This window comes from Dinoroseobacter sp. S76 (genome assembly GCF_049801095.1).
In the GTDB taxonomy this organism is placed as follows: Bacteria; Pseudomonadota; Alphaproteobacteria; order Rhodobacterales; family Rhodobacteraceae; genus Dinoroseobacter.
In genome coordinates, this window is record NZ_JBNAGH010000001.1 from 390,336 (window position 1) to 613,655 (window position 223,320).

Consider the following 223,320-nt stretch of genomic DNA (forward strand, 5'->3'; position numbering starts at 1 on the left):
CTCGCCCCCGAGGATGCCAATGCGGAATTCCGTGATGGCGTCGCCGTCCGCGAGGGCAGCCGAGGTCAGCATCGTGCTGGTCGCCAGCGCCAGTGCGAGGGTGGTTTTCATGAGGTCTCTCCGGTTTGGATTGAGGATTGGAAGTCAGGCCGGTACGCGCGCCGGTTCCGGGCTGCGCGACAGGGTTTCGATCTCGGTCGAGGTGGCGGCTTCGGAAAAATCCGCACCCGCGCCGTAGATATCGCGCGCCACGCCGGTGGTGAGCTGCGCCGGGGTGCCGTCAAAGACGACCCGGCCATCGCGCATCCCGATCACCCGGTCGCAATAGCGGCGCGCCGTATCCAGCGTGTGCAGATTGGCGATGACCATACGGCCATCTTCCTCGTGGATCTGGCGCAGGGATTGCATCACGACCTGCGCGTTCATCGGATCGAGGGAGGCGATGGGCTCGTCGGCCAGAATGATCTCCGGGTCCTGCATGAGCGCGCGGGCAATCGCGACCCGCTGCTGCTGCCCGCCCGAGAGCGCATCGGCGCGCTTGGCAGCCTGCTCGGCAATGCCCAGCCGGTCGAGAATGTCGATGGCCTGGTGGATGTCGGAGGTCGGATAGAGATTGAACAGCGTCGCCAGGGTCGAGCGGCGGTTCAGCGTGCCATGGAGCACATTGGAGACCACATCGAGCCGCGGCACCAGATTGAACTGCTGAAAGATCATCGCGCAGCGCGCTTGCCAGCCCCGTTTTGCGGAGCCGCCGAGCGCCGTGATGTCGAGCCCGTCATAGGTGATGGTCCCGGAGCTTGCGCTGTCCATGCGGTTCATGATCCGCAACAGCGTCGACTTGCCCGCGCCCGAGCGCCCGATGATGCCGATCATGGCCGCGCTCTCGAGGGTGATGGTGACATCATCCACCGCGGTTTTCGGACCAAAGCACTTGGTCAAGGATTGAACTTCAAGCATGCCGCCCCCTGCGTTTCCGCTCGACCTAGGGGGTTTGCGTGACGGTTTCTTTGCGTGAACGAAACGCTTGGGTGAAGGTTTCGAAACACTTCCTTGACAGGCTCGCGGTGGCAGCCCGGTCTTGCGGCGCAAACCGGAGGCAATCCGCTGGGGTTTGCGTCATAAAACTGTTACGCTGAGGCTCCGATCGACTGCTGGAGAGACCATGGTCCGAGATGTGACAATTCTATGTGCCGCGCTGATGACCGCCCCGGTGGCGGCGCAAGCCTCCCTCGGGGATCTGGTGTGCGATGACACGCGACGGCTCGAGACGCAGCTGGTCGAGATTGTCGGCGCCACCCGGCAGGGACAGGGGATGCGCGAACCCGACGCCCTGCTGGAGATCTGGATCGTGCCGCGCAATGGCGATTGGACCATCGTGCAGACCTATGCCAACGGCACCTCATGCATCGTTGCCATGGGCGCCCATTGGGAATCCCTCGGAGCGGAGCCGGGCTGAGGACTTGCCTCAGGCCTCTTCCAGCCGGTCCGTGGCCGGTGCGGGCGTGGGCGAGAGCGCCGCGATCCGATCATAGAGCTCCCCGGACAGATCCAGCGCCAGCGCATCGAGCGAGGGTCGCAGTTGCGCGACATTCCGGGCGCTGATGATCGGTGCTGAAACCGCAGCATGGGCCATGGCCCAGGCCACGGCGAGGGTGGCGGGCGCCGCGCCCAACTCTTCCGCCAGATCTGCCAGCCCGGCGGCCGCCGCATGCATCCAGTCCGGCCCGTAGCGCGTCGCGTAGCGCGGATCGCTGGACAGCCGCCCGGACCCGCCCTTGGCGTATTTCCCGGTCAGAAGGCCGCCACCCAGGGGCGAGTAGGGCAGCACGGCGATGTCTTCGGAGGCGGCCATGGGCAGGATCTCGACCTCGGCCTGACGCTTGACCAGGGAGTACATCGGCTGGATCAGATCAATCCGGGTGCCGAGCTGCGCGGCCACGGCCTGCGCCTTCATCACCTGCCAGGCGGCGAAGTTTGACACGCCGATATAGCGGATCTGGCCCGTGCTCTGCAGACCGGCCAGGGTCTCAAAGGTTTCCTCCAGCGGGACCTCCCCGTCCCAGCGGTGCAGATAGAGGATATCCACCATGTCGAGGCCGAGCCGACTGCGGCTCTCATCAAAGCTCGACAGGATATTGTCCCGTCCGCTGCCCCCGGCATAGCCCGCCTTGGTCGCGATCAGCAGGTCCTCGCGCAGCTTGGGGACCATCTGCCCCAACCAGGTTTCCGAACGACCCTCGGTATAGACATGGGCCGTGTCAAAGATGTTGATCCCCGCCGCGCAGGAAGCTTCGAACATCCCAAGGCTCGCCGCATAGTCCGCCGTGCCCCCGAACTGCATGCAGCCGAAACACTGCCGCGACATGGGCGTCCCGGTCAGGGTGGTCAATTGGCTCATCTCTGGTCTCCCCGCGCTGTCGCGGCGGATGAAAGGGCGGATTGGCGGGAAAGGTCAAGCCGCTCCGTCACCGCCATCGGCGGTCAGGGGGCGCAGCTCGACCCGCGCGCCGTAGTGGCTCTGCCCGACCGAGAAGGGAAAGGTCGTGAGCGCCGCCTCGGGCAGGACCGCGCTGGCGTCTGTCAGGGCGTTGAGCCCGGGCCAGCCATCACGGATCCAGACCACGCCCGCCGGAATGCGCGGCGTCACCTTGGCTTCGGCCACGAAGGCCCCGCGGGCATTGTGCATCTCGACCTCCGCCCCATCGGCGATCCCTCGGGCCTCTGCATCCGCAGGCGCAATCCAGAGCGCCGGGGCGGCCTCGCGCGCCGCCAGTGTCGGCAAGGCCCGGGCGTGATCGAAGAAGGAATGGAAATGCGCAAAGGTCCGGCCATGGGCGAGGATGAGCCCTGCCTCCTCCGAGGTGTCGGGCGCTTCGGGCAGGGCGGGCAGCCCCATCTGGGCCGCCCTGTTCGAGACGAACTCGATCTTGCCCGAGGGCGTCGTGAAGGCCTTGGTCGGGTACGCCACATGGGAGACCTTGAGCGCCGCGCGCCCGCCCCCCGCGCGCAGGCTCTCGACCGTGGCATGGCCCGTGGCCGGGTGGTCGAGCACGGCATTCACAGCCGCCTCCTGATCCGGCCAGGGATAGGCATCCGCAACACCGAGGCGCTCCGCCAGCCCGATATAGATCTCATGCACCGGGCGCGCCGCCCCCGCCGCGGGCAGGATCCGGTCGCAGAGATGAACATGGGTGTTGGTGGATTTCGCCCCGATCTCCTCCAGCCAGATCGTGCTCGGAAGCACGATATCGGCGGCCTCGCGGATCGTCTGGTTGGGAAAGATGTCATGGGCGATGACCAGCTCCGCCTTGGCCAACGCGGCCTTGGTGCGCGCGGTATCGGGAAAAGACGACAGCAGGTTCGAACCAAGGGTGAAGAGCACCTTCACCGCGCCGCTCTCCAGCGCCTCTAGGATCGCTTCCATCTGGTTCGGCACGTAGCGCCCGGGCGGGCGCCGATCAGCTGCCGAGATGTCGACGAACCCCACCCCGTGGCTGCGCCCCCCGTGGCGCGGGCCGATCCCTCCGCCGGGGCGTCCGAAATTGCCGGTCAGCGCCGGAAGGCAGCCGATGGCCCGAGCGGCCTGCCAAGTGTTCTCTCCCTTATGGACCGAGGAGCCGCCGAGTACGATCATCGCCGCGGGGCTGGCCGCATAGCGGCGCGCAAGCGCTGCGATCTGCGCGCCTGGGAGGCCAGTCTGCACCGCCGCCCAATCCGGAGTCTTGTCCGCCAGATGGTCGGAAAGCTCCGCGAACCCCACCGTGTGCTCAGCCACAAAGGCTTGGTCCCACAGCCCTTCGGCCAGGATCACCTGCATCATCGCCAGTGCCAGCGCAGTATCCGTCCCGGGCCGCAGCAGCAGAACCTCATCGGCCAGCGCCGAGGCCTCGGTCCGGCGCACATCGATCACCACAACCCGGGCGCCGCGCCGCTTGGCGATCTCCACATGGCGCAGCGTATTGGCCTGACTGACCGTATTCGCCCCCCAGAGGATCACCATCTCGGACTGCGCGCTCAGATCTTCCTTGGTCGAGGTCTCGATCGCGCCGGTCAGGCCCAGCCCGAACGCCCCGAGCCCCCAGCAGATCATCGCAGGGTTCCAGACCTGGCAGCCATAGAGGTTCGCGAAGCGGTCCATCTGCGCGCGTTTCAGGCCAAAGGCATAGTCATTGCCCCAATTGCCATGGCCCTGCCAGAACCCGACCGCCTCCCGTCCAACCGCTTGCATATGCCCGGCGATCCGGTCGAGGGCAGCGTCCCAACTCGTAACCTCCCACGCCTCGGAGCCGCGACGGGCCCGCGTCACGGGCTGCAGCAGGCGGCGGGAATTGCCAACGATCTCATGGGCAGCCTTGCCGCGCATGCAGAGAAAGCCTTCGCTATCGGGGTTGGTGACATCCCCGGTGATCGCGACCGCCCCGCCGTCATCCAGCGTCACCTCCATACCGCAGAGGGTCGGATGGCAGTTCATCGGGCACATGGTCCGAACGGTCTTGGGCATCTCGCGCACTCCGCCTGTCTGGGTCGGACCAGTCTATGCATGGGCGGGAGGGTCTGGCCAGTCCGCGCGAGAGCCCGGCGCATGTGGTCCTGCGCGCAGAGCCGCTGTGCTCACGAAAGTGGCAAACGCCGATCAGATCCGGGGGGTGCTATGGGCGACGAGGGCCGATTGGCCGATCCCGGTCACCAGGGTCTGTTGGGTCCAGTACCAGCGACGGGTGGTCCATGTCCCTTCCAGAAGGATCGCGTCCCCGCGCACCGTGCCGTACCAGACCACCGTATGCGGCGCGTCTTCGCAGAGGGTCGTGGTGGTAAAGTGCACCACATCCTCTTCGAGCCAGGTCTGGTACTCCGTCCAGCCGAAATCGCAATAGACCTGCGCGCGCGCGGACTGGAACCGCCCTTCGAAGAAACGCAGCGTGTCGTGGATCACCTCGCCGGTTTCCTCGATCGTGTCCTTTGTGGCAAAGATGCGTCCGTCCAGCGCGCCACTCGCCTCCCAGGGGAGCGCGGGCACGGTCAGGTCCGGCAGGTCTTCGTTCATCACGCTGACGGTCCCGGCCCCGGTGCCGAGCACAATGAACGCGACCCCCGCGGTCTTGAGGAAATCCGACATGGAACGCCCCTATTCTCTGGACCGCGCAGGCAGCCGATACAGGCATAGGTTGCATCGCGGATCCTTAAGAAACCCTAGTATGGTTTTCAGGTTTTCGCACGAAAATTCGCGCAAACCGCGAGCGGATTGCACCAAATACACCCAAACTTGACTGAGATCAGGCTGTCGCCCCGGCTCGCGCCACATAAGCGCGCAACATATGCGCATCAAAGAGCGGCATGGCCACCACATCGCCCCCGATCTCGCTGGTCACGGGCGACAGGTAGCGCACGCCAGGCGCTGCGGTCTGGCAGCCGGGGCCAACACGAATCCCCTTCGTCGTCGGGCAGAGCGTGATCATCCCCTGACGCAGCATGTCCTCGGACAGCGGGTCAAAGCGCGAGTTCGGCCCGGCCCCGGCGCAGTTCACCACAAAGCCGGTTTCATGGCGCTGCTCCTGCCCTTCGGGGTCGCGCAGGATCACCGTGGCGCCCGCCTCCCCCGGCTCAATCGCTGTGACCATGGCCTGGATCACCCTGGCCCGACCGGCTTCGACAAACTGGTGCATATCGGCGATCGTGTCCCGCGTGCCTCCACGCAGCCAAAGCCGCAACTTGCCCGGCACCTGCCGCGCCTCCTCGGGGTCGGTCACATAGCCCGAGAGCGGGTTTTCGAGGAAATGCGCGCGAAAGCCCGCGCGGATCTCGCGCATCTCGTCGCCCTCGGCCTTGGCGCGCGCAATCTCGGCGGCCACCTCGGCGAGGAAGGTCGCGGCCGTCATATGTCCCTGGGTCAGGCGCGGTTCCGTCAGCTTGCGCGGCAAGCGCGGCACCAGCGGCTCCGGGATCTCGCCATCGGGCGCGCAGGCGACAAAGCGCAGATCCTCCGCATCGCGCAGGCTCTGGCAGAGACGCAGCACGTCGAGCATCGCGGCATTGCCCCCGATGCAAAAGATCTCGGCCCCGCGCTGAATATGGGTCGCGATCCGCGCCTCATGCCCGAAGACCGAGGGCGCGCTGAAGGCGCTGTCATCCCCCGCAAAGCGCATGGTCGACGGGCCGCCCGGCGCCACATCGAGCCCGCTGGCCACGATCTCCCGTCCGGCCTCGGTGCGCAGGGTGATGCCCTTGCCGCTGACCTCCAGCGAGACCGCCTGATCCTCGAGCAGGTCCACCTCCACGCCGCGCGCCTTGAGCCGCGCAATCGCGGCTTCGGTCCGCTCCTCCATGAAATCGCCATAGAATTCCCGGGGTGCGTTGACGCCATAGAGATCCCCGGTCGCGATCAGGGGCTGCGCCGCCCCCAGCCAATCGGGCGCGCGCCCGGCCATGGTCTCGGTGATCTGGTCCCAGCGCGCCGCCAGCCATTTCGCGAAGTCCGGGTCGATATCGTCGGCGGGCGAGTTCAGAAGATAGGCATAGCGCCAGGGCGTCCCCACCTCCCCCTTGGCATAGGCCAGACCGCGCCCAAGCTCCGCCGCCCGCTGTCCCAGCACGATCACCCGTTGTCCCGGTTCCGGTGCGCAAATCTCCAGAAAGGCCAGCGCCGTAATTCCATCACCAACGATTACATGGGGTCGCTCTTGGGGCAGCACGCGGATCACTTTCTCAGATTTCGGGGTCTCCGACCTGTAGTACCGCGCACCCCTTCCGGTCAACTCGACGCCGCGCCGCTGGTGCGCCGTGCCGCAGTGTTGCGGCGGGCCAGCTCCAGCGGCGCGGACGCCCCCCTCACCCGGGAAAGAGCCGGATATCCGCGATCTCTGCCCCTTTGGCCGGGGTCAGGGTCAGCGCGACCGGCGTTTTGGACCCGAAATGCGCGAGGCTGCCGAACACGCTGTGGGAGCGCATCTCGACCGGCACCGCCCGACGCCGCCGGAGCGAGAGTTTGCCCTTGGAGCCATCATCGAAGCGCAGCTCGAGCCGCATGTTTTGGTCCTTGAGCCCGCGCGTGACGACCTCGATCCCGGCAGAGGCACCACCCGTGAGAGGGATCTCGATGCGCTGGCCGGGCGCTGCTGCCACGGGAATGGCTTGGCCACGGGCGTCCTGCGCCTCCAGCGCACCGAGAAGCTGGCGCAGGAAGGACGTGGAGTTGAAGCTCTCGGTATAGGGCAACTCCCAGACGACCAGCGCGTGATCGTGCCGATCCAGCGCTCCGGAGAGGACATAGGCCTCGATCGCGCCGATGGGCCCGCCGCCAGAGACCGAGAAGTTCTCGACCTCTGCGTCAAAAGCCCGGGAGAGCGCATCGCCAAACCGGTAGTCGTCGGATTTGTTGCGGTTGGAAAAACTGCTGCCCAGAAGGGCAATCGACGGGCCCTCCGCCGCGCTGTCCAACAGCCCGAGCGATGACGGTCGCGCCAGATCATAGAGGGGGGCTGTCTCGGCCCCCGGCTCCTCCGCGCAAGCCTTTCGCAGGATCTCGGCGAGGGAGCCGTCCTCCTCCAACCCCGTGCCCGGGGCCTCGATCAGCTCAAAGGGGGCCGCCTTTGGAAAGAGAGACGGGGTCGTCTGCGCCGTCAGTGCTGCGAGGGCGCTGGCGCTCGCCGCCGCACCCATGGGCGTCCAATGGGTGTCGCGTCGGAAATAGAACCCCTCTCGCAACGTGGGATCGCCCAGCGCCAGCGCCTGCAGATCGGGCACGATGGCGCCGGTCGCGCTCAACTCGGCGATGAGCTTCGAGAAGGACGCCTCTGCCGCCGCCAGATCGTAGCGCGCGTCCCCCATGGCCCCATCGAGCCGGGCCTGGCCCGCCACGACCGGTCGCGGTGGGGCGATGAGGATCGCCAGCGCCACATCGCGCGAGGCGAAGGCTCGGGCGATCTCGGTCACCAGGGTCGCGGCGCTGGTTTTCATGTCGTAGCGGTCCTTCAGCTGGTCTTGCGTGAACATCCAGCCGCTCTGCCGGTCACTGTGGATCGGCGCGACCTTGGCGTAGCGTTTGGGCAGGCTCTCGGCCTCGAGCAGCGCCGGGCAATAGGGCTCGGCAAGCGCCAGCGGGGCGGCGAGCAAGGCGGCGGTTCCGATAAGGGATGCGAGTTTCATGGCTTGGGGCTCCTTGAGGTGAGGTAACGCTCCGGGATCTCCCAGAGGACAAGGGCTGGCAGGGCGTCGAGCCCGTCCAGCTCGGCGAGAAAGGCGTCCATGGGCGCGAAGGGGCCCTGCCCAACGGCGCTGGCATTGATCAGATCGGCCTGGAGCGCCTGCTGCAGGAACCCCGCGAAATGGAAGTCGGGCTTGGCCGAGAAGCTCGTGCCAACCAGCGCCACGGGGATCTCTGCGGCGCCAAAGAGGCCGCCCGCGCTGGCCACTTCTGTCTCGTAGGTCGCGATCTGTTCCGGGTGCGGGCCGAGATGGGGCCGGAAGGCGCCGGTCGGCACGAAGCCCGCGAGATCGCCATCGAAGGCCCGGGTCCCGGTGGCCCTCGTGGTGACCTTACGGGGGCTCAGCGTGAACGGGTCCAGGGCGGTGGCGATAGCCTCGGCGGCACGGCGCGCGCCCTCGGGGCTCCAATGGGTGTCCGTGCGCAGAAAGGCGCGATCATCGCTCAAGGCAGGGCGCAGGTCGATCACGGGCAATCCTGCCGCCTCGACCGTTTCCAGCGCCCGACCGTAGCGCGCCGCGAACCCGGCGGAGCGGCCCCGCGGCAGGAGGTGTTCCTGCATCCGCGCCTTGTCCGGCACGATCACCGGGGCGAGCTGAATGCCGCGCGCGTCAAGCTCAGCCGCCACCCGCGCAAGCTCCGCCGCGAGATCACGCGGCGCCTTGGGCTCAGTGAACTCCTCAGCGGTGAAAAGCCAGCCGCCCTCGCCCGCCACAGCGCCCTGGGCTGGTTCGCGCAAGAGTTGCCAGCGCAGCGCAGCCCAAAGTTCCACCGCACCAGTCTGGGTCGGCAGCGCCGCCTCAAACCGGGCCTCAAACCCGCGTTGATAGCTGCCATCGGCCCAGCCCCGGAGCGGCGTGCCCGCGTCGACGCGCAGCAAGGCCGCGACCGACAGGGCGGCCAACCCGCCGACCAAAGCGAGGGGGATCAGGGGGTCGGATTTCGGGTCCATCTCAGGCCTCCTCAGAACTGGAAATAGAGAAAGGGGCTTTCGGTCCGGGCCTGCACCACTACGCAGCACAGGAAGGACAAAAGCGCCGGTTGCAGCCGCTGCGCGAGCGCCGGGGCGCGCAGTGTGCCCCGTGGCAGCACCGAGAGCGCGCCGCCAAGCAGGAGGCAGAGCGCCTCGGTCGGGGCGGTCAGCGTGATCAATTCGGGCCGCATGGCGAGCCCGTTCATGCCGAACATTCCGCCATACATTGACAGGGCCGCGCCAAGGCTCTCGGCCCGAAACACCACCCAGCCGAGGATCACGAAACCCATGGTCAGGGGCCAGGCGAGCAGACCTGGCCAGACGGTCTCGCGCGTCTTGGCACCCAGCGCACGCTCCAGAGCCATCAAGCCGCCATGCCAGATCCCCCAAACCACGAAGGTCCAGTTCGCCCCGTGCCAGATCCCGCCCAGCACCATGGTCAAAAGCAGGTTGCGATAGGTCTTGAGCGCCCCGCCCCGATTGCCGCCCAGCGGCACATAGAGGTAGTCCCGCAACCAGCGCGACAGGCTGATATGCCAGCGCCGCCAGAACTCGGTGATCGAGCGGCTGGTATAGGGCGCATCGAAGTTTTCCGGAAAGCGGAACCCGATCATCAGGCCAAGCCCAATGGCCATGGCCGAATAGCCCGCGAAATCAAAGAGCAGCTGGATGGAATAAGCGACCGCACCCAGCCAGGCTTCGGCAGCCGTCGGATCCGGAAGCGCAAAGATCCGGTCCGCCAACGGGGCGACACTGTCAGCAATCAGGAGCTTCATGGCCACGCCCTCGATGAAGCGCCGCATGCCCCGGGCGAAGATCGCCAGGGAATGTGTCCGCGCCTCGAACTGATGGGCGAGGTCCTTGTAGCGCAGGACCGGCCCCGCGATGAGCTGCGGAAAGAGCGAGGAGAAGGCGAGGAAATCCACCAGTTTGCGGGCGGGCGGGGCATCGCCCCGGGCGACATCGATGACATAGCTGATCGACTGGAAGGCCAGAAACGAGAGGCCAATGGGCAGGATGATCTCCGGCACGGTGAGCGCGTCACCACCCAAAGCCGTGTTGAGGTTGCCCAGAATGAAGGTCGTGTATTTGAACCAGCCCAACACCGCGAGGTTGACCCCGACCCCGATCCGCACAGCCCAGATCCGGACCCTGTCGCCCGAGGTGCTGGCGGCGACGCGCCCGGCGAGATAACTCGCCCCGGCGATGCCGTAGAGCACGATCAGCGCATCCGCCCGCCACCAGGCGTAGAACAGGGTCGAGGCCAGCAGGATCAGCCAGTTCCGCGCGCGCTTCGGCACGAGGTAATAGGCCGCCAGAAAAACTGGCAGAAACCCGAAAAGGAAGATGGGGGTGGAGAAGACCATGGTCTCACTCCGCCAGGGTGGGGCCAAAGCGATTGGCAATCAGCTCCGCCCCCTCGGCGCGGGCCACAAAGGTCAGGTTCTGGCCGCGGCGCAGGCGGACCTCGAACTGACCCAGCGCAGCGCCATCCGCGGTAACCACGGTGAGCGCGACCGCCACCGGGTTCACGGCGCGCGCGGCAGCCGTCCCGGTGGCGGTCTCTCCCACCACGACCATGTCCTGTCCGGCAACTTCGAGCCGTACGGGCGCCTCGGCCAGGTTCACCAGGGTGAGTTGCACCTTGGTGCGGTCCGGGCGCGCGGGTTCCTCGATCACCACGAGCGTACCCTCGGCATCCCGCGCGGCGGTGTAGTAGACCCCGGCCTGCGCGCCCTCGGTCGCCGCTGCGGAGACCGGGTGAAACACGTCCCCCTCCGCGCCCAGGGCGGCAATGCCATAGATCTCGGGCGCGAGGCCCGGCTCAATCCAGCGCAGGAAGGCCGCATCCTCGGGCGGAGGCGCGTCATAGAGCGTGTTATCCGCTGCTTGGAGCGCGCCTGCGCCGGCGAGACAGATGCCAAGGGCAATGAATTTGGGAAGGGATCGAACTGGCATAACGGGCTCCTCTGTTGGTGCAGAGATACCCCAATGCGAAGGCGCGCAGGCTGTGCAAAAGTATAGCTGCAGCTCTCGGAGGGCTACGCCCCTGCCCCTTGGAACACATCAGCTCAACGCATTGACGTACATAGAAAAACCGCCCGGGAGCTTCCTCCCGAGCGGTCCGGTTCAGCAGGGCTCTGCCCCTGATCAGGCGGCGGCCTGGATCGCTTCCGTCAGCTCGGCCACGCGCGCCTGCAAGAGCTCGGGACAATCCAGCGTCTCGACATTCAGGCGCAGCAGCGGTTCGGTGTTCGAGGCCCGCAGATTGAAGCGCCAATCGCCGAACTCCATGCTCACCCCGTCGAGCCCATCCACGGTCTCGGCGGCGGGGGCGTAGCGCTGCTTCAAGCGCGCGGTCACCTCCTCGGTGCTCTCAACACGGAAGTTGATCTCGCCCGAGGACGGGTGACGCTGCCGCATCTCGGCCACGAGGCTCGAAAACGGTGTCTTGGCGCGGCTCAGCCGCTCCAGCATCAAAAGCCACGGGATCATCCCGCTGTCGCAATACATGAAGTCGCGAAAGTAGTGATGGGCCGACATCTCGCCGCCATAGAGCGCCTTGCTCGCCCGCATCTTGTCCTTCACGAGCACATGACCGGTCTTGGACATGATCGCCTGCCCGCCACATTCGGAAACGATGCGCTGGGTGTTCCAGACCACGCGCGGGTCGTAAACGATATTGGCCGCCGGGCGCGCCTCCAAAACCGCTTGGGCGAGCAGGCCCACCACGAACTCCCCGGGGATGAACCCGCCTGCCTCGTCAAAGAAGAAGCAGCGGTCGAAATCGCCATCCCAGGCAACGCCGAGATCCGCGCCATGGGCTTTCACGGCCTCCGCCGTGACCGGTTGGTTCTCGGGCAGGAGCGGGTTCGGAATGCCATTGGGAAAGCGCGCATCGGGGGTGTGGTGCAAGCGGGTCACCTTGATCTGTGCGCCGCGCGCCGTCAGGTGGCCAAGGATCGCGTCAAAGGTCGGTCCGGCACAGCCATTGCCCGGATTGGCCACCAGATGGATCGGCCCGATCGCGGCCGGATCCACGAAGGAGCAGACCCGCGCCACATAGGCTTCGCGGGCCGAGACCATCTCGTGTTGCCCGCGCCGCGCAGCTGGCGCCGCGAAGGCATGGGTTGCCGCGCGCGCCTCGATCGCGCGGAAGGCCACGTCACTCAGGGGCTGCGCGCCCGCGCCGACCATCTTGACCCCGTTATAGTCGATCGGGTTGTGGGAGGCGGTGACCATCACCCCGGCATCCGCGCCGAAATGATCGGTGGCGAAATAGACCTCTTCCGTGCCGCAGAGCGCGATATCCTTCACATCCGCACCCGCATCCCGCAGCCCCTCGACCAGCGCGGCCAGCAGCACGGGAGAGCTGTCACGGATATCGCGCCCCACCACCACCGAGCGCGCCGCGAGGGTTTCGGCCAGGGCGCGGCCAATCCGATAGGCAATATCGGCATCCAGGTTGTCGCCCACACGGCCGCGGACATCATAGGCTTTGAAACAGGTCAGGGTACGCATCGCTCACACTCCAATTTGAAACTGCCCTTGGGATAAACAGCCAAGCCGCGCTCTGAGAAGCCTTTTTGCGCCGCGCTATACCCATGCCTCCCGACTATACTTTCGAGACGTCGCCCTACCCCTCCGCACCCGCACAGCCGTGCCCGGGACTGGTAGATCAAGGCAAGTTCCCAGTTGCCGAGGCTTAGTTCCGTGAAAATCCGCCACGAAAGACCCATGTCCGACCTGTCCTTTCAGGTCCGCGCGCCGCTCGGGCTCGAGCTGGCGACCGGGGACAGTGTGACCGTGACGGAATGGTCCCTGAGCAGCCTGACCTTTCCGACCGAGACCGATGTGCTGCCGAGCCAGGGCATTCTGTCGATCCCGTTCCAGGGGGTCGATATCCGCTTCCCCGTCCGGTTTCAGCCCGGCTCCGGCCCGCGGGAGCTTGTCTTTGACGGGCTGACCGGGCGCCAGCGCGAGACCTTGTCGGTGTTCTATCGCTCGATCCTGTCGGGTCGGATGGCCAGCACAGAGGAGGTGATCACCAGTCTCGACACCCCCGTCGATCTCGTCCCCATGGAGGAGACCGAGGAGGAAAAAACGGTTGCCACGGCGGGCAAGACCCCGCGCAGCCTGCGGGTGGTCTGGAACCTGCTGGTCTATTGCCTGATTGGCGTGGTGGTCTTCGGCCTCTTGGGGCAGCAGATCTGGTCGCGGCTCAGCACCATTCCCGTCGGTCAGGCCCGCGTTGTGGCCGAGCTGGTCGAGCATCGCGCCCCCACCGGAGCCTATGTGGACGAGATCCGCGTCGTGCCCGGCGAAGCGGTGACCCAGGGACAGACCCTCGTGGTGCTGTCGAGCCCGGGCCATGGCGGCACCCTGACCGAGATCCGCACGGATCTGCGCAGGGCCGAGGCCGATGCGCGGCAGACCCGCAAGGCCCTCGCGCTCCATATGGAGGGGCTCGCCGATGCGCGCCGCCCGCTCGAGCTCGCGCTGGGGACAGCCATCGCCGCGCGGCGGCCCGCAGACTTCCTCGGCAACCATTCCCTGCAGGAGGTGCGCCGGACCCAGCAGGCACTCGCCCTGTTTGATGCCGAGATTTCTCAGCGCGCGGATGATTTCCATGCGCGGCGCGAGTATCTCGAAGACATGCTGCGCGACCAGAAGGACGATATCGCCCAGCTCAAGCGCGCGTTGAGCTCCGAAAAGGACATTGGCGGCGCGGCGGATATCGTGGCGTTGGCCGATGGGATCGTCGCCGAGATCCCCGCCTTTGAGGATCAGTTTTTGTCTCGCGGCGATCTGGCCCTCACGCTTGAGGAAGCCGGGCCGCGTCGCGTGATCGGCTGGCTCGATGAGGGCATGGCCGCTGCCGTCTATCCCGGCATGACCGCCAACCTGACCGCGATCAGCGGCGGGCAAACCCGCCAGATCGCGGGCGTGGTCGAGGATGTGGTCGCCATGGCGAACCCGGACCGCGCGGGCAGCTTTGGCCTGCGGGTCTCGGTCCTGCCGGCCGAGTGGGTGATGCGCGACGCGCCCGAGCTTTTGCGGCCCGACGCGCCCATGGAGCTCAAGCTCGCGCGCCGCCCTGCCTGGATCACCCAAGTGATGGAGCTGATCGATGTACGCTCCTGAGAATGAATACGCCTTCGACAAGGACCTGACCCAGCGCCTGCGCGGGTTCCAAGGCCCGCCGAAACGGGGCCTGGCGAAGTGGAGCTGGCGGCAGCTCTTTGCGCTGGCGGTTGGGATGACCGGCCTGATCTATCTGGTGGTCAGCACTCAGAACCGGTTCTTTCAGCCCGACGTGCTGCATGTGACCTTCGTGATCGGGGCTTTGGGCAGCTGGCGGTTCGGCTGGTGGTTCACCCATGCGGTGCGCGCCGAGATCTATCGCCGGGTGAAATGGCCCCGCATGCGCGCCAAGGCCGATGCGGTCTGGCAATCGGGCTGGCGGCCCCGGCGGCTGCATATCCAGATGACCACCTATTACGAGGAACCGGCGATCACCAAGCGCGTCATCGGCTCGATCCTTGGCCAGATCAAGCGCGAAGGGATCCCCACGACGCTCTATATCGGCACGGGCTCCGCCTATGACGAGCTGATCATCCGCGCCTTTGTCGAGACCCACGCCCAGGACATCCCCGATGACCTCGCCGAGCTTGTTTTCATCCGCCAGAACCAGCCGGGCAAGCGCATGGCCATTGGCCTCATCCTGCGGGCGATCAACCGCAACGGGGTGGATCCGGATGATCTGGTGATCTTCATGGATGGCGATGCGCTCTATGGGCAGGACGTCATGGAGAAGACCCTGTCGATGTTCGGCGCCGATCCCGAGCTGCAGGCCCTGACCACCGATGAGGAGGTCATCTGCTACGGCCCGAAATGGATCGCGAACTGGCTCGACATGCGCTTTGCCCAGCGCCGCCTGGCCATGCAGAGCCACGCCATGTCCGACAAGGTGCTGACCCTGACCGGACGGATGAGCGTCTTTCGCGCCCAGCACATGCTGAGCGAGCGCTTCATCCGCACGATCGAGGCGGATCATCTGGACCACTGGCTCTGGGGTCGGTTCCGGTTTCTGTCCGGGGACGACAAGTCGACCTGGTACCACATGCTGACCTGCGGCTCGAAGATGACCTATGTGCCGGACGCCACTGTCTACACGATCGAAGTGATCAAGGAGAACGGGCTGGAGCGGATGATCCAGAACTTCCGCCGATGGTCCGGGAACATGCTGCGCAACGGGACCCGCGCCATCGCGCTCGGGCCGCGTCAGGTGAAGCCCTTCATCTGGTGGTGCATTGTGGATCAGCGGATCGCCATGTGGACCATGATGGTGAGCCCGACCCTGGCGATCCTCGCGGCCTTCGTCGACCCGATGTACCTGGTGAGCGCGCTCATCTGGGTCATCTTCAGCCGGGTCGTGCTGTGCCTCTTCCTCTTTCGCTACAGCCGGACCGTGGATCTGAGCTGGCCGTTCATCCTCTACTTCAATCAGGTGATCAACGCCTCGGTGAAGATCTTCATGATCTTCCACCTCTCCAAGCAGAAATGGTCCAATCGCGGCAATCAGAGCGCGGGCGGAGGCGGTGGCACCCTGGCCCGGATGCAGAACTGGACGGCCAAGGCCCAGCTCGTGATCGCCGTGGCCACCTTCGTCTCGGGGCTTGCGATCTATATCGGCGCCCTGCCCGCCCCGAGCTGGTTTTGACCGCTCCGCAGGCGACCTCAGCCCCCCCGCGCCCGGCCTATCCCAAAGGATAGGACAATTCTCGAAAGGGCGCGGGTTTGATCCTCTCGGACAGACGATTTTGCCGGTCCGTCCCGGCATGTTCATCCCAAGAGATCAAGCAAAGGAGTATTCGTAATGATCATCCCCGTTATCCTCGCTGGTGGCTCCGGTACCCGTCTTTGGCCTGCGTCGCGCAAGAGCTACCCCAAGCAGTTCACCGAACTGGTGGGGGCGCAGAGCCTGTTTCAGAACACCGTGACCCGCCTTCAGGGGGCGTCCTTTGCCGCTCCCACGATCATCACCGGCAACGATTTCCGCTTCATCACCGCTGAGCAGCTGGATGATGCGGGCATCGAGGGCGCCTCGATCCTGCTCGAGCCCATGGGCCGCAACACCGCCCCGGCCATCCTCGCCGCCGCCCTGCGCCACGAGGCAACGCCCGAAGCAGTCCTGCTGGTCTCGCCCTCCGATCATCAGATCGCCGACACCGAGGCCTTCCTTGAGGCCGTCGCCGCTGGCGAGGCCGCGGCCCGGGACGGACATCTCGTGACCTTCGGGATCAAGCCCACCGCACCCGAGACCGGCTATGGCTATCTGGAGCTCACCGGCGCCCCGGAACTGGGCAAGCCGCAGGAGCTGAAATCCTTCGTCGAGAAGCCGAAGAAGGCCGTGGCCCAGCAACTGCTCAAGGATGGCCGCCACATGTGGAATGCCGGGATCTTCATGTTCAAGGTCCGCACGATCATCGAGGCCTTCGAAGTGCTCGCCCCGCGCCTCGTGATGCCGGTCCGCGCAGCCATGGCGGCAGGCAAGGACGATCTGTGCTTCTTCCGCCTCGGCGAGCAGGCCTACGCCCGCTGCGAGGACATCTCGATCGACTACGCAATCATGGAGGCCGCCGAGGCCCTGCAGGTGATCCCGGTCTCCTGCGGCTGGACCGATCTCGGCTCCTGGCGCTCGGTGCATGGTGCTTCGGATCAGGACGCGGCGGGCAACACGGTCGAGGGCGACGCCCTGCAGATCGACTGCAAGAACACGCTGCTGAAATCCAACACCACCGATACCAAACTCGTGGGGCTGGGGCTCGAAAACATCGCCGCGATTGCCACCGATGACGCGATCCTCGTGGCCAATCTCGACGACAGCGAGCGCGTCAAGGAGGTCGTGGCCGAGCTCAAGATCCAGGACGCACCGCAGGCCGAAGGCTTCCGCCGCTGCCACCGCCCCTGGGGCTACTACGAGACCCTGTCCCTGGGCGAACGCTACCAGGTCAAGCGGATCATGGTGAAACCCGGCGCGGCCCTCAGCCTGCAGAGCCATTTCCACCGGGCCGAGCACTGGGTCGTGGTCGAAGGCAGCGCCCATGTGACCGTGGATACCGACGTCTCCCTCGTGAGCGAGAACCAGTCGGTCTACATCCCGCTCGGCGCCGTTCACCGGCTCGAGAACCGCGGCAAGGTCCCCCTCAACCTGATCGAGGTCCAGTCCGGCGCCTATCTCGGCGAGGACGATATTATTCGCTACGAGGACGTTTACGCACGCGCCCCCGAGCAACAAGTCGCCTGACCCCACTCACGGAAATCAGGCTTGGCCCGCGCTACCGGATTGCCGGTATCGCGGGCCTTTTTTATGGGCAAATCCCATCCGCGCGCCCCTCCTATCCGAAAGAACAGCCGCGCGATGCTTTTGCGGAAAGATCTAGTCTTTCAGTTAAAATACTTCGCGAATTCAGCGGGTTAAAACCTCATCAACGGTAACAAGAGTTTACGTGAAAGGTTTTCACCATGCTGGACATCGCATCTTTCGACTTCGCCCGCGCCGGGTTTGAGGCCGCCCTTCCCGTCACGGCCAAACTGGCCATCTCCGTCGTCGGGTTGGGCTATGTGGGCGCGGTTTCCACCGCGTGCCTGTCGAGCCTGGGCCACAAGGTCGTGGGCGTGGATATCGACGCGGCCAAGGTCGCCGACATCGCCGCAGGCCGCTCGCCGATCCACGAAAAGGATCTGGGCAAGCTGCTGGATGAAGGGGTTCAGAACGGGCTCGTCTCTGCCACCGAAGACCTGGCCGAGGCGGTGTTCGGAACCGATGTGACCTTTGTCTCCGTGGGCACGCCCACCGCGCCGGATGGTGGGTGCGACTACCGCTTCATCGAAGCCGCCGCACGCACCATGGCCGCAGGGCTCGCGCGGAAATCAGAGTTCCATGTCTTTGTCATGCGCTGCTCGATTCCGCCGGGAACCACCATGAAGGTGATGACCCCGATCCTCGAAGAGGTGTCTGGCAAGCGGCTCGGCGTCGATTTCGGCGTGGCCTTCAACCCCGAGTTCCTGCGCGAAGGCGTGGCCGTCGCAGATTTCTACGCCCCGCCCAAGACGGTGATTGGTGCTACCTGCGCCCGCACTGCCGAGATGCTGCGCGAGATCTACGCCCCCGTGGATGAACGCCCGATCCTGACCTCCATCGAGACCGCCGAGATGGTCAAATACGTGGACAATGTCTGGCACGCGACCAAGGTCTGCTTTGCCAATGAGGTCGGCCGGCTCGCCAAGTCCCAGGGCGTGGACAGCCACGCGGTCATGGATGTGTTCTGCCAGGACACCAAGCTGAACCTGTCGCCCTATTACCTCAAGCCCGGCTTTGCCTATGGCGGCTCCTGCCTGCCCAAGGAAGTCCGCGCGGTGGCCCATATCGCCAAATCCGCTGGGGTCTCCCTGCCGATGATCGAAAATCTCGGCACTTCTAACCGCGAACAGATCGAGAGCGCTGTGCGCATGGCCCGCGAGACCAGGGCCCGCCGCGTCGGGATCCTCGGACTGGCCTTCAAGCCGGGCACGGATGACCTGCGCGAGAGCCCGATCCTGGAGGTGATTGCCGCCCTGCGCGAAGAGGGGATCGAGATCGTGGTGCATGATCCGGCCATCACAAGGGACACCGCGATCGAAAGCCAGCTGGGCTATGTCAAGCACGGCAGCCCCGGCCTCGCCGCCCTTGCAGGCGAGCTGCGCGACTTCCTCGTGGCCCGTCCCGAGGATGTGGCCGCACAGGCCGACGCCCTGATCGTGACCCAGGCCAACCCGCACTACGCCCAGATCGCCGAGGACGCGGCGACCCGGGCCCAGACCCCTGTCATCGACGTTGTACGCCTCTTTGAGGAGTGCCCGAATACCAATGCTTATCAAGGCATTGGCTGGTGAAACTGTGATTGTGAGAGAGAGGAAACATCATGCCAGACACAACCCTGAATGACCGCACCCAGATCCTGGGAACCGGTCAGACCGAAACCCTGCTCGGGACCTCCCAAGCGGATGAAATTCTCGCCCTCGCCGGGGATGACGTGATCGAAAGCGCCGGTGGCGCGGATGTGGTCTATGGCGATTTCATCGGGGAGAACCTGCTCGAAGGCACGGACACCGCCACCAGCTTTGCCCAATATGGCGAGAACGGCGCCTGGACGGTCCGCGACGAAGGCAATGGCCATTCCAGCATGAGCCAGTCCGTCGACACTCTCGCCGGTGCGACCTACGAGATCAGCTTCGAGCTTGCCGCAAACTACGGGGCCAATGTGCTTAGCGGCGCGGTCGAGGTTCTGTGGAACGGAGAGGTGATCAGCACCTTTGACACCAACAGCGCTGTGTTCCAGGATCAGATGGTCGCGTTTCAGGGCACTGGCGGCCCGGGGGAGCTGACCTTCCGGTCGGTCGAATCCACCGTATCAAGCGGCCCTGAGATCCTGACCGATCTGCCGGTCTTCTACTACGAAACCGACAAGGAAATCGGCGACGACACCGTCACGGTCAAATCCATCGCCGAGGGTCAGTCGCACATCTATCAGGTGCTCAACGGCAAGCTGCACATCTTTGATCCGGTGAGCGAAACCTACACCCCTGCCGGGGCCGAGGCGACCGTCGTGGTCAATGCCATCGGCTTTAACCAGCAGGACAATCTGATCTACGGGATCGCGGTCAAACCGGGCGTGGATGCGCTTGGCAACGCGGTCGCCGAGGCGGATCTGATGATGTATGACGCCTCTGGTGCTGCCTATCGGATTGGCTCGACCCCCTATCGCAGCTGGACCGCCGACATCGATGATGACGGCAACCTCTGGGCCTTTCATTCGAGCATGGACCGCGTGACGCGGATCGATCTCGACCAGCTTGATGCGGATGGCAACCCGGTCACCGAAACCTACAAGTTCCCCAAGGAGATGATCACCGACAAGGTTTGGGATGTGGGCTTTGATGCGGCCACGAACACCTTCTACGGCATCGTCAAACCCGAGGTCGCCGGGGAAGCTGCGAAGCTTTTCCAGATCGACATCTCGCAGGTCGAAAGCGGCGGTGAGCCGATCTTCTCGACCACGCCGATCAGCGGCACGATGATCGATGGCGAAATGCTGGACGGGGTGCCTGCGATCACCTTTGGCGCCTTTGTCGTCGATGGCGATGGCAACCTCTATGCCGGTGGCAATAGCGGCGACCATGACATGGACAGCAGTACCAATTCCTCGGGCGGGATCTATCAGGTTCTGACAGATGCCGAGACCGGCGAGGTCACGCTGGAGCTGGTTTCCGACGCGCCCAAGGCGAGCTCCAATGACGGGGCTGTGGATCCGCGCACCATGGATCCCTTCGCCGACAAGGACCAATATGCCCAGGTGCTGATCCGCTCGCCCGAAGTGGTCGAGACCCCGGATGACGCCACCTCTTACGACGATCAGATCCATTCCGGCGCCGATGCCGACACCGTCTATGGTGGCTATGGCGAAGACATGATTGTCGGCGCGGGGCGCGGCGACACCCTGAGCGGCGGGGCCGAAAACGATGCCATCTATGGCGGCGCGGGTCCGAACAGCACCTCGACCACGGTCTCGACCTATGACGCGGACGGCGTGCGCTATGACGCGGATGGCAACATCCTGCCCGAGGATGACGACACGCTCCATGGCGGCGAAGGAGACGACTATCTCAGCGGCTCGGCCGGTCACGACAAGCTCCATGGCGGGATCGGAAATGACACGCTGGATGGCGGCACCGGGTTCGACCAGCTCTTCGGCGACGCGGGCGATGACATCCTGAATGGCGGCAGCGATCAGGACACGCTCTGGGGCGGCGATGGTGCCGACACGCTGAATGGCGGCTCCGGTCACGACACGCTCTATGGCGAGCTCGGACAGGACGTGCTGGTCGGCGGCAGCGGGGATGACAGCCTCTCTGGCGGCGCCGACAAGGATGACCTCAAGGGCGGATCCGGCGCGGATATCCTCCATGGGGATGCCGGCGACGACAAGCTCGATGGCGGCACTGGGGATGACCAGATCTTTGGCGGCGACGGGGTCGACTACATCAAGGGCGGCTCCGGCAATGACCTGATGGTCGGCGGCGCGGGCAAGGACAAGCTTTCCGGCTATGTGGGCGATGATGTGCTCGATGGCGGCGCGGGCGCGGACCGGCTCTATCTCGGTGCCGGGGCGGATATCGCCACGGGCGGCTCCGGAAGCGACCGGTTCATCTTCCGCGAAGATGACCTCGATGGCAGCCAGGATCAGATCACCGATTTCCGCAATGCGGACGGGGAATCCGATCGGCTGGATCTGCGGTCATTGGAGCTGCTCTCCGATGCCATGACCGAGGATCTCTGGATCGCGACCTATGTGGCGCAGGAGCAAGATAACAGCGTCTCGGTGGATCTGGGCGGCTGCACGATCAGCTTCGATGCCCGGGACGGAGGGCCGTCCGACGCGCTCTATCTCGAGATCTGCGACGGCATCCTGTTCTGATCGCAGGGCACGTGGGGGCCCTTGGGTGGGGACACGGGGGCGGGCTTCAAAAGAGGCCCGCCTCCTTCGCGATCATGGCCGCCTGGGTCCGGTTCTTGGCGTCGATCTTGCGGCAGAGGGTCTTCACATGGAGCTTGATCGTCACCTCCTGCAGATCCAGCTCCCGCGCGATTTCCTTGTTCGACAGGCCACGACAGAGACCGCCCAGCACCTGATGCTCCCGCTCCGAGAGCTGCTTGGCGAGTGGGATCTCGGCCACCTCCTCCTCCGCATTGAGGAAATCGAGGGGCACATAGGTCTCCCCCATGGCCATGAATTTCACCGCATTCACCATGGATTTCGCCGCCATGGTCTTGGGCAGAAATCCGATCGCACCTGCATCAATCGCATCCTGCGCGATCACCTTGGAGGCCGTGCCCGACATCATCGCCACGGGCCGACCGAAGGACGCATCGATGGCCTTTTTCAGCCCGTCCAGACCATCCATCCCCGGCATGGTATAATCCAGCAGCACGAGATCATAGGCGATGTCATTGCTGATCTTCTCGCAGGCCGCGTCGAGAGACCCGCAGGTTTCCACCTCGAACCCGCCCTCGGCCTTCAGGAAGGAGGCGAGGGTTTCAAGAACAAGGTCGTGGTCATCGGCAAGCAAAACGCGCATGGCAAGAGCCTCAGTTGGGGTCTCCATGATATTCCGAAAGAACAGAAGATAAATGGTTAAGGTCCGTTGGTTTCGCCAGAACCAGATTGACCGTGCCGTTTGTGATACGCGGATCGGACAAACGCCGTGCCAGCGCGGTCACGAGGATCACCGGAATCGCCGGGTTGGCGCGCTTGACCCGTTCGGCCACATCGCCGCCATTCATCTGGGGCATGTCGTAATCGGTCACCACGGCGGACCAGGCCTCAGGCTCCTCTTCGACCGCCTCCACCGCGTCCCGCGGATCGATGCAGACCGCGACCTCGGCTCCTTGCGCCTCGAGATAGGCGGCAGCAACCGCGGCCACATCCTCGTCATCATCCACGAGGATGATCGTCTGTCCGCCGAGGTCATGGCGCGTGGAAGTGGGCCCCGCCTCCCCCACCTCGTCAGGCGAGGTGGTGGGCCAGTAGACCGAGACGGTGGTCCCCTCCCCCAGGGTGGACCGGATGCCTACCGCGCCGCCGATCGCCTGCACCTGCAGGGAAACCATGGCGAGGCCCAGCCCGGTCCCATGACGCCCCTTGGTCGAAAAATAAGGCTCGAACACCGCTTCGAGCTGTTCGGGGGCGATGCCGCTGCCGGTGTCGGACACATCGATGCGCACGTAACGGCGCGCGGGCAGAAGCTCCCCCACATGCACCCCGTCGATACGCCGCCCGGACAGGCTCGACACCTCCAGCGCGATCTGCCCATCCGCGCCCCCGATGGCATCGCGCGCGTTGAGCACGAGGTTGACGATTGCTTGAGTCAGCGCGCCAGGATCGCCTGAGAGCGCGAAGCTCCCCTCCCCCGTCTCCATCTGGAAGGCCACACCGGCCGGCAGGCTGGGTTCCACCAGCGCCGGGATGTCCGCGATGGCCGAGCGCAGATCGAACGTACCCTGAGCATCATTGTTCGCCCCGATGTCCAGCAGGCGATTGACCAGCTTCGCCGCTTGCGTCCCGGCGGTGGAGATCCGGTTCACATGGGCCTTGAGACTGTCGGTCAGCTGCTCTTCCAGCCCGATCAGCGTGGCCGAGCCATTGATCGCCGAGAGCAGATTGTTGAAATCATGGGCAATCCCGGCGGTCAGCTGTGCCGTGGCCTCCTGCCGCTGGAGTTGCTGCAACCCCTGTTTGAGATCCGCCTCGCGGGTCTCGTATTCGAGCCGGTCGGTAATGTCTCGGAACACGATCACGGTCCCGCCACTGTCGAGCACCGTGCCCGTCACCTCATGGGTGCGGGTCTTGCCCTCTTCCTGACGCTCCAGCGTCATGTCAAAGGGTTCCTGATTGGCCGATTGGGTCTGACCGTCATAGCGCGTGTACCAGGTCTTGCCCAAAGCCGCCGTGGGCGAGGAAAATCCCAACAGATCCGAGGCCGCTCGGTTGAGGAAGGTCAGCCGCCCGGCCCCATCGGTCACCGCGATACCGTCCTGTGCGGCCTCGATCGCCGCGAGCCGCTGCGACAGCAGCCGTTGCGCGGATTTCATCGGGGTCACATCCGTCGCCGAGAGCACCATGCCGCCATCGGCAAAGCTCGAGGCGCGGATCAGCACCGTGTGACCATCGGGCAGATCGATCTCGCGTCCATTGGGCAATTGCGACAGCGCTTCCAGATCCGGCTGGGTAAGAAGCGTCGTCACCCGCCCTGGCAGATCCTCAGACGCGTCGAGATAGGCCGCCCAATTCTCTTCAAAGGTCGTGCCGACGGACCAATCCACATTGGGGGCAAAGAAGATGTCCCGCGTGGCATCGTTGGAAAACGCCACCACATGGCCGGGCTCGAGCACGAGAAAGGCGTCTTCGGTCGCCGTGAGCGCCCGCGCCATCTGCGCCCGTGTCTTGTCGCGCTCGGCGGCGGCGTCGACCCGGCCGCTCACATCGTTCTGGGTGGCCACCAGATTGACCGTCTCACCCGCCTCATTCTCCACCGGGAAAAGGGTCAGCTCATTCCAGAAGAGGCTGCCATCCTTGCGCTGGTTGCGCAGCAGGAACTGGCCGGGCGCATTGTCCCGCACCGCGGCGCGGAGCCGGGTTCGCTCCGCCCCATCCGCGGGCTCCGCCGAAAGGAACCGGCAGTTTTCGCCCAAAACCTCCTCAGCCGAGTAGCCGGAGATCTCTTCAAACGCGCTGTTCACGTAGATCAGAGGGCGCTCATCCCGGGTCGCATCGGCGATGGCAAAGCCCGAGGACGAGCCCTGGATTGCCGCCGCGAGGAGCTTGTTTTCCTCGGCAATCTTGCTCCCTTGCAGGGCGCGCAGCGCGAGGCCCGCCAACCGCTCCACAAGGCTGAGACTGCCCTTGGCGAAGGCGGGCGGCTTTGCCTTGAACGCAGCCAGCGCGTAGCGGCGCCCGTCGGAATGGAGTGGGGCGCATTCAAAAGCGGTGTAGCCCGTGATGTCGAGATCCCCGCCCCAGGCCCCTGTCACGCTCAGATCGATGATATCCCGCGACCGCGCGGCCAGATCAAAGGGCGGCACAAGGCGCTGGCCGAGCACGCGCGGCTCGTCACTGGCGGAGATCGTAAAGCCGCCCTCGCCATCAATCTCGCCCAGTACCGCGAGATCGGCGCCGATCTTGTTGCGAAGGGAGACGAAAATGCTCGCGAGGGCATCCCCAGGGGTGCGCGCGCTGGAATATGCCTCCAGGCATTCCAGCAATTTGCGCGTCTCGCTGAGGGATTTCGCCTCTCGTTCGCGCAGGAGCTGCAATTCGAGCAGCGCCTCGCGCAGCCGCTCATCTTCGGCCATGCTACGGGTCCCTTAAGCTGGGTTACCCGAACACTATGCAGGAAATCATTAAGTTTCCATGCCGGTTTCCGGCGCCGATGATCTGCCCTTGCTCGCCAAAGGTGAAAGTGCCGAGGAAAGGCGCCGGACCAAGAGAGTCCGCGACCCCGGCCACAACCTCGTCGAGACGGTCCCGCACTGAGAGCATGCAGCCCCCGCAATAGACCATCAATGCGCCGGCAATGGGCGCGGTCTCCATGCTGCCCGCAGCGCGCGCAAGGGCGGCGACCCGCCCGGCCCGGTCAATCAGACCCGCCTGGGTGCCGGTCATGAAGGTCAGAACCTCGCCCTTCTCCACGGTCGCAAAAAGCTCCAGCGCGCCGGTGGTCTCCGCCGCGGCGGGGTGGGCCAGCAGGTAGGAGGGCAGACCGTCAAGCTCAGTCACCTTGCGGCCAAGGGGCGAGAGGGTGCTGTCCGAAAGGATCGATTGCGGGCCGGTCTTGGCCGGGTCGAGCGCGACCGCGCCTTCGCACCACTCGCCATAGACCTCAAAGGCCGGACGATGGTCGATCTCCAACACGCGGCGGCCTTCGATCTTGGTGGCCGTGCCGGATTTCTCCGTGGGGGAATAGCCGTTGTGATAGGCGAAGGAGACCGGGCGCGAGGGGAACATGACCGTGACGACCACACCCGCTGCTTCGCTCCGGGATTTGTCGAAGACGAACCAGTTGCCGGCCACGTCATTATCCGCCGCGCTGCCGCCAATGATCGGGACATCCGTACCGATCACCGACTCGATGCCCGCAAGGATCGCCTCTTCGGTACCCGGCGTGCTGGAGACCCAGACCAGCTCGGGCTTCTCGCCCAGCCGGTCGGCGGCCGCCAGCGCCTGCATCGTGGCGGCGCGCGCGGCACTGTAACTGTCGGGATCGAAGGGCAGCATCGCCGTGCCGTAAGCCCCGTCCGGGTCATCAATGGCGAAGATCGCGAGCCCGTCGGTCACACCCTCATGGCTCATGGCGCCCAGGCAGGAGGTCGCGCCATGGACCTGACCCGCACATTCCACGAGCCCCAGAGCTCGGGGGTCGGTGGCGCAATTGCCATGCACTGCAATAAAACTTGCGCCGTGCAGCTCCTGCACGGCCCCGGCCTCGGCATCCGCCGCGATGGAAAGAACTCTGATCTTCATATCCGCCAACCTATCGATACGGGCGCACCCTACCCCGCGCCCTGCGGCGTCGGGGATCAACTCGGTATAGCGGCCTATACCAACGTATAGTTTAAGCCGGGTAAGCGGCCTGAACCATGGCCTCGGAGAGCCCGCCATAGATCTCGGACCACGCGGCCTCGTCCTCGGGCGTGAACTCGGTGCCGAGCACGTGCTTGAGAGATTTGATCAGGGCCGCCCCGACCGAGGCGTATTGATCCGGCGTCACCCCATAGGCCACATGGCGGATCGCAAGGTCCCGCGCAGCCGGCATCAGCGCATCGGGATCCTCCAGATGGTCCACCACAAAGCCCAGCGTTTGCACGAGCTTGCGCCCCTGCAGGTCGAGATCGCCGACAAAGAGCGGCTTGGTCGTCGGATCCCCGCGAAAGAGGTTCGCATAGAAGATGCGCGCTACATCCTCGGAGAGGGGCGCGACTTGCGCCCAGGTCTTCTGCACGCGGTGGGTGGGGGTGGTGGTCACGGTGCTCTGGCTCCTTGGGTGGCTCGGCAGCGGGTTGGGGGAGTTAAACAGCCCCCGGCGCCCCCTGTCCATGGGGCGCGCGCGGATCACGGTCTGCGGGATATCCCGATGGGTCCGGTTCTATCCCGATGGCTAGAAGATTTACCGCTGCGTGCGGGATAGCACGAGGGCCAGCAAAACGAGGTTCCTGTCATGAAGATGTCCCTGATTTCCCCCCTGCTCGCCCTCAGCCTTTGTGCGTCCCTCGCCGGAGGCGGCGCGCTGGCCGAAACCGGCGCAACGCTCAAGGCGCAGAAGGCGCGCTACAGCGCCGCCATGGCCCTGCGCGCGGAGGCCCCCGAAGAGGCCGCGGCCGCCATGATCGCCCTGGCGCAGGCTGGCTATCCTCGGGCCATGGATCGGCTCGCCTATTTCCACACCAAGGGCCAGGGTGTGCCGCTGGATCTGGATGCGGCCCGCGCGCTCTATGAGCAGGCCGTGGCGGCCGGCTATGAAAGATCGCTGATCTCTCTGGGCAAGCTGGCTTTGAAGAGCGGTGATCTGGAGCTCGCGGAGGACAGTCTCCGGGAAGCCGTTGCAAAGGGGGTGGACAAGGCCGCGCCGGTGCTCGCCTGGGCCCATGCAACCGACCGGCTGGGGGAGCGCTCGGACCCTGCGCGCGGGATCGCGGAGCTGCGCCGTCTGGCCGCGCAGGACAGCCGGGATGCGCAGATCTTTCTGCTCGCGGGCCTTCTGAAGCAACCTGACGCTCCCGGGGCCGCAGCCGAGGTGCTGACCCGGCTCGAAACGCGGGCCGCGGAGGGGGACGCCAAGGCGGCGGAGGGTTTGCTGCGCTACTACCGGTTGCGCGGTCTCGGGTCCGAGACCGCGGGGACGCGCGCCGCCCTGCTGGAGACGCCCGGCATGCGCGCGAAGATCCGGGTGGAAGAAGGGCTCTACCTTGCGGTCGAGCGTGAGCCTGCGCGCTTCTGGCTGGCCTCCGAAGCGCTGTTGAACTCCGCGCCGAACCCGGTCTTTGCCCGGGCACTGACAGTCACCTCCAAGCTCAACAAGAACGCCTATATCCGCGTATTGCAGGCGGAGCTCACGGCTCTGGGCTACCGGACGGGGCGGCCGAGCCCGTATCTCAACGCGCCCCTCATCCGCGCAGTGAACGCGTTCTGCCGCGACACGGGCATCACGGATAGCTGCCGCCTCGGCCCCCTGAAATCGGTCACGATCAAGGCCGTGGCCGCTGAACTGGCCGCAAGACGCGCACCGCCCGTGGCGGGCTAGGCCCCTTCCCGCGAGACGCGCCCCCCGTCGTGGCGGATTTTCTCCGCCGCGACGGAAGGGAGTTGCATTACCCAAGTAAATCTGTCAGGATTATCTCATCCCAGCCAAGCCCTTGCCTGAGCCCGGTCCGAACACGAACGGAGATCTGATGCGCCCGCGACGCGCATCGCACCGGCGGAGGCCTGCTTGCTGTACTTTCTGACCCTTTCCGACACCCCGCGCCCAAGATGGGGCTTTGATGCCTTCTGGACCCCGGAAACCAGTGACTTCTGGAAGGTGTCCGATGCCCACTAGTCGCAAACCCACGGTCGACGCCTGCTGCAACCGCGCGCAGGAGACCCAGGCCACTCGCCTCGACGATACGGATTTCTGCGAGCAGGAGCTGATCATCCTGCAAACCGCCCGGTATTTCTTCGACAGCTTCGCCCATCCGCAAGGCCAGAGCTGGATCCTCGGCTTTGACTGCCCCGGCAATCTCTATGGCGAGGTCGAAGGCCCGCGGATCGCCGCGCTGATCCTCGACAGCGTGCAGGCCATGCGCATGGCGCGGCACTCCTGCTTTCGGTTCAACAACCCCCATTGCGTGGGCTGCTCGCAGATCCTGTCGGAGCATGAACGCCTCTTCATGCGCAGTTTCACCGCTCTGAGGGAGGGTCGCCGCCCGGTCGCCTTCTCCTACGCGATGCTGCTTTGCGAGATGAACCCGGTGGATTCGTTCCTCGCCGCGCAGCTGCGGCTGCTCAACGCCACGGCAGAGCGGGAGCTGGCCACCGCCTCCTGAAGCGCCCTTGCCCTGCGCGGGACCACGTACCGCGGGCCCAAACGGCGCGCCCCAACTTCGAAGGACGATCCGCATGCTCGACGCCCATGACATCCGCGAAGCCCGCAGCCAGCGTCCCGGCCGCGCCCGGGATATTGCCGATGCGCTCGGCATCTCCGAAGCCGCATTGGTCGCGGCAGAGGTCGGGCACCGGGCCGTCGCCCTGCATCCCCATCCCAACACGCTGATCCCCGCTCTTGGGACATTGGGGCCGATGATGGCGCTGACCCGGAACGAGGCCTGCGTAATCGAGAAGGACGGGGCCTATACGGACTATCATGGCGGCGAACACGCGACGATGACCCTCAATGCAGGGATCGATCTGCGGATGTTCCCCCGCCATTGGTGCCACGCCTTTGCGGTTGTCGAGGAGGTCCGGAGCGGGCTGCGCCACAGCGTGCAGGTCTTCGATGCGGCGGGGGATGCGGTCCACAAGGCCTATCTGCCGACGGAGACGGATCTCAGCGGGTGGGAGGCCCTCAAGACCGCCTGCACCCTGCCCGCGCAGCGCGACACGCTGGATCTGGAGGAGCGCGTCCCGCCCGAGGCCGCCAGGATCAACCTCGAGAAGCGCGAGATCCTGCTGAAGGAATGGGCTCGGCTCACGGACACTCATCAATTCCTGCGGCTCTGCGCCAAGCTCAAGATGAACCGGTTGGGCGCTTACCGGATCGCCGGCGCTCCCTTCGTGCGCGCCCTCGCCCCGGAGGCGGTCGAAGCCCTGCTGACCGGAGTGCAGACCGCCGGATTCGACATCATGCTCTTTGTCGGCAATCGCGGTTGCATCGAGATCCATACGGGTCCGATCCGCCGGATGGAGCCCATGGGGCCGTGGCAAAACGTGCTCGATCTCGGCTTCAACCTGCATCTGCGCCGCGACCGGATCGCCGAGGTCTGGCAGGTCGAAAAGCCCACGCAACGGGGGCCAGCGGTCTCGGTCGAGGCTTTCAATGCGGAGGGGTTGTTGATCCTGCAGATGTTCGGCGTGCCCAAGAAGGGCAACGACACCCGCACCGCCTTCTCCGAACTGGCCCATGGATTGCCCGACCGGGAGCCCGCTGCATGATGTTCCGCATTGCCCTTTTGATGTTTCTTCTGGCGGGTCCCGTACTCGCCTCTGACCGGGTTCTGACCATCGGTGGAGCGCTGACCGAGATCGTCTATGCCCTGGGCGAAGAGGGCCGGCTGGTGGGGCGGGATGCGACCTCCACCTATCCCCCCGCTGCAGAGGATCTGCCCGATGTGGGTTATATGCGAGCCCTCTCCCCCGAAGGTGTGCTGAGCCTCGCCCCGGATCTCATCATTGCCGATGAGGGGGCTGGCCCGGCAGAGGCCTTGGATGTTCTTACTTCCGCGCGTGTACCGATTGTGTTTGTGCGCGATGAGCCGAGCGCGGACGGCCTCATCGCCAAGATTGACCAGGTCGCCGAGGCCCTTGGCGTGCCCGAACGCGGGGCTGAGCTCGCCGCGCAGGTCCGGGCCGATCTCGATGCCGCAAAGGCGCAGGTGGCCGAACTGGCGGGTGACAGGCCCAAGCGCGTGCTCTTCATCCTCTCGACCCAAGGGGGCCGGATCCTCGCCTCGGGCACGGAGACGGCAGCGGCCGCGATGATCGAGCTGGCCGGGGGCGTGAACGCCAATACCGGGTTCGACGGCTACAAGCCCCTGACCGATGAGGCCGTGGCCGCCATGGCCCCCGATCTGATCCTGATGATGGCCCGTGGCGGCGATCATGGCATGGCGACCGATGCCCTGCTGGCCCTGCCCGCCTTGGCCGCAACGCCTGCGGCCCGGACCCGGGCGGTGGTGCAGATGGACGGACTCTTTCTTCTGGGCTTCGGGCCGCGCACGGCGCAGGCGGTGCGGGACCTGTCCGGCGCGCTCCATGGCAGCTGAGCTGTCGCAAAGCCCGCCGCTGCGCGCGCCTCAAGGGACGCGGCATAGGCGGGCCCTGCGGCTGCATCTCTGGCTCTGGGGATTTCTGATCCTTGTCTCGATCCTGTCCCTCGGGATCGGCGCGGCGGGCGCCCAAGTGCGCCTCGCGCTGCTCGACTGGATCCGGACCGGCACGCTCGATGCGGGAGCGCGGGTGATCCTGTTTGACATCCGCCTGCCCCGTCTGGCGCTGGGGCTGCTGGTGGGCACGGCCCTCGCGGTGTCGGGCGCGGTGATGCAGGGGCTCTTTCGCAACCCGCTCGCGGATCCGGGTCTGGTGGGGGTCAGCGCGGGCGCAGGTATGGGCGCGATCCTGGCGATCGTGCTGGGCGCGGCCTTGCCTGCTGCAATCCTGAGTGTGGCCGGGGACTACCTGGTCCCGCTTGCGGCCTTTCTCGGCGGCTGGGGCAGCACCCTCCTGCTCTACAAGGTCTCCACCCGGCGGGGCCGGACCTCGGTCGCGACCATGCTGCTGGCGGGGATCGCCCTTGCGGCGCTGACCGGGGCGCTCTCGGGCATTCTGGTCTATCTGGCCGATGATCGGCAATTGCGGGATCTGACCTTCTGGGGGCTCGGCTCTCTCGCCGGGGCCACATGGATCAAGGTCGCCGTGGCCGGACCGCTCATCGCGCTGGCCTTTCTGTCGGCGCCGCTCCTGGCGCGGGGGCTGAACGGGCTGACACTCGGGGAGGCCGCGGCGGCCCATATGGGCGTGGCGCTGGAAAGGTTGAAAACCGGCGCCATCCTGATCGTGGCCAGCGCGACCGGCGCGGCAGTGGCCGTCTCTGGCGGGATCGGCTTTGTCGGGATCGTCGTGCCCCATCTGCTGCGGATCGCCGTGGGACCGGACCACAGGACGCTTCTGCCGAATGCGGCGGTGCTGGGGGCAAGCCTTCTGGTGCTGGCCGATTGCCTCAGCCGCACGATCATTGCCCCGGCGGAGCTGCCGATCGGGATCGTCACCGCCGTGCTCGGCGCGCCGGTCTTCCTGTGGATCCTGTTGCGCGCACGAGGGGTGGTGGATCTGTGAGCCTCGAGGCGCGGAACATTACCGTCCGACTGGGTCGGCGCGCGGTTCTCTCAAACATCGCGTTCTCCGCGCAGGCGAGGGCGCTGACGGCTATTGTCGGGCCCAATGGTTCCGGCAAGACCACCCTGCTCCGGGCTCTGGTGGGCGAGATCCCGGCGACCGGGTCCGTCCGTCTGAACGGCGAAGAGGTCGCGGACGCCAAGCCCTGGGCGCTCGCCGCACGGCGTGGGGTGCTGCCGCAGGCGGCCTCTCTGGCCTTCCCCTTCTCAGTGATCGAGGTGATCACCATGGGCCTCGAAGCCGGGCGCCACGCAGCGCGCCGCACCCTGCCCCAACAGGCGCTGCAGCAGGTCGGGCTGAGTGGCTATGAGGACCGGTTCTATCAAGAGCTCTCGGGCGGCGAGCAGCAGCGCGTGCAACTGGCCCGCGTATTGTGCCAGGTCTGGGAACCGATGCTCGATGGCGCGCCAAGCTGGCTTTTCCTCGATGAGCCGGTCGCCAGCCTCGATATCGGGCACCAGCTCGGCATCATGCGGATCGCTGCGGATTACGCCGCGCGGGGCGGGGGCGTGGTCGCGGTGATGCACGATCTGAACCTCACGGCGATGTTTGCCGATGCGGTGTGCTTGCTCAAGGACGGGGCGGTGCAGGCTCAGGGCAAACCCCAGGAGGTGCTGACCAATGGGATCCTGACGCGCGCCTATGACTGCCCTTTGCGGGTCAACGCGGCGCCGCCTTCGGACATTCCGTTCCTGTTGCCTCAGGCTGCGGGTCGGATCTAGACGCGCTGGAGGACCGCGCCCCGGCGGCTATTCCGGGTCCAGCGGCGGCAAACGCGGCTCGAAAATGCAGGACTTCACGATGCTCGTATTGGTCTCCGCCCGGTCATGCAGGGGCAGGATGATCTCATCCAGCTCTGCCACATCCCGCAGCATCAGCCGGGCGACATAGCAGTCATCCCCCGTGACCCGGTCGCAGGAGACAAAGCGCGGCTGTTCCTCGATCATCCGCTCGACATTGCGGAGCTGTCCGCTGCGCGGCTTGATCCGGACAAGCGCCTGAATTGTATAGCCAAACCGGCGCAGATCCACACCCGCACTGAAGCCCGTGACATAACCGTCCTGCTGCAATCCGCGCAGCCGCTCCCCCACGGCAGGCCCGGAAAGCCCGACCTCCTTCCCGATATCGGACAGGCTTGTGCGTCCCTGGGATTCGAGGATCTCCACAATGCGGCGGTCGGTCTGGTCGAGCACTTTTGACATGAAGGTCAAGTACCACATTCTCTGAAGATACAAAAGCCAGGACCTGAATTTGGACGCGATACTGGAGGGACACCCGCCCAGCGCCTTCGGTAGACTGGGTCAAACACTTGCAGGAGCATTTCATGGAAATCAAACGCATCGCCGCCTTCAGCCAAGGCACCGCAGGCGGCAACCCGGCGGGCGTCGTGCTGCTCGACGCGGCAGCCCCCGCCGAGGATATGGCCCGTGTCGCAGCGGAGGTCGGGTATTCCGAGACAGTCTTTGCTGTCGCCCAAGACGCCGCGAAATCCCGCTGGCGCGCGCGCTACTTCTCGCCGGAATCCGAGGTGCCCTTCTGTGGCCATGCAACGATCGCGCTCGGCGCAGTGCTGGGGGAAACGGTTGGCGCGGGCACCTATCAGCTCGCGCTGAACGAGGCGGAGATCAGTGTCGAAGCCACCCCCAGCCCCGATGGGATGATGGCCACCCTGTCTTCGCCCCCGACCCGAAGCCGCTCCCTGAAGGACGCGGAGCTGCGGGAGGTCATGGCCCTGTTTGGCCTCACGTCGGAGGATCTCGACCCGCGTCTGGCCCCGGCGCATATCCACGCGGGCGCGGATCACGCGGTGCTGCCCCTCAAGGATCGGGCCCGGCTCGCAGCCATGGACTATGATCTGAACGAGGGGCGCGCGGTGATGCGGGCTCATGGGCTGGTCAAGGTCATGCTGGTCCATATCGAGGGGGATCAATCCTTCGTCGTTCGCAATGCCTTCGCGTCGGGCGGTGTCCTCGAGGATCCAGCGACGGGCGCGGCCGCGGCGGCCTTCGCGGGGTATCTGCGGGACAGCGGCTGGCCCCATGGGGGGCAGTTCACCATCCGGCAAGGCGAGGATATGGGCAGCCCGTCCGAGATCCACGTGGCGCTGGAGGAGACCAAGGGCGCCTCCGTCCGCGTCTCGGGTCGTGCCCGGACCATCGCGTGATCCCGCTTCCCGATATCGTTGCGGAGTACATCGCCGCCTATAACGCGCGGAACGTGAAGGGCATGCTCGCGTGCCTGTCCGATGAGATCGCCTTCAGCCATTTAGAGGATGGGATCGCCGTGACCGAGAGTGTCGGCAAGCCCGCCTTTGCCGAGTTGGCGGTGCTGGGTGCCCAGGCTTTCGAGATGCGGCACCAGCGCGTGACCCAAGCAACCACTACAGGGCCGATCACGCGCGTTGAGCTTGTCTTCACCGGGCGGGTAGCCACGGATCTGCCCAATGGCTGGACAGCAGGGCAAGAGGTCCGCGTCCGCGGCAGTTCGGAGTTTCATCTCAGGGACGGACGGATTGTTCGGCTTGTGGATGAGACCCTGAGCGTGGAGGCGTGAGCTTGCCGATCCGCGCGCCGCAGGAGCGCCGGTCCAATCCCGTTGCGTGCGGCGTCGCGCCCGCCGGTTCTCCCGAGAGGGGCGCCTGCTGCCAGTGCTCAAGCAAACGCGCAGGGGGGCGGCCATGCCCGACCAGCTCCAGGCGCTGATCACCTTTGCGCTCGTCGCGACCGCCTCTCCTGGTGGGGCGACCACGCTCGCCACGGCCTCGGGCGCGCGGTTCGGGTATCGGCGGAGCCTGCCTTTGATCCTCGGGATTGCGGGGACGCTGGCGTGCCTCGTGGCCCTGTCCGGCACGAGCCTTGCGGCGGTCCTGCTGGCCATGCCCGGGCTGGACACGGCCGCCAAAGGGATCGGCTCGATCTACCTGCTATGGCTCGCCATGCGGATCGCGGGTGCGGGCGGGCCGAGCTCGGAGGATCCCAAGGGCGCGCGCCCCTTGGGCGCTGTCGGGGCCGGCGCGCTCCTGCTGGTGAACCCCAAGGCCTGGGCGATGGCTCTGGGCGTTGCGTCGTCCTTCTCAGAACTGACGCCAGACCCGCTGCGCCTTGGCAGCCTGCTGGCGGCGGTGTTTCTGGCATCGGCCTGCCTGTCGCTCTCGCTCTGGGCCATGGCCGGGCGTCTTCTGGCGCAGCGTTTGAGCAGGCCAGTGCATTGGCGGCTCTTCAACGGGGCCATGGCGGTCCTGCTCGCAGGCGCGGTGATCCAACTCTGGCTCTAGGGGCATCGCGATGACGCCCCCTGCCCGCCTCCGGTCCCTAGGCCCGCGCCGGACCGACCCGCCCGGTGCAGGGCCCGAACCCGATCCGGTACCCCTCGCCCAGCGCCGCGCCATAGAGCGAGAGCGTATCGCCATCGGCGATGAAACTGCGCGTCTCGCCCGTGTCGAGCTGGAACGGTTCCTTGCCGCCCCAACTCAGCTCCAGAAGAGAGCCGCGGTTCTCCCGCGCGGGGCCCGAGATGGTGCCCGAGCCGAGCAGATCCCCGACCCGCATGGGACAGCCCGAGGAGGCATGATGGGCCAGCTGCTGGGCGGCGGAGTAATACATCTCCTTGTAATTCGTGCGTGCGATGATCGTCTCGGCGCCCCCGTCCGGCGCGAGCCCGACCTGCAGATCGATATCATAAAGCATGGGCCCCGTGTCCTGCAGATGGGGCAGCAGCGCCACCTCGCGCGCCGGGGTGGCCGCGCGGAACGGCTCCAACGCGGCGGCAGTCACGATCCAGGGACTGATCGTCGTGGCGGTCGCCTTGGCCTGAAACGGGCCGAGCGGCTGATACTCCCAGGCCTGAATATCCCGGGCGGACCAGTCGTTCAGCAGTACATAGCCGAAGATATTCGCAAAGGCCTCATCCACACTGAGCGGCCCGGTGGAAGGCTGGCCAACAATCGCGCCCATCTCGAGCTCGATATCAAAGCGCTGGGAGGGGCCAAAACGCGGGGCGGCGTCCTGTGGCCCTTTCAGCTGGCCATGGGGGCGCGTGATCTCGGTGCCCGAAACCACGACGGAGGACGCCCGCCCGTTATAGCCGATAGGGATATGGAGCCAGTTGGGCGGCAGCGCGTTCTCCGCCCCCCGGAACATGGTGCCCACATTGGTGGCATGGTGCCGACCGGCGTAGAAATCCGTGTATTCCGTGACCGCGAAGGGCATATGGAGCGCCACATCGCTTAAGGGGATCAAATGGGGCGCGACCGTCTCGCGCTGCGCCGCACCTTCGGACAGCAACGCGGTGAGCTCCGCCCGCAGGCGCTGCCACGCTTCCGGGCCCAGGGCCATGAATGCGTTCCAGCCCGCTGTGCCAAGCACGCCGCCAAAGCTGAGAAGTCCTTGCGCCTCCAGCCCGGCCAAATCCAGAACCTGATCCCCGATCGCAACGCCACATCGCGGCGCCTCGCCGGGGCGCGAGACCATGCCGTAGGGCAGATTGTTCAGGGGAAAATCGGTCTCGGCACGATTGGCGCTCTCGACCCAGCTGCGGTGCAAATTGCTCATGTCGGTGTCCTCAGGCTGCATCCGGCTGCGCGTCAGGATGCGCGGCGGCAAAGGCCGGCAGATCCAGGCAGCGGGCTTCGATATCGGTCAGTCGCGCCAGTCCGCTGAGATCCATGTCCCAGCGATGGGCATTGTAGAGCTGCGGGATCAGGCACAGATCGGCCAGACCGGGCGTGTCGGCAAAGCTGAAACGCGGGCCCTCGGGCAAGAGCCGCGCATAGGCCCGCAGGCCCTCTGTCATCCAATTCGTCATCCAGGCGACCACCGCCTCTTGCCCATGCCCCATGGCCTGCAGCTTGCGCCCGACCTTGAGGTTGTTCAACGGATGAATGTCGCAGGCAATCACCAGGGCGGCGGCGCGCACCTGCGCGGCCTGCGCGGCGTCCTGCGGCAGAAGCGGCGGCTCCGGGCAGACCTGCTCCAGATATTCCAGAATGGCCATGGACTGGGTCAGGGTCATCCCATCGGCCAGCGCGAGGGTCGGCACCCGGCCCAAGGGGTTGCGTGCAAGATAGGCGGTCGAGCTCTGCGCGCCTCGCAAAAGATCAATGGGCACAGTCTCATAGCTGAGCGTCTTGAGGTTCAACGCGATGCGCACGCGGTAGGCCGCGCTCGACCGCCAATAGCTGTAGAGGGTCACTTGGGCCCCGGCGTTCCGTCGAAATGCTTCTCAAGGCTGGTCCAGCAATCGATGTAGTCGTCCTGCAGGGGCGCCTCCTGTGCCGCAAACGGTGTCAGGTGCTGCGGAAAGCGCGTCTCGAACATGAAGGACATGGTGTTGTCGAGCTTCTCGGCCCCGAGATCCGCATTGGTCGCTCCCTCGAACGCCTCCCGATCCGGCCCATGGGGCAGCATCATGTTATGCAGGCTGATCCCGCCCGGCACGAACCCCTCGGGCTTGGCGTCATAGATGCCATAGATGTTGCCCATGAGCTCGGACATGATGTTCTTGTGATACCAGGGCGGACGGAAGGTGTCCTCGGCCACCATCCAGCGTTCGCGGAACAGCACGAAGTCGATATTCGCCGTGCCCGGACTGCCCGAGGGCGCGGTCAGGACCGTGAAGATCGACGGGTCCGGGTGATCAAAGAGCACCGCCCCAACCGGGCAATAAGCGCGCAGGTCGTATTTCACCGGCGCGTAGTTCCCGTGCCAGGCGACAATGTCGAGCGGACTCTGATCAATTTCGGTGACATGGAACTGCCCGCACCATTTGACGGTGATGGTCGAGGGCACTTCGCGATCCTCAAACGCCGCTACAGGCGCCTTGAAATCCCGCGGGTTGGCCATGCAATTGGCCCCGATCGGACCACGCCCCGGCAGCTCGAACTTCTCGCCGTAATTCTCGCAGACAAAGCCCCGGGCCGGGCCGTCCAGAAGCTCAACCCGGTAGACCAGACCGCGGGGGATGATCGCGATCTCCTTGGGCTCCACATCGAGGATGCCGAGCTCGGTGAAGAACCGGATGCGCCCTTCCTGGGGAACCACCAGCAGCTCGCTATCGGCGGAAAAGAAGTAGTCATCCACCATGCTCGCCGTGACCAGATAGACATGGGTGGCCATGCCGACCTGGGTGTTCACATCCCCCGCCGTGGTCATGGTCCGCATGCCCGTCACCCAGGTCAGGCGGTCTTCTGAGGCCTCCACCGGGTTCCAGCGATACTGACCAAGACTGATCACATCGGGGTCGATGCAGGGCGCGCTCTTCCAATAGGGCAAGTCGATCTTCGTGTAGCGTGTGGAGTGCTTCACCGAAGGCCGGATGCGATAGCACCAGGTCCGCTCGGGCGGGTGCTTGGTGAAGGCCGTTCCGGACAGTTGCTCGGCATAAAGACCATAGGCGCAGCGCTGGGGGCTGTTCATCCCCTGAGGCAGCGCGCCCGGCAGCGCCTCGGTCTCAAAGTCATTGCCGAAACCGGGCATGTATCCGGGGGTGGTGCCATTGGTGATGGCTTGCTGGATGATCTTGCGATGGTCTTGAGCGGTCATGGTCTGTCTCCGAACGGGGGAGGGAAAGTCAGGCGCGATAGGCCGGGAGCGGCGCGCGGTCTTGCAGCTCGATCATGCGGCGCAGCATGGTCTCGGTGAGAGCGGCGCGTGCCGCCTGAGCCTCGGGCGCGGCAAAGAGATTGCTCAGCTCGTGGGGGTCCTGCCGCAAGTCATACATCTCGCCCCAGTCTTCGCCCTGGCGCAGGGACATGCGGTGACTGTCGGTCACGATGGTGCGGACCCGTTGCGGGCGGTCAAACCCGGTCATGACGCGCTGGCTGTCTTCCTCGACGATGATGGCCTCGGGCGGAGGTGACGCGAAGAGGTCGCGCCCCTGAAGCCCGTTGAAGGGCTGGATCCCGGCGCGCGCGAGGATGGTGGCGGAGATGTCAATCGAAGACCCGAGCCCCGCATCGCAAACCGCCTCTGCCGGGCGGGCGGGATCGTGCCAGATGAACGGGACCCGAATGATGCCCTGGTAATGCAGCAGAAGCTTCAGCATCAGCCCGTGATCGCCCATGTAATCACCATGGTCGGAGGTGAAGATCACCACCGTATCCTCGGCCAGCCCCAGCGCCTCGAGCCGTTTCAGAACCCGTCCGATCGCGTCATCGATCATCGTGATCATGCCATAGGTCAGCGCGATGATCGCCCGTGCCTCTTCCTCGGTCACCGCGAAAGGGTTCTGGTTGTCGCGCGGATCCGTGCCCTGGCTCAGGGCCGCTTGCATCGCCTTGATCGGCGGCAGATCCCCTTTGCCAAAGGAGGCCGGCAGCTCGATCTCCCCCGGGTCGTACATGTCCCAATAGCGACCCGGCGGGGTGAAGGGGTGGTGCGGATCCGGAAAGGACATCTGGAGGAAAAACGGCGCCTCGGACTTGGCCTGCTCGGCAAGCCAGGCCTCGCTGCGATCCGCGATCCAGTTCGTGGAATAGAGCTCCTCGGGCACCGCCGTGCGCCAGGCTTGCGGCGCATCGATGCGATTGTCCGGCAGGGCGTTGTCCGGTCCCACAAGCGTGTCGAACTCCGCCCGCGCGTCCCGCGCCCAGAGCAGATAGTCGCCCGAGGCCTGATCCCCGTGATCGGCGGCCACCTCCACATGGGAGAACCCGTAGAAATCCCCATCCAGGCGATCCGCCAGCGGTGTGTCCCATTGAGGCGCCACTTCCAGATCGTAATCCGGCGAGTGGCGGTTGTTCTTGTAGGCGTCCTGAAGATGGGCCGAGGGGGCGCGGAGCCCCTCCCTGGCTTCGAACTTGTTGGTGGCAGGCAGGCCGGTAAAGCTCTGCAGATGCGACTTGCCGATCAGGCCCGTGGCATAGCCCGCGTCGCGCAAGAGCTCGACAAAGGTGGTGTGATCCTTCGACAGCGGGATCCCGTTATGGCGCGCCCCATGGACCGAGCACATCCGCCCGGTCATGATCGAGGCGCGGTTCGGCATGCAGATCGGGTTGGCCACATAGAACCGGTCCCAGCGGGTGCCCCGGGTCGCGAGCCCGTCGATATGCGGGGTCTGCACCACCGTGTTGCCATAGCATCCCAGATGATCCGCGCGATGCTGATCGGTGATGATGAAGAGGAAGTTTGGACGCTTGGTCATGACGCTCTCCCGGTGGACAGATCCGCGCTGCGACCCGCGCGCAGATCGATGGCGATCAGAGCGATTCCTATGGCGACCGCCGGCAGGTGAATAAGCGGATCTGTCGCAAGACAGGCAAAGGACGCCACAAAGCGCAATCCGATCTCCGGCACGCTCAGCTTGCGCCGGTCAAAGCCCGATAGCGCCGAGGAGAAGAGCCAGATGCAGAAGCAGGTCCGCGCCACGATCCAGATGAACGGGAAGAGGCTGAACTCCTCGATGATGAGGATCGTCGGGTAGAAGGCGAAGATGAAGGGGATGATGAACTTCGCCATCCCCAGCCGGAAAGACATGAAGGCGGTCATCAGCGGGTTTGCCCCGGCAATGGGGGCGGCCGCATAGGCCGCGATGGCCACGGGCGGGGTCAGCGAGGACGCCACCCCGTAGTAAAAGACGAACATATGCGCCGTCAGCATGGACACGCCCAGCGCCTGGATCGCAGGCCCCATCACGAGAATAATGATCAGATAGGCCGGCAGGGTCGGCATCCCCATGCCCAGCACCAGCGCGCCCAGCATCGCCACCAGCAGGGCGGAGAAGAGGCTCTCCCCCCGGATCTCGGCGATGACATTGGCCAGCTTGAGCCCAAGGCCCGTGGAATCGAGCGAGCCCACCAGAATGCCGATCGCGGCGATGGCGATGAGCAGGGTCGCACCGGATTCCGCCCCTTTGAGGAAGGACCGCCAGACCCGCATCGGATCGCGCCGCACATCCGGGTTGATCACCGACAAAGCCAGCAGGACCACCACCGCATAGAAGCCCGCCGCAGAGGTCGAGAGCCCCATCAGGAGCGAGCCGATCACCACCGCAATCGGCCCGGCAAAGAGCACAGAGTTGATGTAATCGGTTCGGGTGATGCGGTCGTCGATGGTCAGAGGCTGCACCTCGATCCCTTGACGCCGCGCCTCGACCGTCACGGCCGAAAACAGGCTGAAATAGTAAAACAGAGCAGGCAGCAGAGCCGCCACGATGATGTTCAGGTAGCCCACCCCCGTGAGATCCGCCATCACCAGCGCCGCCGCTCCCATGATCGGCGGCATGATCTGCCCGCCGGACGAGGCCGTGGCCTCAATCCCTGCCGCAAAGGTCGGCGAGAAGCCGCGCTTCTTGATCATCGGGATGGTGAAGGTCCCGGTGCCCACGATATTGGCGACAGTGGAGCCGGACATGGTGCCGAACATCGACGAGGCCAGGATCGCCGCATGGGCCGGGCCGCCCCGCGTGCGGCGCGTGGCGAGAAAGGCGAATTTCAGCAGGGTATCCCCGGCCCCGGTCCCTTCAAGCAGGACCCCGAAGATGATGAAGATGAACACCGTGCTCAGCACGATATTGGTGATCGACCCGAAAACGCCCTTGTTGGTGTTGTACCACAGGGCTTCAGCGACCTCTTTGAGCGAAAAGCCCGCATGGGACAGGATCCCCGGGAGGTCCTGCCCAAAGAGCAGATAGAGCACCCCGAACGCCCCCACGGCGAAGAGCCCCCAGCCCCAGAGACGCCGGCAAAGCTCAAGAAACACGATCAGCCCTGCCAGCGCGGGCCAGGCATCGCGCGTCGTCACATCATAAAGCGCGGTCTCCATCTCGGTCTGCACGAAGTGGAAGGACCAGATCGACCAGAGCCCCGCGATGAGAAGGCCCATATCCACAGCCAGATGCAGCGGTGTCAGCGGCTTGCCACTGGCGATCCGTCGGTTCTGAGACACGGTGATCCCGACCAAGAGGGCCAGGGCGAAGCCGGCAGCCCGATGCAGTTTCGGCTCGATCAGGCCAATGCCCGAGCTGTAGATCGTGATCACGCCAAGGGCGAGGCAGGACAGCATAGCCGCGATCGCGAACACGCGGATCGGGACGCTGGCGGTGGGGGCAGCATCATCGGTCATGATGGGGGCTTTCCTTGGGATGCAGGGCAGCAGAGGCGCGCGGTCGCGCCCCTGCGGGACGAGATGCGCTTAGGAACCGGGTCGCAGGGCGTCCGGGATCGCGATCCCTGCTTCGTCATAGTAGCGCACCGCGCCGGGATGCAGCGGCACATTGACCGAGGTGAAGGCGGTCTCGGGCGTCACATCCTTGAGGAAAAACGCGGTCGCATGCACCTCCGAGAGGTTCTCCCAGAAGGCCTTCGTGGCCTGATAGACCACATCCTCGGAGACCTCCGCATTGGTGCCGATGAACTGCGTAAAGCCGAGCGCGGTGATGTCGCCGCCGGTCAGCTGTCCCTTATAGACATCACCGGAGAAGGACATCATCCCCCGCCCGGGACGCCCGAAGAGCCCCTGCATCTCTTCACTGGCGATCTTGTCCTCCGGGATCGAGAGGATGCGGAATTCGCCCGACAGACCGAAGCGCTCGATATTGGCCGAGCCGATCTCGGCGGGGCGCACCATCATGTCGATCTTGCCATCGGCCAGGGCGGCATAGCCCTCGCCCCAGCCAAGGCGCACCGCCTTGTAATCCTCGCCCGCCACATAGCCGGTGATGATCTTGATCAGCGCCTCGGACGTGGCCGAGGCCGATCCGGCGGGCGGGCCAGTGAAAACCGTCTTGCCCTTGATATCGCTCCAATCCTCGATCCCCGACCCGGCGAGCGTCACCGGGTGATAGGCTCCGGCCTTGAACCCCAGAATGGCGCGGATGTTCTTGGCCAGCTCCGGCGCGCCCGCAACCTTCTCATACATCCGTTTCTGCCCGGCCATCAGGTTGACCAGCGAGGGCACGGTCGAGAAGAACGCGATCTCGCCCTTGGCACCCTTGAGCATGGATTTCGTGAGCGTCTGGCCCGCATTCACCTGGATCTCCACATCCGCCTTGCCGGCCTGATTGGTGAAGGCAACGAACATCGTGTGGACCGGGTCGCCAACGCCTGCGGTCTCTCCCTTGAAGATTTCCGCCGCGCTCAGGTTCGGCAGGGCAAGTGCAACGGACGCGATCGCAGCGACCCGCTTTAGGTTCGTGAAAATCATGACGAAGTCCTCCCTCTTGTCGCGCAAAGCTTAACAAGGCGATTTCATCAAGTATAATCAGCAATCATCAGGCAAACATATCGAATTGATATGAAACTCGACACAAGACATCTGGCCCAGCTTTCGGTCATCGTAGAGACCGGATCCTTCCAAAGGGCCGCCGACCGGATCGGGCTGACCCAGCCCGCGCTGAGCCGCAATATGCGCACCCTCGAAGAGCGTCTGGGTGCGCCGATCTTCACCCGGGATGGGCGGCGCTCGGTGCCCAATGACCTCGGGCTGAAGCTGGCCCGCAGCGGCCTCGCGATCCGCGTGGCGGAGGAACAGGCGGGCAATCTCGCCTCCCTCGCGGCGGCGGGCTCCGCCGGGCAGTTGCGGATTGGCGCGCCGCCCATCGTCTGCGGACGGTTTCTGACCGAGATCCTGTCGCGCTTCATCGTGGAGAACCCCAATTGCGTCGTCGAGCTGCGGACCGGCCTTGTCCACGAGCTTCGCAGCATGCTGGAGCGGGGCCAGATCGACGTGGTCTTCGGCCCCCAGAGCGCGGCGGACCCGGCCTCCGGGTTGGATTTCGTACCGCTGATTGACGACTACGTGGCGATCATCTGCCGGGCCGGACACCCCTTGACCCGCACGCGGGCGATCATGGCCTCGGACCTCATGGAGCAGCGCTGGCTCGCCCATTCCCGAGGCAGCCTGCTGCGCCAGCAGACCGAGGCCGCAATGATCGCCTCCGGCATCCATCACATGCAGATCGTCTGCGAAACGGATTCGATCCGCTCGGCCCTGGAGATCGTCGCCTCCTCGGACCTGATCTCGACCATGCCCATCGCCACAACCGGCCCCTATCTGGAGGACAGGCTCGTCTTTCTGGATTTCGAGCATCCCCAGTTTCACCGCCCCCTCGGTGCGATCCAGCTGTCAAACACGCCGCCAAACCCGGTCGTCGCGAGCTTTCTGGCGGATCTGGTGGCCCATACGGGCGGGATACAGCCTCTCTGATCGGACTGTTGGCGAAACCGTGCTATCTGCCGGAGGACGCGGAAGAGGGGGCGCAGTATGATCGAGTATCGGACAGGGATCCGCCCTGATCGCGCGCAGGTGGTCGCCCTATATGCGGCCAATGGCTGGAGCTCGGCGGAGGATCCCGATCGGTTGATGGCCGCCCTGCGCGGGTCCGATCACCTGATCTGCGCCTTTGACGGCGACCGTTTGGTCGGTCTGGCAAACGCGATCTCTGACGGTAGCCTCGTGGTCTATTACCCACATCTTCTTGTGCATCTGGACGCTCAGGGCCGGGGCATTGGTCGGGGCCTGATGGCGCGGATGGCGGAGAAGTACAGTGGCTTTCATCAGCAGGTGCTTCTGGCCGTCACCGACGCCGCGCCGTTCTATGAGCGCGTGGGGTTTCGCAAAACCGATGCCGTGGTGCCCATGTGGATCTATGAGGGCACCGACCACTAGGGCACGGCGCTTGCCTGCGCCGCCGCTGCGCCGGACATGCCCCTGTGCTTCCCGCGCAAGCCGCGAGAAAACTCTTGCGCGACCCTATTAGCTGACTAAAGTCAGATAAATGCAGCAAGATGACATCACACGTATTCGAAACTTCGGACGCTCCGTCGCGGTGGAGGTGGGCGCGCTCGAGGATTCCTTTCTCAACAGGGGGCGCCCCCTGGGCTCGGCCCGGGTCCTCAACGCCATCGGGCTTGGCTATGAAAACGTCTCGGACCTGCGCGCCAAGCTGAAGCTGGACACGGGCCTGCTCAGCCGATTGCTGCGCGGGCTCGAGGGCGAAGGGTTGATCAAGACCAAGCCCAACCCGGAGGACCGTCGCAGCCGGATCTCGACCCTGACGGCAAAGGGCAAGGCCGAGTTCGACATCTATGAGACCCTCTCGGATGAGCGGGCCGCCGCGATCCTCGCCCGCCACAAAGAAGCACGGCGACTGCTTGATGCCATGGATGTGGTCACGATCACACTGTCGCGCGACGAGATCGTCTTTGAGGAGGCGGATTATGCCTCCGAGATCGCCACAAGATGTCTGGAGGCCTTCGCCGCCGAGCTGAGCAAGCGGCTGAACCTGGAGTTCGATCTGGAAAACTCCGGCGTGCCCGAGCTGTCCCAGATGCGCCCGCCCCATGGCACTTTCGTGGTGGCGCGGCTGGGCGACATGCCTATCGGCTGCGTGGGGATCAAGGGCAAGGGGGGCCCCATTGCTGAAATCAAGCGAATGTGGATCGCCCCCGCCGGGCGCGGGCTGGGCCTTGCACGTCGCCTGATGACCACCGCCGAGGAGGCGGCCCGCGCCATGGGGATCCAGACGCTCCGCCTCGACACCAACAGCACCCTCTTTGAGGCCGCAGCCCTCTATCGCGACATGGGATGGCACGAGATCCCGCGGTTCAATGACGATCCCTACCCGGACCTCTTCTTCGAGAAGCACCTGTAAGGCCGCCCGTCCCTCCCTATTGCAAAAGGACCTGCCATGATCCTCGACCATGACGGCATCTCGCCCCGCGTGCATCCAAGCGCCCGCATTGCCCCGAACGCGGTGATCAGCGGCGATGTGGAGATCGGCGCGCAATGCTCCATCGGTTTCGGCGCGGTTCTGACGGCGGAGAGCGGGCCAATCCGCCTCGGCGAGAATGTGGTCGTGATGGACACGGCGGTTCTGCGCGGCGTGCGGGGGAACCCGTTGGTCGTCGGGTCGAACGTGCTGGTCGGCCCCCGGGCCTATCTGACGGGCTGCCGGGTTGAGGATGAAGCGTTTCTCGCCACAGGCACCACTGTCTTCAACGGGGCAGTGATCGGCACGGGCGCCGAGGTGCGGATCAACGGGATCGTGCATTTGCGGACCCATCTGCCCCCGCACGCGGTGGTCCCGCTTGGCTGGGTCGCGGTCGGCAACCCGGCGCTTATCCTGCCCCCGGACCAGCATGAGGAGATCTGGTCGGTCCAGAAGCCGCTCGATTTCCCGGGCTATGTCTTTGGCCGCGAGCGCCCGCCATCCGGCGAGACGATCATGCCCCACATGATGCCGCGCTATGCCCGAGCGCTGGCCAAACGGCACGGGCGGGACGGGAACAACGTCGCCACCTGAGCCTCCTCACGACCAAGGTTTCCCTGAGCACGCGGATCCCTCAAGTGGGTCTCGCCGTCCGACAAGAATGGGTGTTGGACGCGCCCGAGCCGCGCGGTAGGCTTGGCCAAAAACATGAAAATGGCAGGGACAGACTCCATGACCGAACAGTCGGACTGGCGGGCAATCATTGCGGCATTTCTGGTGGGTGTCGCGGGCGCGATACAGGTCGGGCGCGTCGCCCCTGTGGCGCCGCTTCTGCAGCAGGATCTGCAGCTCGATCTTGTCACGATCGGCTGGCTTGTCTCGCTGATCACGCTGGTCTCTGCCTTGCTCGGTCTGGTCGCGGGCGCCTGGGTCGAGCGCAATGGGCTCAAGACATCCCTGGTCCTTGGCGCGGTCCTGATGGCGGGCTGCGCGCTTCTCTCGACCCTCGTACCATCCGTCCCTGCATTGCTCGGCACGCGCATCATCGAGGGGGCCGGATACCTGATCGTCGTGGTCGCTGCCCCCACGCTCATCGCGCGGCAATCCAGCGCCAAGGACACGCCCTTCGCGCTGGCCATCTGGGGCACGTTCTTCACCCTTGGGCTCAGCCTTGCCGCCTTCGCTGGCGGCGGACTTTCCGCCTTTCTCGGATGGCGCGGTTGGTTCTCGGCCAGCGCGGTGCTGATGGGTGTCGCGGTGGCGCTCGTTCTTGTGGCGATCCCGCGCGACAGACGGGCTGCGACAGACCACGCCCCTGTGATCGCGACCATCCGGGCGATGCCCAAAGCGCCCTGGTTGCTGGGCGCCGCCTTCCTTGGCCTGACATTGCTGGCACTGTCGATCCTGAGCCTGCTGCCGACTTTTCTCGTACAGGAGCATGGCTTCGCGCCCGGATCCGCAGGAGCGATCACCGGCACCGTCGCCCTGGCCAGCATCGCCGGCAGCCTCTGCTACGGCGCGCTCGCCAACCGTCTCCCCGACAGTGTCATCGCGGCGGTCGCCTGCATGGCGCTCATTGCGGCGGTCTTTCCGACATTCGCTGCGGGCGCTGCGCCGGCGCAGATCCTGCCCTGTGCGGCGGCGGCGGTCTTCATGTCCGGGGTGCTCGTAGCGCAAACCTTTGCCGCCGTTCCGCGCTTTGCGGGCGCGCCCGACCGCATCGGGCCGAGCAACGGGCTCGTGGCCCAACTCGGCAGCCTCGGCGCGCTCTCCGGCCCGCCCATGGTCGGCGCCCTGATCGCCCATGCGGATTGGAGCGTTATCCCCCTCGTGGTTGCCGGGTTCACGTTGTCCTTCGCGGGCCTGTTCTTCCTGTCCAAACGCGCCGCCAGATAGCGCATGCCTTCGGGTTTGCGCTTGCGCGCGCGCGGCAAGTCCCGCACGCTCGGGACAGGCGCGGCTCACGCCTCCACCCTCCATCCGGGAAGCATTGTCATGCGGAGCGATATCGTCTGAACCTGTCTCAATCGGGCGCCAGCATCAGGAGGGATTGCATCGCAGCTCGGTAGAGGAGGAAGACCTATGCGCCTCTCTGCGCCCATATTCGCCCTGAAACGCAAAGCCCGGCGCATGGCCCGGGACCGCACCCTGCCGCTCCATCGCGCGCTTGATATTGTGGCCGCCGAAGAAGGCTTTCAAAGCTGGAGCCATCTGGCCGCGAGCGCCACGCAGGCCAGCCTGGAAGAAACGGTCCTGTCGCAGCTGGAGCCGGGGGCGCTCTACGTGATTGCGGCCCGCCCCGGTCAGGGCAAAACCCGGCTCGGTCTGGAGTTGGCACTCATGGCGTCGCGCCGCGGGCGACAAGGCCATTTCTTCACGCTGGAATACCATGAACGCGATATTGCGGATCTGATGCGATCGATGCGGCTCGATCCGCGCGCGGCGGGCAAAACCCTGCGGGTCGACACCTCGGACGACATCTCGGCGGATCATATCATCGACCGGCTGGACGCGGCGGGGGACCCGGCGCTTGCCGTCGTGGACTATCTGCAACTTCTGGATCAGAAGCGCAACACGCCAGATCTGGAAACGCAAATCGCCGCGCTGCGCGATCACGCGGCCCGAACCGGTGGGATCTATGTCTTCATCTCCCAGATCGACCGGGCCTTCGAGATGCGCGGAGAGCCTATGCCAGGCCTAGGCGATCTGCGCTTGCCAAACCCGCTCGATCTCGGGGCTTTTCACCGGATCTTCTTTCTGCACGCGGGAGAGATGCGATCAGCGCAGGCTGCCTAGGCTTTGACGGACCGCCGCGTAGGCCGGGGCAGCGATAGAAGACGCCGCGCCACGCGCTACACTGTGGGGTGTACCAATCGCCAAAGGCCTGTCCTCCCCCCGTGTCCGTCTTCGCTCTCTTCCAAAACCGCTCTTTCGCGGGGCTTCTGCTGGCCAATACGATCTTTGGCATGGCCTTTCCGGTGCAGCTCATCCTCGGAGGGTTGGCCGGACTGATGCTGGCGCCGGATCCGGCGCTGGCGACGCTGCCGTCCTCGATACAGACGCTTGCGGGGATGGTGGCTGCAGCACCACTCTCGCTGCTCATGGGGCGCTTCGGACGGCGCGTGGGGTTCGCCGTGGGCGGGCTCCTGACCTTCGTGGGTGCGGTGGGTGCGGTCCTCGCCCTATCCTCCCAGAACTTCGCCCTGCTCTGCGCCGCGCATTTCCTCATGGGGGCGGGATGGGCCGCGTTTCAGTTCTTTCGCTTCGCCGCCGGGGAGGCGGTCGCGGAGCCGTGGCGACCCGTGGCGATTTCCCTGATGCTGAGTGCGCTTCTTGTCGCGGCCCTGGTGGGCCCGGAAGTGTTCATCCGTGCCAAGGATGCGCTCGCTCCCCTGCCCTTCGCAGGCGCTTATGGCGCGACAGGCGTGATCGCGTTGCTCGGCCTTCTGCCCTTGCTGGCCGTGCGCTTGCCACGTCCCCCGCGGAGATCGGCCTCTGCACCCACCTCTGCACCCACCGGGCGCTTCGCCGCTCTGGCCGCGCTCCGGCGCCCGGCGGTGCGCAATGCGGTGGGGATCGCGGCAATCTCCCAGGGGGTCATGGTGTTTTTGATGATCCCCACCCCGATCGCCATGGTCGGCTGTGGCTTCGCGGCGGAAACGGCGAGCGATGTGGTGCGCTGGCACATCGTGGCGATGTTCGCGCCCAGCTTTGTCACCGGCTTTCTGATCAAGCGGTTCGGGGCCCACACCATCGCAGTGACCGGACTGATCATCATTCTCGGCGCAGCATTGGGGGCGACTCTTGGCTTGTCGGCAATGCATTTCTACGGCGCCCTGATCGCCCTCGGGCTGGGTTGGAATTTCGGCTTCATCGGGGCAACGACACTGCTCGACGCCGCTCTGTCCGAGGAGGAAAAAGCCGCCGTGCAAGGGGCCAATGACACGATCATCGCGCTTGTCTCGACCCTCTGCGCCTTTGCCTCTGGCCTCGTTGTATCGCAACTGGGCTGGGCTGTGCTCGCGCTGATCTCGGCCGGCCTTGTGGCCTTGGCGCTGGTCTATTTCCTTGCGGCGCGGGGACGCGCAGCGGACATGCCGATGTAGCGCGATCGCGCAAATCCTAGCCCCAACGAGACGGCCCCCATTGCCCGGTCCGTCCTTGGGGTCTCAGCCAGACATCCATCAATCATCCGCCAGCGACAGGAGCTCGGGAAAGTCGATCGGCGCAATCGCAATACCCAGCTTGTAGCTCTGCAACGCGGCGTCGGGCTGCGTGAGTTGATCGCGGCGCGCCAGGTTCGACACCTCCAGCTGGATCTCGCGCAAGCGCGCAAGGATATGCTCGGCGCTCTGGCGCGTCATCCGGCGGGATTGCGTCAGATAGGCGGAGTGATCCGTGTCCTGCGCGTGAAACGCCCCAAGCAGGAAATCGAGGTTCAGCTGCAACAATCGCCGGTGCAACGGGCCGTCCCGACGAAAATGGATCGGGCCTTGCACGGTCAGACGGATGCGATTGCCCGGCATGACCTCTGCCAGCCCCATCCGCTCCAGCCGCAGGCCCAGCTCGAACACCCGGGTATCCGGGATCTCGTAATGCTCGCAGATCGCAGCAAAGCTCATGCCATCGAGCAGCAGCAGAAAGAGGTGAAACGCCGACCGGTCCATGGCCAGTTGCCCCTCAATGCTGTCGCCAAGCTCGACCGGAGCCACATGAACGCGATTGGCCTCCTGCACCAGATCATCAAGGCTAAGGTCGAGCACCGAGCAGATCTCCGTCATGCGGCTGAGCTTGCAATCCCGCTCCGAAAAGATGCGCTTGATGGTTGGCTCCGACACGCCCAACCGGCTGGCGAGATCCGCATAGGTCATGCCTCGCGCCTTCAGAATGGTCTTGAGCAGCTCGAAAAGTTCAGCCTGCATGCCTGTTCCACGATCCTCAATGATGGCTTTCGTATCGCATATCGATACCAAGAGGGGACTTATTGCAAGAAAGGTCGCGTAAATCTAGCGGTGGCGTCAAATCTCAAGGAGCCCCCGATGAAATACGTGTCTGTCCTGACCGCCGCTCTGTGGACCAGTTTCGCAACACCCGCCGCGGCGGATCCCTTTCACTGGACCGCAGGTCCCTTTGATATGCCCGAGAGTGCGATTTTCGACGCGGTGCAGGACCGGATCATCCTCAGTGTGATTGGCGGCCATCCAGGCGCGGCGGACGGAGATGGCACTCTGGCCCTGCTCTCCCCCGAGGGGGAGATCCTCGATCCGCAGTGGGTCACGGGGCTCGACGCCCCCAAGGGCATGGCCATCCTCGGGGACAGCCTTCTGGTCGCGGATCTGACGCGCTTGCATGAGGTTGACCTCGCTTCTGGCGAGATCCTCCGAAGCCTCGAACTCGAAGGGGCAAGCTTTCTCAACGACGTCACGTCTGACGGGGCACAGGCCTTTGTCAGCGACCTGATGACGAACCGGATCTGGCGCTATCACGGGGGCGAGATGACCCTGTGGCTGGAGGCGGACGCGCTTGCCCATCCCAATGGGCTCTTGCTCGATGGCGAGCGGCTGCTGGTCGGAAGTTGGGGGAGCGGTATGCGCGACGATTTTACGACCGAGCAGCCGGGCGCGCTGCTCTCGGTGGACCTTGCGACCAAGGCGGTGCACCCGCTGGTGCCCAACCTCGGGAACCTCGACGGTGTCGCGCGGATCGGCGAGACGTTGCTTGTGAATGACTGGATCACCGGGGCTCTCTTTGCCATTGCCGCGGATGGGACGGTGACCCTGAAGACCGAATTCCCGGCAGGGCTCGCGGACATCTCCGCCCATGGGGACAGGCTGTTCCTGCCGTCGATGCTGGAGGGCAGCCTCTCCGTCCTGACCTATTCCGGCCGCAAGTGAGGCGCCCCATGGAAGATGCATACACACGGGGCAAGGCTCTGTCGGAGCGGCACAATCCCGGTCTGGAAGAGGCGTTGGAGGCGCGCTACGGCGCGCTCCTGCCCGGGATGCCGCAAGACCTGATCGCGTTTGTTTATGGCCAGCACTACAGCCGTCCGGGGCTCTCGCTGCGTGATCGCAGTCTGGCCACTGCGATCGTGGGCGCTCTGTCCACCATAGGGCTCCTGCCACTGTGGCTGTGGTCCGATTTATCTAATCTCAGCATGGCTCCGCGCGCCGACATCGCCTTTCAGGCTTTGTTTCAGGGCCTCATCTCCGGGCTGGTGTCCATGTTCGCGTTCAGTTAGGCGCTCCGGTTGATCGGAGAATGGGCAGCGACCCTGCCGGTCCTGCCCCCCGGTGTTGCAGCTGGGCTCGCGGCGGCATGTCTCGGCGAGATCCCAAGCCTATTCGACGGGTTGGCGATTGGCCTTGTGGTGATCGGATTTGTCCTGCATGTGTCGGGACCGCGCCCCAAAGCCGCGGACCTGCCATCCGAGCAAAACGCAAAGGCTTTGTGATGCCAGAGGATCAAGCCAAATCCTTCGAGATCACCGAGATATGGTAAACCCTCCGCACGGCGGCACAGAGCCTTGCCTGCTCAGAGCCCATTCTGGCTCCGTTCATGACTCAGAGACTTCTCTCCGCAGCCTCGCTGCCTGAGGCTCTGGCACTGCATCTCGCCGCCGCGCTCGCAAGCCCGTAAACGGGTAAGGACCCGTATAATGCGCTGTTTCTGAAGGCCCTCTCGACCGCCCCAACTATGGCGCGCGCAGCCGCGTGAGACCTGGCCGCGATCCATGCCAAGGATCCTGCATGCCGAATCCATGTTCATGCCTTCTCCTTCCCCCTCAAGACGTGGCGATTGCAGAGTGCACCGTAGGGGCGACCTTTAATCGCGAGAAAGTGGCCTTCAGACGAAGACATGTTGAAGCTGCTGCGCGAGATCGACCTGACGCTGACGGCGAGCGATGAATTGGCCAATGCATGCTGCGGCGTCGGGATCAGCGACGCGGCAAACTACAACTGGCGGAAACGGTTTGGCGGGATGGGCCGGTCGCAGCTGTCGGAGATGAAGAGCTTGGAGAGAGAGAGAACGCCCGACTGAAGAAGATCGTCGCCGAGCTCGAACTGGACAAACGCATTCTCAGGGAAAGCCTGAACCGCCTAAATCCCACGGCCGGACCACAAGGGAGCTTCGTCAGGCCGTCATTCACACACGCCGGAAACTTGCCACGTCTGAGCGGCGGACCTGCCGGGTGATGGGGTTGCGCGGAGCTCCCTGCAATATCGACCAGCCCCGAGCGATGATGATGCGTCGCGGTTGGCAATCATAAGGCTGCGAAGCACTAAGGACGATATGGGTATCGCAAGGTCGCAGACCTGCCTCACGCCGCGGGCTGGCCCCCGTCGGTAGACTTGGCATTGCCAAATCGCCTCCCGGGCAAAGGGTCAATCACAAGAAGGTCGAGCGACGAGACATTGTCCACCGTTGGTCCGAGGACAATGGTCGAGTGGCGCGAGGACCGGCTGCAGCTTTCGCAGCGGCATAAGAAGCGCAAGCGGATCTACCAAAACGCAAACACATACCGCGCGTCATACGAACCAGTGACGCGAAGCGCGTGACAAGGCGGGAAACCGGCGAAAAGGAAAACGTGCCCCAGGCACGCAACAACCGCACAAACTCCGTTCGAAACGGCATCAACCACATCTGGACCAGAGAGAAAAATGGCGGAGAGACAGGGATTCGAACCCTGGGAACGCTCTCACGCTCAACGGTTTTCAAGACCGCCGCATTCGACCACTCTGCCACCTCTCCGCAGCATCGCGTTGGTACTGCGCTGCCCGCCTCGCGTAAAGCCGCAAAAACCGCCTCTCCGGATCTCGCACCAAGTGCTGGTCAAAACTTGGGCATATGCGCGGCGCCGGGTGGATCCCGCTGGTCGGGACGCTTTTCATTGCAGCGCCGAGGCGGTATGACACATCAGAGCAGCGGACCCAGAGCGCAGGCGAAACGGCGGGAGCAAGACCGTGTCAGCGTGGGTCGAGGATGAGGGGCGATTTATGGGCTGGATGGTCGGAACGCGCGGAGCCTTGGGGCTGGTCCTCGTGGTATCGCTGGCAGGCTGCGAAGGGACCAACGCCTTCGATTTTCTCAAACCCGGGGATGAGGCTGACGCGCCGGCGGAGACCAGTGCTCCGCGCGATGGTGAAACCCGGGATGTAGAAGCGCCCGAAATCTTCTCCGAGGCCGAAGCGGGGCTCTGGGATGGACGCCCGTCTCTGGGCGGTGTCTGGGTCGCCTATCCGGATGTGCCCGAGCCCGAGCGCGTGGTGATCCGCAATGCGGAGAACGGCAGCTCGGTGATCGGCGCGCTCTTCCGGCGCGAGCGGGACAATCCTGGGCCGCGATTCCAGATCTCGTCAGACGCGGCAGAGGCGCTGAACATCCTCGCGGGTGCGCCCACGCAGATCGAAGTGATCGCGCTGAAACGCGAGGCCGTCGCGCCGCCAGCGGAGGCCGAGGCGCCCGCAGAGAGCGTCGATCCAACCGCTCTCGCCGCTGCAGCGATTGCCGAGGCCGAGCTGGAGGAGACAGAGACCGCCACCCCGCCTGCCCCGACGCCAGCGCCACAAAGCTCCACTCTGACGCGCCCTTATATCCAGATCGGCATCTTCAATGTGGCCGCCAATGCCGAAGCCACCGAGGCGCAGCTGCGCGGGGCCGGTCTGGCCGCCCAGACCTTTACCCAGGAGAGCCAGGGCCGGACCTTCTATCGCGTCATCGTCGGGCCCGCACAAAGCGAGAGCGCCCGCGCCGACGCCCTCGACACCGCAAAGTCCATGGGCTTTGCCGACGCCTATTTCGTGACCAATTGACGGAGACTGTCTGATGCGCCCACTGCTTTGCCTGCGCCCTCTGGCGCTCACGGTTCTCGCGCTTGGCCTGACGCTCGGCCAGCCTGCCAAGGCCGCCTTCGAGACCCGGGCCACCGCCGCCTATGTGGTCGATCTGACCACGGGCACCGTCCTTTTGGAGAAAAGCGCGGATATCCCTCTGCCCCCGGCCAGCATGTCGAAGCTGATGACGCTCTACATGCTGTTCGAAGCGCTGCATAAGAACCCCGCCGTCACGCTGGACACGACCTTCCGGGTCTCCGCGCGGGCTATGGCCAAGGGCGGCTCGACCATGTTCCTGACCGAGCGGGACCGCCCCACGGCCGAGGAGCTGATCAAGGGCATCATCGTTCAGTCCGGCAATGACGCCACCGTTGTGGTCGCCGAGGGGCTGGCAGGCACCGAAGAGGCCTTTGCCCGGCTGATGACCGAGAAAGCCCAGACCATGGGCATGACACAGTCGGTTTTCGCCAATGCCTCGGGCTGGCCCCATCCTCTGCACCGGATGAGCATGAAGGACCTCGCGATCCTGACCGAGCGGATGATCGAGGATTACCCGGAGTACTACGGCTATTTCTCCATGTCCGAATGGGGCTATGACGGGCGCGCGCCGCAGAACCGGTTCAACCGCAACCCGCTCCTGAAGCTCGGGATCGGGGCTGATGGGCTCAAGACAGGCCATACGCAGGAGGCAGGTTACGGACTTGTCGGCTCCGCCCAGCAAGGCGCGCGGCGCATCGTTTTTGTGATCACGGGGCTTGAGACCGACCGGGCGCGGGCTGAGGAATCCGAGCGCATCGTCAGCTGGGCCTTCCGTCAATTCGTGCAAAAGGACCTCGCCGCCGCCGATACGCGCCTCGCGGATCTGCCGGTCTGGGTGGGCGAGCAGGCAACGGTCGGCCTTGTGTCGCCCACGGATGTGCGCCCGCTCGTGCCGCTTGTGGCTTCGGGCAGCCTCACCGCCGAGATCGAGGCGGAAACTCCGATCAACGCGCCGATCGCCGCCGGGCAGCAGCTGGGCGAGCTGGTAATCTCAGGCCCCGAGATGCCGCCGCAGCGCTTTCCGCTCGTGGCCGAGCAGGCCGTCGCCAAGGGCGGTGCCTGGGTCCGGATGCAAGCCGCCGCGCAGGTCCTCTATCGGGAGCTGACCCAGGATGAGGCCGCAGAGGCCCAGTGATCCAACCATCGGGACAGATGTGATGCCGACCCCGGGGCGGCTCATCAGCTTTGAAGGCATCGATGGCAGCGGCAAGTCCACACAGGCGCGGCTGCTGGCCGAGCATCTGCGCGCACAGGGGGGCGATCCGGTCCTGACCCGCGAGCCGGGCGGTTCGGCAGGCGCCGAGGAGATCCGCCGGTTGCTGGTCGAAGGCGATCCGGATCGCTGGTCGCCTGAGACAGAGCTCCTGCTCTTTACCGCCGCGCGCCGGGATCATCTGGAGCGCACGATTGCCCCGGCCCTGGCTGCGGGTCGCGATGTGATCACCGACCGGTTTGCCGACAGCACGCGGATCTATCAGGGGGCCACGCGTGGCGACCTGCGCGGGCTGGTGGACGAGCTCCATTCTCTGATGATCGGGCGGGAGCCGGACCTGACCGTGATCATCGACATGCCGCCGGAGCTTGCCCTGCGCCGGGGTCTCGCCCGGCAAAGTGGCGAGGATCGGTTCGAGGAGTTCGGCCTGCCCTTCCAAACCGCCCTCCATGCGGGGTTCCGCGCTCTGGCCGAAGCGGCACCTGAGCGCTGTGTACTGGTCGATGGCAATCGCGCGCCGGAGGCCGTGGCCCGGGACGTCCGCGCCGCTTGGGAAGGGATGCCCGTATGAGCCGCGCAACAGAGGTGCCCCAGGAGGACGCTCTGCCCGAGGCCGATGCCCTCCCCGGCGCGCCCCACCCGCGCTTTGCCGAGCAGGTATTCGGCCATGGTGCGGCAGAGGCTGCGCTTCTGGATGCGATCGGGTCCGGGCGTCTCCACCATGCCTGGCTCCTGACGGGTCCCAAGGGCATCGGCAAGGCAAGCTTTGCCTGGCGCGCGGCCCGCGCCCTCCTGACCCTGCCGACCGAGGATCCGGGCCCGAGCCTCTTTGGGGACCCGGAGCCCATGGCCGCCCCCACCAGTCTCGATCTGGACCCCGACCATCCGGTGGCGCGCCGGGTCGCGGCCCTGTCCGAGCCGCGTCTCTTTCTGCTGCGCCGTCCCTATGACGCCAAGCTGGGCCGGTTCAAACAGGACATCCCGGTGGATGCGGCACGCGGGCTCAAGGGCTTTTTCTCCATGGCGGCGATGGATGGCGGGCGCCGGGTGGTGATCGTGGATGCCGCCGATGAGATGAACGCGAACGCCGCCAATGCCCTCCTGAAGGTGCTGGAAGAACCGCCCGCCGATACGGTGATGCTTCTGATCTGCCACGCGCCCTCCAAGCTCTTGCCGACCATTCGCAGCCGCTGTCGCACCCTGCGGATGTCGCCGCTCAGCGCGCAGGATCTGGGCGATGCTCTCGCGCAAGCCACCGGCGCACCCCTGCCCGAGGCAGAAATCCAGAGCCTCCTGCCCCTTGCCGAGGGCTCGGTCGGTCAAGCGCTCAGCCTGCGGGATGCGGGCGGGCCCGAGGCCTATGACAGCCTCCTGCGCCTGCTGGGCGACCTGCCCCGGCTCGACCGGCAAGCGACCGCTGCCCTCGCCGATAGTGCCAGCGCAAGGGGCGCCGAGGGGCGGCTCGACCTGTTTCTGAGCCTGACGGAGGTTTTCCTGCACCGCCTCGCGCGGACCGGGGCCACCGGCGCGCCCCCGGCCCTTGCCAGCGAGGCAGAAGCCCAAATTCTGACCCGCCTCGCCCCCCATCCCCGCGCCGGACAGGCCTGGGCCACGGCCCATGCGGAACTTGTGCCGCGGGTGCGTGCCGGACGTGCTGTAAACCTTGACGCCTCGATGCTTCTGCTGGATATGTTCCACGGACTGCAGACGGTGGCATCCGGACCCGCCGCTGCCTAATCCCTTCGCGATTTCAGGCATTCCATGGCTTCCATTCCGACCCAGCCCACGCTCGTTGACAGCCATTGCCATCTCGACTTCCCCGACTTCGCCGACACCCTGCCACAGGTCATTGACCGCGCCGTGGCGGCGGGCGTCACGCGGATGGTGACGATCTGCACCAAGCTGCGGAGCGAGCCACAAGTGCGCGCCATTGCCGAGGCCCATGACCCGGTCTTCTATGCCGCCGGCACGCACCCGATGAGCGTCGCCGCCGAGCCCATGGCGACGGTGGAGGCGCTGGTCGCGCTGGCCGCCCATCCGAAATTCGTGGGCATTGGCGAGACCGGGCTCGACTACCATTACACCGCAGAGAGCGCGGGCGTGCAGCAGGAGAGCCTGCGCCTGCATATCGAGGCGGCGCGCCAGACAGGTCTGCCCCTGATCATCCATGCCCGCGACGCGGATGAGGATATGGCCCGGATCCTCAGCGAGGAGCATCGCGCCGCGCCCTATACCTGCGTCATGCATTGTTTCTCTTCGACCCGTGCGCTGGCCGAGGCAGCGCTGGATCTCGGGTTCTACCTGTCCATGTCCGGGATCGCGGCCTTCAAGAAATCCACCGAGCTGCGGGCGATCTTCGCCGATGCGCCGGTTGAGCGCGTGCTGGTCGAAACCGACGCCCCCTATCTCGCACCGCCGCCCTATCGCGGCAAGCGCAACGAACCCGCTTACGTCGCCCACACAGCCGCCGCCGGGGCCGAGGTCTACGGCCTGAGCCCCGAGGCCTTTGCCGCCCAAACCAGCGCCAATTTCGACCGGCTCTTCGCCAAGGCCGCCGCCTGGACGCCCGAGGCTGCTGCATGAGCGGCATGCGCTTCACGATCCTCGGCTGTGGATCCTCGGGCGGGGTGCCCCGCCTCGGTGGCCAGTGGGGTGATTGCGACCCTGAAAACCCCCGCAACCGGCGGCGGCGCTGCTCGCTTCTGGTAGAGCGGATCGGACCCCAGGGCACCACGAGCGTGCTGATCGACACATCGCCGGATATGCGCCAACAGCTCCTGGATGCCGGGGTCGGGCGACTTGACGGGGTGATCTACACCCATGCCCATGCGGACCATACCCATGGGCTCGATGATCTGCGGATGATCGTCTTCAACATGCGCGCGCGCCTGCCGGTCTGGGCCGATGCCCCGACCCGCGAAAGCCTGTTTGCCCGGTTCGGCTACGCCTTTGAGCAGCCCGAGGGCAGCCCCTATCCGCCCATCCTGGAAATGAACGACCTCGATGGCCCCGTGACCATTGACGGGCCGGGGGGGCCGATCCCGTTTGCGCCCTTCCCGGTCAATCATGGCAGCATCGACAGCCTCGGCTTCCGGATCGGGGATCTGGCCTACCTGCCTGATGTCGCGAAGCTCCTGCCCGAAAGCCACGCGGCCCTGCGCGGGCTTGAGGTGCTGATCCTCGACGCCCTGCGCCGGGATCCGCATCCGACCCATGCCCATCTGGCGCAATCGCTGGACTGGATTTCCGAGTTCGCGCCCAAACAGGCCGTGCTCACCAACATGCATATCGATCTCGACTACGCGACTGTGGCGGCGGAGACGCCCGACCATGTGACCCCCGCCTATGACGGCATGGTCCTGGAACGCCCCGCGCCCGACCTGCCCGCATGAGCGTCCTGCTGGAGGTCACCCTCCCGGTCTTTCTGGTGATCGCGGCGGGCTATGTGGCGGTCTGGGCCAAGGTCTTCTCGGATGACAATGTGGATGCGCTCATGCGCTTCACCCAGAACTTCGCGATCCCCTGCCTGCTCTTTGCGGCGATCTCGACCCTCGACCTGAAGGCGGTCTTCGACTGGCGTCTGCTGACGAGCTACTATGCCGGGGTGCTCTGCGCCTTTGGGATCGGGATCCTGGGGGCCAAGCTGGTCTTTGGCCGCCCCATCCAGGACGCGATTGCCATCGGCTTTTGCTGCATGTTCGCGAACACAGTGTTGCTCGGCCTGCCGATCATGGAACGCGCCCATGGGGTCGCGGCCCTTGAGCCGATGTTCGCGATCATCTCGATCCACGCGCCCTTCGTCTACATGGTCGGCATCACCACGATGGAAATCGTGCGCGCCTCCTCCAAAGGGCTCTTCAAGACGATCTGGTCCATTGCCAAGACCATGTCCCAAAACGCCCTGATGATCGCCGTGGCGCTGGGGTTTACGGTCAATCTCAGCGGGCTGATGACGCCCGTGGTGGTGGAGGAAGCCGTCAGCCTCATTGCCCGCGCGGGCCTGCCCGCAGCCCTCTTCGGCCTCGGCGGCGTGCTCTATCGCTACAAGCCTGAGGGCAATCTGCGGGAGGTGATCTTCGTTTGCCTCGTCTCGCTCATGGTGCATCCCAGCATCACATGGGCGCTGGGGCGCGGGGCGTTTGACCTCTCGGACCCCATGCTGCGCGCCGCCGCCCTGACCGCCGCCATGGCGCCCGGCGTGAACACCTATATCTTCGCCAATATGTACGGCGTCGCAAAACGGGTGGTCGCCACGGCCGTGCTCGCTGGCACCGCGGTGTCGATCCTCTCCGCCGCCTTCTGGTTGAGCGTTCTGCCCTAGGGGCGCACCGCCCCCTTCATTGTTCCCCAAATACTCAAATCCCCGACCCGCAGAAGGCGCGCCGCCGATCTCCTACTCGGCGGGTTGTCCCTGCAAGCTTGGCGACACGCCCTCCTCCGGCTCCGGCGCCACGAGGCAGAGCCGCAAAAGCGGCGGCACCGTCAGCAGCGTGAGAAAGGCCGACATCGACAGCCCGCCAACCACAACCGCTCCCAAGCCACGATAGAGCTCGGAGCCCTCGCCCGGGAACACCACGAGCGGCAGCATCCCCATGATGCTCGTGAGCGTCGACATGAAGATCGGGCGGATCCGGTTCTGGGTCGCCTCTTCGATCGCATCGATCGGCGTCATCCCTTCCTCGCGCAGATGGTAGAGCGACTGGTGCACGATCAGGATCGCATTGTTCACCACGATCCCCACCAGAATGATAAAGCCGAGCAAGGTCAGCATATCCAGGGGCTGGGTCTGGAACATGTTCAACAGCGCGAGCCCCCCGACCCCGCCCGCCGCCGCCACGGGCACAGAGACCAGTATGACCAGCGGCAAGACAAAGCTCTCGAACAGGATCGCCATCACGAGAAACACGATGACCAGCGCCACCACGAGGTTGATCTGGATCGCCTCCCAGGTCTGGCTGAGCTGATCCGCCGTCCCCGACACGCTGAGCCGGATGCCCGGCGGCACGCCCTGATCCTCCAGCACCGCGACCACCTGCGTCTCCAGCATTTCCACCGCCGTCTCCAGCGGCAGCGCGTCCGAGGGCCGAACCTCCAGCGTCACGGTGCGCAGCCGATCCCGGTGGCGGATCTCGGTCGGACCTGCGGTCACCACCACATCCGCCAGCGCGGATACAGGCACGATCCGGCCCGAGGGCGTGACCACCGGATAGGCGCCCACATCCTGTGTCCGGAACCCGGCAGCGAGGGACGTGTCCCCCTTCAGCACGAGGTTCAACCGGTCCGCCCCTTCGGTGATCTCCGCCACGCGGAGCCCGTCATTATACGCATCCACCGTGGCCGCAAGCGCCCCCGCATCCACGCCCGCATCCGCCAGCCGCAGCCGATTCGGGACAAGCCGGACCTCCGGCGCGCCCAGCTCCAACCCCGGGATCGGGCGGAATTGATGCCCTTCCGAGCGGGGCAATAGCCCCGCGACGAGCCCAGCGGCGCGCCCGGCCACCCCGAGGATCTGCTCCAGATCCTGGCCCGAGACATTGAGCTCGATGGTCCGTCCCCCACCGACCCCACGCCCGAAGAGCGAGGGCTGGGTCATGAAGCCAAACGTGCCCGGCTCGGCAAAGATCGGTCCCGACAGGAGCGGGATCAGTTCCGCCACCCGGGGCCCATCGAGCGCGGTGGCCCCGACAAAGGAATTGCCCGGGGTCGCGACGAAGAAGAAGTTCTCGATGGTCGGCCCGCCCTCGGGCGTCTCAAGCTCGGGTGCGGCCTCCCACATGGGCTGGGCAGCGCGTTCGATCCGTTCGGCAATCGTCTCGGTCGTATCGAGATTATACCCAGGTGGCGGGATGATCAGGCCGAAAACGAGGTTTCGGTTGCCCTCGGGCAGGTACTCGAGCCGCGGCAGGAAGACGACCGTCGCCACCGCCGCCGCGCCGCCGATCAACGCGACCATGAGGATCCCGAGGAGACGGATCCGAACCGTCATTCGCACATACCACATCACCAGCGCCTTGAAGCCACGCGCCAGATGATCAATCCCCCAGAGCGGCAGCGTCGTCTGCTGCCCATCTTTCAGGAGCCGCTTGGCCAGCGCCGGGATGACCGTCACGGCCACGACCAGCGAGAGCAGCACGGAGACCGAGATCGCCACGGCGATATCACGGAAAAGCTGCCCGGCTTCGAGCTCCATGATCAGGATCGGGACAAAGACCAGCACTGTGGTCAGAGCGGAGACGAGGATCGCGCCCCAGACCTGGCGCGCGCCGTGATAGGCCGCCTCGGAGCGGGATTTTCCCTGCTCGCGCAGCCGGTAGATATTCTCCAGCACCACGATGGCCGCATCCACGATCATGCCCACGGCAAAGGCGATACCGGCAAGGCTGACGACGTTGAGCGTCCGCCCCGTGGCGGCCATGGCCACGAACGTCGCCACGATGGAGACCGGGATTGCGAGGCTTACAACAAGCGTGGCGCGCGGGGATCGCAGGAAGATCAACAGGACCAGCGCCGCGAGCGCGCCCCCGATCCAGATGTTCTGCGTCACCAGATCAATCGCGCCCTCGATATAAATCGTCTCGTCATAGACCTGTTCCAGCAGCAACCCCTGAGCCGCCACCGGCCCCGCCTGCAACTCGCTCAGAACCCGGCGCACCTCGCCCATGGTCTCGATCACATTGGCCCCGCGCTCCCGCACGATGTTGAAGGCCAGACCGGACTCGCCCTTGAAGCGCAGCCGCGCCTGCGGCTCCCCGAAGGAAAACTGCACCCGCGCCACATCGCGCACCAGCACCCGGCCCAGCGTCCCCGTGGATGCCTCGGAGCGCAGGACCACGCCGCCGACACTCTCCACCGTGTCGAGCGATCCTTCCGCCCGCACCACGTAGCGGCGTTTGCCTTCCTCCACATCGCCCGCCGACAGCGAGATATTCTCGGCCCGCAACCGCCCGACTACCTCGGGCACCGTAAGCCCGAACCGCGCCAGACGACGCGGGTCCACCACGATCTGCAACTCTCTGCTGACCCCGCCAAAGACGTTGACGGCCGAGACCCCCTCGATCCGTTCGATCCGGTCCTTGACCACGTCCTCCATGAAATCGCCATAGGTCGGCAAGGGGCGCTCCGCCGTGCCCGCATCGGTGACGATCACCCAGGCGATCGGGCTGTCATCATCGCCCGATGTATCCAGCGACGGCTCGCTCGCCTCGTCCGGATAATCGCCCACACGGTCGAGCCGGTTCGACACCAAAAGCAGCGTCTGGCTCATATCCGTGCCCGGCGAGAACTCCAGCGTGATCTCCCCCGATCCCGACTGGGAGCGCGAGGTCATGATGTCGAGCCCTTCGAGCCCGCGCAGGGCTTCTTCCTGCGGGTTGATGATCTCGCGTTCGATCTCGGCGGGGGCGGCGCCCGGCCATTGGGTCTCGACCACGACAACGGGTTTGCGCACATCCGGGGCCAGCTGGATCGGGATCCGCGACAGGGCGATCACCCCGAAGAGCACCGCCATGATCACCGCAGCGATCACCGCGATGGGCCGCTCGATGGCGAAACGAATGGGGTTCATGACCGGCCCTTCCTCAGTTGGATTGTTGCCCGGGCGCGCCGCCGCCCATGGCCTGCAGCGCTTGTCCCGGGCGCAGGCGCTCATTGCCGCGCACGACCACTGCGTCGCCCTCGGCGAGCCCGCCCAGAACCTCGAACCGGTCCCCCATGGCCACACCGATCTGCACCGGGCGCGGCTGTGCGACGCCCTCGGCATTCACGAAAACCGTCCAACCCTGCGCGCCCTGCACGAGCGCGTCCTTGGGTACGCTGAGCGCATCACGCGGCGGGCTGACCGGCACCATCAGGGTGATCGATTGGCCCACGGCGAGGGTCGCGCCGAGCATTGTGAAATCCCCCGACAGCCGCACGGGCCGGGTCCGTGTCGACAGGCTTTCGGTCGGCAGGATCGCCCGCACCTGCAGGTCCAGCGCGGTGCCGTCATCACTTTCTCCAGCGACTTGAACCCCGTCCGGGATGGCGGGCGCAAATTCAGCCGGAACCTGAGCTTCGACCTCTAAGGCACTGATATCAATTAACCGCGCCACAGGCGCCCCCACGGAAATGAATTGCCCCGGATCCGCCTCGACCGAGAGGACGACCCCCTCGAAGGGCGCTGTGATCCGCGCGCGCTCCAGCGTGTAGCGGGCCCGCGCCTCCGCCGCCTCGGCATTCAGAAGTCGCGCCTGAGCCTGATTGATCTGGCCTGTGGCCGCCGCCCGATCACTGGTGGCATCGTCAAAGCGCGCGGAGCTGAACGACGCCGTATCCCGGAGCCCCTCGGCCCGGTCCAGCGCGTCCTGCGCCCGGCGCAATTGCGCCTCGGCGATGGCGATGCCCGCACGCGCCTCTTCGATCTCGGCCAGGGCTTGCTTCAACTCGATCTGGGCCAGCTCGGTATCGAGCACGGCGAGGGTCGCCCCTGCCACCACAGTGTCGCCCACGAGCACCGCGACCTCATCGACGATCCCCGCGACCCGGGCCGCCACTTCGCTGTCGCGCGACGCAACGATCTGGCCAAACACCGGCAGAGTTTCCGCCAGGGAGCGCCGCTCCACCACTTCGGTGACCACCGCCGCTGGGCGCCCTTGGGCCAGCACAGGGCCAACCGTCGCCAAGAGCGAAACACTCACGGCCAAATATCCACAAAACCTCAACAACGACATGGGCGGCACTTTCCAAACGACTCCGGAGGCAGAGGGTAGCACGTCTGCTGCAGGTGCAAAGGGAGATCCTCCTTGCACTCGATCAAATTCGCGCCTAGGTCTGGGGCACTTACCGTTGGGGTGCCCGGGTTCGGGCTGAGAGACGCTGTGCGTCAACCCATGGAACCTGATCCGGGCAATACCGGCGGAGGGAACGGTTCGCGCATCGCGGCAAGATGCAGAGCGCCCCCAATCCCCTCAAGCCGGAACGGCCCGCCAAGACGAGGCGTGCGATGGCGACCGCATTGACAATAGCAGGCTCGGATTCCGGCGGCGGCGCGGGGATCCAGGCGGATCTCAAGGCCTTCTCCGCGCGGGGCGTCTATGGCGCGAGCGTGATCACCGCGCTGACGGCGCAGAACACGCGCGCGGTCACAGCCGTGGAGATCACGCCGGTCGCGATGATCCGGGCCCAGATGGCAGCGGTCTTCGACGATATCGCCGTGGATGCGGTCAAGATCGGCATGCTCGGCACGCCCGAGGTGATCGCCGCCGTGGCCGAGGGGTTGGCCGGGTTTGACGGGCCCGTAGTGCTCGACCCGGTGATGGTCGCGAAATCCGGGGATGCGCTTCTGGCGGCAGAGGCCGAAGCGGCGCTCGCCGAACAGCTCCTGCCGCGCGCCACCGTGCTGACCCCGAACCTGCCTGAGGCAGCGCGCCTCTTGGGGCGTGCGGAGAGCGACGAACCCGCCGCCATGCTGGAGGCCGGGCACGCCTTGCGCGCCATGGGCCCCGCGGCGGTTCTGATGAAGGGCGGACATGGGCGCGGCGAGACCTGTGTGGATCTGCTGATCGATGGCGAGGCCGAACCCTTGCGGCTCGAGGCCCAGCGCATTGCAACGCGCAACACCCATGGCACCGGCTGCACGCTCTCAGCCTCCATCGCCGCGGAACTGGCCAAGGGCGCAGCTTTGCGGCCGACGGTCACCGCGGCCCATACCTACCTGCAAGGGGCGATTGCAAAGGCCGATAGCCTCGGGATCGGGCAAGGTCACGGGCCGGTGCACCATTTCCACGAGCTGTGGACATGACCGGTTTCGCGGTCCTTGGCGCCGGTGTGGCCGGCCTCTGCGTGGCGACCGAGCTGGCGGCGCGGGGGGCCCAGGTCACTCTGCACGACCCGGCAGGCGGGCCGGGCGCCCATGGCTGCTCCTGGTGGGCAGGGGGCATGCTGGCGCCTTGGTGCGAATATGAGAATGCCGAAGAGCCGGTCCTCATTCATGGTCAAATGGCCCTCGATTGGTGGTCGGCCCGGACCGAGGTGACGCGGCGCGGCACGCTGGTGGTGGCCCATGCGCGCGACCGGTCCGATCTGGATCGCTTTGCCCGCCGCACCCATGGCCACGCTCCGGTCACGGGGGCTGAGATTGCAGCGCTTGAGCCCGATCTGGGCGCGCGCTTTCCGGCGGGCCTCTATTTCGAGGCCGAGGGGCATCTCGACCCGCGCCGGGCTCTGGTGGATCTGGCCGAGCGTCTCGAGGCCCAGGGCATATCCGTGCGTGACGACGCGCCCCCGCGAGGCGCGCAGATCGTGAATTGCACCGGTCTTGCGGCGCGGGACGCCCTGCCCGAGCTGCGCGGGGTCAAGGGGGAGATGCTGGTGATCCGCGCCCCGGATCTGACCCTCAGCCGCCCGGTCCGCCTTCTGCATCCGCGGATCCCGCTCTATATCGTGCCGCGCGGCGACGGGGTTTACATGCTGGGCGCGACGATGATCGAGGCCGAGGATCGCGGTCGAATCTCGGCCCGCGCGATGCTGGAACTTCTGAGCGCGGCCTATGCCCTCAACCCCGCCTTTGCCGAAGCCGAAATTCTCGAGATCGGTACGGATCTGCGCCCCGCCTTTCCCGACAACCTGCCCCGCGTCACGCAAGAGGGCGGCGTCACCTACGTCAACGGCCTTTACCGCCACGGCTATCTGCTCGCGCCCGCCATGGCGCAGCAGGCAGCCCAGGCGCTGCTCGGCCCCACCCCATCGGAGACTGCCCATGCAGCTTGTCATTAACGGCACCGCAACCGAGGTCGCGGCCACGACGCTCGCGGACCTGCTGACCGAGCTCGGGCATACCGGCACCGTGGCGACCGCCCTGAACGAGAGCTTCGTGCCCGTGGGTGCGCGGGCGGGCCAGACCCTGTCCCCCGGCGACCGGATCGAGATCCTCGCGCCGATGCAAGGGGGCTGAGCCATGCCCGATACGCCGACACCGACCACCAAGCCATTCTATGGCACGGCGCTCGCCCACCCCCTGATGCTGGGCACGGCGCAATACCCTTCGCCTGCCATCCTTGCGGAGGCGTTCCGCGCGTCCGGCGCAGGAGTGGCGACCGTGTCTCTGCGCCGTGAGGGCGCGGGCGGCGCGGGCCAGACATTTTGGGCGATGATCCGCGACCTTGGCGTCGCCGTGCTGCCCAACACCGCCGGATGCCATTCCGCGCGCGAGGCGATCACCACCGCTCAGATGGCCCGCGAGGTCTTTGCGACGGACTGGATCAAGCTGGAAGTGATCGGCAATACAGACACGCTGCAGCCGGATGTGTTCGAGCTGGTGGAGGCGACACGGATCCTCACGGAGGACGGCTTCAAGGTCTTTCCCTACTGCACCGAGGATCTGGTGGTGGCCGAGAAACTGCTTGCCGCAGGCGCCGAGGTGCTCATGCCCTGGGGCGCGCCGATCGGCACCGGGCTGGGGCTGAACAACCCCTACGGGCTGCGGACCCTGCGGGCGCGGTTTCCTGAGGTGCCGATGGTCGTGGATGCCGGGATCGGCCTGCCCTCCCACGCGGCGGCGGCCATGGAGATGGGCTATGACGCGGTTCTGTTGAATACCGCGGTGGCCAAGGCGGGCGATCCCGTCGCGATGGCCGTGGCCATGGCCCGCGCGACCGAGGCTGGGGCCCTGGCCCGCGCGGCTGACCCGATGGAGGCGCGCGACATGGCCGCCCCCTCGACCCCCGTCATCGGACAGGCGTTTTTGTCATGAGCGGTTTGCATCCCTTCTATCCGATCTTCGACCGGGCCGAGTGGTTGATCCGGCTCCTGCCCCTCGGGATCAAGCTGGTGCAGCTCCGGATCAAGGACCAACCGCCCGAGGTGGTGCGGGCCGAGATCCGGGCGGCCAAAGGCCTGTGTGGCGAGCATGGCTGCACGCTGGTGGTGAATGACCATTGGCAGATCGCCATCGCCGAGGGCTGCGACTGGGTGCATCTGGGGCAGGAGGATCTGGATACCGCCGATCTGGCCGCGATCAAGGCCGCCGGGATCAAGCTGGGCCTGTCGACCCATGACGAGGCGGAGCTCGATCGGGCGCTGGCTTGTGAGCCGGATTACGTGGCGCTCGGGCCGATCTACCCGACGATCCTGAAGAAAATGAAATGGGAGCAGCAAGGGCTCGAGAAGCTTACCGACTGGCGCGCGCGGATCGGGGATCTGCCGCTCATTGCCATTGGCGGCATGACGCCGGAGCGGGGCAAGCTCGCGCTGGAGGCTGGAGCGGATGTGGTTTCCGCGGTGACGGATATCACCTTGAACGAGGATCCCGAAGGCCGGGTACGCACCTGGCTGGAGGCGCTGGGATGATCCCACGTCTGGTCCAGCGCCATGCCAAGCCCCGAGGCGCCGCCCGCATGCGCGCGGCGCGGACCCGCGGGATAGCGAGCCGTGCTCTGCAGGACCTGACCCCATGACCCGCTACGCCCGTCAGATGCAGCTGCCCCAGGTTGGCGTGGCGGGGCAAGCAAAGCTTGCCGACGCCCATGCCCTGGTGATCGGCGCAGGCGGGCTCGGCGCGCCGGTGCTGAGCTACCTTGCGGGCGCGGGGTTGGGGCGGATCACGGTGATGGATGCGGACCGGGTCAGCCCGAGCAATCTGCATCGTCAGACCCTGTTCACAGTGGACGATATCGGCGCGCCAAAGGCCAAGGTTGCCGCCGCACGCCTGCGCGCGCTCAATCCAGACTGTCATGTCAGCGCCGTGACGGAGACGTTTACGCCCAAGACCGGCCCGGCGGCGATCGCCGAGGCGGATATCGTACTGGATTGCGCGGACAGCTATGCGGCGAGCTACAGCGCGTCGGATCTTTGCGGGGCCACGCCCTTGATCACAGCCTCCGTCCTCGGCGCGGCGGGCTATGTTGCAGGCTGCTGCGGCAGCGCACCCACCTTGCGCGCGCTCTTCCCGGAACCGCCCGATAGCGCGGCGTCTTGTGCCACGGCGGGCGTCTTCGGCCCGGTGGTGGGCGCGCTCGGGTCGCTGCAGGCGCAGATGGCGCTGAGCGTGCTGCTGGGGCTCGCCCCTTCGCCGCTCGGGCAGGTCGTAACCCTCGACACCGGCGCCTGGCGCGTGGGCAGCTTTCGTTTTGACGACGCCCCTGAGCCCGACCGCGCCCTGCCCTTCATCGCGCCCAGCCAGATCACCCCCGAGGACACGGTGATCGAGCTGCGTCCCGAGGCCGAGGCCCCGCGCCCGGTCGCCGCCCATGCCCGTCGCATCGCGGCCCCGACCCCGGCGGATCTGCGCCCGGGGCATCGCACCGTTCTCGCCTGCACCTCCGGCCTGCGGGCCTGGCGCGCGGGCACCACCCTTTCTGACACCTGGCCCGGCGAGATTGTCCTCGCGGCCGATCCCCAACAGGAGACACCCACATGAAATATCTGGCGCTCGCTGCGGCTCTGAGCACGGCAACCCCGGCGCTTGCCGCCGACAAGATGACCCTGCTGCTCGACTGGTTCGTGAACCCCAATCACGGGCCGATCATCCTCGCCGAGGAGCGCGGCTATTTCGCCGAAGCCGGGCTTGAGGTCGAAGTCATCGCCCCGGCAGATCCCTCGGCCCCGCCGAAACTGGTGGCGGCCGGTCAGGGCGACATGGCCGTGAGCTATCAGGCCCAGACCCATCTGCAGGTTCATGAGGGCCTGCCCCTGCTGCGCGTGGGCACGCTGGTGGCGACCCCGCTCAACTGCCTGCTGACCCTGGAAGACGGCCCGATCAAGACCCCCGCAGACCTCAAGGGCGGCAAGATCGGCTTCTCGGTGGCCGGTGTCGAAGAAGCGCTCCTGCGTGCGGTGCTCGGCAAATACGGCGTGGCCTTTGAAGAGGTCGAGCTGGTGAATGTGAACTTCTCGCTCTCCCCCTCGCTCATGTCCGGGCAGGTGGACGCGGTAATCGGCGCCTACCGGAATTTCGAGCTCAACCAGATGGAGATCGAAGGCATCGCCGGGAATTGCATCTATATCGAGGAAGAGGGCGTGCCGCCCCATGATGAGCTGATCTATGTGGCCCATTCCGAGACCATGGATGCGGACAAGATCGCGCGGTTCCTCGGCGCGGTCGAAAAGGCGACCCAGTACATCGTGAACCACCCCGAGGACGCGTGGGAGATCTTCTCCGGCACCTCGCCCGAGCTGAATGACCGGCTGAACGCCATGGCCTGGGAAGACACCCTGCCCCGCTTTGCCCTGCGCCCGGCCGCGCTGGACGAGGGCCGCTATGCGCGGTTCGAGGAATTCCTCAAGGAGTCCGGTCTGACCGACAGCGTGAACCCGGTGGCCGAGATCGCCGTGGATGTGACCGCGCAATGAGCGGTTACGGCGCGGCCTTCGGCCTCTGGCGTGCGGCGTCCCCGGACTGGGACGCCTACACACGCCATGCCTTTGTCGAGGGGTTGCGCGACGGCTCCCTGCCGCGCGCGGCCTTCCTGCATTATCTCGCCCAGGATTACGTTTTCCTGAAGCACTTCAGCCGGGCCTGGGGCCTAGCGATTGCCAAGGCCGATACGCTGGACGAGATGGAGGCGGCAGCGGCCACCGTGCATGGGCTCCTGCATCACGAGATGGGCCTCCATGTGGAGATCTGTGGCGCGGCCGGGATTTCGGAAGCGGAGTTGCGGGCGACCCCCGAGGCCCCCGGCAACATGGCCTATACGCGCTATGTGCTGGAGGCCGGGTATTCCGGCGATTTCCTCGATCTGCTCGCGGCTCTGGCCCCCTGCGTATTGGGCTATGGTGAGATCGGCCAGCGGCTGGCGCAGGATCACGCGCCGGACTATGCGGACTGGATCGCGACCTATGGCGGCGCGGAGTATCAGGGGATCTGCGAGAGCGTTGGCACCCTGATCGATGGCGCCCTGACCCACCGGCTTGGTCCGGATTACAAGGACCTGCCACGCTTTGCCCAGCTCGGCACGCGGTTTGCCCAGGCAACGACGCTTGAGGTCGGGTTCTGGGATATGGGGCTTGCGCCCGAATGACGGATCCTGCCCCCGCCATCCGCATCAAAGGCGATGCGCGGAGCGGGGCAGGCCTGCTGTTTCGCGGGCTCGACCTGACGCTGGAGGCCGGGCGCTGGACCTGCCTTCTGGGCGCGTCCGGGGCGGGCAAGTCCACCATTCTGCGCATGATCGCCGGGCTCGACGCCCATGTGACGTTTGACGGCCAGATCACAGCGCAGGATGGCGCGCCCTTGGCCGGGCGCGTGGCCTATATGGCCCAGAGCGACCTACTGCTGCCCTGGAGCAAGGTGATCGACAATCTCTGCCTCGGGGCGCGGCTGCGTGGGACACGGCCCGACCGGGCGCGCGCTCTGCGGCTCTTGGAGCGGGTGGGGCTCGCCGAGCATGCCGAGAAGCGGCCCGATGCGCTCTCGGGCGGGCAGCGGCAGAGGGCCGCCCTCGCCCGGACGCTGATGGAGGATCGGCCAGTCATCCTGCTCGATGAGCCCTTCTCCGCCCTTGATGCCCGGACACGCTCCGAGATGCAGGATCTCGCGGTGGAGCTTTTGGCCGGGCGGACGGTGCTGCTGGTGACGCACGATCCCGGCGAAGCGGCACGGCTCGGCCATGGGATCGAGGTGCTGGGGCCCAACGGGTTGACCACGGTGCCACCCCCGTCGGGCGCGGTGCCACGCTCGGTGGACGACCCGGAGACGCTGGCCATGCAAGGCGCGCTCTTGCGGCGGTTGCGGGAGGATGCGGCATGAAGCTCGGCCACGCCCTCGCCGCGACCCTGTTCCTGCTGGCCCTATGGCAGTCGGTGGTGAGCCTGACCGGGCTGCCGTCGTTCATCCTGCCCGGCCCCGCGCGGGTCTGGAGCACCTGGTGGGAGAGCCGCGCCCTGATCGGGGAGCATGCGCTGGTGACCCTGACGGAGGTCGCGCTGGGGCTGTTGATCGGCGGGGGGCTCGGGATCTTCACGGCGCTCAGCCTCGCCATGAGCCCGGCGGCCCGGGTGCTGATCCGGCCCTTGCTGGTGTTTTCCCAGGCCCTGCCGGTCTTTGCGCTGGCACCGATCCTGACCCTCTGGCTCGGCTATGGCTTGGGCTCGAAAGTCGCCATGGCCGTGCTGATCATCTTCTTTCCCATCACCTCTGCATTTTTCGACGGGTTGATGCGGGTGCCCAAGGGGTATCTCGATCTGGCGCAGACCATGGGCGCGAGTCGGGTCGCGGTCCTGTGGCGGATCCAGGTGCCCAATGCCCTGCCCAGTCTGGGCTCGGGGCTGAAGCTGGCGGCGGTCTATGCGCCGATTGGGGCGGTGATCGGGGAATGGGTCGGCTCCTCCCAAGGGCTCGGCTACCTGATGCTCTTGGCCAATGGCCGCGCCAAGACCGACCTGATGTTCGCGGCGATGCTGACGCTCGGGGTGATGTCGGTCTTGCTCTATGTACTGGCGGATCGGGCGGCGCGTCACCTCGCCCGGTAGCGTTTGCGGTGGGTGCGGGAGCCTTCGGCGAGGATATTTGAAGACTTAAGATTGAGGGTCGCGCCCTCAGGCCAGTGGTTCGTCCTTGGGGCGCGTGCGCCAGACCACGAAGAACCGCGCGGCGGTCATGAGGGCAAAGGCGGTCATCAGGCCGGTTTCCGGGCTAAGGGCTTCGCGCCAGATGACGAAGACCGTGCCTCCGCCGAGGGAGATGGTGGCGTAGAGATCCTCCTTCAGGATCGAGGGTTGCAACCCGCAGAGCACGTCGCGGATCATGCCGCCCGCCACGCCAGTCGTGCAGCCGAGGATCACCGCGATCACCGGCGAGAGGCCCGCGCCCAGGGCGATTTGAACGCCGACAAGGGTGAAGAGTGCGAGACCAACGGCATCGAGATAGAGGAGCAGCCGGAGCCGCCGCCCGCCCCCGGCCCGCATGCGGCGCGCCGCGAGAAAGGTCAGGAGAGCGACGGGGATCGCGGTGGCGAGATAGGTCAGGTCGTTGATCCAGAAGACCGGGAAACGCCCGATCAGGATATCGCGTAACGTGCCGCCGCCCACGGCCGTGACGATGGCGAGCACCGTCGCACCGAACGGGTCGAACCCCTGGCGCGCGCCCTGGATCGCCGCCGATGCCGCCATGACGCCGGTGGCCAACACGGTCAGCGCAAAGACGATGGGGCCGAGGGAGGTCAGGAGCATGGGGGGACTTTGGGGGTGGTGCTCTCAGAAAGCCGAGCCAGCCGCCCCGCCTCGATGTCCGACATTCGCAATTCCTCCCCCTGCGCTTTTGCATCATGATCCGCGCGAAACCCTTTGGGGTCAAACGGGTTTCCTGGTCACCCTAGGCCTCGACAGGCGCGATCAGCGCGGGGCCCGCCGCCCGGTTGGAATTCACCGCCGGATCGACTCTGTGAAAGGCGAAGGTCTCGTCCGGGGCGGGCTCCATCAGACGCGCGGCCCCCTTGCCCGCCTCCCCAAGCCAGAGGGGCCAATCTTCGGGTGGCAGGCTCACCGGCATCCGGTGGTGGATCTTTGACATGGGCTGGTTTGCGCGGGTCGTCACGATGGCGCAGGTGACGAAGGCCTGATCCTGCGCCTCCCAGGCCTGCCAGACGCCTGCAAAGGCGATGGGCGCACCGTCGCGCCGGTGGATATACCAGGGCAGACGCGCGCCCGCTTCGGTCTTGGTCCATTCATAAAACCCCGTGGCCGGGATCAGGCAACGCCGGGCACGGCAGGCGGCGCGAAAGGCCGGTTTCTCGGCGATGGTCTCGGCCCGCGCATTGATCAGAAGCGGACCGGCGGTCGGCGTCTTGTACCAGTGGGGCAGAAACCCCCAGCGCATGGGCCGAAGGTGTCGCGCGCCCGCGTCCGAGGTCACCACGGCCACCGGGTTCGTGGGACAGATGTTGTAGCGCACCGCCTCCGGCAGGTCATTGGCAGGCGTTGCCGCAAAGAGCCGCGCCATGGCGTCGGTGGGCAGGGTGATGGCAAAGCGTCCGCACATGGGCCGAGGCTAGCGCGCGACCCGGCTGAGGTACAGCCGCCATGCCGCAGGCCCGCCCCGCGGTTGCCCCTAGACGGCGCGCGACAAAGCTTCTAGACGCAGCGGGTTCCATCGGGCGCTTGGGGAGAGGCGCCGCCCCTTCTGCTGAAAGCTGACCCCGTGCCGAGTGACCAAAGCCAGACACCGCCCCTGCCCCCTTTGCCCAGCCCGATTGCGCAGGCGCTGGACGAAAAGGGCTATGACACGCTGACGCCTGTGCAGATCGCGGTCTCGGACCCGGAGCTGACGGAGGCGGACCTGCTGGTCTCGGCCCAGACCGGGTCGGGCAAGACCGTGGCCTTCGGGCTGGCCATCGCGCCGACGCTGCTTGGCGAAGCCGAAGAATTTGGCAAACCGGACGCGCCCCTGGGCCTCGTGATCGCGCCGACAAGGGAGCTGGCGATGCAGGTGCGGCGCGAGCTCACCTGGCTCTATGGCAAAGCAGGCGCGGTCTTGACCTCCTGCGTCGGCGGGATGGATGCGCGGGACGAGCGGCGCGCACTGGCGCGCGGGGCCCACGTGGTGGTCGCGACCCCGGGGCGGCTGCGCGATCACATCGAGCGCGGCAATCTCGATCTGAGCGCGGTGCGGGCCGTGGTGCTGGACGAAGCGGACGAGATGCTCGATCTGGGCTTCCGCGAGGATCTGGAATTCATCCTTGGTGCGGCACCCGAGGACCGGCGCACGCTCCTCTTCTCGGCGACTGTGCCCCCCGCCATCGCCAGCCTCGCGCAGCTTTATCAGCGCAACGCGCAGCGGATCACGACCCGGGCTGAGACGCGGCAGCATGCGGACATCGCCTATCGCGCAATGGTGGTCGGGCCGCGCGACGAGGAAAACGCGATCATCAATGTGTTGCGCTACTACGAGGCGGCCAACGCCATCGTGTTCTGCAACACGCGGGCCATGGTGAACCGGCTCACCACGCGCTTCTCGAACCGGGGGTTCCAGGTCGTGGCCCTGTCGGGCGAGTTGACCCAATCGGAGCGGACCCATGCCCTGCAGGCGATGCGGGACGGGCGCGCGCGGGTCTGCGTGGCCACGGATGTGGCCGCACGTGGGATCGACCTGCCCAATCTCGAACTGGTGGTCCATGCGGAGCTGCCGACAAGCTCGGATACCCTACTGCACCGCTCGGGCAGGACCGGGCGCGCCGGGCGCAAGGGCGTCAGCGCGATGATCGTACCGGTGCGGTTCCGCAAGAAGGCAGAGCGGCTCCTGAAATGGGCCAAGGTCACGCCGGATTGGGTCGCCCCGCCCAGCGCCGATGAGGTCCGCGCCCAGGATGAGGCGCGCCTGATGGAGGATCCAGCCTGGGAAGCGGAGATCCCCGAAACCGAAGCGGACATGATCGCGCGCATGGTGGAGCGGTTTACGCCGACACAGCTCGCAGCAGCGGTTCTGCGCGCCGGCGCGACGCAACGGTCGGCGCCCGAGGATATCAGTGCGGGCGATGCCGCCCCTGCGCCGCGCGCGCCGTTCGGGCCGAGCGTGTGGTTCACCCTTTCGGTCGGGCGCAACAGCCGTGCTGAGCCGCGCTGGATCCTGCCGCTTCTGTGCCGCGTGGGCGGGTTTGACCGCGAAGAGATTGGAGCGATCCGCATCCAGCAGACCGAAACCTTTGTCGAGATCCTCGAGACCGCGGTGCCGGACACGCTGCAGGGTGACGGGGCCTCGGTGAAACTCGAAGACGAGGCCGTGCTGACGCGGATGAGCGGCGCGCCGGATCTGTCCCAGCGGGACGGGTCGGGCATGCAGCGCAAGCCACGCGAGGGACATCCGGGCCGCGGCAAAGGCCCGGGGCCGCGCCCCAGCCCGCGCCCGCCGCGCGAGGACCGCAAGTCCCATGGCAAGCCGCCGCGCAAACCCTATGGCGACAGTCCCGAGCGACGGGGGCCGAAGCCCCGGAGCGAGGATCGCCCTGCGTCGCCCCCCGCGGCGGAGGGGGCAGACGCGCGGCCCGAGCGGAAACCTCGCCATAAGGGGAATGCACCCACGCCCAAGGGCGGCCCCGGCAAAGCGCCTTACGAGAAGCGCGCCCGCGACGGCGACCGCCCGGATCGGGCCAAGGGCGGCAAACCCTTTGGCAAGCCCGGTAGTGCGTCCGGTCATAAACCCGGTGGCAAGCCTTCGGGCAAACCGGGCGGCAAGCCCGCGTTCCGCGACAAGGAGAATGGCCGGGATCGCGATGGCGCGGGCCGTCCGCCCCGTGGGCCCGGCAAACCCGGCGGCCCGTTCAAGGGCGGCAAGGGCGGTCCGAAAGACAGCCCAAGAGGCGAGGCACCGCGCCGCTTCAAGGCAGCCAGTGATCCGTCCCAGAAGCTCGGCCCCGATGGCAAACCCGTGCGTCGCGGCGGCAAGGGGGGTCCCGGTGGTCCGGGTCGCAAGACCTTTGCGGGCAAGGGCGGCAACGCTGTGCCCAAACGGCGCGGACCGAAATCCTGAGCCCCCAAAACCTACCAAGCAAAAAAGGCGCCCCGCGAGGCGCCTTTTCTTGTTCTGGAACCGCAGCTTACTTGGAGCTGATGCGGCCATCCGTGTAAGGCTGGTACGCCCCGCCAGCGGCGAGGAATTCCGCCGTTACATCGGCCAGATCCGGGCCAAAGTCATAGGCGTTCTTGTCGTCGCCCGCGAACATGCCATAGCCATCGCCGCCATTGCGGACATAGTTGTTGGTGACCACGAGATAGGTCTTCGCCGGGTCAATCGCGACGAACGCGCCCCCTTCGGCAACCATCACATCAGAGACGCGGCTGCCGGGCTCGGAGGCCGGATCCCAAGTGAACTTCATGCCTGCGACCTGCGGGAAGCGACCGGCGCCTTCCTCAACCTTGCTCACACCGTTCTCCAGCGCATCGACCAGCATCTGGCCTGTCGCCTCGAAGGTCGAGAGCGTGTTCTGGAAGGGCAGCACCGTCAGCACCTCGCCCATGGTGATCTCGCCCGCATCGATGGAGGCGCGCAGACCGCCGCCGTTCTGGAAGGCGATGGTCACGCCCTGATCGGCCACGCGCGCGAGCATGGCATCCGCCACGAGATTGCCCATGGGGCATTCCATGGCCCGGCAGACCGAGCGGTCGCCTTCGATCGCCTCGGCCGCCTCGGAAACCGGACGGGCCTTCAGCTCTTCGATCGGGCCGGCCAGTTCGGCCACCCGCGCGACAATCGCCTCATCCGGGGTCACGGAAGCGTCGAGCACAATGGTGTCGCCCGTGGCCGAGGTCACATTACCCGCATCGTCAAAGGTCAGGACCAGATGGCCGACATATTTCGAGTAGGCATAGGCCTGCACCACCGGCGTGTCGCCGACCATGGTCGGGTACGGACCAGAGGCGCGCTCCGCCGAGTTGCTCAGCAGGGTGTGGGAATGCCCGCCCACAACCGCGTCGAGCCCCTCGACCGCCTCGGCAATCGCCAGATCCTTGGGCAGACCTACATGGGTCAGGGCGATGATCTTGGTCACACCCTCCGCCTCGAGCGTCGCCACATCCTGGCTCAGGGCTTCGATCTCGTTCTGGAAGACCACATTCGGGCCCGGCGAGGAGGTCTCAACCGTGTCCGTGGCCAGCGCCGAAACGATGCCGATCTTCTCGCCACCCACTTCGAGCACCACATGGTTGCTCACCTTGTCCTTCAGGAGATCCTCGGCGGTCAGGTCGAGATTGCCTGAGATCACCGGGAAGCTGACCTTGTCGATGAACTCCGACAGCTTGATCGGGCCGTCATCAAACTCGTGGTTGCCCACGGCCATGACGTCAAAGCCGATCGCCTCCATGAACTCGGCCTCAACCGCGCCCTTGTAGGTCGTGTACATCAGCGAGCCCTGGAACTGGTCGCCCGCGTCGAGCACGACCACATTGCCGCCCTCGGCAGTGATCTGATCGCGCAGCTCGTTGATCTTGGTGGCCACGCGCGCCACGCCGCCAAAGCACTTGCCCTCGGCCTCGCCCTCGGCGTTGCAGGTGCTGTCAAAGCGGTTGATCGACTCGATCCGGCTGTGCAGGTCGTTGATGTGGATGACATGCAACGTGTATTCCGCCGCCGCCATCCCGGTGGTCAGCGCGAGCGCCGCCGCCGAGGTAAGAATCCGAGACATCATTGTGTCTACCCCCTGTTATGACTGAGGGCAGGTTAACCACTCCGCAGGGGGTGTCAAAGCGATCCTTACGACAGGTTCGGGCGGATCTTGACCATGGGGGCCGGACACGCGACAGAGGGGCCATGGTGATCTATAAAATCTTCAGACTGCCCGAACATGAGGCGTTTCTGGCCGCGGGCGAGACCGCAGGCGCACCGGTCGATCTGACCGATGGCTATATCCATTTCTCAACTGCAGAGCAGGTGCGCGAAACCGCCGCCAAGCATTTCGCGGGCGAGACCGATCTGGTCCTTCTGGCGCTTGAGGCGGACACTCTGGGCGCGGCGCTGAAATGGGAGCCGTCCCGGGGCGGTGCGCTCTTTCCTCATCTCTACCGGACGCTGACCAAGGCGGATGTGCTCTGGACCTCGGCCCTGCCCATGGGCGACCGGGGCCATGTCTTCCCTGAGGAGCTGCCATGAGCGCGCTGGAGCGGCTTGGGCTTGCGGCCCTCACCCGGCTCGACCCCGAGACCGCCCATGGGCTGGCCCTGCGCGCCCTGCGCACGGGGCTCGGCCCCTCAACTGGGCCGGTGCGGACGCCGCGCCTCAGCACGCAGATCGCCGGGCTGCGCCTGCCCAATCCCGTGGGTCTGGCCGCCGGGTTCGACAAGAATGCCGAGGCGCTCGCCCCGCTGGCAAAGACAGGGTTCGGGTTTCTCGAAGTGGGGGCGGCGACCCCACTGCCCCAGCCGGGCAACCCGCGCCCGCGCCTCTTTCGGCTGACCGAAGATCGCGCGGCGATCAACCGGTTCGGGTTCAACAATGACGGGGCCGAGGCGATTGCTGCCCGTCTCGCTGCGCGCCCCAAGGGCACGGTGATCGGCCTCAATCTCGGGGCGAACAAGACGAGCGAGGATCGAGCCGGAGATTTCGCCCGCGTGCTCGCGACCTGCGGGGCGCATGTGGATTTCGCCACGGTGAATGTCTCTTCCCCGAACACGGAAAAGCTTCGCGATCTGCAGGGGGCTGCGGCGCTTGAGGCGCTGCTGGCCGGGGTGATGGAGGCGCGCGCCGCCCTCGCGACCCCGATCCCCGTCTTCCTGAAGATCGCGCCGGATATGGACGCCGAAGGCCTCGCGGATATTGCAGCCGTCGCAAAATCGAGCGGGATCCATGCGATCATCGCCACGAACACGACCCTGAGCCGGGACGGGCTCGCCTCCGCCCATCGGGACGAGGCGGGTGGGCTCTCGGGCGCGCCGCTCTTTGAGCGCTCCACCCGGGTGCTCGCGCAGCTGTCGCAACTGACCGAGGGCGCGATCCCCCTGATCGGCGTGGGCGGCGTGGACAGTGCCGAAGCAGCTTACGCCAAGATCCGCGCGGGCGCTTCGGCGGTGCAGCTTTACACCGCGCTGGTTTATGGCGGCATCAGCCTCGCCAGCGAGATCGCCCAGGGGCTGGACGCCCTGCTCGCCCGCGATGGGTTCTCGACCGTCGCCGAGGCCGTGGGCACCGGACGAGAGGACTGGCTATGACTGATGTTCTGCTGTGGCATAACCCGCGCTGCTCGAAATCCCGGGCGGCCCTCGCCCTGCTGGAAGAGGCCGGGCATGATGTGACCCTGCGCCTCTATCTCAGCGAGGAACCGGATGAGGCCGAGCTGCGCGCGGTCCATGCGCGGTTGGGTGGCCCGGTGCGCGGGATGATGCGTGTGAAGGAAAAGGCCTATGGCGAGGCCGGGCTTGACGCCGAGAGCAGCGATGACGCGCTCTTTGCGGCCATGGCCGCCAATCCCAAACTGATCGAGCGACCCATTGCCTTTGCCGGGGGCAAGGCGGTGATCGGGCGTCCACCCGAGCGGGTGCTTGAGATCGTCTAGCCGCCCGCAGCGCGCTCTAATGCGGGGTATTTCGAGCCCAAAGTGATGGCGCGGACCACGAACATCACGGTGATCGCAGCCCAGAGCCCGTGATTGCCAAAACTCGGCAAAAGCAGCGCGACGGTGCAGCAATAGATGCCGAAGGACAGGGCCATCATGTTGCGCATGTCCCGCGTCCGGGTCGCCCCTATGAAGATCCCGTCGAGCATCCAGGCCGCCACGCCCAGCACCGGGGCCGCCACCATCCAGGGCAGGTAGCTGCGCGCGGTCTCCCGCACCTCAGGGGACGTCGTCATGATGTCGATCACTGTCGGCCCCAGCAGGGCAAAGGCGAGCGCCAGAGCCAGCGCTGTGCTTCCGCCCCAGAGGCTCGTCATCCAGGCCGCGCGCCGCAGCCGCGCCACCGCCCCCGCGCCATAGGCCTGCCCCACCAGCGCCTCGGCGGCGAAGGCAAACCCGTCGAGCGCATAGGCGGTCACATGCAGGAATTGCAGCAGCACCTGATTGGCTGCCAGGGTCACATCACCCAGATCCGCGCCGAGAAAGAGGAAGGACACGAAGGCCGCCTGCAGCAGAACCGAGCGGATCAGGATGTCACCATTCACCGCCGCCATCTGCACCAGCCGGTCCTTGGCAAAGACCAGCGCGCTCTGCCGCCAGGCCGGTCGCGCGAAAGCATCCCGGCAGAGCCACAGGCCCAGCGCCAGCCCGGTCCATTCCGCGAGGAAGGTGGCAAAGGCCACGCCGGACACGCCCCAGCCGAGCCCGAGCACGAACCACAGATCGAGCGCGATATTGAGCCCATTCATCCAGAGCTGCAGGACGAGCACGCCCTTGGTCCGTTCCGCCGCGATGAGCCAGCCCGTCAGACCATAGATCGCGATGGCCGCCGGGGCCGACCAGATCCGGATCTCCATATAGTCGCGGGCAAGGGCCTCGACCTCGGGACTGGCGGGGGAGACTTGAAAGGCGCCCCAGAAGAGCGCGCTCTGCAAAACGATCAAAGCCAGCCCGGCGCCGAACCCGATCAGGAGGGCCCGCGAAAGAAGTGCCGAGACCTCGTCGCGCTGCCCCGCGCCCAGCGCCTGGGCCACAAGGCCACTTGTCCCCATGCGCAGGAACCCGAAGATCCAGTAGATCGCCGTCAGGATGATCGCGCCGATGCCGACCGCGCCGATCGGGGCCGCCTCGCCGATCTGGCCGACCACGCCCGTGTCCACCGCGCCGAGGATCGGCACGGTCGCATTCGAGAGCACGATCGGCACCGCGATATGCAGCACCCGGCGATGGGTCAGAGGCCGCTCGGGCGCAGCATTTGCGGTCTCAGCCATCGCTTGCAGGCGCGTCCGCCGCCTCGCGTCGGGGCATCAGGAAATGCACCGTGGCCTGGGCGATCGGGCGCTCGCGATTGTCCTGCCATGCCTCGACGAACACCGTCGCATAGCGCCGCCCGGACCGGGTCACCCGCGCCCGCGCATAGGCATCCCGCGGCAGGCCCGAGCGCAGGTAGTCCACGGTCAGGTCAATCGTCTTGGGCATGCGCGGCAAGGAGGCCGGGGTCAGGGTCTCGGCATCGATGGCGCCGCGCTCCAGATCATCCCAGAGCATGGCCCAGCTCACCTCGATCTGGGCCGTCACCTCGAGAAAGGCCGCCGTCACGCCACCATGGATCGCAGGCAGCATCGGATTGCCGATGAGCTTGTCGTCAAAAGGCAGGAGCGCCGTGAGCTCATCCCCGCGCCGGTCCACGGAGACGCCGAGGAATTGGATATAAGGCACGCCTTCGACCAGCGCGCGCAGGGCCGCGTCGCGGCGTTGCTTGACCACCTGCATGGGTTCGGGGCGTTTGCGGCTCATCTCGGACGCTCCACCGTGAAAGCGCCGGTCGCCATGGCTACCGGGTGGTCCGGGTCGCCATCCATGGCCACGGCGCGCACGAAGGCGACGTTGCGGGTGATATGGTGACACTCCGCCCGGGCCGTGATCCGATCCCCGGGCTTGGCTGCGCGCATATAGTCGATGCGCAAATCGATGGTTGCCGTCCCGCCCGGCGCATCCGGATGGCAGACCACCGCCGCCCCGCCACAGGTATCCATCAACGCCGAGACCGCGCCCCCATGGATCACGCCGGTCTTGGTATCGCCCACCAGCTGTTCGTCATAGGGCATCGAGATCACGGCAAGCCCATCCCCGATCTCCTCAACACTCATGTTGAGCGCCCGCGCATGGGGGATCATCTCGATAAATTGACGCGCCATCCGCGCCTTGTCGGTTTGGGGGTCTGTGCTCATGGGGCCCTTCGCTTCCTTGCCGAGCCCGGTCCGGCCCCTTGCACAGACGCCACCGGGCGGGCACAAAAGAACTCGGACGAACACCGCAGCCTTGGGGAGGGAGCATGGCGGAGGACACTCTGAGCTTCAAGGACATGTGCGCGGCCTTTGACGTAACGCCGCGGACGCTCCGCTATTATGAGTATATCGAGCTCCTGTCTCCGATCCGCGAAGGTCGCAGCCGGTTCTACACCCCGCGCGAGGTGGCGCGGATGAAGCTGATCATGCGCGGACGGCGGTTCGGCTTCTCGCTGGAGGAGATCCGGCAATGGCTGCTGATCTATGAGAATGAGGGCACCGAGGCCCAGAACCGGGTCTGGGTCGATGGCGCCACCGAGAAACTCGAGGCGCTTCACAAGGAGCGCGCGGAGCTCGATGCCGCGATCGACGAGTTGACCGAGCTCCGGGACAAGGTCGCCAAGACCCTGCCCTGATGCCGCCGCGCTTTACGCGGAGGCCCGGAACGCCATGGCCGCCAGCCGCGCCCGCCCCGGACCCGCACCGGGTTCGGGATGGAACATCAGATCCGGCTCCACGGTCTTGGCTTCGGTGGTCCAGGCGGTGGTGATTGTGGCCCCCTCGGGCACATGGAGGGGCGCGCCGGTCATGTTCGGCAGGTATGCCGTCAGCATCATCTGCCAATTGCCCGCCCCCACCGTGCAGCGCGCCGAGAGCGTGACGGTCTCGTCTCCGACGCTGAGATCCACGGCACCGCCCTCGGGCACAGCCATGAAGACCACGGCCTCCAGGTCCAGATCCCCGGCGGGACGCCCCTCGGGCGGCAGGGTCACGCCCGGCTCCCAGAGGGTGGTGTTGACCACACGGTTGCGGAACGCCTCGGCCTTGCTCTCGGGGGCGAAGACCGACACGACCTGAAGCTTGCGCTCCGGATCCACATAGACCGGGTCGCCTTCGGGGAGACGCGCAAGCCCGGCATCCACGGCCTCCGCCGCGAGATCCCCGATGAAGCGGGTCATGTCGGAATTGGCGTGGATATGGCCCGTGGCGTTGAAGAATTGGCGCGGCAGCTCCGCGAGCCCCGTGTCCCGCTCGTATTCTTCAGTGATATCGACCCAGGCCAGCCCGTAATGATTGAAGAGCTCCAGCAGCGCGTCCTTGTAGGGGCGCTGCTCATTGTTCATATCCGCCTTCCAGGTGTCGATCAGGATCGGCAGAAAGCTCGCTCCGCAATCGGCCACGTGGCGGATCATCTCTTCGAGGTAATGCAGAAGGCTGCCATCGGTGAAGCCCCCGGCGCTGAGCGCGGTGGCATCGGCGACGCAGCCCGACCAGAGCACTGTATCGCCCGGCTCATAGGGCGGATCCTGCTTCATGCGGATGAGAGACATCAGCGTGCTCGCCGCACTGATCGCCGAATTCCGAACCGGATAACGGCGCACCATCTTGAGGGCGAATTGATCAGCCCAACCGCCATGCATCACGGTGGAGGAGCTGCCTACTATATAAATCGTCATTAATCTGCCTTCGTACACTCAACCCGCCATACGGAAAAGCGGCGGGCCACAACGCTATCTAAGTCAGATTTTCTGAAACGTTAAGAAAGATATTGGTCTGTATTGGTCTCGGCGGAGCCTCGCCTTCAAATCGCTTTGGCGGACTTACATCTCTTGAGGGATGTCGCGTGTCGCGTTTGGACAGATGGATCAGCCGGACCGTCTCACCGACTTGGCGGACCGACCACCCCGCGCGGGTCAGAGCCCAGGACCTGCGCATCGGCCAAAGCGCAGAACTCGGGATCTTGATGGCGCAAGTCTGGTCGATCCAAACCGCGCGCGCCGCCGGGTTGCGGGAGACAGCCACGCGCGCCACCGCCCTCTCCCTCCCCCTGCGTCACAGGTCTCGGTGCCCGGAAATCTGCGCAAAATGACCATGGTGACCAAAGGGCAGATTCGCGCCGGATCCCCTATTTACCTTAAGAAAATGACTTAACGCCGGGTCGCTCACGAAATGACGTGACGTCCCTGTTACGTAAACGTCAACTGTTCTTGTAACCTAATGCATGTCGGGTCACATGCAGCGTGTACCTGACAAGTGAGATGTAACATGACCCAGACTGACTACACCACGATCCGCGACATGTGCGAAATCTACGATGTGACTCCGCGCACGCTGCGGTTCTACGAATCCAAGGAACTGCTCTTTCCCGTTCGTGAAGGCCAGAAGCGTCTTTTCACCCGCCGGGACCGGGCACGCCTGAAGCTGATCCTGCGCGGAAAGCGCTTTGGTTTTAGCCTCGAGGAGATCCGTCAGCTGCTCGATCTCTACGACCGGGGCGACCGTCAGCTCACGCAATTGTCAAAAACCTATGAGATCGCGCAGCAACGGCTCGCGGATATGGAGCGTCAGCGCGAAGAGCTGGACGAGGCCATCGACGATCTCAAGGAGCAACTCGATTGGGGGGCGAAGATGATCGACTCCCTGAAGGAAAAAGAAGCCGCCGCCTGAGCGCGCGCGAGGATCAACGGAGAGGCCCATGCCCAGCTATACCGCCCCGACGAAGGATATGCAGTTCCTGCTTCACGACGTGCTCAACGTCTCGCAGAGCGGCATTCCCGGCTATGACGAGCTTGATGCCGAGTTCACCAGTGCCGTGCTGGAGGAGGCGGGCAAGCTGGCCACCGAAGTGCTCCATCCGCTGAACACCGTGGGCGATGCCCAGGGCTGTGTGCTGGAGAACGGGGTGGTGCGCACGCCGGAGGGATTCAAGGACGCCTATAAGCTGATGTGCGAAGGCGGCTGGACCGGGCTCGATATGGATCCCGACTATGGCGGTCAGGGCATGCCCTATATCCTGCAGACGGCCACGGGCGAGATGTTCTCGGCCGCCAACATGGCGTTCCAGATGTATAACGGCCTGACCCATGGCGCGATGTCCGCCCTGGCCGAGCACGCCTCGGATCAGCAGAAGGCGACCTACCTGCCCAGCATGATCGCGGGCACCTGGACCGGCACCATGAACCTGACCGAGCCGCAATGCGGTACGGATCTGGGCCTGATCCGCACCAAGGCGGAGCCCCAGGAAGACGGGACCTACAAGATCTCCGGCCAGAAAATCTGGATCTCGGCCGGCGAGCACGACATGTCCGAGAACATCATCCATCTGGTTCTGGCCAAGATCCCCGGCGGCCCCGAGGGCGTGAAGGGCATCTCGCTCTTCATCGTGCCGAAATTCATGGTTAATGAAGATGGCAGCCTCGGCGATCGCAACGCGGTCTCCTGCGGTGGGCTCGAGCACAAGATGGGCATCCACGGCAACGCCACCTGCGTGATGAACTATGACGAGGCCACGGGCTTCCTCGTGGGTGAGATGCACAAGGGCCTGCGGGCGATGTTCACCATGATGAACGAGGCCCGCCTCTCGGTGGCGCTGCAGGGTTATGCCCAGGGCGACATCGCCTATCAGAACGCGCTCGGTTTTGCCCGGGATCGTCTGCAGGGCCGCGATGTGACCGGCGTGCAGGCGCCCGAGAAGCCCGCGGATCCGATCATCGTCCATCCGGATGTGCGCCGGAACCTGATGGATCAGAAGTCTTTCGTCGAGGCGGCGCGCGCGCTGGTCTTCTGGGGCGCGACCCTGATCGACGAAGCCCACCGATCGAAGGATGCCGAGGCGGATGCGATGATCTCGCTCCTGATCCCGGTGATGAAGGGCTTCCTGACCGACAAGGGCTTCGAGACCACGGTTCTGGCCCAGCAGACCCTCGGCGGGTCCGGCTTCACCAAGGAATGGGGTCTGGAGCAGTTCGTCCGCGATGCGCGGATCGCCATGATCTATGAGGGCACCAACGGGATCCAGTCCCTCGACCTCGTCGGGCGCAAGCTGGGCCTGAATGGCGGCAAGACCGTCATGGCCTTCTTCGACATGGTCAAAACCTTCCTGAAGGAGAACGAGGACAACGCCGCCCTGAAGGAGGGCTTCCTCGACCCGCTCAAGGCGGCCTCCAAGGACCTGCAGGCGGCGGGCATGTACTTCATGCAGAACGGCATGAAGAACCCCAATAACGCGCTCTCGGGCAGCTATGACTTCATGCATCTCTTCGGGCATGTCTGCCTCGGGCTGATGTGGGCGAAGATGGCCAAGGCCTCCATGGCGGCGCTTGAGGCGGGCGACACGGACACCCAGTTCCACGAGACCAAGATCGCCACGGGCCGCTACTACATGTCCCGCCAGCTGCCCATGACCAGCACCCATCTGGCGCGGATCACCACCGGGGCCGAGCCGGTGATGGCGCTGGACGCCGCCAATTTCTGAGACGAGATCGCCCCGCGCAGCTGCGGGGTGACGGACAGGGAGGAGATCGGGAAAGCCAAGGCCCTCCGCGCGGCGGAAACGCAGCGTCACAGGCTCGGCTTTCCCGATCTTTGAGGTACTCAAACCGGGGTGGCAATGACCATACTCCGGACATCATAAACAGCAGGAGGCGCCGGACCGCCCGGGTCCGCGCAGAAGGGGAGAGCCGCGATGACGACCACATGGATGACCGAAGAGCATCAGATGCTCTCGGAGATGACCTACAGCTTCATCACCACCGAGTGGGCCCCGAAATTCGACCGCTGGCGCGAGCAGGGCGAGATGGATCGCGAGATCTGGCAGGAGGCCGGTGCGTTGGGCCTCCTCTGCCCCTCTGTCCCTGAGGAATATGGCGGGCCCGGCGGGGATTTCGGCCATGAGGCGGCAATCCTGACCGAGATCGCGCGGGCGAACCTGTCCTCCTGGGGGGCGGGGCATGGGATCCATTCCGGGATCGTCGCCCATTACATCCTTGCCTATGGCTCCGAAGAGCAGAAGCAGAAATGGCTGCCCAAGATGGTCTCGGGCGAGATGGTCGGCGCTCTGGCCATGACCGAGCCGGGCGCTGGCTCTGACCTGCAGGGGATCAAGACCAAGGCGGTGAAGGATGGCAACACCTACCGGCTGAGCGGCTCCAAGATCTTTATCACCAATGGCCAGCATGCGGATCTGATCGTAGTGGCCGCGAAGACCGACCCGAGTGCTGGCGCCAAGGGCGTCTCGCTGGTCGTGCTGGAGACGGAAGGGGCCGAAGGCTTCTCGCGCGGGCGCAACCTGCACAAGGTGGGCCTGCATGCCTCGGACACCTCGGAGCTCTTCTTTGACAATGTGGAGATCCCGCCAGAGAACCTGCTCGGAGGGGAAGAAGGCCGCGGTTTTTACCAGATGATGAACCAGCTCCCGCAGGAGCGTCTGATCATCGCTGCCGGTGCGGTGGGCGCCATGGAAGGCGCCGTGCAGCGCACCATCGACTACGCCAAGGAGCGGCAGGCCTTTGGTGGCCCGATCCTCAAGTTTCAGAACACACGCTTCAAACTGGCCGAGTGTCAGACCAAGACAACCGTGGCCCGCGCCTTCCTCAACGAATGCATCGCCGAGCATATGGAGGGCAAGCTCAGTGTCGAAAAGGCCGCGATGGCGAAATACTGGATCACCGACACGCAAGGCGAGGTGATCGACGAATGCGTGCAGCTCCATGGCGGCTATGGCTACATGGCCGAGTATGACATCGCCCAGATGTGGACCGATGCCCGCGTGCAGCGGATCTATGGCGGCACGAACGAGATCATGAAGGAACTGATCGGGAGAGCCCTGTGACCCGCATGACCCGGACCGCGAAAGCTGGAGCGGCCCTTCGGTTGGCATACGGGGGAGCGGACAACCGAAGGGCCTTGGGAGAACCCGATCAGGGGCATCTGAACCAGGTCCATGGCTCCGATTTACCCAAGAGCGCCTTAAGGACAGGTAAACCCATGTCACAGACTCCCATTTCTTTTTGCGCCCGTGCCTCGGATAGGACAGGAGCCTTCGCATGACCCTCAAATTGCATTGTTTCGGCGAGTCCGGGCACTCCTACAAAGTAGCGCTCGCGCTCAATCTGGCGGAGCTCGACTGGACACCGGTCTATGTGGATTTCTTTCGCGGCGGCACCCGAGCGCCCGAGCATATGGCCCTCAACGAGATGGGCGAATGCCCGGTGCTCGAGGATGGCGAGACCGTGCTCAGCCAATCGGGCGTGATCCTCGACCACCTGTCGGAAAAGACCGGGCGCTTTGGCCTGCATGACCCGGCGATCCGGCGCGAGGTCCTGCGCTGGGTCCTGTGGGACAATCACAAGATGTCCTCCATGGTCGGGATCACGCGCTTCCTGATGAATTTCGTCCCTGAGGAGAAACGCTCCGCCGAGGTGATCGGCTGGGCCCAGGGCCGCTGCGCCGGGGCCTACAAGACCCTCGATGCAGCACTTGCCGGGCGCGACTGGCTGGTGGGCGAGGCGCTGAGCGCGGCGGACCTCTCCTGCTGCGCCTACCTCTATTATGACGAGCCCTTCGGCTTTGACCGCAAGGCCTTCCCGAATATCGACCGCTGGCTCGACGGCATCGCCGCCCTGCCCGGCTGGAAACACCCCTATGATCTGATGCCCCGCGCTTTCGGCGTGGCGGCATGAACGGAGGACACATGACCGAAGCCTATATTTACGACGCGATCCGCAGCCCCCGGGGCAAGGGCCGCAAGGATGGCAGCCTGCATGAGGTGACCGCGGTCAGCCTCTCGGCGCAGACGCTCAACGCGCTCAAGGACCGCAACGGGCTTGAGGGCCACGCGGTCGAAGACGTGATCTGGGGCAATGTCACCCAGGTGATGGAACAGGGCGGCTGCCTTGCGCGGACCGCCGTACTTGCCTCGGACCTCGACGAGCGGATCCCGGGGCTTGCGATCAATCGGTTCTGTGCAAGCGGGCTTGAGGCCGTGAACCTCGCCGCGAACCAGGTACGCGGCGGTGGCGGTGACGCCTATATCGCCGGTGGGGTCGAGATGATGGGCCGCGTGCCCATGGGCTCCGACGGGGCCGCGATTGCCGCGGATCCGAGTGTCGCGATGAAGACCTACTTCGTGCCGCAAGGCATCTCGGCGGATATCATTGCCACCGAATACGGCTTCTCCCGCGATGATGCCGATCAACTCGCCGTGGCCAGCCAGCAGCGCGCCCATGCGGCCTGGGAGGATAACCGCTTCGAGAAGTCGATCTTCACCGTGCGTGACCAGAACGGTTTGAGCATTCTCGACCATGACGAATACATGCGCCCCCAGACGGATATGCAGTCCTTGGGCGGGCTGAAGCCTGCCTTCAAGGACATGGGCGAGCAGATGCCCGGCTTCGACAAGGTTGCAATGATGAAATACCCGCATCTCGAGAAGATCGAGCATATCCACCATGCGGGGAACTCGAGCGGTATCGTGGATGGGGCCGCAGCCCTTCTGATCGGCAACAAGGAATTCGGTGAGGCTCACGGCCTCAAGCCCCGCGCCCGGATCAAGGCGACCTGCAAAATCGGCACGGATCCCACGATCATGTTGACCGGGCCTGTTCCCGCCACTGAAAAAATCCTGGCCGATTCAGGAATGAGCATCTCGGACATTGATTTATTCGAAGTTAACGAGGCCTTCTCTTCGGTGGTTTTGCGCTTCATGCAGGCCTTCGATGTGGATCATGACAAGGTCAATGTGAATGGCGGCTCGATCGCTATGGGGCACCCGCTGGGCGCGACAGGCGCGATGATCCTCGGCACCCTGCTCGACGAGCTGGAGCGCACGGGCAAGGGCACCGGCCTCGCGACCCTCTGCGTCGCGTCCGGCATGGGTGCCGCCACCATCATCGAGCGCGTGTGAGGGAGAGACGAGAGATGACCGATTTTACCATGAGCACGGACGCCGACGGCGTCGCCACCATCACCTGGGATGTCCAGGGCAAGTCGATGAACGTCATGAACCAGAAGGGCTTCGAGGATCTCGATGCCCTGGTGGATCAGGCGCTGGCCGATGAGGCCGTGAAGGGGATCATCATCACCTCGGGCAAGGACAGCTTTGCCGGGGGTATGGACCTCAATGTCATCGCCAAGATGAAGGAAGACGCGGGCGACGATCCGGCGCGTGGGCTCTTTGAGGGCGTGATGGCCATGCATGGCATCCTGCGCAAGATCGAGCGCGCAGGCATGGACCCCAAGACCAACAAGGGCGGCAAGCCGATTGCCGCCGCCCTGCCCGGCACGGCGCTTGGCATCGGGCTTGAGATCCCGCTGGCCTGCCACCGGATCTTTGCTGCCGATAACCCCAAGGCCAAGATCGGCCTGCCGGAGATCATGGTCGGCATCTTCCCCGGCGCGGGCGGCACCATGCGCGTCTCGCGCAAGCTGGGCGCGATGCAGGCAGCGCCGATCCTGCTCGAAGGCAAACTGAGCGAGCCCAAGAAGGCCAAGCTGGCCGGGATCGTGGACGAGGTCGTTCCGGCGGAGGAGCTTCAGGCGGCCGCCAAGGCCTGGGTCCTTTCGGCCAAGGACGCCGACATCGTGAAGCCCTGGGATCAGAAGGGATACAAGTTCCCGGGCGGCGCGCCTTATCACCCGGCGGGCTTCATGACCTTCGTGGGGGCCTCCGCGATGATCCATTCCAAGACCCAAGGGGTTTATCCGGCGGCCAAGGCGCTCCTGAGCGCGGTCTATGAAGGCGCCATGGTGCCCTTCGACACCGCGCTGAAGATCGAGGCGCGCTGGTTCACCAATGTGCTGATGAACCCGTCCTCCTCGGCGATGATCCGGTCGCTCTTCATCAACAAGGAGGCGCTGGAGAAAGGGGCCGTGCGTCCCGCGGATGTGGCCGATCAGAAGGTCAAGAAGGTCGGCATTCTCGGCGCGGGCATGATGGGGGCGGGCATTGCCTATGTCTCCGCCAATGCCGGGATCGAGGTCGTTCTGATCGACGCGGCGCAAGAGAGCGCGGATCGCGGCAAGGCTTATTCAGCGAGCATTCTCGACAAGGGGATCTCCCGCAAAAAGGTGACGGCGGAGAAGAAGGAAGAGGTTCTGGCCCGCATCACCGCGACCACCGACTACGCCGCCCTTGAGGGCTGCGATCTGGTGGTCGAGGCGGTGTTCGAGGATCCCGGCGTCAAGGCCGAGGTGACCGCGAAAGCCGAGGCCGTGATCCCGTCGGATGCGATCTTTGCCACCAACACCTCGACCCTGCCGATCTCTGATCTGGCCAAGGCGAGTGCCCGGCCGGAGCAGTTCATCGGCATCCACTTCTTCTCGCCCGTGGACAAGATGCTGCTGGTGGAAATCATCAAAGGCAAGGAGACCGGCGATGTGGCCGTGGCCAAGGCGCTCGACTATGTGCGCCAGATCCGCAAGACGCCGATCGTGGTCAATGACGCGCGCTTCTTCTACGCCAATCGCTGCATCATTCCCTATATCAACGAAGGGATCCGCATGGTGGCCGAGGGCGTCACCCCGGCCCTGGTCGAGAACGCCGCGAAGCTTGTGGGCATGCCGCTCGGACCGCTGCAGCTGGTGGATGAGACCTCCATCGATCTGGGCGTGAAGATCGCCAAGGCCACCAAGGCCGCCATGGGCGACGCCTACCCGGATGAAGCCGTGGATGAGGTCCTCTTCTGGATGGCCGATGAAGGTCGGCTGGGCCGCAAGTCCAATTCGGGCTTCTATGCCTACGATGAAAAGGGCAAGCGCGGCTTGCTCTGGGAGGGTCTGGGCGATCACTACGCCGAAGCCGCGGATCAGCCGGAGCTCACCACCGTGCAGCACCGTTTGCTGATGGCGCAGGTACTGGAGGCGGTTCGCGCGCTCGAAGACGGGGTCCTGATGGATATCCGCGAGGGCGATGTGGGCGCGATCCTCGGCTGGGGCTTTGCCCCTTGGTCCGGTGGTCCGCTGAGTTGGCTCGACATGATCGGGGCGGCTCGCGCGGTCGAGATCTGCGATGCGCTGACCGAGACCCATGGCGCGCGCTTCACCACCCCGGCCCTCCTGCGGGAGATGGCCGAGAAGGGCGAGACCTTCTACGGACGGTTCGGCGCAGACACAGCGGCTGCCGCGGCCTGATATGGCGGCGGAGGCCGCGTCTGCCCCCGCGCCGGGGGCGCGTGTGCTCCCCTGGCGCATCTTGCTGGCCGTCCTCGGTGCCTGGGCATTGCTGGTCGCGCCCATCGTGATCTTTTTTGGCCCCGCCTTTGGTGGGGTCACTTTGGTTGTGGGGCTCATCCCGGCCTTTGGCGGGCATGTGCTGGGCCAGCGACGGGTGGCCTATCTGGCCGCGGGCGCGCTCCTTGCCGCGATTGCAGCCCTGTCCCTCGCGCCCGGCCCCCTGACGATCTGGGCCTGCACATTGGCGCTGATCGGCGGAGCCGCCTGGGAGGCCTGGCGCCCGGGCGGGCGGGCTTTCGTGCTGGCGCTTTACGGGTGGAGCGCGCTTGTCCTCGCCCCTACCATGCCCACCCCGCTGGAGGCCCTGCCCTTTGTCGCCGCGGGGCTTCTCTGGGGCGCACTGGCCACCGCGCTCTTTCGCTTTGCGGGCCAAGCGGCACAGCCCCCGGTGGAAGGCCAAGTCGCCGTCTCATTGGCGCTTTTCCTGCTGGCGGGCATCTTCGTGTCCGCGCAGATCACTGCTTGGATCGATGAGAAATATGGCTATTGGGTGGTGCTCCTCTTCATCCTGCGCGCGCTCTCGCCGCCCCACCAGAGCCACCGGCACGCGGTCAGCTACGCGCTGGGCGCGGTGCTGGGATCGGGCTGCGCCATGCTGCTTACGTGGTTTCACCCGGCGGCCTCGGTCACCTTGCCCCTCACGCTTCTGATGGTGGTGCTGGGCCTGCGCTACCTGCCCCATCCGGCGCCCTGGTCCACGGCGGCCTTCACCTCGGCGGTGCTCCTGATCAACGCGCTCGGGTCGGACGGGATCCTGTGGCGGATCGAGGCGGTGCTGCTCGCGGTCGCTATTGCCATGGGGCTGGTCAGTGCCATCGCCCTGGGCTGGCGGTTGGTCGGGCGGATCAATCCGGGCCTCTCTCCGCCCGGGCGCTAGTCCTGCGCCTGACGTCCGCGCAGGATGATCACCGTGCCGGCCGCCAGAATGCAGCAGATCCCTGCAAAGGCGAGGAGCCCGGGCACCTCGCTCCAGAGGATATAGCCCCAGATCCCGGCAAAGAGCAGGAAGCTGTATTCAAAGACCGAGGCATAGCTCGGATCCGCGATCTGGTAGGCGCGCACGAGAAACCCGACCGCGATCAGCGATCCCACCGCCTGCAGCACTGTCAATGCAAGGAAGCGACCCGTCATCGGTTGCCACCCTGTGCCGAAAAAGCTCGCCGTCTCGGGCGCCCCGCCCCAGCCTGTGACCGCCAGAACGCCCAGCCCTGCCAGCCCGTAGACCAGCAGCAGCGCAAAGAACCACCATGTGAGGCAATAGGGGCTTTCCTCGGCGCAAAGGCGCCGCGTCGCCAGAGACCCGGCAGCATAAAGCGCGCCCGCCAGCACAGGGATGATCGCCACGGGCGTGAACGCGTCGCCACCCGGTTGCAGCACCAAGAGCACGCCCGCGAACCCGACCGCCACCGCCCCCGCGCGCCAGGGTCCGACCCGCGCGCCGAAGAGCCCGATGCTCAGGAGGAGTACGAAGATCGGCGAGGTAAAGAGCCCCGCCCCCGCCGTCGAGATCGGCAGCACGGCCACCGCCCCGAAATAGAGCAGGATCGAGGTCGCCATCAGCGCCGAGCGCACCAGCACCGCCCAGAGCCGCTGGGCGCGGAGCGGCCAGCCAAAGGCCAGCGCCAACAGGCCCAGCGCGGGCAGCACCATGGCGCTGCGCACCGCGTGGAACTGCCAGAGCCCTGCATCCTCGGCGATCACGCGCACATAGTTGTCGATGAACCCGATGATCAGCATCGCCGCCAGAATGAGCCCGGCGGCGGCCGGAACGCGGTTTGCAGATTGCGCCATGGGGGTCCTTTCGTGTCGCGCGGAGTTGACCATGGCCCACACTCCACGTCTATTCGGAAAAAAACACTGGGAGGACATCATGGGTTGGCTGACGGACGAGACCGGGCTGGGGAAATGTGCGGCGAACCATGTGCCCCTCACCCCTCTGAGCCATTTGCAACGGGCCGCGCAGGTCTATGCCAGCCATGACGCCTGGATCTATGGCGCCCGGCGCTGCGACTATGCGGAGTATCACGGTCGGGTTTCGCGGCTGGCCTCGGCGCTGGCCCAGGCCGGGATCGCGCCGGGGGATGTGGTCGCCACGCTGCTGCCCAATGTCCCCGCTATGGTCGAGGCGCATTTTGGCGTGCCAGCCTGCGGCGCCGTGCTCAACACAATCAACATCCGGCTCGATGTGGATACGGTCGCCTATATCTTCGCCCATGGCGGCGCGAAACAGGTGCTGGTCGATCCGCAATTCCTGCCCCTGGCCGTGGCCGCCTGCGAGCAGATGGAAGGCCCGGCCCCGATGCTGATCGAGGTGGCCGATGACGCCGCCGGGGTGCACGCGACCGGCACCTATCCGGAATACGAGACGTTTCTCGCGGGCGGTGATCCGGACTTCGCCTGGCACATGCCCGAGGATGAGTGGGAGAGCCTCGCGCTCAACTACACCTCCGGTACGACCGGGCGGCCCAAGGGCGTGGTCTATCACCATCGCGGCGCCTATCTGATGACAATGGGCACGGTGGTGTCCTGGCGCATGGTGCTCTATCCGCGCTGGATGGCCATCGTGCCGCTCTTTCACTGCAATGGCTGGAACCACAGCTGGATGATGCCCATGGTCGGCGGCACGGTCGTCTGTTGTCGCGACGTGACGGCGGATGCGATCTATGGGGCGATTGCCGAGCATGGCGTGACCCATTTCGGCGGCGCGCCCATCGTGCTCAACATGATCGTCAACGCGCCCGAAAGCGCCCGTCGTCCTTTTGAGCACACGGTCGAGGTGATGACCGCTGGCGCGCCCCCCGCCGCAGCAACGCTCGCCGCCATCGAGGAGTTGGGCTTCAACGTCACCCAGGTTTACGGGCTCACCGAAACCTATGGCCATGTCACAGAATGCGTCTGGGATCCGGCCTGGTCCGATCTGCCCCAAGGGGACCGCGCCGCGATCAAGGCCCGCCAGGGCGTCGCCCTGCCCCAGATGGAGCATATCACCGTGATGGATGCGGAGATGCGCCAGATCCCCATGGATGCGACCACCACGGGCGAGATCATGATGCGCGGCAACTCGGTGATGAAGGGGTACTACAAGAACCCCTCCGCGACCGAAGAAGCTTTCGCCGGGGGCTATTTCCACTCCGGGGACATCGCCCTGCAGCACCCCAACGGCTATATCCAGATCGCGGATCGCGCCAAGGACATCATCATCTCCGGCGGCGAGAACATCTCCTCGGTGGAGGTCGAAGGGGTGCTCATGCACCACCCGGCGGTGTTGCTCTGCGCCGTTGTCGCCAAGCCGGATACAAAATGGGGTGAGGTTCCTTGCGCCTTTATTGAGTTGAAGGATGGGGCAAAGGCCGAAGAGGACGAGATCATCGCCTTTGCACGCGAACGGCTCGCAGGCTTCAAGACGCCGAAAAAGGTTGTGTTTCAAGAGCTTCCCAAGACGTCCACGGGCAAGATCCAGAAGTTCGAGCTGCGCAAGACCGCGGCCGGGATCTGAACCAGCGCCCCGCCTCTTGGACGGTCAGAGGACGCACGGGCGATTGAGGCTGCCCGGACAACCCGCTAGGGTGCCGGGCAACGTATAATCGACAGGCATTTTCGGCAGTGACCGCCCTCAAGGACTATATCCGTCTGGAATCCACGGGCCTCTGGCGCGCGGGCGAAGAGGCCCAGCGCCGTGATGTCTATGTCTTTGTGGGCACCGCGTCTCTGGTGATCGCCGACAAGACCGAGGCGCCGCTCTCCCACTGGTCCCTGCCCGCGATCGAGCGGCAGAACCCCGGCGTGCGCCCGGCGCTCTTCACCCCCGGACCGGATGCGGATGAGACCCTTGAGATTGCGGATCCGGACATGATCGACGCCATCGAAAAGGTGCAACAGGCCGTGCGCAAGGCCGAGCCCAAGCCCGGGCGCTTGCGCCTTCTGAGTGCGGTGAGCGCGGCGGTGGTGGTGATCACGCTTGGCGCGCTCTGGCTGCCCGATGCGATCAAGGATCACGCGACCTCCGTTGTGCCCATCGCCCAGCGCGCGGCCATCGGGGTCAATGTGCTCGGCGCGTTGGAGCCGATGACCGGTCCTGTTTGCGACACGCCCGAAGGCAGCCGCGTTCTGACCCGGATGGTCCAGCGTGTGGCGCGCCCGGATGCGCCGCGGGTCCATGTGGTGCGTACGGGGGTTGAGCAGGCCTTGCTCCTGCCCGGTCCGCTGATCGTGCTGGGACGGAGCACGATTGAGGATCACGAGACCGCCGATATCGCGGCGGGTCATATCCTGGCCAAGCTCGCCCAGGCCGAGAGCTCGGACCCGTTGCGTGTCATGCTGGAGGAGCTTGGCACCTTCACCACCCTGCGCTTCCTGACCACCGGGCATTTCCCGGAGATCGCCCTGTCGCGCTATGCCCGTCACCTGCTGACGGCCCCGGCGCCGGAGGTGTCCGATGCGGCCCTGTTGAACCGCTTCGCCCGGGCGCGGGTGGCGACGACGCCCTATGCGCGCGCGCTGGATGTCACCGGCGAGACGACGCTCGCCCTGATCGAGGCGGACCCCTATCGCGGCACGGACAGTCCCATCGTGCTCGACGACAATTCCTGGATCGTGCTGCAGGCCCTCTGCGAGCGCTGAGTTACTTCGTGCCGAAAAGCCGGTCGCCCGCATCGCCGAGACCGGGCACGATATAGCCCTTCTCGTTCAGATGACTGTCCACGGCGGCGGTCACAACCGGCACATCCGGGTGTGCCTCTTTCATCCGCGCCACTCCTTCGGGGGCCGCGAGCAGACAGAGGAACCGGATATCCGTAGCCCCCGCCTCCTTCAGCAGATCGATCGCCGCCGCCGAGGAATTGCCCGTGGCCAGCATCGGATCGACGGCGATCACCCGGCGCTCGGACAGGGCATCGGGCACCTTGAAGTAATACTGCACCGGCTCCAGCGTTTCTTCATCCCGGTAGAGCCCGACAAAGCCGACCCGCGCCGACGGGATCAGCTGCAGCACCCCGTCAAGCAACCCGTTCCCCGCCCGCAGGATCGAGATCAGCGCAAGCTTCTTGCCCTCGAGCTTGGGCGCATCCATGGGCTGGATCGGCGTCTCGATCTGCTCGCTCTTCATCGGCAGGTCCCGCGTGACCTCATAGGCCAGAAGCAGCGCGATCTCCTGCAGCAGCCGCCGAAACTCGGAGGTCGAGGTCGCCTTGTCCCGCATCAGGGTCAGCTTGTGCTGCACAAGCGGGTGGTCGACGATTGTGCAATGCTCGGTCATGAGAGGTCTCCGAAAGTGGCGTCCAGTTTGGCGCGCAGGGTGGTCTTGGTCTCCGCGTCGCAGAAGGCGGCGTCGAGGGCGGTGTCGCTGATCGCGGCAAACTCCGGCAGGTCCCAGCCGAAGTGATGGGCGAGGTTCTCGTATTCCCGGGACATGGTGGTGTGGAAGAACGGCGGGTCATCGGTGCTGACAGTGACGGGCACGCCCGCCCGGCGCAGACGGTCGATCGGGTGATCCCGCCAGGCCTCATAGACCTTGAGCGCGATGTTGGAGCCCGGGCAGACCTCCAGCACGACACCGGCTTCGGCCAGCGCCTCCATCAGGGCCGGATCCTGGATCGCATGAACCCCGTGGCCGATCCGCGAGACGCCCAGATCCTGCCAGGCATCGCGCACGGATTGCGGCCCGCCCCACTCGCCCGCATGGGCCGTGAGCGCCAGCTCCGCCTCGCGCGCCATGTCGAAGGAATAGGCGAAGTCCTTGGGCGCGCCCATATTCTCATCCCCGGCAAGGCCCAGCCCGGTGATGAAGCGGCCCGCAGTCTCGGCAGCGCAAAGGGCGGTCTCCTTTGCCTTGTCGGGGCCGAAATGGCGGATACAGGTGACGATCCCGCGCATGACGATCCCGTCGGCGGCTTCCGCATCTCGGGCGGCTTCCTCAATGGCAGCGAGATAGTCGCGCCAGGCGGCGAGATCCCGGTCCCCGCAGAAATCCGGGCTGAGGAAGGATTCCGTATAGATCACCCCTTCGGCTGCAGAGGCCGCCAGTACCGCGCGGGTCAGGCGATAGAAGTCCTGAGGCGTCTGCAACACGGTGCAGGCGGCCTCATAGACCCGCAGGAAATCCACAAAATCCTTGTAGCGATAGGCCCCGGCCTCATCGAAGATACCCGTCAGGTTGACGGATTTCTCGGCGGCCAGTTCACGGATGAACTCCGGCGGGGCGGCTCCCTCAAGATGGAGGTGCAGTTCCAGTTTCGGAAGCTCTTTCACGACAAAAATACCTTGTCTTTTTCCAACATTTTCAACCCCAGATGCGCCGCAACACTGGCACCAACATCCTGAAATCCAACATGACCGATGGATTTCACCCCGACGCCGCCGCCGATCACCGGCACCCGCTCGCGCGTGTGTTCGCTACCATGCCAAGTGGGGTCATTGCCATGATCGGCGGTGAAGATCGCCAGATCTCCGGGCCGCAGCGTGGCGAGGAAACGGGGCAGAGAGGCGTCGAACCATTCCAACGCACGGGCATAGCCCGAGACATCGCGGCGATGGCCATAAAGGCTGTCGAACTCCACGAAATTCGCGAAGACCAGCGCACCTTCTTCGGCCACCTCGCCAGAGGCGATCAGCGCTTCCATCAGGGCTGCGTCCGTGCCCTTGACCACGGTGTCGATGCCTTGGCCTGAGAAGATATCCTTGATCTTGCCAATGGCATGGACCCGGCGACCGGCCTCTTGCGCGCGATCGCAGAGCGTGGCCCCCGGGGGCGCAATGGCATAGTCGCGACGGTTCTGGGTGCGGGTGAAGCCCTCAGCCTCGGAGCCAATGAAGGGCCGCGCGATCACCCGCCCGACCTTCATCGCGTGGAGGGTGGGCGCCAGCGTTTCGCAAAGGGTCAGCAATCTCTCGAGACCGAACGCCTCTTCATGGGCGGCGATTTGGAACACGCTGTCGGCGGAGGTGTAGCAGATCGGCCAGCCTGTGCGCATGTGCTCCGCCCCGAGCCGCGAGATCACCTCGGTTCCGGAAGCATGGGCATTGCAGAGTGTTCCCTCGGTGCCTGCCAGCGCGGCAGTCTGCGCCAGAAGATCAGCCGGGAAAACCGGGTCGCTGGTGGGAAAGACGGTCCAGTCCCAAGGGACCGGCACGCCGGCAAGCTCCCAATGGCCCGTGGGGGTGTCCTTGCCCGGGGAAAGCTCGGTCGCGGCACCCCAGAGCCCGGTGGGCGTGGCCCCGAGGCCCGGTACCTCCAGCCCGGACGCCAGCTTGATCGCAGCCCCCAAGCCGAGCCCGTCCAGCACGGGCATCCGCAGCGGCCCGCTGCGCCCCTCTTCGGCGCGCCCCTCAGCGCAGGCTTGCGCGATATGACCCAGGGTGTTCGCCCCGTCATCCCCGAAATCCGCGGCATCCGGCGCGCCACCGCAGCCGACGCTGTCCATCACGATCAGAAAGGCCCGGGTCATGGGCGCACCTCCCCAAGGATCAGCGGCGCGGCCTCATGGGCATCGCCGAGTGTGAAGGCCGCCTGAACTTGCGCAACGGCACGGTCGGCAGCCTCCTCCCGCGCGGCATGGACCCGCGCGAGCGGCTGTCCCGCGACAACCTTTGTTCCGAGCGGCAGCAGGTCCGACAGCCCTACAGCCGGGTCGATCCGGTCCGTTTCGGTCTGGCGACCACCGCCCAGAGCAACCACCGCCCAACCAAGCGCCCGGGCATCGCAAGCGGTGAGCACTCCGGCGCGCGGGGCCGGGACCTCGCGCAGGATCGGCGCTTCGGGGAGGCCCGACAAGCCTTGGGCAACCACATCCCGCGGCCCGCCCAGCGCCGCCACCATCCGGTCGAATACCTCCGCCGCGCGACCCTCGCGCAGCACGCGATCCATCGCATCCGACCCCGCAGCACTGTCCGGCGCGAGCCCGCCGAGGCTGAGCAGAGCACCGCCAAGGGACACGGTTGCTGCCCGCAGGCGCGGACTTGTCGCCTCACCGCGCAGGATGCGCAGCACTTCGGCGAGCTCCAACGCATTGCCAGCGGCAGTCGCGAGAGACTGGTCCATATCCGTCAGCAAGGCGATGGTCGGGCAGCCCGCGCCATTCGCGGTCTCGACCAAGGCTTCGGCCAGCGCAGTCGCGGCCTCCTGCGTCGGCAGGAACGCTCCGGAGCCACACTTGACATCGAGCACCAGGCCACCGAGTCCCGCCGCCAGTTTCTTTGACAGGATCGAGGCCGTGATGAGATCGATGCTCTCCACCGTGGCGGTCACGTCGCGCACTGCGTAGAGCCGCCGATCCGCTGGCGCGATCCGCCCCGTGGCCCCGACAATCGCACAGCCGGCTTCGGCCACGACCTTGCGCAGTTGCGCCTCGGAGATGTTGGTGCGGTACCCTTCAAGCGCCTCGAGCTTGTCGAGCGTGCCTCCGGTATGGCCGAGCCCTCGTCCCGAAATCATCGGCACATAGGCTCCGCAGGCTGCGAGCGCGGGGGCCAGCAGGAGCGAGACCGTGTCGCCGATCCCACCCGTGGAATGCTTGTCGAGGACGGGCCCCGGCAGATCCCAGCTGAGCACATCGCCGCTGTCCCGCATGGCTTCGGTCAGGCGCACGCGCCCCGAGGGGCCGAGACCATTCAGCAGCGCGGCCATGGCAAAGGCCCCCACCTGCGCGTCGGAGACCGAGCCATCCGCGAGCCCGTTCGCAAAGCTCCGCAATGCGCCCGCAGGCAGCGGGGTGCGATCGCGCACAGCTTCGATCACGGTGCGGGTGGTCAAGATCCCTCCAGGTGGCCGGGATCAAACGCGCCCGGCAAAAGCTCGCCCAAGGTCATGGACAGCTCGCCGCCGGAAGTGGTCGCCATGAGCACGGGCACATCGGCCGCGCCGAACTCCTTGAGCTTCTGACGGCATCCTCCGCAGGGCGGGACCGGGTCCGGGCTTCCGGCGATCACGGCCACTTCCACAAGGGCCGTCTCCCCGGCGGCGATCATGGCCGCGATGGCGCCTGCCTCGGCGCAAGTGCCTTCGGGATAAGCAACATTTTCCACATTGCAGCCCGTGTAGATCACGCCAGACGCCGACCGAACCGCAGCACCGACCTTGAAATTCGAATAGGGCGCATAGGCGTTTTCACGCACCGCGCGGGCAGCGTCCAGCAGCTCCATTCCACACCCTCCTTGATCAGGGATCAGAGTGGGGCGCGGCGCGGCGGTTTGCAAGCCCGCAAGCGCAGCTTATGGTCGGCTTACCCCCCTGAGTGGATCCGCCGCAAGCCTTTGGGGTGGATTTCCATTCCCTAGGGGAATGAGATGGTTTAAGTCTAAACTAATTTGAGATTGGGGAGGGGTCCCGTGTCCACGAGTAAAGACGACAGCGCCCGCCAGGCGGCGCTTCACTATCATTCGCATCCGCGTCCCGGCAAGCTGGAGGTCCGCGCGACCAAGCCGCTGGCGAACCAGCTGGATCTGGCGCGCGCCTATTCGCCGGGCGTTGCGGAAGCCTGCCTTGAGATCAAGGCGGATCCGAGCACGGCCGCGCAATATACCGGGCGCGGCAATCTGGTGGGCGTGGTCTCGAATGGTACGGCGGTGCTGGGTCTTGGCAATATCGGCGGGCTCGCGTCCAAGCCGGTGATGGAGGGCAAGGCCGTCCTCTTCAAGAAGTTCGCCAATATCGACTGTTTCGATATCGAGTTGAACGAGAAAGACCCGGAGAAGCTGGCCGAGCTCGTCTGCGCGCTGGAGCCGACCTTTGGCGCGATCAATCTCGAGGATATCAAGGCCCCCGATTGCTTCATCGTCGAGAAGATCTGCCGCGAGCGGATGAACATCCCCGTCTTTCATGACGACCAGCACGGCACGGCCATCGTGGTCGGCGCGGCGGCGACCAACGCTTTGCGGGTCACAGGCCGCAAGTTCGAGGACCTCAAGATCGTTTCCACCGGTGGCGGCGCGGCCGGCATCGCCTGCCTCAACATGCTGCTGAAACTCGGTGTGCGGCGCGAGAACGTCACCCTCTGCGACATTGCCGGCGTGGTCTATAAGGGCCGCACCGAAGAGATGACACCGCAGAAGGAGGCCTTTGCCCAGGACACCGACGCGCGCTCCATCGATGAGGTGATCGGCGGCGCGGATATGTTCCTCGGCCTCTCTGCTCCCGGGGTCATCACGCCAGAAATGGTCGCGCGCATGGCCGACAAGCCGATCATTTTCGCGCTCGCGAACCCCACACCCGAGATCATGCCCGAACTGGTCAAGGAAACCGTCCCGGACGCGATCATCGCCACAGGCCGCACGGATTATCCCAATCAGGTCAATAACGTGCTCTGTTTCCCCTTCATCTTCCGCGGTGCGCTGGATGTGGGGGCCACCGAGATCAACGACGCCATGCAGCTCAGCTGCATCGAAGGGATCGCGGAGCTTGCCCGCGCCACAACCAGCGCCGAAGCGGCAGCGGCCTATCGCGGCGAGCAGATGACCTTTGGCCCCGATTACCTGATCCCGAAACCGTTCGATCCGCGCCTGATGGGCGTGGTCGCCACCGCCGTGGCGCGGGCTGCGATCTCCTCCGGTGTGGCCGAGCGCCCGATCGCGGATCTGGACGCCTACAAGGCGGCGCTGGACGGGTCGGTCTTCAAATCTGCCATGATCATGCGCCCGGTTTTCGATGCCGCGGCCCAGGCCGAGCGCAACATCGTCTTTGCCGAGGGCGAGGATGAGCGCGTGCTCCGCGCGGCCAATGCCATGATCGAGCAGACAACGGACAAGCCGATCCTGATCGGTCGTCCCGAGGTGGTGATTGCCCGGTGTGAGCGCGCGGGCCTGCCGATCCGCCCGGATCGGGATTTCGAGCTGGTGAACCCGGAAAACGACCCGCGCTACCGCGAGTATTGGGAGACCTATCACGGCATCATGGAGCGTAAGGGCGTCACGCCCGACATCGCCAAGGCCGTGCTGCGTACCAATACCACGGCGATTGCCGCGATCATGGTGCGGCGCGGCGATGCGGACAGCCTGATCTGCGGCACGTTCGGCCAGTATCTGTGGCATCTGAACTATGTCTGCGAGACGCTGGACGATGGCGGGCATCATCCCGTGGGCGCGCTCAGCCTGATGATCCTCGAAGATGGGCCGCTCTTCATTGCGGACACCCATGTGCACGCGACCCCGACGCCCGAGCAGATCGCCGAAACGGTCTGTGGCGCGGCGCGTCATGTGCGCCGCTTCGGGCTTGAGCCGAATATCGCGCTTTGCTCGCACTCCCAATTCGGCAATCTCGACATCGATTCTGGCCACCGGATGCGCGCTGCGATGAAGATCCTCGACGGTCAAAACGTGGATTTCTGCTATGAGGGCGAGATGCATACGGACAGCGCCCTCGACCCCGAGCTGCGCGACCGGATCTTCCCCCATTCGCGGATGCAGGGCGCGGCCAACGTGCTGGTCTTTGCCAATAGCGACGCGGCCTCGGGCGTGCGCAACATCCTGAAGATGAAGGCAAACGGGCTCGAAGTTGGACCGATCCTCATGGGGCTTGGCAACCGCGCCCATGTGGTGACACCCTCCATCACGGCACGCGGTTTGCTGAACATGTCCGCAGTCGCGGGAACGCCTGTCGCCCATTACGGCTAAGCCCGATAAGCATCGGCGGGCGCGGATTACAACCGCGCCGCCCTGCCCCCCCTGCGTTTGCGCAATCAGTCGCAGGCGCGGGCCTTGCCCTCGCGGGGCCGTCCCTCAAGAATGCCCGCGATGTTGAGGAGGCCCACATGACCTATGCAAATACCTATGCCGCTTGGAAATCTGATCCTGAGGGGTTCTGGATGGACGCCGCGCAGGCGATTGATTGGGTCACCCCGCCGAGCAAGGCGCTGAATGACGAGAACGCGCCGCTTTACGAATGGTTCACCGATGCCGAGGTGAACACCTGCTACAACGCGGTGGACCGGCATGTGGAGGCCGGGAATGGCGACCGCGTGGCGATCATCTATGACAGCCCGGTCACCCACACCAAGCAGGAGATCACCTTCGCCGAGCTGCAGGAGCGGGTCTCGATGCTCGCCGGCGCGCTGCGTGCCAAGGGCGTGGAAAAGGGCGACCGGGTTCTGATCTATATGCCCATGGTGCCCCAAGCGCTTGAGGCGATGCTGGCCTGCTCCCGCCTTGGGGCGATCCACTCGGTGGTGTTCGGCGGGTTTGCCGCCAATGAGCTGGCCGTGCGGATCGACGATGCGACACCCAAGGCGATCCTCGCCGCCTCCTGCGGGATCGAGCCGGGCCGGGTCGTGCATTACAAGCCGCTGCTGGATGGCGCGATTGATCTGGCCGAGCACAAGCCGGAGTTCTGCCTGATCTATCAGCGCGAACAGGAAGTGGCTCATCTGGAAGAGGGCCGCGACTATGACTGGCATGAGGCGCAGTTCGGCGTGGAGCCGGCGGAGTGCGTGCCCGTCTCGGGCAACCACCCGGCCTATATCCTCTATACCTCCGGCACGACCGGTCAGCCCAAGGGCGTGATGCGCCCCACCGCCGGACATCTGGTGGCGCTGAACTGGACGATGAAGGCGATCTACAATGTTGAGCCGGGCGAGGTGTTCTGGGCGGCCTCCGATGTGGGCTGGGTCGTGGGGCACTCCTATATCTGCTACGGGCCGCTCATTCACGGCAACACCACCATCGTGTTCGAGGGCAAGCCCGTGGGCACGCCCGATGCGGGCACTTTCTGGCGGGTGATCTCCGAGCATAAGGTGACCTCCTTCTTCACCGCGCCCACCGCCCTGCGCGCGGTCAAGCGCGAGGACCCCAAGGGCGAGTTTGTCGGCAAATACGACCTGTCGCACCTGCGCTGCATCTATCTGGCGGGCGAGCGCGCGGATCCGGACACGATCGAATGGACCATGGACAAGCTCGGCGTGCCGGTGATCGACCACTGGTGGCAGACCGAAACCGGCTGGGCCATCGCCGCCAACCCCATGGGGATCGAGCATCTGCCCGTGAAGATCGGCAGCCCCTCGGTCGCCATGCCTGGATACGATGTGCAGGTTCTGGATGAGGGTGGCCACCCGGTCGAACCCGGCACCCTCGGCGCCATCGCGATCAAGCTGCCTCTGGCGCCGGGCACCCTCCCCAATCTGTGGAATGCCGAGGCGCGTTTCGTCAAAAGCTATCTGACCACCTTCCCCGGCTACTATGAGACCGGCGATGCAGGCTATATCGATGAGGATGGCTATCTCTACATCATGGCGCGCACCGATGACGTGATCAACGTGGCCGGGCACCGCCTGTCCACGGGGGCCATGGAAGAGGTTCTGGCCAGCCATCCGGATGTGGCGGAATGCGCCGTGATCGGCGTGGCGGACGCTCTGAAGGGCCAGATGCCCATGGGCTTTCTCTGCCTCAGCGCGGGCGTGAACCGCCCCCATGAGGAGATCGTCGCAGAGAGCGTCAAGCTCGTCCGCGAGAAGATCGGACCGGTCGCGGCCTTCAAGCTGGCCACGGTGGTGGACCGCCTGCCCAAGACGCGCTCGGGCAAGATCCTGCGCGGCACGATGGTCAACATCGCCGATGGCACTGCCTGGAAAATGCCCGCGACGATCGATGATCCCGCCATTCTCGACGAGATCACGGAAGCGTTACAAGCTTTGGGCTATCCGAAAGGGTAAAGTTTCCGCAGCGTTGGCTTTAAAAAGAACGTTTTTCGTTTTGTAAATCCTGCCTTCTGGCATAGGTTTTAGCACACAACCCTGCGCTGAACTGATCAAGCTGGGCTCAACGCGACCAACCGACTGGATGACGCAAAACACGTGACCTCAGGGGACGCCACATTTGTTCGAAGCGGAGACGGCCTGTCCGTCGCGGCATCGGACCAGATCAGCATGCTGTCCCACGATGTTCGGGGGGCAATGTCTGACGTGATTGGTGGTCTCCGCCTGGTGGATCTCGATGCGCTCGATCCCGAAACCCGAGCGCAGCTGGATCGGGTCCGATCCTCGGGTGAGGTTCTGGCGCGACTGGTCGAAGACATCCTGTCCTGGGCCAATGAGGGCCACGACGCCCCGCGCAATCCGGGGCAGAAACTGAGCCTCGGACGGTTCCTCCATGATCTGGACTCGCGCTGGTCCGGGCGGGCGATCGCCTCGGATCTCGCCTTCGAGATGGCGATTGCCGATGATGTGCCAACGGTGGTCTCAATCGATCGCGTCGCGTTGGAGCGGGTGCTGGGCAACCTGATCAGCAACGCCATGAAATACACCGAGCGGGGGAGCGTTCGGCTGGATGTGGCCCTTCTCCCAGGGCGGGACTTGCAGTTTCGGGTGCTGGATGACGGGCCGGGCTTCTCGGATTCCGCTCTGGCCCTTCTGTTCCAGCTGCGCGGGCGGCCCGAAGACGCCCAGAAGCCCGGGACCGGGCTGGGCCTGCATATCGCCAAGGAGCTGTCGGATACGATGGGCGCGCGGCTTCTGGTGTCGAACCGCTCGAAAGGGGGCGCACTGGTCTCGCTCAGCATCCCGGAATTTGTCTGGACCCCCGGCGCTGCCGCAGCGGCGGAGCAAGGCAATGTGCCGAGCTTCGCGGGCAAGCATATCCTCGTGGCCGAGGACAATGAGACGAACCAGATCCTGACCACGCAAATGCTGGAGGCGGTGGGTGCGACATGCGACATCGCCGCGGACGGCGTCGCCGCGCTCGAGGCGCTGGAAGAGCGGCGCTATGATCTGGCGCTGGTGGATATCGAGATGCCCCGGCTGAACGGGATCGAGGTCATCCGCACGATCCGCGCGCGCGAGGATGAGGTGGCGGAGATGCCGCTCGTCGCGCTGACAGCTTATGTGCTGCGCTCGAACCGCGAGGCGATTTATCAGGCGGGGACCGATGCGATCATCGCCAAGCCGATCATGTCGCTCGAAAGCTTTGCCGAAACCCTGGGCCAGTATCTGGGCGCGAGCCGCCCTGCCCTGACCCAGAGCACCGGCAGCGGCACGCCGCTTGCAGATCGCAGCCGGTTTGAGCGGCTGCTGGAAATTGCCGGAACCGAGGGCGCTGCCGAGCTTCTGAGCCGGCTGGCCGCAGATTTGCGTCGGGTGGACAGCAATCTGCGGGCCGCGATCCCGGTCATGGACCAATCGGCCCTGCGCGCCGAGACCCATGTGCTGATCTCGCTTGCGGGCGCGGTCGGCGCGGACCGGCTACATACTCTGGCCTCGACGTTGAACGCCGCGGCCCACCGAATGGATGAATGCGAAATCGTTACGCTGGGGAGCGAGGCGAAGGCGCGGATCGACGAATTGTTGACAGTGATCGACCGCGAAGCCGCTGAAAGGACCACGTCTGCATGAGTGCGCCGCCTATCCTGCTGATCGAGGACACCCCCTCGCTGCAACTTGTTTACGACGCGATTATCCGCGGCGCCGGTCACAAAGTGACCTGTGCCGACACGGCCGATAACGGTCTGGCCGCCTTCAAGCGCGAGAAGCCGCGCGTTGTTGTTCTCGATCTGATGCTGCCGGATCGGGACGGGCTCGACCTGATGCGCGAATGTCTTGAGCTTGTGCCCGAGGCGCGTTTCGTGGTGATCACCGCCAATGGCTCGATCAACCGCGCGGTCGAAGCCATGCGCGTCGGGGCCTATGAGTTTCTGGTCAAACCCTTTGACGAGGGTCGCTTCCTCGCCGCCATCGACAACGCGCTACGGGATCAGGCGCGCCCCTCGGGCGAGACGCCGGAAGTGCTCAGCGATTTCCGTGGCTTCATCGGCAGTTCCGAGGCGATGCAGGATGTCTATCGCCGCATCCAGTCGGTCAGCCGCTCCATGGCGACCGTCTTCATCACCGGCGAGAGCGGAACCGGCAAGGAGGTCTGCGCCCAGGCGGTCCATGACAGCTCGACCCGGGCGGAGAAGCCTTTTGTGCCGCTGAATTGCGGGGCGATCCCGTCGGACCTGCTGGAATCCGAGGTGTTCGGCCATTTGCGCGGGTCCTTCACCGGGGCCATTGCCGACAAGATCGGCGCGGCCGCCGCAGCCGATGGCGGGACACTGTTCCTCGACGAGATATGCGAGATGGATCTCAACCTGCAGACCAAGCTTCTGCGGTTCCTGCAAACCTCGACGATCCAGCCCGTGGGTGCGACCCGGGCCCGCAAGGTCAATGCGCGGATCATCTGCGCCACCAACCGCAACCCGCTGGAGGAAGTGCGCAAGGGGCGCTTCCGCGAGGACCTCTATTACCGGCTCCAGGTTGTTCCGATCCACCTGCCGCCCCTGCGCGAACGCGGGGATGACGTGATCTCGATCGCGCGCCACGCGGTGCAGAGCTTTTCCAGCGAGGAAGGGCGCAGCTTCACCGGGCTCTCGCCCGAGGTGGAGCAGCTCTTTCGCACCCTGCCCTGGCCCGGAAATGTCCGCCAGGTCATCAATGTGATGCGCAATGTGGTGGTCCTGAATGACGGGCAGATGGTCACGCAAACCATGCTGCCGCTGGAGATCTTGCACCACCATGAGGCAATGACCAGCGGCGAGGATCCTCTGGCCGCGAACTCACCGAGCAAACCGGTGGTCTCCCTCGATGGGCTCGTGGGCCGAACCATGGCCGAGATCGAGCGGATGGTGATCGAAGAGACGATCGCCCGCCATGGCGGCTCCGTGCCCAAGGCGGCGCGGGTTCTCGACCTCTCGCCCTCGACAATCTATCGCAAGCGGGAGAGCTGGATGAAGGACGCGGCGGAGTAGATCCGCGACGGAGCATCGCCGAGGCCCCGGCGCTCCGCCCTGCACCCAGACTAGACGAACTGCTCGCGGATCAGACGCTCTTCGAGCCCGTGGCCGGGATCGAAAAGCAGCCGGTGGCGCACACTCGGCTCGCTGCGGATTTCGACCGAGACCACCTCGTGGTTCGAGCGGCTATCGGCATCGGCCATGACCGGGCGCTTGCCCGGCTCCAACACGTCAAACCGCACCATCGCCGTTTTCGGCAAGAGCGCCCCGCGCCAGCGCCGGGGCCGGAAGGCGGACATGGCGGTCAGGGCCAGCACATCCGACCCGATGGGCAGGATCGGCCCATGGGCGGAGTAGTTATAGGCGGTCGACCCCGCAGGCGTTGCCACCAGCGCCCCGTCGCAGACCAACTCATCCATCCGCACCCGGCCATCTACCGAGATCCGCAGCTTGGCGGCCTGGGAGCCCGCGCGCAGCAGCGCCACCTCGTTGATCGCCAGCGCCTCGACAATAGTGCCGTCCGAGCCGATGGCGCGCATATGCAGCGGGTTGATCACCTCCTCGACCGCATCGGCGAGACGCTCCGGCAAGCGCGCCTCGGAATACTCGTTCATCATGAAGCCGATCGTGCCGCAATTCATGCCATAGACCGGCGCGCGCAACCCTTCGGTCGCATGCAGGGTCTGCAGCATGAACCCGTCCCCGCCCAGAGCGACGATCACATCCGCCTCTTCGGGCGCCACATCGCCATGGAGCGCCGAGAGCGCCGTGCGCGCATCCTGCGCCACCGGCGCGCGGCTGGCGAGAAACGCAATCTTTTCGCGGCTTTGCATCGCGTGGGGCCTTTCGTTTCCAAAAGTGTTCGCCTGCGCGTGTCGGAAACACAAGGGCCTTATACGCGGCGCGCTCCCCTCTGCGCTGCGCCAAATCGCACCGGTAACTCTTTCTCCCGGGCCCTCTTTGCTCTACATGGACCTCCACTACGGCACGTCGGTCGTGCCCCGTCCTAGACCAATGGAGCTGTCCAGATGAATGCACCGCACCGCGATTCCGGTTTCTTTACCGAGTCCCTTGCCACTCGGGATGCCGAGCTTTTTGGCGCGATCACCCAGGAACTTGGCCGCCAGCGCGACGAGATCGAGCTGATCGCCTCCGAGAACATCACCTCCGCCGCCGTGATGGAGGCGCAGGGCTCGGTGATGACGAACAAATACGCCGAAGGCTATCCCGGTCGCCGCTATTATGGCGGGTGCCAATATGTGGACATCGCAGAAGAGCTGGCCATTGACCGCGCCAAGGCGCTCTTTGGCTGCGGCTTTGCCAATGTGCAGCCGAACTCCGGCAGCCAGGCGAACCAGGGTGTCTTCACCGCGCTCCTGCAGCCGGGCGACACCATTCTGGGCATGAGCCTCGATGCCGGTGGGCACCTGACCCACGGCGCGCGCCCGAACCAGTCGGGCAAGTGGTTCAATGCGATCCAGTACGGCGTGCGCGAAGACACGCTGGACGTGGATTACGATCAGATCGCCGCCCTGACTGCCGAGCACCAGCCGAAGATGATCATCGCCGGGGGCTCTGCCATTCCGCGGGTCATCGATTTCGCCAAGATGCGCGAGATCGCCGATACGGTGGGGGCCTACCTGCTGGTGGATATGGCGCATTTCGCCGGGCTCGTGGCTTCGGGCCATTACCCCTCGCCCTTCCCCCATGCCCATGTGGCGACGACCACGACCCACAAGACCCTGCGCGGTCCGCGTGGCGGCATGATCCTGACCGATGACGAGGCGCTGGCGAAGAAGTTCAACTCCGCCATCTTCCCGGGCATCCAGGGCGGGCCACTGATGCATGTGATCGCTGGCAAGGCGGTGGCCTTTGGCGAGGCCCTGCGTCCCGAGTTCAAAACCTATCAGGCGCAGGTGATCGAGAACGCTCAGGCGCTCGCGGATCAGCTGATGCAGGGCGGGCTCGACATCGTGACCGGCGGGACCGACACGCATCTGATGCTGGTCGATCTGCGCCCCAAGGGCGTGAAGGGCAACGCGACCGAGAAGGCTCTGGGCCGCGCCCATATCACCTGCAACAAGAACGGCATCCCGTTTGACACCGAAAAACCGATGATCACCTCCGGCATCCGCCTGGGCTCGCCCGCGGGCACCACGCGGGGCTTCGGCACGCCGGAATTCCGTCAGATCGCCGACTGGATCGTCCGGGTGGTCGATGGGCTCGCCGCCAATGGCGAGGATGGCAATGCCGAGGTCGAGGCCGCCGTGCGCGCCGAAGTGCTCGAGCTCTGCGGGCGTTTCCCGATCTACCCCAACCTCTGAATAGCAGAGGGTCCGCGCGGTCTCAGATGAGACCGCGCCACCTTGCCACAAGAACGAACAGCGCGGCGAGGATCGCGAGGTTCACCACCACGCAAGCGGCAATCCCGAGCCAATACCGCTCCCGATCGCGCTTGGGGTTCACCCCATCGAGAAACCGCCGCGCCCGCGCATGGATATCCTGCATCTGGCCCAGATCGATCTGGCGGTGCCAATGGGGATGGCTGAGCCAGGTCTCCGCCTCGATGGCCGCGCGCAACTCGGTCACCATTGCCTTGGGCATCACGCCTTTCACACGGCGCAGCGCCTCGGTCAAATCCTTGGGCCGCGACCGGAACTTCCGCCCGATCTCGGCCGCGAGGGCGAGATTCGCCTCCGGCAGGTCGTAAACGGTATCCAAACGGGCACGGGCCATGGACCGACGCTATCTGCGGCAACCGCGCGCTTCAAGCGGGCTGGCCCTCGTCGCGTCGTCGCGTTAGCACAAACAGCAGGATTTTTTGGAGATGGCGATGCTGAACACACTGACCTATGGCGATGCGACCGGCACCCCGCTCCTGATCGTGCACGGGCTTTTTGGCTCGGCCAAGAACTGGGGTGCGATTTCCAAGCGGATGGCTGCCAAGCACAAGGTGATCGCCGTTGATCTGCGCAACCACGGGGACAGCGCCCATACCCCGACCCACAGCTACCCGGATCTGGCCGCGGATCTGGCCGAAGTGATCGACGCCCATGGCGGGCGGGCCCATGTGCTGGGCCATTCCATGGGCGGCAAGGCGGCCATGGTGCTCGCCCTGACCCAGCCTGAAATGGTCGCCAGCTTGCTCGTCGCGGATATCGCGCCGGTGACCTATAATCGGACGCAATCGGGCTTCATCGATGCGATGGAAAGCGTGGATCTGACGGTCGTGACCAAGCGCTCGGATGCCGACAAGGCGCTGATGGCCTCGGTGCCGGACCTGCCCACACGCGCTTTCCTGACCCAATCCCTGGACCTGCGCGCCGAGGGCGGGCCACGCTGGCGCCTGAACCTCGCGACCCTGCGCAGCGAGATGCCGCTGGTCATGGGCTTTCCCGAGATGACCGGCACCTATGAGGGACCGACCCTGTTCCTGCGCGGCGGCGCCTCTGACTATGTCTTGCCCGCGCATCAGGGCGAGATCGACCGCCTCTTTCCCAGCGCCGCTCTGGACGAGATCCCGGGCGTGGGCCACTGGCTCCATGCGGAGGCGCCCGCCCCGTTCATCGAGAAGCTGAGCGCTTTTCTCGGCGACTGACCCACAGATCTGCAATACCGGATGTCTCGAAGCTCTCCCCATCCGGGAGAGCGCAATCGAACTTGCGTACGCCTTAAAACGAGACGTGACGTGACCCTAAATCTCCTCGATCCCCATCATGAGATAAGGGTTCCGAGACGCTCCAGCGCACGCAAGCTCTTTGCCGTCAACGCCCCTAATGCGAGCGCAAACAGAAATGAGACACGCTGAGATCGGATCGACCGGACACTTGTGCCACGAGGGCACCCCCATCACTCCCTGTCCAGATCAACACCAAAGCGAGCTTTTCAGCTCTGCTCAACATGTCTCATGTATGGTTTACCTGACAGTTCCGCTCGCCACTTTGACATGGCGCAAGAAACGCCACGATTTCGACATTTTAGCCTGCGCAATACACATCCACCGTCAGCATCACGAGATCCCCGTCCATGGTGCTGCCCAGAACATGGCATCCCAGAGTGGCCTCGACCGCATCATAGAAGGCGCGCCGGAAATGCCGACGCGACACGGGCCGGGTCTGGTTCAGGCGAATGCCCCGCACCGAGCGGCCATTGAAGTAGAGGTCAAAGGTATAGCCCGCCTGCGCCACCCGTGTCGCGGGAACGCCACGATAGTCCAGACCGGGGCCAGAGCATCCGGCGAGAACAAGGCACAAGAGGAGCAGAGACAGGCGCATGAGCGCAGTCTGAACTGCCCCGATTAAGGTTTGATTAACCGAGTTTCCCGCTCTGGAGCAAACGCCAGGCGACCGGCGCCGCGAGGAACATGCCGGTCACGACCGCCAGTGCAACCACAGGCGCCGACGTCTCTCCGATCCCCACCGTCAGCACACCGGAGAGCAGGCCCAGCGTGGCTGCGAGTACAAGAAACACGACAGTAAATGCTTTCAGCATGGTCAATCCTCTCTCTGATCCGGTCCGGCGAGCTTGCGCGCGATGAACCAACTGAAGGGCGCGGCGACGATTGCGCCAGCCGCCGCAGCGAAGCCGAGCCCCGCGCCATTGCTGACCCCGCCGACAAGCGCCACGACAACCGCCACCCCGGCGAGGGTCGGTACCGTGAGGCTGAAAATGGTCACAGGCAGGCGGTGCATCGGCGTCCTCTCGATGGGGGTCGTATTATGCAACCGCAGCAACGCGCGCCTTGATCCATGTCAGATCCAGAGCTTGGGTGTGCCCTCTCCGGCACTGGGCGATGGCCCGCCCCCATGCTAGGCTGGGGCGAAAAGAGGAGGGGTTTCAATGGGCTGGTCCATTCACCACGTCAACCTGCAGGCCAAGGATGTGCGCCGGACAGCTGCGTTTTATCGCGATGTGCTGGGCATGACGGAGAAGGATTGGGTCTTTCCCGAAACCCGCGGGTACCTGCCCGGGGATCCGGACAAGCTCGCGCTTCTGGGCGATGGGCGCGAAGGACATACGGGGCTGCACCTGATCGCGCCAGACCCTGTTTTTGCAGCGAAAAACGATCTGATCCACAATCCCAGCGTCGGCGGTCACGTGGCGATCCATGTGGACGACCTGCAAGGCGTGATCGACCGGCTGACCGCTGCGGGGATCCCGTTTTCGGTCACCGGCGAGTTCGCCATCCCGGGGCTGCGCCACGTCTATGTCAACGACCCCGAGGGCAACCTCATCGAGATCAACGGCCGCGTTTGACCGCCGGCATGCGTTCTGTCCGGTGCGGAGGGACACGGGCCGTGGCTCGGCCAGTAGCAGAACGGGTTTTATCGCGCGCTGCAGTGCAACACGAAAGCAGCGAGCACCTGCGGATCCAGTAAACCGCAGGGCTCGCGCCTCAGGTTCAGCAGCCGCGGGTCAGGCGCGCGTGGTGATTGCGCGGGCCACCAGAACCGAGACCGGGATGCCGAGGCCAAATCCGAGGGTCGCGGACAGGATCACCGGCTGTGCCGTGGTGTAGCCCGCGGTGAGCGCTGCGACCATGAACGATCCCGCGAGCGTGGTGCCGATCAGGGCGTAGAGTATCAAGGCCAGACGGATCATCGGAAAACCCCTTCACTTTAGGTGTATTTGCGATGTTGATTTTACGAGATGAGTCCCCGATGCGTCTTTGATCTGCCGCAACTGGAGGCTGTTTAGGTGCTCAACGGCGCATGCAATCGGCGCAAAGCGGCGCCGTCGGCACCGCAAGCAACCGCGCCTCGGGGATCGGCTCCCGGCATTTCAGGCAAGTGCCATAGATCCCATCCGCAATCCGGTGCAACGCCGCATCAATCCGCGACAACTCCGCCTGCTCCGCATGGCCCAAAGCTTCGAGAACCTCATCCCCCTGCCGCTCCGACGCGCGGTCTTCCCAATCCTTCGGGGCGGCAGCGTCCAAAGACGTTTCGATCCGGCTCAGGTCCCCGACAATCTCAGCCCGACGGGCGCGGAGGGTCTCTCCAGCAGCGGTAATGTCCATGGCGGTTCTCCTCTCAGAGAGGAGTGTGCGGGAAGGTTAGGTCAGGAGGTATGATTTGGGTCAAGAACGGCTTTGGAGCGCACTGTCCTCAGATCAGAAGACGCCCGAACTGAAGCGGTCGGCGCCGATCTGGGCGCCACTTCGGCGAAAGGTTCAGTGGACCTTTCGAGGCTCGGAAGGGCGGAGCCCCGGGGGCGTGTGTTGCTTGTGGTATCGTCTGATCATAGGGCGCCCGAATCGAGGGGTGGGCGAGAAGCGCCCGCCCAGTGGGGGCGGTTCGGGCGCTGCCAAATCGGAGATTTGGTTCGAGTTGTGCACACTCAGAAGGATAGCACCCAGCTTATCCACGGTGCGGGAACGCGCATCGCTGCGCGATACGCTGTCTCCCGCGCGCCCTCGAAAATGGAGCTGATCTACGATCAGCCGTCCATTTTGAGGGCGGAAATAAACGCCTCTTGCGGGATATCCACCTTCCCGAACTGGCGCATCTTTTTCTTACCCGCCTTCTGCTTCTCCAGCAGTTTCTTCTTCCGGGTCACGTCGCCGCCATAGCATTTCGCCGTCACATCCTTGCGCAGCGCGGCCAGCGTCTCGCGCGCGATGACCTTGCCGCCGATGGCTGCCTGGATCGGGATCTTGAACATGTGGCGCGGGATCAGGTCCTTGAGTTTCTCGCACATGGCCCGCCCGCGCATCTCCGCGCGGTCCCGGTGCACCATGGTCGAGAGCGCGTCCACCGGCTCGTCATTCACCAGGATCGACATCTTCACCAGACTATCCTGCCGGTAGTCGAGCATCTGATAATCGAAACTCGCATAGCCCTTGGTCACGGATTTCAGCCGGTCGTAGAAATCGAACACCACCTCGTTCAGGGGCAGGTCATAGACCACCATCGCGCGGCTCCCCGCATAGGTCAGGTCCAGCTGGATCCCGCGCCGGTCCTGACACAGCTTGAGAACATCGCCGAGATAGTCATCAGGCACGAGGATCGTCGCCTTGATCCGCGGCTCCTCCAGATGGTCCACATGGGTCAGGTCCGGCATGTCGGCGGGGTTGTGCAGCTCGATCATGGAGCCGTCGCGCATATAGACGTGGTAGATGACCGAGGGCGCGGTGGTGATGAGCTCGATATTGTACTCGCGCTCGATCCGGTCGCGGATCACCTCCAGATGCAGGAGCCCGAGGAAACCGCAGCGGAAGCCGAAGCCGAGGGCGGCCGAGGTCTCCATCTCGTAGCTGAAGGAGGCGTCGTTTAGGGCAAGTTTCTCGATCGCGTCGCGCAGATCCTCGAACTCGGCATTGTCCACCGGGAAGAGGCCACAGAACACCACGGGCTGCGAGGGCTTGAACCCCGGCAGCGGGTCGGTCGCCCCCTTCTTCTCATGGGTGATCGTGTCGCCCACGCGGGTGTCGCGCACCTGCTTGATTGAGGCGGTCAGGAACCCGATCTCGCCCGGGCCCAGCGCATCCACAGGCTGCATCTCGGGCCGGAAGACTCCCACCCGATCCACATGGTGCACCGAGCCGTTCGAGAGCATCTTGATCCGCTCGCCCTTCTTGAGCTGGCCATCAATGATCCGCACCAGAACGATCACGCCGAGATAGGCATCATACCAGCTGTCCACGAGCATCGCTTTGAGCGGTGCGTCCAGATCCCCCTGAGGCGCAGGCAGCTCCGTGACAATCGCCTCCAGCGTCTCGCGGATCCCGACCCCGGTCTTGGCCGAGACCTGGATCGCACCGGTGGCATCGATGCCGATCACATCCTCGATCTGCTCCGCCACCCGGTCGCAATCCGACGCCGGCAGGTCGATCTTGTTGAGCACCGGGACGATCTCGTGATCCGCCTCGATGGCCTGATAGACATTGGCCAGCGTCTGCGCCTCGACACCCTGCGTGCTGTCGACCACCAGAAGCGAGCCCTCCACCGCGCGCATGGAGCGGCTGACCTCATAGGCGAAATCCACATGGCCCGGCGTGTCGATCAGGTTCAGGACATAATCCTGCCCATCCTCGGCGGTGTAATCGATCCGCACCGTGTTGGCCTTGATCGTGATCCCCCGCTCGCGCTCGATATCCATACTGTCGAGCAGCTGGGCCTTCATATCCCGGTCCGCCACGGTGTTCGTCTCCTGGATGAGACGGTCCGCCAGAGTGGATTTGCCGTGGTCGATATGAGCCACGATGGAGAAGTTCCGGATATGCGCGAGATCGGTCATGGGAAGGGATATGCGGCGGTTTGAGGGGGTTGGCAAGTGGGCATGAATGTCGTGTCGTGCCCGCACGCCCAGTTTGACCGAGGCGGATTCTTGAAGTCCGATCTTATACTGTTTCTTGTGGGCGGTGTGCTCTTCGCCCTTGCGTTTGCTCTTCTCACGATCAACTGGATGACAGCAGGTGTCTTGTTCACCTACGCAGCCTGCTACACCGCGAGCGCAGCTTGGCAGTAGCTACCGGGGCTTCGCATAATCCACACGACCAATCGGGCTTTGCGTAAAAAGGCCCCTAACTTGCTTTTTGCGAAGGACGGCAGGGCGAAGTTCGACAACTCCGGGATTAGAATCCCACTTGGTTGCGGCCCTACAGCTCCATGTGCATGTCGCGTTGCAAGGCCTCAGGTTTTGCACTGGCTTCACTGAAAAACTGCATAACGTATGAGGTGAAAAATTGTTAAAGCGACACTCTTCATTGGCCTTTGCTATCGCCTCTTTCCTTGCCGCTGCCTCCGCACAGAGTGCGCTAGCCGACACTCATACTGTCCCGAGAGGTTGACCAGCGGTGATGAAGAACCGGATCGGGCGTCCCGAAGCGTCGGTGACGGCATTCAACTTCGTGTTCAGGCCACCTTCACACCCCCTGAAGTTTGTGAGCTTGAACCAAGATCACGCGGAGACCGCAACCAAATCGATGGGTCCAGAGCCGAAGAAGCCGGCAAAGGCAATCCTCCAAAGAATGCCGGCGCGGCCTTCGTCGCGCACTGTCAGAAGCAAGATAATCTGCGCTAAACTTTAAAACTAAGCTTCCCTCGTATGGGGAATTTCGCACACATAGAGTCAATTTCGGACGCACTCTCAGCTATCCATTCTTCAGACAAGCGGCTTTCGAAAACGTTCACATCCGCTGTCTCATCTAACCGTAGTCCGTATCTCGTTTCCAAGATAAGAACATCGGCTTGTATCTTAAACTCGATTTCTGGCTCCATAAAATCTAGTTTCTTACACTTCAAGCCGCCTACGATTAGATCGCGTATTCGAACCAACTCCCACGTCAACAAAGCAGGATAAGAACGGACTACCTTTCCTCGATCTGTAAAATATTCCATACGAACCTGTAGCCAGTTATCATCATATTCACAGCCTTTTAAATCGGGAAATTCGTAAGCAAATACAGAAAACTCTACAGTCATATTTTCCGCAGAAAACCTAACCCCCATGACGACCAGGCCTTATTTGAAGTATACGTTTTTTCTGTGGGTTCATAAGTGTACTTTCACCGCTGTAATGTTTACCAACCGCACCACCGCCCGCGTCGGAGGATGCACCTTTATTGGTGATCAGCTTAACATCATTGAGCGTCTTGAAACCTAAACTTGTTAAACGAATATCACCTGGGTGCTGTTTGCGGCCTCTCCCAACGTGTAATTCGTGTCCGCTGTTCTTCGTTTCATTGTTAAACGTCGTATCTGGAACGCAAGTTACATAATAAGGAACCAAAGGCAAAGCGGTGGGTTACATCGTTCCACATGCTACGGTTTTGGCTTTGGTGGCTTGAATAAGTCGGGCTACCATGCGGAGCGATCTTTGTCATTTGACAACACATCGCTTTCCTTTGGGTTCTTTTGGGGCTGTGTGGCCGCAGGGTTTCAGAGCACGAAAACCAAGCTGTTTCGCCGTCGGATGCCGTCTATGAGAACACCCGCGGCAACACTACTGGATTTATGAACTCCACACGCCATCTCCTTGCAGGACAAGGTTTTTCGAATCGGATAGACTGTTTCCATGTTCCGCACGATCGCCCTTTTGGCCCTCGGCCTCGCCCCCGCTCTGCCTGCGCTTGCGCAGGAGGCTCCCGGGCGGCCGGATGGTTGGTCTTTGGGCGGGCTCGTGGCCGCGGATACCAACCCCTATCTCGGTCAGGGGTCCGATGTGATCCCGCTCCCTCTCTTCCGTTATGCCAATGGCCCCTTTGAGCTCAGCACCAATGGCCTGAGCTATTCGGTGTTTTCGCAGGGCGAGTGGGGCCTGTCTGTTGCGGCGCGGCCCCGTTTCTCGGGCTTGATCTCGACTGATGGGGATCAGCTCGATGGGATCGACCGCGAGGTGACCGGGGATGTGGCGTTGGAGCTGCGCTATGACCTCGGGCGGCTCTATGCGGGCGCGGATCTGCGCCAGGAATTCACCGGCGAGCATGACGGGCAGGAGGCGCGCTTGCGCTTCGGTCTGAGACAGGCCATGGGCCCCGTGCGCCTGGACTGGTCCGCCGGCGCAGCCTGGCAGAGCGGCGATCTCAGCCGCTATGTCTGGGGGGTCAGCCCGGACGAAGCACGGATCGGCCGCAACGCCTATGACCCCGGTGACGTCGTGGTGCCCTTTGTCGGTCTGCGCGGCGTCATGCCCCTTGGCCAGAACTGGTCCCTCCTCGGCACTCTGCGCGCGGATTTCCTACCGAGCGCGGTCACCGACAGCCCGATCATCGAGGATGACACGCTCGTCTCCGGCGGGCTCGGGGTCGAGTTCCGCTTCTGACGCCACGCTCTTCTTGATTTGCGCCCCCAACGCGTCATCCTTCGCAATGAGGGAGGATTTGGGAATGTAAGCGCGCAAGCACTGCGGATCGACTGGGCGGAGCCCCGCCGGCACGCCACAAAACGCTTGCCTGCAAAAGCAAAAGGTTAACGCCAGCCCCGCCAAAACCCCGCGTAGTCCGGGCGCAAGAGGGGCAGCATCGGCGGAATCCTGTGCCGCGACCACTAAATGTTGCGTTGCTCTTGCATCCCGGATTTCTACCTGAGATTGTACGATAACCAAAACGCGCCATCGAGAAGCGCCTCGGGACGAAAACCAGATGCCGGACAGAGATCTCATCGCCATCGACAACGAGGCCTTGCTCATCGCCTCTGGCAGTCCCTCGGGCACCCCTGGCAACCCGATCATCAACAATTCCGACACGCCCAACGGGACGGTGTTCGAGTATGTCGGCGGCTTCGCCCCGGTGACCGTGGTGATCGATGATCGCCCGGGACGGGGCTCCAACCCCAACATCCTCGAAGACGACGCCGCCAACCGCCACCGGGTGGTCGATGGCGGCGGGCTGGTGGATGAGGGCACCCGCGTGGAATCCGAAAGCCGCATCGACCTGCGCGCCCTCAACGACCAGGGCGAGCCGACAGGCCCCCTGATCAGCGTCTATGTCTTCTCCAAGGACGGGCAGACCTCGGACATCTGGGGCATGGGGCTCACCCAACCGCTGATCCCGGGCAAGTCCTATGTGAAGATCTCGGGCTCGAACAATGGCGACATCCGCTACAACCAGTTCGTGCCCTGTTTCGTCGCGGGCACCCTGCTGCGCACCCCGGACGGCCCCCGCGCCATCGAGACGCTACGCAAAGGGGATCGCATCTGGACCGAGGCGGATCCGGAGGCCGTGATCCGCTGGGTCGGCGCGCGCCGCGTGGACGGGCGCGGCGATCTCGCCCCGATCCGCTTTGCGCCCGGCGCGCTCGGCAACACGCGCACCCTCTCCGTCTCGCCCGCCCACCGGATGCTGATGCGCACATGGCAGGCGGAGCTGCTCTTTGGCCTGTCCGAGGTGCTCGTCGCCGCCAAGCACCTGACCGCCCTGCCCGGCGTGGACCGCACCCCGCAAAGCTCGGTCACCTATTGCCACGTCTTGGTCGACGGCCACGCGATCGTGGAGGCCGAGGGCTGCCTGTCCGAAAGCCTCTATCCCGGCGAGGTCGCCCAGGACGGGCTCGACTGGATGGCCCAGCTCGAACTGCGCCAGATCTTCCCCGAGCTCTTCGCCCAAGGCCCCGGCACCACCGCCGCCCCCTGCCTGCGCGCCCACGAAGCCGCCGCCCTGCTCGGTGCGGGCTGAAGAGCGGCTTGGCAGCGCGCAGTCCCGGCCATAGGCTGCGGGCAAGAGCAGCGGCGGAGCAGTCATGGCCATTACCTTCACCGACGAAGACGGCGCGCGCGCGTGGCTGGAGACGCAGGAGCATTCCGTGCGGGTGGCCTTCGCGGCACGCTGCGCGCTGCGGGCCGCGCCCGGACTGGGATTTGACGAACCTGAGACACTTGGCGGACTTGCCTTGCCCGTCTTGCGCGCGATGCTGAGTTCGGGGGTCGCAGCGGTGTGTCCGACCCCCGAACTCAAAGAAGACGTCGAAAGCTCCGCCCGCTCCGCCGCCCGCTCCGCCGCCGACTCCGCCACCCTCTCCGCCGCCGACTCCGCCACCCTCTCCGCCGCCCGCTCCGCCGCCCGCTCCGCCGCCCGCTCCGCCGCCGACTCCGCCACCCTCTCCGCCACCCTCTCCGCCTACTCCGCCACCAACTCCGCCCGCTCCGCCGCCGACTCCGCCGCCGACTCCGCCGCCCTCTCCGCCGCCGACTCCGCCTTCTCCGCTTGCGACTGGGATACCGGACACTTGGACGGCGACAGGATCGAGAGTGTCTTCAAAGAATGGCTCTGGCCCACGGAGGCCCTCGGCGAGATACCTCCGGGCGAACCGGAGGGGCTCGCCGCAGGCTACGCCAAACTCACCGAGTTCTTCGACAGCGACCCGGCTTGGGGCTTCTGGAAACGTTGGCTCGACGGAATGCGCCGCGGCGAACCTGAGCCCTGGAAACTCCAAGAGCAGATCGCCCTGATCCCGGACAAGACCTGGAAGGATGGACCGGACGCGATTGCAAAGGAAATCGCGCGCATTGAGGCGGAGTGGATGGCAGAGCGGCTTCCACAGGTGGAAGACGTCGTAAAATCAAAGGAAACCGGCCTCTATGACGTGGTTGCGACTGCGATCAACACGGAACAGCAACTGGCAACGATTGTGGCGCAAACCCGCTTTGCGCTGGAGACAGCCATGCGCGGCAATAGCGGTCTCAATCCTTACTGTGTCGCTTATCGCTATATCCTGCACGCCTGTGAGGTCTGTCCGGAGGACGCAAACACAGTTGAACAGCATTTTTCGCTTGCAGCCTCTGCACTTGAGAAGGGGCTCTCTAAAGGTAGGTACCAGGAAGACGAAGGAATTGAGGAGTTGGCGCAAAGCTTGAGACGCCACGCGCTACAACTGCGCTCCGATCACCCAGATGTTGGCGCAGCCTATGTCACCCGTGTCGCACAGACGTTGCGAGAGCTATCGGATGACGCCGCTTTGCAGCTTGCTGAGGCGACGGCGGATTATGCGCGTACCACCGAAGGTCGCTTGGAGCAAGAAACGCGCCTAGACGAACAAGCGCTTGCATCGGATGAGCCGCCGGAAGTCAAAGCCGAGGCGGTCAAGCGCGTTGTGGGTCGTGCGAGCAAACAATCCTTGATCGAACGCGCCTCCGAAGGCGTCAAGGCGGTCGACAAGTCAGGTGGAGTCACCGGCGCCAAGCTCGGGTACACTGGCTATAAGCTGGTAGAGCTCGCCGCAAAATACTGGCCTTTCTAGGCTGCAACCGCGTGAAACCTTGGGTTCTCTGACAATGCGAAATGGGCAGAGGATTGCCCCACTTCCGACCGACAGGGTCCAGTTTGCACGGGCCCCGGGCTGGAGTTTCAACCTGATCTCTATCTTGAATTGCCTGCCGGGCATCTTGAGTTAACAGCCCACCCGACGCAAACACAGCGCGCGTCCGCCGCGACCACATGTGGTCGCGGCTTGGGCAAGCCTCTTGCCAAACCGGCCCGCGTCGGTCTACACGGCCTTCGCAGCAACCACAGGAGACGGCCCCATGGCCCTCACCCTCCGACAGATCCGACGAGACCTGACCCGCGCGTAACCCGCGCGCCCTGTTGCTTTGGGCTTTCCCGCCCGCCCCTGACCATTCCAAATTGACACCGCCCCACGCCATTGGCACCAATGGGGCTCGCCTGTTCCGAGAGGATGTGACCGATGATCCCTGCGATCCTGCCGACCTATAATCGCGCGCCTTTGAGCTTTGTCAAAGGCGAGGGCTCTTGGCTGATCGAGGCGGATGGGCGACGCTTTCTCGACCTCGGTGCCGGGATCGCGGTGAATGCGCTCGGCCATGCGCATCCAAGGCTGGTCTCGGCTCTGACCGAGCAGGCCCAGGCGCTCTGGCATGTCTCGAACCTCTATGAGATCCCGGCCCAGCAGAAGCTGGCAGAGATGCTCGTGGCCGAAACCTTTGCGGATACGGTTTTCTTCACCAATTCCGGCACCGAGAGCTGCGAACTCGCCGTCAAGATGGCGCGGAAGCATTTCCATGATGCGGGTCAGCCCGAGCGGGTCGAGATCGTCGCCTTTGAGGGGTCCTTCCATGGCCGCTCTTCGGCGGGGATCGCCGCGGCGGGCTCCGAGAAGATGACCAAGGGCTTTGGGCCGCTCCTGCCCGGGTTTCGCCACCTGCCCTTCGGCAATCACGAGGCGCTGCAGGTCGCGATAACGGACCAGACCGCTGCCGTCATCGTCGAGCCGGTGCAGGGCGAAGGCGGCATCAAGCCCCTGCCCGATGCCTGCCTCAAGGGGCTGCGCGATCTCTGCGATGCCCATGGCGTGCTGATGATCCTCGACGAGGTGCAATGCGGCGTGGGCCGGACCGGCCGGCTCTTTGCCCATGAATGGGCCGGGATCGCGCCGGATATCATGATGGTCGCCAAGGGGATCGGCGGTGGCTTCCCCCTGGGCGCCGTGCTGGCCACGGAACACGCGGCCTCGGGCATGACCGCGGGCAGCCATGGCTCAACCTATGGCGGCAACCCGCTGGGCTGTGCCGTGGGCTGCGCCGTGCTGGAGAGCGTGACCGAGGACGGCTTCCTCGCCGAGGTACAGCGCAAATCGGGCCTGCTGCGTCAGGGACTTGAAGGGCTCGTCGCAGAATTCCCCGAGGTCTTTGCCGAAGTGCGCGGCAGCGGCTTGATGATGGGCATCGTCTGCACCGCCCCGAACACGGAGGTGGTCCAGGCGGGCTACGGCGCCGAGGTGCTCGTGGTGCCCGCAGCGGAGAATGTCATCCGCCTGCTCCCGGCGCTGACCATCTCGGACGCTGAGATCGGCGAGGCGCTCAACCGCCTGCGGGCAACCGCGGAAACGGTGCAGGCCAATGCCGCATGAGTATCGCTTCGTGCCGGTGACCCGCGCGGATTACCCGATGCTGCGCAGCTGGCTGGCCGAGCCCCATATGGCGGGCTGGTGGGGCGATCCGGAGACCGAGATTGCCCTGATCGAGGAAGAGATCGAGGGCGGCCCTTGCGACATGCGGATCGTCTGGGCGGATCGTCCCTTTGCCTTCGTGCAGGACTATCCGGTGCGTGCCTATGGGGCGCCCCATTACGGGCACCTGCCCGATGACGCCCATGGGATGGACACCTTCCTCGGCGATCCCGCCTATCTCGGGCGCGGCCACGGGGCGGGCTATCTGCGCGCGCGGGCCGAGGCGTTGTTTGCCGCAGGCGTGCCAGCGGTCGTGGTCGATCCGGACCCGGAAAACACCCATGCCGTTGCGACCTATACCAAGGCCGGGTTCGCTCCGGTGGACCTGCGCCCCTGCGAAGATGGCGCCGAGGTTTTGGTAATGGATATGTGGGCCCCGACCGCGGGAGATGCCCGGACAGATGACAAGAAAGACTTGAAATGACGCATTTTCTCGACATCCACACGACCGATCCGGCCGAGCTCCGGAAGATGATCGATCTGGGCCGCTCCATGAAGGACGCTCGCGCCGGACGCCCCAAGGGCACCCCCGATGACAGCCAGCCCCTCGCCGGGCATATGGTGGCTCTGATCTTCGAAAAGCCGTCGACACGGACCCGCGTCTCCTTCGATGTGGGCGTACGGCAAATGGGCGGGCAAACCATGGTGCTCTCGGGCACGGACATGCAGCTCGGCCATGGCGAGACCATTGCCGACACGGCCCGGGTCCTCAGCCGCTATGTGGACCTGATCATGATCCGCACCTTTGAGGAGACGACTCTGCTCGAGATGGCCGACCACGCCACAGTGCCGGTGATCAACGGGCTGACCAACCGCACCCATCCGTGTCAGATCATGGCTGATATCATGACCTATGAAGAACATCGCGGCCCCATCGCGGGCAAGAAAGTCGTCTGGTGCGGCGATGGCAATAATGTCTGCGCGTCCTTCCTCCATGCGGCGGGGCAGTTCGGTTTTGACCTGACCTTCACCGGCCCACCGACCCTGGATCCGGAGGACGAGTTCGTTGCGGGTGCCCGGGCCAAGGGTGTGAAGGTCGAGATCGAGCGCGACCCGGATCTCGCCGTGCAGGGGGCCGATCTGGTGGTGGCGGACACCTGGGTGTCGATGCATGACAGCCAGACCACGAAGGAGCGGCGCCACAATCAGCTCCGCCCCTATCAGGTGGACCGGGCGCTCATGGACAAGGCCAAGCCCGACGCGCTCTTCATGCATTGCCTGCCCGCCCATCGCGGCGAGGAGGTCACGTCCGAGGTCATGGATGGCCCGAACTCGGTGATCTTCGACGAGGCCGAAAACCGGCTCCACGCGCAGAAAGCCGTCCTGCGCTGGTGTCTCGGGGTGTGACGGAGGCAGGTCCTCAAGGGCCAAGGCGATTCAACGAGAGGACCCATATGACACGTTCCGTTCTGATCCCGACCCTTGCGGTTCTGCTGCTGGCGGCCTGTGAGACAACGACCCCGACGGGCGCCAATGCGGGGACCGAGCAACTCCGGGCCCAACTGGCCCCCGCCATGCGCGATGCGGATGTCCCGGAGGCCTGCATTCAAACCCTGTCCCTCTCGGCCCTGAGCGCGGTCAAGGCAGCCGTGAGTCCAGGCTTTGGCCCGCGCGTCACAGCCGGAAATGTCGGCCTCGGCAATCCGCGCGCTCAGGAAAAACAACGCATCCAGGCCATCGCCCGGCGCGAGTGCCCGGAGATCCAACAAGACGGACCCGCGTTCCTGTTCCCCCTCGCGGCACCCAAGTCCAACACTGCGCCATAGGCCCTCATGGCTCTTGGTGTCTCAGCAGCATAAGGCGCGTCACATACCGCTAGCGGTCGAACCCGTCAGGGAGAACGCCGCACTCTGTGAGCATCCGAATTGCGAATTGGCGCCGGAAGTCCCTGATTTCACCATAGGTGGCGGCGCGGGCGTAGAGCGCGAAGGGAACTGGCGGCCGGCCGTCCCTCGCGACCCATCCCACATACCAGCCCTCGAAGGGGCGAGAGAAATCGCCCGGCACGAAAGGACCGGACCCGGTCTTGCCGTGGAGGTCGAGACCAGTGCCGCGCGTGTCCAAGCTGGCAGATGTGAGCGCGTCGAGGCTCTCGGGCGCTACATCAAGGGACCCCGACAGCAGGTCTGAGAGAAACGCGACCTGTTCTGCGACCGAGATGCGCAAGGTTCTGTCCAGCCAGAAGGTGTCTGACCCCTCCGGAGCGGCTGCATTGCCATAACGCCAAGTTTCAAGGACAGACCGGTACTGCCGGGCGCCCACATCGACGGCAATATCCTGAAAATACCAGGCCGCCGACCGTCTGAACGCGCTTTCAAGCGTTTGATCCCGTCGCCAGTCTTCGGGCCAGTATCGCGCCCCCGGTCGCCGGGTTGGGATCCATGCGCGCTCCGCGTCCAGACCACCTGCTACACCGGTTTCCAATGCGATCAGAAGGTTGGGTATCTTGAATGTGGACCAGGGGCCGTGCCTGGTTTCGAGATCGCTCCCCTCCAAAACGCAGATGCCCTGCGTTTCCAGATCACGGGCGAGGAAACTGACGGCGCGCCCGGTCATTTCTGCAGCCAAGGGTTCGGCAGGGACAACGGCGCGCGTCTCGGCGACGGCGCTCTCCGCGAGAACGGCAGCGACAGTGAAAGCGGTAAGAGCCGTGACGGCAGCGCGAAGGATCATCGGTCACTCTGTGTTATGTGACGGGTGTGAACTCGGGCGTTCGACCCCTTGGACATGATGTCCAGCAGGCGGTGTTGATCGACAGAAACGCATCGGGTCCATCCGCCTTATCGGTAGGTACAGACCCAGGCGCAAGCAGCCGCCATGCGAACACACTCTCGGAACGGCAGCTTCATGCGCAGCTTGGGCCCGAAGGGGTCTGAGCAAACGCCAAGACCGGTGCAGCTTGCCGCGCGTCGCGGAGATGTCAGTACTTGACCCCTCAGGGGCGCCAGGTCAGGAAGTTGCCGATCATCCGCAGTCCCGCCGCCTGGCTTTTTTCCGGGTGGAACTGCGCGCCGACCATGGTGTCGCGGCCTACAATCGCCGTGACCGGCCCGCCATAGTCGCAATGGGCCAGCAGGGTCGCGGGGTCGCTGACCTGCATGTGATAGGAGTGGACGAAATAGGCGTGATCGCCGGTCTCGACCCCTGCCAGCACCGGGTGCGGGCGGTCCACCACCAGATCGTTCCAGCCCATATGGGGCACCTTGAATGTCGGGTCCGACGGCGTGATCTGCACAACCTCCCCACCGATCCAATCAAAGCCTGGCGTGTCAGTATACTCGCGGCCCGTGGTCGCCATCAGCTGCATGCCGACGCAGATCCCCATGAAGGGGCGGGCCTTGACGGTCACCGCCTCTTCAATGGCCTCAAAGAGCCCCGTGAACCCCTCGAGCCCCGCACGGCAGGCAGGGAAGGCCCCGTCACCGGGCAGCACGACCCGGTCGGCCTTGGCCACCAACTCGGGATCCGAGGTCACCCGCACCTCGCCGCCATCGACCTCCCGCGCCATGCGCTCGAAGGCTTTCTCGGCGGAGTGCAGGTTGCCGCTGTCGTAATCAACCAGAACCGTCAGCACGTCAGAGCGATCCCTTGGTCGAGGGGATCGCGTCGGCCTTGCGCGGATCGGTCTCGAGCGCATCCCGCAAGGCCCGCGCCACAGCCTTAAAGGCCGCCTCCGCGATGTGGTGGGAGTTGATCCCGGCCAGAGCGGTCACGTGCAGCGTCAACCCGCCATGGGTCGAAAACGCCTGAAAGAACTCGCGCACAAGCTCGGTGTCGAAACTCCCGATCTTGGCCGTCGGCAGCTCGAGATCCCATACCAGATAAGGCCGCCCGGAGATGTCCAGAGCCGCCCGCACCAGCGCGTCATCCATGGGCAGCAGACAGGACCCATACCGCACGATCCCGCGCTTGTCGCCCACTGCCTGGGACAGGGCCTGACCGAGTGCGATGCCCACATCCTCCACCGTGTGGTGGTCGTCGATATGCAGATCCCCCGCGCAGCGGATCGTCATATCCACCAGCGCGTGGCGGCTCAGCTGATCCAGCATATGGTCGAAAAATCCGACCCCGGTCTGATTGTCGTAAACCCCTGTCCCATCGAGATTGATCTCGACCGAGATGTCGGTTTCAGCGGTTTTGCGGGTGATAGTCGCGCGGCGCATGGGGTGATCCTTCATTTGCCCGTGCCTTTTGGCATGGGCGGGACGCGCTGCCAAGCCCGGGGTGATTGGCCAGCGCCACACCGGTCACCGCCAGTACCATGCCGAGCATCGCCACCGGGGCGGGCCGCTCCCCTAGAAGGCCCATGGCGAGCAGCGCGCTGAATACCGGCATGAGTTGCAGGAAAGCGCCCGCGCGCCCCGCCCCGATCCAGGCCACCCCATGGGCCCAGATCCAGAAGGCCAGAACCGAGGCGCCGAGCCCGAGATAAAGCACAGCCCCCATGAGCGGCCAGGATAGCGTGCCTTGCGCGCTTGGAGGAAAGAGCAGCGCGGGCATCAGGATCAGCGCGCCGAGGGCAGCCTGCACCGCCAGAAGGCTGAGCGCCGAGAGCGGCACGGGCAGCTTGCGCAGGGCCACCGTGTAGCCCGCCCAGATCCCCGCCGAGAGCAGCACCAAAAGCGCGCCGTCGCCGCTCAGTCCCTCCTGGGGCCCACCTTGCACCAGCAAGCAGACCCCGAGAAAGGCGATGAGGCTACCCACCGCCTCGACCCGGCCCGGGCCACGCCCGCCCATTGCCCAAGTGATCCCATAGATCAGCAGCGGCGAGACCGCGAAGAGCACCCCGGCCTCGGTCGCGCTCGCGGTCTCCAGCCCGGCATAGAGCACGGAGTTGAACCCGACGATCCCTAACCCGGACAGGATCAGCAGAGAGCCGGGATGGGATCGCAACACGGCACAGATCGCGCGCCGGTCCAGCCAGAGCACCGGGCTCAGACACAGGGCCGCCACAGCCCAACGCGCGCCATTGAGCCAGAGCGGATCGCTGATCTCGTGCACCCCGCGCGCTGCAACAAAATTTCCCGACCAAAGGAGCGTTGCGAGGATCAGGGCGAGGATCGGCAGGGATCTTGAGAACATGGGTCGGGTGCAAAACTGCTTGGGCTAAAATCCTCCCGAGCCTGACGGAGCCAGCGTCAGCGCTTCGTCAGCGCGGACCATTGCCCTGCCCTGCGAAACCCTGCATGGTCCGCGCAAAATCGATTTCGAGGGAGAGACACATGTCCGACGACACGCCGAGCTACGGCTTTGACACGCTACAAATCCATGCGGGCGCCCGCCCGGACCCGGCCACCGGCGCGCGCCAGACGCCGATCTATCAGTCCACGGCCTATGTGTTCCGTGATGCGGATCACGCGGCCGCGCTCTTCAACCTGCAGGAGGTCGGCTATATCTATTCGCGCCTGACCAATCCGACCGTGGCCGTTCTGCAGGAACGGATCGCCACGCTCGAGGGTGGCGTCGGTGCGGTCTGCTGCTCCTCGGGCCATGCGGCGCAGATCATGGCGCTCTTCCCGCTGATGCAGCCGGGCTGCAACGTCGTCGTCTCGACGCGCCTTTATGGCGGGACGGTCACCCAATTCAGCCAGACGATCAAACGCTTCGGCTGGTCCGCGAAATTCGTGGATTTCGACGATCTGGACGCGGTCAAGGCGGCCATCGATGACGATACCCGCGCGGTCTTTGGCGAGGCGATTGCCAATCCCGGCGGTTACATCATGGATGTGCGCGCCATCGCAGATATCGCCGATGCGGCGGGCATCCCGCTGATCATCGATAACACGACGGCAACCCCCTATCTCTGCCGGCCGATCGAGCATGGCGCGACCCTCGTGGTGCATTCGACCACGAAATACATGACAGGCAACGGCACCGTGACCGGCGGCTGCGTTGTGGATAGCGGCAAATTCGACTGGATGGCCTCGGACAAGTTCCCGTCGCTCAGCCAGCCCGAGCCCGCCTATCACGGGTTGAAATTCGCCGAGACCTTTGGCCCGCTCGCCTTCACCTTCCACGGCATCGCGGTGGGTCTGCGCGATCTGGGCATGACCATGAACCCGCAAGGCGCGCATTACACGCTGATGGGGATCGAAACGCTCAGCCTGCGGATGGAGCGTCACGTGGAAAACGCCGAGAAGATCGCCAATTGGCTCGAAGCCGATGACCGCGTGGATTTCGTGACCTATGCGGGGCTCGAAAGCTCGCCCTATTACAGCCGCATCAAGGATGTCTGTCCCAAGGGCGCGGGCGCGCTCTTCACCTTCGCGGTCAAGGGCGGCTATGAGGCCTGCATCAAGCTGGTCGACAGCCTTGAGATCTTCAGCCATGTGGCCAATCTCGGCGATACGCGCTCGCTGATCATCCACTCCGCTTCCACCACCCACCGCCAGCTCACACCGGAGCAGCAGGAGGCCGCCGGCGCCGCGCCCAATGTGGTGCGGGTCTCCATCGGGACCGAGGATGCGTATGACCTGATCGCAGATCTGGATCAGGCACTGGCCAAGGCGACCGCCTGACGGGCACCATCAGATGGACCGACAAAGCCCCGCTTCGGCGGGGCTTTTTCTTGGGCTGCGGCGATGTAAGCATCTTTGGCGCCCCCATGTGCGTCGGGTCTGTGCCATGATCAGGGTGTCCCCGTTGCCCCACCAGAAGGATCATCGCCCGTGACCCGTCGCATCGTCCAAACCACCGCTTTCCTTCTGATCCTGACCGGAGCCGCACATGCCGCACCATCGGCGCGCGAGATCTGCCAGAAGATGATCGCCGACGGGCGCGCGGGTGGCATGGATCAGGCCAAGTGCGAATGCACCTACCGCGTGGCCGATGCCATCCTCGACGACGATGTCAAAACCCTCCTCTTCGAGGCGTGGTATACGGGCAAGGACAATATGCAGGCCGTCGCCCAATTGCCGGGGCAAAGCCGCATTCGCAAACAATTCAAGACGATGGAGCGGTCGCTCGAGCCGAATTGCGGCTAGGCGTCATCGCCCCGAAAGGACCCTCATGCCTCAGACGCCTTTCCGCCCCCGTGCCCTTGGCGAGATTGCCATCCGCTGCCGCGACTTCGAGGCCATGCTGGCCTTTTACGGCGAGGTTCTGGGTCTTGACCGGTTGGCGGCGGGGCCGCGGGGCGGGCATCGCAACGGCATCGCCTTCTTTCGCTTGGGCGAGAGCTTTGGCGGGCATGTGGCTGTGCTGGCGCTCTTTTCCGACGAGGTCGGCGGGGTATCCATGTCACCGGACGCGGAGGCCGGTCCGCTGCAAGCCGGGCAGCGGTCCTCCCTGCACCACCTCGCCCTGAGCTTGCCCTGGGAGGAGCAGGAAGCCGCGGCAGAGTGGCTCCGAGCCGCCGGATGCGCGGTGCGGATTGAGCATTTCGACTGGACCGGTTGGCGCGGGCTCTTCACCAGCGACCCCGACGGCAACACGGTGGAACTGGTCGCAGCCAGCGCGGAATGGCACCTCAAATGACGCCACCGATTTTCTAACCGGGAAAGACCACAACCCTAGCCGGAGGTGCGAAACTCTGTTTGTCTGGCCGAGCCCTGCCGAAAGGAGCCCCGAGCCATTCCGCCCCAGCCCCCCACGCCCACGGTGACCATTGCCCGCGCAACGACGCCTGAGGATCTCGACGCGGTCCGGGATCTGGTGCGCGGCTTCTACCGTTTCGCCATGGCCCATGTGGCCAAGGCCACGGGCCGCGATCCGACCACCGAGAACCCGACGGTCTTTGCCAATCTCGACAAGGAGCTCGCCGATTTACCCGGGCGGTACGGCCCGCCATCCGGCTGCCTCTTGCTCGCCCGGCTGGACGGCAAGCCCGTGGGCACGGTGGCCTATTTTGGCCAGTCAGCCACGGAGATGGAGATCAAGCGCATGTTCGTGCGAGAGGACGCCTGGGGCCATGGGCTCGGCGCGCGGCTGCTCGACATGCTCCTGACCGAGGCCCGCGCTGCGGGCTATCGCCACTTCAAACTGTCGACCCATGTTTCGCTGACCCACGCCCATGGCCTCTATCGGCGGATGGGCTTTGTCGATGCGCCGATCTCCGCTGATTTCCCAGGGGCGATCGAGGGCGTCGATCTCTGCATGGAGATGCGGGTGCATGAGGACGGACGGAGCGCACGGTGATCCCGTCGGACGATCCCTTCGCCCATCACCCGGAGCTGCGCGGCCTGATCGCCGATCCGGAGACCTCCTTCTTTCGCGACTTCTCGGCAGAGGCGATCCTCGCCGCCCATCCTCACCTGACCGATCTGCGGGACTGGATCCACAGCGATAGGGAGCGCGAAGCGATCCGTCGCGCCGCGCTTGCCGGTCACACGGGGGATCTGTGGATTTTCGGCTATGGGTCGCTCATGTGGGATCCGGCCTTGCGCTTTGCCGAGGTGCGACGCGCCCGGCTCAAAGGCTATGCACGGCGCTTGATCCTGCTGGATGATTAGGGCGGACGCGGCACCAAGGAAGCGCCGGGGCTGATGGCCGCGCTCGACCCTGGCCCGGGCTGCGACGGGCTGGCCTTCCGCGTGCGGGAGGCCGAGATCGAGACTGAGACCGAGCTCCTCTTCCGGCGCGAGATGATCGGCCCAGGCTACCTGCCGATTCTGCATCCGGTGCAGATTGGCGAGGCTAGCGTGACGGCGCTTGTGTTTGTGGCCGACCATGCGGAGCCTGTGATCCTCGCGGAGATCAGCCGCGCCCGGCAGCTGCGCTATATCGCGACGGGGACGGGGATTCTGGGGTCCAGCCGCGACTACCTCGCGAGCATCGTCGACCACTTTCGCCAGATCGGGATGGAGGACCCCCATTGCAGCGCGCTTTTGCGCGAGGTGGACGCCCTGATCGCGGCCAGATCGGGCGAACCCGCCACTTTGTGAGGGTCAGGGCCCTTGCTCGCTTGGGCGCGCTGCGCGCATCTCCGCACCGTCGTCGCGCCACGAACACCCGCGCCCCGAGGCGGGCCCGGAGAGGCCCGCTGCGTCAGGATCGGCTATTGCGCCAGTTCGATCACCAGTGACACGCTGGAGGACATCGTGACCTCGCCCGCAGCCACCGGCACGCCCGCATCCGCCATGGCCATCTCGGCGCGCATCATCTGCGGGCCACGAAAACCGCCCTGCTCGGTGATCGAGCGGATCGGGCCAAGGCTCACCCCGGCCGCCGTGGCCAGCGTCTCGGCCCGGGCCAAGGCGTCCTTCATCGCCGCCTCGCGTGCGGCACTTTCCAGCGGACCGGGGGCCTGCACACCAAAGCTCAAACCACCGAAATTGTTGGCGCCATCGCTCACGCTGGCATCCAGGATCTCGCCCAGCCGCTCCAGATCCCGCACCCGCACCGTCAGACTGTTGCTCGCGCGAAAGCCGATGATGCGCCGGGACTGACCGCGATAGTCCTGCCCGGGCTCATAAAGCGGGGACAGGTTGAGATCCGAGGTTTGCAGATCACGCGGCGCGATATCGAAGCCTTGCAGCTTGGCAAGCACCGCCGCCATCTGCGTCGCGTTCTCCGCCAGAGCCTGATCCGCGCGGCGATCCTCGGTCACCACCCCGAGCCGGATCGTCGCCATATCGGGAATCGCGGGGATCTGGGCCTCGCCGGTGACGTTGAGAAGCCCCGGCTCCTCCGCGGCGCGCGCCGCGCCCGCAGGCAGGGTCAGGGCCAGGCCCACAAGCATCGCAGCACAGATAGCCAACGGACGGGAAACAGGGGAAAAACGGTGCATCGGGGCCTCCTTGGCACAGAACAAACCCGTGACCGGAGCGGGCAAGTGTCCTTCCATCACGGGCGTAAACACGATACAAGGTGGCCACAGGAGGTGGGTGATGCAAGAGCTGCGACAGGGTCGATGAAACCAAGCTTTGCGCTTCTGTTGTCTCAGGATGGTCTGGTGCTGTGCCACCGCACCAGCGACGGCTGGCTGCGCGTGGGCGAGGTTCTGCTCACAGCCAAGGATGTGGCCGGAGAACTGGCCGCGCTGCGCACCCGCGCGCTGGAGATCGCCAAGGACCAGAAACTCGGACCGCTGGTCACCAAGCTTGTGCTGCCCAATAGCGAGATCCTCTACGACACGATCTCGGTCGAGGGGGTGACCAGCCCCGATTATGACGCGGTGATCCGTGAGCGGCTCGACGGGCGGACGCCCTATGCCATGGACGAGCTCTGCTATGACTATGTGGTCACGCAGGGCGAGGCGCAGGTTGCCGTCGTCGCCCGCGAGACCCTGGCCGAGGCCGAGGCCTTTGCCACCGAGCATGGGCTTGATCCGGTTTGTTTTGCTGCTGTGCCGCCCAAAGGCGCCTTCGCGGGCGAGGCGATGTTCGGGATGACGCAGCTCGCGCCAGACCTGCTCGCCCCCAGCGAAACGCTGGAACGTGACATGGCCCCGGTGGTCATCCTCGGGGAGACCGATTGGACCAGCGAGCGCGCGGCGCCGTTGCCTGTCGCTCCCACTCCTGCGTCGCCTGAGGCGGAGACGACTGCGGACGCCCCCACCGAACCTGTCGAAACGCCCGTCGCGCCCGAAGAGCCTGCCGTTGCTGGGCCCGAGGATGCCTCCACAGAATTCCACGACCTGATCCGCGACACGCCCGCGCCGGACCTGCCCGAGCCCCCGGCGCAGGCGCAGCCCGCGCAGATCGCCCCCCGCGTCCGGGCCGAAGCGGCGGCGAAGCTGACGCCGCCCGAAGCGGTGGAAGCTGCCGAACGGCTCGCCGAGATTGCCGCGCCGGCCAAGCGCAGCTCGCGCTCGCTGGGTCTGATCCTGACGCTGGCCCTGCTCGCGGCCATGGTTCTGGTGGGCGTCGTGGCCGCAGTGTTGGACCGGGGCGAGGTTGTCAGCACGGGCGAAGCCCCCATGGCTGCGCCTGCGGAGACAGAAGTGGCCCAAGCTGCGCCGGACCCGGTTGCGGAGACGCCCCGCGCACAAGCCGTGGCAGAAGAGGCAAGCGATGCCACCGGCGTGGAGGCGTCGGAGCCTGTCATCGCAGAAGCCACGCCCGAACCCCCGGCCGACGAGAGCACAGCCAACAGTCCGGTCGCCGTGATGACTGATGGCCCCCCCCAACCCGCCGCGCCTGCGAATGTGGTTAGCCGGTTTGAGGCCCTGCCAACGCCCGAGGAAGTGGCCGAGGGCGAGGAGGCGACCGTCCCGGGCACGCCCGCACCCATCGCCGCGACAGAGGCCCCTGAGATCGCCGAGCTTCCCGAAACGCTCTCGCCCGAGCCGCCGACCGATACCGAAACCGTGGAGGCCCCGCGCGAACTGCGCCCGCCTCTGATCGAGACCGAGACGCGGTATGCGGCCAGTGGCATCTGGCAACGCAGCCCCGATCCCCTTCTGCCCATCACGCCCACTGTCGTTGGCGATCTTTATGTGGCCGCCCTCGACCGGGATGTGGCGATCGAAGATGCACTCGCCCTGCCCGCCTATATGGACAGCCAAGACCTGCGCCCGGTCTCGCCCCAGCCTCCCGTGGCGCCGGGACAGTTCTTTGAGCTCAGCGAGGACGGGTTTGTCACGCCGACGCCCGACGGCGCGCTGACACCCGAAGGCGTGCTTGTCTTCTCGGACCCGAGCACCCGGCCCAGCCCGCGCCCCTTGATCACCCCGGTCACCACAACAGAGGATCTGCGCCTGGCCGAGCTGGCGGAACAACGCCCGCCGCCGCGCCCCAAGAACGTTGTCGAGCTTCAGGAACGCGCCGAGCTTGATGGCCGCAGCCGGGCCGAACTGGCCGGACTGACGCCGACGCCGCGCCCCGCCTCGATCCAGGAGCTCGCCGCCGCCGAAACGCCCGACCCGGGGCCCGAGAATGCCATGGCCCGCTCCGTGTATCCGGATCGCCGCCCGTCCAACTTCGCGCAGCTGGTGGCCGAGGCCCGCGCGACGCAAACCGCGCAAGCCAGCGCCCCGCGCCAGAGCCAGGGGGTCGCTGCGGCCTCCACGGCCTCGTTTGCGGCGGCTGCCCCGGCGCCACAGCGCACCACGGCGCCGACCATCCCCACAACAGCGTCGGTGGCGCGCCAGGCCACGATCGAGAATGCGCTGCGCCTGAACCGGATCAACCTGATCGGCGTCTACGGCACGCCCAACAGCCGCCGCGCGCTCGTGCGGCTGGCCTCAGGGCGCTATGTGAAGGTCGAAGTGGGCGACCGGGTGGATGGTGGCCGCGTCGGTGCGATTGGCGAGGACTCGCTGCAATACACCAAAGGCGGTCGCAACATCACCCTCGAGATGCCCAGAGGCTGAGCACCGGCGCGCAAAACGACCACGGACATCGCGGACGGCTTTACCCGCCGCCCAGCCCGGTTACACTGGAACTGCTCGTTTTCCACCGCCGTCCCGTCCGCGGGCCGGTCGCGCCCTAGGATGTTTCCATGACTGATTTCCTTATCCAGGCCAGCATCTTCCTGCTGGCAGCCGTGATTGCTGTGCCTCTGGCCGTGCGGCTGGGGCTCGGCTCGGTGCTTGGATACCTTCTGGCGGGGATCGTGATCGGGCCGGTGCTGGGCCTGATCGGATCGGATGTGAACGAGTTGCAGCATTTTGCCGAGTTCGGCGTGGTCATGATGCTCTTCCTGATCGGGTTGGAGCTGGAGCCTCGCGCGCTCTGGGACATGCGGGACCGATTGCTGGGCCTGGGCGGGCTTCAGGTGGGCGTGACGACGTTAGCGATCATGGGAGGCTGTATCCTGCTGGGCTTTGCCTGGCCCGTCGCCCTGGCGATCGGGATGATCATGGCTCTCTCCTCAACCGCGATCGTGTTGCAGACCCTGAATGAAAAACGGCTGATGCAGACCCCAGGCGGGCGCAACGCGTTTTCGGTTCTGCTGACGCAGGATATCGCGGTGATCCCGATGCTGGCCTTCATGCCGCTGCTCGCCCTCTCCGTTCTGCCCCATGCCACGACCGAGAGCGGCCCGGCGGCGGGGCTGATCGGCATGACCGCCGCCCCGGATGGCAGCATGCATGTGGCCACAGAAGCCGCGGAGCATGGCGCCCATGGCGGCGGGCATGGGGAACATTCAGCAAGCGCCGTGGTGCATTTTCTCGAACAGCTTCCGGGCTGGGGCGTCACACTGGTGACGATTTCGGCCATCCTTGCCATCGTGCTCGGCGGACATTACCTGACCCGGCCGGTTTTCAAGTTCATCCACAGCGCGCGGCTGCGCGAAATGAACACGGCGGTTGCCCTGCTCTTCGTGGTGGGGGTCGCGTCGATCATGCTGATCCTCGGCCTCTCGCCCGCGCTTGGGACCTTCCTCGCCGGGGTCGTGCTGGCCAATTCGGAATACCGGCACGAGCTTGAGGCGGATATCGAACCCTTCAAGGGGCTCCTCTTGGGGCTCTTCTTCCTGACCGTGGGGGCCGGGATCAATTTCGAGGTGCTCTTTGGCCAGCCGCTTCTCCTGATCGGGCTGACCCTGGGGCTGATGCTGGTCAAGGGCATCATCCTCCTGAGCCTCGCGGTCCTCTTCAAGATCCGGGGGCGGGATCGCTGGCTCTTCACCCTGAGCCTTGCCCAGGCCGGAGAGTTCGGTTTCGTGCTGATCAGCTTTGCGGTGAACACCAATGTCCTGCCCGGCGAAATCAGCCAGACGCTCCTTCTTGTGGTGGCGCTTTCGATGTTGCTCACGCCGCTGCTCTTCATCGTCTATGATCAGGTCAGCGCCCGCATGCAGGAGAGCGGCGGGCCCGACCAGCCCCATGACGAGATCGACGAGCAGCAGCCGATCATCATCGCCGGGATCGGGCGCTTTGGGCAGGTGGTCAACCGCATGGTGCAGATGACCGGGATGAAGACCACGGTGCTCGACCACGACCTCGAGATGATCGAGCTCATGCGTCGTTTCGGGTTCAAGGGGTTCTTCGGGGACCCGACCCGGCCCGAGCTTCTCCATGCGGCGGGGCTCGACAAGGCGCGTGTGCTGGTCGTGACGCTGGATGACCGGGAGGCGGTGCTGAAGCTCGTGAGCTATGCGCGGCGCATGCGACCGGATCTGCATATCGTCGCCCGCGCACGGGACAGGGTGCATGTCTATGAGCTCTATGCGGCAGGGGCCAATGACATCGTGCGCGAGACCTTCGACAGCTCCCTGCGGGCCGGACGCTATGTGCTCGAAAACATGGGGATGAGCGAGTTCGATGCCGCCGATGCCGAGCACACCTTCTTCCGTATGGACCGCAAGGCGATGCGGGATCTGGCCGTGCTGTGGAAACCCGGCGTGCCCGTGACCGAAAACGAGGCCTATGTCACCCGCGCCAAGGAGCTGAACCGGGATCTCGAGACTGCGCTGGTAAGCACGCTGGACGACGCCGAAGGAGTAACAGGACAGAGCGAGCGTTTTGCGACGCTGGAATCCGAGACCGCCATGACCCGGGCCAAGCGCTAGGTCTTAGCCGTCGGAGACGCCCGCTTCGGCGAAGGTGGCCATGCCCGAATGACACGCGACGGCACCCTTGAGCACGCCCAGGGCCAGTGCCGCGCCGGAGCCTTCGCCCAGCCGCAGACCGAGGGACAGGATCGGTGTCTTGCCCAGCTTGTCGAGCAGAGCGCCGTGCGCGCCTTCTGCCGAGAGATGCCCGGCCAGAGCGTGGTCCAGCGCGCCCGGCTGCGCTTCGGCGAGGCAGGCCACCGCCGCACAGCAGATGAACCCGTCAAGCAGGACGGGAATGCCGTCGGCCCGGGCCCGGGCAATCGCCCCGACCATACCCGCAAGCTCGCGCCCGCCCAGACACCGCAGCACCTCAAGCGGATCATCCAACGCCGCGCCGTTGGCTGCCAGAGCCGCCGCAACAGCCGCAGCCTTGCGGCTCAACCCGTCCTCATCCACGCCCGTGCCGCGCCCGACCCAGTCCTCCGCCGCGCCCCCGTAGAGCGCCGCGCAGATCGCCGCCGCAGCCGTGGTGTTTCCGATCCCCATCTCCCCCGCGACCAACAGATCCGCAGCCGGATCCACAGAATTCCATCCGATGCGCAGGGCGGCAATGAGCTCCGCCTCGGTCATCGCGGGGCCTTCGGTGAAATCCGCCGTGGGCGTGTCGAGCTCAATCGGATGCACTGTCATGCGGGCTCCGAACGTCTTGCTCAGCTGATTGATCGCCGCGCCACCAGCGTCGAAATTCGCCACCATCTGGGCGGTCACATCCGCCGGGAAGGCCGAGACCCCCTTGGCCGCGACCCCGTGATTGGCCGCGAATATGACGACTTGCGGCGCCTCGATCCGCGGCTTCTCCGTGCCCTGCCAGGCAGCAACCCAGATCGCCAGATCCTCCAGACGGCCCAGAGCGCCAGGCGGCTTGGTCAGCACATCGTTGCGCGCGCGCGCCTGAGCTTCGGCCGGCCCGTTCCGCCCCGGCGCCCGGGCCAGCACCGCGCGAAACTCGGCGAGGCTGTCGAAGGGAGCGTCGGTCTGCGGGGCTGTGCTGGACATCCGGGCGATTTCCTGTCGATAGAGGGTGCTGGCGGCACTGTTGACCCCAACAGGCTGCCCCCGCCACGCGACAGTCCGCCACAGCCGACGGAGGCCACCTGATGTCCCGCCCGCAATTCCGCGACCTGCCCCTTGCCCTGAGCTTGCTCAGCAGGTTGCCCGTGCCCGTGGACCACAGCCGCGCGGGGGAGCGGGCCGCGACCGCCGCCTGGGCCTATCCGCTGGTCGGGGCGGGGCTTGCCGCGCTCGCGGGTGGACTGGCATGGGCGTTGAGCGCGCTCGGCCTGCCGCCGGGCCCCGTGGCCGGGCTCGTTCTGGTCACACAAGTGATGCTGACCGGCGCGCTTCACGAAGACGGGCTCGCGGACAGTGCCGACGGGCTTTGGGGCGGGTGGGAACCCGCGCGCCGGCTCGAGATCATGCGCGATAGCCGGATCGGAGCCTATGGCGTGCTGGCGCTGGGGCTGAGCCTGCTCCTGAGATGGGCCTGCCTTGTGGCGATCCTTGATGCGGCGGGGCCCGGGGGCTTGATCGCCGCACTGGTGGCCGTCGCCGCCCTGTCCCGGGGCGCGATGGTGACGGTGATGCACGCCCTCCCCTTCGCGCGGAGCGATGGGCTCGCGCACCGGGTTGGGAGCGTGCCACGCTGGTCCGCGCTGCTGGCCGTGGCGCTGGCGCTCGGGGTCTGTGCGATGCTCTGGGGGCCGCTCGGGTCTCTGCTGCTCGCAGGGGTCGGAGGGCTCTCCGCCCTCGTGGTAGGGCGCCTCGCCCTGTCCCGGATCGGTGGGCAGACAGGAGACATCCTCGGCGCGACCCAGCAAGTCGCCGAAATCAGCGCCCTGCTCGCTTTGACCACTTTGATCTAAGCAACCAACGAAAAAAGCCGCCCCGAAGGACGGCTTGTTCAGTCATGATGGCGCTGGCTCAGGCCGCGGCGCGCGAGACCAGCACGTCATCGATGCGCTTCTGGGCGTTGCCCTCGTCATCCCCGCTCACGGCGGCGATTTCCCGGGTCAGACGCTCAAGCGCGGCTTCATAGAGCTGACGCTCGGAATAGCTCTGCTCGCGCTGGTCATCGGAGCGGTGCAGGTCGCGCACCACTTCCGCGATCGCGATCAGGTCGCCCGAGTTGATCTTCTGCTCGTATTCCTGAGCACGGCGGGACCACATGGCGCGCTTCACCCGGGCCTTGCCCTTGAGCGTGTCCATGGCCTTGGAGACGATGTCCGGGCTGGACAGGCTGCGCATCCCCACCTCGGTCGCCTTATTGGTCGGCACCCGCAATGTCATCTTGTCCTTCTCGAACGAGATCACAAACAGCTCAAGCGTCAGTCCGGCGATTTCCTGCTCCTCGATGGAGACGATCTGCCCCACGCCATGGGCGGGGTACACGACATACTCGTTCGGGCGGAAGTCGTTGGATTTGTTCGCTTTGCTCATGCACTTTCACTCCTGCTTGTGGCGCCGCCCTGACCGCAGGGGATCGTGGTCGCGCGATGGCGTCCAAGTGCCCAAACTACTGCGGTAAAAAAAACGCATCGGCACGAGGCTGAAGCGTTTCGGGTGGTCTCTCCACGTCAATTATGAATGTAATATAACAAAAAAAGGGCGGTTTGAGAAGGCACTTGCTGCGCCTGCATCCGCGCGAGTGCCCCGAAACCGCCCGTTTCGGTCGATTTTCGATCAATTCTTGTGTGATCTGTCGCGATCAGGCGTTGGCGCGACCAACCGCGCCGAATCGATCAGCCGCCTTCGCCCGGCGCCTCGGAGAAGTACTTGTCCAGCTTGCCTTCTTCGCCGTCACGCTCCTCGGCTTCGGGGAGCTGGTCCTTTTTGGTGATGATCACCGGCCAGGCTTCGGAATACTTGCGGTTGAACTCGACCCATTTCTCCATGTCCGGCTCGGTATCCGGACGGATCGCATCCGCAGGGCATTCGGGCTCGCACACGCCGCAATCGATGCACTCATCCGGGTGGATGACCAGCATGTTCTCGCCCTCATAGAAGCAGTCAACCGGGCAGACCTCGACGCAGTCGGTGTATTTGCAAGCGATGCAATTGTCGGTGACGACATAGGTCATAAGCGCGTTCCTTCGTGTGCTGGACCTGCATTAAGGTTTTGCGGCGGGTCATTCAAGCGGCGGACGGCGGGATTCGTCCAAAGCGCGACGATCTTTCTTGGTGGGCCGGGGCCCCTTGCGCGGTGCGGACGGCGCGTCGGGCTCCGGGGCCGGTGTGAGATCCGTGTAGAGCGTCTGGGCCTCCGGCGCCGGGCCCCGGCGGGTGCCGGGAGCCTCGACGCGGATGACCCGGATCTCGCGACCCTGGGCGAAGGTCAGTACATCGCCCGGGGCGACGCTGGTGGCCGGTTTCGTTACCCGGGCAGCGTTGATCCGCACCGCACCGCCGCTGACCTGCTTGGCCGCAAGGCTGCGGGTCTTGAAGAACCGCGCGAACCAGAGCCACTTGTCGAGCCGTTGCCGCGCGGGCGCGTCCGCCGCGCCGGTCCCCGGTGCGGCCTCGCTCAGGACTTGTCCTTCAGGCCCATGAGAGCCGCCGCGAAGGGGTTATCCGGATCGATGCGATCCTTCTTCTTGTCCGGGCGCGACTGATAGGTCTTGGGGCTCGTATCCCGCGGACCGCGTCCACCGGGCTTGCCTTTGCCGCCCGGCCCTTTGCCGCGCGGTTTGCCGCCCTGCTTGCCCCCGGGTTTGCCACCCCGGGCCTGGCCTTCGCCCCCGCCCTTGCGACCGCGATTGTCGGTCCGACGCGGGCGCGGGGCCCAGCGGAAGGTATAGACAACCTCCATCTCCGGCTCGGCGGGTTCCTCGGCGCTCTCGGACCCTGCGGGGGTTTCGGGTGCTTCGGCGACAGCCTCCTCAGGCGCGGCCTCTTCTTCAGCCGTTGCCGGGGCGTCTGCCGCCTCAGGCTCTGCTTCAGCCTCTGCCGGAACCTCTGCCTGTGGAGCTTCCTCAGCAGAGGCCGTGTCGGCCTCAGGTGTCTCAGCCGTCTCGCTCTCTGTCGTCTCGTTTTCAGGCGCGGCCTCGGATTTCTCAGCGGTCTCGCCCTCGGGCGTTGCCACCGGGGCCGGCTTGACCTTCACCCGTTCGGAGCGTTCGGCTGCATAGCCCAGCCCCTGCATCAGGTCGGCGAACTGCTCCAGCGTCATACCGGTGATCGACAACATGTCCGGCGTTGCCTCGAACCCGCCGCGCGTATCCACACCGCGCAGCATATCGGCCAGCCGCTCCAGCATATCGATGCGGATCGCCCGGGCGCCCGCGGCGCGGTAGCCGGATTCGCCATAGATCTCGGAGCTCACACCCTCGATCACCGGAATGGTCACCAGCCCCGGGGGCGGGCTTTCCGGGAAGACATCGCGCCCCTTGAAGAGCGAGGACAGCACCAGACGCAGCCGCGTCGGTGCCGGCTTCAACAGGAGCGGCAGGAAAATCGTGAACTGCCCGAACCGCACCCCATGCTTGCGCAAGAGCCCGCGCGCATCCTGATCCAGCGCCTTGACGTCCTGGGCCACGGCAGAGCGGGGCAGCACGCCCAGCGCCTCGACCATCTGGAAAGCAAAGCCGCGCACCAGCCCGGTCAGCGCCTCGTCCCGGCTCATGGCCAGAAGGGGCTCGAAGAGGGCCGCGATCTTGCGGTCGATGAAATGCTGCAACCGGCGCTCGACCTTCTGAGCCACATCGGCGCCCGCCTCATCATCGACAAAGGCCTGCACGCCGGGCTTGAGCGGGTCGGCCCCTTTCACGAGCTTGCCGACCGCCTGGTCGCCCCACATGAGGCCGCCCTGCTCGGTATAGTCAATCTCGGTATCGGGCGCGTTGTAGAACCGGTCCGCGCGCAGATGGAATTCCGGCGCGAGCGCCGTGAGAGAGGCCGCGCGCACGGCTTTCGCCTCTTCCGGGGTCGCGGTCTTGTCCTGGCGGAAGCGGAACCCTTCGAGACGGCCGATCAGCTCGCCCTCCACGGTCACTTCACCTTTTTCGTTTACGTCAGCCACCAGGCTCTCCTTCTGTTTCAACCGCCGCAGAAGCACGGACGTGCGGCGATCGACAAATCGTTGGGTCAGCGCCGTGTGCAAAGCGTCTGACAAGCGGTCTTCTACAGCGCGGGTCTCGCCGCGCCAATGGCTATCCTGTTCGACCCAGCCTTTGCGTTGGGCCACATAGGTCCATGTGCGAATATACGCCAAGCGTTTCGACAATGTGTCAATGTCGCCATCTGTCCGGTCAATTCGCGCGACTTGTCGCGCAAACCACGGCTCGGGCACTTTGCCATCATCATGCAGAAAGCCGAAGATATTCGTGAGCAAACTCGCATGTTCGCCACTGGAAATGCCGCGAAAGTCCGGAATCCGGCAAACATCCCACAAAAGACGCACATCGCGCGCGTCCGAGAGGCGCGCGGCCACATCCGCCTCGGCAGCCAGCGTTTTGAGCGCGCTCAGGTCATCGGCCTCGCGAGAGCGGACCAGCCACTCATCGTCCGGAACGGCCTCGAGCGACGCGATGAGCCGGTCAACCCGGCTGAATTGCAGATCCGCGCTGCGCCATTGGAGTTTGCGCAGAGGGGTAAAACGCGCATTCTCGATGGCATTGACCACGCCATCCTCCAGCTCGGGCGCCTCGCCCGTCACGCCAAAAGTCCCCGGCGTCATGTAACGCCCGGCACGGCCCGCGATTTGGGCCAGCTCGTTCGGCGCGAGCGGGCGCATCCGCCGGCCGTCGAACTTCGACAGGCCTGAAAACGCCACATGGGTCACATCGAGGTTCAGCCCCATGCCGATGGCATCGGTCGCCACGAGGTAATCCACATCCCCGTTTTGATAGAGATCCACTTGCGCATTGCGCGTCCGCGGGCTAAGCGCGCCCATCACCACAGCGCAGCCGCCCTTCTGGCGGCGGATCAGCTCGGCCATGGCATAGACGTTGTCCACCGAGAACCCGACGATGGCCGAGCGCGGCTTCATCCGGCTGATCTTCTTGGCGCCTGCATAGGTCAGCTCGGAAAAGCGTTCACGCTTGAGGAACTGCGCCTTCGGCACAAGCTCGGCGATGGCGTTGCGCATGGTCTCGGCGCCAAGGAACATCGTCTCGTGCAGGCCCCGCGCCCGCAGCAGCCGGTCGGTGAAGACATGCCCTCGCTCGGGATCGGCGCAGAGCTGGATCTCGTCGATCGCCACGAAATCCGCCCCGATCTCCTGGGGCATGGCCTCGACCGTGCAGACCCAGTATTGCACCCGGTCCGGCACGATCCGCTCCTCGCCCGTGACCAGCCCCACCACCGAGGGGCCACGCAGGGCGACGATCTTGTCATAGACCTCGCGCGCCAGAAGGCGCAGCGGCAGCCCGATCACCCCGGTGCGATAGCCCAGCATCCGCTCGATGGCGTAATGGGTCTTGCCGGTATTGGTGGGACCAAGGACCGCGGTGATCCGCGCGTCATGTCGCATCATGTGGAGGTCCCTAGAAAACCTGTCTCAACCACGCCCGAGCGGCAGCGGATCAGAGGCGCTGGCCGCCCTGCTCCCGCTCCAGCCGGTCTATGGCTTCTGATATATCGGGGCGTTGAGGATGTATAGCAGCCGCTGCGCGATAGGCAGTCAGGGCGGCCTCGGTCTCGCCCAGCTCCATCAGGATCCGGCCTGCCCCTGCGAGCGCGCCGAAATGCTGCGGGTTGAGCGCGAGTGCCATACGCAGATCCGACAGGGACGGACCATAGCGATCCGCCAGATAAAACGCCGTGGCGCGCGCGTGCCAGCCTTCGGCGAAGTCCGGCGCATGATCGGTCAGCGCGGTCAGATGCTCGATCGCCGCGACGACATCCTCATCCTCAAGCGCCTGCTTGCCGCGGCTGAGCAGCAGATCCGCCGAGGCAGACCCCGATTGCGACCAGGCCTCATAGATCCGGCGCTCCACCGCTTCCCAGTTCTGGAGCTCGGGCGATTGCAACCGTTCCAGCAGTTCGGCCACATCCGCGCCCTGCGCCTGGGCCGGGCCGACAGCCCCGCCAAGACCTAACGTCAGAGTGAGAAAACCTGCCGCCAAGGCAGCGTTGAGGCGTTGAACTATCGCGGTCATCATGCGCACCATGGTAATGCAACCGCCGGAAAAAGCGAGAGCCCGGCAGTCACAACTTGGAGCGACGGGAAAGTCCATGAGCGAAGTAATCGAAAAGGCCGTGCTGGCCCTGCAGGAACGCCTCGGCGGCGGGTTCGACGGGACCGTGAAATTCGTGATCGAGGACGAAGGCGCCATCATGATTGATGAGGACGGGGTCCGCGCAGGCGATGAAGAGGCCGAGTGCACCCTGTCAGCGGATCGCGAGACCTTTCAGGGGATCATGGAGGGCGATGTGAACCCCACCGCGGCCTTCATGGGCGGCAAACTCAAGCTCGACGGCGATATGAGCACTGCGATGAAACTCGGCGCGGCCCTGAGCTGAGCCCAATGGAGCCGGCCCCCTATCGCGCCGATCTGGCCGAGGCCCCCGAGGGCGCGCGCGCCGTCTGGGTGCGGGCCGATGACGATATCCGTCTGCGCATTGCGCTGCATGAAACCGGGGATCAAGGAACGGTCCTGATCTTTCCCGGACGGACGGAATGGGCCGAGAAATATGGGCGCGTCGTCTCGCGGATCGCGGCGATGGGCTATTCCAGCCTCGTGATCGACTGGCGTGGACAGGGCCTGTCGGACCGGCTTTTGCCAGACCGGCGCAAGGGCCATGTGGGCAAGTACGCCGACTATCAAATGGATGTGCAGGCTGCTCTGGACTGTGCCCGGGATGCGGGCCTGCCGGAGCCCTATTTCCTGATCGCCCATTCCATGGGCGGCGCCATCGGCCTGCGCGCTGTGATGCAGGACCTGCCCGTGAAGGGCGTGGTCTTCTCCGCGCCCTTGTGGGGCGTGCAATTCCCGCTCTGGGCGCGGCCTGTGGCGGGGCTCCTCGGGACGCTGGCGGGCTGGACCGGACAGGGCGAGGCCTATGCTCCGACCACCGGATCGGAGCCCTATGTTCTGACGGCGGCGTTCAAGGACAACCTGCTCACCACCGATCGCGGCGAGTTTCAGTTCATGATCGACCACCTGAAGGCGGAGCCCGATTTCGCCGTGGCCGGCCCGACCATGCAATGGGTCCATGAGGCCCATTGCGAGTGCCGTTGGCTCGAGACGCAGCCTGCGCCCGCCCTGCCTTGTCTGACGGCTCTGGGCACCAATGAACGGATCGTGCTGACCGCACCGATCCAGACGCGCATGGCCCATTGGCCCGGCGGCAAGCTGGTCATGGTCGAAGGCGGCGAACACGAGGTGCTGATGGAGGCACCCGACAAGCTCGACCCGCTCCTGGCGGAGATCGAAGCATTTTTTGCAGCACAGGTGCAGGACGGCAAGGCCGCCTGACGAGCACGCGCCTGACCAAAAAGCCGCTAAATTCTGCAACTGAATGGAGGGTGGTACCACCTCCCCGGCTCGAACGGGGGACCTCCTGATCCACAATCAGGCGCTCTAACCAACTGAGCTAAGGCGGCACGCTGCGGGGGTTTAACTTTGGCTCTGCGCGAATGCAAGAGGCTGATGCGCCTCGCGGCCCGGTTTTTCGCCTCCGGTCGCGGCTGTCACAACGTCATCTCCCACTGTTGTACTACCACATCCTGACCGAAATTTCGAGTTGCCTCGGTTCCGGTGATCTCGAAGCCCGTCGCGGCATAGAGGCGACCGGCCGCCGCGTGGCTTTCATGGGTCCAGAGTGTGGCCCGCTTGTAGCCCGCACTGCGCGCAAATCGCAGCCATTCCGCCATCATCTGCCGCCCGAGCCCGCGCCCGCGCAGGCTGGGCTCCAGCCCAAAGAGACGTAGCTGCGCGGTGTCCGGCGCCGGGCCCTGCACGCAGAAGATCGAGCCGAGCGGCAGCCCGTTGCAGACCGGCACGATGGCCCGCTCCCGCGCGGGATCCCGGGTCTTGAGAAACTCGACAATGATCTCGGCCACGAGGATCTCGAAGCTCTGATCATAGGCATTCTCTATCCGGTAGAGCTCCCCATGGCGCTGGGTCATCCAGCCGAGATCGCCGATCTCGATATCGCGGAAGGTCACCTCATCCAGACGCAGGGTCTTGTCCCCGAGCGCGAGCCGCAGCCGCGCGATGGCCCGATCGAGCGCTGGTTGCTCGGCCATGGGCATCGCGGCGAGGCTTTCGGCAACATTGGAGCGGGCAATCTCCTCGAACTCCTCAAGGCACTCGGCGCCTTTCTCCGTCAGGCTCAGAAGCGCCACGCGCCCATCCTCGGGGCTCGGGCGCCGTTCCAGCCAGCCGCGATCGGCAAAGCGCTTGAGGATACGGCTGAGATAGCCCTCATCGAGACCCAATTGCTGCGCGAGGGCGCGAGCGGCCCAGTCCTGCAGGCCAAGCTCATAGATGACACGCATCTCGCTGAGGCTCAGGTCGCTGTTCAGAACCGTTCGGTTCAAAACCCCCGAGGCCCGCGTCACGATCCGATTGAGGGCCCGCATGTTTTCGATCGTGTCGCGGGGCAGGGTCTGGTCGGGAAAGTCGCGTGGCATGGGGTCTCCTGATCTGTCTTGAGACGGATCTAGGCGATTCACTTGCCGATAGCAAGTATTTTGCTTGCCTTTGCCAATTACTTTGCTTGCCGATAGCAAGTTATGCCCCCTTGAACCCGCCCGCCCGGCGCAGTACCTGCGATGCTCAGATCACGGAGACAGGCCATGGGCATCGACAAACAGAGTGACATCGCTGCGAATATTCAGATCGGGCCAACCACGATGGGCATGGTGCGAATCTACGTGGAAGCAGATGGGGTCGAATTACCCCTGGATTTCGATCCGGATGAGGCCATCGAGATCGCCGAAGAGCTCAAGGCCGCTGCCGAGCGCGCGCGACGCGCCGAAAAATAAATTCAAAAAATCAAGTTATTAAGATGCGCACTTCACCCAACGGGTGAGGTATTTAATCACGCTCAATACGTGACTATCTAGACACGTGACTATTCAATCACCTATAAGGTTCCTCATGGATGCGATCTTCAAAGCGCTCAATGACCCGACGCGTCGCGCCCTTCTGGACAGCCTGCGCCAGAAGGACGGACAGTCCCTGCAAGAGCTCGAAGAGACAGCCGAGATGACGCGCTTTGGCGTGATGAAACATCTCAAACTGCTCGAAGAGGCCGGCCTCGTGGTGCCGGTGAAAAAAGGCCGGTTCAAATATCACTATTTGAACGCGGTGCCCCTGCAGGAGGTCATTGACCGGTGGATCGATCCGTTTCTCGCCAAGCCCGCCGCTCGCGGCGTGTTGAATTTGAAAGCACAACTTGAAGGAACCGCCCCGATGACGACCCCCGAGACCAAACCTGACTTTATCAGCCAAACCTTTATCCGTTGCACCCGGGATGCGCTCTGGTCCGCCCTGACTGAGGCCGATCAGGTCGGCAATTATCATTTCCTCGCCGAGACCGCCCATGGCGATATGACCGCCAAGGGCGAGGCCATGGTGTTCGAAGTCCAGCCCGGCGTACCCATGGTCCGCACCGAGGTGATCGCCATCGACCCCAAGAGCCGGATCGAGGCGACGTTTGAGCCCTCCTGGGCCGGCCCGGATATGGCCCCCTCGCGCTGCATCTACCTGGTGGATGACGAGGGCGCGTTCTGCAAGCTGACGATCGAGCATTACGGCATTCCCGAGGGACAGGAGGGCATCGCCGATGGCTGGGCGCGCTTTGCCTCGGGCCTCAAGACTTGGCTTGAATCCGGTGAAACCGTGCGCTTCGCCCATGCAGGAGAAAACTGATGGAGAGCTTTCCCACGGAACTGGGCGTCCTGACCTGCCTGATGATCCTCGCGGCCTCGCTCTGGATTCCTTACATCGTCGGCGTGAACAAATATGACGTCCCGGGCTCCGAGCCTTTCGTGCGCCCCACCCCTTTGGAGCAATTCCCGGCCTGGGTGCACCGGGCCCATCGCGCCCATCTCAACCTCTTGGAACAGGCCCTGCCCTTCGCGGTGCTCGTCCTGCTCCTTGACCGGCTGGACGGGTTCACGGCGCTCACCTTCTGGACCTGCATCGTGTTTTTCTGGATCCGGATCGCCCATGCGGCAGGGATGATCATGGGCTGGGCGGCGATGCCCCTGCGCCCGCTCCTCTTTCTTGTGGGGTGGGTCTGCTGCCTGCTCCTCGCCTATGCGGTATTCGCCGCCAGCTGACGCAATCGCCCGCGCACCCAACTCGGGGGCGCGGGCAGTTTCTCCTTCCCCTGATCGCGAGACTGCGCATAGGCTTGGCCAAGCGGTCTTGGGAGGGTCCGATGCATCACGTGACACACGTTCTTCTGAGCGGGGCTTTGGTTCTTTGGACCGGCACCGCCCTCGCTCAGGAAAGCACCCAAGCCACGGCAGAGCCTGAGGCAGCGACCGCCGAAGCCGCGCTCCTGACCCAGGCCGAACTTGAGACGCTGATGGCGCCGGTGGCGCTCTACCCAGACACCCTGCTGATCCAGATCCTCGTGGCGGCGACCTATCCGCTCGACGTGGTCAAAGCGGATCGCTTCGTTCTGACCAATGCGGATATGGACCCCGACAGCCTCAAAACCAGTATCGAGGCCGAGGGATGGGATCCGAGCGTCACCGTGCTGGCCACCGCCTTCCCCACGGTTCTGGCGGATATGGCCGAGCATGTGGAATGGACCGAAGCCGTCGGCACCGCCATGTTGGCCCAGAGCGAGGACGTCCTCAGCGCGGTGCAGACCCTGCGCGATCAGGCCATCGAGACCGGCGCCCTGATCAGCGGCGAGGCTCAGGCCGTGACCCAGGATGAGGACGAGAATGTCGTGATCACCCCCACGGATCCCGAAGTGGTCTATGTGCCCGAATACGATCCGGACGAGGTTTATGACAACACCTTGGGCGATGCGCTCCTGACTGGTGCGCTGATCTTTGGCACCTTTGCGGTGATCGACGCGATCTTCGACGACAATGATGATTGGTACGACTATTGGGGCTGCCGGAATTGCGGCGGCTGGGGCGGTGGGCCGATCATCCACAACCCGGATATCGATATCGACATTGATGGCGATGTGAATATCGGCAGCAACAACCGGCCTGATCTGGGCTGGAAGCCCGATGAGGGCCGCAAGAAGGACGCGCAGGACAAGATCACCGCGCGGCGCGATGCCGGGGGAGGCTCAAAGCTGCCCCTGGACAAGGCCGCGACGCGCCCGACCGGGGCCGATCGGGGCGATGCCTTGCGTGGGCAGCTTTCGGATCGCACGGGGGCTGCGGATATCAGCCGCCCGGAGGCCGCCCAGCGCCTACCCCAAGTGGAGCGCCCCTCCTCCCGCCCGGCTGCGGACAAGGCGCAGGCGATCCGCGATACCTCCGCCCGCCCGGCCACGGCCAAGAAGCCCGCGGTGAAAAAGCCCGCCGCCCAGAAGGTCGCCACCAAGAAACCCACGGCCAAACCCTCTGCTCTGAAAAAGCGCGCGCCTGCGGGCAAGACCCGCGCTGCGGCGGATCGGGGCAAGGCTGGCAAGCTCAAGGCCCGGAGGTAGAGCGATGAAACCCGTATCCTTTGCTGCCGCCATCGCACTCACCGCCTGCCTCGCCTCTCCGCTCCGCGCGGAGCCGATGTCCTTTCCAACCCCGCAAGATGCGCTCGACGCCTTCGCGGGTGCGCTGACAACGCCCGGACGCGCAGCGCTGTTGGGTGTCTTTGGCGATGATGCCGCCGAAACCCTGTCCACAGGCGATCCGGTGGAGGACCGGCTCCACAGGATCGAACTGATCGCGCTGCTGGCCGAGGGCTACCGCATGACCACGGATGCGGAGGGCCGCGTGACCCTGCTCCTCGGGGCGGAAGGCTGGCCGTTCCCGATCCCCCTGTCCCGCAGCGCCGAGGGCTGGGCCTTCGATCTGGAGGCCGGGCGCGCCGAGATCGCCGCGCGGGAGATCGGGCATAACGAGCTCGACGTGATCACCCTGCTGGAGGCTTATGTGGATGTGCAATCCGCGTTTCGGCTCACGGACCATGACGGCGATGGCGTGATGGAATTTGCAGGCAGCATCATCTCGTCGGAGGCAGCTCGGGACGGGCTCTACTGGCCAGGGGCGGGCAGCCCCCTCGGCCAACGCTTCGCCCGTGCGACGCTCTTTGGTTATAATGACGGGGTCGAGGACCATCCGGCGGAGCCTTTGACGGGCTATTACTTCCGCCTGCTGGATGGACAGGGCCCAAGTGCCCCGGGCGGCGAAATGAGCTACCGCATCGGCGAGAACATGGTGGCTGGCCATGCCCTGCTCGCGGTTCCGGCGATCTATGGCGAGACCGGAGTGCACAGCTTCCTCGTTGCCGAGAACGGGATCGTGCTGGAGGCGGATCTCGGCCCCGACACGTTGACGACAGCCGAAGCCATCACGCGCTACGACCCGGGTCCGGACTGGACGCCCGTCGACTGATCGTCGCGGCCCCTGCCTCAGAGTGCGACGGTGATTGACACCGGCGCGCGCGCAGGTCATGAGACGGCCACACCTATATACCCGCAACCGGGCGTTCCGTGGGCGCCAAACTGACGAGGCTGCCGATATGGCCCAGATCTCTCTCACCTTTCCTGATGGCAATGCGCGTGACTTCGACGCCGGCGTGACCCCTGCTGAGGTCGCGGCGAGCATCTCGACCTCGCTGGGCAAGAAAGCCATCTCCGCCACCGTGAATGGCGCGCATCACGACCTGCAATGGCCGATCGATGGGGACGCAAGCATCGCGATCCACACCCTCAAGGATGCCGAGCAGGCGCTTGAACTGATCCGCCATGACTGCGCCCATATCATGGCCCGCGCGGTGCAGGCGATCTGGCCCGATGTGAAGGTCACGATCGGCCCCGTGATCGAGCATGGCTTCTACTATGACTTCGACCGTGCCGAGCCCTTCACGCCCGAAGATCTGGGCGCGATCGAGGCCAAGATGAAAGAGATCATCAATGCCCGCGACCCGGTCCGGACCGAGGTCTGGGACCGGCCGCGCGCGATCGCCCATTACGAGGCGAGCGGCGAACCCTACAAGGTCGAACTGATCGAGGCGATCCCCGGCGACGAGCCCCTGCGCATGTATTGGCATGGCGAGTGGCAGGATCTCTGCCGTGGCCCGCATCTGCAGCATACGGGCCAGGTGCCCGCCGATGGCTTCAAGCTGATGAACGTGGCCGGGGCCTATTGGCGCGGAGACAGCTCCCGCCCGATGCTGCAGCGGATCTATGGCGTGGCCTTCCAGAACCGCGACGCCCTGAAAAAGCACCTGCATATGCTGGAGGAGGCCGCCAAGCGCGACCACCGCAAGCTGGGCCGCGAGATGGACCTGTTCCACATGCAGGAAGAGGCGCCCGGGCAGGTGTTCTGGCACCCCAATGGCTGGACCATCTACACCAACCTTCAGGACTACATGCGCCGCCGCCAGCGCGAATATGGCTATGTGGAGGTGAACACCCCGCAGGTCGTGGACCGCAAGCTCTGGGAGGCCTCGGGCCACTGGGACAAGTACCAGGAGAACATGTTCATCGTCGAAGTGGACGAGGACCATGCCCGCGAGAAAGCGATCAACGCGCTGAAGCCCATGAACTGCCCCTGCCATGTGCAGGTCTACAATCAGGGCCTGAAATCCTATCGCGACCTGCCCCTGCGCATGGCCGAGTTCGGGGCCTGCAACCGGTATGAGCCCTCGGGCGCGCTGCACGGGCTGATGCGGGTGCGCGGCTTCACCCAGGACGACGCCCATATCTTCTGCACCGAGGATCAGATCCAGGACGAGACCGCGCGCTTCATCCGCATGCTGAGCACGATCTACAAGGATCTCGGCTTCGAGAGCTTCGACATCAAGTTCTCTACCCGCCCCGATGTGCGCGCGGGCTCGGATGAGACCTGGGACAAGGCCGAAGCCGCGCTCGAGGCCGCGATCCGTACGGTGACCGATGACTTCGAGCTCGATCCGGGCGAAGGCGCGTTCTACGGGCCCAAGCTGGACTTCAAGCTCACGGATGCGATTGGCCGTGAATGGCAGCTCGGCACCTTCCAGGCGGATTTCGTGCTGCCCGAGCGGCTGGACGCGACCTATGTGGGCGAGGATGGCGGCAAGCACCGTCCCGTTATGCTGCACCGGGCCATCCTCGGCAGTTTCGAACGCTTCCTCGGGATCCTGATTGAGAACTTCGCGGGTAAGCTGCCCTTCTGGCTGGCGCCCCGTCAGGTGGTCGTCGCCTCGATCATCTCCGATGCGGATGACTACGTGCAGGAGGTCGTCGCCGCCCTGACCAAGGCCGGGATCCGCGCGGAGGCCGATATCCGGAACGAGAAGATCAACTACAAGGTCCGCGAGCATAGCGTGGGCAAGGTGCCAGTGATTCTCGCCGTGGGCCGCCGCGAGATGGAAGAACGCACCGTGACCTTGCGGCGTCTGGGCGAGAAGCAGACATCGGTGGTCGCACTGGACGCGCTTCTGCCGGATCTGGCGGCCGAAGCGACCCCGCCGGACCTCGCCGAGGGGTAAACCCGCTCACGGAACTGAAATCTGGAGACGGCGCGAAGGGGGCTTCGCGCCGTTTCTGTTTCGCCATGTTTCAGCCGCAACGCAGCATTGCAAAAGACGCTCACGCAAACACGGGGAATTCTCGCACTGGCTCACGGCCGCGTGAGAATACCGCCGCTTTCGGGGGGCGGACTGCAACATTGTTTCCAGCCAAGCACGGGCGCGTGACTCACGTTCCCGTGAGTGGCAGTTGAGAGGCCTCAGGTCTTAAGTTTTTGGTCATCGCAAGCCGCGATACCCGTTACCCCGGACCTAGCCGGAACGGGTGTTGGACAACTCAAAACGAAAGAGAAACCCATGTCGAAATCCATTACTGCCGTTGCTCTCGCTGGTGCCGTTGCTGCTGCTCTGACCGGTCACGTGACCCCGGCAGAAGCTCAAGCCCAGGAGAAGTGCTTCGGTGTGTCCCTGGCTGGCGAGAATGACTGCGCCGCAGGCCCCGGCACCACCTGCGCAGGCAGCTCCACCGTCGATTATCAGGGCAATGCATGGACCCTGGTGCCCGCAGGAACCTGCGAAACCATGGAAGTCCCCGGCGACCGCATGGGCTCGCTCAAAGCTCTGGATCGCGACCTGCCGGCATAAGCGCGCCGCACCGCGCATTCGGGTTCCGCTGGGCCCGGATGCGTGCATCCGGGGTGGTACAGGGGGGTCGATCCCCCCTGGGCCACCCGCTCCTTTCTACCACGTCCGGATCTCGCCATGCTCGACCAGTTCTCCCACCGCCCCCTGCCCGCCGCACCCGGCGTCGGCTACAAAGCGCAACACTTCCAGGAGATCATCTCCAACCCCGCGCCGGTGGAATGGCTCGAGATCCACGCCGAAAACTATATGGGCGCCGGTGGCCGCCCGATCGCCCAGCTCAAGGCCCTCTCCGAGCGCTTCCCGATCTCGGTCCATGGCGTGGGCCTGTCAATCGGTGGCGAAGGCGCGCTGGATGCCGATCACCTCGCCCGCCTGAAGCATCTGGTCAGCTGGCTCAATCCCGCCAGCTTTTCCGAGCATCTGGCCTGGTCCACCCATGACACCCATTTCCTGAACGACCTGCTGCCCGTTCCCTACACCGCCGCGACCCTCGCGCGGGTCTGCGCCCATATCAACCAAGTGCAGGACACGCTGGGCCGCCAGATGCTGCTTGAGAACCCCTCGACCTATGTGGCCTTCGCCGAGAGCGAGATGTCAGAGATCGATTTCCTGACCGAGATCACCCGCCGCACGGGCTGCGGACTGCTGCTCGATGTGAACAACGTCTTTGTCTCCTGCACGAACCAGAACTGGGATCCGATCGCCTATATCGACGCCTTCCCGGTGGGAGCCGTGGGCGAGATCCATCTCGGCGGCCATGACGAGGACGAAGACGAGCATGGCGCCCCGCTTCTCATCGACAGCCACGGCGCCGAGGTCGTGGATCCGGTCTGGTCGCTCTACGCCCACACCCTGTCGAAATCCGGCGCGCGCCCGACCCTGATCGAATGGGACACGGATGTGCCCGACTGGCCGGTGCTCGCCGCCGAAGCCCAGCGCGCCGCCGACGCCCTCGCCCCGGTGACCCCATGAGCCAGACCGCCTTCACCTCGGCCCTTCTGGCCGCCGACGCGCCGGTGCCTCCAGGCATCGTAGACCCCACGGGGCGCGTCTCGCTCAAGCGTTTCAATGTCTATCGCAACAACGTGGCGAGTTCCCTGACCGAGGCGCTCGTCACGGGCTTCCCGGTGATCCACAAGCTGGTCGGAGACGCCTTCTTCCGCGCCATGGCCGGTGTGTTCCTGCGGGCCCACCCGCCGCAATCCCCGGTGCTGAGCGGCTATGGCGAGGCCCTGCCGGAGTTTCTCGACACCTTCCCGCCGGTGGCGCACCTGCCCTATCTCGGCGATGTGGCGCGGCTCGAACTGGCGCTCCGCTCCAGCTACCACGCGGCCGATCACACAGCCCTGGCGCCCGAGGCATTTGCAGCAATCCCGCCGGAAACCCTGATGGAGACGCGCTTTGCCCTCGCGCCAGCCCTGATCCTGCTGCGCGCCTCCCATGCGGCCTTTGACATCTGGCGCGCCAATATGGTGGCCGATGCGCCCAAACCGCGCGCCGAGGCGCAGGACATCGCGATCACCCGCCCCGGCTTCGACCCCGCGCCGCATCTGTTGCCCGCGGGCGCCTATGCCTTTCTGTCTGCCCTTCAGGCCGGCGCAACCTTCGGCAATGCCCTTGCCGCAGCCCAGGCCGAAGCCCCAGACTTTGACTTGACCCCAACCCTGTCGCTCGCCTTCGCCGAGCAGCTCTTTGCCGAGGAAGCCCCATGCTGACCGCCTATACCCGACTGACCGAAATCCTCGAAAGCATCAGCCACTGGCTCACCCCGACGCTTGCGCGACTGATCTTTGCCGCGGTGCTCTTCGTCTATTACTGGAACTCCGCCACCACCAAGCTGGGCGACGGGATCTTCGGTTTCCTCTTCCCTTCGAGTGGCGCCTATATCCAGATCTTTCCGAAAACCGTCGAGGCGCTCGGCTATGACACCTCGCAACTGGGCTTTTTCCACTGGGCCGTCACCGTGGCGGGCACCTGGGCGGAGTTCATCCTGCCGGTGGCCATCGTGATCGGGCTCTTCACCCGCTTCGCGTCGCTCGCGATGATCGGCTTCGTCGTCGTACAGAGCTGGGTGGATGTGCACGGGCACAACCTCGGAGCAAATGATATCGGCGCCTTCTTTGACGGCAATCCCTCGTCGCTGATCCTTGACCAGCGCGCCTTCTGGATCTTCATCCTCGGCTATCTGGTGCTGCGCGGGGCTGGTCCGATCTCGGTCGACGCGATCCTGCGTCAGAGCAGCCGCGCCTTCACCGCCTCGCCCCAGCCGAGATAAAGCGTGCCGTCCGGTGCCTCGATCACCGGACGCTTCATAACAGTCGGATGCGCGGCGAGCAGATCAGCAGGATCGCTCTGCCGCGCAGCCTCATCCAGCCCCCGCCACGTGGTCGATCGCGTGTTGACGAGGGCCTCGCCAAACGCCTCGAGAAACCGCGCGATCTCTGCGGCACCCAGGGGGTTTGCCCGAATATCGTGCAACTCCGCCCCTAGCGCCCGCACAGCTTTTCGGCATGTGTCACAGCTTTTAATCCCATAAACCCGCATCTGACCCTCCTATGGCGCGCCCCGCACAGAACCCCACGCAATTGTCAGGTTCAAGCCGAGATTTTTTTTGACAACAGGCCGGACAGCGCCACCATCCTAACTGTGCAGCTTTCTTTACAGTGGAGAGCTTGTACGACGTAAGTCGGAACGCCATATCAGCGTTTCAGCCACCTGCGACCAGGCATCCTGGATGCCCGGCCACTACCGAAGAGGGAGACGCGGACATGCCAAGCGGCACCGTGAAATGGTTTAACACGACGAAAGGTTACGGCTTTATCGCTCCGGATGAGGGCGGCAAGGACGTGTTTGTACATATCTCAGCTGTTGAGCGCGCGGGCCTGACAGGTCTGGCGGACAACACCAAGCTGGAATACGAATTGCGCGAAGGCCGCGACGGACGGGCATCTGCCACCGAATTGAAGGTGGTGGGCTAGCGCCGCGCGTTCACCCCATCACGTCCATGCATCGCAGCCGAAGCGTTCGCGCTTCGGGACTGACCTACTGAGCGTTGCCCAAGTGCCGCCGCAGGACAGCGGCCCGGGCAAACCGCCCCCGCTCAGCCCCAGACCGCCTCGAACTCGCGCCATTCGCCTTTGCTCATGCCCGAGTTTTCCTGAGTGACGGTCTCCCCCGCCAGACGCCTCTTCAGACAGTCGACCCCGGTCGCGCTGAGCTGCACCGCGCCCATGCGATAATCCTCGAAGGCGCCATAGGCCGCGGGCACCCAGTCCTTCACCATCTCGCAGATCGCATCCGCATAGACGCGGATCTCGTATTGCGCATGGGCATCCGCGCGCAGGCGCAGGAAGTGGAACAGGTTGTGCAGGTCGACCTTCCAATACCACTGGGTATAGACATTCGCAGGCAGGTTCATGCGCGCGAGCTCACGGGCCAGCCCCTGCTGACCCTCCTGGCTCAGCATTTCTTCGTAGTGGTCATAGGCCCGCATGCTGTCTTGCTTGAGAAGACGCAGGACCTGTTCCGCCTCTTCGCCCTGCAAGGTCGCGCCGCGGCCCTGGTTGTTGATCGTCGATTGGGCGGCAAGCTGCTCCGGCGCGGGGATATAGAACTCGCGGTCGAGCACCGAGTAGCGCGCCGAATACTCGTTTACATTGGCCGTCCGGTGGCGGATCCACTGACGCGCCACGAAGACCGGTAGCTTCACATGGAGCTTGATCTCGCACATCTCGAAGGGCGTCGAGTGCCAGTGGCGCATCAGATAGCGGATCAGCCCGCTGTCGTCGCGCGCCTTCTTGGTGCCGGCGCCATAGCTGACCCGAGCGGCCTGCACGATCGCCGCATCGTCGCCCATATAATCCACGACCCGCACGAACCCATGGTCGAGCACCGGGCGCGGCGTATAGAGGTGCGCCTCCATACCCGGGGAGACCGCACGCAGCGTCGGCTGCGGGTCCGCACGCAGGGCGGCGATTTCAGCTTCAGGGGTCATCGGGGTCTCGGACTGGTCATTCATCAAATACGCCTCTCCTGTGCAGGTCTCTACATTCGGTGGATTCGCACTGGCATTTCTACCATAAAATGTGTCTCCACGCGGATCGCACCACAGAATCTTGTGGATAACCCGGCCTTCCCTTGCTGAAGCGCCCGCTCCGGCTAGGTCCTGAGACAGGACTGAGACGGAATTCTGATATGCTGAAATACCTCCACACCATGGTGCGCGTGAAAGATCTGGAGGCGTCGATTGCCTTCTACAAGCTGCTGGGCCTTGAGGAAGTGCGCCGCCGCGACAGCGAAGGCGGGCGCTTCACGCTCGTGTTTCTCGCGGCCCCCGGTCAGGAAGACTGCAAGCTGGAACTGACCTATAACTGGGATGGGGATGAGGGGCTGCCCTCGGACAGTCGCCATTTCGGCCATCTTGCCTATCAGACCGACGATATCTACGGGCTCTGCCAGCATCTGATGGACAATGGGGTGACCATCAACCGTCCGCCGCGCTGTGGGCATATGGCCTTTGTGCGCTCACCGGACAACGTCTCGATTGAGCTCTTGCAGGCGGGCGATGACCTGCCCCCGGCGGAGCCTTGGGCGAGCATGCCCAATACGGGGCACTGGTAGGATGCGCCCGGGGCTGCGCGCGCTCTGGGTTGGGGTGGTCGCCGCCGGGCTGGGGATGGCCAGCCTCGCCGAGGCGGGATGCCGTCAGGCCTTGGCGCTCGGGATGGATGTGTCCGCGTCGGTCGATGCGCGGGAATACGCGCTGCAGCGGGAGGGGCTGGCCAACGCGCTTCTCTCACCGCCCGTCGTCGATGCGTTCGAGACGATGCCCGAGATCCCCGTCGCTCTGATGATCTATGAATGGAGCGGGTTTCGCAGCCAGTCGGTCCTGCAACCCTGGATTACGATCCGGTCCCGCGCTGATTTGATGGCTGTGGCCGCGCGGTTGCGGGAGGACAGCGATGGACGCTCGGGCAATGCGACGGCCCTCGGAGGCGCGGCCCTCTTTGCCGCGCGCGCCTTTGATCGGGGACCGGAGTGCTGGCGGCGGACGCTGGATCTGTCCGGGGATGGCAAGAACAACGATGGCCCCACACCGCTGATGCTGGCCGAAGATCCCCGGCTCGATGGGGTGACCATCAACGGGCTGGTGATTGGAGCGGATCCCGGAGCCCGCGTGGAGCAGAAGAACGCTCATATCGGGGAGCTTGTCGCCTATTTCCAGAAACACGTCATTCGCGGCGCCGGGGCCTTCATCGAAGTGGCCCTGGGGTTCGAAGGCTTCGAAGACGCCATGCGCCGCAAGCTTCTGAGAGAGATCCGGGTGCCGATGTTCTCGGCCCTCCATTACGGGGCACGCTGAGGCCCGGAATGACAAACGCCGGCACCTTCTTGCGAAGATCCCGGCGGGTTAGCCCTCTGTCCAGATCGGCTCAGTAGATATAGCGGATCTGATCGGCCCAATAGCGTTCCATCCGGCGCAGGGAGGTGTTGATGTCTTCGAGGCTCTCGCGCCCCAGAACACCTTTCGCCTCCAGCCCCGTGGCGTGGCGGGCAAAGAGCTCTGATACGACGCGGCGCACATCCTGCCCCTGCTCGGTCAGACGCACCCGTACGGAGCGGCGGTCGATCTCGCTGCGCTGATGGTGCATGAACCCCATCTCGACCAGCTTCTTGAGGTTGTAGGACACGTTCGAGCCCTGATAGTAGCCGCGCGACTTCAATTCGCCCGCAGTCACTTCGTTATCGCCGATATTGTACAACAACAGCGCTTGGACAGCGTTGATTTCCAACATGCCCACACGCTCGAACTCGTCCTTGATCACATCCAGAAGAAGCCTGTGCAGCCGTTCGACAAGCGCCAGACTTTCCAGGTAACCCGTCAGAACGCCGAGGTCCGGGGTGTCTTCCAGTCGCGCATGCAAGCTCATTTCTGTCTCCAAGTGTCATTTGGTGAGGTGACACTGAGAGAAATTCCCGAAGAAACGTTTAACGCTTCGCGGCAAAACGTCAGAAAATTTGCAACCTATCTAAGTCGTATCCGAAACAGACCTAGCGCGGGCCAGTCTGTCCGAGCCGCGTGATCAGCGCTGCAAACTCCGCCGGTGGCGTGGCCTGACCCGAGACCCACTGATAGAGATCCTGATCGTTTTCCTTCAGGAGTGCGTCGAATTCCTCGACCTCCTCGGCGCTCATCTTGGCGAGGTTCTCATCGGCGTAAGGCCCCAGAATCAGGTCCATTTCCTTGATCCCCCGCCGCCAGGCGCGGATCTTGAGCCGCTTGAGACGGGCCTCCGGGGTCTCATCCGGGGTCACGACGCCCATGGCCGCCTCGGTGATGCGGAACTCGGTCACAGCAGGCCCTCCGTCGATTTGCGCAGCCGCTTTTCGAGCCGCGCCATGCGGCCACTCAGCTGGGTCATTTCGGTCTGAATCTGGCGCAGCTCGCTCAGGGCCACGCTCATGTCCTGGGGGATCTCGCCGCCAATCTCGGGGGCGTCGATTCCCTCCCCCTCCCCGGTCAGCAGCCAGCTGAGCGAGACATTGAGCAAGCCCGAGAGCATCTGGATCCGGTTCGCGCGGGGCTCGGAGAGGTCCTCTTCCCAGTCGCGCAGGGTCTTGACCTTGACCCCCAGTTTCTTGGCCAATTGTGGCTGTGTCAGACCCACAGCCTCCCGCGCGCCGGCGAGGCGATCCCCGAAGGTTGCGGTTGCCTCGGAATACCAATCCTGGTCGTCGGGCATGGAGCACCGTCCTTTGCGTTTCGGCTTGATCGCGGATGCGGCGAAGCCTAAGACATGGACCCGGGTTATGCAAACCGGAGTCCCCTGAAATGTCCTTCCTTTCGACCACTCTCGCCCGTGTCAAACCGTCGCCGACGATTGCCGTCACGAACATGGCGAATGAGCTCAAAGCCGCAGGGCGGGACGTGATCGGCCTTGGGGCCGGTGAGCCGGATTTTGACACGCCACAAAACATCAAGGACGCCGGGAAAGCGGCGATTGATGGCGGGAAAACGAAATACACCGCCGTGGACGGGATCCCCGAGCTGAAGAAGGCGATCGTGGCGAAGTTCAAGCGCGACAATGGGCTCGACTATGACACCACGCAGGTGACCGTCGCCAATGGTGGCAAGCAGATCCTGATCAACGCGCTGATGGCGACCATGAACCCGGGCGATGAGGTGATCATCCCCGCGCCCTATTGGGTGAGCTATCCGGATATGGTGCTGCTGGCCGGTGGTGAGCCGGTGATTGCCGAGGCCTCGATCCAGACCGGCTTCAAGCTGACGGCGGATCAGCTTGAGGCGGCGATCACGCCCAAGACCAAGTGGTTTATCTTCAACTCGCCTTCGAACCCGACCGGCGCGGGTTACACCAAGGATGAGCTGAAGGAGCTGACCGATGTCCTCATGCGGCATCCCCATGTCTGGGTGATGACCGACGATATGTATGAGCATCTGGTCTATGATGATTTCGAATTCTGCACGCCCGCGCAGGTGGAGCCCGGTCTCTATGATCGCACCCTGACCTGCAATGGTGTCTCCAAGGCCTATGCCATGACCGGCTGGCGGATCGGCTATGCGGCAGGTCCGAAAGAGCTGATCGGCGCCATGCGCAAGATCCAGTCGCAATCCACTTCCAACCCCTGCTCGGTGAGCCAGTGGGCCGCGGTCGAAGCGCTGGATGGGACGCAGGACTACATCCCCGAGAACAACAAGACGTTCCAGCGTCGCCGCGATCTGGTGGTGGACATGCTGAACGCCGCCGAGGGCATCTCCTGCCCGACACCGGAAGGCGCGTTCTATGTCTATCCGTCCATCGCGGGCTGCATCGGCAAAACCTCCGAGGGCGGTACCAAGATCGAGAATGACGAGGCCTTCGCCACGGCGCTGCTCGAAGAAAAAGGTGTCGCCGTGGTCTTTGGTGCGGCCTTCGGGCTCAGCCCCAACTTCCGGGTGAGCTATGCGACCTCGGATGAGGCGCTGACCGAAGCCTGCAGCCGTATCCAGGCCTTCTGCGCGGGCCTGAGCTGAGGCCAGGCGGTGAGCATCACGCTGCCGGAGCTGTTCTTTCGCGTCAAAGAGAATGGCGCGCTGGTGTTTCGGGTCACGACCGAAACCCGCCAGAACCGGCTGGACATGACCCCGATTGCGTCGCTGAACCTGCGCAACGGGGACATCAAGCCACAAGGGCAGCGCGAGATCACCGAAGCCGAGCACGCGGCGATCGAAGACTGGATCGCCGCGCGCCGCGAAACCCTTGAGGCGCGGCATCTGGATGATGTGCACCGGACGGTGGATTTCCTGAACCTGACCGCGCAATGGGTGCAATCCAAGGCAACGCCAGAGCAGCTTGAGGAGGTGACCGACACGCTCCTCCTGACCATGCATGACCTGCGCTCGATCCTCGTGCGCAAGAAGGCCGATCGGGTGATGGACGCCGCCCGGGCCGAGAAGGACCCTTCCTAGGCGCGGCGGCGGGATGTCGTCAGCCAGACGGATCCGATGATCACCATCAGGGCGCCCCATTGCAGCGGCGCGAGCCGCTCCCCCAGCAGCCCCACCCCAAGCAGCGCGCCTCCCACGGGCACGGCGAAATTCACTTGCGACATGCGCGTCGCGCCAAGCCGGGGCACAAGATAGAAATAGACAAGGTTCGCCGCCGCGGTGGAGACCAGCCCGAGATAGAGCACAGCGCCAAGCGCCACCGGCGTCAGATCCCCGCCCCCCGGCCGCACGCCACTGAGCAGCACCGCCAGCAGCAGCATCCCAGTGCCGACCAGCGCGGATCCCGCCGCCATTTCCATCGGCGGGCGCCGTACCCAACGGCGGATATAGACGGTGGAGAGCGCATAGCAGAGCGTCGCGCCAAGAATCGCCCCTTGTCCGGCAAACTGTGCACCCAGCCCCGACAGCGCATCGGGCCCCGCCAGCAGGATGACCCCGAACAGCGCCCCGCCGAGCCCAACGACCACGCGCCCGCTCAACCGCTCATCCGGCAGCGCCATGGCCGCGAGCAGCGCCGTCGCCACGGGTGACACCCCCATGAGGATCGCCGCGAGCGCGCTGTCCACCACCGTTTCGCCATAGGTGATCAACAGGAAGGGGACGACGCTGCCCAAAAGCCCCGTGATGCCATAGGACAGCCAATCCGCCGGGTGCCTGGACAGGCTATGGCCCAGGGCAAAGAAGATCCCGGTGAGCGCCAGCATCCCCACCACCATCCGCCCGGCCACCAGCAGCATCGGATCGAGTGTCGCCACCCCGAGCTTGATGACCACATAGGAGGAGCTCCACGCCCCAGCGAGCGCCAGCCAGAGGCAGAGATCACGCAGAGAGGCGCGCGGCAGGGGCGGACTGGGGCTTGTCATCGGGGGGTGCTCATGGAATGCTACATTATGTGTAGCATAGAGCGCTACTAAATGAGTAGCAACACCAAACCCACCCCGCCCGAGGCCCTCTTGCCGCGCCCCGGAACCCCCGTGCGTGGCTCGACCAGCGGACAGCCGATCATGGTGCTCTTTGATCTTCTGGGGCGCCGCTGGGCCATGGGGATCCTGTGGAACCTCTCGGAGACCAACCGCACCTTTCGCGATCTGCAAGCGCGCTGCGGCTCGGCCTCCCCCACGGTGCTGAACACCCGGCTCAAGGAGCTCCGCGCCGCAGGCCTGGTCGAGAAAGCCCCCGATGGCTACGCGCTCACAGCCGATGGGCGCGCCCTGTTTCAGGTGCTGGAGCCGCTGGGAGATTGGGCCATGGACTGGGCCCCGCGCATGGGCGCGCCCGAGGGCTGAGCCCCCGGACCGACGCGGTCAGGCCCAGCGCCGGATGGCGGCTTCGGAATCCGTGGGACCGGTGTTGAACGCGATCTTTGCGCCCGGCGCTGCGGCATGGACGAGATTGACCAGCTTTTCGAAGACCAGGAAGTGGTCGTCATCCTTGCGCACCCCTGCGCCGATCAGCACGACATCATAGGAGGTCTGGGCCAAAGCCTCCGCGAGCTGATCCATCGCTGTCTCGCCATCCCGGATGAAGCCGATCTCCGCCGCGTAGCCCGCCGCGTTGAGCGCCGCTTCATCCGACCGGAGCGCGCCTTCGAGCCGCTCCGGCGTCAGCCCCGGGTATTTCGCGTAGTCCACAACACTCGGGTGCCAGCCCACCATCAGAACCTTCTTGGTCATCTCGATCTCCTTCTGCGGGCATGGCTCCGGCGCAAGGACGCGGCCCCTGCCCCGCCCAACACATGCCAGCCCTGCCCTGCAATTTAGATTACACGTAAACTAATAGCCAAATTATTTTACATAGCAACTACTTTTTGCGAGTCGGTATTCCAAGGGGCCTGTGCTCGGAAAATCGGACTGAGTCGGAGGGGGAGCGCAGCGCGCCATAAGCCGTTCCGCCCAAAAGCCTCCGCTGTTAACCAGGAACGCTGTGTGACCCCGCTTTAGCCAGAAACAATCTCGTCAAACGCCCGAGGACTGCACCGGAAATGTGATCCAGTTAACCGTCACCAAAGTTCGTTTTTGAATAAAATATGCTTCGTGTCAGCGATATGAGAGACTGCTGACATCTCTAGTGTTCCTTGAGTAACGAGGTAAGTTATGAAGACGACGTACGGCGCAATTGCGCTGGTTGGCGCTGTGTTGGCTGGGTCCACCGCATCCGCCGCAACCGTAACCGAAGGCCCGGGTGGCTTCGACAACGGCTATGCAACCACAATCACCTATGATGATGCTGCGGCACGCGGCACGTTGAATGGCCGGGACAACGCCCTGAACGCTCTGGGCGCCGTGGATGGCCAGTTCTTTGAAATCGGCCTGGGCAGCACGGTCGATCTCACATTCGGGGCCCGGTTCCTGGATGGGGGCACGGTGGTCGAAGTGACCTTCGGCGACCCGGCCAACCACCCGGAATCTGTTGAAATCTTCGCCGGCATCGCCGGAGATGCGAGCTCCTTTGTGGCCATCGATCAGGTGTCGATCAGCAATGCGGACGCGCAAGGCCCTGTCGGGGTGAGCTTCACCTTCGCGGGCGGCCCCTACAACACCCTTCGGTTCACGGACACCACCGTGACCAACCTGGCAACCGGTGGTTTCGATATCGACTCCGTCCGGGTCTCTCCGGTGCCGCTGCCGGCAGGTCTGCTCCTGCTGGGTACGGCCATGGCCGGTCTGGGTGCTGTGCGTCGTCGCAAGACGGCCTGAGCGCTGACATAAGATCGCCTCGGGCGGGTTAATCGGGTCAGACCGCCTGACCCGAGCCAGCCGCCCGGGCCTTTGAGATCAAGACCGCCGACGCATCGCGCCGGCGGTTTTTCTATTGCCGCCTGTTCCGAGGGCCGGCGTCATCCCGCCTCGGCGAGCTGCCCTTGCCAGCCCCTGCGCCCCCAGAAGCGCAACATCAGCAGGATCCCCGCTATGGCCAGCCCCACCACGAGGCCGAGCCAGATGCCGATCTCGCGCAGGGGCGTATAGAAACCCAAGCCGAAGCCCACCGGCAAGCCGATCCCCCAATAAGAGATCGCCGCGATGATCATCGGCACCTTGGTGTCCTGCACGCCGCGCAAGAGGCCCAGCGCCATGACTTGAGCCCCATCCGCAAACTGGAAGAGCGCCGCCATGTAGAGGAGCGTCACCCCGATCGCGAGGATCTCGGTCCGGCTGGGATCATCGGGCGACAGGAAGGCCCCGATCAGCACTTCCGGGATCGCCACAAAGAGGCAGATCGTCGCCACCGAGAAGCCCACGGAAAGCGCAATTGCCACGCGCCCGCCGCGCTTGAGCCCGGCGATATCCCCCTGCCCCAGCGCGCGCCCGGCTCGGACGGTCGCCGCCTGGCTGAGGCCCACATGGACCATGAAGGTCAGCGCCGCCATCTGCAGCGCAATCCCATGGGCCGCCAGCTCCAGCGTGCCAATCGCCCCCATCATCATGGCGGAGGCGGCGAAGAGACCGCTCTCGGAGAAACTCGTGATGCTGATCGGCCAGCCCAGGCGATAGACCGCGCGGAACGCTGTCCAGTCCGGCACCCAGAGGCGACGAAAGAGGTCGTGCTGCGGAAGCTCGCGCCTTGTGTAGATGACAAGCGCCACAAGCGAGGCGAGGTGCAGCGAGAGCGAGGCCAAGGCCGCCCCCTGGACCCCGAGCTCGGGCGCTCCGAACCGCCCGAAGATCAGCACATAGTTCAGGAAGGCGTTGATCACCGCCGCGCCAATGGTCACCCAGAGCACGATCTGCGTCCGCTCCAGCGCGGAGAGATAGCCTTTGAGGACCATGACCAGCAGGCCCGGCGCCATGGCGAGCCCGGCGATCCGCAGGTAGTCCTGTGCGAGGTGTGCCGTGTCCGGATCCTGCCCCAGCAGGATCAGCCAAGGGGCGGACCAGACCATCGGCGGCGTAACCACGGCGGCAAAGATCAGCACGAGCCAGAACCCCATCCGGGTCACCCGGCGCACCTGGGTGTCATCGCCCCGCGCCGCGGCCTCGGCCACCATGGGCATCACCGCCCAGGCAAAGCCCGAACCGACGATCAGCAGCGCGAAGAACACGGTCATGGAGCCGAGCACCACCGCCGCCAGCGCCTCGGCGGAATACCAGCCGAGCATCACCGTATCCGTGGCCGAGATCGCGATCTGCGCCATGTGGCTGCCGATCAGGGGCAACCCCAGAACGAGGATCGAGCGCGCATGGCCGAGGGAGGTGAGCGGGGTGGTCATAGGGCCTCGTAGGACCAAGGGGCCAGCATCTCAAGGCCTCATCTCGCCCGGCGGGCCGGATTATGCCGGTGGCAGCCCCGTTGGGGCTGCGGACGCGCGCACGGGCGCGGATCCGCCCCGAGATCCGGGCCGGGATGGCATGTCGCCCGGCCCGCGCGAAACGGACCGTGCCCGGTCCGTCAAAAACCGCCGCGCAACAACCCCCAGGCCAGCAGCGCCACGAGGAGCCCTGCCGCGACCTCCAGCACACTGCCCAGATGACGCGCCCGGCCCCAGCCCCCGGCGGCCAGGAGGCTGCTGTCGCGCAGCCCCGTGGACAGGACCGCCACCGCGATCGTCACGCTCGCCGTGCCCAGCGCCATGGCGAATGTTCCGGCAATCGCCGCCGGGGCGATCTGAAAGCGGATCCCGAGGATCAGCACAAAAAGCGCACCGGTGCAGGGGCGGATCGCCACGGCCGCGATCAGGGCGAGGATCTCGCGCCAGCTGCGCGCGGACAGCACCGCCTGCGGATCCGGCGCATGCACATGGCCACAGGTCTCGCAGACCGCTCCCGGGGCCGTTGCGTTGTGCTGATGCGGCGCCCCGCCACTCTGCGCGCGGGCGAAATCCCGGGCCAGATGATGCTCCGGCGCGCCGCCCGCGGGCGCGAGGGCCGGCGTCGGGACCGGCGCCAGCGCCTGGTGCAACCGCCGCGCCCCGCGCCAGACCAGCCACAGCCCGAGGAGCAGGATGGCAAACGCGCTTGCCGGCGCAAACCAGCTCTCGGCGAGCCCAGTCATCTGCGCCGTGCTGGCTTGCAGCACGAAGGCGCCGACACCCACCAACAGGATCGCCGTCACCGCCTGCCCCAGGCTCGCCACCAGCGCAATCGCCCCCAGCCGCAGCATGGTGATCCGCCGCGCCACCCCGTAGCCGCCGATCACCACCTTGCCATGGCCCGGCCCCGCCGCGTGGAAAAACCCGTAGGCAAAGCACACGCCAAGAAACCCGATCAACGCCCCGGGCGATCCCGCCCGCAGGGCGCGCAGCTGTGCGGCCAGCGCATTCTGCACCTCCCGTTGCTGCCCCGCGGCCCAATAGCCGATCGCCTCGGCCCCGCCGCCCCACAAGAGCAGCACCAGCCCCGCCAGCAGCGCCAGCGCAATCGCGGCAGCTAGGGCGCGCATGTCACGCGAACCTCATGGCTGAAAAGCGCGCCGACGGCGGGAAAGCCAACCTCCAGAAAGGGGTCAAAACTGCCGCTGAACTCTTCAAGCGCGGCGCGCAGTTGGGCCGAGGCCGCGCCGGGCTCCGGCACATAGACCTGAGCGCTGCACCCGTCGGGCGCGTTCTCGAGCCGCACGGGCAGGTTGATCTCGTAAGACGTGTAATAGGTCGGGTCATAAATCTGCAGGATCAGCGGCTCCGCCCCTATGGCGACCCGGGTCTCGAGCGCCCGCAGATGGGTGCTCACCACCCGACCCTCGCCATAGGTGGCGTCCCATTCCAACGGTCGGGAAAGCGGCAGCGCCGCCTCTCCCAGGAGCAGATAGCTGTCGCCCTCGAACTCCGCATCCCAGTTCATGTCAAAACCCGAGAGGCGCGCCACCTCGGTCTCGGTCAGGATCCCGTCGAAATCCGGATCCAGTCCCTGGTCTTCAAGGACAAAAAGGGAAAACAGGTCATCATAGGCCCAGACAATCCGCACGGCCCCAAGCTTGCCCGCCTCATCAAAGACAAGGGTCACCCCGGCATCGATGAAGATGTGCGGATGGGCAACCACCGGCGCGCCCGCGACCGCCAGGGTCGAAGCGAGCAAGGCAGCGCGGGATATGGTGCGGAGGCTCTCCATGGGCCAGAGATAAGCGCCTCCCGGTCCGCATGCAATCGCCGCTGCGCGGCATCTCGCGCAAACAAAACCCCCACGCCAGCACGGCGCGGGGGAACAGGACGCGCCCGTTCAGGCGCGCCAGGGAGGATCCTTGGCGTCAGTTCTTGCGACGCGCATCCGGGTGCAGGGACGCGCCCAGAATGTGTTCGGAGGAATGAACCACATGGCCCGCCCCGCCCACGATCAGCGGATCGGGCGGTGTCGCGATGCTGAGATCCTTGTCCGGATAGTCCAGGGTCGACAGGAAGTGGCGCATGCAGTTGAGGCGCGCGCGCTTCTTGTCGTTGGATTTGACGATGGTCCAGGGCGCATCGGCGGTGTTGGTGTAGAAGAACATCGCCTCCTTCGCCTCGGTATAGTCATCCCATTTGTCGAGGCTCGCCTTGTCGATCGGCGACAGCTTCCACCGCTTGAGCGGGTCGGTCGCGCGGCTGTCAAAGCGGCGCTTCTGTTCGGCCTGGGTCACCGAGAACCAGTATTTGTAAAGCCGGACCCCCGAGCGCGTCAGCATCCGCTCGAAATCCGGGGTCTGGCGCATGAATTCGAGGTATTCGTTCGGGGTGCAGAACCCCATCACCCGCTCCACACCGGCGCGGTTATACCAGGACCGGTCATAGAGCACGATCTCACCCGCCGTGGGCAGATGGTTGATATAGCGCTGGTAGTACCACTGGCCGCGCTCTTCATCCGTGGGTTTGTTCAGGGCCACGACCCGGGCCGCGCGCGGGTTCAGGTGCTCGGTGAACCGCTTGATGGTCCCGCCCTTGCCCGCCGCATCGCGCCCCTCAAAGAGCATCACGAATTTCTGGCCGGTCTCTTGCGCCCAGAGCTGCACCTTGAGCAATTCGGCCTGCAGCTGCGCCTTTTCGGCCTCGTAGGAGCGGCGCCCCATCTTGCGCCGGTACGGATAACGCCCGGTCTCAAAGGCCTGGCGAATTGCCTCGGGCGTGGGGACGGCGGTCTCGCTCGCGGCGACCTTTGCGCCATTCATCGCGGTCTTGTCGGTCTTTGGTGTGGGCGTGGTCTGTGCCATGGGGGCTCCTCTCATCGGTCGAGCCAGCCCTATCCCGTCCCCGCGCCGCGCGCCTTGACCCGGATCAACCCGCGTCAAAAAACTGTCACAAGTCCCCAGCGAGCCCGGAAAAGCAAAAACCCCACCCGGAACATCCAGGTGGGGCGGAGCACGTCAGGGGCCGTTCCGTGAGCTCAGTCTCAGCCCTGACGATTGCGGGCGCGCCAGCCCGTGGCGGCCAAGGCGCCGATCAGCAGCAGGCCGGAGGCCGGCAGCGGCACGGGGGCGGGCGGCTCCTGGATCAGGCGGTTGTCGGTGCCCACACGCAGACCGTCGATGGCAAAGCCATCATTGGTGCGCAGGGTGCTGCCATTGCTGGTGTAGTTGCCGATCTCGATCACCGCGTCGGTGACCAGCGTGTCAAAGCTCACCACCACGATCGAGGCGTTGCCGTTGGACAGCTTGCCGCCCACGCGCTGCTCGAACGTGTCGGTGTCAGAGGTGATCCGCAGGAAGGCGCCCGTGTCGGAGCCGTCCACCAGGGTGAAGACCACGGTGTTAAAGGTCGAGCCGGTGGAGACATCCCAGTCGATGCCATAGGTGTCATTGCTGTCGAGATACCAATCGCCATCCAGCGGCTGGGTGTTGTAGCGGCCATAGGTGTTGCCGTCGCGCAGGGCGAGCTCGGTGCCCGTATTGCCCGGCAGGTTGGACACGGTGCCGCCCGTGCCGGTGCCGCCCAGGGTGTTGAACGTGCCCACGGCGGTGCTGAAGTCACTGCCGACTTCACCTTCACCGAGATTTGCACCCAGGGTTTCGAAATCTTCGCCGGTGGAGGCAATGGTGCCTTCAACGATGCTGAACACGGCGGGGTTGTATTCGGTCACGGCGATGGAGGCCGCAAAGGCGGGCGCCATCGGCACAGCAACAGCCAAAGCTGCCGCCACCAGGGAGGTTTTGTAGGACATGGGAACTCATCCACTCGTAAAAAACAGGAACTCTACACAGAGCCCGCTAGGTACCAGTCTCCGAAAACTTTAGACAGTTTTTTTAGGTGTTTACGTTAACAGCGCGAATTCGCGACAATTCCGGGGAAATCAGCGGATTTCATTGCACTCGGATACGCAGTCCCGGCGGCGCGACAGAGACGCAGATCGCGGCAAGGTCCGTCGGCACGGGCACCTTCACTCACCTTCCGTCCATGATTATGAAATAAAAACAGATACCTGACGTCCAAATTGCTCTGAGGAGCTCCAGCACCGCACGCCTCGCCACTCGATATCTACCCCCCCCTTGTTGCATACAACAGTACCAACGATATGGACATCATTCGCCTAAAACTCTAACGATACCCCCGCGAGGCGATGTTTCTGGCCTCCGCGTAGAGCACCTATTGACGAGAGTATCATGTTGACCAAACAGCTACCGGCCCTCCTGGGCCTGATCTGCGCCGCTGCCACCAGCGCGGGCGCAGCCACCATCAATACCAGCAATGCCACCTGCATCAGCGGCTGCGCAGGAGTGACCAGCGGCACAACGCCCGCCGGGATCGACTTCCTGAACAACCTGCAGGTGGGCACCGTCTACAAGCTGGAGAATGCCAGCTTCGTCGATGGCAATGGCGACACCTATGACGCGCGGGTCGAAGTGCTCGGCCTCAGCGATGGCGCCTCCGCCTCGACCATCAACGTCCAGGGCGTGAACGAGTGGAAGCACCTGCAATTCACCTTTGTCGAGGATGACACCCTGACCACCGTGAACACCAATGGGGTCAGCACCACGGTTGTCGGCGCCAAGTTCATCAACGTCTTCGACATCGACAGCAATTTCGGCACGGGCGGACGCGCCAATTTCACCGATGTGGTCGGCGTGAATGCCGAGATCGTCGGCCTCGGCGCTGCGCTGGAGGAAGGCGGCTTTCTCGCCTCCGACGCGCCCCTGACCGATGGGGATGGCGAAGACATCAATTATGCACGGCTCGATCAGGAGTTCGTGCCCGGTGAAGAATGGAAGAACGAACCGAACTTCAAACCGGGCCAAGGCCTGAATGAAGAGGATTTCGTGGCGACCTTCTCCACCGGCGGGGACCTCGAAGGGTTCGAGCTGGTCTGGGGCTCCACCGGCGCGCCGTCGAACAATGTGCGCGGCTGGGAGCTGTCGATCGACGCCGATCCGGTGGTCGCGCCGGTGCCGCTGCCCGCCTCCCTGCCCCTGTTGCTGGCCGGAATGGGCCTGATCGGCGCCATGCGCCGGACACGCGCCTGACCGTCCCGCTCTTTGGTCTGGCCCGCCTTCCGCGCGGCCAGACCCGGTTTCCAGAGCACGCGGCATAACGGCGACTTTCCCCTGTTGTGATCAGCACTCAACTCCCTCCAAACCAGTTTTTTCCGAGGGATCTTTGATGCGCACTGCTCTTTTCTTCGCCGGATATCTCTGCTGTTTTCCCGCACTGACCAGCGCGGCAGAGCCAGGCCCCATCCTCTCCGCCACAAATCTTGCCGGGCCGGCCATGACCTATGACGGCATTGTCTTTGCGCCCGATGATGGCAGTGCCACGGGCAATACAGGGACCGAGAGTGCGAGCAATAGCGGGCCAAATGGCCTGCAGGAGGCACTGCTGGACACGCCCTTTGCCTCCATGCGCTGGGGGGGCGAGGTGGCGTGGTCGGGCCCCGTGGCGGACGCGCCGGTGACGGTGGACCTCTATTTCATGGAAGGCTGGTGGCCCGATGCCGGACGCCGCCTCATGACGATCGAGGTGGAGGGCGAGGTTCTGCGCAGCGGCTTCGACGTCCTTGCCGCCTCGGGCGGCGATCCCAATGTGCCGCAGATCCTGCGCCTGACCGGGATCGACCCGGCACGGTCGGGGGATCCGAACCGCCTCGACCTGCGGGTCCTGACCGAGGTGGACAACGCGATCCTCTCTGCCGTGGTCCTGCGCTGCGCGGGTGGTGACGGAGACTGCGCCGCCAAGGTTGCGGACGCCGAAGCCAAACAGGCCGCCCGGCGCGAAGCTGCCGAAATGGCCGAGCGCCTGCGCTGGCAAGGGGTTTGGGAACTGCCCTACCAGGACCAGCAGCGTCGCGCCTTTCGGCATGTGTTCACGTCAACGGAGCAAGGCGCGATCCTGCATCTGCGCTCAGGCACTCTAAGCTGCGACGCCGCTTTCGGCCCTGCGTCCCATCCCTCGCAGATGCCCCTTCTCGGGGTCTCCTGCATCGGCATTTCGGACGCCGCCCTCGGCGACCCACGGCTTGATGAAGGGCCAGAGGGCAACATCCGTTTCGCGATGGCGATCAACGGGCGCGACTGGGGGTTCGACATGCCCAAGCTGGTGTCGATGCCGCTTGCCCCGTCCACCCGTCCGGATGACTTTCCTTTTGAAACGGCCGGTATCACTCTGGCCGCCACATGGGCCGAGCAACAGGCGCAGGTCGCCGCCCGGCTTGCGGATCTGGGCCAGCCGACAACGGACTGGACGACCGAGGGCACGGGCAACGACATCTACTACCACACGATCGGGATGCCGCAGTCGTTGTTCGGTTACGCGGGCGAGCACTACATGGCCTACACGGTTGGGAATGGCCCCGACGCCCGGCCCATCGCGCTGCTCCGGCGTTGGATCCCGGCCGCGGACCAGCAACCTCTTTACGACACGACCATGGCCGCCCTGCGCGAAAATACGGGCCTGAGCGGTCCCCGGTCATCGCCCTTCACGGTGGCTCCACCCGCATCCCGATCGGGGTGGACTGGGCGATGGCTCCGGATGGCAGTCGACACACCGAGGCCTGCAACGGCCCGCTGGCGGCCCAGGTCTCGCTGCCTGCTCTGAAGGGGCAAGTCTACCGCTTTCCGGGTGCGCAGGTCGGTCGCCCCCTCAGCACCGGCATCGCATGGCGGCACGGCTGCGGCCTCTATTTCCAGGTCACGCACAACGTCCTGCAAGACGGCCCCAGGATTGAGGCCATGCAATTCATGCTGGCCGACAACGCCCCTCTGACCGAGGCAGTCTGGGATTTCGAGACGCGCGACTGGGAGGCCCGCGTCGCGGAAATCCTCGAAAAGAGCGCCGCGCGGACTGAGACGGAAGACGCGCAGCAGGCGATCGAGCCGGAACTCTGAAATCCGGCCAGACTCCGCCCGCACTGCCACTTCCCACCCCGCCTTGGCCCTGCCATACTGGGCGAAACACCAAAAAGAGCAGTGACAGCCATGGCCGACGATCTTCTTTCGGGTGCACAGCCCGACGCATCTTCCTATGACGCTTCCTCGATCCAGGTGCTCGAGGATATGGAGCATGTGCGCCTCCGTCCCGGCATGTATATCGGCGGCAAGGACGACCGCGCCCTGCACCACATGGTGGCCGAGATCATCGACAACTCCATGGATGAGGCCGTGGCCGGTCACGCCACCTGGATCGAGGTGGAGCTGCACGAAAACGGCCATGTCTCCGTGCGCGACAACGGGCGCGGCATCCCCACCGGGCCGCACCCCAAGGATCCGAAAAAGTCCGCGCTGGAGATCATCTTCTGCACCCTGAATGCGGGCGGTAAGTTCTCCGGCGACAATTACGAGACCTCCGGCGGTCTGCACGGCGTCGGCTCCTCCGTGGTCAACGCGCTCTCGGATCACTTGCGGGTCGAGGTCGCCCGGAACCGCGAGCTCTATGCCATGGAGTTCTCCCAAGGCGTCCCGCGCGGTCCGCTGGAAAAGATCGGCGCGGCCCCGAACCGCCGGGGCACCGCCGTGACCTTCCACCCGGACCCTGAAATCTTCGGCTCGCTCCACCTCAAGCCCGCGCGCCTCTTCAAGATGGCTCGCTCCAAGGCGTATCTGTTCTCCGGGGTCGAGATCCGCTGGAAAACCGCCATTGATGACGGCGACACCCCCGCCGAAGCGACCTTCCACTTCCCCGGCGGGCTCTCGGACTACCTCTCCGAAACCCTCGGCCAGGCCGCCACCTATGCAGACGCCCCCTTCGCGGGCACCGTCACCTTCGACAAGTTCGGCCGCCCCGGCAAGGTCGAATGGGCGATCAACTGGACCCCGGCCCGCGACGGCTTCATCCAGTCCTACTGCAACACAGTCCCCACCCCCGAGGGCGGCACCCATGAGGCCGGCTTCTGGGCCGCCATCCTCAAGGGCATCAAGGCCTATGGCGAGCTGGTGAACAACAAGAAGGCCGGCACCATCACCCGCGAGGACCTGACCACCGGCGCCGGCGCCCTCGTCTCCTGCTTCATCCGCGAGCCCGAATTCGTCGGCCAGACCAAGGACCGCCTCGCCACGGTCGAGGCCCAACGCATGGTCGAAAACGCCGTCCGCGACCATTTCGACAACTGGCTCGCCGCCGACACCAAATCCGCAGGCGCCATCCTCGACTTCCTTGTCCTGCGCGCCGAGGAACGCCTCCGCCGCCGCCAAGAAAAGGAAACCGCCCGCAAATCCGCCACCAAGCGCCTGCGCCTGCCCGGCAAACTGGTCGACTGCTCGGCCACCAACCGCGCGGGCACGGAACTCTTCATCGTCGAGGGCGACAGCGCCGGCGGCTCCGCCAAAATGGCCCGGGACCGCAAGACCCAGGCCCTCCTCCCCCTGCGCGGCAAGATCCTCAACGTCCTCGGGGCGGCCTCGTCAAAGCTCGGCTCCAACCAGGAGATCAGCGACCTCACCCAGGCCCTCGGAGTCGGCCTCGGCACCAAGTTCAATGTCGAGGACCTGCGTTACGACAAGATCATCATCATGACCGATGCGGATGTGGACGGCGCCCATATCGCCGCCCTCCTGATGACCTTCTTCTTCAGCCAGATGCGCCCGATGATCGACCAGGGCCACCTCTACCTCGCCTGCCCGCCCCTCTTCCGCCTGACCCAAGGCGCGAAACGGGTCTACTGCCTGGATGAGCGCGAGCGCGACACCTGGCTCGACAAGGGGCTCGGCGGCAAAGGCAAGATCGACGTGAGCCGCTTCAAGGGCCTCGGAGAGATGGACGCCAAGGACCTCAAAGACACCACCATGAACCCCGAAACCCGGAAACTGATCCGCGTGAGCATTGATGAGGACGAACCCGGAGAGACCGGAGACCTCGTCGAGCGCCTGATGGGCAAGAAACCGGAGAAGCGCTTCGAGTATATCCAGGAGAACGCCCGGTTCGTGGAGGAGTTGGATGTTTAGTGGGTTAGGAAAGAACCCAGTCGGGAACTTCAACTAGTTTGCGCAAACGCTCAACCTCATTAAAGTCGCGCGCTTCAAGAGCGGATTTTAACGCATCAGAGTTTTCGGCTTCAAAGCGATTCCCAAGATAAATGCGCTTGAGGAAAGCTCTCTCATCATTTGGCCCCAATACCGCCAGATCGTACATTGTAGTACTCTCAAGAAACTTTGAATGAACAACGTTCATGCATGCAGCGATCTTGTCCAAGCAATTCTTTGCTTCAATGTAGCTACTGCCCTCTAGGGCATCGATCCTTAGTGCAATTCCCTCATCGGCATGTGCGAGAACTTTGTTGCGCCGTTCCCGAAACTTTGTTGCAGCCTCCTTTGCTTCAGCAAGGGTATCGTTAAACTCTCCTCTACAATGATCGTCGAAATGGATTGCAAGGCTTTCAAGGCACAAGTTCGGGTGACCCGCGGTTCTTCTAGGATCTGTCAGTCGGCAAAGAGCCATGCACAACGAGTCCCAGAGTGCCTTTGAAGCATACATAGCCACTAGACCAGACGCTTCGTTGAGTACGTCCACTCGCTTTGGTGAGTGAACGAAAAGGCCATGGAAAATCTTTAGTTCTACGTATGCGTTGGTGATCGCATTATCTAACCAATAGACTGCTTCACCTAAATCATCTCCCAGAGTTACCTTGAGTTCTTGCAATCGTTCTTCTGAGGTTTTTGTCGACATATGGTATAAACTCCACATTGTTTTTGAGAGCAACACACTCTGTCGTTGTTAAGCATACACGATAGGATGTTTTCAAAGGAACCGCACAAGCGCAATTACACGCCCGGTCGCCAGACCGGGCCGCGTCCGATCCGCCCCCACGGGCGGACGCGCTGCGCGCTTACCACCCTCGGACCGGCCGCGGCCCTGTTCAAACGGCGACACTCAAAAACGGATAAACTCCAAGCGGTGTGGCCCCGGCGCTCCGCGCGTTCGGGCTTTGAAACATCCACTGCTCCATCTCAAGCGGCACCAGACCAACCCGCACCTCCGCGACACTTGCGGCAGGGACGTTGCGCCGCGCCAGATCTCTACCAAACATCTGCCGACAATAACCGCACTGCGGCGCATCAGATCGCTGGCAAACACCGAACCTCAACGCGCCGGGCGAACACTCCACATCGCTTCATCCGGAGGCGGAGTTCCCCGGATCACTGTCGCGGAAAAGGTTAATGATGCGCCGAATGCGTCGCGGTTTGTTAACCATTTCCGCACAATTCATGAGCGGGCAAAACGCCGCGAGATTGCGCGAAAACCCTGATTGTCTGACAAAATGCCCGACAGATGCCCGACACGTGTCCGACAGGGGGCCGACAGGGGTCAGACGCCCTCACCCAGCCCAAAACGGGCCTCCGTCAACGCGCGGAAAGAGTACCGGATCCCGGGCCGAAAACGCGCCCGGCGCCACCGCGCAAACACCGCCTAGCGCTGCAAGGTCTTCAGGTACTCGACCACGGCCACCATGGACCGGCTGGTCAGGATCGGCGCGCCCGTTTCGCTGTCCAGAGCGCCCGCCTCTCCGTCGAAAAGATCGCCGAACACCGGCATCGGGCCGCCATGGCCGAGCACGGGCATCCGTCCGTCGATCCGCGCCACCACGCGGCTCACGGGGAAGACCCCGTCGCTATCGGCCGTGAGCCGGGTCAGGTCCGGCGGCGAGATCGTCAGGACCTGCGTCATCGGGCCATCTCCGACGGCCTCCATCCCGTGGCAGGTCACGCAGTAATCCCGGAAGAGCTGCCGCCCTTCCTCCACTGGATCCGCCGTAACACTGGTCGCCAGCGCCATCGCGAACCCCGTTAAACCTCCGATAATCCAACGCATTTTCGCCTCCTGCGTGTCTCCTCGCCCCAGAAAGAACCCTAGCCCAACCCGATCACGCGCACCTTGATATCGCTCAAGCGGCCTTGCCCCGCCCGATGGCACCGGCCAAACTCCGCCCGGCAGAGCGGAGGAGATCACCCATGCCCCTACAGGCGACCATCATGCTTCTGGCGGGGTTTGGCATCCCCCTTCTCGCGGCCTTGAACGCCCGGCTCGGAGCGCAGATCGGGGCCCCGGCCACTGCCGCTTTCGTACTCTTTCTGGTGGCCGTCTCCGTCGCAGGCACAGCCATGCTGGTGACCGGCGCCAAGGGCGTCAGCGCCCTGCCCGCCCAGCCCAAGCACCTGTTCCTCGGCGGGCTCTTCGTGGCCTTCTACGTGCTCTCCGTGACCTATGTCGCGCCCAGCTTCGGGGTCGGCAACGCCATCTTCTTCGTGCTCCTGGGACAGCTCGCCTCCGCCGCCCTGATCGACCATTTCGGCCTCTTCGGCGCCCGCCAAACCCCCCTCGAACTCACCCGCGCTCTGGGCATTGGCGCCATGATTATCGGCGTTTACCTCACGCAAAAGGCTTGAGTTCAAAGCGCTCGGCGGTCCATATTAAGGTTAAGGCGCATCGCGCTGACTGTAGACTACTCGTTTTCCCCTGTTGTGGAGCCCTCGCATGCGCGCCGTCTTTCTATCACTTATTCTATTGCTCGGGGCCCTCCCCGCCTCCGCATCCGTCCTGTCCGTAAACCTGCAACCGGTCTCGCTCTGCGGCGGGGATGTCGTCGATGACACCTGCGGGAAGATCACGATTGATGAGAACTACCTCAACGAGATCTACCGGCAGATCGATATCGAGATGACCGTACTGGACCCGTTCGCGGTTGTGGGCTTTCCCTTCGTTTCGGACTCCAGTGGAGACATCAATCCGAACCTCGCCTTGGCCACCTTTGGCCTGCAATTCGAACCGCTGATCGTGCCGAATACGATCTATGTCGCGTTTCTCGGCGATCTGACTGGTGACACGGTGGGGCTCGCCTATCTCGACTCCGTGGATTTCCCCTTTGCCATTGTGCAGGATACCTACTCGCTGCAGGTCGGCACGCAGATCACCGCCCATGAGGTCGGTCATGTGATGGGCGGGGAGCATGAGGACGCTAATCTGGCGACGCAGTTGATGTTCCCGCAGCTGAACCTGGCGATCGCCGATCAGCCGGGATACACGCCGACCATCTCGGACGCGAACGCCGCGACCATGCGGAGCAGCGGGCTGCTGACGCGGGTCCAGGTCATCCCGGTGCCGCCCGCCCTGCCCTTGCTGGCCTCCGGTGCTTTGGCACTCTTTGCGCTGCGGCGTCGGCGCACCGCCTGAGCGCATAGCCTCCAATCGAGACGTGCTAACAGCGGCGTTGATCCCATGGATCCGCCGCTGTTTTCATGTCTGACGCTGCACCGCAGAATTGCCGGAGATACCGCCCCGGAAAAAAGCGCGTCCCATCTGAAGAAAATCGAATCACCGGGCTTTTCTTTGAAAACGAGATCCAATTGGCACCGCGCACTATTGCCGGTCACACACCTATTTCATGGCCTCAAATTGATTCCCGTTGAATTCGTTAACAATTCTTAACTGTGATCAAGCGTTAGAACCTCCGCATTGACCGAGGCGCCTGATCGTGCAGGCTGGAGGGGCCCCGGTTGGGCACTTTTATTGGTATCGGAGTACAAAATGATCACCAAAATGACGTTTGCGGCAGCCGCAATGACCCTTGCCTTTGCAGGGGCAGCATCGGCTGCGACACTTACTGTTACGGAAAGTCAGGGCCAAAACCGCGCTTTGGTGGCAGGCTCTGTCGATCTCGATGACGCCGCCGATGCAGGCGGTGGTTTTGACCTGAACGCATTGAATGCCGGAAACGCGTTCACCGGCGGAGATGACGTGCAGATCCATGGACGGATCGTGTCGTCGATCGATCAGTTCACCATCGAGTTCTCGTCGGCCTTCAATCTCGATTTCGACTTTGACGGATATGACCTGGATGCCGGTGGATCCGTGGCTGCGGATCTGTCGGGCCTCGTGGATCATGACGTTGTGCTTGCGGGGGACGACCCGGTGGCCGTTGCCTCTGGCAAGGAAGTCACGATCTCTTTGATGGACTCGATGATGAACACGGTTGCGACCGAGACCTTCTTCACGAATGTCAGCTCGGCCACCCAGTCGGATGCCAACATCTTCAGCAATATCGCGGCAGGGGTTTACACCCTCTCGATCGACGGGACCCAAGGCTCCGCGACGGGTGTTGCGGCGCTCTATGACCTGAAGGTGTCTGCGGTTCCGCTGCCGGCTTCGGTGCTGCTGCTGATGGGCGGTCTTGGCGGTCTCGTGGCCGCGCGGCGCAAGCGCGCCGCCTAAAGCTTCGCATGCTCCCTGGGGCCGAGGGTTTCCCACACAGAGCCTGAGACGCCACGGAGATGTGAGACCCTGCGCGGGCGGATCTGTTCCGCATTTGTGTTCGCCCGCGCAGACACGTGGCCGCGGCCGCGTCAGCCCTCGACGAGACGCCCCTCGTCCAGCCGGAGGATTCGGTCCATCCGGGCGGCGAGCTCCGGGTTATGGGTCGCGATCAGGGCGCTGAGCCCCGTATCCCGCACCTGTCCCATCATTGCATCAAACACCGTATCCGAGGTCGCCGGGTCGAGATTTCCCGTGGGCTCATCCGCCAGAAGCAAATGGGGCTGGTTCGCCAGCGCCCGGCAGAAGGCGACGCGCTGCTGCTCCCCGCCGGAGAGCGCGGCGGGGCGGTGCGCCACCCGGTCAGACAGGCCAACCGAACCGAGCAGCATCGCAGCCCGCGCACGCGCTGCCTTGGCGGCTACGCCATTGGCGAGCTGTGGCAGGACCACGTTTTCCAGCGCCGAGAACTCCGGCAGGAGATGGTGGAACTGATAGATGAAGCCCACCGCCTGGCGCCGCAGCCCTGTGCGCGCGCGGTCCCCGAGCCCGGCAATGGGCTGGCCAGCGAGGGTCATTTCGCCCGCATCCGCCACATCCAGGAGCCCCGCGATATGCAGAAGCGTGGATTTGCCCGAGCCCGAGGGGGCGACCAGGGCCACGACCTCGCCCGGAGCGAGGCTGAGGGACACCCCGCGCAGGACGGCGATCTCTGCTGGCGTGCCAGCGTTATAGGTCTTCTGGATCCCCTCCAGCCGCAGCACCGGTTCACTCATAGCGCAGCGCCTCGACCGGGTTCATCCGCGCGGCGCGGCGAGCCGGGAAAATGGTGACCAGAAAGGACAGGCTCAGGGAGAGCAGGATGGCCGAGAGCACATCGCCCGCCTCCAGCTTCGCCGGGACCTGATAGATGCCCCGGATGCTCGGATCCCAGACACCGCCCCCCCCGATCCAGTTCACGAAGGAAAAGATCTGGTCGATATAGATCGCGAAGAGACAGCCGAGGATCACTCCGCAGATCGTTCCGATCACACCCGTGGCGGCGCCGCAGATGAAGAAGACCCGCAGCACAGCGCCCTCGCTCAGCCCCATGGTGCGCAGGATGCCGATATCGCGGCCCTTGTTCTTCACCAGCATGACGAGGCCACTGATGATGTTCATGGCGGCGATCAGGACGAGGATCGACATGATGATGAACATCACGTTGTCCTCGATCTCCAGCGCGCGCAGGAAGGCCCCCGATGCGTCCTGCCATGTCCAGAGGAGCGTGCCGTCCCCCGCCGCCGCGCGCAGCGGGTCGGCCCAGGCCTGCACCTGTTCTGGCGTGGTGACCATGACCTCGATCTCATCGGCCCCGCCCTCGCGATTGAAGAAGGACTGCGCCTCGGCAAAGGGCATGTAAACCCGGGTGCGGTCGATATCGAACCGCCCGAGCGAGAAGACATAGACCACCTCATAGGCCTTGACCCGGGGGCTGGTTCCGAAGGGCGTCTTGACCCCGTCCGGCGAGATCAGCCGAATGCTGTCTCCCACGCCGACGCCCAGTTCCCGCGCCACGCCGGAGCCGATGGCGATCCCTTCCCCGAACCGCGCGAGATCGCCCCGGCCCGTGCCATCGACGGCGATGCCCGGCAAGGAGCGGAAATCCGGTTCCGACAGGCCATAGACCTCCACCCCGGAGGTGCGGGCATTGAAGGTGGTGATCACCTGCCCGCGGATCAGCGGGGCGACGCGCGTGACCCCGTCGATCTCGGCGATGGCGGTGGCCTGCGCCGCGTAGTCGGGCATCAGACGGCTGGAGCTGCCGGTCTCGGCGTCAAACACCGTGCCATAGACGGTGATATGGGCATTGGCCCCGAGGATCGTGTCCACGAAATCCGCCCGGAACCCGCTGCGCACGGCCAAGGTGGCGATCAGGGCGAAGACCGCGAGGGTGATCCCGACGAGGCTGATCCAGGTCATGACACTGACCCCGCCTTCGGCGCGCCGGGCCCGCAGGTAACGCCAGGCGATCATCCATTCATATCGGGCAAAGGGCGGGGGCGAACTGGCCAAGGCAGGCTCCTGTCTGGATAGCTTGGTCTTATCGCGCCCCGCGCCAAGGTCAATCGCCAAGCGCGCCGTGCGGGTCCGGAGCCGCAGAGGCCGGGCGTCCCGGATTGCGCGCTCAGAGCGCCCGGAAGCCGCGATGCAGGCATCGCGGCGGACGCGCTCCGTGGCGTGCCAGACGCTTGGTGAGGGCCTGCGGTCTCCGCCTCGCGGGTCCCGCGCGGGCGCATGCGCCCGCGCCCCCTTACTCAGTCCCGAAACCGAGCATCAGTCTTCGTCCAGCACGCCCCAGATCACCGCACCGATCACGGCCCCGACGAGCGGCGCCACCCAGAAGAGCCAGAGCTGACTCAGCGCCCCGGTCTCGGCGAAGAGCGCCATGGCCGTAGACCGCGCCGGATTGACGGAAGTGTTCGTCACCGGGATCGAAATCAGGTGGATCAGGGTCAGGCAAAGTCCGATCGCAATCGGCGCGAAGCCCTCGGGCACCAGATGCGAGGTCGCCCCGAGGATCACGAAGATAAAGACCGCCGTCAGCACGATCTCCGCCACAAGCGCGGCCACCATGCTGTAGCCACCGGGCGACAGCTCTCCGAACCCGTTCGACGCAAAGCCGCCCGTGCCCGCAAAGTCCGGCTGCCCCGAGACGATCACAAAGAGCGTGGCCGCCGCCGCCGCCCCGCCAATCACCTGCGCCACCCAATAGGGCGCGATATCCTTGAACTCGAAGCGGCCCGCCACGGCGAGACCCAGGGTCACCGCCGGGTTGAAATGCCCGCCAGAAATGCCGCCCACCGCATAGGCCATGGTCAGGACCGTCAGACCGAAGGCCAGGCTGACCCCCATCCAACCGATCCCCACATCCGCGACCCCTGCGGCCAGCAACGCGCTCCCGCAGCCGCCGAAGACAAGCCAATACGTGCCGATAAATTCGGCCAACCATCGTTTGAACATGCGAACCCCCTCGCTCTGAACTCCCGCCTCACAGGCGTGTGAGCAGCCTAGACGAGTCCATCGCAGCTCGGGAAGGGGCTATGTCACAGGACATAGCCGGTCGGGTCAGATCACGACGCCGCCAGCCAGTCCATCACCCGCGCAGCATCCGCATCCGGGGGAAAAACCGGATAAAAAACCTGCGCGATCACCCCATCGCGGAGGATCAGCGTCATCCGCTTGTGATGACGCCCGGCGCTCGTGTCGAACATGGGCAGGGACAGCGCGGTCGCCAGCGCCTGATCCTGATCAGACAGCAACGCAAAAGGCAGATGTAGACGCTCCGCCGCCGCGCTCTGATCGTCGGGGCTCTGGGTCGAGAGGCCAAAGACATAATCCGTCCCAGCCGCGCGCAACTCGGCAAACCGATCGCGATAGGCGCAGCTCTGCGGGGTGCATCCCCGGGCGCCCGGGATCTCGTTCCACCCCTCGGGGAGTGCCAAGCCGGGCGTGCCGGTCATCGGATAGATATAGAGCACTGTGACGCCGGAAAGCGCCGACAGCATCACATCCTGCCCATCGGTGGCCTTCAGGGCCAGCGCAGGCACGCGCATTCCGATCAGATGGGCCGCAGCCCCGTCATCCTCGGGCGTGGGCAGCTCCGACCAGTCGATCTCGAACCCATGTCCTGCCATGGCGGCCTCCCTCAGAGTCCAGCGTAGCGTGCCACGACCTTGGCGACGGCCGCTTCGGGCGAGAGCTCCTCGCTCTCCCCGGTTTTGCGGCTGGTCAGCTCGACCACCCCGTTCTTCAGGCCCCGCGGCCCCACGGTGATCCGCCAGGGCAGACCGATCAGGTCCATGGTGGCGAATTTGCCGCCCGCCCGCTCCTTGCGGTCATCATAGAGCGGCTCGAGTCCCGCAGCGGTCAGCGCCGCATAGAGCCCATCACAGGCTGCATCCGCTGCATCGTCGCCCTGCTTGAGATTGACGATCCCGCAATGGAAGGGCGTCACGCCCTCGGGCCAGATGATGCCCTTGTCGTCATGGCTCGCCTCGATGATCGCGCCCAAGAGGCGGCTCACCCCGATCCCGTGGCTGCCCATGTGGACCGGCACCTGGTTTTGCTCCGCATCAATCACGGTCGCGCCCATGGCCTCGGAATACTTGGTGCCGAAATAGAAGATCTGGCCAACCTCGATCCCGCGCGCGGAACGACGCCGTGCCACGGGTACTTCGGCAAAGACCGCCTCGTCATGGGTCTCGTCCGTGCGGGCATAGCGGGAGGTGAATTCCTCCAGCACCGATTGGCACTGGCCCACATCGTCATAGTCGATCTCGCGCTCGCCGAATTTCAGATCGGTGATCTCGCTGTCATAGAAGACCTCGCTCTCGCCGGTCTCGGCCAACACGAGGAACTCGTGGGTGTAGTCGCCGCCAATCGGACCGCCATCGGCCCGCATGGGGATCGCCTGCAAGCCCATCCGCTCATAGCTGCGCAGATAGCTGACCAGATGGCGATTGTAAGCGTGCAGCGCGTCTTCCTTGGTCAGGTCGAAATTGTAGCCGTCCTTCATCAGGAACTCGCGCCCGCGCATCACGCCGAAGCGGGGCCGCACCTCGTCGCGGAACTTCCACTGGATGTGGTAGAGCGTGAGGGGCAGGTCCTTGTAGCTGCCCACATTCGACCGGAAGATATCCGTGATCAGCTCTTCATTGGTGGGACCATAGAGCATGTCTCGGCCATGGCGGTCGGTGATGCGCAGCATCTCCTGCCCGTAGTCGTCATAGCGTCCGCTCTCCCGCCAGAGATCTGCGGATTGCAGGGTCGGCATGAGCATGGGGATATGGCCCGCGCGCTGCTGCTCCTCATGGACGATCTGCTCGATCCGGCGCAGCACCTTGAAGCCCAGCGGCAGCCAGGAATAGATGCCCGCGCTGGCCTGCTTGATCATGCCTGCCCGCAGCATCAGCCGGTGACTGACGATCTGCGCCTCGGCAGGGGTTTCCTTCAAAACGGGCAGGAAGTAACGGGACAGGCGCATTGGGGCGAGCCTCTGGCAATAGGGAACTGTTCCGCTCGGTCTAGGCCATCCCCGGTAGCGCTTCAAGGCGGAGCAGGTTTTCGCACAAGAGCGCGGGTGAGCACATGCCAAGGCTGGATCTCTGGGGGCGCGCCCAGGGCCCTTGGACTGCACGGGCGGGCTTAGGACAGTAGGACGGCAGGCCGACCGCCCAGCGCCAAGGCGATTTGCCACGCAGCACACGCATTCTGCGGCCTCGGACCCTTGCCAGCCGGGCGGGATTTGGCCATGAAGTCTGGGAACCCTTTCCCGTAAGCGCCCCAGTCCGGAGGCCTCCATGGCTCTGTCACCCCGCCAACAAGTGATCTATTGGAGCCTTGCCGCTGCGGTGTTCCTGGGCCTGCTCTGGCTGCTCGGTAACGTGATCCTGCCCTTTGTCGTGGGCGGGGCGATCGCCTATTTCCTCGACCCGGTGGCCGACCGCCTCGAGGAGATGGGGCTGAGCCGCGCGATCTCCACCGCGATCATCGCGCTTGTGGCCGTGGTGGTCTTTGTCATTGCCGCCCTTCTGGTGATCCCGACGCTGATCTCCCAGACCATTGCCCTGGGCGAGGCGATCCCCGAGATCCTGTCGCAATTGCAGGCCTTTCTCTCCGACCGCTTCCCCTCCATGAACGACCCCGACTCCACCGTGCGCCAGTCGCTGGCCACTTTGGGCGAGATCATCAAATCCCGCTCTGGTGAGCTGGTGGAGAAGGTCTTTGCCTCGGCCCTCGGGGTGATCAATGCGGTGATCTTCATCGTGGTCTGCCCGGTGGTGGCCTTCTATCTGCTGCTTGACTGGGACCATATGGTGGAGCGCATAGACAGCCTGCTGCCGCGGGACCACCAGGCGACCATCCGCGAGCTGGCAAGCCAGGTCGATGCCGTGATGGCCGGCTTCGTACGCGGTCAGCTGACCGTCTGCCTGATCCTAGGGACCTTTTACTCGGTGGCGCTTATGCTGGTCGGGCTGCAATTCGGCCTCGTGGTGGGCGCGGTCGCGGGCCTTCTGACCTTCATTCCCTATGTGGGCTCTCTGGTCGGCGGCGCGCTCTCCATCGGGCTGGCGATCTTCCAGTTCTGGGGCGATCCGGGCTGGATCGTCGCCGTGGGCCTGATCTTCATCATGGGGCAGATGATCGAAGGGAACTACCTGACGCCCAAGCTCGTCGGCGGCTCCGTCGGGCTGCACCCGGTCTGGCTGCTCTTTGCCCTGTCGGCTTTCGGCACCGCCTTTGGCTTTGTCGGGATGCTGGTCGCCGTGCCGGTCTCGGCCATGATCGGCGTGCTCGTCCGGTTCGGAATCGGGCAGTATCAGGGCGGTCTGCTCTATCGCGGATTGGTCGGCACCAGGCCAAAGGATGACGATGCCGCATGAGTGCGCCCCAGCAACTCACCTTTCCGCTGCCGCAGATGCCCGCGCTGGGGCGTGCGGATTTCATTGAGGCGCCCTGCAATGCCGACGCGCTGGCCCGCATTGACGCTTGGCCCGACTGGCCCGTCCCGCGGCTGGTGATCAGCGGCCCCGAAGCGTCCGGGAAATCCCATCTGGCGCAGATCTGGGCCGCGCGCAGCCGGGGCGCGATCCTGCCTGCGCGGGAGCTGACCCTCGCCCGGCTCGACGATCTGCCCGCCCATGTGGCGGTTGAGGATGCGGACAAGATGTTCGGCGCGGGCGAGGCGCAGGAGGCGCTGTTTCATCTGCACAACCGGATCCAGGCCGAAGGCGGCGGCCTGCTGGTGACGGGCGAGACGCCTCCTGCGCGCTGGTCCATCGCCCTGCCCGATCTGGCAAGCCGGTTGCAGGCCATGCCACTCGCGCAGCTTGCGCCGCCCGATGACTTGCTGCTGGGCCGGGTCCTCGCCAAGCTCTTCGAGGACCGCCAGATCCTGCCGCCCCCGCCGCTCATCCCGTTCCTCTTGCGTCGGATGGAGCGATCCTTCCGGGCCGCCCGCGTGCTGGTGGCCGAGCTCGACCACCGCGCCCTGAGCGAGGGACGCGCCATCAATACGACGCTGGCCGGGGAGATTCTCGGCTCGCTCGACCCGATCGACAGCTAGGGTCATCTTTCCGTTACACGCCAAGGCGACACCGTTCCCATGACCTACGCGAATTTCCTGACCGACCCCTTCCCGCCCGCGATCGAGCTGCCGGAGGACGAGCGCACTGGCCCGGGCCGCTTCTTCAACCGTGAACTGAGCTGGCTGGCCTTCAACTTCCGCGTTCTGGAGGAGGCGGCGAACCCGCGCGTGCCCCTGTTGGAGCGGGTACGGTTCCTGTCGATCTCAGCCACCAATCTGGACGAGTTCTACTCGGTCCGCGTCGCGGGCCTGCGCGAGCTCGCGCGGGAGGGCAACACGACCCCCGCCGCCGATGGCCGCTCCCCCGAGGAGCAGCTGGTGCTGATCAATGCCGATGCGCGCAAGCTGATGGAGCGACAGCAGAGCACGCTCGAAGGGCTGCTGGCCGAACTGGCCGAAGAAAAGATCGCCGTGCTGAACCGGGATCAGCTCACCAAGGATGATCTGGCACGGATCGACGCGGTCTTCATGTCCAACGTCTTCCCGGTCCTGTCGCCCCTTGCGATTGACCCGGCGCACCCGTTTCCCTTCATCCCGAATGAGGGCTTCTCGCTTGCGCTGCAGCTGGAGCGGACCCGGGACAAGCGGGAGCTCAAGGCCCTCCTGCCGATCCCGACCCAGATCGACCGCTTCCTCGCCCTGCCGGATGTGGACGGCACGCGACGCTTCCTGCCGCTCGAGGACCTGCTCCTGCAAAAGATCCCCGACCTCTTCCCCGGCTACCGGATCAAGGGGCATTGCGCCTTCCGTGTCCTGCGCGACAGCGATCTGGAGGTTGAGGACGAGGCCGAAGACCTCGTGCGCGAGTTCGAGGTCGCCCTGAAACGCCGCCGCCGGGGCGAAGTTGTCCGGCTGAAGCTGTCGGCCAATGCGCCAAAGGCCCTCCGCGCGGTGATCGTCGAGGAGCTGCGCGTCAGCGATGCGGAGATCATCGAGATCGACGGGCTGATCGGCCTGTCGGACCTCAAGGAACTGGTGCTCGACAGCCGTCGCGACCTGCAATGGCCCTCCTTCACCCCGCGCGTGCCCGAACGGGTGCAGGATTTCGACGGCGACATGTTCGCCGCGATCCAGCAGAAGGACATGCTGCTGCACCATCCTTACGAGACCTTCGACATGGTGATCCGCTTTCTCGCCCAAGCGGCGCGGGATCCCAATGTGGTCGCGATCAAGCAGACGCTCTACCGGACCTCCAACGAGAGCCCGATCGTCGACGCGCTCTGCGAAGCGGCGGAGAACGGCAAGTCTGTGACCGCGCTGGTCGAGCTCAAGGCCCGCTTCGACGAGGCCGCCAACATCCGCCAGTCGCGCAAGCTGGAGCGCTCCGGCGCCCATGTGGTCTACGGGTTCATCAACTACAAGACCCACGCCAAGATCAGCAGCGTCGTGCGCCGCGAGGGCGACAAGCTGGTGACCTATACCCATTACGGCACCGGGAATTACCACCCGATCACCGCGCGGATCTACACCGATCTCAGCCTCTTTACCTGCGACGCGGCACTGGGGCGCGATGCCACCAAGGTCTTCAACTATATCGGCGGTTATGCGGAGCCCGCGACGCTGGAGAATCTCGCGATCTCGCCGATCACCATGAAGAGCAGCCTGATCGAGATGATCGACAATGAGGCCAAGCATGCGGAGGCCGGTCGCCCTGCCGAGATCTGGGCCAAGATGAACTCGGTGATCGAACCGGATGTGATCGACGCGCTCTATGATGCCTCCAATCGCGGGGTGAAGATCAACCTCGTGATCCGCGGGATCTGCGGTGTGCGGCCGGGGATCCAGGGGCTGTCTGAGAACATCCGGGTGAAATCCGTGGTGGGTCGATTCCTCGAACACTCTCGGATCGTCTGTTTCGGGAATGGCCACGGGCTGCCCGCCAAGAAAAGCCGGGTCTTCATGTCCTCGGCGGATTGGATGGGGCGGAACCTGAACCGCCGGGTCGAAACCCTCGTGGAGATCAAGAACGCCACGGTGAAGGCCCAGATCGTCAGCCAGATCATGGCCGCCAACCTCGCCGACACGGCCCAAAGCTGGGTGCTTTGCCCCGATGGCTCTTTCCAGCGCGAGACCGAACGGGCGGATGGACCGATGTTCAATTGCCACCGTTTCTTCATGGAAAACCCCTCGCTTTCCGGGCGCGGATCGGCGGGCGCATCCGACGTGCCCGAATTGACCCACTCCCGGGACTAAACGCCGGATATTTGTGCGAAAAAGGAATTGACGCTGCCGGGTCTGTTTGCCTAGGGTCAGCGAGCGACCGTGGGGGTAGCGAACGGGGCACCGGTGCAAGACGAAGATTGGGGTCCGTTCGGCCGTCCGCTTTTTCAAGATCCAACCGCGCAGGCTTTGGGCCGCGTGGGGGTGATTGATGTGGGATCCAACTCGGTCAGGATGGTGGTATTTGATGGGGCGGCGCGCTCGCCGGCCTATTTTTACAACGAAAAGGTGATGGCGGGCCTCGGGGCCGGCTTGAGCCAGACCGGGCGGCTCAACCCAGAGGGCCGCATCCGGGCCATGGATGCGATGAAGCGCTTTGTGCTGCTTGCCAAATCCATGAACGTGACCCCGCTGGTGGCTGTCGCAACAGCTGCAATGCGGGAGGCGGAGGACGGTCCTGCGTTTCGGGAGGAGTTGACGCAGGAGACCGGCCTCCGCCTCTGGGTTATCGATGGCACCGAAGAGGCGCGGCTCAGCGCGCAGGGCGTCTTGCTGGGCTGGCCCGGGGCGACCGGGCTCATGTGCGATATCGGGGGCTCGTCCCTGGAGCTCGCAGAGGTCGCCGGGGGCCGGGTCGGACGGCGTGAAACCTCGGCCCTTGGACCGCTGAAGCTGCGCGATGTGCCCGGCGGCAAAAAGGGTCTCAAGGCCCATATCAAATCCGAGCTCAGCACCCTGCGCGGCAAGATCGACGGCAGCTATGACCGGCTCTTCCTCGTGGGCGGCTCCTGGCGGGCGATTGCCCGGCTCGACATGGTACGGCGGAACTATCCGCTGGCCGTGCTCCATGAATACCGCATGAGCCCGCGCTCCGTCTCCGACACGCTCACTTGGATGAAATCCCACAGCCTGCAGGACCTGCGCGCCATGTCCGGGATTGGCGAGGCCCGGATCACGCTCCTGCCCGAGGCGGCGCAGGTGCTCAGCCCGCTGATCCGCACCTTCCGGCCCAAAGAGATCGCAATCTCCGCCTATGGGATCCGCGAGGGGCTGCTCTATGAGCAGATGCCGCAAAAGCTGCGCGACCGCGATCCGCTGATCGAAGCCTGCCGCTATGCGGAGGCGCAATCGGCGCGGATCCCCGGCTTTGGTCGTGCGCTCTATGAGTTTCTCAAGCCGCTTTTTTCGACAGAACGGGAGAAGACCCGGCGGCTGATCAAGGCGGCCTGCCTGCTCCACGATATCAGCTGGCGCGCCCATCCCGATTACCGGGCCGAGGTCTGTTTCGACACGGCGACCCGGGCCAATCTGGGCGGTCTCGACCATGCGGAGCGGATCTTCCTCGGGCTCGCGCTTCTGCACCGCTACAAGAACAGCCGCGCGGGCACCCGGTTCGAGGCGTTCTACGAGCTCTTGCCCGAGAAGCAGCAGAAGAAGGCCGAGGTGCTGGGCAAAGCCATGCGTTTTGGCGCCATGCTCGCCGCGCAGGATGCCAGTAAGATGGGACGGCTCAAGCTCTATCCGAAAAAGAAGATCCTCGAGCTGCGCATGCCCGTCGAAACTCGTGACCTGTTTGGCGAAGTGGCCGAGGCGCGGTTCAAGTCCCTCGCCACCGCGCTTGATGCAGAGCCCCGCGTGCTGATCTGATCAAAGCTCGACCGGCGCGTCCATCTCGCTCTTGCCTTCGGGGCGCGGCGCGGGCGGGGTCGCTTCGGGGTCGGGTTTGCGCCGGATGAGAATATCCCCATTGGGCAGGATCTCGGGCGCCTCATAGCGGCTCAACCCGTCAAGCTGCGCGCCCAGATCCCGCAAGAGCGGCGCGAGCTCGGTTTCGAGGGATTCGAAGAACTCCCGCGCGCCATCGGCAAAGAGATCCAGGCTCTCATCCAGGTCACGGGGTTGCGCCTCTTGCGCGTGCAGGCTCAACGGAGCGGCGCAGAGCGCCAGAAGGAGGGCAGTGGTCCGGATCATCTCACATCTCCCAGTGTTTGGACCTAGTATAGAGGCCGCAGCCCGGTCAGGACAGGTCCACGTCATAGACCACCGGGAAATGGTCAGATGCCGCCAAGAGCGCCTGTTGCAGATCCCGGTCGCGGAAGCAGGCCGGATCGTCGAACGGGTGCAGGATGCGCCAGCGGCCTTCGCGGGCGCGCAGGTCTTCGGAGACCATGATGTAGTCCAGCAGCGCCGCGAGGTAACGGTTGGTGTCCTTGCGAAAGAACCGTGCGGTGCTCGGCATGGTGCCCAGACGACGCTCCAGCGCTTCGGCGGCATGGGGATCGTAGAGCGGCGCCTCGCCCCCCTCCCCCAGCACGATCTCTACCCCGGAGCGGCCAAAGAGCCGCTCATAGACATCGAGCCCCGGACCGTCGTTGAAATCACCCAGCACAATGAGCGGCGTGCCCTCGGCCAGATGCGCCGTGACCCGGTGCCGGAGCCAGATGCACTGGGCCAGCTGCTTGCGACGATTGGCGATGGCGATGCGGGTGGCATCCTCGGGCGAACGCGCGCCATGGGGGGCCTTCGACTTGGCATGCACGCCGATCATCCGAAGCGGCGCGCCCGGTGCAGGTGTGACCGTCAGCTCGAGCGGAGGCTTGGACCAGCGCACCGGATCCGGAAGCGCATCCACATCCAGATCGAGCGCAAACTCCGTATCAAAGCGCGGGGCGCCCAGATCCGAGGGGCTATGCTCTGCCGACAGTTTGGCAGGGTCATAAAGAAGCGCGATCTCCTGCTGGGTGTCGCTTGCAAAGCCACGCAGCGCCCGGGTTGTGCGCAACCCGTGATGGGCTGCGAACCCTTCGAGCGCGGCGCGGGTCGAGCGGTGCGAGCCCTGATCCGGGGCCTCGATCACCATGACCGCATCGGCATCCATGGCGCGAAAGACGGTGCCAAGTGCCGCGACCTGCGCCGCACGGGTCACGTTGCGGCGGCGCGACCAGCCCTCATCGGCCAGAAGGCGGTTCTCGTCATCGAAAAGGGCCGTAAACCACTCCACATTGTAGGTGGCGATCCGCATGGCGGCTCAGGCGGATTTGGCGTGATGGATCTCTTCCCACGCCCGGTTGATCGCGATCAGACGCCGTTCCGCGAGCTTGATCGCCTCTTCGGGCACACCGCGCGCCATCATCCGATCGGGATGGGTCTCGCGCACAAGCCCGCGCCAGGCCTTGCGGGCCTCCTCCAGCGAGGCGGAGGGGTCCACGCCCAGAATGTCATAGGGATCAGGCTCGGCATCGGGCACATGTTGCGCGCGCAGACGCCGGAAGCAGGTATCGCTCAACCCGAAGATATCGCCCACGGATTCCAGGAACGCGTTTTCCGCCGGGTGATAGGTGCCATCGGCCATGGCGATGTGAAAGAGCCCCTCCATCAGGTCCGTGAGCGTCTCCTCATCCCCGGTGAACATCTCGGCGATCCGCTGGGCATAGATCTCGTAGCCGGTGACGTCCTGACGCGCGAGGTTGAAGACCTTGGCCGCATGGGGCTCGTCCGCCGGGGCGATGGTAAAGACCTCGCGAAAGGCGGTGACCTCGTCGCGGGTCACCAACCCATCCGCCTTGGCCATCTTGGCGCTCAGCGCGATCACCGCGATGGTGAAGGCCACGGTCCGCTCCGGCGGCGAGCGCAAGGTTTCGAACACCTTGGACAGGCTCTCGCCCGAACGGAAGGCGGCAACAGCATCGGCAATACGGGACCAAATCGACATGGTGCGAATCCTAGTGGTTCCGCGGCACCCTGTCAGCCTATGGGACGCCGCATATGCAAAAAGGCGCGCCCGCTGGACACGCGGTACCGGTCAGAGGCGCTTGTAGAGCAGGACCAGATCCATCCAGCGTCCGAACTTGAACCCCACCTCCGGCAGGGTGGCAAGCTCGGTGAAGCCCATATGGCGGTGAAACCGGACCCCTTCGGGGTTCTCGCCGCTCACCCCGGCCCAGAGCGTGTGGACATCGCGCCCGCGCGCATGGTCCTCCAGGGCAGCCATGAGCCCCCGACCCAGACCGAGCCCCTGCGCCCGCGTGTCGAGCATGATCGAATGCTCCATGGTGTTGGCGTAACCGAGCCCGGCGCGGAACTGGCCATAGGAGGCAAAGCCCATCACTTCGCCCCCGGCGATGGCCTCCGCATCTGCCGCTTCGGCGGGACGGATCACAGGGTCACCTCACCCTTGGGCGTGCGCAGCGTCGCGCGAAGTGCAGCAGGTCCTTCGATGATCTCAACGAGCGGGCTCTCAAGCCCGGCCAGCGCCGCGCGCAGCTCCGCCGCTTGCGGGTGCGACACGGTCAGACCGGTCAGGCGCACCCCGACATCGGCAAGTTTCTCGGTCGGATGGCCACCGGCCTCCCATGTAATGATGGGTGGTCCAACCCCGTCAAAGGGCAGCGCACCACTTTCGAGCACCGTGAAGCTCCAGCGCAGATCGCCGCGACTGAGCGCGACGGGCGGCCCGGCATAGGCCGGGCGTGGCGCGCCCTCGGGGGCGGCAACGATCCAGGAATGCAGCCGAGGCAGTCCGTCAAACCGGTCCAGATCAAACCAGCGCCTGCGTCCGGGCGGCGCGGCCTCCGGGTCGATGGCGATCACTTCGAGATAGAGATCCGGGCCCAGCGACAGAAGCCGGTTATGGGTACCCATGGCCGGATGCTGCCCGCCCGGGGCAAGCGGCACGCCAAGTCGCTCCTCGAGCCAGGCAACACCGTCCTCGAGCCGCGTGGCGGCAATGGCGATATGGTCGAAACGCAGGACCGGGTCAGGTCCGCTCATTCTCGCAGGTGAAGTTGTCACGGTTGATATCGTCGTCTTTCTGGCCCCAAAGCGGCACGCGCGACTGGAAGGCCGCCCGGGCGATCACATGCGCGCCGATGGGCGCAGTGAACAGCAGGAAGAGGATGATCGCAATCTCCTTCGCCATGCCCTCGGCATCCACGGTCAGGGCCGCGGCGGCGGCGATCATCCCGACCCCCAGCGTGCCCGCCTTGGTGGAGGCATGCATACGGATATAGACATCCTGCATCCGCACCACACCGAGGGCGGCGATGAAGGTGAAGAACCCGCCACAGAGCAGCAGCGTCCCCGCGATCCAGTCAATGGCTGTCATCTGTGGTCCTCCTTGCCCGGGGCAACGTCCGGTTGCCCGTTCTTGTAGTTCCGGCCCGAGCGCAGCACGAAGCGCGCGAGCGCCACCGTGCCCAGAAAGGCCACCAGCGCCAGCACCAGGGCCGCGTCGAGATAGGCCTCAACCTCGCTCGACAGGGCAAAGAGCGTCAGCATCGCCACCAGCAGGATCGAGATCAGGTCCAGCGCCACCACCCGGTCCGGCAGGGTCGGCCCCCGCAGCAGCCGAATGGTCGACAGCACCAGCGCCGCCGTCACCAGCACGAAGGTCAGCAGCACCGCGACCCCCAACGGGCCAGTCTGGCGCGTCTCCAGCAGCAGATTGCCCAGCAGATCAAGCATGATGGGTCCCCCGTGTCGCCCGCAGCACCCGGCGTTCGATCCCGTGTTTCATGGCGGCAATCTCCCCCTCGGGATCCTCGGCCCCGAACATCGAATGCACCAGCAGTTCGGAGCGATCCGCGCTCAGATCGATCGACAGGGTGCCCGGCGTCAGCGAAATGATATTGGCGGTCAGCATTAGTTCCATATCCGTCTTGGCATCGAGCGGCACCACGATCAGCCGGGGCCGCGCCTTCATATCCGGCGTGATCACGTCCCAGGCGACCCGGAGGCTCGAGACAAAGAGCTCCTTGATGAAAAAGACAAAAAGGTTGAGCGAGTAGTAGAGCCTCAGCACCGGTTTCATTCGGACACCTCCGCCAGTTGCAGCGCGGCCCGCTCGGCCCGGGCGGTCTCGGCGACCTCAGGGCCCAGAACGACCTCCACATAGGCGAGCGGGTCGAGCAATGTGACCGCTGCCTGCTCGGCCACCGCATAGAGCGGCCCGGCCCCGAGCCCGATGATCACGGTCATCACCGCCAGCACCGCGATGGGACCGATCATCGTGCGCGGCATGGCCTGGGCGAGGTTGTGCTTGGGATCCGGGTGATCCTTCCAGAAGGCCGCGAGCCAGATCTTGGTCATCGAGAAGAGCGTGATCAGCCCGACCGCGAGGGCCGCGAGCGCCACCCACCAGTCCTGCGCCTCCAGCGTCGCCTGCACGATGATGAACTTCGCCCAGAAGCCCGAGAGCGGCGGGATCCCCGCAAGGCTCAGGGCCGGGATCAGGAACAGCACCGCGAGGAAGGGCGAGGCCTTCAGCAGGCCGCCGATCTTGTCGAGATCCTCGGACCCGGCCTTCAGCTTGATCAGGCCCGCCACGAAGAAGAGGTTCGCCTTCACGATGATATGGTGAAACAGGTAGAAGATCGCGCCGATGATCGCCAAGGGCGTGAAGAGGGCAAGACCGAGCACCATGTAGCCGATCTGGCTGATGATGTGGAAGGACAGGATCCGCCGCACATCGTTCTGCGCCGCCGCGCCGAGCACACCGATCACCATGGTCAGCACCGCGCCGATCAGCAGGATCGGCTGCACGAAGCCGCCACCGCCATCATAGACCACCGTGAACACCCGCAGGAGCGCATAGACCCCGACCTTGGTCAGCAGCGCCGCGAAGAGCGCCGAGGTCGCAAAGGCCGGCGTGTGATACGAGGCGGGCAACCAGGCAAAAACCGGGAACATCGCGGCCTTGGCGCCAAAGGCAAAGAGCAGCAGTGCCGCCGAGGCGAGCACGGCGGTTTCCGACTGCCGCTCCGCCAGCACGAGGTGCAGGTCCGCCATGTTCAGCGTTCCGGCAGCGCCATAGAGGATCCCGACGCCGGTCAGAAAGGCCAGCGTCGCCACGAGGTTCAGCCCGACATATTTCACCGCTGCATCGATCTGATCCCGGCGCCCGCCGATCACCAGCAGCCCGAAGGACGCGATCAGCATCACCTCGAACCAGACATAGAGGTTGAAGATATCCCCGGTCAGGAACGCGCCACAGACACCGAGGAGCAGCGCATGGCTCAGCGGGTGGAACCCAACCCGGCGCTCGTCATCGGTCACGTCGAACTGGCTGTAGACGATGACCGCAACGCCGACGATCCCGGCAATGACCACCATGGCCGCCGAGAGGATATCGGCAAAGAGCGTGATGCCGAACGGTGCCTCCCACCCGCCCATCTGGGCTGAGATCGGGCCGCCGCTGAGCACCGCTTGGAGCAGGGCAAGCCCCGAAATCAGGAGCGCTACCGCCCCCAGCAGCGAGACCGCATTCGCGCCGCCGCGGTTGCGCAGAAGGAGGGTGAGGATCGCCGTGATCATCGGGATCGCGATGGGCCAGACGAGGATCATTCTGCGGCCTCCAGACGCGGTGCGCTCGGCGCGGAGACTGTTTTGGGCGGATCCAGTGGCTCACAAGCGCGCATGGCATCCATCTCGACCGTGCCGAGGCTTTGCCAGGCCCGGAATGCCAGAGCGAGGGCAAAGGCGAGCAGGCCGAAGCCGATCACGATGGCCGTCAGGATCAGCGCCTGCGGCAGGGCATTGGCGGCCCCGGCCACAGCCTCGGTCGAGCCCTCGGGCACAAAGGGCGGCGTGGCATAGGTCATGCGGCCAGCGGCGAAGATGCCGAGATTGGCGGCGTTGGAGAGCAGCACGAGGCCAAAGAGGAAGCGGATAAGCTGCCCGCTCATCATGAGGTATGCGCCCCCGGCGACGAGAAAGCCCACAAGGGCTGCGATCACGATCTCCATCAGCGCGCCTCCTCATCCTGCTCGGAGAAGACCGCGTCCTCGAGCGAGAAGAGCACGGCACAGACCGCGCCCAGCACGGTCACGAAGACGCCCGTATCAAAGAGCAGGATCGAGCCGACCGGCCAGCCTTGCGTGCCTTCGCCCGGCACGTAGCCGTAAAAAGGCCAGACCCCCTGCAGGAAGGCGCCGCCCACGGCCGCGCCCCAGAGCCCGCCTGCCACGGACATCGCAAGCCCGAGCCCGGCCAGGGACAGCGCGTCGATGCGCAGGAAGCTGCGCGCCTTCTCGACCCCTTCGGCCAGCGCATAAAGCGCCACGGCGATCACCGCCATGAGGCCACCGATGAAGCCACCGCCCGGCGCGTTATGCCCACGCCACAGGATCAAAAGCGAGATCAGCAGGAACAACGGGACCAACACCCGCGTCGCAGTCTGGAGGATCGTGGAATTCATTTGTCTACTTTCTTCCGGGCCCGCAGGCCCGCCGTCAGGGCCGCAGCGGCAGAGATTGCCGCCACCAGAACCACCGCCACCTCGCCCAGCGTGTCGAGCGCGCGGAAGTCCACAAGGATCACGTTCACAACATTCCGGCCCAGCGCCTCGGGGTAGCTGGCAGCGTTGAAGAACTCGTTGATGCGCGGATCAAAGGGCTGCATCAGCACCGAGGCGACCACGAAAGCCACGCCCAGCCCGAGCGCCGAGGCGATCATAGCGTCGCCCGCACGGAAATTCCGCTCCTGCGGCATGGTGGGCAGTTTGACCAGTGCGACCGCGAGGATAATCACCACCAGCATCTCCACCAGGATCTGCGTGATGGCCACATCAATGGCCGAGTAGAACACGAAGAGGATCGCGACCCCGGCCCCGGTGATCCCGAGCGCGGTCAGACCATAGAGGCGCGACCCCGTGGTCAGCACCACCGCTGCCGAGACCGCAATTAGCGCGCAGATCACAAGCGGCACGAGGGACAGCCCCTCGACCGGCGGGCTGAACGCATCCCGCGAGGCGAGATGTGCCCCCCACATCAGAAGCGCCAGCACCGTGAACGCTGTGCGCAGATAGACCGTCATCTTCCCGCCCTGCACCGTCCGCGCGGACCAGGCCGCGAAGCGCTTGAAGGTTTTCAGCACGAGCTCATAGGCCTCGTTCGCGTCCAGACCGCCGGTGAAATTGGTACTCCGCAAAGAAGCACGCACCTTCAACCGCCCGTAGTAAAGGGCAAATCCCAGAAGGAAGGTCAGCAGCGACAACATCAGCGGCAGGTTCACCCCATGCCAGATCTTGAGATACACCGCCTCCTCCCCCGGCAGGATCGACTGTACGACCGGGGTGACGATGGCGCCATCGATCAGGCTCGGGAAGAGACCAAAAGCCAGACCCAGCACCGCCAGAAGCGCAGGCCCCGCCCAGAGCCAGGGCGACGGATCGGCGGGCCCCTTGGGCGGCGCAATCCGCGCACCGAAGAAGGGCGCGATCGCCACCAGTGCCGCCGCGGCCACCATATTCGCGTTGGCCAGCAAGGCCGCGGTGGCCACGAAGAGCGGCTCGGTCTCGACGCCGAGGGCGGCCTCATACATCAGCTCTTTGCCGATGAACCCGATGAAGGGCGCGAGCCCCGCCATGGACATCGCCGCCAGAAGCGCGATCACGAAGGTCACCGGCATCTCGCGCCGCAAGCCGCCAAGCTGCGTCGTTTCTCGCGTGCCGGTCCCCTTGTCGATGAGCCCGACCGTGAGGAAGAGCGCGGCCTTGTAAAGCGCGTGCACGATCAGGAACACCGCGACCGTCATCACCGCATAGCGCGTGCCACCGCCGAGCATCATGGTGAGCGCGCCAAGCGCCATCACCGTCGTATAGGCGAGCATCAGTTTCAGATCGGTCTGCTTCAGTGCGAGCACCGAGGTCCAGACCATGGTGATCGCGCCCACAAGGGTCAGCGTCCAGAACCAGACCTCCGTTCCGCCCAGCGCCGGGGTCAGCCGCGCGAGCAGGTAGATCCCTGCTTTGACCATGGTCGCGGAGTGCAGATAGGCGCTGACCGGCGTCGGCGCGGCCATCGCACCCGGCAGCCAGAAATGGAACGGGAATTGCGCGGATTTCGTGAAGGCTCCGATGAAAATCAGGATCAGGATCGGGATGTAGAGCACCGACGCCTTGATCAGATCGCCCGCCGCGTTCATCTCGGAAATCCGGAACGTCCCGGCCTCCGCGCCAAGCAGGATTAGCCCCGCCAGCAGCGCCAGACCGCCCAGCCCGGTGACCAGCAGCGCCTGCAGCGCATTGTCCCGTGCCTTGGTCTTCTCATGGTCAAACCCGACCAGCAGGAAGGAGGTGATCGTCGTGCCTTCCCAGAAGACAAACAGCGTCACCGCATCATCCGCCAGCACCAGCCCGAGCATCGAGATCGCGAAAAGCGTCAACAATGTCAGGAGCATGGTGAGCTTCGGATGGCCTTTGAAATAGACCGCCGCGTAGAGGAAAATCAGCGCGCCGATCCCCGTCACCATCAACGCGAAGAGCAGCGAAAGCCCGTCGATCAGAAAGGCGACCTCGATCCCGAGCCCAGGGATCCAGGGGCGCGACCAGGTGATGACCTCACCAGCGGCAACCTGAGGAATGAACTGGGCGAACCAGAACGCGATCAGCGCAAGGATCGCAGCGGGAATAAGGGTCAGCAGCCGGGGCATGGGCACACTTCTGTATTGGGGGCGCGCAAGCGCGCCTCGTCTTCGTTCACCTAGCGGTGGAGGCTTCGGGGGCAATCTTGAATTAAAGAGGGTCGCGCCACGGCCCCGGATGTAGCGCGACCCTCAGCCGTCCAGAGGACGGCACAGGCCTAGAAGTCGATGAGATCAACTCCTGGTCGTGGCCCGTATAAGCGGCCCCTACTCCTGCCCGACATGAGGAAACATGAAGGACGTGGGCAAGATCGGCGCCTCCCGTGGCATAGTGCCTTCGATGAGTTTGATATGAGGTCGTCGTTGAATTTAAAAACCCAATGGGTTAATAAATTTTGATAGTTTATTCCTATCAAACTCCGGAAGGTGAACTTTGGCCACGCCCACCCTGAAACAGCTGCAATTTCTGGTCGCCATTGACGAGACCGCGCATTTCAGACGCGCGGCGGAGCGGGTCGGGGTGACCCAACCCTCGCTGAGCGCGCAGATCCAGAACCTTGAACTTGCGCTCGGCGTGGCGCTGGTCGAGCGCGGGCGCGGCGGGGTGCGATTGACCCAGGTGGGGCGCGAGGTTGTTACGCGCGCGCGAGGGATTCTCGATGATGTTCAGAGCCTTGTGGACTTCGCGGGTGCTGCCCGCGACGGGGTGGTCGGGACCATCCGGCTGGGGGCGAAGGCGACGCTCGGCCCCTATCTGCTCCCCCATGTGGTCGGCGCGCTCCATGCCCGGCATCCGGATCTGCGGATCTATATCCGCGAGGACGCGCCCCGGGTGTTGGAGCAGGATCTTGCCCGCGGTGAGCATGACGTGATCCTTACCCAGCTCCCCGTGACCGGGGCGGACTACACGACGGCACGGCTTTTCCGTGAGCCGCTGATGCTGGCCCTGCCCGCGGATCATCATTTGATCTCGCGGGACAACCTCCGCCCCGAGGATCTGGCGGGGGAGCAAGTTCTGAGCCTCAGCCCGGCCTATCACCTTCATGACCAGATCACTGCGATCTGCCAGCAGACCGGCGCGCTTCTGGCGCGGGACTATGAGGGCACCTCGCTCGATGCCCTGCGGCAGATGGTGGGGATGGGCATGGGGATCACCTTCCTCCCCGCGCTCTATGTGAGCTCCGAGATCGAAGGGCGCGGCGCCGAAGTGGTGGTCCGACGCCTGAAAGGCGTGCGCATGATGCGCTCCGTAGGCATGGTCTGGCGGCGCCGCGCCGGGCGCGATGCCGCCTATCTGCAAATCGCGGATGTGATCCGCGATGTGGTGCGCAAGAGCTGGCCGGAACTGACCCTCGAAAGCTGAGACGCCGGTCTCACTCGACGCGGGTCATCCCGAGGCGGCATGCCGCCTCGGCCACCGGTGCCCATGGGACCAAATCGGCCCCGCCGCGGATCAGGCCGCTTCGGAGCGTGCATCCCGGATAAGCCGCAGGATGTCCTGCGCGGCCTCGGGGATATTGGTGCCCGGCCCGAAGATCGCCTTGACCCCACGATCATAGAGATACTGGTAATCCTGCTGCGGGATCACCCCGCCACAAATCACCAGAATATCGCCCGCCCCTTGTGCCTTCAGCGCGTCCACAAGCTTCGGCGCCAGGGTCTTGTGCCCGGCCGCCTGGCTCGAGATGCCGATGACATGGACATCATTGTCGATCGCGTCCTGCGCGGCCTCTTCCGGCGTCTGGAAGAGCGGACCCACATCCACATCGAACCCGATATCCGCAAAGGCAGTCGCGATCACCTTGGCGCCCCGGTCATGGCCGTCCTGGCCCATCTTGACCACGAGCATCCGCGGACGACGCCCCTCCTCCTCGGCGAAGCCTTCGACGGATTTCTGGATCGCCGCGAAGCCATCATCGCCCTCATAGGCCGCCCCATAGACCCCGGCGAGGGTCTTCACCTCGGCGCGGTGACGCCCGAACACCTTTTCCATGGCCATGCTGATCTCTCCTACGCTTGCCCGCGCGCGGGCCGCTTCCACGGCCGCTTCGAGCAGATTGCCCCCTTCGGAGGCCCGACGTTCCAATTCACCCAATGCTGCATCGCAGGCCGCTTGATCGCGGCTATCGCGGATCCCGGCCAGACGCGCCACCTGCCCATCGCGCACCTTCTGGTTGTCGATCTCAAGGATATCGATCGGGTCTTCCTTGTCCTTGCGGTACTTGTTGACCCCGACGATCACCTCGTCGCCCTTGTCGATCATCGCCTGACGGCGAGCCGCACTCTCCTCGATCCGCAGCTTCGGCATGCCGGAGCCCACGGCCTTGGTCATGCCGCCCATCTCCTCAACCTCTTCGATGAGCGCCCAGGCCTTCTCGGCCAGCTCATTGGTGAGGCTTTCCACGTAGTAGGAGCCCGCCAGCGGATCGACCACATTCGTCACGCCCGTCTCTTCCTGCAGGATGAGCTGGGTGTTCCGTGCGATCCGGGCCGAGAACTCGGTCGGCAGGGCAATCGCCTCGTCCAGCGCGTTGGTGTGCAGCGATTGCGTCCCACCAAGCACCGCCGACATCGCCTCATAGGCGGTGCGGATCACGTTGTTATAGGGGTCCTGCTCCTGCAAGGACACACCCGAGGTCTGGCAATGTGTCCGCAGCATCATGGAGCGCGGGTTCTTCGGCTCGAACTCCGACATGATGCGATGCCAGAGCATCCGCGCCGCGCGCAGCTTGGCGGCCTCCATGAAGAAGTTCATCCCGATGGCAAAGAAGAACGAAAGCCGTCCGGCGAACTTGTCCACATCCATGCCCCGCTCGATCGCGGCACGCACATATTCGCGGCCATCGGCGAGAGTGAAGGCCAGTTCCTGCACCAGGTTCGCGCCCGCCTCCTGCATGTGATAGCCGGAGATCGAGATCGAGTTGAATTTCGGCATCTCGTTCGAAGTGTATTCGATGATGTCCGCGATGATCCGCATTGAGGGCTCGGGCGGATACACATAGGTGTTGCGAACCATGAACTCCTTGAGGATGTCGTTCTGGATCGTGCCCGACAGGACTGAGCGGTCATGGCCCTGCTCTTCGCCGGTGACGATGAAATTCGCGAGGATCGGGATCACCGCGCCATTCATGGTCATGGAGACCGAGACCTTGTCGAGCGGGATGCCGTCAAAGAGGATCTTCATATCCTCGACGCTGTCGATGGCCACACCGGCCTTGCCCACATCGCCCTCGACCCGGGGGTGGTCGCTGTCATAGCCCCGGTGTGTGGCCAGGTCGAACGCGACCGAGACACCCTGCTGCCCCGCATCCAGTGCCTTGCGATAGAAAGCGTTGGATTCCTCAGCCGTCGAGAAGCCCGCATATTGCCGGATCGTCCAGGGACGGCCCGCATACATGGTCGCCTTCACCCCGCGGGTGAACGGCGCCTGCCCCGGGATCGTGCCCAGATGGTCGAGCCCTTCGGTGTCCTCGGCGGTGTAGAGCGGCTGCACCTGGATCCCCTCAAGAGTATCCCAGGTCAGCGCCTCCAATGGCTTGCCGCGCAACTCCTTCGCGGCAATGTCAGCCCACGCGTCTTTGCCCTTCGTCATGTCGCACTCCTCTTTCTTCTTCTGTCGGGCCCACGAGATCCTCGGGGCTCTCAATATAGCGAATAGCCGGGCCCGGATCGCTCCGCAGCCAGGCGATATCCTCCGCGTAATCCGCGCGCATCTTCGTGCGCTGCGGTTCGGTGAATGGCATCCAGCGTCCGCTGTTCCATTCCGCGAGTCGGGTGAGATGACCTGCGCAGGGGCCGCGTTCGACCGCGTCGCGCAGGGCATGGATGTCTGGGGCGGGGTTGTGCACAACCTCCACCGGATCGAGGGGCACAGGCAAACTCCGCCCGGTCAGACGCGCGATCACGTCATGGGGGGCATCCACCATGCCCTCGAAGGGCCAGACCTGAATCTCCGCGCGCGGGAAGGCCACGCGCAGCTCCCGAATGACGTCACGCCAACGGCGCGGCTGATCCACGAGGCCCGCGATCTGATCGGCGTCGGGCACGCGCCCGCTGCGCTTGACCGTGAAGGAGATCATCGAGGTCCAAAGCTGGTCGTAGCTGCGGATCGCAAGCCCGATCCGCGCGCACCGGTCGGCAAAGGCGGGACGCAGACGCGCCACGCGCCGCACGGCATCCGGATAAAGCCGTTCGGTGGTCACACTGGCCGGGATCGAGCCCAGCATGTTCTCCTCGGACACGATCAGGGTTTTCACCCCGGCTTTGCTCAGGGCCTGCAGCTCGTCTTCGATCTGCTGATTGGCTCTCCGGGCCTGGGCCGTGACCTGGGGCGAGACCCGGTCGGCGGCCTTGATCAGCCCGTCAAACAGGCCCGCGCGGGTGCGCTGCGGCGCCCAGTATTCCACCTTGTTCGCCTTCAACCGCTGATGATTGTGATGCAGCGTCTGTTGCAGGGTCGTGGTGCCAGTCCGATGGGCACCCACATGCAGAATTACGTCCAAAACTCGCCTCATACACGCAAGCCCGACGCCAGAGCGCGGGGGATATGACATTGCGAGAGACATTAAAAAACGACCCTTCCGGTCGAATTAACGTTACCGAGCGGCAAAAAGCGCGTCAGGGTCTTCGAAATCCGCGCCGGACGGCATATATCTTGGCCAACCGGAGGGACCATGAAACGACTGATACCCCTTGTATTTGCTGGACTAATCGCATCCATCAGCAGTGCATCCGCCAATGATGACGCGGTCGAAACCTGGGCGCCGCTCCAGGCCGATGAAATCAATTTGAACGATTTTCTCTGGGTCGCCCGGCCCATTGTGGTCTTCGCCGACACCCCTGCGGATCCGCGCTTCATCGAGCAGATGACCCTGCTCGAGGCCCGTCCCCGGGATCTTGCCGAGCGCGATGTGGTGGTGATCGTCGATACCGATCCCGCCGCAAGATCCGAGCTGCGCCAGACCCTGCGCCCGCGCGGATACATGATGGTGCTCGTGGGCAAGGATGGCGGCGTGAAGCTCCGCAAGCCCTCCCCCTGGAGCGTCCGCGAAATCACCCGGCAGATCGACAAGATGCCGCTCCGCCAGGATGAGATCCGGCTCAAGAAGGCCACGAACGGATAGGATCCTGCCCCCGCGCAGCCGCGAGACGCCCCTGAAACAGGGACGCCGGCGACGATATGGCGGGGGCTGAGGCTCATTCGAATTCCATGATCACGTCGTCAACGGCCAGGCTGTCACCCGGGCCTGCATTGATCTTGGTCACGGTTGTGGTCTTCTCGGCGCGCAGGATGTTTTCCATCTTCATCGCCTCGACCGTGCAAAGGGCCTGACCCTCCTGCACCGTGTCGCCCACGGCCACATCCACCTTCACCACAAGGCCCGGCATCGGGCAGAGCAGCATCTTGGAGGTGTCGGGCGGCAGCTTTTCGGGCATCAGGTCGGCCAGCTCGGCCTGGCGCGGGGTGCGCACGGTGACCTTGATATCCGCACCGCGGAACCGCATGCGGAAGCCGCTGGTGATCTTGTCGATCTTGACCACCATGGGCGCGCCATCGATCTCAAGCTCAGCGATGCTGTCGCCCGGGGTCCAGGTGCTGGCGACCCGGTGGCTGGTGCCATCGGCGAACGTGACCGTCGAGCCCTCGGCATCCGCGGCAATCGAAACCGCCTGCTGGCTGCCCTGGGCCGAAACGACCCAATCCGTGCCCACCAGACGCTCGTGATTGTCCATGGTGCCCGAGATCCGCGTGCGCCGGATCTCTGCCACCCGGTACATGGCCGCTGCCGCTGCCGAGATCCGCGTGAGATCCGCGTCTGACAGGGTCACGCCTTCGAAGCCTTCGGGATACTGCTCTTCGATAAAGGCGGTGGTCATCTCGCCCTTGATGAAGATCTCGTGGTCCATCACCGCGGCGACGAAGGGCAGGTTGTGGCCAATGCCCTCAACCTCGAACCCGTCGAGCGCGTTGCGCATGGCCTCGATGGCCGTCGGACGATCCGGGCCCCAGGTGCAGAGCTTGGCGATCATCGGGTCGTAGAACATCGAGATCTCGCCGCCCTCATAGACCCCGGTGTCATTGCGCACAGCGGTCGTGCCCGAGGGCGCGTCCCCATGCCATTTGCCGTTGGTCTCGAGCGGCCCTGCGGCCACCTCGACCGGCGGGCGATAACGGGTCAGACGCCCGATGGAGGGCAGGAACCCGCGATAGGGATCCTCCGCATAAAGCCGGTTCTCGATGGCCCAGCCGGTGAGGGTCACGTCATCCTGGGTCATGGCGAGCTTCTCGCCGTAAGCCACGCGGATCATCTGCTCCACAAGGTCAACGCCCGTGATCAGCTCGGTCACCGGGTGTTCCACCTGCAGACGGGTGTTCATCTCGAGGAAGTAGAAATTCCGCTCCCCATCGACGATGAATTCCACGGTCCCGGCACTGGCATAGCCCACGGCCTTGGCCAGCGCGCAGGACTGCTCGCCCATGGCCTTGCGGGTCGCCTCGTCGAGGAAGGGGCTCGGCGCCTCTTCGACCACTTTCTGGTTCCGGCGCTGGATCGAGCATTCGCGCTCGCCCAGATAGATGCAGTTGCCATGGCTGTCGGCCAGAACCTGGATCTCGATATGGCGGGGCTGGGTGACGAATTTCTCGATGAAGATCCGGTCATCGCCAAAGGAGTTCGCGGCCTCGTTCTTGGAGCTCTGAAAGCCCTCGCGCGCTTCCTCATCGTTCCAGGCGATCCGCATGCCCTTGCCGCCCCCCCCGGCGGAGGCCTTGATCATCACCGGATAGCCGATCTCGTTGGAGATCTTCACCGCCTCTTCTGCATCCTCGATCAGACCCATATAGCCCGGCACGGTGGAGACTTCGGCCTCCTGCGCGATCTTCTTCGAGGTGATCTTGTCGCCCATGGACTCGATGGCCCCGGCGGGCGGCCCGATAAAGGCCACGCCTTCCTTGGCCAGCGCCTCGGCAAAGAGCTTGTTCTCCGACAGGAAGCCATAGCCCGGATGCACGGCCTCGGCCCCGGTCTGACGGATCGCGTCGAGCACCTTGTCGATCACGATATAGGACTGGTTGGCGGGCGGCGGGCCGATATGCACCGCCTCATCGGCCATCTTCACATGCAATGCATTGCGGTCCGCATCGGAATAGATCGCAACCGTCTGGATGCCCATCTTGCGCGCGGTCTTGATGACCCGGCAGGCGATCTCCCCGCGGTTGGCAATCAGGATCTTCTTGAACATGGCCTCTTCCTTCTTCTTATCGTCACGCCGCACTGTGGCGGAGGGCCGGCACCGCTGTGGTCCGGGCAAAGCAAAGGCCACCGCTGCGGGGTGCAACGGTGGCCGGGATGGGATGGGCCGGAGCCGCCCCAGGGGCGGTCCGGTGGGAATTCAGATGATGGGCTGCGCCTGGCTTACTTGCAGACGCCCGCGTCGTCGCAGAGCGCGCCAGCCGCTGCACCGGCGGCCGCGCCGACAAGCGGGTTGCCGTCGAGAATGACTGCGCCGCCCGCGCCGATGGCAGCCCCAGTGAGGGCGCGCTCTTCATCGGCAGACAGGTTGCAGGCGCCCAGCGCAACAAGGGCTGCGCCAGCCAGCAGGAGTTTTGAACGGGAAGGGAAACGGACCATGATTTCGAGCCTCTCAACGTGTTGTTATGAGGCTGAATCTGGTCATCAGATCCACGGTTTGCGAGCCGGATTCCGGCTTTGTTGCAGGCCTCAGCAAAGCCTTGCTGATCCCCCTGCACGAAATCGGCGAGAACTGTCCGACGGGCGCTCAAAACCCGTCCTCCCCATTGAAGGCACCGGGGAAGTTCTGACGCGCGAGGGTCTCGTCGATGCGCAGCAGCGCCTGGTAATCCTCGGGGTCAAACGGATCCTCGGCGGGCACGACCTCGCGCTCAAAGAGCCAGCTGAGACGCCCGGCATCGAGGTTGCCCCGCTCGAAGGGCGCATCGCCAAAATGCGCCCAGAGCGCCGCCATGAAGCCCTCATCCGCGCGGCGATCCGCCGGGCGGCGATCCGCATAGCGCTCGCGCGCCACGAGCTTTGTCGCCCCATCCTTGTGGGAGCGGCGCAGCACGAACTGGAAATCCGTGCCGGGCAACCGGCCCGGGAAGCCGCGATGCTTGGTCATCTCAGGACGCGGCATCAGAGACCCTCCCATTCGCAGCCCACACCCGTCCGGCGCAGGCTTTCAAAATACTGGGTGACATCGGGGGCGGCCTGCCCCCGGGGGACGGCGCGCTCCATCAGAATGACAACCACCTGTTCGGGGCCATCCGCCGGGGCGTCGCGTTCGCACAGAACCTGAAAATCCTGCTCCAGTGCGGTGAAATCATAGAGCCCCCGGGCGCGCGCAATCTCTGGCGCCACATAGCGCAGCACCAGCACGGGCGCCCCGCCCTGATCCTCGATCAGGGGCGGCAATGCGACCGGGCGCAGGCCGGAGGGCAGATCTTCCACGACCATGGCCGGGACCAGCGGCGGCCGACCTGCGGGGCGCGGCGAGAGAGGGCGGGCGGCAATCATGGACGGCGCGCCACCATATCGACCTCGACCAGCGCCCCGACCGCGAGCGCGGTCACGCCAATCGTGGTCCGGGCCGGGCGGACGCCCTCGCCAAAATAGGTCTTGTAGACCGCGTTGAACGCATCGAAATCCCGTTCAAATTCGGTCAGATAGCAGCGGCATTGCGCAACATCCGCCAGCGAAAGGCCAAGCCCCTCGAGCACCAGAACGAGGTTGTCCATCACCCGGTGCGCTTGCGCCGTGATCCCCTCGGGCAAAGGTGCCTCGGGATCATCCGGAAAGGTCGGCATCTGGCCGGTGAGAAACACCCAACCATCGCTTTCGGTCGCGTGACAGAACGGGCCGACCGGGGTCGGGGCTGCGTCGATCATGTGGTACTCAGGCATGGCGCATCCATCTGGCTTGGTGCTGCGTGTCGCTCAGCAGATCGCGCAGGATCGCTTCGCAGCGGGCTTGGGGAAAGGGGCGCACAGCAACCTGCCCGCCCGCCTCGACACGGATCCCGGCCGGATCCGGATGGATCCGCACGACCGGGGAAAATCCTCGGAGCGCGCGCAAGGCTCGCCACATATCCTGCCGGATCTGGTGGGCCAGACGGCGGCGCGACCGGACCTGCGGCAAGCGCTGCTCGACGGCGAAATCCATCCGCGCCCCGGGCTGCCGGGACAGAGTCAGAACGCCCTCGTGATCTGCGATATGCCAGCCCATGGCCGCCTCCGGGTGTTTCAGGGACCGGCGGGCCAAGCCGCCAGTCCCGGGATCAGACACGCGTCCCCCACCGACGAAGGCCGCATTGGCGCTCCCCTCGCTCCTCCCGGTGTCATGGTCGTGTAAGTGCCGATCCATCTCGTGATGCTCTGGTCGGATCAGAGCGGGATATTGTCGTGCTTTTTCCAGTGCTTGGCCACGCGCTTGTTGCGCAGGCTGGCAAAGGCGCGGGCCACGCGGCGGCGGGTCGACTGGGGCATGATCACCTCATCGATGAAGCCGCGCTCGGCCGCCACGAAGGGGTTGGCAAAGCGGTCCTCGTATTCCTTTGTGTGCGCCGCGATCTTGTCAGGATCGCCAAGATCCGCGCGATGGATGATCTCGGTGGCGCCCTTCGCGCCCATCACCGCCACTTCGGAGGTCGGCCAGGCGTAGTTGATGTCGCCCTTCAGGTGCTTGGAGCTCATGACCACATAGGCGCCGCCATAGGCTTTGCGGGTGATCACGGTCACTTTCGGCACGGTTGCCTCGCCATAGGCAAAGAGCAGCTTCGCGCCATGCTTGATGACGCCGTTGTACTCCTGCGTGGTCCCAGGAAGGAAGCCAGGCACGTCCACGAGGGTCAGGATCGGGATCTCGAAACAGTCGCAGAACCGCACAAACCGCGCGCCCTTGCGGGCGCTGTCGATGTCGAGCACGCCTGCCAGCACCATGGGCTGGTTCGCCACGACGCCAACGGTCTGGCCCTCGAGGCGGATAAAGCCCGTGATGATGTTGCCCGCGAAGTCGCGCTGGATCTCGTAGAAATCGCCCTCATCGGCGATCTTCGTGATCAGTTCCTTCATGTCATAGGGCTGGTTCGGATTGTCCGGGATCAGCGTGTCGAGGCTCTCTTCCACCCGTGCCGGGTCGTCGAAGAACGGCCGGACCGGCGGCTTTTCGCGGTTGTTGAGCGGCAGGAAGTCGATCAGGCGACGCGCCTCGGCCAGCGCCTCCACGTCATTTTCAAACGCCGCATCGGCCACGGAGGATTTCTTGGTATGGGTGCCTGCGCCGCCGAGTTCCTCAGCGGTGACCACTTCGTTGGTCACGGTCTTCACCACATCGGGGCCGGTGACGAACATGTAGGAGCTGTCCTTCACCATGAAGATGAAGTCGGTCATGGCAGGCGAATAGACCGCGCCGCCCGCACAGGGGCCCATGATCAGGCTGATCTGCGGCACCACGCCCGAGGCGTCGATATTACGCTGGAACACATCGCCATAGCCCGCGAGGCTGTCGACACCCTCCTGGATCCGCGCGCCACCGGAATCGTTGATCCCGATCACCGGCGCGCCGGTTTCCATGGCCATATCCATGATCTTGCAGATCTTCTTGGCGTGGGTTGCGGAGACCGAGCCGCCCAGCACTGTGAAGTCCTGGCTGAAGACATAGACTTGACGGCCATTCACCGTGCCCCAGCCCGTGACGACGCCGTCGCCCGCCGGTTTCTGGTCCTGCATCCCGAAATCGGTGCAGCGATGGGTGATGAACATGTCGAACTCCTCAAAGGAGCCCTCGTCCAGCAGAAGTTCAATCCGTTCCCGGGCGGTCAGTTTGCCTTTGGCGTGCTGGCTGGCGATCCGCTTCTCGCCCCCACCCAGGCGCGCGGCTTCGCGGCGCTGGTCGAGCTCGTGCTGGATATCTTTCATCAGGTCATTCTCCGTCTCGATTTGGCGCTGACCCTAGGGGGAGGGAAATGTGCTGCAAAGCAGAATCCGGAAAATTTGCAAACTTTGTGAAATAATTGAATTGCGAATTGCAAAATAGCATATACAGGCGTGGAGATTTCCGTTTTCACGTGTATTCCCAAGAAGATAAAGGATGCCAGCCGCACCCACGGCCACGCAAAGAACAGAAAGCACGGCACCGCCCCGGTATAATTTTTGCTCAAACGTGGAGCAGTTTGCGCAATACGTGACAATTCGCCCCTGCAGAGGATGCACAACCCCTCTGCACCAGTGCAGTGGACTCTCCCCCATTCGAGGCATAGCAGGGATCTATGCCTCCGTCGCTCCAGACCCGGTTCCTCAACCGCAACACCCCGCCTCATATCACCACGCTGGTGCTTATGGCGGGGATTGCGGCTTTGACGATGAACGTATTCCTGCCCTCCCTGCCGGGGATGACGGCGTATTTCGCCACCGATTATGCGGTGATGCAGCTGTCGGTCTCGCTCTATCTGATGGCGACGGCGGTTCTGCAACTGGTCGTTGGCCCCCTCTCGGACCGCTACGGGCGGCGACCGGTGCTCTTGGTCTCCACGGGGCTTTTCGGCCTTGCAACGCTCGGCGCGCTCTATGCGCCGAATGTCGAGGTTTTCCTGGCCTGCCGCATGGCGCAGGCGATCATCGCCTCCGGGCTCGTGCTTAGCCGGGCCATCGTGCGCGACATGGTGGGACAGGCCGAGGCCGCCTCGCTCATCGGCTATGTCACCATGGGCATGGCGCTGGTGCCAATGATCGGCCCGGCCATGGGTGGCGCGCTGGATGAGGCCTTTGGCTGGCGGGCGAGCTTCTGGCTGCTGCTGGCCTGCGCGGTCGGGCTCTTTGCGCTGATCTGGGCGGATCTGGGCGAGACCGCCAAGACAACATCCGCCAGCTTCAAGGCGCAATTCGCCGAGTACCCGGAGCTTCTGCGGGCGCGGCGCTTCTGGGGCTATGTGGCGGCGTCGGCCTGCGCCTCGGGCGTATTCTTCGCGTTTCTCGGCGGCGCGCCCTATCTCGGATCCGAGGTGTTCGGGCTGACCCCGACCACGCTCGGCATCTATTTCGGCGCGCCCGCCTTTGGCTACATGACGGGGAACTTCCTCTCGGGGCGCTACTCGCAAAGCTTCGGGGTCAACCGGATGATCTTCTGGGGATCGATGATCACGACCGTGGGGATGAGCCTGTCGATCCTGATCTATGCCCTGGGCCTGACCCATCCCCTGACCTTTTTCGGCCTCGTGACCACCGTGGGGCTGGGCAATGGCATGATCATCCCGAACGCTATCGCAGGCACGCTGTCGGTACGCCCTCATCTGGCGGGCACGGCGAGCGGGCTCGGCGGGGCGATCATGGTGGGCGGGGGCGCGGCCATGTCCGTGCTGGCCGGCGTCATCCTGCCCCTGGGCACGGGACCCTATCCGCTGCAGATCCTGATGGTGATCACCTCGATCGGCTCGACCCTCTCGGTGATCTACGTCATGCGCCGCGAAGGGCAACTGGCGCAGGATGCGCAGGACGCCGAGGCCTGACGCCCCTCTGGACCCCGGAGTTTGCAAATACTAGACAGGTGTTAGCAAACATGCGGAGCGGCCATGGCCACCCAGAAACTCTATGCCGGTGCCAAGCTGCGCGAGACCCGCACGGGGCTTGGCCTGACCCAGAAGCTCTTCGCCGAGAAGCTCGGCGTCTCCCTGCCCTATCTCAACCAGATGGAGAACAACCATCGCCCGGTCTCCAGCACGGTCTTGCTGGCCCTAGCGCAGGAGTTCGGCTTCGACGTCACGCAGCTCAGCACCGGGGAGGCGGAACGGCTGGTCACCGATATGCGCGAGGCGCTGGCGGATCCGGTCTTCGGCGAGGGCGCGCCGCCCTTGGCCGATCTGCGGCTGGCCGCCTCGAACGCGCCTGCCCTGGCGCGCGCCTTTCTCGAGCTGCACCGCACCTATCGCCAGACCCATGAACGCCTTGCCTCGCTGGACGAGGCGCTGGGGCGCGAGGGGTCGAGCCTGCAGCCCTCCCCCTGGGAAGAAGTGCGGGATTTCTTCCACTATTGCGACAATTACATCGATGCCGTGGATCGCGCGGCTGAGCATATCGCGGCTCAGATCGAAGGCGATCTGGAGGCGGGCGCGCGCCGCCTGCTGAGCCGCAAGGGCCTCGCCGTGCAGTATCAGGACATCCCAGAGCTGCGGCAGTTCAATGACCGCTCCGGCGTGCTGACCCTCTCGACCCGGGCCGCAGCACCCACGCGGCGGTTTCAGCTCCTGGTGCAACTGGGGCTGGTCGGGCAGAACGAACTGCTCGAGGCGACCCTCGATCTCGCCCGGTTCCAGACCGAGGAGGCCCGCGCCATCGCCAAGCTGGGTCTGGCGAATTACTTCGCGGGGGCGGTCCTGCTGCCTTACCGGGAGTTTCAGGCCGCCGCCGCCGAAACCCGCCACGATCTGGAGCGGCTCGCCGACCGCTTCGGCGCCTCGATCGAGCAGGTCGCCCATCGTCTCTCGACCCTGCAACGACCGGGCGCCAAGGGCGTGCCGTTCTTCTTTGTGCGGGTGGACCAAGCCGGGACGATCACGAAACGCCACTCGGCCACGCGGCTGCAATTCGCGCGCTATGGCGGGGCCTGCCCGCTTTGGAACGTGCACCAGGCGTTTGAGACGCCCGGGCGGTTCCTGCGACAACTAGCCGAGACCCCGGACGGGGTGCGCTACCTGTGTCTGGCGCGCGACGTGTCAAAGACCGGTGGCAGCTGGGGCGCGCCCACACGGCGCTACGCCATCGGGCTCGGCTGCGAGCTGCGCCATGCGCCTGCGCTGGTCTATGCGGACGGGCTGGATCTCGGGCAGGATTTCGAGCCGATCGGGATCTCTTGCCGGATCTGCGAGCGGCGGCAATGCCACCAACGCTCCGTCCCACCACTGGAACGGAAGATCAGCGTCGATCCCAGCCTGCGCGGCACCCTGCCCTATCAGATCGATACGGCCTGAGCCGGTCAGACGGCGGCCGTCAGCATCCCATAGATCTCATCCTTGAGCTGCATCCGGCGGCGGCGCATCTCATCCTCGGCGGTGGGCGAGACGGCCTCGATCCGCTCCTCGGCCCGGTGCACCGCGCGATTGACGTCGTGATACTCCGTGCAGAGCTTGGCGAAATGCGCGTCCGAACTGCGCAGCTGCGAAATCAGGTCCACCTTGTCCGGAAACTCTTCGGCCAATTCATGCGGCGTGTGAGACATCCATCCACTCCCTTTCCTGTTATGCCCACCCAGCCTAAGCCGCGCGCGTTCCGCGACCTTGATCCCCGTCAAACAGGGGCGGAAATCTCAGGTCTTTGTGTCGGAAACCGACGGGGTGATGCCGGCCTTGCGCAGCCGCGCCTCGCGCCAGGACAGAAAGGAGATCGCGGCCACGATCAGCCCGCCGCCAAGGATGACATAGCTGTCGGCGGCCTCGCCAAAGACCAGCGCGCCGAGGGCCGTGGCCCAGATGAGCTGCAGGAAAGTGACCGGCTGCGTGACCGAGAGGGGCGCGGCCTGGAAGGCGAGCGTCATGGTGTAGTGCCCGAGCGTGGCGAAGCAGGCGACGCCAAAGAGCACGGCGAGCTGCAAGGGGCTCGGCGTCACCCAGACCGCCAGCGCGAAAGGCGCCAGCCCCAGGGACACGGTGATCGAGAGCCCGGCGACGACGACGCTCGGCGAAACATCCGCCACCAGCCGCTTGGCCAGCAGGTAGCTGATGGCAAAGCCCAGCGCCGTGCCCAGCATGGCGAAGTGACCGGGCGAGAGTTCGCGAAAGCCCGGGCGCAGGATGATCAGCGCGCCGATCAGCGCCACGCAGATCGCGGCGATCCGGCGAAAGGCCATCCGCTCCCCGAGAAAGAGCGCGGCGCCGATGGTTACATAGACCGGCGAGAAATAGTTCATCGCCGTCACCTCGGCGATGGGGATCTGGGTCATGGCAAAGAACCAGCAGATCACCGCGCCTGTATGGACCACACCCCGGGCTGCAAAGATCCCCAGATCCTTGCGCGGGATCCGGGTCCGCAAGAGCGTGCCGAGCACCGGCAGCACGAAAACGAGACCTAGGATGTAGCGGAGAAAAGCCGCCTGCGCCGCCGGAACGTCCGAGCCGATGGACTTCACCAGGGCGGTCACCGCCACGAAACTCAGCCCGGTGGCCACCATCCAGAAGATGCCAGCAAGTGGCCTGGGTTGCGTGCTTTCCATGGGCGAGGCGTGCCATGAAAGCCCGGGGCGGCGCAAGGCCGCTTGGCGTGCCGGGCTACTCGGCTTGACCCGCCGCGAAGCCCGAAACCATCTCGGCCACAGTGGCCTTGTATTGCCGCCGTGCGGGCTTGTTGAGCTCGTCGATCCGGTGGCCACCGCCCTTGATGAGACGCACGGACATCTCGGCCCCGGCGGCCTCCATCATCTGCACCGTTTCCTCAACCGAGCGGGCATTGTGCTGGGACACGCCCTTGGTGCCGACGCCGCCCTGGGCAGGCTGGTTCTCATCCTCGGTGCCGTGCAGGTGGAGGATCCGCAGACCACTCAGATCCGCGTTGCAGGCCGGGATTGCCGGAGTGCCGGAGATGGCGATCACCCGTTTGGCCAGCCTGGGACGCTCACAGACCAGTTTATAGGCCATCATCGCGCCGTTCGAATGGCCGACAATCGTCACGCGCTCCGGATCCGTGATGCCCTCGGCCACAAGCCGGTCCACCAGCCCCGACAGGTACTCCACATCCCGGGCGGTGGTATCGAGCATCCCCCGCCCCTTCAGCCCCGCATTCCAGGCGTTCATCCCGCCCTTACGGGTCACCAGTGGCCCCTGACGGTTGAGCTTCAAACGCGACCCTGTGGGGTAGAGCACGTTGAACCCGAACCGCTCCGCCGCCTTGTCGAGCCGGAGCGTGTCATACATCTTCTCGCCGCTCTGAAACCCGCCATGGAGGACCATGACCAGCGGCGCGGCCTCCCCCGCCACGCTTTTGGCACGGTAGAGGAGTGCATCACGTCCCTCGCTCTGGATCTCGCTGAGATTGCGCGCCGAAGCGCCCGCAAGCCCGAAGGTCACGACGCTGAGCAGCGCCAGGAAAATGGATTTGATCAGGGCTCTGAGAAGGGGGAAGCGTCGTCTCCGCGCCATTGGGCTGTCTCCGTATCCGGGGTCGGGGCGCTAAAGGCCCTCGGCGACCTGCGCGCCCCCAAGGAGCAGCTTGGCCGCCAATCCCCACATGGTGAGTGCGATCACGAGATCAAGGATCTGCCAGGATCGGGGCTTGGCAAAGACCGGCGTCAGGAGCCGCGCACCATAGCCCAGCGCAAAGAAGAAAAGCGCGCTGGCGCAGGCCGCACCGATGCCGAACGCCGCCTCAGCCCCGGGAAAGCGCGTCGAGAGCGCACCGAGCAGGATCACCGTGTCGAGATAGACATGAGGGTTCAGCCAAGTGAGCGCGAGACAGGTGATCAGGGCCGCGCGCAGCCCGCCTGCCGTCCCTTCGGCGGGCGACAGGGTCGCGCCCCCGCGCAGGGCGTCCCGGAAATGCTTGATCCCGTACCAGATCAGAAAGGCTGAGCCCGCGATGACAAAGGCCGGGGCAACGCCGGGGAAGCGTTCTGCCATGATCTCAAAACTGCTGACGCCCAGGGCGATAAGCAGGGCATCGGACAGGGCGCAGGTCAGGCAGATCGCGAAGACATGCTCGCGCCGCAGCCCCTGTCGCAGAACGAAGGCATTCTGTGCCCCGATGGCGAGGATGAACTGCGTGCCGATCAGAAACCCGGCACCGGCGGCGGCAAGATGGGTGGGCATGACGGGAACTCTGGGCGGGAACTCTTTGGGGCGAGGCGACAGGCCTAGCCCGGACCGACCGCCGGGTCCAGCGCTCTTTGCCGGCGCCAGATCTCGAACGCCGCGAGATAGGGGACATAGAAGGCAAACATCTGGATCTGGTCGAAAAGCCCGGTGAACTCCTGTGTCGAGCCCCAGCCGCCCGTGACCGCATACCAGAGCCCGTAATGGATCCGGTAGATCCAGGAGGCAAGCGCCAGCAGGATCAGCCGGATCGCCCAGTCGCGATGTTGCGAGATCCGGCGGGCGCGGGCATGACGAAAGGTCTGGGCTGCCGCCCAGAGCATGAGGAGGCCATAGAGCGCAAACCCCGCGGACATGAGCGACCCGCCGATCGTGCCCACGCGCGCAATGAAGACCAGCCCGCCCAGGGCCGTCAGCCCCGCAGCGGCCACAAGGATGCGTCCCAAGCTTCGGTGCAGGCCCGGCCAGCGCCGGCGCAGGGCTGGCAGGGCCTGCACGAGCACCAGCGCCGTCAGCCCTGCCCCGCTCAGCATGTGCAGCGAGAGCGCGGTCTCAGCTCCCCGGGCGCCCGTAGAATAGAGGTAGCTCTCGGCGCTCAGATCCTCCGTCAGCCCGCGCCAGCCGAAGAGGGCCGCATAGACCGCGAAGGGCAGCGCGAGCAGCCAGATCAGTCCCAGCGCGCCGATACGCAGCCAAGCGGGCGCGGTCACAGGGGCCAGACCAGCAGGATCATCGGCACCGAGACCGCGACGATCAGGATCTCAAGCGGCAGGCCCAACCGCCAGTAATCGCCAAAGCTGTAGCCGCCGGGCCCGAGGATCAATGTGTTGTTCTTGTGTCCGATGGGCGTGAGGAAGGCCGCCGAGGCCGCCACGGCCACCGCCATCAGGAACGGGTCGGGCGAGGCGCCCAGAACCCGGGCCATCTCGATCCCCACAGGGGCGGCGACGATGGTCGTGGCCGTGTTGTTGAGCACATCCGACAGGGTCATGGTCACCACCATCAGCACCGTCAGGACCACCCAGCCCGGCAGGCCCTCGGTCAGACCCAGAAGCCCTCCGGCCAGAAGCTGCGTGCCGCCGGAGCTTTCCAGCGCGGCCCCGAGCGGGATCATCGAGCCCAGCAGGACTACCACCGGCCATTCGATATGGGTATAGAGCTCGGCCACGGGCAGGATCTTCAGCAGGACATAAGCCATGGCCACCAGCCCCAGCGCCACGGGCAGATAGACGAGCCCAAGTGCGGCCGCCGCCACCGCTCCGGCAAAAAGGCCGATCGCCGCCCATGTCTTGGCCCCTTGGGTCACTCGCGCCCCGCGATCTGCCAGGGGCAGCACACCGAGCCAGTCGAGCACCTCGTCTTTCGCTTCGGAGGGCACGAGCAGAAGCAGGATATCCCCCGCCTCGATCTCGGTCTTGCGCACCTGCTTGGTGATCCGCGCGCCCTTGCGCGCCACCCCCATCAGGACCGTGCGCTGCCGCCAGGCAAGGCCAATCGCCTGGGCGCTTCGCCCGGCGATGCGCGCGGTGTCGGGCACCACGGCCTCCACAAAGCTCACCCCGCTGCCATCATCCTTGAGCGCGTCCAGCCGCTTGGCATCGGAGAAGTCGAGCTTCAACGCCGTACGGAACTCATCGAGCGGCTCCGGCTGAGCCTCCAGCACCAGCGCATCTCCGGCAGCGATCTTCAGATGCCGCGCCGCGAAGCGCCGCTTGCCGTCGCGGATTACCCCGAGGATCGCCACATCCGCGCGCTCCGCCTCATCAAAGAGATCGCTCAGGGGTTGGCCGATCAGCGCGCTGTCTTCGGGGACGGTCAGCTCGGCGATGTAGTCGGCGAATTGCTCCAGCCCCGCGCCAGGCTTGGCCGCACCTTCTCGCTGCGGGATCAGCCGCCAGCCGATCAGAGCGACAAACGCCATGCCCGCCAGTGCCGCCACCCCGCCCACGGGCGCGAAGTCGAACATGCGGAAGGGGGTGCCGACCGTCTCTTCGCGGATCGAGGCGATGATGATGTTGGGCGGTGTCCCGATCAGCGTCGCCATCCCCCCGAGGATGGTCGCGAAGCTGAGCGGCATGAGGCTGAGCCCCACCGCCCGCCCGGCCTTGCGCGCCGTCGCAATGTCCACGGGCATCAGGAGGGCCAGGGCCGCCACATTGTTCATGAAGGCCGAGAGCACCGCCCCCACCGCCCCCATCATCGCGATATGCGCCCCCAGCCCGCGCGACGCATCCACCAGTGTCCGCGTGATCAGGAGCACCGCGCCCGAGCGCACCAGCCCCGCCGAGACCACCAGTACCAGCGCCACCACAAGCGTGGCCGGGTGGCCAAAGCCGGAGAACGCCTCCGCCGTGGGGACCACGCCCAGCACAACCCCGATCAGCAACGCCGAGAAGGCCACGATATCATAGCGGATCCGCCCCCAGAGGAGCATCCCGAACACCACCCCGAAGAGCGTGAAGAGCACGATCTGATCAGACGTCATCGGGCGTCCTTGGCGAGAAAACGAAGCGGCTCACAGATGGGGCCCGCGCGGGCGGCGCCCGTCTTCCTGCATCTTCTCGATGGTGCGGACCGTGTTCGGCATAAACCGCCCGCGCGGCTTGGCCTCGGCCCACCATTGCCGCGCGCCCGGAGGCGACAAAAGATCGAGAAAGAGGTTATGCACCGCGATCTCCAGGTCTCGCATCTGCGACGGGACCGTGCCGCTATGCTTCTCGAAATTGCCGATGATGTGGATCTCCTGCTCCAGGTAGTGGCCGTAGGAGAGCTTCTCGGCCTCGGTCAGGCTGGTGTAAACCGCATTCCCCCGCACAACCAGATCAGCCATGGCAGGATCATTGGTCGTCGCCTTGAAACTCGTCAGGCTTTCCAGCAGGTGGCGCCAATTGCTCAACCCGGTCTCGCGGTTCTGGATCCGCAACTCGAAGGCGAGAAAGAGCAGCGAAGCGATGACCCCCGCCGCGGCGATCAGGTCGGCTATGGCAGCGAGCTGGGCAAGCATGGGGCGCGGCTCCGGGTTGTTTCGCGTTCCGCGAGCTTAGCGCCGCTGCGGTGGTCCGAGCAACACGCCCGTCCCGCGCGCGCGAGCCTGGGACACGACCGACGACCCCCACGCCGCTGCGCGCGAGCCGCCAGCTCGTCGGGGCTGCATGGGCCCGGCGTCCCGCCAAGCCCTGTCAGCGCCCGGGCAGCCTTTGGTCAAAACCCGCGCTGCCCCCATTGCCGATCCCTATCCAAGTGCGCTATCTCAGCGCTCAACTTCGATTGAGACCATCCGGGGAGCGTGCCATGGCAGGCCATTCAAAATGGGCAAACATCCAGCACCGCAAGGGCCGGCAGGACAAGCTGCGCGCCAAGCTGTTTTCGAAACTGTCCAAGGAGATCACCGTGGCCGCCAAGATGGGCGACCCGGATCCCGACAAGAACCCGCGCCTGCGCCTCGCGGTGAAAGAGGCCAAGGGCCAATCCGTGCCCAAGGACGTAATCGAACGCGCGATCAAGAAGTCCCTTGGCGGCGAGGGCGAGAACTATGACGAGATCCGCTATGAGGGCTACGGGCCCGGCGGCGTCGCGGTGATCGTCGAGGCGATGACCGACAACCGCAACCGGACGGCCTCCACCGTGCGCTCCACCTTCTCGAAGAATGGCGGCAATCTGGGTGAGACGGGCTCCGTGAGCTTCATGTTCGAGCGCAAAGGCCAGGTCAGCTATCCGGGCGATGTGGGCGATGCGGACACGGTGATGATGGCCGCGATCGAGGCCGGCGCCGAGGATGTCGAAAGCGAGGAGGAAGGCCACATCATCTGGTGCGCCGACACCGACCTGAACGATGTGTCCAACGCGCTGGAAACCGAGCTCGGCGAGAGCGAGAGCACCAAGCTCGTCTGGCGCCCGACCACCACGACCGAGCTCGACCTCGAAGGCATGCAGAAGCTGATGAAGCTCCTCGATGCCTTGGAGGAAGACGACGACATCCAGAACGTCACCGCCAATTTCGAAGCCTCTGACGAGGTGATGGCCCAGCTCTGAGCCAACCTGAACAACGCTTGCAAAACCCCGGCTTCAGCTGGGGTTTTTTCGTTTGGCAAACCGCTGGGCAGGTCGCAGGTCCTATGGTCTAGTGAAGAAGGTTTCAGTCAAAGGTATTCGCAAGCATGGAAACCGAACACTGGGCCCTGTTGGTGGCTGTTCTGGCCCTGCTGGGTTTTGACGGCAAGAACGGATGGCGTTTTCTCAAGTGGCTGGCCCGCGGAGGAAAGCCAGCACCACTGCCACCGCCGGTCCCAGTTGAAGTCGTCCCTGCGGCTCCGCAAAGATCCGAATTTCCGGCAATAGCGATCCATACGGATCGAAAGGTGATCGGGCGCGACGAAGACCTGACAAGACTTCGAACCGTCCTCGCCAGTGGTAAGGGAGCTCAAATCACCTCGGCGGGTGCAGTGCTCAGGGGCGAAGGGGGTCGGGGCAAGACCACGCTGGCGCGCCACTATGCCGAGCAGATGGGGCCGAGCTATGATGGCGGGTGCTGGGTGCCTGCGCAGACCCGCGAGGGGGTGTTCGATGCGCTCGCCACCTTTGGCACGCTCGCCTTCGAGCTGCCCGCGCCGGAACCGGTGGGCGCGGCCCATATCCACGCCGTGCTCGACAAGATCCAGAACAGCAATGCACGCCTGCTCTTTGTGTTTGACAACGTCCACGGCACCGAGATGAAGACCGCAGAGGAAGGCACCTTCACCTATGCGGATCTGCGCCCCTTTCTGCCCCAGGGCGACAAGATCCACCTGATCCTGACCACGCGCGCGGGCAGCGGGTTTGACGGGTTCGACACGATCCCGCTCGATGTGCTGGCCTATGACGGCCCGGACAGCGCGGCGGTGAAGCTGCTTTTGCAGGAGGCCGGACAGGCAGACGCCGATGCCGAGACCCGCGTGGTGGCGCAGGGGCTGGCGGCGAAGCTGGGGGGCCTGCCGCTGGCCCTGACCATTGCCGGGGCACTGGCGCGGGAGGGAGCCAGTTTTCCCGAGCTGGCCGAGCGGATCGGAGAGATCCTCGCCGCCGATCTGCCCAATGGCGACTACCCGGACAGCATCAGGGCGGCGGTGCAACTTTCCCTCGCCGGACTTAGCGCGGATGCCCGCGCCCTGCTGGACGTCGCCGCGTGGTGGGCGCCGGACAGGATCTCGGTGCGGCTTTTTTTGGATGCCCCTGAGGGCGACTGGTGGGAGATTTGCAAAGACGTCATTCCTGAAGAAGTCCAGTCTCTCGTGGCGGACCCGGTCCGTGTGCGCACAGGTTTGCGGGCGCTGCGGGACCGGTCGCTTTTGCAAGGCGGGGCCGAGCTGTCCCTCCACCGCCTGACAGCCTCCGTCCTCCGGTCACAACAGGCAGGCCAGGGTTGGACAGAGGCGCAATCAGCCGCTGTTCTGTTGAAGGCTTGCTATCCCGGGGGCACGAAAGATCCGCAAAACCCTCATCACTGGGCGGAATCCCGTCAACTGACGCCCCATGTGCTCGCCCTTTGGGACAAAGCGGAGGAGCTCTGGGAAGGAGATTGGAAGGAGCCGGACTGGTCGGCCATGGACGCATTGCTTAACCAATGCGGTATCTACTTGAGGACTCAAGGTGATCATCCCGAAGAGCTCCGTTGTAACCGGGCGAGCCTGCGCTTGAAAGAAGCACGTTTGGGGGAGGATTCGCGGGACGTCCCGCGCGCCCTTGGCAACCTGGGTTTGATTTTGTCGAGGCTCGGAGAGTTCGCCGAAGCAGACGCTCTGCTCACCCGTGCGGTCAAACTTGACGAAACCTATCGCGACCTGAGCGCCGAGCTCGCGGGCAGCTATCTCAAACGCGCGAATTTGGAATTCGAGCGTGCGGAGCACGGGCAGAAAGCGGATTTCGAGGCTGCGGAGTGGGACATCGTTCGCGCGCGCGATATCTCTGAATATCTCGGCGACACCGCAAATGTTGCCCGAGGGTGGAACAACCTGGGCTATCTGCGGCGATTACAACAGCGCGCGCAGGAAAGCGCAGAGGCCGATGAGACGGCCCTCGAAACGCTCCGCTCCCTGCCAGATGCCAACCCGGTGGATCTCGCGGCCTATGCGATGAATTCTGGTTCGACGCGATTG

At 65.1% G+C, this 223,320-nt stretch carries 219 protein-coding genes, 2 tRNA genes, 4 pseudogenes and 1 riboswitch (2 of these 226 running past the window's edge); of the genes and pseudogenes, 116 read left to right on the top strand and 109 right to left on the bottom strand.

Going from position 1 to position 223,320, the window contains the following annotated elements; all coding sequences use genetic code 11:
- On the bottom strand, nt 1-111 hold the 5' portion of the coding sequence (gene phnD, locus ACP153_RS01845; RefSeq protein ID WP_424969270.1) for a phosphonate ABC transporter substrate-binding protein. It extends 804 nt beyond the left edge of the window; 111 of the gene's 915 nt are visible here — the first part of the coding sequence; its start codon is at nt 109-111; its stop codon lies off the left edge, out of view.
- A 33-nt stretch (nt 112-144) separates the two neighbouring features.
- Nucleotides 145-957 carry a phosphonate ABC transporter ATP-binding protein gene (phnC, locus tag ACP153_RS01850; RefSeq protein ID WP_424969271.1) on the bottom strand — a complete coding sequence of 271 codons (813 nt, stop codon included), beginning with the start codon at nt 955-957 and terminating at the stop codon, nt 145-147.
- Between the two features lie 205 nt (nt 958-1,162).
- Between phnC and ACP153_RS01855 the strand changes: the two genes are divergently transcribed.
- On the top strand, nt 1,163-1,456 hold the full coding sequence (locus ACP153_RS01855) for a hypothetical protein (protein ID WP_424969272.1): 294 nt from the start codon (nt 1,163-1,165) through the stop codon (nt 1,454-1,456).
- Nucleotides 1,457-1,465: 9 nt separating this feature from the next.
- Here ACP153_RS01855 and ACP153_RS01860 read toward each other — a convergent pair whose 3' ends face one another.
- From ACP153_RS01860 to ACP153_RS01900, 9 genes are all read right to left on the bottom strand, one after another.
- Nucleotides 1,466-2,398 (bottom strand): aldo/keto reductase, encoded by a 933-nt coding sequence (locus tag ACP153_RS01860; RefSeq protein ID WP_424969273.1) that lies wholly within the window; start codon nt 2,396-2,398, stop codon nt 1,466-1,468.
- 54 nt (nt 2,399-2,452) lie between these two features.
- Nucleotides 2,453-4,501: a molybdopterin-containing oxidoreductase family protein gene (locus ACP153_RS01865; protein WP_424969274.1), complete on the bottom strand. Its 2,049-nt coding sequence runs from the start codon at nt 4,499-4,501 to the stop codon at nt 2,453-2,455.
- A 132-nt stretch (nt 4,502-4,633) separates the two neighbouring features.
- Nucleotides 4,634-5,116, bottom strand: coding sequence for a hypothetical protein (locus tag ACP153_RS01870; RefSeq protein ID WP_424969275.1), 483 nt, complete (start codon nt 5,114-5,116; stop codon nt 4,634-4,636).
- A gap of 157 nt (nt 5,117-5,273) precedes the next feature.
- Nucleotides 5,274-6,689 carry an FAD/NAD(P)-binding protein gene (locus tag ACP153_RS01875; protein ID WP_424969276.1) on the bottom strand — a complete coding sequence of 472 codons (1,416 nt, stop codon included), beginning with the start codon at nt 6,687-6,689 and terminating at the stop codon, nt 5,274-5,276.
- Between the two features lie 136 nt (nt 6,690-6,825).
- Entirely contained in the window at nt 6,826-8,142 is a 1,317-nt protein-coding gene (locus ACP153_RS01880; RefSeq protein ID WP_424969277.1) for an alginate O-acetyltransferase AlgX-related protein, read from the bottom strand.
- Nucleotides 8,139-9,152, bottom strand: a complete 1,014-nt coding sequence (locus tag ACP153_RS01885) for an alginate O-acetyltransferase AlgX-related protein (RefSeq protein WP_424969278.1) — start codon at nt 9,150-9,152, stop codon at nt 8,139-8,141. Before ACP153_RS01885 ends, ACP153_RS01880 begins: the two co-directional genes overlap by 4 nt.
- 11 nt (nt 9,153-9,163) lie before the next feature.
- Nucleotides 9,164-10,540, bottom strand: coding sequence for an MBOAT family O-acyltransferase (locus ACP153_RS01890; protein ID WP_424969279.1), 1,377 nt, complete (start codon nt 10,538-10,540; stop codon nt 9,164-9,166).
- A 4-nt stretch (nt 10,541-10,544) separates the two neighbouring features.
- Complete coding sequence (locus ACP153_RS01895) at nt 10,545-11,132, bottom strand: alginate O-acetyltransferase AlgF (RefSeq protein ID WP_424969280.1); 588 nt, start codon at nt 11,130-11,132, stop codon at nt 10,545-10,547.
- Between the two features lie 192 nt (nt 11,133-11,324).
- On the bottom strand, nt 11,325-12,695 hold the full coding sequence (locus tag ACP153_RS01900; protein WP_424969281.1) for a phosphomannomutase: 1,371 nt from the start codon (nt 12,693-12,695) through the stop codon (nt 11,325-11,327).
- Between the two features lie 216 nt (nt 12,696-12,911).
- Between ACP153_RS01900 and ACP153_RS01905 the strand changes: the two genes are divergently transcribed.
- The 5 genes from ACP153_RS01905 (at nt 12,912) to ACP153_RS01925 (ending at nt 21,694) form a co-directional block, all read left to right on the top strand.
- The gene (locus ACP153_RS01905) at nt 12,912-14,318 is read left to right on the top strand and encodes an HlyD family secretion protein (protein WP_424969282.1); all 1,407 of its coding nucleotides are present in this window, start codon (nt 12,912-12,914) and stop codon (nt 14,316-14,318) included.
- Nucleotides 14,305-15,897, top strand: coding sequence for a glycosyltransferase (locus tag ACP153_RS01910; RefSeq protein WP_424969283.1), 1,593 nt, complete (start codon nt 14,305-14,307; stop codon nt 15,895-15,897). Before ACP153_RS01905 ends, ACP153_RS01910 begins: the two co-directional genes overlap by 14 nt.
- A gap of 156 nt (nt 15,898-16,053) precedes the next feature.
- Complete coding sequence (locus ACP153_RS01915) at nt 16,054-17,484, top strand: mannose-1-phosphate guanylyltransferase/mannose-6-phosphate isomerase (RefSeq protein WP_424969284.1); 1,431 nt, start codon at nt 16,054-16,056, stop codon at nt 17,482-17,484.
- A gap of 218 nt (nt 17,485-17,702) precedes the next feature.
- Nucleotides 17,703-19,112, top strand: a complete 1,410-nt coding sequence (locus ACP153_RS01920) for a nucleotide sugar dehydrogenase (protein ID WP_424969285.1) — start codon at nt 17,703-17,705, stop codon at nt 19,110-19,112.
- Between the two features lie 29 nt (nt 19,113-19,141).
- Nucleotides 19,142-21,694: a DUF6923 family protein gene (locus ACP153_RS01925; RefSeq protein WP_424969286.1), complete on the top strand. Its 2,553-nt coding sequence runs from the start codon at nt 19,142-19,144 to the stop codon at nt 21,692-21,694.
- 46 nt (nt 21,695-21,740) lie between these two features.
- On the opposite strand, the gene ACP153_RS01930 is transcribed toward ACP153_RS01925, so the two are convergent.
- The 4 genes from ACP153_RS01930 to ACP153_RS01945 form a co-directional block, all read right to left on the bottom strand.
- Nucleotides 21,741-22,355, bottom strand: a complete 615-nt coding sequence (locus ACP153_RS01930) for a response regulator (RefSeq protein WP_424969287.1) — start codon at nt 22,353-22,355, stop codon at nt 21,741-21,743.
- 10 nt (nt 22,356-22,365) lie between these two features.
- Nucleotides 22,366-25,128, bottom strand: a complete 2,763-nt coding sequence (locus ACP153_RS01935) for a PAS domain S-box protein (RefSeq protein WP_424969288.1) — start codon at nt 25,126-25,128, stop codon at nt 22,366-22,368.
- Between the two features lie 22 nt (nt 25,129-25,150).
- Entirely contained in the window at nt 25,151-26,296 is a 1,146-nt protein-coding gene (locus ACP153_RS01940) for an FIST signal transduction protein (RefSeq protein WP_424969289.1), read from the bottom strand.
- A 91-nt stretch (nt 26,297-26,387) separates the two neighbouring features.
- Nucleotides 26,388-26,798: a globin domain-containing protein gene (locus ACP153_RS01945; protein ID WP_424969290.1), complete on the bottom strand. Its 411-nt coding sequence runs from the start codon at nt 26,796-26,798 to the stop codon at nt 26,388-26,390.
- 192 nt (nt 26,799-26,990) lie between these two features.
- On the opposite strand from ACP153_RS01945, the gene ACP153_RS01950 reads away from it, so the two are divergent.
- The 6 genes from ACP153_RS01950 (at nt 26,991) to ACP153_RS01975 (ending at nt 32,640) form a co-directional block, all read left to right on the top strand.
- Nucleotides 26,991-28,073: a tetratricopeptide repeat protein gene (locus ACP153_RS01950; RefSeq protein WP_424969291.1), complete on the top strand. Its 1,083-nt coding sequence runs from the start codon at nt 26,991-26,993 to the stop codon at nt 28,071-28,073.
- Nucleotides 28,074-28,356: 283 nt separating this feature from the next.
- Complete coding sequence (locus ACP153_RS01955; RefSeq protein ID WP_424969292.1) at nt 28,357-28,854, top strand: hypothetical protein; 498 nt, start codon at nt 28,357-28,359, stop codon at nt 28,852-28,854.
- A gap of 73 nt (nt 28,855-28,927) precedes the next feature.
- Nucleotides 28,928-29,959, top strand: coding sequence for a hemin-degrading factor (locus ACP153_RS01960; RefSeq protein WP_424969293.1), 1,032 nt, complete (start codon nt 28,928-28,930; stop codon nt 29,957-29,959).
- Nucleotides 29,956-30,789: a heme/hemin ABC transporter substrate-binding protein gene (locus tag ACP153_RS01965; RefSeq protein ID WP_424969294.1), complete on the top strand. Its 834-nt coding sequence runs from the start codon at nt 29,956-29,958 to the stop codon at nt 30,787-30,789. Before ACP153_RS01960 ends, ACP153_RS01965 begins: the two co-directional genes overlap by 4 nt.
- Complete coding sequence (locus ACP153_RS01970; RefSeq protein WP_424969295.1) at nt 30,779-31,858, top strand: FecCD family ABC transporter permease; 1,080 nt, start codon at nt 30,779-30,781, stop codon at nt 31,856-31,858. The genes ACP153_RS01965 and ACP153_RS01970 overlap by 11 nt, the downstream gene beginning before the upstream one ends.
- The gene (locus tag ACP153_RS01975) at nt 31,855-32,640 is read left to right on the top strand and encodes a heme ABC transporter ATP-binding protein (protein WP_424969296.1); all 786 of its coding nucleotides are present in this window, start codon (nt 31,855-31,857) and stop codon (nt 32,638-32,640) included. The genes ACP153_RS01970 and ACP153_RS01975 overlap by 4 nt, the downstream gene beginning before the upstream one ends.
- 27 nt (nt 32,641-32,667) lie before the next feature.
- Here the strand turns inward: ACP153_RS01975 and ACP153_RS01980 are convergent, their stop codons facing one another.
- Entirely contained in the window at nt 32,668-33,138 is a 471-nt protein-coding gene (locus ACP153_RS01980) for an Lrp/AsnC family transcriptional regulator (RefSeq protein WP_424969297.1), read from the bottom strand.
- A 104-nt stretch (nt 33,139-33,242) separates the two neighbouring features.
- Between ACP153_RS01980 and ACP153_RS01985 the strand changes: the two genes are divergently transcribed.
- From ACP153_RS01985 to ACP153_RS01995, 3 genes are all read left to right on the top strand, one after another.
- Nucleotides 33,243-34,082 (top strand): PhzF family phenazine biosynthesis protein, encoded by an 840-nt coding sequence (locus tag ACP153_RS01985; RefSeq protein ID WP_424969298.1) that lies wholly within the window; start codon nt 33,243-33,245, stop codon nt 34,080-34,082.
- Nucleotides 34,079-34,471, top strand: coding sequence for a nuclear transport factor 2 family protein (locus tag ACP153_RS01990; protein WP_424969299.1), 393 nt, complete (start codon nt 34,079-34,081; stop codon nt 34,469-34,471). Before ACP153_RS01985 ends, ACP153_RS01990 begins: the two co-directional genes overlap by 4 nt.
- Before the next feature lie 124 nt (nt 34,472-34,595).
- On the top strand, nt 34,596-35,192 hold the full coding sequence (locus tag ACP153_RS01995; protein ID WP_424969300.1) for a LysE family translocator: 597 nt from the start codon (nt 34,596-34,598) through the stop codon (nt 35,190-35,192).
- Between the two features lie 37 nt (nt 35,193-35,229).
- On the opposite strand, the gene fahA is transcribed toward ACP153_RS01995, so the two are convergent.
- The 6 genes from fahA to ACP153_RS02025 form a co-directional block, all read right to left on the bottom strand.
- On the bottom strand, nt 35,230-36,468 hold the full coding sequence (gene fahA / locus ACP153_RS02000; protein ID WP_424969301.1) for a fumarylacetoacetase: 1,239 nt from the start codon (nt 36,466-36,468) through the stop codon (nt 35,230-35,232).
- A 10-nt stretch (nt 36,469-36,478) separates the two neighbouring features.
- A complete protein-coding gene (maiA, locus tag ACP153_RS02005) occupies nt 36,479-37,108 on the bottom strand; it encodes a maleylacetoacetate isomerase (RefSeq protein ID WP_424969302.1) in 630 nt (209 codons plus the stop codon).
- Nucleotides 37,105-38,457 carry a homogentisate 1,2-dioxygenase gene (hmgA, locus tag ACP153_RS02010; RefSeq protein ID WP_424969303.1) on the bottom strand — a complete coding sequence of 451 codons (1,353 nt, stop codon included), beginning with the start codon at nt 38,455-38,457 and terminating at the stop codon, nt 37,105-37,107. The genes maiA and hmgA overlap by 4 nt, the downstream gene beginning before the upstream one ends.
- 28 nt (nt 38,458-38,485) lie before the next feature.
- Entirely contained in the window at nt 38,486-40,057 is a 1,572-nt protein-coding gene (locus ACP153_RS02015; protein ID WP_424969304.1) for a sulfatase family protein, read from the bottom strand.
- Nucleotides 40,054-41,976 (bottom strand): TRAP transporter permease, encoded by a 1,923-nt coding sequence (locus tag ACP153_RS02020; RefSeq protein WP_424969305.1) that lies wholly within the window; start codon nt 41,974-41,976, stop codon nt 40,054-40,056. The genes ACP153_RS02015 and ACP153_RS02020 overlap by 4 nt, the downstream gene beginning before the upstream one ends.
- Before the next feature lie 69 nt (nt 41,977-42,045).
- Nucleotides 42,046-43,056: a TAXI family TRAP transporter solute-binding subunit gene (locus ACP153_RS02025; RefSeq protein WP_424969306.1), complete on the bottom strand. Its 1,011-nt coding sequence runs from the start codon at nt 43,054-43,056 to the stop codon at nt 42,046-42,048.
- A gap of 90 nt (nt 43,057-43,146) precedes the next feature.
- On the opposite strand from ACP153_RS02025, the gene ACP153_RS02030 reads away from it, so the two are divergent.
- The 7 genes from ACP153_RS02030 (at nt 43,147) to ACP153_RS02060 (ending at nt 49,668) form a co-directional block, all read left to right on the top strand.
- Nucleotides 43,147-44,058, top strand: a complete 912-nt coding sequence (locus tag ACP153_RS02030; RefSeq protein WP_424969307.1) for a LysR family transcriptional regulator — start codon at nt 43,147-43,149, stop codon at nt 44,056-44,058.
- Nucleotides 44,059-44,115: 57 nt separating this feature from the next.
- Complete coding sequence (locus tag ACP153_RS02035) at nt 44,116-44,520, top strand: GNAT family N-acetyltransferase (protein ID WP_424969308.1); 405 nt, start codon at nt 44,116-44,118, stop codon at nt 44,518-44,520.
- 109 nt (nt 44,521-44,629) lie between these two features.
- On the top strand, nt 44,630-45,505 hold the full coding sequence (locus tag ACP153_RS02040; RefSeq protein ID WP_424969309.1) for a GNAT family N-acetyltransferase: 876 nt from the start codon (nt 44,630-44,632) through the stop codon (nt 45,503-45,505).
- Nucleotides 45,506-45,541: 36 nt separating this feature from the next.
- Nucleotides 45,542-46,156, top strand: a complete 615-nt coding sequence (locus ACP153_RS02045) for a gamma carbonic anhydrase family protein (RefSeq protein WP_424969310.1) — start codon at nt 45,542-45,544, stop codon at nt 46,154-46,156.
- A 138-nt stretch (nt 46,157-46,294) separates the two neighbouring features.
- On the top strand, nt 46,295-47,458 hold the full coding sequence (locus ACP153_RS02050; protein ID WP_424969311.1) for a CynX/NimT family MFS transporter: 1,164 nt from the start codon (nt 46,295-46,297) through the stop codon (nt 47,456-47,458).
- Nucleotides 47,459-47,644: 186 nt separating this feature from the next.
- Nucleotides 47,645-48,358: a DNA helicase gene (locus tag ACP153_RS02055; RefSeq protein WP_424969312.1), complete on the top strand. Its 714-nt coding sequence runs from the start codon at nt 47,645-47,647 to the stop codon at nt 48,356-48,358.
- Nucleotides 48,359-48,459: 101 nt separating this feature from the next.
- Complete coding sequence (locus tag ACP153_RS02060) at nt 48,460-49,668, top strand: MFS transporter (RefSeq protein WP_424969313.1); 1,209 nt, start codon at nt 48,460-48,462, stop codon at nt 49,666-49,668.
- Between the two features lie 78 nt (nt 49,669-49,746).
- On the opposite strand, the gene ACP153_RS02065 is transcribed toward ACP153_RS02060, so the two are convergent.
- Nucleotides 49,747-50,484: a helix-turn-helix domain-containing protein gene (locus tag ACP153_RS02065; RefSeq protein ID WP_424969314.1), complete on the bottom strand. Its 738-nt coding sequence runs from the start codon at nt 50,482-50,484 to the stop codon at nt 49,747-49,749.
- 117 nt (nt 50,485-50,601) lie between these two features.
- On the opposite strand from ACP153_RS02065, the gene ACP153_RS02070 reads away from it, so the two are divergent.
- The 5 genes and pseudogenes from ACP153_RS02070 to ACP153_RS02090 all read left to right on the top strand — a co-directional run bounded on the left by ACP153_RS02070 (nt 50,602) and on the right by ACP153_RS02090 (nt 52,603).
- Nucleotides 50,602-51,456, top strand: a complete 855-nt coding sequence (locus ACP153_RS02070) for a hypothetical protein (protein ID WP_424969315.1) — start codon at nt 50,602-50,604, stop codon at nt 51,454-51,456.
- An 8-nt stretch (nt 51,457-51,464) separates the two neighbouring features.
- Nucleotides 51,465-51,803 (top strand): hypothetical protein, encoded by a 339-nt coding sequence (locus ACP153_RS02075; protein ID WP_424969316.1) that lies wholly within the window; start codon nt 51,465-51,467, stop codon nt 51,801-51,803.
- A 9-nt stretch (nt 51,804-51,812) separates the two neighbouring features.
- Nucleotides 51,813-52,016 carry a hypothetical protein gene (locus ACP153_RS02080; RefSeq protein ID WP_424969317.1) on the top strand — a complete coding sequence of 68 codons (204 nt, stop codon included), beginning with the start codon at nt 51,813-51,815 and terminating at the stop codon, nt 52,014-52,016.
- Between the two features lie 62 nt (nt 52,017-52,078).
- Nucleotides 52,079-52,201 (top strand): annotated as a pseudogene (locus tag ACP153_RS02085) (serine O-acetyltransferase); the annotation flags it as partial.
- A gap of 219 nt (nt 52,202-52,420) precedes the next feature.
- Nucleotides 52,421-52,603: a transposase gene (locus ACP153_RS02090; protein ID WP_424969318.1), complete on the top strand. Its 183-nt coding sequence runs from the start codon at nt 52,421-52,423 to the stop codon at nt 52,601-52,603.
- Nucleotides 52,604-53,224: 621 nt separating this feature from the next.
- Here the strand turns inward: ACP153_RS02090 and ACP153_RS02095 are convergent.
- Nucleotides 53,225-53,314, bottom strand: a tRNA-Ser gene (locus ACP153_RS02095).
- 254 nt (nt 53,315-53,568) lie between these two features.
- Here ACP153_RS02095 and ACP153_RS02100 point away from each other — a divergent pair.
- From ACP153_RS02100 to ACP153_RS02130, 7 genes are read left to right on the top strand one after another with little or no spacing between them, the layout of a single operon-like run.
- Nucleotides 53,569-54,375 (top strand): SPOR domain-containing protein, encoded by an 807-nt coding sequence (locus ACP153_RS02100; protein WP_424969995.1) that lies wholly within the window; start codon nt 53,569-53,571, stop codon nt 54,373-54,375.
- A 13-nt stretch (nt 54,376-54,388) separates the two neighbouring features.
- Nucleotides 54,389-55,570 carry a D-alanyl-D-alanine carboxypeptidase family protein gene (locus ACP153_RS02105; protein ID WP_424969319.1) on the top strand — a complete coding sequence of 394 codons (1,182 nt, stop codon included), beginning with the start codon at nt 54,389-54,391 and terminating at the stop codon, nt 55,568-55,570.
- A 22-nt stretch (nt 55,571-55,592) separates the two neighbouring features.
- Complete coding sequence (gene tmk / locus ACP153_RS02110; protein ID WP_424969320.1) at nt 55,593-56,219, top strand: dTMP kinase; 627 nt, start codon at nt 55,593-55,595, stop codon at nt 56,217-56,219.
- Entirely contained in the window at nt 56,216-57,385 is a 1,170-nt protein-coding gene (locus tag ACP153_RS02115; protein WP_424969321.1) for a DNA polymerase III subunit delta', read from the top strand. Before tmk ends, ACP153_RS02115 begins: the two co-directional genes overlap by 4 nt.
- A 24-nt stretch (nt 57,386-57,409) precedes the next feature.
- Nucleotides 57,410-58,231 carry a TatD family hydrolase gene (locus ACP153_RS02120; protein WP_424969322.1) on the top strand — a complete coding sequence of 274 codons (822 nt, stop codon included), beginning with the start codon at nt 57,410-57,412 and terminating at the stop codon, nt 58,229-58,231.
- The gene (locus tag ACP153_RS02125; RefSeq protein ID WP_424969323.1) at nt 58,228-59,040 is read left to right on the top strand and encodes an MBL fold metallo-hydrolase; all 813 of its coding nucleotides are present in this window, start codon (nt 58,228-58,230) and stop codon (nt 59,038-59,040) included. The genes ACP153_RS02120 and ACP153_RS02125 overlap by 4 nt, the downstream gene beginning before the upstream one ends.
- Nucleotides 59,037-59,969 carry an AEC family transporter gene (locus ACP153_RS02130; protein ID WP_424969324.1) on the top strand — a complete coding sequence of 311 codons (933 nt, stop codon included), beginning with the start codon at nt 59,037-59,039 and terminating at the stop codon, nt 59,967-59,969. The genes ACP153_RS02125 and ACP153_RS02130 overlap by 4 nt, the downstream gene beginning before the upstream one ends.
- 72 nt (nt 59,970-60,041) lie before the next feature.
- Here the strand turns inward: ACP153_RS02130 and ACP153_RS02135 are convergent, their stop codons facing one another.
- Both ACP153_RS02135 and ACP153_RS02140 read right to left on the bottom strand, forming a co-directional pair.
- Nucleotides 60,042-63,212 carry an efflux RND transporter permease subunit gene (locus ACP153_RS02135; RefSeq protein WP_424969325.1) on the bottom strand — a complete coding sequence of 1,057 codons (3,171 nt, stop codon included), beginning with the start codon at nt 63,210-63,212 and terminating at the stop codon, nt 60,042-60,044.
- Between the two features lie 13 nt (nt 63,213-63,225).
- Nucleotides 63,226-64,323 (bottom strand): efflux RND transporter periplasmic adaptor subunit, encoded by a 1,098-nt coding sequence (locus ACP153_RS02140; protein ID WP_424969326.1) that lies wholly within the window; start codon nt 64,321-64,323, stop codon nt 63,226-63,228.
- 139 nt (nt 64,324-64,462) lie between these two features.
- Nucleotides 64,463-64,566, top strand: a riboswitch (TPP riboswitch).
- Nucleotides 64,567-64,628: 62 nt separating this feature from the next.
- Here ACP153_RS02140 and thiD point away from each other — a divergent pair.
- The 10 genes from thiD to ACP153_RS02190 all read left to right on the top strand — a co-directional run bounded on the left by thiD (nt 64,629) and on the right by ACP153_RS02190 (nt 72,091).
- On the top strand, nt 64,629-65,426 hold the full coding sequence (thiD, locus tag ACP153_RS02145) for a bifunctional hydroxymethylpyrimidine kinase/phosphomethylpyrimidine kinase (protein ID WP_424969327.1): 798 nt from the start codon (nt 64,629-64,631) through the stop codon (nt 65,424-65,426).
- Entirely contained in the window at nt 65,423-66,400 is a 978-nt protein-coding gene (locus ACP153_RS02150) for an FAD-dependent oxidoreductase (RefSeq protein WP_424969328.1), read from the top strand. The genes thiD and ACP153_RS02150 overlap by 4 nt, the downstream gene beginning before the upstream one ends.
- Nucleotides 66,384-66,578, top strand: coding sequence for a sulfur carrier protein ThiS (gene thiS, locus ACP153_RS02155; RefSeq protein ID WP_424969329.1), 195 nt, complete (start codon nt 66,384-66,386; stop codon nt 66,576-66,578). Before ACP153_RS02150 ends, thiS begins: the two co-directional genes overlap by 17 nt.
- 3 nt (nt 66,579-66,581) lie before the next feature.
- The gene (locus ACP153_RS02160; RefSeq protein WP_424969330.1) at nt 66,582-67,376 is read left to right on the top strand and encodes a thiazole synthase; all 795 of its coding nucleotides are present in this window, start codon (nt 66,582-66,584) and stop codon (nt 67,374-67,376) included.
- Nucleotides 67,373-67,972 carry a thiamine phosphate synthase gene (locus tag ACP153_RS02165; protein WP_424969331.1) on the top strand — a complete coding sequence of 200 codons (600 nt, stop codon included), beginning with the start codon at nt 67,373-67,375 and terminating at the stop codon, nt 67,970-67,972. The genes ACP153_RS02160 and ACP153_RS02165 overlap by 4 nt, the downstream gene beginning before the upstream one ends.
- 103 nt (nt 67,973-68,075) lie before the next feature.
- Nucleotides 68,076-69,041 carry a HesA/MoeB/ThiF family protein gene (locus tag ACP153_RS02170; protein WP_424969332.1) on the top strand — a complete coding sequence of 322 codons (966 nt, stop codon included), beginning with the start codon at nt 68,076-68,078 and terminating at the stop codon, nt 69,039-69,041.
- The gene (locus ACP153_RS02175) at nt 69,038-69,973 is read left to right on the top strand and encodes an ABC transporter substrate-binding protein (RefSeq protein ID WP_424969333.1); all 936 of its coding nucleotides are present in this window, start codon (nt 69,038-69,040) and stop codon (nt 69,971-69,973) included. Before ACP153_RS02170 ends, ACP153_RS02175 begins: the two co-directional genes overlap by 4 nt.
- Nucleotides 69,970-70,641, top strand: coding sequence for a thiaminase II (gene tenA, locus ACP153_RS02180; protein ID WP_424969334.1), 672 nt, complete (start codon nt 69,970-69,972; stop codon nt 70,639-70,641). Before ACP153_RS02175 ends, tenA begins: the two co-directional genes overlap by 4 nt.
- Entirely contained in the window at nt 70,638-71,369 is a 732-nt protein-coding gene (locus tag ACP153_RS02185; RefSeq protein ID WP_424969335.1) for an ABC transporter ATP-binding protein, read from the top strand. Before tenA ends, ACP153_RS02185 begins: the two co-directional genes overlap by 4 nt.
- Nucleotides 71,366-72,091 carry an ABC transporter permease gene (locus tag ACP153_RS02190; protein WP_424969336.1) on the top strand — a complete coding sequence of 242 codons (726 nt, stop codon included), beginning with the start codon at nt 71,366-71,368 and terminating at the stop codon, nt 72,089-72,091. The genes ACP153_RS02185 and ACP153_RS02190 overlap by 4 nt, the downstream gene beginning before the upstream one ends.
- A gap of 66 nt (nt 72,092-72,157) precedes the next feature.
- Here the strand turns inward: ACP153_RS02190 and ACP153_RS02195 are convergent, their stop codons facing one another.
- Nucleotides 72,158-72,790 (bottom strand): trimeric intracellular cation channel family protein, encoded by a 633-nt coding sequence (locus ACP153_RS02195; protein WP_424969337.1) that lies wholly within the window; start codon nt 72,788-72,790, stop codon nt 72,158-72,160.
- A gap of 142 nt (nt 72,791-72,932) precedes the next feature.
- Nucleotides 72,933-73,598 carry an SOS response-associated peptidase gene (locus ACP153_RS02200; RefSeq protein WP_424969338.1) on the bottom strand — a complete coding sequence of 222 codons (666 nt, stop codon included), beginning with the start codon at nt 73,596-73,598 and terminating at the stop codon, nt 72,933-72,935.
- A 159-nt stretch (nt 73,599-73,757) separates the two neighbouring features.
- Between ACP153_RS02200 and ACP153_RS02205 the strand changes: the two genes are divergently transcribed.
- Complete coding sequence (locus ACP153_RS02205; protein ID WP_424969339.1) at nt 73,758-76,082, top strand: DEAD/DEAH box helicase; 2,325 nt, start codon at nt 73,758-73,760, stop codon at nt 76,080-76,082.
- A gap of 67 nt (nt 76,083-76,149) precedes the next feature.
- Here the strand turns inward: ACP153_RS02205 and ACP153_RS02210 are convergent, their stop codons facing one another.
- Complete coding sequence (locus ACP153_RS02210; RefSeq protein ID WP_424969340.1) at nt 76,150-77,736, bottom strand: bifunctional metallophosphatase/5'-nucleotidase; 1,587 nt, start codon at nt 77,734-77,736, stop codon at nt 76,150-76,152.
- Nucleotides 77,737-77,858: 122 nt separating this feature from the next.
- On the opposite strand from ACP153_RS02210, the gene ACP153_RS02215 reads away from it, so the two are divergent.
- Genes ACP153_RS02215 through arsC form a run of 3 tightly spaced genes read left to right on the top strand, consistent with a single transcriptional unit; the run spans nt 77,859 to nt 79,596 of the window.
- On the top strand, nt 77,859-78,197 hold the full coding sequence (locus tag ACP153_RS02215; protein WP_424969341.1) for a DUF952 domain-containing protein: 339 nt from the start codon (nt 77,859-77,861) through the stop codon (nt 78,195-78,197).
- Nucleotides 78,194-79,252 carry a quinone-dependent dihydroorotate dehydrogenase gene (locus tag ACP153_RS02220; RefSeq protein WP_424969342.1) on the top strand — a complete coding sequence of 353 codons (1,059 nt, stop codon included), beginning with the start codon at nt 78,194-78,196 and terminating at the stop codon, nt 79,250-79,252. Before ACP153_RS02215 ends, ACP153_RS02220 begins: the two co-directional genes overlap by 4 nt.
- On the top strand, nt 79,249-79,596 hold the full coding sequence (arsC, locus tag ACP153_RS02225; RefSeq protein WP_424969343.1) for an arsenate reductase (glutaredoxin): 348 nt from the start codon (nt 79,249-79,251) through the stop codon (nt 79,594-79,596). Before ACP153_RS02220 ends, arsC begins: the two co-directional genes overlap by 4 nt.
- Here arsC and ACP153_RS02230 read toward each other — a convergent pair.
- The 3 genes from ACP153_RS02230 to ACP153_RS02240 are packed head-to-tail and all read right to left on the bottom strand — an operon-like array spanning nt 79,593 to nt 81,887.
- A complete protein-coding gene (locus tag ACP153_RS02230; RefSeq protein ID WP_424969344.1) occupies nt 79,593-80,927 on the bottom strand; it encodes an MATE family efflux transporter in 1,335 nt (444 codons plus the stop codon). The genes arsC and ACP153_RS02230 overlap by 4 nt on opposite strands.
- The gene (locus ACP153_RS02235; RefSeq protein WP_424969345.1) at nt 80,920-81,453 is read right to left on the bottom strand and encodes a PaaI family thioesterase; all 534 of its coding nucleotides are present in this window, start codon (nt 81,451-81,453) and stop codon (nt 80,920-80,922) included. The genes ACP153_RS02230 and ACP153_RS02235 overlap by 8 nt, the downstream gene beginning before the upstream one ends.
- A complete protein-coding gene (locus ACP153_RS02240) occupies nt 81,450-81,887 on the bottom strand; it encodes a PaaI family thioesterase (protein ID WP_424969346.1) in 438 nt (145 codons plus the stop codon). The genes ACP153_RS02235 and ACP153_RS02240 overlap by 4 nt, the downstream gene beginning before the upstream one ends.
- A gap of 104 nt (nt 81,888-81,991) precedes the next feature.
- Here ACP153_RS02240 and ACP153_RS02245 point away from each other — a divergent pair, with 104 nt between their 5' ends.
- Nucleotides 81,992-82,360, top strand: coding sequence for a MerR family transcriptional regulator (locus ACP153_RS02245; RefSeq protein WP_424969347.1), 369 nt, complete (start codon nt 81,992-81,994; stop codon nt 82,358-82,360).
- Nucleotides 82,361-82,372: 12 nt separating this feature from the next.
- Here the strand turns inward: ACP153_RS02245 and ACP153_RS02250 are convergent, their stop codons facing one another.
- Nucleotides 82,373-83,401, bottom strand: coding sequence for a hypothetical protein (locus ACP153_RS02250; protein ID WP_424969348.1), 1,029 nt, complete (start codon nt 83,399-83,401; stop codon nt 82,373-82,375).
- A gap of 589 nt (nt 83,402-83,990) precedes the next feature.
- On the opposite strand from ACP153_RS02250, the gene ACP153_RS02255 reads away from it, so the two are divergent.
- From ACP153_RS02255 to ACP153_RS02285, 7 genes are all read left to right on the top strand, one after another.
- Nucleotides 83,991-84,392, top strand: coding sequence for a MerR family transcriptional regulator (locus ACP153_RS02255; protein ID WP_424969349.1), 402 nt, complete (start codon nt 83,991-83,993; stop codon nt 84,390-84,392).
- Between the two features lie 28 nt (nt 84,393-84,420).
- Nucleotides 84,421-86,199, top strand: coding sequence for an acyl-CoA dehydrogenase C-terminal domain-containing protein (locus ACP153_RS02260; protein WP_424969350.1), 1,779 nt, complete (start codon nt 84,421-84,423; stop codon nt 86,197-86,199).
- Nucleotides 86,200-86,409: 210 nt separating this feature from the next.
- A complete protein-coding gene (locus ACP153_RS02265; RefSeq protein WP_424969351.1) occupies nt 86,410-87,555 on the top strand; it encodes an acyl-CoA dehydrogenase family protein in 1,146 nt (381 codons plus the stop codon).
- 214 nt (nt 87,556-87,769) lie between these two features.
- Entirely contained in the window at nt 87,770-88,405 is a 636-nt protein-coding gene (locus tag ACP153_RS02270) for a glutathione S-transferase family protein (protein WP_424969352.1), read from the top strand.
- An 11-nt stretch (nt 88,406-88,416) separates the two neighbouring features.
- Nucleotides 88,417-89,628 carry an acetyl-CoA C-acetyltransferase gene (locus ACP153_RS02275; RefSeq protein ID WP_424969353.1) on the top strand — a complete coding sequence of 404 codons (1,212 nt, stop codon included), beginning with the start codon at nt 88,417-88,419 and terminating at the stop codon, nt 89,626-89,628.
- Nucleotides 89,629-89,642: 14 nt separating this feature from the next.
- Nucleotides 89,643-91,853 carry a 3-hydroxyacyl-CoA dehydrogenase NAD-binding domain-containing protein gene (locus ACP153_RS02280; RefSeq protein ID WP_424969354.1) on the top strand — a complete coding sequence of 737 codons (2,211 nt, stop codon included), beginning with the start codon at nt 89,643-89,645 and terminating at the stop codon, nt 91,851-91,853.
- Nucleotides 91,854-91,896: 43 nt separating this feature from the next.
- Entirely contained in the window at nt 91,897-92,832 is a 936-nt protein-coding gene (locus ACP153_RS02285) for an FUSC family protein (RefSeq protein WP_424969355.1), read from the top strand.
- On the opposite strand, the gene ACP153_RS02290 is transcribed toward ACP153_RS02285, so the two are convergent.
- A complete protein-coding gene (locus ACP153_RS02290) occupies nt 92,829-93,746 on the bottom strand; it encodes a DMT family transporter (RefSeq protein WP_424969356.1) in 918 nt (305 codons plus the stop codon). The genes ACP153_RS02285 and ACP153_RS02290 overlap by 4 nt on opposite strands.
- 79 nt (nt 93,747-93,825) lie before the next feature.
- Here ACP153_RS02290 and ACP153_RS02295 point away from each other — a divergent pair, with 79 nt between their 5' ends.
- Nucleotides 93,826-95,451, top strand: a complete 1,626-nt coding sequence (locus ACP153_RS02295; protein WP_424969357.1) for an AMP-binding protein — start codon at nt 93,826-93,828, stop codon at nt 95,449-95,451.
- Nucleotides 95,452-95,558: 107 nt separating this feature from the next.
- A complete protein-coding gene (locus tag ACP153_RS02300; protein WP_424969358.1) occupies nt 95,559-96,575 on the top strand; it encodes a hypothetical protein in 1,017 nt (338 codons plus the stop codon).
- 1 nt (nt 96,576) lies between these two features.
- On the opposite strand, the gene upp is transcribed toward ACP153_RS02300, so the two are convergent.
- The 5 genes from upp to ACP153_RS02325 are packed head-to-tail and all read right to left on the bottom strand — an operon-like array spanning nt 96,577 to nt 101,090.
- On the bottom strand, nt 96,577-97,209 hold the full coding sequence (upp, locus tag ACP153_RS02305; RefSeq protein WP_424969359.1) for a uracil phosphoribosyltransferase: 633 nt from the start codon (nt 97,207-97,209) through the stop codon (nt 96,577-96,579).
- Nucleotides 97,206-98,201 (bottom strand): adenosine deaminase, encoded by a 996-nt coding sequence (locus tag ACP153_RS02310; RefSeq protein WP_424969360.1) that lies wholly within the window; start codon nt 98,199-98,201, stop codon nt 97,206-97,208. Before ACP153_RS02310 ends, upp begins: the two co-directional genes overlap by 4 nt.
- On the bottom strand, nt 98,198-99,397 hold the full coding sequence (locus tag ACP153_RS02315; RefSeq protein WP_424969361.1) for a phosphopentomutase: 1,200 nt from the start codon (nt 99,395-99,397) through the stop codon (nt 98,198-98,200). The genes ACP153_RS02310 and ACP153_RS02315 overlap by 4 nt, the downstream gene beginning before the upstream one ends.
- Nucleotides 99,394-100,701: a thymidine phosphorylase gene (locus ACP153_RS02320; RefSeq protein WP_424969362.1), complete on the bottom strand. Its 1,308-nt coding sequence runs from the start codon at nt 100,699-100,701 to the stop codon at nt 99,394-99,396. Before ACP153_RS02320 ends, ACP153_RS02315 begins: the two co-directional genes overlap by 4 nt.
- Nucleotides 100,698-101,090, bottom strand: coding sequence for a cytidine deaminase (locus tag ACP153_RS02325; protein ID WP_424969363.1), 393 nt, complete (start codon nt 101,088-101,090; stop codon nt 100,698-100,700). Before ACP153_RS02325 ends, ACP153_RS02320 begins: the two co-directional genes overlap by 4 nt.
- Before the next feature lie 186 nt (nt 101,091-101,276).
- Here ACP153_RS02325 and ACP153_RS02330 point away from each other — a divergent pair, with 186 nt between their 5' ends.
- The 4 genes from ACP153_RS02330 to ACP153_RS02345 all read left to right on the top strand — a co-directional run bounded on the left by ACP153_RS02330 (nt 101,277) and on the right by ACP153_RS02345 (nt 108,651).
- Entirely contained in the window at nt 101,277-103,556 is a 2,280-nt protein-coding gene (locus ACP153_RS02330) for an NADP-dependent malic enzyme (protein WP_424969364.1), read from the top strand.
- A gap of 137 nt (nt 103,557-103,693) precedes the next feature.
- Nucleotides 103,694-105,586 (top strand): propionate-CoA ligase PrpE, encoded by a 1,893-nt coding sequence (prpE, locus tag ACP153_RS02335; protein WP_424969365.1) that lies wholly within the window; start codon nt 103,694-103,696, stop codon nt 105,584-105,586.
- A 240-nt stretch (nt 105,587-105,826) separates the two neighbouring features.
- A complete protein-coding gene (locus ACP153_RS02340) occupies nt 105,827-107,260 on the top strand; it encodes a response regulator (protein ID WP_424969366.1) in 1,434 nt (477 codons plus the stop codon).
- The gene (locus tag ACP153_RS02345) at nt 107,257-108,651 is read left to right on the top strand and encodes a sigma-54-dependent transcriptional regulator (protein ID WP_424969367.1); all 1,395 of its coding nucleotides are present in this window, start codon (nt 107,257-107,259) and stop codon (nt 108,649-108,651) included. Before ACP153_RS02340 ends, ACP153_RS02345 begins: the two co-directional genes overlap by 4 nt.
- Before the next feature lie 50 nt (nt 108,652-108,701).
- Here the strand turns inward: ACP153_RS02345 and ACP153_RS02350 are convergent, their stop codons facing one another.
- Entirely contained in the window at nt 108,702-109,469 is a 768-nt protein-coding gene (locus ACP153_RS02350) for an NAD kinase (RefSeq protein ID WP_424969368.1), read from the bottom strand.
- 195 nt (nt 109,470-109,664) lie between these two features.
- Between ACP153_RS02350 and glyA the strand changes: the two genes are divergently transcribed.
- On the top strand, nt 109,665-110,960 hold the full coding sequence (gene glyA / locus ACP153_RS02355) for a serine hydroxymethyltransferase (protein WP_424969369.1): 1,296 nt from the start codon (nt 109,665-109,667) through the stop codon (nt 110,958-110,960).
- 22 nt (nt 110,961-110,982) lie between these two features.
- Here glyA and ACP153_RS02360 read toward each other — a convergent pair whose 3' ends face one another.
- A complete protein-coding gene (locus ACP153_RS02360) occupies nt 110,983-111,372 on the bottom strand; it encodes a hypothetical protein (protein WP_424969370.1) in 390 nt (129 codons plus the stop codon).
- 97 nt (nt 111,373-111,469) lie between these two features.
- On the opposite strand from ACP153_RS02360, the gene ACP153_RS02365 reads away from it, so the two are divergent.
- Entirely contained in the window at nt 111,470-112,234 is a 765-nt protein-coding gene (locus tag ACP153_RS02365) for an alpha/beta fold hydrolase (protein WP_424969371.1), read from the top strand.
- A gap of 379 nt (nt 112,235-112,613) precedes the next feature.
- On the opposite strand, the gene ACP153_RS02370 is transcribed toward ACP153_RS02365, so the two are convergent.
- The 3 genes from ACP153_RS02370 to ACP153_RS02380 are packed head-to-tail and all read right to left on the bottom strand — an operon-like array spanning nt 112,614 to nt 113,327.
- Complete coding sequence (locus ACP153_RS02370) at nt 112,614-112,910, bottom strand: hypothetical protein (RefSeq protein ID WP_424969372.1); 297 nt, start codon at nt 112,908-112,910, stop codon at nt 112,614-112,616.
- A 34-nt stretch (nt 112,911-112,944) separates the two neighbouring features.
- Complete coding sequence (locus ACP153_RS02375) at nt 112,945-113,127, bottom strand: hypothetical protein (protein WP_424969373.1); 183 nt, start codon at nt 113,125-113,127, stop codon at nt 112,945-112,947.
- Between the two features lie 2 nt (nt 113,128-113,129).
- Nucleotides 113,130-113,327 carry a hypothetical protein gene (locus ACP153_RS02380; protein WP_424969374.1) on the bottom strand — a complete coding sequence of 66 codons (198 nt, stop codon included), beginning with the start codon at nt 113,325-113,327 and terminating at the stop codon, nt 113,130-113,132.
- A 148-nt stretch (nt 113,328-113,475) separates the two neighbouring features.
- On the opposite strand from ACP153_RS02380, the gene ACP153_RS02385 reads away from it, so the two are divergent.
- Nucleotides 113,476-113,892, top strand: a complete 417-nt coding sequence (locus tag ACP153_RS02385) for a VOC family protein (RefSeq protein WP_424969375.1) — start codon at nt 113,476-113,478, stop codon at nt 113,890-113,892.
- 159 nt (nt 113,893-114,051) lie between these two features.
- Here the strand turns inward: ACP153_RS02385 and ACP153_RS02390 are convergent, their stop codons facing one another.
- The 5 genes and pseudogenes from ACP153_RS02390 to ACP153_RS02410 all read right to left on the bottom strand — a co-directional run bounded on the left by ACP153_RS02390 (nt 114,052) and on the right by ACP153_RS02410 (nt 118,061).
- Nucleotides 114,052-114,237 carry a CTP synthetase gene (locus ACP153_RS02390; protein ID WP_424969376.1) on the bottom strand — a complete coding sequence of 62 codons (186 nt, stop codon included), beginning with the start codon at nt 114,235-114,237 and terminating at the stop codon, nt 114,052-114,054.
- A gap of 100 nt (nt 114,238-114,337) precedes the next feature.
- A complete protein-coding gene (locus ACP153_RS02395) occupies nt 114,338-114,655 on the bottom strand; it encodes a TraR/DksA family transcriptional regulator (RefSeq protein WP_424969377.1) in 318 nt (105 codons plus the stop codon).
- Nucleotides 114,656-115,074: 419 nt separating this feature from the next.
- The gene (gene lepA, locus ACP153_RS02400) at nt 115,075-116,874 is read right to left on the bottom strand and encodes a translation elongation factor 4 (RefSeq protein ID WP_424969378.1); all 1,800 of its coding nucleotides are present in this window, start codon (nt 116,872-116,874) and stop codon (nt 115,075-115,077) included.
- 549 nt (nt 116,875-117,423) lie between these two features.
- Nucleotides 117,424-117,504: pseudogene (locus ACP153_RS02405) on the bottom strand (IS5/IS1182 family transposase); the annotation flags it as partial.
- Between the two features lie 152 nt (nt 117,505-117,656).
- Nucleotides 117,657-118,061: a WapI family immunity protein gene (locus ACP153_RS02410; RefSeq protein WP_424969379.1), complete on the bottom strand. Its 405-nt coding sequence runs from the start codon at nt 118,059-118,061 to the stop codon at nt 117,657-117,659.
- A 592-nt stretch (nt 118,062-118,653) separates the two neighbouring features.
- Between ACP153_RS02410 and ACP153_RS02415 the strand changes: the two genes are divergently transcribed.
- The 7 genes from ACP153_RS02415 (at nt 118,654) to ACP153_RS02445 (ending at nt 125,803) form a co-directional block, all read left to right on the top strand.
- Entirely contained in the window at nt 118,654-119,400 is a 747-nt protein-coding gene (locus tag ACP153_RS02415) for a MipA/OmpV family protein (protein ID WP_424969380.1), read from the top strand.
- A gap of 319 nt (nt 119,401-119,719) precedes the next feature.
- Nucleotides 119,720-120,751: a Hint domain-containing protein gene (locus tag ACP153_RS02420; RefSeq protein WP_424969381.1), complete on the top strand. Its 1,032-nt coding sequence runs from the start codon at nt 119,720-119,722 to the stop codon at nt 120,749-120,751.
- 64 nt (nt 120,752-120,815) lie between these two features.
- Nucleotides 120,816-122,312, top strand: a complete 1,497-nt coding sequence (locus ACP153_RS02425; RefSeq protein ID WP_424969382.1) for a hypothetical protein — start codon at nt 120,816-120,818, stop codon at nt 122,310-122,312.
- A 444-nt stretch (nt 122,313-122,756) separates the two neighbouring features.
- Nucleotides 122,757-123,938: an aspartate aminotransferase family protein gene (locus ACP153_RS02430; RefSeq protein WP_424969383.1), complete on the top strand. Its 1,182-nt coding sequence runs from the start codon at nt 122,757-122,759 to the stop codon at nt 123,936-123,938.
- On the top strand, nt 123,928-124,461 hold the full coding sequence (locus ACP153_RS02435) for a GNAT family N-acetyltransferase (protein ID WP_424969384.1): 534 nt from the start codon (nt 123,928-123,930) through the stop codon (nt 124,459-124,461). The genes ACP153_RS02430 and ACP153_RS02435 overlap by 11 nt, the downstream gene beginning before the upstream one ends.
- Nucleotides 124,458-125,384, top strand: coding sequence for an ornithine carbamoyltransferase (gene argF / locus ACP153_RS02440; RefSeq protein ID WP_424969385.1), 927 nt, complete (start codon nt 124,458-124,460; stop codon nt 125,382-125,384). Before ACP153_RS02435 ends, argF begins: the two co-directional genes overlap by 4 nt.
- 47 nt (nt 125,385-125,431) lie before the next feature.
- Nucleotides 125,432-125,803, top strand: a complete 372-nt coding sequence (locus ACP153_RS02445) for a hypothetical protein (RefSeq protein ID WP_424969386.1) — start codon at nt 125,432-125,434, stop codon at nt 125,801-125,803.
- Nucleotides 125,804-125,852: 49 nt separating this feature from the next.
- Here the strand turns inward: ACP153_RS02445 and ACP153_RS02450 are convergent, their stop codons facing one another.
- The 4 genes from ACP153_RS02450 to ACP153_RS02465 form a co-directional block, all read right to left on the bottom strand.
- On the bottom strand, nt 125,853-126,710 hold the full coding sequence (locus ACP153_RS02450; RefSeq protein ID WP_424969387.1) for a penicillin-binding transpeptidase domain-containing protein: 858 nt from the start codon (nt 126,708-126,710) through the stop codon (nt 125,853-125,855).
- 262 nt (nt 126,711-126,972) lie between these two features.
- Nucleotides 126,973-127,611, bottom strand: coding sequence for an imidazole glycerol phosphate synthase subunit HisH (hisH, locus tag ACP153_RS02455; RefSeq protein WP_424969388.1), 639 nt, complete (start codon nt 127,609-127,611; stop codon nt 126,973-126,975).
- A 1-nt stretch (nt 127,612) separates the two neighbouring features.
- Nucleotides 127,613-128,200: an imidazoleglycerol-phosphate dehydratase HisB gene (gene hisB, locus ACP153_RS02460; RefSeq protein ID WP_424969389.1), complete on the bottom strand. Its 588-nt coding sequence runs from the start codon at nt 128,198-128,200 to the stop codon at nt 127,613-127,615.
- Nucleotides 128,166-129,119 carry a DMT family transporter gene (locus tag ACP153_RS02465; protein ID WP_424969390.1) on the bottom strand — a complete coding sequence of 318 codons (954 nt, stop codon included), beginning with the start codon at nt 129,117-129,119 and terminating at the stop codon, nt 128,166-128,168. The genes hisB and ACP153_RS02465 overlap by 35 nt, the downstream gene beginning before the upstream one ends.
- A gap of 140 nt (nt 129,120-129,259) precedes the next feature.
- Between ACP153_RS02465 and ACP153_RS02470 the strand changes: the two genes are divergently transcribed.
- The 5 genes and pseudogenes from ACP153_RS02470 to ACP153_RS02490 all read left to right on the top strand — a co-directional run bounded on the left by ACP153_RS02470 (nt 129,260) and on the right by ACP153_RS02490 (nt 132,919).
- On the top strand, nt 129,260-130,555 hold the full coding sequence (locus ACP153_RS02470; RefSeq protein WP_424969391.1) for an O-acetylhomoserine aminocarboxypropyltransferase/cysteine synthase family protein: 1,296 nt from the start codon (nt 129,260-129,262) through the stop codon (nt 130,553-130,555).
- 150 nt (nt 130,556-130,705) lie between these two features.
- Nucleotides 130,706-131,020, top strand: coding sequence for a hypothetical protein (locus tag ACP153_RS02475; RefSeq protein ID WP_424969392.1), 315 nt, complete (start codon nt 130,706-130,708; stop codon nt 131,018-131,020).
- 25 nt (nt 131,021-131,045) lie between these two features.
- Nucleotides 131,046-131,513, top strand: coding sequence for a VOC family protein (locus tag ACP153_RS02480; RefSeq protein WP_424969393.1), 468 nt, complete (start codon nt 131,046-131,048; stop codon nt 131,511-131,513).
- Between the two features lie 45 nt (nt 131,514-131,558).
- Entirely contained in the window at nt 131,559-132,173 is a 615-nt protein-coding gene (locus ACP153_RS02485; RefSeq protein ID WP_424969394.1) for a GNAT family N-acetyltransferase, read from the top strand.
- Nucleotides 132,170-132,919, top strand: a pseudogene (locus tag ACP153_RS02490) (gamma-glutamylcyclotransferase). Before ACP153_RS02485 ends, ACP153_RS02490 begins: the two are co-directional and overlap by 4 nt.
- 113 nt (nt 132,920-133,032) lie before the next feature.
- On the opposite strand, the gene ACP153_RS02495 reads toward ACP153_RS02490, so the two are convergent.
- A complete protein-coding gene (locus ACP153_RS02495; protein ID WP_424969395.1) occupies nt 133,033-133,764 on the bottom strand; it encodes an SIMPL domain-containing protein in 732 nt (243 codons plus the stop codon).
- A 123-nt stretch (nt 133,765-133,887) separates the two neighbouring features.
- Between ACP153_RS02495 and ACP153_RS02500 the strand changes: the two genes are divergently transcribed.
- Together ACP153_RS02500 and ACP153_RS02505 are read left to right on the top strand one after the other, a co-directional pair.
- Nucleotides 133,888-136,290: a hypothetical protein gene (locus ACP153_RS02500; protein WP_424969396.1), complete on the top strand. Its 2,403-nt coding sequence runs from the start codon at nt 133,888-133,890 to the stop codon at nt 136,288-136,290.
- 128 nt (nt 136,291-136,418) lie between these two features.
- The gene (locus tag ACP153_RS02505) at nt 136,419-138,434 is read left to right on the top strand and encodes a cation:proton antiporter (protein WP_424969397.1); all 2,016 of its coding nucleotides are present in this window, start codon (nt 136,419-136,421) and stop codon (nt 138,432-138,434) included.
- 3 nt (nt 138,435-138,437) lie between these two features.
- On the opposite strand, the gene cobT is transcribed toward ACP153_RS02505, so the two are convergent.
- The gene (cobT, locus tag ACP153_RS02510) at nt 138,438-139,475 is read right to left on the bottom strand and encodes a nicotinate-nucleotide--dimethylbenzimidazole phosphoribosyltransferase (protein ID WP_424969398.1); all 1,038 of its coding nucleotides are present in this window, start codon (nt 139,473-139,475) and stop codon (nt 138,438-138,440) included.
- Nucleotides 139,476-139,576: 101 nt separating this feature from the next.
- Here cobT and ACP153_RS02515 point away from each other — a divergent pair, with 101 nt between their 5' ends.
- Nucleotides 139,577-140,341 carry an adenosylcobinamide-GDP ribazoletransferase gene (locus ACP153_RS02515; protein WP_424969399.1) on the top strand — a complete coding sequence of 255 codons (765 nt, stop codon included), beginning with the start codon at nt 139,577-139,579 and terminating at the stop codon, nt 140,339-140,341.
- Nucleotides 140,342-140,399: 58 nt separating this feature from the next.
- On the opposite strand, the gene ACP153_RS02520 is transcribed toward ACP153_RS02515, so the two are convergent.
- The 5 genes from ACP153_RS02520 to ACP153_RS02540 all read right to left on the bottom strand — a co-directional run bounded on the left by ACP153_RS02520 (nt 140,400) and on the right by ACP153_RS02540 (nt 145,573).
- Nucleotides 140,400-140,915, bottom strand: coding sequence for a CarD family transcriptional regulator (locus ACP153_RS02520; RefSeq protein WP_424964922.1), 516 nt, complete (start codon nt 140,913-140,915; stop codon nt 140,400-140,402).
- 302 nt (nt 140,916-141,217) lie between these two features.
- Complete coding sequence (fdxA, locus tag ACP153_RS02525; RefSeq protein ID WP_424969400.1) at nt 141,218-141,556, bottom strand: ferredoxin FdxA; 339 nt, start codon at nt 141,554-141,556, stop codon at nt 141,218-141,220.
- A gap of 48 nt (nt 141,557-141,604) precedes the next feature.
- On the bottom strand, nt 141,605-142,003 hold the full coding sequence (locus ACP153_RS02530; protein WP_424969996.1) for an RNA-binding S4 domain-containing protein: 399 nt from the start codon (nt 142,001-142,003) through the stop codon (nt 141,605-141,607).
- Entirely contained in the window at nt 142,000-144,945 is a 2,946-nt protein-coding gene (locus tag ACP153_RS02535) for a helicase-related protein (protein ID WP_424969997.1), read from the bottom strand. Before ACP153_RS02535 ends, ACP153_RS02530 begins: the two co-directional genes overlap by 4 nt.
- 52 nt (nt 144,946-144,997) lie before the next feature.
- The gene (locus tag ACP153_RS02540) at nt 144,998-145,573 is read right to left on the bottom strand and encodes a tetratricopeptide repeat protein (RefSeq protein ID WP_424969401.1); all 576 of its coding nucleotides are present in this window, start codon (nt 145,571-145,573) and stop codon (nt 144,998-145,000) included.
- A 76-nt stretch (nt 145,574-145,649) separates the two neighbouring features.
- Here ACP153_RS02540 and ACP153_RS02545 point away from each other — a divergent pair, with 76 nt between their 5' ends.
- Nucleotides 145,650-145,937 (top strand): SCP2 sterol-binding domain-containing protein, encoded by a 288-nt coding sequence (locus ACP153_RS02545; RefSeq protein WP_424969402.1) that lies wholly within the window; start codon nt 145,650-145,652, stop codon nt 145,935-145,937.
- 5 nt (nt 145,938-145,942) lie between these two features.
- Nucleotides 145,943-146,893 (top strand): alpha/beta fold hydrolase, encoded by a 951-nt coding sequence (locus ACP153_RS02550; RefSeq protein ID WP_424969403.1) that lies wholly within the window; start codon nt 145,943-145,945, stop codon nt 146,891-146,893.
- A 51-nt stretch (nt 146,894-146,944) separates the two neighbouring features.
- On the opposite strand, the gene ACP153_RS02555 is transcribed toward ACP153_RS02550, so the two are convergent.
- Both ACP153_RS02555 and ACP153_RS02560 read right to left on the bottom strand, forming a co-directional pair.
- Nucleotides 146,945-147,021 (bottom strand) — tRNA-His (locus ACP153_RS02555).
- An 87-nt stretch (nt 147,022-147,108) separates the two neighbouring features.
- Nucleotides 147,109-148,053 carry a GNAT family N-acetyltransferase gene (locus ACP153_RS02560; RefSeq protein WP_424969404.1) on the bottom strand — a complete coding sequence of 315 codons (945 nt, stop codon included), beginning with the start codon at nt 148,051-148,053 and terminating at the stop codon, nt 147,109-147,111.
- A gap of 165 nt (nt 148,054-148,218) precedes the next feature.
- On the opposite strand from ACP153_RS02560, the gene ACP153_RS02565 reads away from it, so the two are divergent.
- The 10 genes from ACP153_RS02565 (at nt 148,219) to ACP153_RS02610 (ending at nt 156,935) form a co-directional block, all read left to right on the top strand.
- A complete protein-coding gene (locus tag ACP153_RS02565) occupies nt 148,219-148,407 on the top strand; it encodes a DUF6324 family protein (protein ID WP_424969405.1) in 189 nt (62 codons plus the stop codon).
- Nucleotides 148,408-148,522: 115 nt separating this feature from the next.
- On the top strand, nt 148,523-149,296 hold the full coding sequence (locus ACP153_RS02570; RefSeq protein WP_424969406.1) for an ArsR/SmtB family transcription factor: 774 nt from the start codon (nt 148,523-148,525) through the stop codon (nt 149,294-149,296).
- Nucleotides 149,296-149,709: an MAPEG family protein gene (locus ACP153_RS02575; RefSeq protein ID WP_424969407.1), complete on the top strand. Its 414-nt coding sequence runs from the start codon at nt 149,296-149,298 to the stop codon at nt 149,707-149,709. The genes ACP153_RS02570 and ACP153_RS02575 overlap by 1 nt, the downstream gene beginning before the upstream one ends.
- A 110-nt stretch (nt 149,710-149,819) precedes the next feature.
- Nucleotides 149,820-151,052, top strand: coding sequence for a DUF3300 domain-containing protein (locus ACP153_RS02580; RefSeq protein WP_424969408.1), 1,233 nt, complete (start codon nt 149,820-149,822; stop codon nt 151,050-151,052).
- A 4-nt stretch (nt 151,053-151,056) separates the two neighbouring features.
- Nucleotides 151,057-151,956, top strand: a complete 900-nt coding sequence (locus tag ACP153_RS02585) for a DUF2950 family protein (protein WP_424969409.1) — start codon at nt 151,057-151,059, stop codon at nt 151,954-151,956.
- Nucleotides 151,957-152,083: 127 nt separating this feature from the next.
- On the top strand, nt 152,084-154,036 hold the full coding sequence (thrS, locus tag ACP153_RS02590; RefSeq protein ID WP_424969410.1) for a threonine--tRNA ligase: 1,953 nt from the start codon (nt 152,084-152,086) through the stop codon (nt 154,034-154,036).
- Nucleotides 154,037-154,372: 336 nt separating this feature from the next.
- Complete coding sequence (locus tag ACP153_RS02595; RefSeq protein ID WP_424969411.1) at nt 154,373-154,660, top strand: DUF2282 domain-containing protein; 288 nt, start codon at nt 154,373-154,375, stop codon at nt 154,658-154,660.
- A gap of 117 nt (nt 154,661-154,777) precedes the next feature.
- Nucleotides 154,778-155,632: a DUF692 domain-containing protein gene (locus tag ACP153_RS02600; protein WP_424969412.1), complete on the top strand. Its 855-nt coding sequence runs from the start codon at nt 154,778-154,780 to the stop codon at nt 155,630-155,632.
- Complete coding sequence (locus ACP153_RS02605) at nt 155,629-156,375, top strand: putative DNA-binding domain-containing protein (protein ID WP_424969413.1); 747 nt, start codon at nt 155,629-155,631, stop codon at nt 156,373-156,375. Before ACP153_RS02600 ends, ACP153_RS02605 begins: the two co-directional genes overlap by 4 nt.
- A complete protein-coding gene (locus ACP153_RS02610) occupies nt 156,369-156,935 on the top strand; it encodes a DoxX family protein (protein ID WP_424969414.1) in 567 nt (188 codons plus the stop codon). Before ACP153_RS02605 ends, ACP153_RS02610 begins: the two co-directional genes overlap by 7 nt.
- Here the strand turns inward: ACP153_RS02610 and ACP153_RS02615 are convergent.
- Complete coding sequence (locus ACP153_RS02615) at nt 156,893-157,138, bottom strand: arsenate reductase family protein (RefSeq protein WP_424969415.1); 246 nt, start codon at nt 157,136-157,138, stop codon at nt 156,893-156,895. The genes ACP153_RS02610 and ACP153_RS02615 overlap by 43 nt on opposite strands.
- A gap of 290 nt (nt 157,139-157,428) precedes the next feature.
- Here ACP153_RS02615 and ACP153_RS02620 point away from each other — a divergent pair, with 290 nt between their 5' ends.
- Nucleotides 157,429-157,638 carry a cold-shock protein gene (locus ACP153_RS02620; RefSeq protein WP_424969416.1) on the top strand — a complete coding sequence of 70 codons (210 nt, stop codon included), beginning with the start codon at nt 157,429-157,431 and terminating at the stop codon, nt 157,636-157,638.
- Between the two features lie 122 nt (nt 157,639-157,760).
- On the opposite strand, the gene thyX is transcribed toward ACP153_RS02620, so the two are convergent.
- Nucleotides 157,761-158,678 (bottom strand): FAD-dependent thymidylate synthase, encoded by a 918-nt coding sequence (gene thyX, locus ACP153_RS02625; RefSeq protein ID WP_424969417.1) that lies wholly within the window; start codon nt 158,676-158,678, stop codon nt 157,761-157,763.
- Nucleotides 158,679-158,854: 176 nt separating this feature from the next.
- Between thyX and ACP153_RS02630 the strand changes: the two genes are divergently transcribed.
- Nucleotides 158,855-159,280, top strand: a complete 426-nt coding sequence (locus tag ACP153_RS02630; RefSeq protein WP_424969418.1) for a VOC family protein — start codon at nt 158,855-158,857, stop codon at nt 159,278-159,280.
- A 1-nt stretch (nt 159,281) separates the two neighbouring features.
- Entirely contained in the window at nt 159,282-160,022 is a 741-nt protein-coding gene (locus tag ACP153_RS02635) for a DUF1194 domain-containing protein (protein ID WP_424969419.1), read from the top strand.
- A 70-nt stretch (nt 160,023-160,092) separates the two neighbouring features.
- Here the strand turns inward: ACP153_RS02635 and ACP153_RS02640 are convergent, their stop codons facing one another.
- The 3 genes from ACP153_RS02640 to ACP153_RS02650 form a co-directional block, all read right to left on the bottom strand.
- Complete coding sequence (locus ACP153_RS02640) at nt 160,093-160,590, bottom strand: MarR family winged helix-turn-helix transcriptional regulator (RefSeq protein ID WP_424969420.1); 498 nt, start codon at nt 160,588-160,590, stop codon at nt 160,093-160,095.
- Between the two features lie 121 nt (nt 160,591-160,711).
- Nucleotides 160,712-160,984, bottom strand: a complete 273-nt coding sequence (locus tag ACP153_RS02645) for a succinate dehydrogenase assembly factor 2 (RefSeq protein ID WP_424969998.1) — start codon at nt 160,982-160,984, stop codon at nt 160,712-160,714.
- A gap of 26 nt (nt 160,985-161,010) precedes the next feature.
- Nucleotides 161,011-161,403, bottom strand: a complete 393-nt coding sequence (locus tag ACP153_RS02650; protein WP_424969421.1) for a helix-turn-helix domain-containing protein — start codon at nt 161,401-161,403, stop codon at nt 161,011-161,013.
- An 89-nt stretch (nt 161,404-161,492) separates the two neighbouring features.
- On the opposite strand from ACP153_RS02650, the gene ACP153_RS02655 reads away from it, so the two are divergent.
- Complete coding sequence (locus ACP153_RS02655) at nt 161,493-162,695, top strand: pyridoxal phosphate-dependent aminotransferase (protein WP_424969422.1); 1,203 nt, start codon at nt 161,493-161,495, stop codon at nt 162,693-162,695.
- A 9-nt stretch (nt 162,696-162,704) separates the two neighbouring features.
- Complete coding sequence (locus ACP153_RS02660) at nt 162,705-163,130, top strand: hypothetical protein (RefSeq protein WP_424969423.1); 426 nt, start codon at nt 162,705-162,707, stop codon at nt 163,128-163,130.
- Here ACP153_RS02660 and ACP153_RS02665 read toward each other — a convergent pair.
- Nucleotides 163,127-164,032, bottom strand: a complete 906-nt coding sequence (locus tag ACP153_RS02665; RefSeq protein ID WP_424969424.1) for a DMT family transporter — start codon at nt 164,030-164,032, stop codon at nt 163,127-163,129. The genes ACP153_RS02660 and ACP153_RS02665 overlap by 4 nt on opposite strands.
- A 51-nt stretch (nt 164,033-164,083) precedes the next feature.
- Between ACP153_RS02665 and ACP153_RS02670 the strand changes: the two genes are divergently transcribed.
- Nucleotides 164,084-164,455 (top strand): winged helix-turn-helix transcriptional regulator, encoded by a 372-nt coding sequence (locus ACP153_RS02670; RefSeq protein ID WP_424969425.1) that lies wholly within the window; start codon nt 164,084-164,086, stop codon nt 164,453-164,455.
- A gap of 18 nt (nt 164,456-164,473) precedes the next feature.
- Here the strand turns inward: ACP153_RS02670 and ACP153_RS02675 are convergent, their stop codons facing one another.
- On the bottom strand, nt 164,474-164,842 hold the full coding sequence (locus ACP153_RS02675) for a hypothetical protein (RefSeq protein WP_424969426.1): 369 nt from the start codon (nt 164,840-164,842) through the stop codon (nt 164,474-164,476).
- 420 nt (nt 164,843-165,262) lie between these two features.
- Here ACP153_RS02675 and ACP153_RS02680 point away from each other — a divergent pair, with 420 nt between their 5' ends.
- The gene (locus tag ACP153_RS02680; RefSeq protein ID WP_424969427.1) at nt 165,263-165,865 is read left to right on the top strand and encodes a VPLPA-CTERM sorting domain-containing protein; all 603 of its coding nucleotides are present in this window, start codon (nt 165,263-165,265) and stop codon (nt 165,863-165,865) included.
- 140 nt (nt 165,866-166,005) lie between these two features.
- Here the strand turns inward: ACP153_RS02680 and ACP153_RS02685 are convergent, their stop codons facing one another.
- The 5 genes from ACP153_RS02685 to ACP153_RS02705 all read right to left on the bottom strand — a co-directional run bounded on the left by ACP153_RS02685 (nt 166,006) and on the right by ACP153_RS02705 (nt 171,229).
- Nucleotides 166,006-167,376 (bottom strand): MATE family efflux transporter, encoded by a 1,371-nt coding sequence (locus tag ACP153_RS02685; protein WP_424969428.1) that lies wholly within the window; start codon nt 167,374-167,376, stop codon nt 166,006-166,008.
- 179 nt (nt 167,377-167,555) lie between these two features.
- Nucleotides 167,556-168,545, bottom strand: a complete 990-nt coding sequence (locus ACP153_RS02690) for a nickel/cobalt transporter (protein WP_424969429.1) — start codon at nt 168,543-168,545, stop codon at nt 167,556-167,558.
- A complete protein-coding gene (locus tag ACP153_RS02695) occupies nt 168,533-169,210 on the bottom strand; it encodes a DUF1007 family protein (RefSeq protein ID WP_424969430.1) in 678 nt (225 codons plus the stop codon). The genes ACP153_RS02690 and ACP153_RS02695 overlap by 13 nt, the downstream gene beginning before the upstream one ends.
- 136 nt (nt 169,211-169,346) lie before the next feature.
- Nucleotides 169,347-170,240, bottom strand: coding sequence for a polyphosphate kinase 2 (ppk2, locus tag ACP153_RS02700; protein ID WP_424969999.1), 894 nt, complete (start codon nt 170,238-170,240; stop codon nt 169,347-169,349).
- Nucleotides 170,241-170,461: 221 nt separating this feature from the next.
- Nucleotides 170,462-171,229 (bottom strand): VPLPA-CTERM sorting domain-containing protein, encoded by a 768-nt coding sequence (locus tag ACP153_RS02705; protein WP_424969431.1) that lies wholly within the window; start codon nt 171,227-171,229, stop codon nt 170,462-170,464.
- A 439-nt stretch (nt 171,230-171,668) separates the two neighbouring features.
- Between ACP153_RS02705 and ACP153_RS02710 the strand changes: the two genes are divergently transcribed.
- The 4 genes from ACP153_RS02710 (at nt 171,669) to parE (ending at nt 176,435) form a co-directional block, all read left to right on the top strand.
- Nucleotides 171,669-172,526: a VPLPA-CTERM sorting domain-containing protein gene (locus tag ACP153_RS02710; protein ID WP_424969432.1), complete on the top strand. Its 858-nt coding sequence runs from the start codon at nt 171,669-171,671 to the stop codon at nt 172,524-172,526.
- A gap of 136 nt (nt 172,527-172,662) precedes the next feature.
- The gene (locus ACP153_RS02715) at nt 172,663-174,093 is read left to right on the top strand and encodes a malectin domain-containing carbohydrate-binding protein (RefSeq protein WP_424969433.1); all 1,431 of its coding nucleotides are present in this window, start codon (nt 172,663-172,665) and stop codon (nt 174,091-174,093) included.
- Entirely contained in the window at nt 174,018-174,383 is a 366-nt protein-coding gene (locus ACP153_RS02720; RefSeq protein ID WP_424969434.1) for a hypothetical protein, read from the top strand. Before ACP153_RS02715 ends, ACP153_RS02720 begins: the two co-directional genes overlap by 76 nt.
- Before the next feature lie 90 nt (nt 174,384-174,473).
- A complete protein-coding gene (parE, locus tag ACP153_RS02725) occupies nt 174,474-176,435 on the top strand; it encodes a DNA topoisomerase IV subunit B (RefSeq protein ID WP_424969435.1) in 1,962 nt (653 codons plus the stop codon).
- A gap of 4 nt (nt 176,436-176,439) precedes the next feature.
- On the opposite strand, the gene ACP153_RS02730 is transcribed toward parE, so the two are convergent.
- Complete coding sequence (locus ACP153_RS02730; RefSeq protein ID WP_424969436.1) at nt 176,440-177,156, bottom strand: hypothetical protein; 717 nt, start codon at nt 177,154-177,156, stop codon at nt 176,440-176,442.
- Between the two features lie 741 nt (nt 177,157-177,897).
- Complete coding sequence (locus ACP153_RS02735) at nt 177,898-178,299, bottom strand: c-type cytochrome (RefSeq protein WP_424969437.1); 402 nt, start codon at nt 178,297-178,299, stop codon at nt 177,898-177,900.
- Between the two features lie 140 nt (nt 178,300-178,439).
- On the opposite strand from ACP153_RS02735, the gene ACP153_RS02740 reads away from it, so the two are divergent.
- The 3 genes from ACP153_RS02740 (at nt 178,440) to ACP153_RS02750 (ending at nt 180,696) form a co-directional block, all read left to right on the top strand.
- A complete protein-coding gene (locus tag ACP153_RS02740; protein WP_424969438.1) occupies nt 178,440-178,874 on the top strand; it encodes a DMT family transporter in 435 nt (144 codons plus the stop codon).
- An 88-nt stretch (nt 178,875-178,962) separates the two neighbouring features.
- On the top strand, nt 178,963-179,658 hold the full coding sequence (locus ACP153_RS02745; RefSeq protein ID WP_424969439.1) for a hypothetical protein: 696 nt from the start codon (nt 178,963-178,965) through the stop codon (nt 179,656-179,658).
- 354 nt (nt 179,659-180,012) lie between these two features.
- Entirely contained in the window at nt 180,013-180,696 is a 684-nt protein-coding gene (locus ACP153_RS02750; protein ID WP_424969440.1) for a VPLPA-CTERM sorting domain-containing protein, read from the top strand.
- A 131-nt stretch (nt 180,697-180,827) separates the two neighbouring features.
- Here ACP153_RS02750 and ACP153_RS02755 read toward each other — a convergent pair whose 3' ends face one another.
- The 5 genes from ACP153_RS02755 to proS form a co-directional block, all read right to left on the bottom strand.
- Complete coding sequence (locus ACP153_RS02755) at nt 180,828-181,511, bottom strand: ABC transporter ATP-binding protein (RefSeq protein ID WP_424969441.1); 684 nt, start codon at nt 181,509-181,511, stop codon at nt 180,828-180,830.
- Nucleotides 181,504-182,790, bottom strand: a complete 1,287-nt coding sequence (locus ACP153_RS02760; RefSeq protein ID WP_424969442.1) for a lipoprotein-releasing ABC transporter permease subunit — start codon at nt 182,788-182,790, stop codon at nt 181,504-181,506. Before ACP153_RS02760 ends, ACP153_RS02755 begins: the two co-directional genes overlap by 8 nt.
- Before the next feature lie 261 nt (nt 182,791-183,051).
- A complete protein-coding gene (aqpZ, locus tag ACP153_RS02765) occupies nt 183,052-183,738 on the bottom strand; it encodes an aquaporin Z (protein ID WP_424969443.1) in 687 nt (228 codons plus the stop codon).
- Nucleotides 183,739-183,848: 110 nt separating this feature from the next.
- Complete coding sequence (locus ACP153_RS02770) at nt 183,849-184,412, bottom strand: peroxiredoxin (protein ID WP_424969444.1); 564 nt, start codon at nt 184,410-184,412, stop codon at nt 183,849-183,851.
- An 11-nt stretch (nt 184,413-184,423) separates the two neighbouring features.
- Entirely contained in the window at nt 184,424-185,761 is a 1,338-nt protein-coding gene (gene proS, locus ACP153_RS02775; RefSeq protein WP_424969445.1) for a proline--tRNA ligase, read from the bottom strand.
- Nucleotides 185,762-186,077: 316 nt separating this feature from the next.
- Here proS and ACP153_RS02780 point away from each other — a divergent pair, with 316 nt between their 5' ends.
- From ACP153_RS02780 to ACP153_RS02795, 4 genes are all read left to right on the top strand, one after another.
- Nucleotides 186,078-187,160, top strand: coding sequence for an AI-2E family transporter (locus tag ACP153_RS02780; protein WP_424969446.1), 1,083 nt, complete (start codon nt 186,078-186,080; stop codon nt 187,158-187,160).
- A complete protein-coding gene (locus tag ACP153_RS02785) occupies nt 187,157-187,843 on the top strand; it encodes a chromosomal replication initiator DnaA (protein WP_424969447.1) in 687 nt (228 codons plus the stop codon). The genes ACP153_RS02780 and ACP153_RS02785 overlap by 4 nt, the downstream gene beginning before the upstream one ends.
- A gap of 39 nt (nt 187,844-187,882) precedes the next feature.
- Nucleotides 187,883-190,057, top strand: a complete 2,175-nt coding sequence (locus tag ACP153_RS02790) for an RNA degradosome polyphosphate kinase (protein ID WP_424969448.1) — start codon at nt 187,883-187,885, stop codon at nt 190,055-190,057.
- A 93-nt stretch (nt 190,058-190,150) separates the two neighbouring features.
- Nucleotides 190,151-191,671: a Ppx/GppA family phosphatase gene (locus ACP153_RS02795; protein WP_424969449.1), complete on the top strand. Its 1,521-nt coding sequence runs from the start codon at nt 190,151-190,153 to the stop codon at nt 191,669-191,671.
- On the opposite strand, the gene ACP153_RS02800 is transcribed toward ACP153_RS02795, so the two are convergent.
- From ACP153_RS02800 to mbhE, 12 genes and pseudogenes are all read right to left on the bottom strand, one after another.
- Nucleotides 191,672-191,995, bottom strand: a complete 324-nt coding sequence (locus ACP153_RS02800; protein ID WP_424969450.1) for a hypothetical protein — start codon at nt 191,993-191,995, stop codon at nt 191,672-191,674. It abuts the gene before it with no gap.
- A gap of 46 nt (nt 191,996-192,041) precedes the next feature.
- Nucleotides 192,042-193,046: an endonuclease/exonuclease/phosphatase family protein gene (locus tag ACP153_RS02805; RefSeq protein ID WP_424969451.1), complete on the bottom strand. Its 1,005-nt coding sequence runs from the start codon at nt 193,044-193,046 to the stop codon at nt 192,042-192,044.
- A 6-nt stretch (nt 193,047-193,052) separates the two neighbouring features.
- Entirely contained in the window at nt 193,053-193,736 is a 684-nt protein-coding gene (locus tag ACP153_RS02810; RefSeq protein ID WP_424969452.1) for a TerB family tellurite resistance protein, read from the bottom strand.
- Between the two features lie 90 nt (nt 193,737-193,826).
- Nucleotides 193,827-194,132, bottom strand: a pseudogene (locus ACP153_RS02815) (N-acetyltransferase family protein); the annotation flags it as partial.
- A 47-nt stretch (nt 194,133-194,179) separates the two neighbouring features.
- Nucleotides 194,180-194,794: a VOC family protein gene (locus tag ACP153_RS02820; protein WP_424969453.1), complete on the bottom strand. Its 615-nt coding sequence runs from the start codon at nt 194,792-194,794 to the stop codon at nt 194,180-194,182.
- Nucleotides 194,781-195,128: a monovalent cation/H(+) antiporter subunit G gene (gene mnhG, locus ACP153_RS02825; RefSeq protein WP_424969454.1), complete on the bottom strand. Its 348-nt coding sequence runs from the start codon at nt 195,126-195,128 to the stop codon at nt 194,781-194,783. Before mnhG ends, ACP153_RS02820 begins: the two co-directional genes overlap by 14 nt.
- The gene (locus ACP153_RS02830) at nt 195,125-195,487 is read right to left on the bottom strand and encodes a monovalent cation/H+ antiporter complex subunit F (RefSeq protein WP_424969455.1); all 363 of its coding nucleotides are present in this window, start codon (nt 195,485-195,487) and stop codon (nt 195,125-195,127) included. Before ACP153_RS02830 ends, mnhG begins: the two co-directional genes overlap by 4 nt.
- A complete protein-coding gene (locus tag ACP153_RS02835; protein WP_424969456.1) occupies nt 195,480-195,833 on the bottom strand; it encodes a Na+/H+ antiporter subunit E in 354 nt (117 codons plus the stop codon). The genes ACP153_RS02830 and ACP153_RS02835 overlap by 8 nt, the downstream gene beginning before the upstream one ends.
- Nucleotides 195,830-197,365 (bottom strand): Na+/H+ antiporter subunit D, encoded by a 1,536-nt coding sequence (locus ACP153_RS02840; RefSeq protein ID WP_424969457.1) that lies wholly within the window; start codon nt 197,363-197,365, stop codon nt 195,830-195,832. The genes ACP153_RS02835 and ACP153_RS02840 overlap by 4 nt, the downstream gene beginning before the upstream one ends.
- The gene (locus ACP153_RS02845; protein WP_424969458.1) at nt 197,362-197,766 is read right to left on the bottom strand and encodes a Na+/H+ antiporter subunit C; all 405 of its coding nucleotides are present in this window, start codon (nt 197,764-197,766) and stop codon (nt 197,362-197,364) included. The genes ACP153_RS02840 and ACP153_RS02845 overlap by 4 nt, the downstream gene beginning before the upstream one ends.
- Nucleotides 197,766-198,218 carry an MnhB domain-containing protein gene (locus ACP153_RS02850; protein WP_424969459.1) on the bottom strand — a complete coding sequence of 151 codons (453 nt, stop codon included), beginning with the start codon at nt 198,216-198,218 and terminating at the stop codon, nt 197,766-197,768. The genes ACP153_RS02845 and ACP153_RS02850 overlap by 1 nt, the downstream gene beginning before the upstream one ends.
- A complete protein-coding gene (mbhE, locus tag ACP153_RS02855; protein WP_424969460.1) occupies nt 198,215-200,452 on the bottom strand; it encodes a hydrogen gas-evolving membrane-bound hydrogenase subunit E in 2,238 nt (745 codons plus the stop codon). The genes ACP153_RS02850 and mbhE overlap by 4 nt, the downstream gene beginning before the upstream one ends.
- A gap of 364 nt (nt 200,453-200,816) precedes the next feature.
- Here mbhE and ACP153_RS02860 point away from each other — a divergent pair, with 364 nt between their 5' ends.
- Entirely contained in the window at nt 200,817-201,746 is a 930-nt protein-coding gene (locus ACP153_RS02860; protein ID WP_424969461.1) for a hydrogen peroxide-inducible genes activator, read from the top strand.
- Between the two features lie 90 nt (nt 201,747-201,836).
- On the opposite strand, the gene scpA is transcribed toward ACP153_RS02860, so the two are convergent.
- The gene (gene scpA, locus ACP153_RS02865) at nt 201,837-203,975 is read right to left on the bottom strand and encodes a methylmalonyl-CoA mutase (RefSeq protein WP_424969462.1); all 2,139 of its coding nucleotides are present in this window, start codon (nt 203,973-203,975) and stop codon (nt 201,837-201,839) included.
- Nucleotides 203,947-204,885 carry a hypothetical protein gene (locus ACP153_RS02870; protein WP_424969463.1) on the bottom strand — a complete coding sequence of 313 codons (939 nt, stop codon included), beginning with the start codon at nt 204,883-204,885 and terminating at the stop codon, nt 203,947-203,949. The genes scpA and ACP153_RS02870 overlap by 29 nt, the downstream gene beginning before the upstream one ends.
- Before the next feature lie 171 nt (nt 204,886-205,056).
- Here ACP153_RS02870 and ACP153_RS02875 point away from each other — a divergent pair, with 171 nt between their 5' ends.
- Nucleotides 205,057-205,506 (top strand): DUF4174 domain-containing protein, encoded by a 450-nt coding sequence (locus ACP153_RS02875; protein WP_424969464.1) that lies wholly within the window; start codon nt 205,057-205,059, stop codon nt 205,504-205,506.
- 73 nt (nt 205,507-205,579) lie between these two features.
- On the opposite strand, the gene ACP153_RS02880 is transcribed toward ACP153_RS02875, so the two are convergent.
- The 7 genes from ACP153_RS02880 to ACP153_RS02910 all read right to left on the bottom strand — a co-directional run bounded on the left by ACP153_RS02880 (nt 205,580) and on the right by ACP153_RS02910 (nt 211,316).
- Nucleotides 205,580-207,625 carry an acetyl-CoA carboxylase biotin carboxylase subunit gene (locus ACP153_RS02880; RefSeq protein WP_424970000.1) on the bottom strand — a complete coding sequence of 682 codons (2,046 nt, stop codon included), beginning with the start codon at nt 207,623-207,625 and terminating at the stop codon, nt 205,580-205,582.
- Between the two features lie 173 nt (nt 207,626-207,798).
- Nucleotides 207,799-208,014, bottom strand: a complete 216-nt coding sequence (locus ACP153_RS02885) for a hypothetical protein (protein WP_424969465.1) — start codon at nt 208,012-208,014, stop codon at nt 207,799-207,801.
- A 148-nt stretch (nt 208,015-208,162) separates the two neighbouring features.
- On the bottom strand, nt 208,163-208,537 hold the full coding sequence (locus ACP153_RS02890) for a hypothetical protein (RefSeq protein ID WP_424969466.1): 375 nt from the start codon (nt 208,535-208,537) through the stop codon (nt 208,163-208,165).
- The gene (locus ACP153_RS02895; protein WP_424969467.1) at nt 208,537-208,917 is read right to left on the bottom strand and encodes a DUF6497 family protein; all 381 of its coding nucleotides are present in this window, start codon (nt 208,915-208,917) and stop codon (nt 208,537-208,539) included. The genes ACP153_RS02890 and ACP153_RS02895 overlap by 1 nt, the downstream gene beginning before the upstream one ends.
- Nucleotides 208,914-209,303: a RidA family protein gene (locus ACP153_RS02900; protein ID WP_424969468.1), complete on the bottom strand. Its 390-nt coding sequence runs from the start codon at nt 209,301-209,303 to the stop codon at nt 208,914-208,916. Before ACP153_RS02900 ends, ACP153_RS02895 begins: the two co-directional genes overlap by 4 nt.
- Nucleotides 209,296-209,763, bottom strand: a complete 468-nt coding sequence (locus tag ACP153_RS02905) for a hypothetical protein (protein WP_424969469.1) — start codon at nt 209,761-209,763, stop codon at nt 209,296-209,298. Before ACP153_RS02905 ends, ACP153_RS02900 begins: the two co-directional genes overlap by 8 nt.
- A gap of 20 nt (nt 209,764-209,783) precedes the next feature.
- Nucleotides 209,784-211,316, bottom strand: a complete 1,533-nt coding sequence (locus tag ACP153_RS02910; RefSeq protein WP_424969470.1) for an acyl-CoA carboxylase subunit beta — start codon at nt 211,314-211,316, stop codon at nt 209,784-209,786.
- Nucleotides 211,317-211,666: 350 nt separating this feature from the next.
- Here ACP153_RS02910 and ACP153_RS02915 point away from each other — a divergent pair, with 350 nt between their 5' ends.
- Together ACP153_RS02915 and ACP153_RS02920 are read left to right on the top strand one after the other, a co-directional pair.
- Nucleotides 211,667-212,902: a multidrug effflux MFS transporter gene (locus tag ACP153_RS02915; protein ID WP_424969471.1), complete on the top strand. Its 1,236-nt coding sequence runs from the start codon at nt 211,667-211,669 to the stop codon at nt 212,900-212,902.
- A 63-nt stretch (nt 212,903-212,965) separates the two neighbouring features.
- Nucleotides 212,966-214,360 (top strand): helix-turn-helix domain-containing protein, encoded by a 1,395-nt coding sequence (locus ACP153_RS02920; RefSeq protein WP_424969472.1) that lies wholly within the window; start codon nt 212,966-212,968, stop codon nt 214,358-214,360.
- A 5-nt stretch (nt 214,361-214,365) separates the two neighbouring features.
- Here ACP153_RS02920 and ACP153_RS02925 read toward each other — a convergent pair whose 3' ends face one another.
- From ACP153_RS02925 to ACP153_RS02955, 7 genes are all read right to left on the bottom strand, one after another.
- Nucleotides 214,366-214,608 (bottom strand): YdcH family protein, encoded by a 243-nt coding sequence (locus tag ACP153_RS02925; RefSeq protein WP_424969473.1) that lies wholly within the window; start codon nt 214,606-214,608, stop codon nt 214,366-214,368.
- A gap of 87 nt (nt 214,609-214,695) precedes the next feature.
- Nucleotides 214,696-215,598, bottom strand: coding sequence for a DMT family transporter (locus ACP153_RS02930; RefSeq protein ID WP_424969474.1), 903 nt, complete (start codon nt 215,596-215,598; stop codon nt 214,696-214,698).
- Between the two features lie 55 nt (nt 215,599-215,653).
- The gene (locus ACP153_RS02935; RefSeq protein WP_424969475.1) at nt 215,654-216,520 is read right to left on the bottom strand and encodes an alpha/beta hydrolase family esterase; all 867 of its coding nucleotides are present in this window, start codon (nt 216,518-216,520) and stop codon (nt 215,654-215,656) included.
- 30 nt (nt 216,521-216,550) lie between these two features.
- Nucleotides 216,551-217,186 carry a LysE/ArgO family amino acid transporter gene (locus ACP153_RS02940; RefSeq protein WP_424969476.1) on the bottom strand — a complete coding sequence of 212 codons (636 nt, stop codon included), beginning with the start codon at nt 217,184-217,186 and terminating at the stop codon, nt 216,551-216,553.
- A gap of 44 nt (nt 217,187-217,230) precedes the next feature.
- On the bottom strand, nt 217,231-217,899 hold the full coding sequence (locus ACP153_RS02945; RefSeq protein ID WP_424969477.1) for a DUF2306 domain-containing protein: 669 nt from the start codon (nt 217,897-217,899) through the stop codon (nt 217,231-217,233).
- Nucleotides 217,896-219,674 (bottom strand): SLC13 family permease, encoded by a 1,779-nt coding sequence (locus ACP153_RS02950; protein WP_424969478.1) that lies wholly within the window; start codon nt 219,672-219,674, stop codon nt 217,896-217,898. Before ACP153_RS02950 ends, ACP153_RS02945 begins: the two co-directional genes overlap by 4 nt.
- A gap of 30 nt (nt 219,675-219,704) precedes the next feature.
- Nucleotides 219,705-220,193 carry a hypothetical protein gene (locus tag ACP153_RS02955; RefSeq protein ID WP_424969479.1) on the bottom strand — a complete coding sequence of 163 codons (489 nt, stop codon included), beginning with the start codon at nt 220,191-220,193 and terminating at the stop codon, nt 219,705-219,707.
- Between the two features lie 287 nt (nt 220,194-220,480).
- Between ACP153_RS02955 and ACP153_RS02960 the strand changes: the two genes are divergently transcribed.
- Nucleotides 220,481-221,221: a YebC/PmpR family DNA-binding transcriptional regulator gene (locus ACP153_RS02960; RefSeq protein ID WP_424969480.1), complete on the top strand. Its 741-nt coding sequence runs from the start codon at nt 220,481-220,483 to the stop codon at nt 221,219-221,221.
- A 125-nt stretch (nt 221,222-221,346) separates the two neighbouring features.
- Nucleotides 221,347-223,320 carry the 5' portion of a tetratricopeptide repeat protein gene (locus tag ACP153_RS02965; protein WP_424969481.1) on the top strand. It continues 264 nt past the right edge of the window, so 1,974 of the gene's 2,238 nt are visible here — the first part of the coding sequence; the start codon lies at nt 221,347-221,349; its stop codon lies off the right edge, out of view.

Excerpts from the sequence above, each read along its gene's own strand:
- phnC (WP_424969271.1), bottom strand. The coding sequence starts at position 957 with ATGCTTGAAGTTCAATCCTTGACCAAGTGCTTTGGTCCGAAAACCGCG.
- ACP153_RS01855 (WP_424969272.1), top strand. The coding sequence starts at position 1,163 with ATGGTCCGAGATGTGACAATTCTATGTGCCGCGCTGATGACCGCCCCG.
- ACP153_RS01860 (WP_424969273.1), bottom strand. The coding sequence starts at position 2,398 with ATGAGCCAATTGACCACCCTGACCGGGACGCCCATGTCGCGGCAGTGT.
- ACP153_RS01865 (WP_424969274.1), bottom strand. The coding sequence starts at position 4,501 with ATGCCCAAGACCGTTCGGACCATGTGCCCGATGAACTGCCATCCGACC.
- ACP153_RS01870 (WP_424969275.1), bottom strand. The coding sequence starts at position 5,116 with ATGTCGGATTTCCTCAAGACCGCGGGGGTCGCGTTCATTGTGCTCGGC.
- ACP153_RS01880 (WP_424969277.1), bottom strand. The coding sequence starts at position 8,142 with ATGAAACTCGCATCCCTTATCGGAACCGCCGCCTTGCTCGCCGCCCCG.
- ACP153_RS01885 (WP_424969278.1), bottom strand. The coding sequence starts at position 9,152 with ATGGACCCGAAATCCGACCCCCTGATCCCCCTCGCTTTGGTCGGCGGG.
- ACP153_RS01890 (WP_424969279.1), bottom strand. The coding sequence starts at position 10,540 with ATGGTCTTCTCCACCCCCATCTTCCTTTTCGGGTTTCTGCCAGTTTTT.
- ACP153_RS01895 (WP_424969280.1), bottom strand. The coding sequence starts at position 11,132 with ATGCCAGTTCGATCCCTTCCCAAATTCATTGCCCTTGGCATCTGTCTC.
- ACP153_RS01900 (WP_424969281.1), bottom strand. The coding sequence starts at position 12,695 with ATGCGTACCCTGACCTGTTTCAAAGCCTATGATGTCCGCGGCCGTGTG.
- ACP153_RS01905 (WP_424969282.1), top strand. The coding sequence starts at position 12,912 with ATGTCCGACCTGTCCTTTCAGGTCCGCGCGCCGCTCGGGCTCGAGCTG.
- ACP153_RS01910 (WP_424969283.1), top strand. The coding sequence starts at position 14,305 with ATGTACGCTCCTGAGAATGAATACGCCTTCGACAAGGACCTGACCCAG.
- ACP153_RS01915 (WP_424969284.1), top strand. The coding sequence starts at position 16,054 with ATGATCATCCCCGTTATCCTCGCTGGTGGCTCCGGTACCCGTCTTTGG.
- ACP153_RS01920 (WP_424969285.1), top strand. The coding sequence starts at position 17,703 with ATGCTGGACATCGCATCTTTCGACTTCGCCCGCGCCGGGTTTGAGGCC.
- ACP153_RS01925 (WP_424969286.1), top strand. The coding sequence starts at position 19,142 with ATGCCAGACACAACCCTGAATGACCGCACCCAGATCCTGGGAACCGGT.
- ACP153_RS01930 (WP_424969287.1), bottom strand. The coding sequence starts at position 22,355 with ATGCGCGTTTTGCTTGCCGATGACCACGACCTTGTTCTTGAAACCCTC.
- ACP153_RS01935 (WP_424969288.1), bottom strand. The coding sequence starts at position 25,128 with ATGGCCGAAGATGAGCGGCTGCGCGAGGCGCTGCTCGAATTGCAGCTC.
- ACP153_RS01940 (WP_424969289.1), bottom strand. The coding sequence starts at position 26,296 with ATGAAGATCAGAGTTCTTTCCATCGCGGCGGATGCCGAGGCCGGGGCC.
- ACP153_RS01950 (WP_424969291.1), top strand. The coding sequence starts at position 26,991 with ATGAAGATGTCCCTGATTTCCCCCCTGCTCGCCCTCAGCCTTTGTGCG.
- ACP153_RS01955 (WP_424969292.1), top strand. The coding sequence starts at position 28,357 with ATGCCCACTAGTCGCAAACCCACGGTCGACGCCTGCTGCAACCGCGCG.
- ACP153_RS01960 (WP_424969293.1), top strand. The coding sequence starts at position 28,928 with ATGCTCGACGCCCATGACATCCGCGAAGCCCGCAGCCAGCGTCCCGGC.
- ACP153_RS01965 (WP_424969294.1), top strand. The coding sequence starts at position 29,956 with ATGATGTTCCGCATTGCCCTTTTGATGTTTCTTCTGGCGGGTCCCGTA.
- ACP153_RS01970 (WP_424969295.1), top strand. The coding sequence starts at position 30,779 with ATGGCAGCTGAGCTGTCGCAAAGCCCGCCGCTGCGCGCGCCTCAAGGG.
- ACP153_RS01980 (WP_424969297.1), bottom strand. The coding sequence starts at position 33,138 with ATGTGGTACTTGACCTTCATGTCAAAAGTGCTCGACCAGACCGACCGC.
- ACP153_RS01985 (WP_424969298.1), top strand. The coding sequence starts at position 33,243 with ATGGAAATCAAACGCATCGCCGCCTTCAGCCAAGGCACCGCAGGCGGC.
- ACP153_RS01995 (WP_424969300.1), top strand. The coding sequence starts at position 34,596 with ATGCCCGACCAGCTCCAGGCGCTGATCACCTTTGCGCTCGTCGCGACC.
- fahA (WP_424969301.1), bottom strand. The coding sequence starts at position 36,468 with ATGAGCAATTTGCACCGCAGCTGGGTCGAGAGCGCCAATCGTGCCGAG.
- hmgA (WP_424969303.1), bottom strand. The coding sequence starts at position 38,457 with ATGACCGCTCAAGACCATCGCAAGATCATCCAGCAAGCCATCACCAAT.
- ACP153_RS02015 (WP_424969304.1), bottom strand. The coding sequence starts at position 40,057 with ATGACCAAGCGTCCAAACTTCCTCTTCATCATCACCGATCAGCATCGC.
- ACP153_RS02020 (WP_424969305.1), bottom strand. The coding sequence starts at position 41,976 with ATGACCGATGATGCTGCCCCCACCGCCAGCGTCCCGATCCGCGTGTTC.
- ACP153_RS02025 (WP_424969306.1), bottom strand. The coding sequence starts at position 43,056 with ATGATTTTCACGAACCTAAAGCGGGTCGCTGCGATCGCGTCCGTTGCA.
- ACP153_RS02030 (WP_424969307.1), top strand. The coding sequence starts at position 43,147 with ATGAAACTCGACACAAGACATCTGGCCCAGCTTTCGGTCATCGTAGAG.
- ACP153_RS02035 (WP_424969308.1), top strand. The coding sequence starts at position 44,116 with ATGATCGAGTATCGGACAGGGATCCGCCCTGATCGCGCGCAGGTGGTC.
- ACP153_RS02040 (WP_424969309.1), top strand. The coding sequence starts at position 44,630 with ATGCAGCAAGATGACATCACACGTATTCGAAACTTCGGACGCTCCGTC.
- ACP153_RS02045 (WP_424969310.1), top strand. The coding sequence starts at position 45,542 with ATGATCCTCGACCATGACGGCATCTCGCCCCGCGTGCATCCAAGCGCC.
- ACP153_RS02050 (WP_424969311.1), top strand. The coding sequence starts at position 46,295 with ATGACCGAACAGTCGGACTGGCGGGCAATCATTGCGGCATTTCTGGTG.
- ACP153_RS02055 (WP_424969312.1), top strand. The coding sequence starts at position 47,645 with ATGCGCCTCTCTGCGCCCATATTCGCCCTGAAACGCAAAGCCCGGCGC.
- ACP153_RS02065 (WP_424969314.1), bottom strand. The coding sequence starts at position 50,484 with ATGCAGGCTGAACTTTTCGAGCTGCTCAAGACCATTCTGAAGGCGCGA.
- ACP153_RS02070 (WP_424969315.1), top strand. The coding sequence starts at position 50,602 with ATGAAATACGTGTCTGTCCTGACCGCCGCTCTGTGGACCAGTTTCGCA.
- ACP153_RS02075 (WP_424969316.1), top strand. The coding sequence starts at position 51,465 with ATGGAAGATGCATACACACGGGGCAAGGCTCTGTCGGAGCGGCACAAT.
- ACP153_RS02090 (WP_424969318.1), top strand. The coding sequence starts at position 52,421 with ATGTTGAAGCTGCTGCGCGAGATCGACCTGACGCTGACGGCGAGCGAT.
- ACP153_RS02100 (WP_424969995.1), top strand. The coding sequence starts at position 53,569 with ATGGTCGGAACGCGCGGAGCCTTGGGGCTGGTCCTCGTGGTATCGCTG.
- ACP153_RS02105 (WP_424969319.1), top strand. The coding sequence starts at position 54,389 with ATGCGCCCACTGCTTTGCCTGCGCCCTCTGGCGCTCACGGTTCTCGCG.
- tmk (WP_424969320.1), top strand. The coding sequence starts at position 55,593 with ATGCCGACCCCGGGGCGGCTCATCAGCTTTGAAGGCATCGATGGCAGC.
- ACP153_RS02115 (WP_424969321.1), top strand. The coding sequence starts at position 56,216 with ATGAGCCGCGCAACAGAGGTGCCCCAGGAGGACGCTCTGCCCGAGGCC.
- ACP153_RS02120 (WP_424969322.1), top strand. The coding sequence starts at position 57,410 with ATGGCTTCCATTCCGACCCAGCCCACGCTCGTTGACAGCCATTGCCAT.
- ACP153_RS02125 (WP_424969323.1), top strand. The coding sequence starts at position 58,228 with ATGAGCGGCATGCGCTTCACGATCCTCGGCTGTGGATCCTCGGGCGGG.
- ACP153_RS02130 (WP_424969324.1), top strand. The coding sequence starts at position 59,037 with ATGAGCGTCCTGCTGGAGGTCACCCTCCCGGTCTTTCTGGTGATCGCG.
- ACP153_RS02135 (WP_424969325.1), bottom strand. The coding sequence starts at position 63,212 with ATGAACCCCATTCGTTTCGCCATCGAGCGGCCCATCGCGGTGATCGCT.
- thiD (WP_424969327.1), top strand. The coding sequence starts at position 64,629 with ATGGCGACCGCATTGACAATAGCAGGCTCGGATTCCGGCGGCGGCGCG.
- ACP153_RS02150 (WP_424969328.1), top strand. The coding sequence starts at position 65,423 with ATGACCGGTTTCGCGGTCCTTGGCGCCGGTGTGGCCGGCCTCTGCGTG.
- thiS (WP_424969329.1), top strand. The coding sequence starts at position 66,384 with ATGCAGCTTGTCATTAACGGCACCGCAACCGAGGTCGCGGCCACGACG.
- ACP153_RS02160 (WP_424969330.1), top strand. The coding sequence starts at position 66,582 with ATGCCCGATACGCCGACACCGACCACCAAGCCATTCTATGGCACGGCG.
- ACP153_RS02165 (WP_424969331.1), top strand. The coding sequence starts at position 67,373 with ATGAGCGGTTTGCATCCCTTCTATCCGATCTTCGACCGGGCCGAGTGG.
- ACP153_RS02170 (WP_424969332.1), top strand. The coding sequence starts at position 68,076 with ATGACCCGCTACGCCCGTCAGATGCAGCTGCCCCAGGTTGGCGTGGCG.
- ACP153_RS02175 (WP_424969333.1), top strand. The coding sequence starts at position 69,038 with ATGAAATATCTGGCGCTCGCTGCGGCTCTGAGCACGGCAACCCCGGCG.
- tenA (WP_424969334.1), top strand. The coding sequence starts at position 69,970 with ATGAGCGGTTACGGCGCGGCCTTCGGCCTCTGGCGTGCGGCGTCCCCG.
- ACP153_RS02185 (WP_424969335.1), top strand. The coding sequence starts at position 70,638 with ATGACGGATCCTGCCCCCGCCATCCGCATCAAAGGCGATGCGCGGAGC.
- ACP153_RS02190 (WP_424969336.1), top strand. The coding sequence starts at position 71,366 with ATGAAGCTCGGCCACGCCCTCGCCGCGACCCTGTTCCTGCTGGCCCTA.
- ACP153_RS02195 (WP_424969337.1), bottom strand. The coding sequence starts at position 72,790 with ATGCTCCTGACCTCCCTCGGCCCCATCGTCTTTGCGCTGACCGTGTTG.
- ACP153_RS02200 (WP_424969338.1), bottom strand. The coding sequence starts at position 73,598 with ATGTGCGGACGCTTTGCCATCACCCTGCCCACCGACGCCATGGCGCGG.
- ACP153_RS02210 (WP_424969340.1), bottom strand. The coding sequence starts at position 77,736 with ATGATGTCTCGGATTCTTACCTCGGCGGCGGCGCTCGCGCTGACCACC.
- ACP153_RS02215 (WP_424969341.1), top strand. The coding sequence starts at position 77,859 with ATGGTGATCTATAAAATCTTCAGACTGCCCGAACATGAGGCGTTTCTG.
- ACP153_RS02220 (WP_424969342.1), top strand. The coding sequence starts at position 78,194 with ATGAGCGCGCTGGAGCGGCTTGGGCTTGCGGCCCTCACCCGGCTCGAC.
- arsC (WP_424969343.1), top strand. The coding sequence starts at position 79,249 with ATGACTGATGTTCTGCTGTGGCATAACCCGCGCTGCTCGAAATCCCGG.
- ACP153_RS02230 (WP_424969344.1), bottom strand. The coding sequence starts at position 80,927 with ATGGCTGAGACCGCAAATGCTGCGCCCGAGCGGCCTCTGACCCATCGC.
- ACP153_RS02235 (WP_424969345.1), bottom strand. The coding sequence starts at position 81,453 with ATGAGCCGCAAACGCCCCGAACCCATGCAGGTGGTCAAGCAACGCCGC.
- ACP153_RS02240 (WP_424969346.1), bottom strand. The coding sequence starts at position 81,887 with ATGAGCACAGACCCCCAAACCGACAAGGCGCGGATGGCGCGTCAATTT.
- ACP153_RS02245 (WP_424969347.1), top strand. The coding sequence starts at position 81,992 with ATGGCGGAGGACACTCTGAGCTTCAAGGACATGTGCGCGGCCTTTGAC.
- ACP153_RS02250 (WP_424969348.1), bottom strand. The coding sequence starts at position 83,401 with ATGACGATTTATATAGTAGGCAGCTCCTCCACCGTGATGCATGGCGGT.
- ACP153_RS02255 (WP_424969349.1), top strand. The coding sequence starts at position 83,991 with ATGACCCAGACTGACTACACCACGATCCGCGACATGTGCGAAATCTAC.
- ACP153_RS02260 (WP_424969350.1), top strand. The coding sequence starts at position 84,421 with ATGCCCAGCTATACCGCCCCGACGAAGGATATGCAGTTCCTGCTTCAC.
- ACP153_RS02265 (WP_424969351.1), top strand. The coding sequence starts at position 86,410 with ATGACGACCACATGGATGACCGAAGAGCATCAGATGCTCTCGGAGATG.
- ACP153_RS02270 (WP_424969352.1), top strand. The coding sequence starts at position 87,770 with ATGACCCTCAAATTGCATTGTTTCGGCGAGTCCGGGCACTCCTACAAA.
- ACP153_RS02275 (WP_424969353.1), top strand. The coding sequence starts at position 88,417 with ATGACCGAAGCCTATATTTACGACGCGATCCGCAGCCCCCGGGGCAAG.
- ACP153_RS02280 (WP_424969354.1), top strand. The coding sequence starts at position 89,643 with ATGACCGATTTTACCATGAGCACGGACGCCGACGGCGTCGCCACCATC.
- ACP153_RS02290 (WP_424969356.1), bottom strand. The coding sequence starts at position 93,746 with ATGGCGCAATCTGCAAACCGCGTTCCGGCCGCCGCCGGGCTCATTCTG.
- ACP153_RS02295 (WP_424969357.1), top strand. The coding sequence starts at position 93,826 with ATGGGTTGGCTGACGGACGAGACCGGGCTGGGGAAATGTGCGGCGAAC.
- upp (WP_424969359.1), bottom strand. The coding sequence starts at position 97,209 with ATGACCGAGCATTGCACAATCGTCGACCACCCGCTTGTGCAGCACAAG.
- ACP153_RS02315 (WP_424969361.1), bottom strand. The coding sequence starts at position 99,397 with ATGACCCGGGCCTTTCTGATCGTGATGGACAGCGTCGGCTGCGGTGGC.
- ACP153_RS02325 (WP_424969363.1), bottom strand. The coding sequence starts at position 101,090 with ATGGAGCTGCTGGACGCTGCCCGCGCGGTGCGTGAAAACGCCTATGCG.
- prpE (WP_424969365.1), top strand. The coding sequence starts at position 103,694 with ATGACCTATGCAAATACCTATGCCGCTTGGAAATCTGATCCTGAGGGG.
- ACP153_RS02340 (WP_424969366.1), top strand. The coding sequence starts at position 105,827 with ATGTCTGACGTGATTGGTGGTCTCCGCCTGGTGGATCTCGATGCGCTC.
- ACP153_RS02345 (WP_424969367.1), top strand. The coding sequence starts at position 107,257 with ATGAGTGCGCCGCCTATCCTGCTGATCGAGGACACCCCCTCGCTGCAA.
- ACP153_RS02350 (WP_424969368.1), bottom strand. The coding sequence starts at position 109,469 with ATGCAAAGCCGCGAAAAGATTGCGTTTCTCGCCAGCCGCGCGCCGGTG.
- glyA (WP_424969369.1), top strand. The coding sequence starts at position 109,665 with ATGAATGCACCGCACCGCGATTCCGGTTTCTTTACCGAGTCCCTTGCC.
- ACP153_RS02360 (WP_424969370.1), bottom strand. The coding sequence starts at position 111,372 with ATGGCCCGTGCCCGTTTGGATACCGTTTACGACCTGCCGGAGGCGAAT.
- ACP153_RS02365 (WP_424969371.1), top strand. The coding sequence starts at position 111,470 with ATGCTGAACACACTGACCTATGGCGATGCGACCGGCACCCCGCTCCTG.
- ACP153_RS02370 (WP_424969372.1), bottom strand. The coding sequence starts at position 112,910 with ATGCGCCTGTCTCTGCTCCTCTTGTGCCTTGTTCTCGCCGGATGCTCT.
- ACP153_RS02375 (WP_424969373.1), bottom strand. The coding sequence starts at position 113,127 with ATGCTGAAAGCATTTACTGTCGTGTTTCTTGTACTCGCAGCCACGCTG.
- ACP153_RS02380 (WP_424969374.1), bottom strand. The coding sequence starts at position 113,327 with ATGCACCGCCTGCCTGTGACCATTTTCAGCCTCACGGTACCGACCCTC.
- ACP153_RS02385 (WP_424969375.1), top strand. The coding sequence starts at position 113,476 with ATGGGCTGGTCCATTCACCACGTCAACCTGCAGGCCAAGGATGTGCGC.
- ACP153_RS02390 (WP_424969376.1), bottom strand. The coding sequence starts at position 114,237 with ATGATCCGTCTGGCCTTGATACTCTACGCCCTGATCGGCACCACGCTC.
- ACP153_RS02395 (WP_424969377.1), bottom strand. The coding sequence starts at position 114,655 with ATGGACATTACCGCTGCTGGAGAGACCCTCCGCGCCCGTCGGGCTGAG.
- lepA (WP_424969378.1), bottom strand. The coding sequence starts at position 116,874 with ATGACCGATCTCGCGCATATCCGGAACTTCTCCATCGTGGCTCATATC.
- ACP153_RS02410 (WP_424969379.1), bottom strand. The coding sequence starts at position 118,061 with ATGACTGTAGAGTTTTCTGTATTTGCTTACGAATTTCCCGATTTAAAA.
- ACP153_RS02415 (WP_424969380.1), top strand. The coding sequence starts at position 118,654 with ATGTTCCGCACGATCGCCCTTTTGGCCCTCGGCCTCGCCCCCGCTCTG.
- ACP153_RS02420 (WP_424969381.1), top strand. The coding sequence starts at position 119,720 with ATGCCGGACAGAGATCTCATCGCCATCGACAACGAGGCCTTGCTCATC.
- ACP153_RS02425 (WP_424969382.1), top strand. The coding sequence starts at position 120,816 with ATGGCCATTACCTTCACCGACGAAGACGGCGCGCGCGCGTGGCTGGAG.
- ACP153_RS02430 (WP_424969383.1), top strand. The coding sequence starts at position 122,757 with ATGATCCCTGCGATCCTGCCGACCTATAATCGCGCGCCTTTGAGCTTT.
- ACP153_RS02435 (WP_424969384.1), top strand. The coding sequence starts at position 123,928 with ATGCCGCATGAGTATCGCTTCGTGCCGGTGACCCGCGCGGATTACCCG.
- argF (WP_424969385.1), top strand. The coding sequence starts at position 124,458 with ATGACGCATTTTCTCGACATCCACACGACCGATCCGGCCGAGCTCCGG.
- ACP153_RS02445 (WP_424969386.1), top strand. The coding sequence starts at position 125,432 with ATGACACGTTCCGTTCTGATCCCGACCCTTGCGGTTCTGCTGCTGGCG.
- ACP153_RS02450 (WP_424969387.1), bottom strand. The coding sequence starts at position 126,710 with ATGATCCTTCGCGCTGCCGTCACGGCTCTTACCGCTTTCACTGTCGCT.
- hisB (WP_424969389.1), bottom strand. The coding sequence starts at position 128,200 with ATGCGCCGCGCGACTATCACCCGCAAAACCGCTGAAACCGACATCTCG.
- ACP153_RS02465 (WP_424969390.1), bottom strand. The coding sequence starts at position 129,119 with ATGTTCTCAAGATCCCTGCCGATCCTCGCCCTGATCCTCGCAACGCTC.
- ACP153_RS02470 (WP_424969391.1), top strand. The coding sequence starts at position 129,260 with ATGTCCGACGACACGCCGAGCTACGGCTTTGACACGCTACAAATCCAT.
- ACP153_RS02480 (WP_424969393.1), top strand. The coding sequence starts at position 131,046 with ATGCCTCAGACGCCTTTCCGCCCCCGTGCCCTTGGCGAGATTGCCATC.
- ACP153_RS02495 (WP_424969395.1), bottom strand. The coding sequence starts at position 133,764 with ATGCACCGTTTTTCCCCTGTTTCCCGTCCGTTGGCTATCTGTGCTGCG.
- ACP153_RS02500 (WP_424969396.1), top strand. The coding sequence starts at position 133,888 with ATGAAACCAAGCTTTGCGCTTCTGTTGTCTCAGGATGGTCTGGTGCTG.
- ACP153_RS02505 (WP_424969397.1), top strand. The coding sequence starts at position 136,419 with ATGACTGATTTCCTTATCCAGGCCAGCATCTTCCTGCTGGCAGCCGTG.
- cobT (WP_424969398.1), bottom strand. The coding sequence starts at position 139,475 with ATGTCCAGCACAGCCCCGCAGACCGACGCTCCCTTCGACAGCCTCGCC.
- ACP153_RS02515 (WP_424969399.1), top strand. The coding sequence starts at position 139,577 with ATGTCCCGCCCGCAATTCCGCGACCTGCCCCTTGCCCTGAGCTTGCTC.
- ACP153_RS02520 (WP_424964922.1), bottom strand. The coding sequence starts at position 140,915 with ATGAGCAAAGCGAACAAATCCAACGACTTCCGCCCGAACGAGTATGTC.
- fdxA (WP_424969400.1), bottom strand. The coding sequence starts at position 141,556 with ATGACCTATGTCGTCACCGACAATTGCATCGCTTGCAAATACACCGAC.
- ACP153_RS02535 (WP_424969997.1), bottom strand. The coding sequence starts at position 144,945 with ATGCGACATGACGCGCGGATCACCGCGGTCCTTGGTCCCACCAATACC.
- ACP153_RS02540 (WP_424969401.1), bottom strand. The coding sequence starts at position 145,573 with ATGACCGCGATAGTTCAACGCCTCAACGCTGCCTTGGCGGCAGGTTTT.
- ACP153_RS02545 (WP_424969402.1), top strand. The coding sequence starts at position 145,650 with ATGAGCGAAGTAATCGAAAAGGCCGTGCTGGCCCTGCAGGAACGCCTC.
- ACP153_RS02550 (WP_424969403.1), top strand. The coding sequence starts at position 145,943 with ATGGAGCCGGCCCCCTATCGCGCCGATCTGGCCGAGGCCCCCGAGGGC.
- ACP153_RS02560 (WP_424969404.1), bottom strand. The coding sequence starts at position 148,053 with ATGCCACGCGACTTTCCCGACCAGACCCTGCCCCGCGACACGATCGAA.
- ACP153_RS02565 (WP_424969405.1), top strand. The coding sequence starts at position 148,219 with ATGGGCATCGACAAACAGAGTGACATCGCTGCGAATATTCAGATCGGG.
- ACP153_RS02570 (WP_424969406.1), top strand. The coding sequence starts at position 148,523 with ATGGATGCGATCTTCAAAGCGCTCAATGACCCGACGCGTCGCGCCCTT.
- ACP153_RS02575 (WP_424969407.1), top strand. The coding sequence starts at position 149,296 with ATGGAGAGCTTTCCCACGGAACTGGGCGTCCTGACCTGCCTGATGATC.
- ACP153_RS02585 (WP_424969409.1), top strand. The coding sequence starts at position 151,057 with ATGAAACCCGTATCCTTTGCTGCCGCCATCGCACTCACCGCCTGCCTC.
- thrS (WP_424969410.1), top strand. The coding sequence starts at position 152,084 with ATGGCCCAGATCTCTCTCACCTTTCCTGATGGCAATGCGCGTGACTTC.
- ACP153_RS02595 (WP_424969411.1), top strand. The coding sequence starts at position 154,373 with ATGTCGAAATCCATTACTGCCGTTGCTCTCGCTGGTGCCGTTGCTGCT.
- ACP153_RS02600 (WP_424969412.1), top strand. The coding sequence starts at position 154,778 with ATGCTCGACCAGTTCTCCCACCGCCCCCTGCCCGCCGCACCCGGCGTC.
- ACP153_RS02605 (WP_424969413.1), top strand. The coding sequence starts at position 155,629 with ATGAGCCAGACCGCCTTCACCTCGGCCCTTCTGGCCGCCGACGCGCCG.
- ACP153_RS02610 (WP_424969414.1), top strand. The coding sequence starts at position 156,369 with ATGCTGACCGCCTATACCCGACTGACCGAAATCCTCGAAAGCATCAGC.
- ACP153_RS02620 (WP_424969416.1), top strand. The coding sequence starts at position 157,429 with ATGCCAAGCGGCACCGTGAAATGGTTTAACACGACGAAAGGTTACGGC.
- thyX (WP_424969417.1), bottom strand. The coding sequence starts at position 158,678 with ATGAATGACCAGTCCGAGACCCCGATGACCCCTGAAGCTGAAATCGCC.
- ACP153_RS02630 (WP_424969418.1), top strand. The coding sequence starts at position 158,855 with ATGCTGAAATACCTCCACACCATGGTGCGCGTGAAAGATCTGGAGGCG.
- ACP153_RS02635 (WP_424969419.1), top strand. The coding sequence starts at position 159,282 with ATGCGCCCGGGGCTGCGCGCGCTCTGGGTTGGGGTGGTCGCCGCCGGG.
- ACP153_RS02640 (WP_424969420.1), bottom strand. The coding sequence starts at position 160,590 with ATGAGCTTGCATGCGCGACTGGAAGACACCCCGGACCTCGGCGTTCTG.
- ACP153_RS02645 (WP_424969998.1), bottom strand. The coding sequence starts at position 160,984 with ATGGGCGTCGTGACCCCGGATGAGACCCCGGAGGCCCGTCTCAAGCGG.
- ACP153_RS02650 (WP_424969421.1), bottom strand. The coding sequence starts at position 161,403 with ATGCCCGACGACCAGGATTGGTATTCCGAGGCAACCGCAACCTTCGGG.
- ACP153_RS02655 (WP_424969422.1), top strand. The coding sequence starts at position 161,493 with ATGTCCTTCCTTTCGACCACTCTCGCCCGTGTCAAACCGTCGCCGACG.
- ACP153_RS02665 (WP_424969424.1), bottom strand. The coding sequence starts at position 164,032 with ATGACAAGCCCCAGTCCGCCCCTGCCGCGCGCCTCTCTGCGTGATCTC.
- ACP153_RS02670 (WP_424969425.1), top strand. The coding sequence starts at position 164,084 with ATGAGTAGCAACACCAAACCCACCCCGCCCGAGGCCCTCTTGCCGCGC.
- ACP153_RS02675 (WP_424969426.1), bottom strand. The coding sequence starts at position 164,842 with ATGACCAAGAAGGTTCTGATGGTGGGCTGGCACCCGAGTGTTGTGGAC.
- ACP153_RS02680 (WP_424969427.1), top strand. The coding sequence starts at position 165,263 with ATGAAGACGACGTACGGCGCAATTGCGCTGGTTGGCGCTGTGTTGGCT.
- ACP153_RS02685 (WP_424969428.1), bottom strand. The coding sequence starts at position 167,376 with ATGACCACCCCGCTCACCTCCCTCGGCCATGCGCGCTCGATCCTCGTT.
- ACP153_RS02690 (WP_424969429.1), bottom strand. The coding sequence starts at position 168,545 with ATGCGCGCCCTAGCTGCCGCGATTGCGCTGGCGCTGCTGGCGGGGCTG.
- ACP153_RS02695 (WP_424969430.1), bottom strand. The coding sequence starts at position 169,210 with ATGGAGAGCCTCCGCACCATATCCCGCGCTGCCTTGCTCGCTTCGACC.
- ppk2 (WP_424969999.1), bottom strand. The coding sequence starts at position 170,240 with ATGAATGGCGCAAAGGTCGCCGCGAGCGAGACCGCCGTCCCCACGCCC.
- ACP153_RS02705 (WP_424969431.1), bottom strand. The coding sequence starts at position 171,229 with ATGTCCTACAAAACCTCCCTGGTGGCGGCAGCTTTGGCTGTTGCTGTG.
- ACP153_RS02710 (WP_424969432.1), top strand. The coding sequence starts at position 171,669 with ATGTTGACCAAACAGCTACCGGCCCTCCTGGGCCTGATCTGCGCCGCT.
- ACP153_RS02715 (WP_424969433.1), top strand. The coding sequence starts at position 172,663 with ATGCGCACTGCTCTTTTCTTCGCCGGATATCTCTGCTGTTTTCCCGCA.
- ACP153_RS02720 (WP_424969434.1), top strand. The coding sequence starts at position 174,018 with ATGGCTCCGGATGGCAGTCGACACACCGAGGCCTGCAACGGCCCGCTG.
- parE (WP_424969435.1), top strand. The coding sequence starts at position 174,474 with ATGGCCGACGATCTTCTTTCGGGTGCACAGCCCGACGCATCTTCCTAT.
- ACP153_RS02730 (WP_424969436.1), bottom strand. The coding sequence starts at position 177,156 with ATGTCGACAAAAACCTCAGAAGAACGATTGCAAGAACTCAAGGTAACT.
- ACP153_RS02735 (WP_424969437.1), bottom strand. The coding sequence starts at position 178,299 with ATGCGTTGGATTATCGGAGGTTTAACGGGGTTCGCGATGGCGCTGGCG.
- ACP153_RS02740 (WP_424969438.1), top strand. The coding sequence starts at position 178,440 with ATGCCCCTACAGGCGACCATCATGCTTCTGGCGGGGTTTGGCATCCCC.
- ACP153_RS02745 (WP_424969439.1), top strand. The coding sequence starts at position 178,963 with ATGCGCGCCGTCTTTCTATCACTTATTCTATTGCTCGGGGCCCTCCCC.
- ACP153_RS02750 (WP_424969440.1), top strand. The coding sequence starts at position 180,013 with ATGATCACCAAAATGACGTTTGCGGCAGCCGCAATGACCCTTGCCTTT.
- ACP153_RS02755 (WP_424969441.1), bottom strand. The coding sequence starts at position 181,511 with ATGAGTGAACCGGTGCTGCGGCTGGAGGGGATCCAGAAGACCTATAAC.
- aqpZ (WP_424969443.1), bottom strand. The coding sequence starts at position 183,738 with ATGTTCAAACGATGGTTGGCCGAATTTATCGGCACGTATTGGCTTGTC.
- ACP153_RS02770 (WP_424969444.1), bottom strand. The coding sequence starts at position 184,412 with ATGGCAGGACATGGGTTCGAGATCGACTGGTCGGAGCTGCCCACGCCC.
- proS (WP_424969445.1), bottom strand. The coding sequence starts at position 185,761 with ATGCGCCTGTCCCGTTACTTCCTGCCCGTTTTGAAGGAAACCCCTGCC.
- ACP153_RS02780 (WP_424969446.1), top strand. The coding sequence starts at position 186,078 with ATGGCTCTGTCACCCCGCCAACAAGTGATCTATTGGAGCCTTGCCGCT.
- ACP153_RS02785 (WP_424969447.1), top strand. The coding sequence starts at position 187,157 with ATGAGTGCGCCCCAGCAACTCACCTTTCCGCTGCCGCAGATGCCCGCG.
- ACP153_RS02790 (WP_424969448.1), top strand. The coding sequence starts at position 187,883 with ATGACCTACGCGAATTTCCTGACCGACCCCTTCCCGCCCGCGATCGAG.
- ACP153_RS02800 (WP_424969450.1), bottom strand. The coding sequence starts at position 191,995 with ATGATCCGGACCACTGCCCTCCTTCTGGCGCTCTGCGCCGCTCCGTTG.
- ACP153_RS02805 (WP_424969451.1), bottom strand. The coding sequence starts at position 193,046 with ATGCGGATCGCCACCTACAATGTGGAGTGGTTTACGGCCCTTTTCGAT.
- ACP153_RS02810 (WP_424969452.1), bottom strand. The coding sequence starts at position 193,736 with ATGTCGATTTGGTCCCGTATTGCCGATGCTGTTGCCGCCTTCCGTTCG.
- ACP153_RS02820 (WP_424969453.1), bottom strand. The coding sequence starts at position 194,794 with ATGAGCGGACCTGACCCGGTCCTGCGTTTCGACCATATCGCCATTGCC.
- mnhG (WP_424969454.1), bottom strand. The coding sequence starts at position 195,128 with ATGACAGCCATTGACTGGATCGCGGGGACGCTGCTGCTCTGTGGCGGG.
- ACP153_RS02830 (WP_424969455.1), bottom strand. The coding sequence starts at position 195,487 with ATGCTTGATCTGCTGGGCAATCTGCTGCTGGAGACGCGCCAGACTGGC.
- ACP153_RS02835 (WP_424969456.1), bottom strand. The coding sequence starts at position 195,833 with ATGAAACCGGTGCTGAGGCTCTACTACTCGCTCAACCTTTTTGTCTTT.
- ACP153_RS02840 (WP_424969457.1), bottom strand. The coding sequence starts at position 197,365 with ATGATCCTCGTCTGGCCCATCGCGATCCCGATGATCACGGCGATCCTC.
- ACP153_RS02845 (WP_424969458.1), bottom strand. The coding sequence starts at position 197,766 with ATGGAGATCGTGATCGCAGCCCTTGTGGGCTTTCTCGTCGCCGGGGGC.
- ACP153_RS02850 (WP_424969459.1), bottom strand. The coding sequence starts at position 198,218 with ATGAATTCCACGATCCTCCAGACTGCGACGCGGGTGTTGGTCCCGTTG.
- mbhE (WP_424969460.1), bottom strand. The coding sequence starts at position 200,452 with ATGCCCCGGCTGCTGACCCTTATTCCCGCTGCGATCCTTGCGCTGATC.
- scpA (WP_424969462.1), bottom strand. The coding sequence starts at position 203,975 with ATGACGAAGGGCAAAGACGCGTGGGCTGACATTGCCGCGAAGGAGTTG.
- ACP153_RS02875 (WP_424969464.1), top strand. The coding sequence starts at position 205,057 with ATGAAACGACTGATACCCCTTGTATTTGCTGGACTAATCGCATCCATC.
- ACP153_RS02880 (WP_424970000.1), bottom strand. The coding sequence starts at position 207,625 with ATGTTCAAGAAGATCCTGATTGCCAACCGCGGGGAGATCGCCTGCCGG.
- ACP153_RS02885 (WP_424969465.1), bottom strand. The coding sequence starts at position 208,014 with ATGGTCCGTTTCCCTTCCCGTTCAAAACTCCTGCTGGCTGGCGCAGCC.
- ACP153_RS02890 (WP_424969466.1), bottom strand. The coding sequence starts at position 208,537 with ATGCCGCGTCCTGAGATGACCAAGCATCGCGGCTTCCCGGGCCGGTTG.
- ACP153_RS02895 (WP_424969467.1), bottom strand. The coding sequence starts at position 208,917 with ATGATTGCCGCCCGCCCTCTCTCGCCGCGCCCCGCAGGTCGGCCGCCG.
- ACP153_RS02900 (WP_424969468.1), bottom strand. The coding sequence starts at position 209,303 with ATGCCTGAGTACCACATGATCGACGCAGCCCCGACCCCGGTCGGCCCG.
- ACP153_RS02905 (WP_424969469.1), bottom strand. The coding sequence starts at position 209,763 with ATGGATCGGCACTTACACGACCATGACACCGGGAGGAGCGAGGGGAGC.
- ACP153_RS02910 (WP_424969470.1), bottom strand. The coding sequence starts at position 211,316 with ATGAAAGATATCCAGCACGAGCTCGACCAGCGCCGCGAAGCCGCGCGC.
- ACP153_RS02915 (WP_424969471.1), top strand. The coding sequence starts at position 211,667 with ATGCCTCCGTCGCTCCAGACCCGGTTCCTCAACCGCAACACCCCGCCT.
- ACP153_RS02920 (WP_424969472.1), top strand. The coding sequence starts at position 212,966 with ATGGCCACCCAGAAACTCTATGCCGGTGCCAAGCTGCGCGAGACCCGC.
- ACP153_RS02925 (WP_424969473.1), bottom strand. The coding sequence starts at position 214,608 with ATGTCTCACACGCCGCATGAATTGGCCGAAGAGTTTCCGGACAAGGTG.
- ACP153_RS02930 (WP_424969474.1), bottom strand. The coding sequence starts at position 215,598 with ATGGAAAGCACGCAACCCAGGCCACTTGCTGGCATCTTCTGGATGGTG.
- ACP153_RS02935 (WP_424969475.1), bottom strand. The coding sequence starts at position 216,520 with ATGGCGCGGAGACGACGCTTCCCCCTTCTCAGAGCCCTGATCAAATCC.
- ACP153_RS02940 (WP_424969476.1), bottom strand. The coding sequence starts at position 217,186 with ATGCCCACCCATCTTGCCGCCGCCGGTGCCGGGTTTCTGATCGGCACG.
- ACP153_RS02950 (WP_424969478.1), bottom strand. The coding sequence starts at position 219,674 with ATGACGTCTGATCAGATCGTGCTCTTCACGCTCTTCGGGGTGGTGTTC.
- ACP153_RS02955 (WP_424969479.1), bottom strand. The coding sequence starts at position 220,193 with ATGCTTGCCCAGCTCGCTGCCATAGCCGACCTGATCGCCGCGGCGGGG.
- ACP153_RS02960 (WP_424969480.1), top strand. The coding sequence starts at position 220,481 with ATGGCAGGCCATTCAAAATGGGCAAACATCCAGCACCGCAAGGGCCGG.